The organism is Actinokineospora sp. UV203 (genome assembly GCF_056323665.1).
Genome location: NZ_CM150484.1, coordinates 3908658 through 4130572, shown reverse-complemented (window position 1 = coordinate 4130572; position 221915 = coordinate 3908658). Strand labels below are relative to the sequence as shown.

The 221915-nt window shown below is 68.9% G+C and carries 232 protein-coding genes, 6 tRNA genes, 1 other RNA gene and 3 pseudogenes (1 of these 242 only partly in view); 116 read left to right on the top strand and 126 right to left on the bottom strand.

From position 1 onward, the window contains the following. Positions 1-659: 659 nt before the first annotated feature. From ACUZ2Y_RS19680 to ACUZ2Y_RS19665, 4 genes are read right to left on the bottom strand one after another with little or no spacing between them, the layout of a single operon-like run. The gene (locus tag ACUZ2Y_RS19680) at positions 660-1940 is read right to left on the bottom strand and encodes an alginate O-acetyltransferase AlgX-related protein (RefSeq protein WP_476320976.1); all 1281 of its coding nucleotides are present in this window, start codon (positions 1938-1940) and stop codon (positions 660-662) included. 26 nt (positions 1941-1966) lie between these two features. Continuing rightward, positions 1967-3121, bottom strand: coding sequence for a hypothetical protein (locus tag ACUZ2Y_RS19675; RefSeq protein ID WP_476320974.1), 1155 nt, complete (start codon positions 3119-3121; stop codon positions 1967-1969). Next, positions 3118-6894, bottom strand: coding sequence for an FkbM family methyltransferase (locus ACUZ2Y_RS19670; protein WP_476320972.1), 3777 nt, complete (start codon positions 6892-6894; stop codon positions 3118-3120). Before ACUZ2Y_RS19670 ends, ACUZ2Y_RS19675 begins: the two co-directional genes overlap by 4 nt. Beyond that, positions 6887-8092 (bottom strand): hypothetical protein, encoded by a 1206-nt coding sequence (locus ACUZ2Y_RS19665; protein WP_476320970.1) that lies wholly within the window; start codon positions 8090-8092, stop codon positions 6887-6889. Before ACUZ2Y_RS19665 ends, ACUZ2Y_RS19670 begins: the two co-directional genes overlap by 8 nt. A gap of 160 nt (positions 8093-8252) precedes the next feature. On the opposite strand from ACUZ2Y_RS19665, the gene msrA reads away from it, so the two are divergent. From msrA to ACUZ2Y_RS19635, 6 genes are read left to right on the top strand one after another with little or no spacing between them, the layout of a single operon-like run. Next, on the top strand, positions 8253-8921 hold the full coding sequence (gene msrA / locus ACUZ2Y_RS19660) for a peptide-methionine (S)-S-oxide reductase MsrA (protein ID WP_476320968.1): 669 nt from the start codon (positions 8253-8255) through the stop codon (positions 8919-8921). Positions 8922-8937: 16 nt separating this feature from the next. After that, complete coding sequence (locus ACUZ2Y_RS19655; protein ID WP_476320966.1) at positions 8938-9390, top strand: YybH family protein; 453 nt, start codon at positions 8938-8940, stop codon at positions 9388-9390. A 22-nt stretch (positions 9391-9412) separates the two neighbouring features. Then, positions 9413-10156 carry a nucleoside/nucleotide kinase family protein gene (locus ACUZ2Y_RS19650; RefSeq protein ID WP_476320964.1) on the top strand — a complete coding sequence of 248 codons (744 nt, stop codon included), beginning with the start codon at positions 9413-9415 and terminating at the stop codon, positions 10154-10156. A 7-nt stretch (positions 10157-10163) separates the two neighbouring features. Further along, positions 10164-11519 carry a DUF2252 domain-containing protein gene (locus tag ACUZ2Y_RS19645; protein ID WP_476320962.1) on the top strand — a complete coding sequence of 452 codons (1356 nt, stop codon included), beginning with the start codon at positions 10164-10166 and terminating at the stop codon, positions 11517-11519. Beyond that, a complete protein-coding gene (locus tag ACUZ2Y_RS19640; RefSeq protein WP_476320960.1) occupies positions 11512-13065 on the top strand; it encodes an N-6 DNA methylase family protein in 1554 nt (517 codons plus the stop codon). The genes ACUZ2Y_RS19645 and ACUZ2Y_RS19640 overlap by 8 nt, the downstream gene beginning before the upstream one ends. Before the next feature lie 44 nt (positions 13066-13109). Then, the gene (locus ACUZ2Y_RS19635; protein ID WP_476320959.1) at positions 13110-13409 is read left to right on the top strand and encodes a YiaA/YiaB family inner membrane protein; all 300 of its coding nucleotides are present in this window, start codon (positions 13110-13112) and stop codon (positions 13407-13409) included. A gap of 67 nt (positions 13410-13476) precedes the next feature. On the opposite strand, the gene ACUZ2Y_RS19630 is transcribed toward ACUZ2Y_RS19635, so the two are convergent. After that, positions 13477-13549: transfer RNA gene (locus tag ACUZ2Y_RS19630), tRNA-Gly, on the bottom strand. A 341-nt stretch (positions 13550-13890) separates the two neighbouring features. Between ACUZ2Y_RS19630 and ACUZ2Y_RS19625 the strand changes: the two genes are divergently transcribed. From ACUZ2Y_RS19625 to ACUZ2Y_RS19570, 12 genes are all read left to right on the top strand, one after another. Then, positions 13891-15453 carry a sigma-70 family RNA polymerase sigma factor gene (locus ACUZ2Y_RS19625; protein WP_476320957.1) on the top strand — a complete coding sequence of 521 codons (1563 nt, stop codon included), beginning with the start codon at positions 13891-13893 and terminating at the stop codon, positions 15451-15453. A 145-nt stretch (positions 15454-15598) separates the two neighbouring features. Beyond that, a complete protein-coding gene (locus ACUZ2Y_RS19620; RefSeq protein WP_476320955.1) occupies positions 15599-16036 on the top strand; it encodes a DUF983 domain-containing protein in 438 nt (145 codons plus the stop codon). A 31-nt stretch (positions 16037-16067) separates the two neighbouring features. Continuing rightward, entirely contained in the window at positions 16068-16931 is an 864-nt protein-coding gene (locus ACUZ2Y_RS19615; RefSeq protein ID WP_476320953.1) for a DNA-formamidopyrimidine glycosylase family protein, read from the top strand. A 38-nt stretch (positions 16932-16969) separates the two neighbouring features. Continuing rightward, entirely contained in the window at positions 16970-18271 is a 1302-nt protein-coding gene (locus ACUZ2Y_RS19610) for a GAF domain-containing sensor histidine kinase (protein WP_476320951.1), read from the top strand. 102 nt (positions 18272-18373) lie between these two features. Continuing rightward, complete coding sequence (locus tag ACUZ2Y_RS19605; RefSeq protein ID WP_476320949.1) at positions 18374-19237, top strand: S49 family peptidase; 864 nt, start codon at positions 18374-18376, stop codon at positions 19235-19237. 92 nt (positions 19238-19329) lie between these two features. Then, the gene (locus ACUZ2Y_RS19600) at positions 19330-20154 is read left to right on the top strand and encodes a LytR/AlgR family response regulator transcription factor (RefSeq protein ID WP_091383721.1); all 825 of its coding nucleotides are present in this window, start codon (positions 19330-19332) and stop codon (positions 20152-20154) included. After that, the gene (locus ACUZ2Y_RS19595; RefSeq protein ID WP_476320947.1) at positions 20151-20558 is read left to right on the top strand and encodes a hypothetical protein; all 408 of its coding nucleotides are present in this window, start codon (positions 20151-20153) and stop codon (positions 20556-20558) included. Before ACUZ2Y_RS19600 ends, ACUZ2Y_RS19595 begins: the two co-directional genes overlap by 4 nt. A 30-nt stretch (positions 20559-20588) precedes the next feature. Next, complete coding sequence (locus tag ACUZ2Y_RS19590) at positions 20589-22379, top strand: sodium/solute symporter (protein ID WP_476320945.1); 1791 nt, start codon at positions 20589-20591, stop codon at positions 22377-22379. A gap of 132 nt (positions 22380-22511) precedes the next feature. After that, positions 22512-22835: a DUF485 domain-containing protein gene (locus ACUZ2Y_RS19585; protein WP_476320943.1), complete on the top strand. Its 324-nt coding sequence runs from the start codon at positions 22512-22514 to the stop codon at positions 22833-22835. Beyond that, positions 22832-24418 (top strand): solute symporter family protein, encoded by a 1587-nt coding sequence (locus ACUZ2Y_RS19580; protein ID WP_476320941.1) that lies wholly within the window; start codon positions 22832-22834, stop codon positions 24416-24418. Before ACUZ2Y_RS19585 ends, ACUZ2Y_RS19580 begins: the two co-directional genes overlap by 4 nt. Before the next feature lie 51 nt (positions 24419-24469). Then, a complete protein-coding gene (locus ACUZ2Y_RS19575) occupies positions 24470-24811 on the top strand; it encodes a rhodanese-like domain-containing protein (RefSeq protein ID WP_476320940.1) in 342 nt (113 codons plus the stop codon). Next, positions 24812-25720, top strand: a complete 909-nt coding sequence (locus ACUZ2Y_RS19570; RefSeq protein ID WP_476320938.1) for a DUF4328 domain-containing protein — start codon at positions 24812-24814, stop codon at positions 25718-25720. Here ACUZ2Y_RS19570 and ACUZ2Y_RS19565 read toward each other — a convergent pair. Then, the gene (locus ACUZ2Y_RS19565; protein WP_476320936.1) at positions 25710-26903 is read right to left on the bottom strand and encodes a cytochrome P450; all 1194 of its coding nucleotides are present in this window, start codon (positions 26901-26903) and stop codon (positions 25710-25712) included. The genes ACUZ2Y_RS19570 and ACUZ2Y_RS19565 overlap by 11 nt on opposite strands. Positions 26904-26929: 26 nt before the next feature. On the opposite strand from ACUZ2Y_RS19565, the gene ACUZ2Y_RS19560 reads away from it, so the two are divergent. The 7 genes from ACUZ2Y_RS19560 to ACUZ2Y_RS19530 all read left to right on the top strand — a co-directional run bounded on the left by ACUZ2Y_RS19560 (position 26930) and on the right by ACUZ2Y_RS19530 (position 37385). Continuing rightward, the gene (locus ACUZ2Y_RS19560; RefSeq protein WP_476320934.1) at positions 26930-27652 is read left to right on the top strand and encodes a glycerophosphodiester phosphodiesterase; all 723 of its coding nucleotides are present in this window, start codon (positions 26930-26932) and stop codon (positions 27650-27652) included. Positions 27653-27793: 141 nt separating this feature from the next. Beyond that, the gene (locus ACUZ2Y_RS19555; RefSeq protein ID WP_476320932.1) at positions 27794-28750 is read left to right on the top strand and encodes a DUF5926 family protein; all 957 of its coding nucleotides are present in this window, start codon (positions 27794-27796) and stop codon (positions 28748-28750) included. Continuing rightward, positions 28747-29088: a DUF952 domain-containing protein gene (locus tag ACUZ2Y_RS19550; RefSeq protein ID WP_476320930.1), complete on the top strand. Its 342-nt coding sequence runs from the start codon at positions 28747-28749 to the stop codon at positions 29086-29088. Before ACUZ2Y_RS19555 ends, ACUZ2Y_RS19550 begins: the two co-directional genes overlap by 4 nt. A gap of 257 nt (positions 29089-29345) precedes the next feature. Further along, positions 29346-29828 carry a SigE family RNA polymerase sigma factor gene (locus tag ACUZ2Y_RS19545; protein ID WP_476320928.1) on the top strand — a complete coding sequence of 161 codons (483 nt, stop codon included), beginning with the start codon at positions 29346-29348 and terminating at the stop codon, positions 29826-29828. 3 nt (positions 29829-29831) lie between these two features. Next, positions 29832-30647, top strand: coding sequence for a hypothetical protein (locus ACUZ2Y_RS19540; protein WP_476320926.1), 816 nt, complete (start codon positions 29832-29834; stop codon positions 30645-30647). Positions 30648-30765: 118 nt separating this feature from the next. Then, positions 30766-33465, top strand: a complete 2700-nt coding sequence (locus ACUZ2Y_RS19535; RefSeq protein WP_476320924.1) for an AAA family ATPase — start codon at positions 30766-30768, stop codon at positions 33463-33465. Between the two features lie 161 nt (positions 33466-33626). Beyond that, positions 33627-37385: a M28 family peptidase gene (locus ACUZ2Y_RS19530; RefSeq protein WP_476320922.1), complete on the top strand. Its 3759-nt coding sequence runs from the start codon at positions 33627-33629 to the stop codon at positions 37383-37385. Positions 37386-37809: 424 nt separating this feature from the next. On the opposite strand, the gene ACUZ2Y_RS19525 is transcribed toward ACUZ2Y_RS19530, so the two are convergent. From ACUZ2Y_RS19525 to ACUZ2Y_RS19515, 3 genes are all read right to left on the bottom strand, one after another. Next, positions 37810-38343: a ferritin gene (locus ACUZ2Y_RS19525; RefSeq protein ID WP_476320920.1), complete on the bottom strand. Its 534-nt coding sequence runs from the start codon at positions 38341-38343 to the stop codon at positions 37810-37812. 395 nt (positions 38344-38738) lie between these two features. Then, the gene (locus tag ACUZ2Y_RS19520) at positions 38739-39254 is read right to left on the bottom strand and encodes a hypothetical protein (protein ID WP_476320918.1); all 516 of its coding nucleotides are present in this window, start codon (positions 39252-39254) and stop codon (positions 38739-38741) included. 77 nt (positions 39255-39331) lie between these two features. Beyond that, the gene (locus ACUZ2Y_RS19515) at positions 39332-40516 is read right to left on the bottom strand and encodes an arginine deiminase (protein WP_476331948.1); all 1185 of its coding nucleotides are present in this window, start codon (positions 40514-40516) and stop codon (positions 39332-39334) included. Between the two features lie 195 nt (positions 40517-40711). On the opposite strand from ACUZ2Y_RS19515, the gene ACUZ2Y_RS19510 reads away from it, so the two are divergent. Continuing rightward, positions 40712-41266 (top strand): DM13 domain-containing protein, encoded by a 555-nt coding sequence (locus ACUZ2Y_RS19510; protein ID WP_476320916.1) that lies wholly within the window; start codon positions 40712-40714, stop codon positions 41264-41266. Positions 41267-41378: 112 nt separating this feature from the next. Here ACUZ2Y_RS19510 and ligD (ACUZ2Y_RS19505) read toward each other — a convergent pair whose 3' ends face one another. Genes ligD (ACUZ2Y_RS19505) through ACUZ2Y_RS19490 form a run of 4 tightly spaced genes read right to left on the bottom strand, consistent with a single transcriptional unit; the run spans position 41379 to position 45334 of the window. Next, on the bottom strand, positions 41379-42287 hold the full coding sequence (gene ligD, locus ACUZ2Y_RS19505) for a non-homologous end-joining DNA ligase (protein WP_476320914.1): 909 nt from the start codon (positions 42285-42287) through the stop codon (positions 41379-41381). Continuing rightward, a complete protein-coding gene (gene ligD / locus ACUZ2Y_RS19500) occupies positions 42277-43728 on the bottom strand; it encodes a non-homologous end-joining DNA ligase (protein ID WP_476320912.1) in 1452 nt (483 codons plus the stop codon). The genes ligD (ACUZ2Y_RS19505) and ligD (ACUZ2Y_RS19500) overlap by 11 nt, the downstream gene beginning before the upstream one ends. A gap of 27 nt (positions 43729-43755) precedes the next feature. Further along, positions 43756-44562 (bottom strand): CPBP family intramembrane glutamic endopeptidase, encoded by an 807-nt coding sequence (locus ACUZ2Y_RS19495; protein ID WP_476320910.1) that lies wholly within the window; start codon positions 44560-44562, stop codon positions 43756-43758. A 10-nt stretch (positions 44563-44572) separates the two neighbouring features. Further along, positions 44573-45334, bottom strand: a complete 762-nt coding sequence (locus tag ACUZ2Y_RS19490) for a DUF2470 domain-containing protein (protein WP_476320908.1) — start codon at positions 45332-45334, stop codon at positions 44573-44575. Positions 45335-45452: 118 nt separating this feature from the next. Between ACUZ2Y_RS19490 and ACUZ2Y_RS19485 the strand changes: the two genes are divergently transcribed. Then, entirely contained in the window at positions 45453-46544 is a 1092-nt protein-coding gene (locus ACUZ2Y_RS19485) for a hypothetical protein (RefSeq protein WP_476320906.1), read from the top strand. Between the two features lie 131 nt (positions 46545-46675). Here the strand turns inward: ACUZ2Y_RS19485 and ACUZ2Y_RS19480 are convergent, their stop codons facing one another. After that, on the bottom strand, positions 46676-47848 hold the full coding sequence (locus ACUZ2Y_RS19480) for a homogentisate 1,2-dioxygenase (protein WP_476320904.1): 1173 nt from the start codon (positions 47846-47848) through the stop codon (positions 46676-46678). 68 nt (positions 47849-47916) lie between these two features. Here ACUZ2Y_RS19480 and ACUZ2Y_RS19475 point away from each other — a divergent pair, with 68 nt between their 5' ends. The 3 genes from ACUZ2Y_RS19475 to ACUZ2Y_RS19465 are packed head-to-tail and all read left to right on the top strand — an operon-like array spanning position 47917 to position 50647. Next, entirely contained in the window at positions 47917-48783 is an 867-nt protein-coding gene (locus ACUZ2Y_RS19475; protein ID WP_476331946.1) for a hypothetical protein, read from the top strand. Beyond that, positions 48780-49970 (top strand): fumarylacetoacetase, encoded by a 1191-nt coding sequence (fahA, locus tag ACUZ2Y_RS19470; RefSeq protein WP_476320902.1) that lies wholly within the window; start codon positions 48780-48782, stop codon positions 49968-49970. The genes ACUZ2Y_RS19475 and fahA overlap by 4 nt, the downstream gene beginning before the upstream one ends. Beyond that, positions 49970-50647: a helix-turn-helix domain-containing protein gene (locus ACUZ2Y_RS19465; protein WP_476320900.1), complete on the top strand. Its 678-nt coding sequence runs from the start codon at positions 49970-49972 to the stop codon at positions 50645-50647. The genes fahA and ACUZ2Y_RS19465 overlap by 1 nt, the downstream gene beginning before the upstream one ends. 79 nt (positions 50648-50726) lie before the next feature. On the opposite strand, the gene ACUZ2Y_RS19460 is transcribed toward ACUZ2Y_RS19465, so the two are convergent. Next, a complete protein-coding gene (locus tag ACUZ2Y_RS19460) occupies positions 50727-51314 on the bottom strand; it encodes a TMEM165/GDT1 family protein (RefSeq protein ID WP_476331944.1) in 588 nt (195 codons plus the stop codon). 97 nt (positions 51315-51411) lie between these two features. Here ACUZ2Y_RS19460 and ACUZ2Y_RS19455 point away from each other — a divergent pair, with 97 nt between their 5' ends. The 4 genes from ACUZ2Y_RS19455 to ACUZ2Y_RS19440 are packed head-to-tail and all read left to right on the top strand — an operon-like array spanning position 51412 to position 58348. After that, positions 51412-52881: a cytochrome ubiquinol oxidase subunit I gene (locus ACUZ2Y_RS19455; RefSeq protein ID WP_476331942.1), complete on the top strand. Its 1470-nt coding sequence runs from the start codon at positions 51412-51414 to the stop codon at positions 52879-52881. Positions 52882-52890: 9 nt separating this feature from the next. Beyond that, a complete protein-coding gene (gene cydB, locus ACUZ2Y_RS19450; RefSeq protein ID WP_476320898.1) occupies positions 52891-53898 on the top strand; it encodes a cytochrome d ubiquinol oxidase subunit II in 1008 nt (335 codons plus the stop codon). Then, positions 53895-57212, top strand: coding sequence for a thiol reductant ABC exporter subunit CydD (cydD, locus tag ACUZ2Y_RS19445; RefSeq protein WP_476320896.1), 3318 nt, complete (start codon positions 53895-53897; stop codon positions 57210-57212). Before cydB ends, cydD begins: the two co-directional genes overlap by 4 nt. Positions 57213-57226: 14 nt before the next feature. Then, positions 57227-58348 (top strand): GAF domain-containing sensor histidine kinase, encoded by a 1122-nt coding sequence (locus ACUZ2Y_RS19440; protein WP_476320894.1) that lies wholly within the window; start codon positions 57227-57229, stop codon positions 58346-58348. Positions 58349-58560: 212 nt separating this feature from the next. Here ACUZ2Y_RS19440 and ACUZ2Y_RS19435 read toward each other — a convergent pair whose 3' ends face one another. The 3 genes from ACUZ2Y_RS19435 to ACUZ2Y_RS19425 all read right to left on the bottom strand — a co-directional run bounded on the left by ACUZ2Y_RS19435 (position 58561) and on the right by ACUZ2Y_RS19425 (position 60901). Further along, complete coding sequence (locus tag ACUZ2Y_RS19435; protein ID WP_476320892.1) at positions 58561-59178, bottom strand: response regulator; 618 nt, start codon at positions 59176-59178, stop codon at positions 58561-58563. Positions 59179-59196: 18 nt separating this feature from the next. Then, positions 59197-60132, bottom strand: coding sequence for a type I pantothenate kinase (gene coaA, locus ACUZ2Y_RS19430; RefSeq protein ID WP_476320890.1), 936 nt, complete (start codon positions 60130-60132; stop codon positions 59197-59199). A 166-nt stretch (positions 60133-60298) separates the two neighbouring features. Continuing rightward, positions 60299-60901 (bottom strand): macro domain-containing protein, encoded by a 603-nt coding sequence (locus tag ACUZ2Y_RS19425; protein ID WP_476320888.1) that lies wholly within the window; start codon positions 60899-60901, stop codon positions 60299-60301. Positions 60902-61011: 110 nt separating this feature from the next. On the opposite strand from ACUZ2Y_RS19425, the gene pheA reads away from it, so the two are divergent. The 4 genes from pheA (at position 61012) to ACUZ2Y_RS19405 (ending at position 64451) form a co-directional block, all read left to right on the top strand. After that, complete coding sequence (pheA, locus tag ACUZ2Y_RS19420; RefSeq protein WP_476320886.1) at positions 61012-61926, top strand: prephenate dehydratase; 915 nt, start codon at positions 61012-61014, stop codon at positions 61924-61926. A gap of 5 nt (positions 61927-61931) precedes the next feature. Beyond that, entirely contained in the window at positions 61932-62534 is a 603-nt protein-coding gene (locus ACUZ2Y_RS19415; protein ID WP_476331940.1) for a histidine phosphatase family protein, read from the top strand. 91 nt (positions 62535-62625) lie between these two features. Beyond that, the gene (locus ACUZ2Y_RS19410) at positions 62626-63642 is read left to right on the top strand and encodes an ATP-binding cassette domain-containing protein (RefSeq protein WP_476320884.1); all 1017 of its coding nucleotides are present in this window, start codon (positions 62626-62628) and stop codon (positions 63640-63642) included. Further along, positions 63642-64451 (top strand): ABC transporter permease, encoded by an 810-nt coding sequence (locus ACUZ2Y_RS19405; protein WP_476320882.1) that lies wholly within the window; start codon positions 63642-63644, stop codon positions 64449-64451. Before ACUZ2Y_RS19410 ends, ACUZ2Y_RS19405 begins: the two co-directional genes overlap by 1 nt. A gap of 23 nt (positions 64452-64474) precedes the next feature. Here ACUZ2Y_RS19405 and ACUZ2Y_RS19400 read toward each other — a convergent pair whose 3' ends face one another. Continuing rightward, positions 64475-65707, bottom strand: coding sequence for an MFS transporter (locus ACUZ2Y_RS19400; protein WP_476331938.1), 1233 nt, complete (start codon positions 65705-65707; stop codon positions 64475-64477). 300 nt (positions 65708-66007) lie between these two features. Here ACUZ2Y_RS19400 and ACUZ2Y_RS19395 point away from each other — a divergent pair, with 300 nt between their 5' ends. From ACUZ2Y_RS19395 to ACUZ2Y_RS19385, 3 genes are all read left to right on the top strand, one after another. Continuing rightward, positions 66008-66385 (top strand): PASTA domain-containing protein, encoded by a 378-nt coding sequence (locus tag ACUZ2Y_RS19395; RefSeq protein WP_476320880.1) that lies wholly within the window; start codon positions 66008-66010, stop codon positions 66383-66385. Beyond that, positions 66386-66736, top strand: a complete 351-nt coding sequence (locus tag ACUZ2Y_RS19390; RefSeq protein ID WP_476320878.1) for a nucleotide pyrophosphohydrolase — start codon at positions 66386-66388, stop codon at positions 66734-66736. 116 nt (positions 66737-66852) lie between these two features. Further along, complete coding sequence (locus ACUZ2Y_RS19385) at positions 66853-68031, top strand: ATP-binding protein (RefSeq protein WP_476320876.1); 1179 nt, start codon at positions 66853-66855, stop codon at positions 68029-68031. A 76-nt stretch (positions 68032-68107) separates the two neighbouring features. On the opposite strand, the gene shbA is transcribed toward ACUZ2Y_RS19385, so the two are convergent. Next, positions 68108-68755 carry an RNA polymerase sigma factor ShbA gene (shbA, locus tag ACUZ2Y_RS19380; RefSeq protein WP_476320874.1) on the bottom strand — a complete coding sequence of 216 codons (648 nt, stop codon included), beginning with the start codon at positions 68753-68755 and terminating at the stop codon, positions 68108-68110. Between the two features lie 130 nt (positions 68756-68885). After that, positions 68886-69425 carry a glucosaminidase domain-containing protein gene (locus ACUZ2Y_RS19375; RefSeq protein ID WP_476320872.1) on the bottom strand — a complete coding sequence of 180 codons (540 nt, stop codon included), beginning with the start codon at positions 69423-69425 and terminating at the stop codon, positions 68886-68888. Between the two features lie 181 nt (positions 69426-69606). On the opposite strand from ACUZ2Y_RS19375, the pseudogene ACUZ2Y_RS19370 reads away from it, so the two are divergent. Beyond that, positions 69607-69756 (top strand): annotated as a pseudogene (locus ACUZ2Y_RS19370) (diiron oxygenase); the annotation flags it as partial. A 74-nt stretch (positions 69757-69830) separates the two neighbouring features. After that, positions 69831-71009 (top strand): RtcB family protein, encoded by a 1179-nt coding sequence (locus ACUZ2Y_RS19365; protein WP_476320870.1) that lies wholly within the window; start codon positions 69831-69833, stop codon positions 71007-71009. A 143-nt stretch (positions 71010-71152) separates the two neighbouring features. Here ACUZ2Y_RS19365 and ACUZ2Y_RS19360 read toward each other — a convergent pair whose 3' ends face one another. Both ACUZ2Y_RS19360 and ACUZ2Y_RS19355 read right to left on the bottom strand, forming a co-directional pair. Further along, on the bottom strand, positions 71153-71503 hold the full coding sequence (locus tag ACUZ2Y_RS19360; protein ID WP_091384298.1) for a metallopeptidase family protein: 351 nt from the start codon (positions 71501-71503) through the stop codon (positions 71153-71155). A 4-nt stretch (positions 71504-71507) separates the two neighbouring features. Then, positions 71508-72425, bottom strand: a complete 918-nt coding sequence (locus ACUZ2Y_RS19355; RefSeq protein ID WP_476320868.1) for a septum formation family protein — start codon at positions 72423-72425, stop codon at positions 71508-71510. A 204-nt stretch (positions 72426-72629) separates the two neighbouring features. Here ACUZ2Y_RS19355 and ACUZ2Y_RS19350 point away from each other — a divergent pair, with 204 nt between their 5' ends. Genes ACUZ2Y_RS19350 through serS form a run of 4 tightly spaced genes read left to right on the top strand, consistent with a single transcriptional unit; the run spans position 72630 to position 76235 of the window. Further along, on the top strand, positions 72630-73250 hold the full coding sequence (locus tag ACUZ2Y_RS19350; RefSeq protein ID WP_476320866.1) for a hypothetical protein: 621 nt from the start codon (positions 72630-72632) through the stop codon (positions 73248-73250). Next, positions 73251-74417, top strand: coding sequence for a glutathionylspermidine synthase family protein (locus ACUZ2Y_RS19345; RefSeq protein ID WP_476320864.1), 1167 nt, complete (start codon positions 73251-73253; stop codon positions 74415-74417). A gap of 37 nt (positions 74418-74454) precedes the next feature. Continuing rightward, positions 74455-74922, top strand: coding sequence for a DUF350 domain-containing protein (locus ACUZ2Y_RS19340; protein ID WP_476320862.1), 468 nt, complete (start codon positions 74455-74457; stop codon positions 74920-74922). 50 nt (positions 74923-74972) lie between these two features. Beyond that, on the top strand, positions 74973-76235 hold the full coding sequence (gene serS, locus ACUZ2Y_RS19335) for a serine--tRNA ligase (RefSeq protein ID WP_476320860.1): 1263 nt from the start codon (positions 74973-74975) through the stop codon (positions 76233-76235). A gap of 32 nt (positions 76236-76267) precedes the next feature. Here the strand turns inward: serS and ACUZ2Y_RS19330 are convergent, their stop codons facing one another. The 3 genes from ACUZ2Y_RS19330 to lhgO all read right to left on the bottom strand — a co-directional run bounded on the left by ACUZ2Y_RS19330 (position 76268) and on the right by lhgO (position 79481). Further along, positions 76268-77047, bottom strand: a complete 780-nt coding sequence (locus ACUZ2Y_RS19330; RefSeq protein ID WP_476320858.1) for a transposase family protein — start codon at positions 77045-77047, stop codon at positions 76268-76270. Between the two features lie 334 nt (positions 77048-77381). Continuing rightward, a complete protein-coding gene (locus ACUZ2Y_RS19325) occupies positions 77382-78149 on the bottom strand; it encodes a class I SAM-dependent methyltransferase (protein WP_476320856.1) in 768 nt (255 codons plus the stop codon). Positions 78150-78287: 138 nt separating this feature from the next. After that, positions 78288-79481, bottom strand: a complete 1194-nt coding sequence (gene lhgO, locus ACUZ2Y_RS19320; protein ID WP_476320854.1) for an L-2-hydroxyglutarate oxidase — start codon at positions 79479-79481, stop codon at positions 78288-78290. A 41-nt stretch (positions 79482-79522) separates the two neighbouring features. On the opposite strand from lhgO, the gene ACUZ2Y_RS19315 reads away from it, so the two are divergent. The 9 genes and pseudogenes from ACUZ2Y_RS19315 to ACUZ2Y_RS19275 all read left to right on the top strand — a co-directional run bounded on the left by ACUZ2Y_RS19315 (position 79523) and on the right by ACUZ2Y_RS19275 (position 87952). Beyond that, positions 79523-80821: a lipopolysaccharide biosynthesis protein gene (locus tag ACUZ2Y_RS19315; protein WP_476320852.1), complete on the top strand. Its 1299-nt coding sequence runs from the start codon at positions 79523-79525 to the stop codon at positions 80819-80821. 189 nt (positions 80822-81010) lie between these two features. Then, on the top strand, positions 81011-82327 hold the full coding sequence (locus ACUZ2Y_RS19310; protein WP_476320850.1) for a hypothetical protein: 1317 nt from the start codon (positions 81011-81013) through the stop codon (positions 82325-82327). Positions 82328-82674: 347 nt separating this feature from the next. Continuing rightward, positions 82675-83436, top strand: a complete 762-nt coding sequence (locus tag ACUZ2Y_RS19305; RefSeq protein WP_476320848.1) for a hypothetical protein — start codon at positions 82675-82677, stop codon at positions 83434-83436. Next, positions 83400-83633, top strand: coding sequence for a hypothetical protein (locus ACUZ2Y_RS19300; RefSeq protein WP_476320846.1), 234 nt, complete (start codon positions 83400-83402; stop codon positions 83631-83633). The genes ACUZ2Y_RS19305 and ACUZ2Y_RS19300 overlap by 37 nt, the downstream gene beginning before the upstream one ends. Positions 83634-83694: 61 nt before the next feature. After that, positions 83695-84869 (top strand): IS3 family transposase gene (locus ACUZ2Y_RS19295; RefSeq protein WP_476320844.1). Its coding sequence is split into 2 segments (ribosomal slippage): positions 83695-83953 and positions 83953-84869, totalling 1176 coding nucleotides; the frame shifts between segments, so codons are not numbered across the junction. Between the two features lie 92 nt (positions 84870-84961). Further along, positions 84962-85935, top strand: a pseudogene (locus tag ACUZ2Y_RS19290) (NAD-dependent epimerase/dehydratase family protein). Beyond that, positions 85932-86450: pseudogene (locus ACUZ2Y_RS19285) on the top strand (glycosyltransferase family 2 protein); the annotation flags it as partial. The pseudogenes ACUZ2Y_RS19290 and ACUZ2Y_RS19285, both read left to right, overlap by 4 nt. Positions 86451-86655: 205 nt before the next feature. Next, a complete protein-coding gene (locus tag ACUZ2Y_RS19280) occupies positions 86656-86937 on the top strand; it encodes a hypothetical protein (protein ID WP_476331936.1) in 282 nt (93 codons plus the stop codon). Positions 86938-87019: 82 nt separating this feature from the next. Continuing rightward, positions 87020-87952 (top strand): NAD-dependent epimerase/dehydratase family protein, encoded by a 933-nt coding sequence (locus tag ACUZ2Y_RS19275; RefSeq protein ID WP_476320842.1) that lies wholly within the window; start codon positions 87020-87022, stop codon positions 87950-87952. A 21-nt stretch (positions 87953-87973) separates the two neighbouring features. On the opposite strand, the gene ACUZ2Y_RS19270 is transcribed toward ACUZ2Y_RS19275, so the two are convergent. Both ACUZ2Y_RS19270 and ACUZ2Y_RS19265 read right to left on the bottom strand, forming a co-directional pair. Next, positions 87974-88324 (bottom strand): DUF2304 family protein, encoded by a 351-nt coding sequence (locus tag ACUZ2Y_RS19270; RefSeq protein WP_476320840.1) that lies wholly within the window; start codon positions 88322-88324, stop codon positions 87974-87976. Between the two features lies 1 nt (position 88325). Next, complete coding sequence (locus ACUZ2Y_RS19265; RefSeq protein ID WP_476320838.1) at positions 88326-89018, bottom strand: glycosyltransferase family 2 protein; 693 nt, start codon at positions 89016-89018, stop codon at positions 88326-88328. Between the two features lie 206 nt (positions 89019-89224). Between ACUZ2Y_RS19265 and ACUZ2Y_RS19260 the strand changes: the two genes are divergently transcribed. Continuing rightward, a complete protein-coding gene (locus ACUZ2Y_RS19260) occupies positions 89225-90373 on the top strand; it encodes a glycosyltransferase family 2 protein (protein ID WP_476320836.1) in 1149 nt (382 codons plus the stop codon). Positions 90374-90378: 5 nt separating this feature from the next. Further along, a complete protein-coding gene (locus tag ACUZ2Y_RS19255; protein ID WP_476320834.1) occupies positions 90379-91413 on the top strand; it encodes a glycosyltransferase family 2 protein in 1035 nt (344 codons plus the stop codon). A 2-nt stretch (positions 91414-91415) separates the two neighbouring features. On the opposite strand, the gene ACUZ2Y_RS19250 is transcribed toward ACUZ2Y_RS19255, so the two are convergent. The 3 genes from ACUZ2Y_RS19250 to ACUZ2Y_RS19240 form a co-directional block, all read right to left on the bottom strand. Continuing rightward, on the bottom strand, positions 91416-93323 hold the full coding sequence (locus ACUZ2Y_RS19250) for an arabinofuranosyltransferase (protein ID WP_476320832.1): 1908 nt from the start codon (positions 93321-93323) through the stop codon (positions 91416-91418). Between the two features lie 100 nt (positions 93324-93423). Further along, positions 93424-94551, bottom strand: coding sequence for a glycosyltransferase family 4 protein (locus tag ACUZ2Y_RS19245; protein ID WP_476320830.1), 1128 nt, complete (start codon positions 94549-94551; stop codon positions 93424-93426). Between the two features lie 47 nt (positions 94552-94598). Further along, the gene (locus ACUZ2Y_RS19240) at positions 94599-95864 is read right to left on the bottom strand and encodes an MATE family efflux transporter (protein ID WP_476320828.1); all 1266 of its coding nucleotides are present in this window, start codon (positions 95862-95864) and stop codon (positions 94599-94601) included. A 105-nt stretch (positions 95865-95969) separates the two neighbouring features. Between ACUZ2Y_RS19240 and ACUZ2Y_RS19235 the strand changes: the two genes are divergently transcribed. Beyond that, positions 95970-96740 carry a glycosyltransferase family 2 protein gene (locus ACUZ2Y_RS19235; protein ID WP_476320826.1) on the top strand — a complete coding sequence of 257 codons (771 nt, stop codon included), beginning with the start codon at positions 95970-95972 and terminating at the stop codon, positions 96738-96740. On the opposite strand, the gene ACUZ2Y_RS19230 is transcribed toward ACUZ2Y_RS19235, so the two are convergent. Then, the gene (locus ACUZ2Y_RS19230) at positions 96741-97871 is read right to left on the bottom strand and encodes an acyltransferase family protein (protein ID WP_476320824.1); all 1131 of its coding nucleotides are present in this window, start codon (positions 97869-97871) and stop codon (positions 96741-96743) included. A 188-nt stretch (positions 97872-98059) separates the two neighbouring features. After that, on the bottom strand, positions 98060-100012 hold the full coding sequence (locus ACUZ2Y_RS19225) for a DUF6541 family protein (RefSeq protein ID WP_476320822.1): 1953 nt from the start codon (positions 100010-100012) through the stop codon (positions 98060-98062). A 225-nt stretch (positions 100013-100237) separates the two neighbouring features. Between ACUZ2Y_RS19225 and ACUZ2Y_RS19220 the strand changes: the two genes are divergently transcribed. Then, positions 100238-101881 carry a glycosyltransferase gene (locus ACUZ2Y_RS19220; RefSeq protein WP_476320820.1) on the top strand — a complete coding sequence of 548 codons (1644 nt, stop codon included), beginning with the start codon at positions 100238-100240 and terminating at the stop codon, positions 101879-101881. Beyond that, positions 101878-102780, top strand: a complete 903-nt coding sequence (locus ACUZ2Y_RS19215) for a glycosyltransferase (RefSeq protein ID WP_476320818.1) — start codon at positions 101878-101880, stop codon at positions 102778-102780. Before ACUZ2Y_RS19220 ends, ACUZ2Y_RS19215 begins: the two co-directional genes overlap by 4 nt. Positions 102781-102931: 151 nt before the next feature. Here the strand turns inward: ACUZ2Y_RS19215 and ACUZ2Y_RS19210 are convergent, their stop codons facing one another. Further along, positions 102932-103135, bottom strand: coding sequence for a cold-shock protein (locus tag ACUZ2Y_RS19210; RefSeq protein WP_054053561.1), 204 nt, complete (start codon positions 103133-103135; stop codon positions 102932-102934). Positions 103136-103391: 256 nt separating this feature from the next. Between ACUZ2Y_RS19210 and ACUZ2Y_RS19205 the strand changes: the two genes are divergently transcribed. Together ACUZ2Y_RS19205 and ACUZ2Y_RS19200 are read left to right on the top strand one after the other, a co-directional pair. After that, on the top strand, positions 103392-103763 hold the full coding sequence (locus tag ACUZ2Y_RS19205; protein WP_376771649.1) for a hypothetical protein: 372 nt from the start codon (positions 103392-103394) through the stop codon (positions 103761-103763). Continuing rightward, the gene (locus tag ACUZ2Y_RS19200) at positions 103763-104500 is read left to right on the top strand and encodes a lysophospholipid acyltransferase family protein (RefSeq protein ID WP_476320815.1); all 738 of its coding nucleotides are present in this window, start codon (positions 103763-103765) and stop codon (positions 104498-104500) included. The genes ACUZ2Y_RS19205 and ACUZ2Y_RS19200 overlap by 1 nt, the downstream gene beginning before the upstream one ends. Before the next feature lie 14 nt (positions 104501-104514). Here the strand turns inward: ACUZ2Y_RS19200 and ACUZ2Y_RS19195 are convergent, their stop codons facing one another. Next, complete coding sequence (locus tag ACUZ2Y_RS19195) at positions 104515-105324, bottom strand: HAD family hydrolase (RefSeq protein ID WP_476320813.1); 810 nt, start codon at positions 105322-105324, stop codon at positions 104515-104517. 81 nt (positions 105325-105405) lie between these two features. Here ACUZ2Y_RS19195 and ACUZ2Y_RS19190 point away from each other — a divergent pair, with 81 nt between their 5' ends. The 4 genes from ACUZ2Y_RS19190 (at position 105406) to ACUZ2Y_RS19175 (ending at position 109109) form a co-directional block, all read left to right on the top strand. After that, the gene (locus ACUZ2Y_RS19190; RefSeq protein WP_476320811.1) at positions 105406-106389 is read left to right on the top strand and encodes an LLM class flavin-dependent oxidoreductase; all 984 of its coding nucleotides are present in this window, start codon (positions 105406-105408) and stop codon (positions 106387-106389) included. 101 nt (positions 106390-106490) lie between these two features. Further along, positions 106491-107705, top strand: a complete 1215-nt coding sequence (gene glf, locus ACUZ2Y_RS19185; RefSeq protein ID WP_476320809.1) for a UDP-galactopyranose mutase — start codon at positions 106491-106493, stop codon at positions 107703-107705. Positions 107706-107709: 4 nt separating this feature from the next. Beyond that, positions 107710-108210, top strand: a complete 501-nt coding sequence (locus tag ACUZ2Y_RS19180) for a phosphatase PAP2 family protein (RefSeq protein WP_476320807.1) — start codon at positions 107710-107712, stop codon at positions 108208-108210. Continuing rightward, positions 108204-109109 (top strand): decaprenyl-phosphate phosphoribosyltransferase, encoded by a 906-nt coding sequence (locus ACUZ2Y_RS19175; protein ID WP_476331934.1) that lies wholly within the window; start codon positions 108204-108206, stop codon positions 109107-109109. The genes ACUZ2Y_RS19180 and ACUZ2Y_RS19175 overlap by 7 nt, the downstream gene beginning before the upstream one ends. 49 nt (positions 109110-109158) lie before the next feature. Here the strand turns inward: ACUZ2Y_RS19175 and ACUZ2Y_RS19170 are convergent, their stop codons facing one another. The 5 genes from ACUZ2Y_RS19170 to ACUZ2Y_RS19150 all read right to left on the bottom strand — a co-directional run bounded on the left by ACUZ2Y_RS19170 (position 109159) and on the right by ACUZ2Y_RS19150 (position 116325). Beyond that, positions 109159-110289, bottom strand: coding sequence for an SdrD B-like domain-containing protein (locus ACUZ2Y_RS19170; RefSeq protein ID WP_476320805.1), 1131 nt, complete (start codon positions 110287-110289; stop codon positions 109159-109161). 4 nt (positions 110290-110293) lie between these two features. Beyond that, positions 110294-110803 (bottom strand): NlpC/P60 family protein, encoded by a 510-nt coding sequence (locus tag ACUZ2Y_RS19165; RefSeq protein WP_476320803.1) that lies wholly within the window; start codon positions 110801-110803, stop codon positions 110294-110296. A 113-nt stretch (positions 110804-110916) separates the two neighbouring features. Further along, the gene (locus ACUZ2Y_RS19160) at positions 110917-114012 is read right to left on the bottom strand and encodes an AfsR/SARP family transcriptional regulator (protein ID WP_476320801.1); all 3096 of its coding nucleotides are present in this window, start codon (positions 114010-114012) and stop codon (positions 110917-110919) included. Positions 114013-114096: 84 nt separating this feature from the next. Continuing rightward, entirely contained in the window at positions 114097-114852 is a 756-nt protein-coding gene (locus tag ACUZ2Y_RS19155) for a decaprenylphospho-beta-D-erythro-pentofuranosid-2-ulose 2-reductase (protein WP_476320799.1), read from the bottom strand. Positions 114853-114942: 90 nt separating this feature from the next. Further along, positions 114943-116325 (bottom strand): FAD-binding protein, encoded by a 1383-nt coding sequence (locus ACUZ2Y_RS19150; RefSeq protein ID WP_476320797.1) that lies wholly within the window; start codon positions 116323-116325, stop codon positions 114943-114945. A 35-nt stretch (positions 116326-116360) separates the two neighbouring features. On the opposite strand from ACUZ2Y_RS19150, the gene ACUZ2Y_RS19145 reads away from it, so the two are divergent. After that, positions 116361-116777: a GtrA family protein gene (locus ACUZ2Y_RS19145; RefSeq protein WP_476320795.1), complete on the top strand. Its 417-nt coding sequence runs from the start codon at positions 116361-116363 to the stop codon at positions 116775-116777. A gap of 15 nt (positions 116778-116792) precedes the next feature. Here ACUZ2Y_RS19145 and ACUZ2Y_RS19140 read toward each other — a convergent pair whose 3' ends face one another. The 10 genes from ACUZ2Y_RS19140 to ACUZ2Y_RS19095 all read right to left on the bottom strand — a co-directional run bounded on the left by ACUZ2Y_RS19140 (position 116793) and on the right by ACUZ2Y_RS19095 (position 124691). Then, entirely contained in the window at positions 116793-117059 is a 267-nt protein-coding gene (locus ACUZ2Y_RS19140) for a hypothetical protein (RefSeq protein WP_476320793.1), read from the bottom strand. A gap of 74 nt (positions 117060-117133) precedes the next feature. Continuing rightward, the gene (locus ACUZ2Y_RS19135; protein WP_476320791.1) at positions 117134-117772 is read right to left on the bottom strand and encodes a hypothetical protein; all 639 of its coding nucleotides are present in this window, start codon (positions 117770-117772) and stop codon (positions 117134-117136) included. Then, complete coding sequence (locus tag ACUZ2Y_RS19130) at positions 117769-118452, bottom strand: hypothetical protein (protein ID WP_476320789.1); 684 nt, start codon at positions 118450-118452, stop codon at positions 117769-117771. The genes ACUZ2Y_RS19135 and ACUZ2Y_RS19130 overlap by 4 nt, the downstream gene beginning before the upstream one ends. A 3-nt stretch (positions 118453-118455) precedes the next feature. Next, complete coding sequence (locus tag ACUZ2Y_RS19125) at positions 118456-119946, bottom strand: WXG100 family type VII secretion target (RefSeq protein ID WP_476320787.1); 1491 nt, start codon at positions 119944-119946, stop codon at positions 118456-118458. After that, entirely contained in the window at positions 119943-120467 is a 525-nt protein-coding gene (locus tag ACUZ2Y_RS19120; protein ID WP_476320785.1) for a YbaB/EbfC family nucleoid-associated protein, read from the bottom strand. Before ACUZ2Y_RS19120 ends, ACUZ2Y_RS19125 begins: the two co-directional genes overlap by 4 nt. A 138-nt stretch (positions 120468-120605) precedes the next feature. Further along, a complete protein-coding gene (gene glfT1, locus ACUZ2Y_RS19115; protein WP_476320783.1) occupies positions 120606-121511 on the bottom strand; it encodes a galactofuranosyltransferase GlfT1 in 906 nt (301 codons plus the stop codon). Beyond that, entirely contained in the window at positions 121508-122299 is a 792-nt protein-coding gene (gene wzt / locus ACUZ2Y_RS19110; RefSeq protein WP_476331932.1) for a galactan export ABC transporter ATP-binding subunit Wzt/RfbE, read from the bottom strand. Before wzt ends, glfT1 begins: the two co-directional genes overlap by 4 nt. Positions 122300-122314: 15 nt before the next feature. Beyond that, the gene (gene wzm, locus ACUZ2Y_RS19105; protein WP_476320781.1) at positions 122315-123226 is read right to left on the bottom strand and encodes a galactan export ABC transporter permease subunit Wzm/RfbD; all 912 of its coding nucleotides are present in this window, start codon (positions 123224-123226) and stop codon (positions 122315-122317) included. Between the two features lie 32 nt (positions 123227-123258). Then, positions 123259-124119, bottom strand: a complete 861-nt coding sequence (locus ACUZ2Y_RS19100; protein ID WP_476320779.1) for a class I SAM-dependent methyltransferase — start codon at positions 124117-124119, stop codon at positions 123259-123261. 68 nt (positions 124120-124187) lie between these two features. Then, positions 124188-124691: a bacterial proteasome activator family protein gene (locus tag ACUZ2Y_RS19095; RefSeq protein ID WP_476331930.1), complete on the bottom strand. Its 504-nt coding sequence runs from the start codon at positions 124689-124691 to the stop codon at positions 124188-124190. Positions 124692-124915: 224 nt separating this feature from the next. Between ACUZ2Y_RS19095 and ACUZ2Y_RS19090 the strand changes: the two genes are divergently transcribed. After that, a complete protein-coding gene (locus tag ACUZ2Y_RS19090; protein WP_476320777.1) occupies positions 124916-126118 on the top strand; it encodes a cysteine desulfurase-like protein in 1203 nt (400 codons plus the stop codon). Between the two features lie 53 nt (positions 126119-126171). Here ACUZ2Y_RS19090 and ACUZ2Y_RS19085 read toward each other — a convergent pair whose 3' ends face one another. Further along, the gene (locus tag ACUZ2Y_RS19085; protein ID WP_476320775.1) at positions 126172-127134 is read right to left on the bottom strand and encodes an NAD(P)H-quinone oxidoreductase; all 963 of its coding nucleotides are present in this window, start codon (positions 127132-127134) and stop codon (positions 126172-126174) included. Positions 127135-127333: 199 nt separating this feature from the next. Between ACUZ2Y_RS19085 and ACUZ2Y_RS19080 the strand changes: the two genes are divergently transcribed. Further along, positions 127334-128926 carry a M28 family metallopeptidase gene (locus ACUZ2Y_RS19080; protein WP_476320773.1) on the top strand — a complete coding sequence of 531 codons (1593 nt, stop codon included), beginning with the start codon at positions 127334-127336 and terminating at the stop codon, positions 128924-128926. Between the two features lie 65 nt (positions 128927-128991). Here ACUZ2Y_RS19080 and ypfJ read toward each other — a convergent pair whose 3' ends face one another. Continuing rightward, on the bottom strand, positions 128992-129906 hold the full coding sequence (gene ypfJ, locus ACUZ2Y_RS19075; RefSeq protein WP_476320771.1) for a KPN_02809 family neutral zinc metallopeptidase: 915 nt from the start codon (positions 129904-129906) through the stop codon (positions 128992-128994). A gap of 702 nt (positions 129907-130608) precedes the next feature. On the opposite strand from ypfJ, the gene ACUZ2Y_RS19070 reads away from it, so the two are divergent. Together ACUZ2Y_RS19070 and ACUZ2Y_RS19065 are read left to right on the top strand one after the other, a co-directional pair. After that, the gene (locus tag ACUZ2Y_RS19070) at positions 130609-131034 is read left to right on the top strand and encodes a MarR family winged helix-turn-helix transcriptional regulator (RefSeq protein ID WP_476331928.1); all 426 of its coding nucleotides are present in this window, start codon (positions 130609-130611) and stop codon (positions 131032-131034) included. A 37-nt stretch (positions 131035-131071) separates the two neighbouring features. Then, a tRNA-Ser gene (locus ACUZ2Y_RS19065) sits at positions 131072-131156 on the top strand. A gap of 77 nt (positions 131157-131233) precedes the next feature. On the opposite strand, the gene ACUZ2Y_RS19060 is transcribed toward ACUZ2Y_RS19065, so the two are convergent. After that, a complete protein-coding gene (locus ACUZ2Y_RS19060; protein WP_476320769.1) occupies positions 131234-132310 on the bottom strand; it encodes a tyrosine-type recombinase/integrase in 1077 nt (358 codons plus the stop codon). Here ACUZ2Y_RS19060 and ACUZ2Y_RS19055 point away from each other — a divergent pair. Further along, positions 132234-133012 (top strand): IS5 family transposase gene (locus tag ACUZ2Y_RS19055; RefSeq protein ID WP_476320767.1). Its coding sequence is split into 2 segments (ribosomal slippage): positions 132234-132528 and positions 132528-133012, totalling 780 coding nucleotides; the frame shifts between segments, so codons are not numbered across the junction. The genes ACUZ2Y_RS19060 and ACUZ2Y_RS19055 overlap by 77 nt on opposite strands. Here the strand turns inward: ACUZ2Y_RS19055 and ACUZ2Y_RS19050 are convergent. The 14 genes from ACUZ2Y_RS19050 to ACUZ2Y_RS18985 form a co-directional block, all read right to left on the bottom strand. Next, positions 132994-133437, bottom strand: a complete 444-nt coding sequence (locus ACUZ2Y_RS19050; RefSeq protein WP_476320765.1) for a tyrosine-type recombinase/integrase — start codon at positions 133435-133437, stop codon at positions 132994-132996. The two genes, ACUZ2Y_RS19055 and ACUZ2Y_RS19050, sit on opposite strands and share 19 nt — an antisense overlap. A gap of 10 nt (positions 133438-133447) precedes the next feature. Beyond that, positions 133448-133744: a helix-turn-helix domain-containing protein gene (locus ACUZ2Y_RS19045; protein WP_476320763.1), complete on the bottom strand. Its 297-nt coding sequence runs from the start codon at positions 133742-133744 to the stop codon at positions 133448-133450. Further along, positions 133741-134928 (bottom strand): DUF3631 domain-containing protein, encoded by a 1188-nt coding sequence (locus tag ACUZ2Y_RS19040; protein WP_476320761.1) that lies wholly within the window; start codon positions 134926-134928, stop codon positions 133741-133743. The genes ACUZ2Y_RS19045 and ACUZ2Y_RS19040 overlap by 4 nt, the downstream gene beginning before the upstream one ends. Continuing rightward, on the bottom strand, positions 134925-135896 hold the full coding sequence (locus tag ACUZ2Y_RS19035) for a DNA cytosine methyltransferase (protein WP_476320759.1): 972 nt from the start codon (positions 135894-135896) through the stop codon (positions 134925-134927). The genes ACUZ2Y_RS19040 and ACUZ2Y_RS19035 overlap by 4 nt, the downstream gene beginning before the upstream one ends. Beyond that, a complete protein-coding gene (locus ACUZ2Y_RS19030) occupies positions 135893-136405 on the bottom strand; it encodes a hypothetical protein (protein WP_476320757.1) in 513 nt (170 codons plus the stop codon). Before ACUZ2Y_RS19030 ends, ACUZ2Y_RS19035 begins: the two co-directional genes overlap by 4 nt. Positions 136406-136634: 229 nt before the next feature. Beyond that, positions 136635-138830, bottom strand: a complete 2196-nt coding sequence (locus ACUZ2Y_RS19025) for a cell division protein FtsK (protein ID WP_476320755.1) — start codon at positions 138828-138830, stop codon at positions 136635-136637. Between the two features lie 53 nt (positions 138831-138883). Beyond that, positions 138884-139801 (bottom strand): hypothetical protein, encoded by a 918-nt coding sequence (locus ACUZ2Y_RS19020; RefSeq protein WP_476320753.1) that lies wholly within the window; start codon positions 139799-139801, stop codon positions 138884-138886. After that, positions 139798-139959, bottom strand: coding sequence for a hypothetical protein (locus ACUZ2Y_RS19015; RefSeq protein ID WP_476319689.1), 162 nt, complete (start codon positions 139957-139959; stop codon positions 139798-139800). The genes ACUZ2Y_RS19020 and ACUZ2Y_RS19015 overlap by 4 nt, the downstream gene beginning before the upstream one ends. Next, the gene (locus ACUZ2Y_RS19010) at positions 139959-140309 is read right to left on the bottom strand and encodes a hypothetical protein (RefSeq protein WP_476320751.1); all 351 of its coding nucleotides are present in this window, start codon (positions 140307-140309) and stop codon (positions 139959-139961) included. Before ACUZ2Y_RS19010 ends, ACUZ2Y_RS19015 begins: the two co-directional genes overlap by 1 nt. Positions 140310-140516: 207 nt before the next feature. Further along, on the bottom strand, positions 140517-140816 hold the full coding sequence (locus ACUZ2Y_RS19005; protein WP_476320749.1) for a hypothetical protein: 300 nt from the start codon (positions 140814-140816) through the stop codon (positions 140517-140519). Then, the gene (locus tag ACUZ2Y_RS19000; protein WP_476320747.1) at positions 140813-141403 is read right to left on the bottom strand and encodes an NUDIX domain-containing protein; all 591 of its coding nucleotides are present in this window, start codon (positions 141401-141403) and stop codon (positions 140813-140815) included. The genes ACUZ2Y_RS19005 and ACUZ2Y_RS19000 overlap by 4 nt, the downstream gene beginning before the upstream one ends. Continuing rightward, positions 141400-142062: a GmrSD restriction endonuclease domain-containing protein gene (locus tag ACUZ2Y_RS18995; protein ID WP_476320745.1), complete on the bottom strand. Its 663-nt coding sequence runs from the start codon at positions 142060-142062 to the stop codon at positions 141400-141402. Before ACUZ2Y_RS18995 ends, ACUZ2Y_RS19000 begins: the two co-directional genes overlap by 4 nt. After that, the gene (locus tag ACUZ2Y_RS18990) at positions 142062-142310 is read right to left on the bottom strand and encodes a hypothetical protein (protein ID WP_476320743.1); all 249 of its coding nucleotides are present in this window, start codon (positions 142308-142310) and stop codon (positions 142062-142064) included. Before ACUZ2Y_RS18990 ends, ACUZ2Y_RS18995 begins: the two co-directional genes overlap by 1 nt. Positions 142311-142324: 14 nt before the next feature. Beyond that, positions 142325-142525: a hypothetical protein gene (locus ACUZ2Y_RS18985; protein ID WP_476320741.1), complete on the bottom strand. Its 201-nt coding sequence runs from the start codon at positions 142523-142525 to the stop codon at positions 142325-142327. 116 nt (positions 142526-142641) lie between these two features. Between ACUZ2Y_RS18985 and ACUZ2Y_RS18980 the strand changes: the two genes are divergently transcribed. Further along, on the top strand, positions 142642-143466 hold the full coding sequence (locus ACUZ2Y_RS18980; protein ID WP_476320739.1) for a GntR family transcriptional regulator: 825 nt from the start codon (positions 142642-142644) through the stop codon (positions 143464-143466). Beyond that, positions 143463-144311: a glycosyltransferase gene (locus ACUZ2Y_RS18975; protein WP_476320737.1), complete on the top strand. Its 849-nt coding sequence runs from the start codon at positions 143463-143465 to the stop codon at positions 144309-144311. Before ACUZ2Y_RS18980 ends, ACUZ2Y_RS18975 begins: the two co-directional genes overlap by 4 nt. 722 nt (positions 144312-145033) lie before the next feature. On the opposite strand, the gene ACUZ2Y_RS18970 is transcribed toward ACUZ2Y_RS18975, so the two are convergent. Next, on the bottom strand, positions 145034-145675 hold the full coding sequence (locus tag ACUZ2Y_RS18970; protein WP_476320735.1) for a hypothetical protein: 642 nt from the start codon (positions 145673-145675) through the stop codon (positions 145034-145036). 61 nt (positions 145676-145736) lie between these two features. After that, positions 145737-146978: an MFS transporter gene (locus tag ACUZ2Y_RS18965; RefSeq protein ID WP_476320733.1), complete on the bottom strand. Its 1242-nt coding sequence runs from the start codon at positions 146976-146978 to the stop codon at positions 145737-145739. Positions 146979-147089: 111 nt separating this feature from the next. Between ACUZ2Y_RS18965 and ACUZ2Y_RS18960 the strand changes: the two genes are divergently transcribed. Beyond that, entirely contained in the window at positions 147090-147794 is a 705-nt protein-coding gene (locus ACUZ2Y_RS18960) for a GntR family transcriptional regulator (RefSeq protein WP_476320731.1), read from the top strand. A 157-nt stretch (positions 147795-147951) separates the two neighbouring features. After that, positions 147952-148707 carry a sulfite exporter TauE/SafE family protein gene (locus ACUZ2Y_RS18955; protein ID WP_476320729.1) on the top strand — a complete coding sequence of 252 codons (756 nt, stop codon included), beginning with the start codon at positions 147952-147954 and terminating at the stop codon, positions 148705-148707. A 37-nt stretch (positions 148708-148744) separates the two neighbouring features. Here the strand turns inward: ACUZ2Y_RS18955 and hisC are convergent, their stop codons facing one another. Then, entirely contained in the window at positions 148745-149812 is a 1068-nt protein-coding gene (hisC, locus tag ACUZ2Y_RS18950; RefSeq protein ID WP_476320727.1) for a histidinol-phosphate transaminase, read from the bottom strand. Between the two features lie 120 nt (positions 149813-149932). Here hisC and ACUZ2Y_RS18945 point away from each other — a divergent pair, with 120 nt between their 5' ends. Beyond that, positions 149933-150598 (top strand): dienelactone hydrolase family protein, encoded by a 666-nt coding sequence (locus ACUZ2Y_RS18945; protein WP_476320725.1) that lies wholly within the window; start codon positions 149933-149935, stop codon positions 150596-150598. 83 nt (positions 150599-150681) lie between these two features. On the opposite strand, the gene ACUZ2Y_RS18940 is transcribed toward ACUZ2Y_RS18945, so the two are convergent. Together ACUZ2Y_RS18940 and ACUZ2Y_RS18935 are read right to left on the bottom strand one after the other, a co-directional pair. Continuing rightward, complete coding sequence (locus ACUZ2Y_RS18940; protein WP_476320723.1) at positions 150682-151344, bottom strand: 3-oxoacid CoA-transferase subunit B; 663 nt, start codon at positions 151342-151344, stop codon at positions 150682-150684. Positions 151345-151346: 2 nt separating this feature from the next. Continuing rightward, entirely contained in the window at positions 151347-152114 is a 768-nt protein-coding gene (locus tag ACUZ2Y_RS18935) for a CoA transferase subunit A (RefSeq protein WP_476320721.1), read from the bottom strand. 209 nt (positions 152115-152323) lie between these two features. Between ACUZ2Y_RS18935 and ACUZ2Y_RS18930 the strand changes: the two genes are divergently transcribed. After that, positions 152324-152413, top strand: a tRNA-Ser gene (locus tag ACUZ2Y_RS18930). Positions 152414-152448: 35 nt separating this feature from the next. Continuing rightward, a tRNA-Arg gene (locus ACUZ2Y_RS18925) sits at positions 152449-152524 on the top strand. 300 nt (positions 152525-152824) lie between these two features. Here the strand turns inward: ACUZ2Y_RS18925 and ACUZ2Y_RS18920 are convergent. From ACUZ2Y_RS18920 to ACUZ2Y_RS18900, 5 genes are all read right to left on the bottom strand, one after another. Next, positions 152825-153292 carry a hypothetical protein gene (locus ACUZ2Y_RS18920; protein WP_476320719.1) on the bottom strand — a complete coding sequence of 156 codons (468 nt, stop codon included), beginning with the start codon at positions 153290-153292 and terminating at the stop codon, positions 152825-152827. A gap of 51 nt (positions 153293-153343) precedes the next feature. Next, a complete protein-coding gene (locus ACUZ2Y_RS18915; protein WP_476320717.1) occupies positions 153344-153526 on the bottom strand; it encodes a hypothetical protein in 183 nt (60 codons plus the stop codon). 128 nt (positions 153527-153654) lie between these two features. After that, positions 153655-154890 (bottom strand): MFS transporter, encoded by a 1236-nt coding sequence (locus ACUZ2Y_RS18910; RefSeq protein ID WP_476320715.1) that lies wholly within the window; start codon positions 154888-154890, stop codon positions 153655-153657. A 107-nt stretch (positions 154891-154997) separates the two neighbouring features. Beyond that, positions 154998-156581: an ABC transporter permease gene (locus ACUZ2Y_RS18905; RefSeq protein ID WP_476320713.1), complete on the bottom strand. Its 1584-nt coding sequence runs from the start codon at positions 156579-156581 to the stop codon at positions 154998-155000. Beyond that, positions 156578-157471 (bottom strand): ABC transporter ATP-binding protein, encoded by an 894-nt coding sequence (locus ACUZ2Y_RS18900; protein WP_476320711.1) that lies wholly within the window; start codon positions 157469-157471, stop codon positions 156578-156580. Before ACUZ2Y_RS18900 ends, ACUZ2Y_RS18905 begins: the two co-directional genes overlap by 4 nt. A 72-nt stretch (positions 157472-157543) precedes the next feature. Between ACUZ2Y_RS18900 and ACUZ2Y_RS18895 the strand changes: the two genes are divergently transcribed. Together ACUZ2Y_RS18895 and ACUZ2Y_RS18890 are read left to right on the top strand one after the other, a co-directional pair. After that, entirely contained in the window at positions 157544-158014 is a 471-nt protein-coding gene (locus ACUZ2Y_RS18895; protein ID WP_476320709.1) for a GbsR/MarR family transcriptional regulator, read from the top strand. Further along, on the top strand, positions 157987-158709 hold the full coding sequence (locus tag ACUZ2Y_RS18890; RefSeq protein WP_476320707.1) for a GDSL-type esterase/lipase family protein: 723 nt from the start codon (positions 157987-157989) through the stop codon (positions 158707-158709). The genes ACUZ2Y_RS18895 and ACUZ2Y_RS18890 overlap by 28 nt, the downstream gene beginning before the upstream one ends. Here the strand turns inward: ACUZ2Y_RS18890 and ACUZ2Y_RS18885 are convergent. Then, positions 158690-159142, bottom strand: coding sequence for an SRPBCC family protein (locus tag ACUZ2Y_RS18885; protein WP_476320705.1), 453 nt, complete (start codon positions 159140-159142; stop codon positions 158690-158692). The two genes, ACUZ2Y_RS18890 and ACUZ2Y_RS18885, sit on opposite strands and share 20 nt — an antisense overlap. A gap of 59 nt (positions 159143-159201) precedes the next feature. On the opposite strand from ACUZ2Y_RS18885, the gene ACUZ2Y_RS18880 reads away from it, so the two are divergent. Beyond that, positions 159202-160830 (top strand): DUF885 domain-containing protein, encoded by a 1629-nt coding sequence (locus tag ACUZ2Y_RS18880; protein WP_476320702.1) that lies wholly within the window; start codon positions 159202-159204, stop codon positions 160828-160830. On the opposite strand, the gene ACUZ2Y_RS18875 is transcribed toward ACUZ2Y_RS18880, so the two are convergent. Then, positions 160827-161570 (bottom strand): DUF8017 domain-containing protein, encoded by a 744-nt coding sequence (locus ACUZ2Y_RS18875; protein WP_476320699.1) that lies wholly within the window; start codon positions 161568-161570, stop codon positions 160827-160829. The genes ACUZ2Y_RS18880 and ACUZ2Y_RS18875 overlap by 4 nt on opposite strands. 315 nt (positions 161571-161885) lie before the next feature. Between ACUZ2Y_RS18875 and ACUZ2Y_RS18870 the strand changes: the two genes are divergently transcribed. The 3 genes from ACUZ2Y_RS18870 (at position 161886) to ACUZ2Y_RS18860 (ending at position 164101) form a co-directional block, all read left to right on the top strand. Then, positions 161886-163043 (top strand): thioester domain-containing protein, encoded by a 1158-nt coding sequence (locus ACUZ2Y_RS18870; protein ID WP_476320697.1) that lies wholly within the window; start codon positions 161886-161888, stop codon positions 163041-163043. Positions 163044-163232: 189 nt separating this feature from the next. Beyond that, positions 163233-163448: an antitoxin gene (locus ACUZ2Y_RS18865; RefSeq protein ID WP_476320694.1), complete on the top strand. Its 216-nt coding sequence runs from the start codon at positions 163233-163235 to the stop codon at positions 163446-163448. After that, entirely contained in the window at positions 163445-164101 is a 657-nt protein-coding gene (locus ACUZ2Y_RS18860; protein ID WP_476320691.1) for a putative glycolipid-binding domain-containing protein, read from the top strand. The genes ACUZ2Y_RS18865 and ACUZ2Y_RS18860 overlap by 4 nt, the downstream gene beginning before the upstream one ends. Here ACUZ2Y_RS18860 and ACUZ2Y_RS18855 read toward each other — a convergent pair. Genes ACUZ2Y_RS18855 through ACUZ2Y_RS18845 form a run of 3 tightly spaced genes read right to left on the bottom strand, consistent with a single transcriptional unit; the run spans position 164098 to position 168323 of the window. Then, complete coding sequence (locus tag ACUZ2Y_RS18855) at positions 164098-166053, bottom strand: hypothetical protein (RefSeq protein WP_476320688.1); 1956 nt, start codon at positions 166051-166053, stop codon at positions 164098-164100. The genes ACUZ2Y_RS18860 and ACUZ2Y_RS18855 overlap by 4 nt on opposite strands. A 57-nt stretch (positions 166054-166110) precedes the next feature. Then, positions 166111-167088 (bottom strand): prephenate dehydrogenase, encoded by a 978-nt coding sequence (locus tag ACUZ2Y_RS18850; RefSeq protein ID WP_476320686.1) that lies wholly within the window; start codon positions 167086-167088, stop codon positions 166111-166113. A gap of 26 nt (positions 167089-167114) precedes the next feature. Continuing rightward, the gene (locus ACUZ2Y_RS18845; protein WP_476331926.1) at positions 167115-168323 is read right to left on the bottom strand and encodes a M20 metallopeptidase family protein; all 1209 of its coding nucleotides are present in this window, start codon (positions 168321-168323) and stop codon (positions 167115-167117) included. Between the two features lie 83 nt (positions 168324-168406). Between ACUZ2Y_RS18845 and ACUZ2Y_RS18840 the strand changes: the two genes are divergently transcribed. From ACUZ2Y_RS18840 to ACUZ2Y_RS18805, 8 genes are all read left to right on the top strand, one after another. Beyond that, entirely contained in the window at positions 168407-168892 is a 486-nt protein-coding gene (locus ACUZ2Y_RS18840) for a tRNA adenosine deaminase-associated protein (RefSeq protein ID WP_476320683.1), read from the top strand. A 14-nt stretch (positions 168893-168906) separates the two neighbouring features. Continuing rightward, positions 168907-169344 (top strand): nucleoside deaminase, encoded by a 438-nt coding sequence (locus tag ACUZ2Y_RS18835; RefSeq protein ID WP_476331924.1) that lies wholly within the window; start codon positions 168907-168909, stop codon positions 169342-169344. Positions 169345-169437: 93 nt separating this feature from the next. Continuing rightward, the gene (locus ACUZ2Y_RS18830; protein WP_476320680.1) at positions 169438-169647 is read left to right on the top strand and encodes a CsbD family protein; all 210 of its coding nucleotides are present in this window, start codon (positions 169438-169440) and stop codon (positions 169645-169647) included. A 107-nt stretch (positions 169648-169754) separates the two neighbouring features. Beyond that, a tRNA-Ser gene (locus ACUZ2Y_RS18825) sits at positions 169755-169845 on the top strand. Between the two features lie 164 nt (positions 169846-170009). Then, positions 170010-172436, top strand: coding sequence for a hypothetical protein (locus tag ACUZ2Y_RS18820; RefSeq protein ID WP_476320677.1), 2427 nt, complete (start codon positions 170010-170012; stop codon positions 172434-172436). A gap of 88 nt (positions 172437-172524) precedes the next feature. Next, positions 172525-173952: an aminopeptidase P family protein gene (locus tag ACUZ2Y_RS18815; RefSeq protein WP_476320675.1), complete on the top strand. Its 1428-nt coding sequence runs from the start codon at positions 172525-172527 to the stop codon at positions 173950-173952. Between the two features lie 36 nt (positions 173953-173988). After that, positions 173989-174144, top strand: coding sequence for a hypothetical protein (locus tag ACUZ2Y_RS18810; protein WP_187219816.1), 156 nt, complete (start codon positions 173989-173991; stop codon positions 174142-174144). A 72-nt stretch (positions 174145-174216) separates the two neighbouring features. Then, complete coding sequence (locus ACUZ2Y_RS18805; protein WP_476320670.1) at positions 174217-175389, top strand: DUF2786 domain-containing protein; 1173 nt, start codon at positions 174217-174219, stop codon at positions 175387-175389. Between the two features lie 140 nt (positions 175390-175529). On the opposite strand, the gene ACUZ2Y_RS18800 is transcribed toward ACUZ2Y_RS18805, so the two are convergent. The 3 genes from ACUZ2Y_RS18800 to ACUZ2Y_RS18790 form a co-directional block, all read right to left on the bottom strand. Then, on the bottom strand, positions 175530-176072 hold the full coding sequence (locus ACUZ2Y_RS18800; RefSeq protein ID WP_476320667.1) for a LysM peptidoglycan-binding domain-containing protein: 543 nt from the start codon (positions 176070-176072) through the stop codon (positions 175530-175532). A 666-nt stretch (positions 176073-176738) separates the two neighbouring features. Continuing rightward, positions 176739-177011: a DUF397 domain-containing protein gene (locus tag ACUZ2Y_RS18795; protein WP_476320664.1), complete on the bottom strand. Its 273-nt coding sequence runs from the start codon at positions 177009-177011 to the stop codon at positions 176739-176741. Between the two features lies 1 nt (position 177012). Next, positions 177013-177870 carry a DUF5753 domain-containing protein gene (locus tag ACUZ2Y_RS18790; protein WP_476320661.1) on the bottom strand — a complete coding sequence of 286 codons (858 nt, stop codon included), beginning with the start codon at positions 177868-177870 and terminating at the stop codon, positions 177013-177015. Positions 177871-178218: 348 nt separating this feature from the next. Here ACUZ2Y_RS18790 and ACUZ2Y_RS18785 point away from each other — a divergent pair, with 348 nt between their 5' ends. The 8 genes from ACUZ2Y_RS18785 (at position 178219) to ACUZ2Y_RS18750 (ending at position 182897) form a co-directional block, all read left to right on the top strand. Further along, the gene (locus tag ACUZ2Y_RS18785) at positions 178219-178551 is read left to right on the top strand and encodes a hypothetical protein (RefSeq protein WP_476320658.1); all 333 of its coding nucleotides are present in this window, start codon (positions 178219-178221) and stop codon (positions 178549-178551) included. Then, positions 178548-178937 carry a hypothetical protein gene (locus ACUZ2Y_RS18780; protein WP_476320655.1) on the top strand — a complete coding sequence of 130 codons (390 nt, stop codon included), beginning with the start codon at positions 178548-178550 and terminating at the stop codon, positions 178935-178937. Before ACUZ2Y_RS18785 ends, ACUZ2Y_RS18780 begins: the two co-directional genes overlap by 4 nt. A 16-nt stretch (positions 178938-178953) precedes the next feature. After that, a complete protein-coding gene (locus ACUZ2Y_RS18775; protein ID WP_476320652.1) occupies positions 178954-179322 on the top strand; it encodes a hypothetical protein in 369 nt (122 codons plus the stop codon). 103 nt (positions 179323-179425) lie between these two features. Continuing rightward, positions 179426-180325 carry a radical SAM/SPASM domain-containing protein gene (locus ACUZ2Y_RS18770; RefSeq protein WP_476320649.1) on the top strand — a complete coding sequence of 300 codons (900 nt, stop codon included), beginning with the start codon at positions 179426-179428 and terminating at the stop codon, positions 180323-180325. A gap of 90 nt (positions 180326-180415) precedes the next feature. Further along, positions 180416-181075 carry an AAA family ATPase gene (locus ACUZ2Y_RS18765; RefSeq protein ID WP_476320646.1) on the top strand — a complete coding sequence of 220 codons (660 nt, stop codon included), beginning with the start codon at positions 180416-180418 and terminating at the stop codon, positions 181073-181075. Beyond that, complete coding sequence (locus ACUZ2Y_RS18760) at positions 181075-181917, top strand: phosphotransferase (RefSeq protein ID WP_476320643.1); 843 nt, start codon at positions 181075-181077, stop codon at positions 181915-181917. Before ACUZ2Y_RS18765 ends, ACUZ2Y_RS18760 begins: the two co-directional genes overlap by 1 nt. A gap of 3 nt (positions 181918-181920) precedes the next feature. After that, positions 181921-182469, top strand: a complete 549-nt coding sequence (locus ACUZ2Y_RS18755) for a GNAT family N-acetyltransferase (RefSeq protein ID WP_476320640.1) — start codon at positions 181921-181923, stop codon at positions 182467-182469. A 2-nt stretch (positions 182470-182471) separates the two neighbouring features. Beyond that, positions 182472-182897, top strand: a complete 426-nt coding sequence (locus ACUZ2Y_RS18750; protein WP_476320637.1) for a hypothetical protein — start codon at positions 182472-182474, stop codon at positions 182895-182897. Positions 182898-182952: 55 nt separating this feature from the next. Here the strand turns inward: ACUZ2Y_RS18750 and ACUZ2Y_RS18745 are convergent, their stop codons facing one another. The 9 genes from ACUZ2Y_RS18745 to ACUZ2Y_RS18705 form a co-directional block, all read right to left on the bottom strand. Further along, entirely contained in the window at positions 182953-183225 is a 273-nt protein-coding gene (locus tag ACUZ2Y_RS18745) for a hypothetical protein (RefSeq protein ID WP_476320635.1), read from the bottom strand. Between the two features lie 51 nt (positions 183226-183276). Next, positions 183277-183414, bottom strand: a complete 138-nt coding sequence (locus tag ACUZ2Y_RS18740) for a hypothetical protein (protein ID WP_476320631.1) — start codon at positions 183412-183414, stop codon at positions 183277-183279. Beyond that, positions 183411-184322 (bottom strand): peptidoglycan-binding domain-containing protein, encoded by a 912-nt coding sequence (locus ACUZ2Y_RS18735; protein ID WP_476320628.1) that lies wholly within the window; start codon positions 184320-184322, stop codon positions 183411-183413. The genes ACUZ2Y_RS18740 and ACUZ2Y_RS18735 overlap by 4 nt, the downstream gene beginning before the upstream one ends. Continuing rightward, positions 184319-184483 (bottom strand): hypothetical protein, encoded by a 165-nt coding sequence (locus ACUZ2Y_RS18730; RefSeq protein WP_476320625.1) that lies wholly within the window; start codon positions 184481-184483, stop codon positions 184319-184321. Before ACUZ2Y_RS18730 ends, ACUZ2Y_RS18735 begins: the two co-directional genes overlap by 4 nt. 102 nt (positions 184484-184585) lie before the next feature. Next, the gene (locus ACUZ2Y_RS18725; RefSeq protein WP_476320622.1) at positions 184586-185281 is read right to left on the bottom strand and encodes a hypothetical protein; all 696 of its coding nucleotides are present in this window, start codon (positions 185279-185281) and stop codon (positions 184586-184588) included. A 55-nt stretch (positions 185282-185336) separates the two neighbouring features. Further along, positions 185337-186503, bottom strand: a complete 1167-nt coding sequence (locus ACUZ2Y_RS18720; RefSeq protein ID WP_476320619.1) for a hypothetical protein — start codon at positions 186501-186503, stop codon at positions 185337-185339. Beyond that, entirely contained in the window at positions 186500-187714 is a 1215-nt protein-coding gene (locus tag ACUZ2Y_RS18715) for a hypothetical protein (RefSeq protein WP_476320616.1), read from the bottom strand. The genes ACUZ2Y_RS18720 and ACUZ2Y_RS18715 overlap by 4 nt, the downstream gene beginning before the upstream one ends. 9 nt (positions 187715-187723) lie before the next feature. Next, positions 187724-188608, bottom strand: coding sequence for a phage distal tail protein (locus tag ACUZ2Y_RS18710; protein WP_476320613.1), 885 nt, complete (start codon positions 188606-188608; stop codon positions 187724-187726). Next, positions 188608-190785 (bottom strand): phage tail protein, encoded by a 2178-nt coding sequence (locus ACUZ2Y_RS18705; RefSeq protein WP_476320610.1) that lies wholly within the window; start codon positions 190783-190785, stop codon positions 188608-188610. The genes ACUZ2Y_RS18710 and ACUZ2Y_RS18705 overlap by 1 nt, the downstream gene beginning before the upstream one ends. Positions 190786-190874: 89 nt before the next feature. Between ACUZ2Y_RS18705 and ACUZ2Y_RS18700 the strand changes: the two genes are divergently transcribed. Then, complete coding sequence (locus tag ACUZ2Y_RS18700; RefSeq protein ID WP_476320607.1) at positions 190875-191198, top strand: hypothetical protein; 324 nt, start codon at positions 190875-190877, stop codon at positions 191196-191198. A gap of 177 nt (positions 191199-191375) precedes the next feature. On the opposite strand, the gene ACUZ2Y_RS18695 is transcribed toward ACUZ2Y_RS18700, so the two are convergent. Beyond that, complete coding sequence (locus ACUZ2Y_RS18695; protein WP_476320605.1) at positions 191376-191888, bottom strand: DUF7426 family protein; 513 nt, start codon at positions 191886-191888, stop codon at positions 191376-191378. A gap of 105 nt (positions 191889-191993) precedes the next feature. Between ACUZ2Y_RS18695 and ACUZ2Y_RS18690 the strand changes: the two genes are divergently transcribed. Beyond that, positions 191994-192971 (top strand): YaaC family protein, encoded by a 978-nt coding sequence (locus ACUZ2Y_RS18690; protein WP_476320602.1) that lies wholly within the window; start codon positions 191994-191996, stop codon positions 192969-192971. A gap of 20 nt (positions 192972-192991) precedes the next feature. Here the strand turns inward: ACUZ2Y_RS18690 and ACUZ2Y_RS18685 are convergent, their stop codons facing one another. From ACUZ2Y_RS18685 to ACUZ2Y_RS18650, 8 genes are read right to left on the bottom strand one after another with little or no spacing between them, the layout of a single operon-like run. Next, positions 192992-193465, bottom strand: a complete 474-nt coding sequence (locus ACUZ2Y_RS18685) for a phage tail tube protein (protein WP_476320599.1) — start codon at positions 193463-193465, stop codon at positions 192992-192994. Positions 193466-193476: 11 nt separating this feature from the next. Then, complete coding sequence (locus ACUZ2Y_RS18680) at positions 193477-193908, bottom strand: minor capsid protein (RefSeq protein WP_476320597.1); 432 nt, start codon at positions 193906-193908, stop codon at positions 193477-193479. Next, the gene (locus tag ACUZ2Y_RS18675) at positions 193905-194273 is read right to left on the bottom strand and encodes a hypothetical protein (protein WP_476320594.1); all 369 of its coding nucleotides are present in this window, start codon (positions 194271-194273) and stop codon (positions 193905-193907) included. The genes ACUZ2Y_RS18680 and ACUZ2Y_RS18675 overlap by 4 nt, the downstream gene beginning before the upstream one ends. Positions 194274-194294: 21 nt before the next feature. Further along, positions 194295-194618, bottom strand: coding sequence for a hypothetical protein (locus ACUZ2Y_RS18670; protein WP_476320591.1), 324 nt, complete (start codon positions 194616-194618; stop codon positions 194295-194297). A gap of 13 nt (positions 194619-194631) precedes the next feature. Further along, the gene (locus ACUZ2Y_RS18665; RefSeq protein ID WP_476320588.1) at positions 194632-195033 is read right to left on the bottom strand and encodes a head-tail connector protein; all 402 of its coding nucleotides are present in this window, start codon (positions 195031-195033) and stop codon (positions 194632-194634) included. A gap of 4 nt (positions 195034-195037) precedes the next feature. Next, positions 195038-195319: a hypothetical protein gene (locus tag ACUZ2Y_RS18660; protein ID WP_476320585.1), complete on the bottom strand. Its 282-nt coding sequence runs from the start codon at positions 195317-195319 to the stop codon at positions 195038-195040. Further along, positions 195316-196194: a major capsid protein gene (locus ACUZ2Y_RS18655; RefSeq protein WP_476320582.1), complete on the bottom strand. Its 879-nt coding sequence runs from the start codon at positions 196192-196194 to the stop codon at positions 195316-195318. The genes ACUZ2Y_RS18660 and ACUZ2Y_RS18655 overlap by 4 nt, the downstream gene beginning before the upstream one ends. Positions 196195-196197: 3 nt before the next feature. Further along, the gene (locus ACUZ2Y_RS18650) at positions 196198-196818 is read right to left on the bottom strand and encodes a hypothetical protein (RefSeq protein WP_476320579.1); all 621 of its coding nucleotides are present in this window, start codon (positions 196816-196818) and stop codon (positions 196198-196200) included. Between the two features lie 124 nt (positions 196819-196942). Between ACUZ2Y_RS18650 and ACUZ2Y_RS18645 the strand changes: the two genes are divergently transcribed. Together ACUZ2Y_RS18645 and ACUZ2Y_RS18640 are read left to right on the top strand one after the other, a co-directional pair. Next, positions 196943-197152, top strand: a complete 210-nt coding sequence (locus ACUZ2Y_RS18645) for a hypothetical protein (protein ID WP_476320576.1) — start codon at positions 196943-196945, stop codon at positions 197150-197152. Continuing rightward, positions 197149-197397: a hypothetical protein gene (locus tag ACUZ2Y_RS18640; protein ID WP_476320573.1), complete on the top strand. Its 249-nt coding sequence runs from the start codon at positions 197149-197151 to the stop codon at positions 197395-197397. Before ACUZ2Y_RS18645 ends, ACUZ2Y_RS18640 begins: the two co-directional genes overlap by 4 nt. Here the strand turns inward: ACUZ2Y_RS18640 and ACUZ2Y_RS18635 are convergent. From ACUZ2Y_RS18635 to ACUZ2Y_RS18610, 6 genes are read right to left on the bottom strand one after another with little or no spacing between them, the layout of a single operon-like run. Beyond that, positions 197382-197654: a hypothetical protein gene (locus tag ACUZ2Y_RS18635; RefSeq protein ID WP_476320570.1), complete on the bottom strand. Its 273-nt coding sequence runs from the start codon at positions 197652-197654 to the stop codon at positions 197382-197384. The two genes, ACUZ2Y_RS18640 and ACUZ2Y_RS18635, sit on opposite strands and share 16 nt — an antisense overlap. After that, positions 197642-199576 carry a phage minor capsid protein gene (locus tag ACUZ2Y_RS18630; RefSeq protein WP_476320567.1) on the bottom strand — a complete coding sequence of 645 codons (1935 nt, stop codon included), beginning with the start codon at positions 199574-199576 and terminating at the stop codon, positions 197642-197644. Before ACUZ2Y_RS18630 ends, ACUZ2Y_RS18635 begins: the two co-directional genes overlap by 13 nt. 28 nt (positions 199577-199604) lie before the next feature. Further along, entirely contained in the window at positions 199605-200120 is a 516-nt protein-coding gene (locus tag ACUZ2Y_RS18625; RefSeq protein ID WP_476320564.1) for a hypothetical protein, read from the bottom strand. A 21-nt stretch (positions 200121-200141) separates the two neighbouring features. After that, positions 200142-201671 carry a phage portal protein gene (locus tag ACUZ2Y_RS18620; protein ID WP_476320561.1) on the bottom strand — a complete coding sequence of 510 codons (1530 nt, stop codon included), beginning with the start codon at positions 201669-201671 and terminating at the stop codon, positions 200142-200144. Positions 201672-201700: 29 nt separating this feature from the next. Next, positions 201701-202270 (bottom strand): hypothetical protein, encoded by a 570-nt coding sequence (locus ACUZ2Y_RS18615; RefSeq protein WP_476320559.1) that lies wholly within the window; start codon positions 202268-202270, stop codon positions 201701-201703. Positions 202271-202318: 48 nt separating this feature from the next. Further along, positions 202319-203509 (bottom strand): PBSX family phage terminase large subunit, encoded by a 1191-nt coding sequence (locus ACUZ2Y_RS18610; RefSeq protein ID WP_476320556.1) that lies wholly within the window; start codon positions 203507-203509, stop codon positions 202319-202321. Positions 203510-203646: 137 nt separating this feature from the next. Here ACUZ2Y_RS18610 and ACUZ2Y_RS18605 point away from each other — a divergent pair, with 137 nt between their 5' ends. Next, positions 203647-204258, top strand: a complete 612-nt coding sequence (locus ACUZ2Y_RS18605; RefSeq protein WP_476320553.1) for a DUF4145 domain-containing protein — start codon at positions 203647-203649, stop codon at positions 204256-204258. A gap of 1 nt (position 204259) precedes the next feature. On the opposite strand, the gene ACUZ2Y_RS18600 is transcribed toward ACUZ2Y_RS18605, so the two are convergent. The 13 genes from ACUZ2Y_RS18600 to ACUZ2Y_RS18540 form a co-directional block, all read right to left on the bottom strand. Then, positions 204260-204775, bottom strand: a complete 516-nt coding sequence (locus ACUZ2Y_RS18600; RefSeq protein ID WP_476320551.1) for a helix-turn-helix domain-containing protein — start codon at positions 204773-204775, stop codon at positions 204260-204262. A gap of 122 nt (positions 204776-204897) precedes the next feature. Further along, positions 204898-205701 (bottom strand): AbiTii domain-containing protein, encoded by an 804-nt coding sequence (locus tag ACUZ2Y_RS18595; RefSeq protein WP_476320548.1) that lies wholly within the window; start codon positions 205699-205701, stop codon positions 204898-204900. Positions 205702-205755: 54 nt separating this feature from the next. Then, positions 205756-206592, bottom strand: a complete 837-nt coding sequence (locus ACUZ2Y_RS18590; RefSeq protein WP_476320546.1) for a hypothetical protein — start codon at positions 206590-206592, stop codon at positions 205756-205758. Positions 206593-207323: 731 nt separating this feature from the next. Next, a complete protein-coding gene (locus tag ACUZ2Y_RS18585) occupies positions 207324-207848 on the bottom strand; it encodes a WhiB family transcriptional regulator (protein ID WP_476320543.1) in 525 nt (174 codons plus the stop codon). Further along, entirely contained in the window at positions 207829-208107 is a 279-nt protein-coding gene (locus ACUZ2Y_RS18580; protein ID WP_476320540.1) for a hypothetical protein, read from the bottom strand. The genes ACUZ2Y_RS18585 and ACUZ2Y_RS18580 overlap by 20 nt, the downstream gene beginning before the upstream one ends. Then, positions 208104-208304, bottom strand: coding sequence for a hypothetical protein (locus ACUZ2Y_RS18575; protein WP_476320538.1), 201 nt, complete (start codon positions 208302-208304; stop codon positions 208104-208106). Before ACUZ2Y_RS18575 ends, ACUZ2Y_RS18580 begins: the two co-directional genes overlap by 4 nt. Next, positions 208301-208843, bottom strand: a complete 543-nt coding sequence (locus tag ACUZ2Y_RS18570; protein ID WP_476320537.1) for a zinc finger domain-containing protein — start codon at positions 208841-208843, stop codon at positions 208301-208303. The genes ACUZ2Y_RS18575 and ACUZ2Y_RS18570 overlap by 4 nt, the downstream gene beginning before the upstream one ends. Continuing rightward, on the bottom strand, positions 208840-209724 hold the full coding sequence (locus tag ACUZ2Y_RS18565) for a helix-turn-helix domain-containing protein (RefSeq protein WP_476320534.1): 885 nt from the start codon (positions 209722-209724) through the stop codon (positions 208840-208842). The genes ACUZ2Y_RS18570 and ACUZ2Y_RS18565 overlap by 4 nt, the downstream gene beginning before the upstream one ends. Then, on the bottom strand, positions 209721-209966 hold the full coding sequence (locus ACUZ2Y_RS18560) for a hypothetical protein (protein ID WP_476320531.1): 246 nt from the start codon (positions 209964-209966) through the stop codon (positions 209721-209723). Before ACUZ2Y_RS18560 ends, ACUZ2Y_RS18565 begins: the two co-directional genes overlap by 4 nt. A gap of 148 nt (positions 209967-210114) precedes the next feature. Next, positions 210115-210465: a hypothetical protein gene (locus ACUZ2Y_RS18555; protein ID WP_476320529.1), complete on the bottom strand. Its 351-nt coding sequence runs from the start codon at positions 210463-210465 to the stop codon at positions 210115-210117. Continuing rightward, positions 210435-210713: a hypothetical protein gene (locus tag ACUZ2Y_RS18550; RefSeq protein ID WP_476320527.1), complete on the bottom strand. Its 279-nt coding sequence runs from the start codon at positions 210711-210713 to the stop codon at positions 210435-210437. Before ACUZ2Y_RS18550 ends, ACUZ2Y_RS18555 begins: the two co-directional genes overlap by 31 nt. Beyond that, entirely contained in the window at positions 210710-210850 is a 141-nt protein-coding gene (locus ACUZ2Y_RS18545; RefSeq protein ID WP_476320524.1) for a hypothetical protein, read from the bottom strand. Before ACUZ2Y_RS18545 ends, ACUZ2Y_RS18550 begins: the two co-directional genes overlap by 4 nt. Before the next feature lie 326 nt (positions 210851-211176). Next, the gene (locus ACUZ2Y_RS18540) at positions 211177-211425 is read right to left on the bottom strand and encodes a hypothetical protein (protein ID WP_476320522.1); all 249 of its coding nucleotides are present in this window, start codon (positions 211423-211425) and stop codon (positions 211177-211179) included. Positions 211426-211597: 172 nt separating this feature from the next. Between ACUZ2Y_RS18540 and ACUZ2Y_RS18535 the strand changes: the two genes are divergently transcribed. Both ACUZ2Y_RS18535 and ACUZ2Y_RS18530 read left to right on the top strand, forming a co-directional pair. After that, positions 211598-212176 carry a helix-turn-helix domain-containing protein gene (locus ACUZ2Y_RS18535; RefSeq protein ID WP_476320519.1) on the top strand — a complete coding sequence of 193 codons (579 nt, stop codon included), beginning with the start codon at positions 211598-211600 and terminating at the stop codon, positions 212174-212176. A gap of 25 nt (positions 212177-212201) precedes the next feature. Continuing rightward, the gene (locus ACUZ2Y_RS18530; RefSeq protein ID WP_476320516.1) at positions 212202-212699 is read left to right on the top strand and encodes a hypothetical protein; all 498 of its coding nucleotides are present in this window, start codon (positions 212202-212204) and stop codon (positions 212697-212699) included. A 359-nt stretch (positions 212700-213058) separates the two neighbouring features. Here the strand turns inward: ACUZ2Y_RS18530 and ACUZ2Y_RS18525 are convergent, their stop codons facing one another. After that, positions 213059-213991, bottom strand: a complete 933-nt coding sequence (locus tag ACUZ2Y_RS18525) for a tyrosine-type recombinase/integrase (RefSeq protein WP_476320514.1) — start codon at positions 213989-213991, stop codon at positions 213059-213061. 131 nt (positions 213992-214122) lie between these two features. Between ACUZ2Y_RS18525 and ACUZ2Y_RS18520 the strand changes: the two genes are divergently transcribed. After that, a tRNA-Ser gene (locus ACUZ2Y_RS18520) sits at positions 214123-214209 on the top strand. Between the two features lie 102 nt (positions 214210-214311). After that, positions 214312-214406, top strand: an RNA gene (ffs, locus tag ACUZ2Y_RS18515) — signal recognition particle sRNA small type. A gap of 10 nt (positions 214407-214416) precedes the next feature. Here the strand turns inward: ffs and ACUZ2Y_RS18510 are convergent. Further along, entirely contained in the window at positions 214417-215409 is a 993-nt protein-coding gene (locus ACUZ2Y_RS18510; RefSeq protein ID WP_476320512.1) for an LLM class flavin-dependent oxidoreductase, read from the bottom strand. A 77-nt stretch (positions 215410-215486) separates the two neighbouring features. Here ACUZ2Y_RS18510 and ACUZ2Y_RS18505 point away from each other — a divergent pair, with 77 nt between their 5' ends. The 3 genes from ACUZ2Y_RS18505 to ACUZ2Y_RS18495 are packed head-to-tail and all read left to right on the top strand — an operon-like array spanning position 215487 to position 219409. Continuing rightward, positions 215487-217691 (top strand): DNA polymerase III subunit gamma and tau, encoded by a 2205-nt coding sequence (locus ACUZ2Y_RS18505; RefSeq protein ID WP_476320510.1) that lies wholly within the window; start codon positions 215487-215489, stop codon positions 217689-217691. Positions 217692-217731: 40 nt separating this feature from the next. Beyond that, complete coding sequence (locus ACUZ2Y_RS18500; RefSeq protein WP_476320508.1) at positions 217732-218316, top strand: RNA polymerase sigma factor; 585 nt, start codon at positions 217732-217734, stop codon at positions 218314-218316. Further along, a complete protein-coding gene (locus ACUZ2Y_RS18495) occupies positions 218309-219409 on the top strand; it encodes a CU044_5270 family protein (protein WP_476320506.1) in 1101 nt (366 codons plus the stop codon). The genes ACUZ2Y_RS18500 and ACUZ2Y_RS18495 overlap by 8 nt, the downstream gene beginning before the upstream one ends. A 128-nt stretch (positions 219410-219537) precedes the next feature. On the opposite strand, the gene ACUZ2Y_RS18490 is transcribed toward ACUZ2Y_RS18495, so the two are convergent. Next, a complete protein-coding gene (locus ACUZ2Y_RS18490; protein ID WP_476320503.1) occupies positions 219538-220434 on the bottom strand; it encodes a TolB family protein in 897 nt (298 codons plus the stop codon). Positions 220435-220459: 25 nt separating this feature from the next. Continuing rightward, on the bottom strand, positions 220460-221341 hold the full coding sequence (locus ACUZ2Y_RS18485; RefSeq protein WP_476320501.1) for an N-acetylmuramoyl-L-alanine amidase: 882 nt from the start codon (positions 221339-221341) through the stop codon (positions 220460-220462). Positions 221342-221458: 117 nt separating this feature from the next. Here ACUZ2Y_RS18485 and ACUZ2Y_RS18480 point away from each other — a divergent pair, with 117 nt between their 5' ends. Together ACUZ2Y_RS18480 and recR are read left to right on the top strand one after the other, a co-directional pair. Then, complete coding sequence (locus ACUZ2Y_RS18480) at positions 221459-221770, top strand: YbaB/EbfC family nucleoid-associated protein (RefSeq protein WP_228770092.1); 312 nt, start codon at positions 221459-221461, stop codon at positions 221768-221770. Between the two features lie 7 nt (positions 221771-221777). Beyond that, positions 221778-221915, top strand: the start of a protein-coding gene (gene recR / locus ACUZ2Y_RS18475) for a recombination mediator RecR (protein ID WP_091380237.1). The gene runs 459 nt beyond the window's last position; 138 of the gene's 597 nt are visible here — the first part of the coding sequence; the start codon lies at positions 221778-221780; the stop codon falls past the right edge of the window.

Sequence of the window (221915 nt, the reverse complement as noted above, 5' to 3'; positions counted from 1 at the left end):
GACGTGATTGCCGAGTGGAGCTACCCAGACGGCGACCCAGCCAGGTCGAACTCTTCCGCGTATTCGAATCGTCGTCGCAGGTGAGTCATTGCTCACGCTGACCATCCCCGCCGCTCATTGCCAAGTTCGTCGCGCGGCCAGACCCCTCGCCGCATTGATAACCGCGCTCTACGAGCTCTGACCGGGTCGGCATGGGAGGTCCTCTCCCTTGCTGCGGTGGCTTGGCCAACGGTGAGATCGCGGGCCGCCTGGTCATCAGCCCAGCGACATCGCGCACCCATTTCAGCCGCGTCATGGCAAACTTGGCGCGCGACCGCGCGTCCTCGCCTACAAGTCCGGCCTCGTCAAACCCCGACGATCAGCGCCGGGTGGGCCGATCGGTAAGCGCGACTACGAGCCGCACCACGAACACGATCGCGACCGTGACCAACGCGAGGATCTGAAACCACATCGTCGCCTCCAAGGGCTTGTGATTACGACCGATGCTCCTCCTTCCACCCACACCCGCGACGAGGCCCGCGTCGACACGCCCACCAGTCACCCATGTGGGTTATGCGGCGATCTGGATGACACATAGGAACTGCATCTAAGCCGCGTTCGATCGATGGCGACTCAAAACCATCCGGACTTGCCCGGCAGTCGCTTCGTGCCGCGCCGGGCTACTTCGGCCGCGCCGCCAACTCGCGGGTGATTCCCTCGACGACGCCGGGCTCCAGCATCACGCTGTTTCCTGACGCGAGCGTTCGTTCGACGATCTCCACGACGACCACCTCGTTCTCCGCGAGCATCTTCCCTGCGGAGCGGCCACCGTCGTCGATCACGCGGCCGTAGTGCAGCAAGGTCAGGTCGCTGAACGTCGCCGCGAGGTAGCGCATCGCGCGAATGGTGAACGAGTCGCCGAGGTAGCCGACCGAATTGCCGATGGTGCCGGGGCCGGAGGCGGTGTTCAACGTCCGAGCGTCAGCGTAGTCGGCCGAGCTGTCCCGGGTCTGGTCGCGCTTGCCATCCGGCAGGAGCGCATAGGTCTTGCCCCGGATTGTCCCGGACTTTCCGATCAACGGCGGAAGGTCGCCGGGCGACTCCCAATCCTTGATCGGAGTGATGACCCAGTCGTCGCTGACACCGGGGCGGATGATCTCGGCTAGCCGCCTGGTCAGCACGATGCCACCTTCATCGGACCAGTGTCCGTCCAGCGGCTGGTACACCGGCTCACCCAGGTCCAGGCCCGCGTCGCGAAGCTCGTCGCGCAGGTCCACGGCTCCCGCCTCGGGTGCGGCCCGCCGCCAGAACTCCTTAGTTGCCTCGGTGGCGCAGTCCTTCCCGATGTAATTCTCTGGGAGGTGTTCCGGGACGACCGTGCTCTTGTCCGGGGCCACGATGAGGACGAACCGCCGCCCGGAAGCCTCGACGCCTTGGCGCAAAGCCTTGAGCTGGGTGATCGTCTCGTCCATAGACCGCTTCGGTGCGCAACGCGCGCCGATGTCGTCGCCGTAGTACAACCACCCGTCGCGTCCTTCGATCGCCTGCGGGACGTGCAACTGCGGGCGGTCCTTCTTCGGCGATGTGGCGCCGATCCCCGCATCCTGTGAACCCCCGCCGAACGACGGCGGTTCACCGAACACGCCCTGGCTTACCTGGTCGGCGACATTAAGTGCGCCCTGCCGGAACACGACGTGGTCGGTCGCCCACTGTGGGAGCCGGGTGAAGAAATTCCAGCCGTCGGCCGGACTCGGGAATTCGGCGATTCGACGGTTCTCGATCGCCGCGGGGCGGAAACCGACGCCTAGGGCCAACATCGGGGTGGTGAAGAAGACAGCGGCACTGAGCAGGGCGAATACCTGATTGGCGCCGTGCCGCGGCCGGTGCAGCGGGTGCTCGCGTGGCAGCCACGCCTCGTGTACCGGTGGCAGGCCGCCGGTACGGGCCTGGTCGGTGGTCACTGTGCCACCTTAACCAATCGTCACGGTCAAGGAGTGACGTTCTGAACCAGCAGACTCGCCCCATACCAACCGGCCGCGAGCGCCCCCATGGGAATCAGGATTGGCATTGCCCGTTTCGGAAGGTTGGCCGCGAGCATGGCGAGCGGAATCAGGATGACGAACGCGGGCAGCAGGAATCTGGCTCGGCTGCTCCAGAACGACGCACTGCCCAGCGCGATGACCAGGACACCGACGCCGTACACGTAGAGGTAGACCGGAAGGCGTTCGGTGAACGACCACAGCAGAAGCACGACCGAGCTGATGACAACGAGGCCGGAGAGCGTCAGGAAGGTGTTCTCGTTGTCCTGGAGCGCGTCCCAAACGACATTCGCGGTGAATTCGCCGCCGTCGAATCCCTGCTTCCACGCGGACTGGATCCAGAACCAGCCATCCGGTCGCCCGGTGTACCAACCGACCAACGCGAGGTAATACCCCATCCCGAGCGGGGCCACCAAGGCCGCGATCCACGGCCGCCACCCGTCCTGCCTCCGCACGATCGCGAGGAGCGCCGCGAACCCGACCGCGGCGATCAGGGCCAACGCGGTCGTCCTGGTCAGGCCGGCGGTGAAGGTCAGCAACCCCGCGAGAATCCAACGCCGTTTCAGGACCGCGACAAGCGCCCACACGGCGAGGGCGCAGAACAGTCCCTCCGAATAGACCATATGCAGGACCAGCGACCCGGGTGCCATCGACCAGAGCACCGCCAGCGCGGTGCCCACCTTGGCGTCGACCAGCAGCCTGCCCAGGAAGAACAGGCCCGCCGCGGCCACGCCACCCGCGACCGCGGTGACGAATAGGCCTGCGACAAGCGCGTCGACGCCGGTGAGGGCCATCACCAGGGTGATCGCGCCAGGGTAGGCCGGGAGGAACGCAAGCGTCGACTCCAGCGGATTGCCCGCCGCGTCCACCGGGATGGTGATCTCGTAGCCCCGGGTGGCGATCCGCATGAACCACTGGCCGTCCCACTTGCCGATCTGCTCGCCCGGGTCGAGTCCGGCAGCGGTCGTCCAGAGCACCAAGACGATCACACCGACGACCTGCACCGCGTAATAGAGCGCGACCGCCGGAAGCGCGGGACGCGCCCGTCGGGCCAGGGACAGGCCGCGCTGCTTCAGGTCGGTTCGGGTAGGCAGCGTGATCATGTGGGTTGGAGCCAGAGACTCAGGAATCCGCCGTCGGCGGCTTGGGCTTTGTTGATGAGTTCGGTGTCCGTGTGTTTGCCTTCTTCGCCGACCGGTGAGGGCCGGTACCCCGCGCTGCGGTACTGCTCCAACACGACCTGGGGGTCGTCGCCCAGCTCTTCGATACCGGCGGGCCAGAACTCGCACACGATGTGTGGCCTCTGGGTCGACAAGACCTGGGCCAGCCCGCGGAGAGCGCGGTGGTCACGCCCCTGGAGGTCGGTCTTGATTAGACTGATTCGGGCGCCCGTCACCGCCTCGTGGTCGTCCAGCCGGACCGCACGAACCTCCACGGACCGGTCGGAGCTCTCATGGTCGGCCGCGCAGACACGGAAATCACCGCTGTTGCCCGCTTCGCCCTGGAACAGCACCAGGGTTCCCTCTTGGTCCCAGGCAGCAGCGTTCACCACGTGCACCCGGGACGCGACCTCCGGCGGCAGGTTCACGGCGACGTTTCGGCTCAACATGGCTGCGTTGAGCGGATTCGCCTCGACCGCGACCACCGAGTCGATGCCCGGACAGGTCCGCAGCAGACGCAGCGTGTGGTAGCCGACGTGGGCGCCGATGTCGAGAACAGTGCCGCCGCCCGCCAGCGAGGTGAGCAGTTCGCCTTCGCGCTTCTCCCACGACCGCTCCGCACGCAACGCGGGAAGGATGATTTTGTCGCGGGGAGCGAGCAGCGTGCCCGCGTCGCAGACGACGACTTCGGCAGACGCCGGAACCGGAGAGTGGCGGAACTCAGCGGCATCCAGCAGGGCCTCGATGTCGCGTGTCGCGACCACCATGGCCGCCTCGGTCGAACGGACGCGGTCGTCGCGGTCGTCCAATCGCTTGGACAACCCCGAGACCTGCTCCGACATGTGATCGCGCAACTCGCCCAACTCGGCGTGTACGGCCGCTGGCGACTCGACCTGGGCGCGGAGCGTGACGTTCTCCGCCTCGACCTTGTCCAGGCGCGTCTCGCACATGGAGGCGATCCGGATGGCTTCGTCGAGCTGTTCCTGCAGGATCTGCAGGTGCGTTGCCGTGGAGGTGTCCGCCTTGATGGGCGCCTTGGCGACGGCGGCCTCGGCGGCGTCGACCCGCTCGGCCAGTCGGGACACCGTGCCATCGATGCCCTCGGCGAGCGTGCTGAGAACCGTTCGCTGGTGGGCGTCGTAGTGGTTGAGGACCCGCAGGACCGCGCGGCGGATCGTCGGCGCGAGCGGCACTCGTGACGCCGTGTTGGCGTCGGCGCGCCAATGCAGCGCATGCATCGCGGTGCGGAGAGGAGACTGGATGTCGTTCGGATCCGGCTTAGGCAGCCGCGGCGCAGGGGCCGCCCGTTTCGTCGCCGTGCTCGGATTTTTCCGACGGGACGACCAGGTCTGGTACGCCTCCTCAAGCTCTGCCCGCATCCAACTGGAGGCAGCCCCCATCGAACGGGTGCGCAAAATGTGTGCGCGCGCGGATTGGCCACGCCGTGCGGCTTCGTCGGGGTCGAACGCGACCTCGCGCATCGCGTTGGCGGCGGCCTGCTCGTCGGGCGCCGCCCAGACGGCTCCCTCGTGATACGGCCGTGCGTCCGGCTGCACGGTTGTCAGGGAGTACGGAATCGGCCAGCCGGTCTTTGCGTCGAGGAACTCCGGGGTGCTGGAGTAGTCCGTCGAGATGACCGGCATCCCGCGCACCATCGCCTCGGCGACGGTGAGCCCGAAACCCTCGCTGCGATGCAGCGAGACGTAGCAGTCGCTGGTGGCGTACAGCTCGTCCATCTCGTCGACGGACAGGTAGCGTTCCATCAGCTCGATGCGGGTGTCCTTGGCCGCCGCCGCGCGCAGTTGTTCGGCTGCACGCGGGTGGCGTTTTCCGTTGGTGGCCTTGATGACCAGCTTCACGTCCGTCCGGCTGGGGAAGGCCAAACGGAACGCGCGAATCAGCCCGAGCGGATTCTTGCGCTGGGCCGTGCTGTTGAAATCGAACAAGAACAGGAACTGGGTGGGGCTGCCTGCGGCGCGGAGTCTGATCGGCCGGGGACCGGGATCGCGCACCGGAACCGGGATAACCTTGACCGGGACTGGGGAGTGCTCCGCGATCGCTTTGCGACAGAACTCGCTGATCGTCCAGACCTCGTCGACCAAGTCGAACGCGTCGTGTTGCCAGGCTGGGAAGTCTTCGAGTTCCCAGGCCCACAAACCGATCCGATACCGGTCGTGGAAGACCTCGGGGTGGCTCTCTTGCACCGTTCGCGTCTGATCGGCGTTCACGCAGATGAGACTGATCGGGAAACGGGCCTGTCCGACGGTGGTCGGTCGATCGAAGTCCGTGCGACACCGCAGTGACCGTTCCTCGACGACAGCGGCCACCGGGACACCGGCGCGCTGGATCGCGTCGTGCACGATCCGACCCATCTCGCCGAGTCCGAGTTCACCGGTCAGATAACCGAGCACGTTCACGCCGAACTCGCCTGCGGCCACCGCGGGTTCGACCGGGTCGGTAGGTACCGCGCGGGGGGTGATCATGTTTTCCTGCACGCCGAAGGTCCGGCACCACTGGCGGAATGCTTCCGCGTCGTCGCCCAGCGGCCGCGGGAAGGCAGCCCGCAGGTCCGGGCGGTGCGCCCAGACCATCATGGTCAACCGGTTCAGGCCCGCGGCCGCCTCGCCCGCCGTGCGCGGGGAACCCAGCCAGACCAGGAACGCCTCACCGTTGTCCGCGCCAAACGGGTGCGGTGGCACAGCTTCCCGCTCAGCCGGGTGGATGTCGGCGTCGACTCGCTCGGCGTCGACCCAGGCGGCGCGGACCATGTGCCGCAGATGCGGGGTGAGCAAAGTCCCGTCCGGTGTGCGGGCGTAGCCGTAGGAGCTCGAGTCGTCGATCCGGGTGTAGCCCTCGGCCACCAGCGTCGACCGGTACTCGTCGCACAGTTTTCGCAGCACCAGATTGGCGGAAAGCAGCAACCGAGGGCGATCCGGAAAATCGGTGGTGAGCAGCCACGGCGATTCCGGGTGGTAATTCTTGAAACTGAAGAATCGGACTGGGAGGCCGTGCGCGGTGACTGTGCCTTCGTCGCCTACGAGCTCGCGCTCATGCGCGTTCCAGTATCCGATGTTGAATCCGGGATCGCGCAAGATCGCGTGGGGAAATAACGCGGGGACCTGGTCGATCCACCGGTGATCGGTGAACAGCTGCTCGGTGGGAGAGATAACCGCGTCCTGCCGCAACCGGGCGGCCCAGAAGTCGAGGAACGCGCCGCTGTCCTGGCCGACCGCGATGAATCCGAGGTTGAAGGCCCCGACCGACATCATCGCCTTCTCGTCGGGGTGTTTCCCATCTCGCGGCAGCGGACTCAGATTCTGCGGAGTCAAGACCAAGCCGTGTGCCTCGGCGAGATCGGCCACCTCGCCGAACGGCGCGAGCGCGCGGATCTCGTGATCCAGGTAGACCCCGACCGAGCTGCCCTCGAGCACGCGCCGGAGCAGAAGCGGTTTCACCGCGGAGAGCATCTCGGCGACGGTGTAGATCGTCGCCATCCGCAGGAAGTCGTCCTCATCAACATCGAGCCAGTCGCGGCCGACGATCTGATACCCCGCGCCCGCGGGCGCCGTTGGCGGTTGGCCGTCGATCACGAGGATGACGAAATCGCCGTCTGGATGGTGCTCGAGATATGACTTCGCCAGCACCCGCGCGGCGGGAAGCCGGTTGCGGCTGACAGCCGTGCACGCGGTGACCCGCTGGAGTGCCCGATCAGACATCAGCGGGCATCTCACGGAGCTGCTGGGCAAGCATCTCGTCGAACTGTGTGACGACCGTGCTGAGCTCCTTGCCCTGGACCTCGAGCCGAATGATCGCGCCGTCGCTCACGTAGTGCCCGCGAATGATAGCCGGGTGCTCTGGTGTCGCGGGGATCTCCGCGATGACGACACCGGCGGGCGGCTGCACCCGCGACGTGAAGCCGTACTTGACCTGCAGCTGGCCAAGCGCGTCGCGGGCCGTCGCGGCGGTCGCGGGCGTGGCCACGATGATCATGACCGCTTCCTTCGCGCCGTCCGGCTGGTTGAACACCACGAACTTGGCCTTGGTGGGGGCGACCGCGGTGTAGGCCGCCAGCTCCTCCTCGGTCAGGAACTTCGCCTTCGGCACGTCGGCGAAGATCTTCACATACTTGTGGTCTTCGACCGATCCGCCGAGGTCGGCGATCGGAAGCCCGTCATCGGGTTCCTTGGTCGTCGTGGGAGCTGCGCTGGTGGACACGGGAGGCGCGTCCGTCGGCACAGTCCGATTGTCGCCTGCGGGTTTGATCGCGAAGAAGTACACACCCGCGCCGATGAGCGCGAGCACGACCACGCCCGCGAGCACCGCCATCCACCGCTTGCTGCCGGGGCTCTCGTCGAAGATCTCGGGGCCCTGACGGGTCCAATCGGCGCTTCCGGTCGCGACGAGGGGCGGAAACTCCGCACCGGCCCATGGCGCTGAGTCCTCTTGTCCCCACGGGGAAGTGGCAGCCTGCGGCGCGTATCCCTGCTGAGGGCCTGCCCAGTTTTGCGGCGGTACCCCGGGCACGACCTGGGTCCGTTCGGAGTCACCAGGCTGCGGACGGTTGGCCTGCCAGCCACCGACGACCTGTGTGCGCTCGCTTTGCTGCTGACCGTAACCCTGTACGACCTGTGTGCGCTCGGCGCCGCCCGCGGTCGAGCCGGGAACGATCTGGGTCTGATCAGCGGAGTCGTTGCCCGCCGGGGGCGGACCCGAGGGGGGTGGCCCTGCTGCCGGATTCACCGGCGCGACGATCTGGGTCTCGGCTGCCCCGGGGTTGCGTTGCACAACCCGGGCGTCGCCGAGGCTCGTCGCGTCCGCGAGTAGTTGGTCGCGCCGTACCCGGTACTCGTCGGCCGCGATCTGACCCATGGCCAGCTCCTCATCGAGCCTGCGGAGATCCTCCTGCCAGGACACGCATTTGCCCCTTCCCTGTGGCTCCGCCCGCTGAGTGGCGACTGACGTACATGTGTGATGTCCCCCGAATGTGGCTATTGTGCACGGTTGGGCCCAGTCCCCGGGGCACCGGGACCGGATTCGTCCATCACATCCGCGCTGACTCCGTACCATCGAGGTCATGGCGCTATTCGGTAGAGACGCGACGAAGATGGTGCAGCCCGAACAGGCCCTTCCTGGGCGGTCGGACCCGATTACGGTGCCCCGACCGCACGCGGTGCTCGATGGCAGGCCGACGGCACCGCCTTTCCTAGAGGGACTGCGCCAAGCGGTATTCGCCATGGGCTGTTTCTGGGGTGTCGAACGGATCTTCTGGCAGATTCCCGGCGTGTACTCGACGGCGGCGGGCTACATCGGCGGTTACACCCCCAACCCGACGTATGAAGAGGTGTGTTCCGGGCGAACCGGGCACACGGAGGCGGTGTTGGTGGTCTACGACCCCGCCGCCGTCAGTTACGACTCGCTGCTGAAGGCGTTCTGGGAGGGTCACGACCCGACGCAAGGGATGCGGCAAGGCAACGATCTTGGCAGCCAGTACCGCTCAGGCGCCTACTACTTCGATGACGCACAGCGATCTGCCATTGTGGCAAGCCTGACCACATATCAGCAGGCCCTGGACCGGGCGAGCCGCGGGCGGATCACCACGGAGGTCGCTCCCGCAGGCCTGTTCTACTACGCGGAGGACTATCACCAGCAGTACCTCCACAAGGTGCCCAACGGCTACTGCGGCATCGGCGGCACGGGTGTGAGCTGCCCGATCGGCACCGGTGTGGAGAGCGCCGAGGGCTAGAGCCGAGGAGGCTCGCATGGCGAACGCGAATGTCGACGACGTGATCCAGGCCTACCGCGAGGCGCTCACCAAGTTCGTCGAAGGCGACCCCGAACCCGTCGCCGGGTTCTTCTCGACGCGAGACGACGTCACGCTCGCGAATCCACTGGGCCCGCCGCGGCGGGGACCGTCCGACGTCCGGGCGGGCATCGTGGAAGCGGCGGCGGCCTTCGCCGAGGGCGGCCCACTCCGGTTCGACGAGGTGTCGTTCCGGGTCGAGGACGTCTCAAGATTCGCCACGCCGGACCTCGCCTACGAACTCCACCTGGAACGCGTCGAGGGCCGCCTGGCCGCGAGTGGTGACCCCGTTGTCATCGCGCTCCGCGTCACGATGGTCTACCGCCGCGAGGACGGCGAGTGGAAGGTGGTCCACCGGCACGCCGACCCGATCACGACGGCCCGGCCGGTCAGCACGACGATCCAGTCGTAGCCACTTTCCGTAACCTGGGCGCATGGGGGAGCAGATCACGCTATCGGTGTCGACCTGGCAGCAGCCCATGCCGTCGCTCGGTTCGTCCGAGCGGCAAGCCGTCGTCGACCAGATCGCCGAGCGAGTGCTGCGACTCGGACCCGGTCGGCTGCGCGTGGGCATCGATGGGTTCACGGCCGCCGGAAAGACGAGTTTCGGACACGAGGTCGCGCGGGCGGTCAGCAGCCGCGGGCGGCCGGTGTTGCGGGCGTGTCTGGATGATTTCAAGAAGCCGTGGCGGGACCGCCATCTCTATGACCGCGAGTCCGGTGAGGGCTACTACCGAAACGCCTTCGACTACCCCACGCTGACCGCCGCCCTGCTGGCGCCGTGCGGCCCCAGCGGTTCGGGTCGGGCCGCGTTGTGTGGGATTGACCCGCTGACCCAGGTCGATCACACCGCCACGCTGGTCGACGTGCCCGCCGACGCCGTGCTGATCGTCGACGGGGTGTTCGCGTTTCGGCCGGAGGTCGACGGCTACTGGGATTTCCGCGTGTGGATCGACGTGTCCGCGGAGACATCCGTCCGGCGCGGTCGAGAGCGGGACAGCGTGGGGTGGGCCGGTTCCGAGGCCGAGGCTGTCCACCGCGACCGCTACCTGCCCGCGATGCGGCTCTATCTGGCCGAAGTGGACCCGCTCAGCCGGGTCGACGTGGTGATCGACAACTCGGAGTTCGACCGGCCTCGGATCTGGGATCGCCCCCCGAACCCGCGCGAGGGCGCATGATGGCGGCATGGGTGAGAGATCGTTGGGCGGTTGGGTGGAGCCTGAGGCGGTGTTCGCCCAGGGGCGGGCGCTGCGGGACGGCAGTCCACATCGGGCACATCGCGAGGTCGTGCTCGCGGACGCGCGGCCGAGCGTCGCCGCGTTTGTCGACGCGAGCAACGCCGGGCGGTTGAGCGAGCTGGTGCCGCTGCGGGTCGGGCGGATGATGGCTTCGCCCTTCGCGTTTTTCCGGGGCAGTGCCGGGCTGATGGCGGGCGACCTCGCCGCCGGGGCACGCAGTGGGTTGTACGCCCAGCTGTGTGGGGACGCGCACGCGGCGAACTTTGGGCTCTACGGGACGTCCGACGGGCAGATCGTCATGGACATCAACGACTTCGACGAGACCCTGCCCGGGCCGTGGGAGTGGGACCTCAAGCGCCTGGCCACCAGTCTGGTGTTGGCCGGGCGGGAGGGCGGGGTGTCGGAGAAGGGGTGCCTGGACGCCGCCGAGGACGTGGTGCGGTCCTACCGGCTCACGATCGATCACCTGGCCGAGCAGCCGTTCCTTGAGTCGTGGACCGCGCTGGGCGACGAGTCCGTGCTGAACCACGTCAAGGCCGAGGAACTGCTCGACGACTTCGCCAAGGCCGCCAAGAAGGCGCGGAAGAACACCAGTGCCAAGGTGGCCGCTCGGTGGACGCAGCGGGGCGCGGACGAGCGGTGGCGGTTCGTCACCGAGCCGCCGGTGATGACCGCCGTGGATGACGAGACCGCAGCCGCGGTGACCGACGCGTTGGAGTCCTATGTGGACACGCTGAGGGAGTCGCGGCGGAATCTGATCATGCGCTACGGAGTGTCCGATGTGGCCTTCCGTGTGGTCGGGACCGGCAGCGTCGGGCTGCGCAACTATCTCGTGCTGCTCCACGGCAACGGCGACGAAGCCCTTGTCCTGCAGGTGAAAGAGGCTCGGCCGTCGGCGTTGGGCGAGCACCTCGGCATCGGTCCGGCCAAGCATGAGGGCAAGCGGATCGTGCACGGCGCGCGGATGGTGCAAGCCGAGTCGGACATGCTGCTGGGCTGGACGTCGGTGGCCGGGCGCGACTACATCGTCCGCCAGTTCCGCAACCGCAAGGGCGAGATCGACGCCACCACCCTCGACGGCGACCATCTCGACGACTACGGCCGCTTCGCCGGCGCCCTGCTCGCCCGGGCGCACACCCGGTCGATCGACCCCCGGCTGCTCGCGGGCTACCTCGGCGGCGGCCTGGACGAGGCGTTCGCCGCCTACGCCGTGGACTACGCCGACCAGACCGAGTCCGACCACGCCGACCTGGTGAAGGCCGTGCGGGCCGGTCTCCTCACGGCGGCGGCCGAGGATGGCTGACCTGCGCAAACGCCACGGCGTGCACTACACGCCGGTCGCGCTCGCCTCCTTCCTCGCCGAACGGGTCGCGCGGCAGACCGGTGAGCGCGCGCTCCGGGTGCTCGACCCGGCCTGCGGAGACGGTGAGCTGCTGGCCGCGTTCGCCAAGCTCATGCCCGACGCCGAACTCGTCGGCTACGACCTCGACCCGGACGCCGTCGACGCCGCCCGGGCCCGGCTGCCCGACGCGGTGATCGAGCCGGGCGACTTCACCGTCGCGGGCGCCGCCCTGCCCGCCGGGTCGTTCGACGTGGTGATCACCAACCCGCCTTACGTCCGCACCCAGGTCCTCGGCGCGGCGGCGGCCGAGCTGTCGGCGCGGTTCGGGCTGCGCGGCCGCATCGACCTCACGCACCCGTTCGTCGCGTCGGTTCCCCGGCTGCTCGCCGACGGCGGCGTGCTCGGGCTGCTCTGCTCGAACCGGTTCCTCACCACCAAGGCGGGCGCCAACGTCCGCGAGCTGCTGACCGGCGAACTCGACGTCCGGGAGGTGTTCGACCTGGGCGACACCCGGCTGTTCGAGGCGGCCGTGCTGCCCGCCGTCGTCGTGGCGGTCAAGGGGCCGCCCGCCGGGGCCGCCTGGTTCGCCAGCGTCTACGAGTCCGGTGTGGAGTCCCCCGACGGCGACTTGTTCACCGCGCTGACCAAGGAAACCGGGTCCCGGCTCAGCGTGGGCGCCCGCTCGTTCCAAGTGGACGTCGGGACACTCGCGCACGGCGGCGGCCACCCGTGGCGGCTGAGCACGCCGGAGCGCGAGCGCAGGCTGACCCGCATCGCCGACCGCACCTGGCACACCCTCGGCGACCTCGCCCGGGTCCGGGTCGGCATCAAGACCACCGCCGACCCCGTCTTCATCCGCGAGGACTGGGCCGACGTCGAGCCCGAGCTGCTGCGCCCGCTGCTGACCCACGAGGACCTCAGCGCGTGGACACCGCCGCGCGCGTCCCGGCGCCGCGTCCTCTATCCCTACCTCGACCAGCCCAGACGCCAGGTGATCCGGCTTGAGGAGTACCCGCGCGCCGCCGCCTACCTGCGGCGCCACCGCGCGCGGCTGCAGGCCCGGCAGTACCTGATCGACGCCGGTCGGGAGTGGTTCGAGATCTGGGTGCCGCAGCGGCCCGCGCTCTGGCGCGAGCCCAAGATCGTGTTCCCGGACATCAGCCCCGAGCCCCGGTTCGCCATCGACCGCACCGGCTCGGTGGTCAACGGGGACTGCTACTGGATCGCCGTGCCCGAACTCGGCGAGGACGTGGCCCACCTGGTGCTCGGCGTCGCCAACTCCGGCTTCGGCACCCGGTTCTACGACGAGGTCTGCGGCAACCGGCTCTACGCGGGCAGGCGCCGCTGGATCACCCAGTACGTCGCGCGGCTGCCGCTGCCGGACCCGGCGACGCCCGCGGCCCGCGAGGTCATCGCGCTCGCCCGGCGGCTGGCCGCCGACGCGGACCGCGCGCTGCTGCCCCGGCTCGAGGCGGCGGTGCGGGCCGCCTTTGGCGAAGTCGAGTAGTACTACCGATGTGCCCCGGGTCACTCTCGCGCGATGTTGTGGGCATGACCGCCGATGCCAAGACCCCGAGCTCCCCGACGACGGCCGCGTTCTTCGCCCAGGCCGCCATCTCGTTCGCGATCGCCCTGGTCGCCCTGACCGTCGGGATCGCTGTGCTCCCCGTGGACCCGTGGGTGCGCGCGTTCCTCGCGGTGGGCGCGCTCTACACCGTGACCGCGGCTTTCACCCTGGCCAAGGTCATCCGGGACCGCCAGGAGGACACCACCGTCGCCCGGCGGGTCGATCGCGCCCGGGTGGAGAAGCTGCTGGCCGAGCACGACCCGTACGCGCCCAACGCCCTCTAAGACAGACCGCACAGAGGCAGACAGCGAAGAGGCCCGCATCCGATGGATGCGGGCCTCTTCGACTACGAGCGGACGACGAGATTCGAACTCGCGACCCTCACCTTGGCAAGGTGATGCGCTACCAGCTGCGCCACGTCCGCGTGGTGCTGAACCACTATATCGGATCGCGGGGGGCTGGGGTCGGGTGGGTCGACCCCAGAGGTGTCCCAGGGGTGTCCCAGGGGTGTCCCAGGGGTGTCACAGAGGTGTCCCAGGGGTGTCACAGAGGTGTCCCTGCGTTTGGACCCATCGATACACCCGTTTGGCCGACGCCGACTGATGGGTTCCCATTAACGTTATTCACGTTTATCGACCGTAAGACAGCGTGATGTGGCATCTTTGAGCACATTGTCACGGCGGCCAGGAGGAGGTACCAGGCCGGATGACCGGGATTCACCGGCCTGCGATTGGCGGGCGTCGCGACCAAGTCGAGGATCTGGACTTGTCACAAGACCACGCCCATGCCGAGGACCAAGCCCTCCTGCAGCGCCTGCGGGCCGGTGAGGACGCCGCGTTCGGGGAGCTGTTCTCCCGCCACTGCGACGCCGTCCGCAGGCTCGCGCTCGGCCTCGCCGCCGACCGCGCCGAAGCCGAGGACCTCACCGCCGAAGCCTTCTTCCGGGTCCTTCAAGCGATCCGCCGCGGGTCCGGTCCGACCGACAATGTGCGCGGCTACCTGCTGATCGTCGCCCGCCGGGTCGCCTGGGAGTGGAACGGCCGCAGGCGTGACGTGCCGATCTCCGACGAAGAGCTCAACCACCGCGTCGGCGCCGACCCGGACCGGACGAACCAGTCCACCGAGCGCAACCTGATCACCCGCGCGTTCACCAGCCTCCCCGAGCGCTGGCGCAGCGTGCTGTGGGAGGTCGAGGTCGAAGGCGCCCGCCCCGCTGTCGTCGCCGTCAACTTCGGCCTGAGCCCCAACGCCACCGCCGCCCTCGCCCGCCGCGCCCGCCAGGGTCTGCGCGCGGCGTACCTGCAGGCCCACCTGGCGATCGACCGCGGCTCGACGGGCTGCCGGTCGGTCCTGGAGAAGCTCGGCGCGTACACCGCCGGGACGGTCAAGGGCGTCGAGCGGCGCAAGGTCCGCGCCCACCTGACCACCTGCCCGTCCTGCGCGGCGATGTTCGCCGAGCTCCAGGATGTCTGCTCCGGCCTGCGCGCCCACGCCGCCGTCCTCGCCGCCCCGGTCGCCGGGGTCGCGCTGTGGCAGCAGATGGGCACTGTGGCTTCCACGGCTTCCTCCGCCGCCGGGTGGACCGTCAAGGGTCTGCTCGCCAACGCCAAGGTGCAGGTCGCCCTGGCCGCGTCCTCGGCCGCCGCGGTCGGCGCCTTCGGCTTCGTCATGGTCGCCATGGGCGGCTCGACAACCAGCGACTCCGCGTTCGACGACTTCGACGGCCGCCTGCTGCCCGACGTCGTGATCACCGACACGCGCGGCACCACGGCGCCGCCGAAGCCCGCTCAGCCCACCAAGGACTCGACCAAGGCCGCGACGCACGAGCCGGGCACGCCCAAGCCCGCGGCGGTCCAAAAGCAGCAGCCAAGCGACTCGGGCGTGACCGGCACGCAGAACCCGGACGTGCCCGCGGTGCTGCGGACCGACGAGCCCGAAGCCGTCGTCGACCAGGGCATCGCGCCGAAGATGGCCACGGAGCCCTACGACGAGACCCAGCCGGTCATCTACGAGCGGTCGACCTTCGAGCGCAAGTGGGCGGTCTACGACCAGTACGACGTCGTCAACGAGACCAGCACGACGACGCGGGTCAACGCCGCCGAGCAGACGACCGTGGTGACCAAGTCGACGGAGTACACCGTCTACCGCACGCCGACGGCCACGGGCGACTCCCGCGCGGCGATCATGACCTCACCGCCGCCCCCGGTCGACGAGACCGCGCCGGAGGAGACCAAGTCCTCCGAGTCCTCAGAGGAACCGGTCTCGACGACGCCCGAGCCGTCGTCGACGACGGCCGACCCCAAGCCGTCGATGATCACCGCCAGTTGATCATCGCTCGGCCCGGTGGGACAATCGGCCAGGTGATTCCTCGCGGGATCGATTCACCCGTTGAGTCCACTGCTGACGCGGTAACGTGTCTCTCGGTGTAGTGACTGAATGTGGTGGCCCGGTTACCAACGCCGAGAGGCAGGACATGACGCGCCAGGTTCGCGACGTGAACGGCAGGCTGTGGACGGTGCACGGCACGCTGGAATGGCGTACCCCGGCAACTGAGGACGACTTCGAGCACGATGTCGCCGCGGGGTACGTGCCGGGGATCGTGATGATCGTCTTAATCGCCATCCTGGGGGTCGTGCTGATCTCCTGGATGCCCGGCGATGTGATCGTGCCTGGTTGGGTGATCTTGCTGCTCCTCCTTCTCGCCCTGTTCTTTCCCGTCCGCTGGGCGTTGCGCAGGCCGTGGAAGCTCGTCGCCGAGACCGGTGACGACGGCGACGGCGAACCGGTGGAGAAGTGGATCGGGACGGTCCGCGGCTACTTCACCGCCCGCGGCGAGATCGCCAAGGTGGCCAAGAGCATCACCCAGGACACCCAGCCCAGCTACGAGGGCGTCCTCAAGCCTCAGGCATGACAGGACCGCGGTTACCGGCAAGACTGGTGCCGTGCCGGAACTTCCCGAGGTCGAGGCCCTAGCCCACCATCTGCGTGCGAACGCGGTCGGCCGCACGGTCGCCCGCGTCGACGTGGCGTCGCTGAGCGTGCTCAAGACCGTGAGCCCGTCGTGGACAGCGCTGCACGGACGCGAGGTCACGGCGGCGGCCCGCCACGGCAAGTACCTCGATCTCGACTGCGCCGGCCTGCACCTGGTCACCCACCTCGCCCGCGCGGGATGGCTGCGCTGGGCGGACACGATGTCGGCCGCGCCGCCGCGCCCCGGCAAGGGTCCGCTGGCGCTGCGGGTGCACCTCGGACCGCCGGGACAGGGGCCCGGGTTCGACCTCACCGAGGCGGGCACGAAGAAGGGCCTCGCGGTGTGGATCGTCGAGGACCCAGCGTCGATCGAGCAGATCTCGACCCTCGGGCCGGACGCCCTGGCGCTGACCCGCGACGAGTTCGCCGACCTGCTGTCCGATCGCGGTGAGCGGCTGAAGACAGTGCTGACCAGCCAGCGGGTGATCGCCGGCATCGGCAACGCCTACTCCGACGAGATCATGCACGTGGCCAAGCTGTCGCCGTTCGCCACGCCCGCCCGGCTCGACGACGACTCGGTCGACACGCTGTACACGGCGATGCGGTCGGTGCTCACCGACGCCGTCGACCGTTCGGTCGGCCAGGACGCCGCCCGGCTCAAGGGCGAGAAGCGCTTCGGCCTGCGGGTTCACGCCCGGACCGGCCTGCCGTGCCCGGTGTGCGGGGACACCGTGCGGGAGGTCTCGTTCGCCGACAAGTCGTTCCAGTACTGCGCGACGTGCCAGACGGGCGGCAAGCCGCTCGCTGATCGCAGGATGTCCCGGCTGCTCAAGTAGCCTTGCCACACCTTCGGTGGAACAGGGAGCATGATCCGGTGGCCCAGCTGCTGACCGAGCGCGCGTTCGTCGGTGTGCTCGCGACGCTTCTCGTGCTCGGCCTGTTCGTGGTCCTGTGTCGACCCCGCAAATCCGGCTCCGTGCACGACGCCGTCCTGGACGCGGTCCAGCGGCTGTCGAAGGCGGCGCCCGAGCTGCGCAACGGCCTCACCGAACAGGCCGCCGACGAGGCGACCAAACACCTGCTCGAGATGCTCAAGTGCGTCGCCATCGGCATCTCCGACGCCGAGGGCAGGCTGCTGTCCTGGGACGGCGCCGCCAACGAGCACTACATGGACCTCGCCGAGCCGACGGTCGAGGCGGTGCGGCGCAGCCAGCGCGCCCACATCCAGCACGAGAACCTGCAGTGCCGCCACCGCGGCAGCTGCCCCATGCGCACCGCGGTGATCGTGCCGCTGATCATCGACGGCCAGGTCGAGGGCGCGCTGATCGTCGTCGGGGGCGTCGACAGCAAGCGCTTGATCCGCGCGGCCGACGAGGTCGCCACCTTCCTGTGCATCCAGCTGGAACTGGCCAAGCTCGACGAGTCGAAGCAGCAGCTGGCCCGAGCCGAGATCCGGGCCCTGCGCGCGCAGATCTCGCCGCACTTCATCTACAACACGCTCAACACCATCTCGTCGCTGATCCGCACCGACCCCGAGCACGCCCGTGAGCTGCTGCAGGACTTCGCCGACTTCACGCGGTACTCGTTCCGCTCATCCGGGCTGTTCGCGACGCTGGCCGACGAGCTGAGCAACATCGACCGGTACCTGACCATCGAGTGCGCGCGGTACAAGGAACGGCTCAACGTGCGGCTGCGGATCGCGCCCGAGGTGCAGTCGGTGGTGGTGCCTTTCCTGGTGCTGCAACCGCTGGTGGAGAACGCGGTGCGGCACGGGATCGCGAAGAAGCCTGGGGGCGGGACCGTCAGCGTGTTCGCGCACGACAACGGGTCGGAGGCGTTGATCGTCATCGAGGATGACGGTGTGGGGATGGACGCGGATCGGCTGTTCGAGGATCTCCGGGACGCGCACAAGACCGGGTCGCATGTGGGTGTCGGGAACATCAATCAGCGGATGCGGCAGGTTTTCGGGGACGAGTACGCGCTGATGGTGGAGACGGCGCCGAACGCGGGGATGAAGATCACTTTGCGGGTGCCGAAGTACTTCCCTGGGGTGCGGCCGGATCTGCCGGACTTCAGCGAGGACTCCGAGGAGATGGATGGGCCTTCGGGGCCGCCACAGCCGCCGCCTTTGCTGGTTCCGCATCCGGCTGTTCAGGCGCCTCCGCCCGGGGGCTGACCGGATGTGGGACGAGGGTGCAGGGGGAAGTGCGGGGTTGAGGGGGCTGATCGGGGGCGGTCGTCAAGCCGGTCTCAGGGTGGCGAACGTATCTTGGGGCCTATGAGTGTGACCGACAGGCTGGCAGCGAAACTTCCGCGCATCGGTGATCGGGGGGATCGGTCCCCGGTCGTGTCCGTGATCAAGCTGCACGGCGTCATCACCCCCACGCCCTCTCCGCTGGCTCGCGGCACCATCAACATCAACACCGTCGAGTCCGCGCTGACCAGGGCGTTCGGTCACGACCGGCTCTCCGCTGTCGCGCTGGCGATCAACTCTCCTGGTGGCGCGCCCACCCAGTCCGCGTTGGTGGCCGAGCGGATTCGGGAGCTCGCGGACAAGAAGGGCGTCCCGGTCCTCGCCTTCTGCGAGGACGTGGCCGCGTCCGGCGGGTACTGGCTGGCCTGCGCGGGCGACGAGATCTTCGCCCACCGCTCGTCGCTGGTGGGGTCGATCGGGGTGGTCTCGGCGGGGTTCGGGCTGTCCGGGCTCCTGGAGCGCTTCGGGGTGGAGCGGCGGGTGCACACCGCGGGGACGCGCAAGGTGCGGCTCGATCCGTTCCAGCCGGAGAACCCGGAGGACGTGGTCTGGCTCAAGAGCCTGCAGTCGCAGCTGCACGACCAGTTCGTGGGCTGGGTCAAAGAACGGCGCGGGGACAAGCTGACCGGGGCCGAGGAAGACCTCTTCTCCGGTGAGGTGTGGACCGGGGGCAAGGCGCTGGAGCTTGGGCTGGTCGACGGGGTCGGCTCGCTGCGGGGTGTCATCGCGGAGCGGTTCCCGGACGCGGAGATCTCCGTGGCCGAGCCGAAGCGGCCGCTGCTGGCCCGGCTGGGGATGGCGGGGTCGGCCATGTCAACGTCCGATCGGGTGCTCGCCGCTATGGAGGCGATGGAAACGCGGGCGATTTGGTCACGCTTCGGGTTGTAAATGCCGGCTGAATCGACGCTCGGTCACCTAAATTCACCCGGTGGGCTGGCCTGTGGATTGACCATGGACAGGCACCCGACGTGGTCGGCAAGATGCTGCTCACAGTGAGTACTACAAACAACACCTCAGGGCTCGTCGTCCTGGCCGTCGACGACGAGCAGGACGGCATGGCCATGCTCGAGGAGCGCCTCGAGGGCAACCGGCACGTGCGGCGCATCCTCAAGGCGTTCGACGCCACCGAGGCGCTGCAGGTGCTCGCGGGCGACGACACGGAGCTGGCCGCGCGCAAGGAAGCCGGGATGCCGGTGGTCGACGCTGTGTTCGCCGACCTCGACATGCCCGGCCTCACCGGCATGGAGCTGGCCAAGCTCCTCGCCGGGTTCAAGCCCGCGCCCGTCCTCGTCTTCGTCACCGCGCACAGCCATGAGGCCGTCGCCGCGTTCGAGCTGGGCGCGGTCGACTACCTGCTCAAGCCCGCCGAGCAGCCGCGGATGAACAAGGCCATGGAGCGGGTGCTGGCCAAGATCCACCAGAACAGCGCCAACGGCTCCTCGGCCGCGGTCCCCGAGACCCGCGACGACGAGGTGATCCCCGTCGAACTCGCGGGCACCACGAAGCTGGTGTCCCGGGCCACCGTGCGCTGGGTCGAGGCGCAGGGCGACTACGCCCGGCTCTACACCTCCGACGGCTCCCACCTGGTGCGCATCCCGTTGGCGCAGCTGGAGGAACGCTGGGAGAAGGCGGGCTTCGTCCGCATCCACCGTTCCTACTTAGTCCCGCTCGCGCTGATCACCGAGCTGCGGATGGGCGGGTCCGGCTACTCGGTCGTGATCGGCCACGAGGAGAAGATCCTCCCGGTCAGCCGCCGCCACACCCGTGAACTCAAGGACCGCCTCGTGCGGGGCGCCGGGCCGTGAGCAAGCACGCGGCCACCGGTCCCTCGGACGGCGAACTGCCGACTCCCCGGCCCCGCCGCAAGCGGGTCGTCCTCGCGGATTCGCGCGCCCCGGTAACGGTTCTGCGCACGGTTACCGAACTCGAAGAGCAGACCAGCTGGGCTGAGGAAGTCGTCCGCGGCTTCATCCGCACCCAGTTCCGCACCGCCGTCGCGCTCGCCCTTCTCGTGTTGTTGCTGTTCGGCAGCCTGCCGCTGCTGTTCTTCCTCATCCCCACGATGTCGCAGGTGACCGTCGCGGGCGTCGCCCTGCCGTGGGTGCTGCTCGGAATCGCACCCTTCCCAGTGCTGTTCGGCATCGGGTATTGGTACAACGTGCTAGCCGAACGGCACGAGCGCGACTTCGTCGACATGGTCGAGAAGTAGCGCTCCCGGACACGACAGAGACCGGTCGACTTGGAACTGAACGCCTGGGCGATGGCCGGGATCCTGCTCGTCGGTCTCGCCACGTTCTCCATCGGCTTCCGCAGTTCCCGCCTGGCCAACACCACCCAGGACTTCCTCGTCGCCCGCCGCACCGTGCGGTCCCGGCGCAACGCCGCGGCGATCTCCGGTGAGTACCTGTCCGCGGCGTCCTTTCTCGGGATCGCGGGCCTGGTGCTCAAGGACGGCGCGGACGCTCTCTGGTACCCGATCGGCTTCACCGCGGGCTACCTGCTGCTGATGCTGTTCGTCGCCGCGCCGCTGCGCCGGTCCGGGGCGTACACACTGCCCGACTTCTGCGAGGCCCGGCTCGGGTCGACCGGGATGCGCAAGCTCGCCGCCGTCTTCGTGATCTTCATCGGCATCCTGTACCTGGTCCCGCAGCTGCAGGGCGCCGGACTGACGGTCCATCAGATCCTGCCCGACGCCCCGGTGTGGGTCGGCGCCGCGGTGGTCTCGGGCGTCGTGTTCGTGAACGTCTTCGGCGGCGGCATGCGCGCGATCACCGTGGTGCAGGCGTTCCAGTACTGGCTCAAACTCTTCGCGATCGCCGCCCCGACCTTCGTGATGGTGGCGCTGTTCTTCGGCGACGGTGGCGTGCGCGGCGCCGGGGTGACGGGGCTGAGCGACCCGATGCCGCCGCGGTTTCCGACCGATGTGGTGATCACCGTCGAGACACCCGTGGTCCTCACCGTCACCGATCCGGTGACGCTCACCGCGACCGGCGGCCGGGTCGACGGCGCCCGCGGCGGGCGGGTCTACTGGGGCGCCGGGCAGCACACCGTCAGCGAGGGCACGGAGCTTCGCTTCACCGCCGGGTCGCCGGTTCCGGTGGTGCGGGGAGCGCCGTCGGACAACGAGTCCTGGCTGCGGCCGGTGTCCGGGTCGGGCGACCTGTTCAGCACGTACTCGCTGATCGTGGCCCTGTTCCTGGGGACGATGGGGCTGCCGCACGTCCTGGTGCGCTTCTACACGAACCCCGACGGCCGCGCCGCGCGCCGCACGACGCTGCACGTGCTCATGCTGCTCGGGCTGTTCTACCTGTTCCCGATCATGCTGGGCGCGCTGTCGCGGCTGTACGTGCCGGAGCTGCTGGTCACGGGCAGGACGGACGCCGCGGTGCTCGCGCTGCCGATGAAGATCGCGCCCGGCCTGCTCGGGCAGATCCTGGGCGCGGTCACGTCGGCGGGCGCCTTCGCGGCTTTCCTGTCGACGTCGTCCGGGCTGGTGGTGAGCGTCGCCGGGGTGCTGTCGACCGACGTGTTCAGCGGTCGGGTGCGTGACTTCCGGGTCGCGACCGCGATCGCCGGTCTGGCTCCGCTCGCGCTGGCGATCCTGCTTCGTCCCTCGGACATCACGCTGTCGGTCGGGTTGTCGTTCGCGCTGGCCGCGTCCACGTTCTGCCCGGTGCTGCTGCTCGGCATCTGGTGGCGCAAGATCACGTGGGTCGGCGCCGCGGCCGGGATGCTCCTCGGGGGCGGTCTGGTGCTCGCCGCGCTCGTCACCAACATCATCAGTGGGTACACCGGCGGCTGGGCCCCGGCGTTCTTCCAGCAACCCGCATTGGTGACGGTGCCCGCGGCGTTCCTCGCGGTGCTGATCATGAGCAAGGCGACGCAGAGCCAGTTGCCGCTCGACGCCAACCGAATCCGGATGCGGATGCACGCCCCGGACCGGCTCGGATTCATCCGCGACCGCGACATCGCCCGGTTCGGGGCCGCCGAGGACCGCGCCCGGCTGGCCAATGGCCGACACCGCCGCTAAATCACTCTAAACCCGTTTGGGTGGTGGGAATTTCACCCTTTCGAGTCATAACCTGGTTCGACGGGTGTCGCACGTGTGCTGCCGTGGGACTGTGTGCCCGCTACGGAGTCGATCACGTGCGGAGGGTCACCGGTGACCAGTTCAGAAGACACCGACTGGATACAGGTCCAGGAGAGTCCAGAGTTCGTCGAACTCAAGCGGCGACTCCGCCGTTTCGTCTTCCCGATGACCCTCGCGTTCCTCGGCTGGTACCTGCTCTACGTGGTCCTGGCGGACTACGCGCACGGGTTCATGGCGACCAAGGTCGTCGGCAACATCAACGTCGGACTGCTGTTCGGGCTGCTCCAGTTCGTCTCCACCTTCCTGATCACCTTCCTCTACGTGCGGCACGCCGACCGGAATCTCGACCCGCTCGCCGAGGAGCTCCGCGAGCGCCTGGAAGGTGACCGCCGATGAACTCCAACGCGCTGCTCAACGGCGGGATCTTCGCCGCGTTCGTCGCCGTCACGCTCGTGGTGGTGTTCCGCGCGAGCAGGAACACCCGCACCGCGTCGGACTACTACGCCGCGGGCCGCGCCTTCACCGGCCCGCAGAACGGCATCGCCATCTCCGGCGACTACCTCTCCGCCGCGTCGTTCCTCGGCATCGCCGGGGCGATCGCGGTCTACGGCTACGACGGCTTCCTCTACTCGATCGGGTTCCTCGTCGCCTGGCTGGTGGCGCTGCTGCTGGTCGCCGAACTCCTGCGCAACACCGGCAAGTACACGATGGGCGACGTCCTGAGCTACCGGATGCGCCAGCGCCCGGTGCGCGCGGCGGCGGCGACCTCGACGCTGGCGGTCTCGTTCTTCTACCTGCTCGCGCAGATGGCGGGCGCGGGCGGTCTGGTGGCCCTGCTGCTCGGCATCGAGAGCAAGGTGGGCCAGGCGGTCGTCATCGTGATCGTGGGCGCGCTGATGATCCTCTACGTGCTCATCGGCGGCATGAAAGGCACCACCTGGGTGCAGATCATCAAAGCCGTCCTGCTGATCTCGGGCGCGGCCGTGATGACGGTGTGGGTGCTCGCCAAGTACGGGATGAACCTGTCAACCTTGCTCGGCGCGGCTGTGGACAACAGTCCCGCCGCGGGGGAGAAGGTGCTTGGCCCTGGGCTGCAGTACGGCGCGACCGGGATCAGCAAGCTCGACTTCCTGTCGCTGGCGATCGCGCTCGTCCTCGGCACCGCGGGCCTGCCGCACATCCTGATGCGCTTCTACACCGTGCCGTCGGCCAAGGAAGCCCGCCGTTCGGTGGTCTGGGCGATCGTCCTGATCGGCATCTTCTACCTGTTCACCCTGGTCCTCGGCTACGGCGCCGCCGCGCTCGTCGGCCCGGAGGCGATCAAGAACGCGCCCGGCAAGGTCAACTCCGCGGCGCCGCTGCTCGCCGAGGCGCTCGGCGGACCGCTCCTGCTCGGCTTCATCGCCGCCGTCGCGTTCGCCACGATCCTGGCCGTCGTCGCCGGGCTGACGATCACCGCGTCGGCGTCGTTCGCGCACGACATCTACGCAAACGTCATCAAGCGCGGCGCGGCCGACGACAAGGACCAGGAGGTGCGGGTCGCGCGGATCACCGCCGTGGTCATCGGCGCGGTCGCCATCGTCGGCGGCATCGTCGCCAACGGGCAGAACATCGCGTTCCTGGTGGCACTCGCCTTCGCGGTCGCCGCGTCGGCGAACCTGCCCACGATCCTGTATTCGCTGTTCTGGAAGCGATTCAACACCTCGGGCGCGCTGTGGAGCATCTACGGCGGGCTCGGCGTCTGCGTGACGCTGATCGTGTTCTCGCCCGCCGTCTCGGGCAAGGCGGGCGCGATGTTCCCGAACGCCGACTTCGACTTCTTCCCGCTGGCCAACCCCGGCCTGGTGTCGATCCCGGTGTCGTTCTTCCTCGGCTGGCTGGGCACGGTCCTGTCGCCGGAGCGCGACGCGGCCAAGTTCGCCCAGATGGAGGTTCGGGCGCTGACCGGAATCGACTCGGAGAAAGCGACCGAGCACTGACCGAGCCTTCACGACCGTTCTACGGGTCGGCGTGGCAGCATCGTCACTGTGATGCCTAACAACGTGCCGAGCGTGGACGTCCCGGACATGCCCGTCGAGCTGCCGACCAACGTGACGCTCCTTGACGTCCGCGAACAGGACGAGTGGGACGCCGGCCACGCGCCCGCCGCGCTGCACATCCCCATGGGCGAGCTTGCCGGGAGGCTCGACGAGCTGCCCGCGGACAACGCCGTCTACGTGATCTGCCGTTCCGGCGGCCGGTCGGCGCGGGTCACCCAGTACCTCAACGCCAACGGCTGGGACGCGACCAACGTCGACGGCGGAATGCACGCGTGGGCGCACTCCAGCAGGCCCATGTCGTGTATGTCCGGCCAGGAGCCCGAGGTCCTCTAAGTGCAGTACCCACCGCCGCGACGGATGCCGATGGACTGGGTGGCCACCCCGCCACCCGGCCCGTCGGCGCCCGCACCGCCGCGCCGGTTCACCCGCTACACCGGCCCGCCCTCCTACCGGACCCCGCCACGCTGGGGCTTCCCCGCCCTGGCCTGGCGCTGGCCGACGGCGGTGCCCACGGGAACCGAAGCCGCACCGGTCGCCGAGCGTCTGCGGGTCCGGGCCAGGTTCGCGGTGGTGATGCTGACGATGCTGTCGGTCTTCGCGGTGCTCACCGCGGCCGCGGAGATCTGGCGCTACGTCCTGCTGGTCGAAGCGCGAACCAGCGCCCTGCACAGCGGGACAGTGGACTTGTCCGACAGCCTGGTGATCACCGGCGCCTACCTGACGCTGTTGGTCGGCGCCGCCGCGACAGCCGCCACCCTGTGGTGGCTGGTACCCGCGAGGCAGGCGGCGGCGGAGGTCTCGGGCTACGAATCGGCCCGGCCCGCCACCCACGTGGTGCTCGCCCTGCTGATCCCCGGGCTGAACCTGCTGGTCCCCGGCGCCGCCGCGGCCGAACTCGAACACGCCGCGCTGCGAAGGCCCGCTGACGAACGTCCGTCCCCGAGCAAACTGGTCCGCTGGTGGTGGGCCACCCTGTCCGTCAGCGGAGCTTTGTTCGCCGCGACCCTCCTGTGGCGCCTGCGCGACGGCGTCCAGGCACTGGCGGACGGTGTCCTGCTGACGGCGGCGACCGATGTCGCGGCGGCAGTGTTCGCCGGGATGACCGTGGTGCTGGTGGTCAGACTGTCGGCGCTGCTCGCACCGGTCGACCCCGCGTCCGCACGGCTGATGCGGGTGGTCCGGGTGGAGGGCGCACCCGCCCCGCCACTGCGGACATCACGACAGCCCGGGGCTACGCGCTGAGTCGCCCGACCTCCTCCGAGCGGAGGCCTCTGATGACGAACTCGGGTCGCCGGACCACTTCGCCGGTCAGCCTTAGGTCCGGAAGCCGTCGGGTCAATGCCCTCAACGCGGCGGCGATCTCCACTTTTGCCAGTGGAGCGCCGACGCAGTAGTGGATTCCGGCCCCAAATCCCAGGTGCGGATTGGGCGACCGCCCCACATCGAACCGGTCCGGCGAAGCGAACACCTGCGGATCCCGCGCCGCCGCCCCCAACAGCGCGGCGATCTTCTGCCCCGGTTCGACCACATACCCAGCGACCTCGACCCGTTCCGTCGCGGTCCGCTCAAAGAGCTGCAAAGGCGCGTCAAAGCGGATCATCTCGTCCACCGCCGTGGGCACGAGCCCAGGATCGGCCACCACCCGGTCCCACTGCTCCCGATGAGTGAGCAGCGCGTACACCCCGTTGCCGATCACGTTGACCGTCGCCTCATGCCCCGCCATCAGCAGCAGGATCGCGGTCGCCACCAGTTCGTCCTGGCTGAGCCGGTCACCCCCATCGCGGACCGACACGAGGTCGCTGACCAGGTCGTCGCCGGGCTGTCGGGCGCGCTCGTCGGCCAGCGCGCGCAGGTAGTCGACGAATTCCTGGGCCGCGGTCTCCGCCGCCCGGGTCTGCTCGTCCGTGAGCCCGTACTCGTACATCTTCACGATCGCGTTCGACCACGGCCCGAGAAGTCGGCGGTCGGCGGTGGGGACCCCGAGCAGTTCGCCGATGACCTCGATCGGCAGCGGGGCCGCCACGTGCGTGAGCAGGTCGGCGGACCCGTCGGCGTCGATGTGCGCCGCCAGGTCGGCCACCATGCGGTCGGCGAGGTCCTCGACCCACGGCCGCAGGCGCTCGGTGTGGCCGCGGGCGAACGCCGTCGAGATGAGCCTGCGCAGCCGGGTGTGGGTCGGGGGTTCGTTTTCCAGCAACGAATTTCGGTGCACCAGGTTGAACGCCGTGAACGCCTCGGCCGGTGCCGCGTCCGTCCACAGTCGACCGAGTGACCGTTCGCGCAGGACGGTCGAGCAGGCCGCGTGCGACACCGCGACCGCCATGCCGAGGCCGTCGTGCCAGTGCACCTGCGCCCGTGCGCGCAGTTCGGCGAAGGCCGGGTAGGGGTTGGCGACGAAGGTGGGGTCGCTCGGGTCGAACGTCATGCCGCCACGGTGGCATGATCCCCCGCGTGCAGCTAGTCGCTCACCGGGGCGCGTCGGCCCTCCGGCCCGAACACACCCTCGCCGCGTTCGAACTCGCCCTGGAACAGGGTGCCGACGCGCTGGAGTGCGATGTCCGGCTCACCAGCGACGGGCACCTGGTCTGTGTGCACGACCGGACCGTGAACCGCACGACCGGCAGCACGGGCGTCGTCAGCGAACTCACCCTCGCGCAGCTCTCCGAGTTGGACTTCGGCGGCGAACGCGGTGTCGTCACCCTGCGCACGCTCGTCGAGTTGGCCCTCGACCATAAAGCGGGCCTGTTCATCGAGACCAAGCACCCGGTGCGGTTCGCCGGCCGGGTCGAGACGGAACTCGTCGCGCTGCTCGACGAACACGGGCTTGCCGAGCAGCCGTCGAAGGACGGCTCGCCCGTGGTGGTGATGTCGTTCTCCACCCGGGCCGTCCGGCGGGTCCGGGCGCTCGTGCCGAGCGTGCCCACGGTCCTGCTGATCGACCGCATGTGGCCGTGGCTGCGGGCGGGTGCCCAGCCCGCGTTCGCCGACTACACCGGCCCCGGCCTGTCCCTGCTCCGCGCCGACCCCGGCTACGTCGCCCGCGCCGCCGCCGCCGGTCACGGCACCTACGTGTGGACCGTGGACGACCCCGAGGACATCCGCTTCTGCCGGGACATCGGCGTGCGGTGGCTGGCCACCAACGACCCGGCCGCCGCCCGCACCGCCCTAACCTGACCCGCGAGTCGCCCCGCCAGGGCAACGAGTCGCCCCTTCCCGCAACCGAGTTCGACATTCGCGGCACCCGAGGGGTTATCCGCATCTGTCGATTGGGTAGCGTCCTGCGCATCAATTGACCGGCCGGCAAGGAGTTCGACGATGTCCAGGCGTACCGCGGTGAAGAACACCCGCAAGGTCAAGGCAGAGGACTCATCGGGCATCAACCCGCGCCAGCCCTGCCCCTGCGGTTCGGGCAAGCGCTACAAGGCCTGTCACGGTCTGGCGGGTGGCGTCGTCGACGTCCCGGTCGCCCGGCCGTTCGAGGGACTGGCGGGCGAGACCGAACTGATCGCGCTGCGCGAGTTCGTCCCGTCCGGCACGGCGAAGCTGACGCTCAAGGACGGCGGCCGCGAGGTCACCCTGGCGACCGTGCTGCCGATGGCGGCCGCCGCGCTGGTCCGCGCCGACGACGTCGCGTTCGTCGGGCTGCAGGTGCAGACCCGGTCCAACGACATCAGCCGCGACCTGGCCCGCGCCCTGCGCTGGGTGCTCGACGCCAAGCCCGGTGACGTGCTGCCGGTCGTCGGCCCCGAGACCGAGGCCGCCGAGGACCGTGAGCGGCTGCAGGACCTGGTCGACCCGGACGCCGCGTTCGAGCCGGAGGTGCACTCCGACTTCACGTGGTGGATGCCCGAGGGCACCGAGCCCACCACCGAGGTGGCGCTGTCGCTGGAGCGCGCCAACAGCGCGATCCTGCCGACCGAGCGCATCGGCCCGTCGGCCTACTGGGTCGACGCGGGGGAGAAGGCGCACCTGCGCTGGGTCCGTCCCGAGCCGGAGGAGCAGCTGCTCGCCGCCATGGCCCGCCTCGCCGCGCGCGGGGAACTCACCCTGGGCGAGGGGTCGCGCTACGCCGGGTCGTTCCGCGCGCACGGCCTGCTCGTCCCGGTGTGGGACCTCGACCGCGAGCTGCACGCCCGCGAGTGGGTCACCGGCGCCGAGGAACTGGGCAAGCGCCTCGACACCGCCCTCGCGTCCCTCGACGCCGAGCCGCTGACCGTTCCGGAGCGCCGCTCCCGCGACGGCCTGCTCGGCAGGCAGATCACGATCCGTTGATCCTGCACATTTTCCCGCGCGGCTCCTGGCCCGCCGCCGAGATCACGGCGGCGAGCCTGGAGTCCGAGGGGTTCGTGCACTGCTCCGACCCGGGCACGGTGCACCTGCCGGCGAACCGGCTCTACGCCGGTCGGACCGACCTGGTGCTCCTGGAGATCGACCCGGCCCTGGTCGATGTGCCGGTGCGGTGGGAACCCGCCGTGCCCGCGATCGAGAACGGGCCGTGGTTCCCGCACGTCTACGGCCCGATCCCGGCGAAAGCCGTGGTCGCGGTGCATGACTTCGTGCCGGGGCCGACCGGGGAATTCGAACTTCCGGAGTCGCTCGCCCGACGCTAGCCGCACGGGTCCAGCGCCAGGTGCGCCGTGCACGACTGACCGGGCATTCGAAGACCGCCATCCAGATCTCGGCCAAGGTGCGTCAGCTGAGTGACTTAGATCACTGCCCGCGGAAGGCAACCGGCGGCCTCCTCCAAGCGTGGACTTGAGAGCACGCACCGAGGGGAGGGGGTTCACCGATGGCTACGATTTCCCCTGAGTTGGTGGGGGGCGTCACGTGGTTCAGTGACGTCGACTGGGGGAAAGGTGCGGCGACGGTGGACGACTTCGCCGAATTCGTCAGCGCGGCCATGCCGGGATTGCTCCGGTACGGGCACGCGCTGACCGGCAATCCGCACGATGCGGCGGATCTTGTCCAGGGAGTCCTGGAGAAGATCGGCTCTCGGTGGAGCTTGGTGGTGCGCAAGACGGGGGACCCGCTGGCCTACACCCGGCGGGCGATGGCGAACGCGCACGTCAGCCGCTGGCGGCGGTCGAGGCGCGAGAGCCTGGTGTCCGACATCCCCGACACGGCGGTCACCCGCGAACGGTATGCGTTCGAGGATGAGCCGCTCTGGCACGCGCTGCGTGACCTCCCGCCGCGGCAGCGTGCCGTGGTCGTGCTGCGGTATTACGAAGGACTGTCCGAGATCGAGATCGCCCAGACGCTCGGCGTCAGCCAGGGCACGGTGAAGAGCCAGGCCAGCAAGGCGATGGCCACGCTGCGCACGAGACTCGCCGCGACAGTCGAAGGCAGGTAACCAGTGAACCTCGATGACGAACTCCAGCGGTTGTTCGCTGATGAACGCCTCGACGTCCCCGTTCGCCATGGCGCAGCGGAGGCCGTCGTGGCCGGTGCGCGCCGGGTCCGCAGGCGTCGGATCGCGATGACCGCGGTCGGCGGCGCGGCCGCGCTGAGCCTGCTGGCGGGCACGGCGATCGTGCTGGCCAAGCCTGGACCCACGCACTCGGTGCCCGGCGCGGCCGGGTCGATCAGCGCGACCGCCAACCCCACGGCCACCGAGCGAAGCGAGGACCCGGCGCCCACCTCGGTGCGCGCTCCGGGCAGCAGCGGCACGCGCACCGGGTCGGTCACCGGGAAGCCGACGACGTCCGCGCCGTCGAGCGCGCCGCTGGAGGACGGCCGGGACGGAACCGTGTCGTTCGGCCCCGACGGGTATCTCGCGCTGCGGCTCGGCATGACCGCCGAGCAGGCCGAGGCGACCGGGCTGATCACGCCGAACGTGCAGCCGATCTCGTCGAAGGGCTGCAAGGGCTACGACTACAAGGGCACCCCCAAGGAGGCGGCCCGCTACGCCGTCGTCATCTCGCCCACCCACGGCTTGGTCCGCCTCGCCAACGGACCCGCGCGGCCGTTGACCGCGGAGTCGCTCATGCTCGGGTCGTCCGAGAGCGACATGAAGAAGGCTTACCCGATTTCGGCGGGCAGCCACGGAGCTGTCGGCGAGTGGGTCACGCGGGTCCCCGGGCACGAGGGCAAGCGGTTCTGGTTCCTCGTCCGGGACGGCAAGGTCTCGGAGATGCGCCTGGAGCTCGCGGTTCAGGACTGCTACTTCTGATTGTGAGAAGTGCTCGCATCCCTTGATGCACGTATGCGCACATCTGTACTGTGTCGACGCTTCCGCCCAGCGAAGAGTGAGACGGACCGTCGACCCTGTGACGCGAACGCTTCGATCCGTGCGACCGCCCGGCCGACCGCTGGTCGGCCGGGACGAGCTGCTGGTGCTCCTCGAAGCGTGTCTCGCCGCCGGTGACAGCCTGCTGCTCGACGGGCCCCACGGTATCGGCAAGTCCGCGCTGCTCGACGAGCTCGGTGCCGCGGCCCGCGCGCGGGGAGAGCTGGTGCTGCGCGCTTCGGGCGCGGAGTCGGAGCGGTGGATGGTCTACCAGGGCCTGGCCGATCTGCTCGGCCAAGTGCCCGAGGAGCACTTCGGGGCGCTGACCAGCCAACACCGGCTCGCACTGCGGGCGGTGCGGCGCGGGAAGCGGTCCGGCGGCGACGGTCGGGCTGTCCGGCGGCTCGGCTGGCACGCGCTGCTCACCCACTGCGCCGCGCGGATCCCCGTGCTGCTGCTCATCGACGACGCGCACTGGCTCGACGCGGCCACCGCCGACGTCTTCGCCTATGCGGCCCGCAGGCTCGACGGACTCGCGGTGCGGATCGTCCTCGCGGGCCACGGGTCGGAGGCGGGCCACCGGCTGCGCGCGCTTGCCCCGCCGCCGGTCACCGAGGCGACGGTTCCGCCGCTGACCGCCGACGACGTCGCCGAACTGCTCGACCCGCACGGCCTGCCCGCCCGCGCCGCCATGAAGATCCACGCGGACTCCGCGGGCAATCCCCACCTCGCGCTGGCGCTGGCCGCCCGCTCCGCCGACGGCAAGCCACCGCGTGTGCGGGCCTTGACCCAGGACAAGCTGCGCGGTCTGTCCGACCAGGTCCGCGAGACACTGTTGGTCTGCGCCTTGGCCGCGCGCCCGTCGACGCGGCTGCTGCTCCGGGCGGGCCGCGACGAAGCCGAAGCCGACATCGCCGCCGCGGCCGAAGCGGGGCTGCTGGTGTCCGACGGCGTGAACATCCGCTTCACTCCGCCCGACGCGGCGACCGTGGTGGCGCAGAGCTTCCCGGCCGCGCGCCGCTCCCGGGTCCACCTCGACCTCGCCGACGTGGCCACCTCCGGCGCCGAAGCCGAGCGGCACCGCGCGCTCGCCTGCGCCGATCCTGACGGTGAAGTCGCCCGATCGCTGGTGACCGCGGCCGAGGCGGCCATCCGGGGCGGCGCCCGTGACCTGGCCGCCGAGCTGTACCTGCTCGCCGCCGACCGCACCCCGCCGGAACTGGAGAGCCAGCGGATCGACTGGCTGGTCGCCGCGGCCGAGGTCGGCGCCGCGGCTGGTGTGCCGGAGATCGCGCACCACGCGGTCGAGGCCGTGCTCGGCGCGGAAACCGATCCACCGCAACGGTTTCGCGCGCGGATCGCGTTGATGTGTCTGGCCGGCCAGGGGGTGGCGCTGCTGGAGGAGACCGTCGCAGCCGCGTTCGCCGACGCCGAGGGCGACTCGGCGGCCATGGCCCGCATCCATCTCTGGCGTTCGTGGGCGTCGATGATCGGCGGCTCGCCACGCGCGGCCGACGATGACGCCGCCCTGGCCGTCGAGTACGCGCGGACCGCGGGCGAGGCAGGCATGGAGGCGATGGCGCACTCGGTGCGCGCCCAGGCGCGGAACCTGTTGGGACACAAGGATTATCTGACTTTCCTCGACTGCGGGCTGGCGTTGGCCGCGCCCGTCGCCGACGGGTATCGGCACCTGGGTCCGCGCTACACCGCCGCTCGGTTCGCCACCTTCGACGACCGGCTCGACGAGGCCCGCGAGGACCTGCTGCGGATGTTGGTGCTGGTGGAGCGCGGCGCCGCCGAGGAACTCGTCGCGGTGCTGTGCGCGCTCTCCGGGGTCGCCGCCACACTCGGCCGCTGTCGGGAATCCCTCGACTTCGCGAATCGCGCGATCCAAATCAGCGGTGACGCGGGACTGAGTCCTGGCCCCGCCTGGTGCGCGGGCGCGATAGCCGAACTGGCGGGTGGAAGTCTCATTCGCGCGCGGTCTTACGCCGAACGCGGAATCGTCGCGTGCAGGCAGGAAGTCGATGTGCTCTACGAGCTCAGGCTTTTACACCTTTTGGCCCAGGTCAAAATGCGGTGCGGCGAAACCGCGGGCGGAGTGGACGCTCTCCGGTGTATCCAGGAATTCGAACGCGCGCACGGCTGGGACGACCCGACGACCCTGCGCAGGCACGGCGACATGGTCGCCGGGCTGATCGCGCTGGGCGAGCCCGAGGAAGCCGATGAGCTGATCTCGTCGGTGCGCCAGGCGATCGCCGCGCGCCCGCACGGCCCCGGGGTGGCGGCGACCCTCGACCGGGCGGAAGCGGCGGTGCGGGCGGCCAAGGGCGACTTCCCCACCGCGATGCACCTGCTGACCAGCGGGAAAACGACGTTCTCGGTGTTGCGGCAGCCGATCGAGCACGGCCACTGCCTGCTCGTGGAGGCCAAGGTCGAGCGCAGGCGCAGGCACTACACGGCCGCGCGCGTCGCCGCCGAGGCCGCGCTGGAGCTGTTCATCGCGGCGGGCGCGACACCGTGGATCGAGGAGTCGCACGCCCTGCTCGCCCGGCTCGCCGAGGTCGGCGACACCGGCGGCGCGCTCACCGCGTCCGAGGCGCGGATCGCGGCGATGGCGGGCGAGGGCGCGACGAACCAGGAGATCGCCGACCAGCTCTTTTTAAGTCGCAAAACTGTGGAAGCGACATTCACGCGCATCTACCGAAAACTGGGAATTCGGTCCAGGGCTCAGCTGATCAGGCATATCCACGTTCACTGAAAGTCAAATGGGAATTGGGCAAGGGTTTCCCCGGCATCGGAGTCCCGGCGGCTGTCAATAGCTTCGCTCACGGTGGGTTCGGTCACGCGAGGGAAACACGCGACCGGTCCGCCGACCCTGCACACCTGATCACCCGGCACGCCGGGTGAAAGGAGTAAGTCGTGAGACGAAGCATGTCGACAGCACTCCTGGCGGCCGTCGTGGCCGCCGGGGCGCTCGTCGTATCCCTGCCCGCGGGGGCCGCGCCGCCGCCGCAGAGCCAGGCACAGCAGGCGCAAGCCGCCGCCGTGTCGGCCGCCGACGCGCACATCGCGGCGAACCGCGCGCGGTTCCACGCCACCAACGACGACGAGATCCGCCAGGTCGGCGTGACGAGCGCCCAGAACGGCCTCAACTACATCGCCTACGAGCGCAAGCACCGCGGCCTCCCGGTCGTCGGCGGCGACTTCGTCGTCGTCACCAACGCGGGCGCGAACGTCGTCAGCTCCAGCGTCGCGCAGGACCGCCCGCTCAACGTCGCCGTCGCGCCGCGGATCACCGTGGACGCCGCCCGCGCGACCGCCAAGCGGCACCTGCCGCGGGTCGAGAGCGAGAAGGACGCGCGCCTGGTCGTGCTGGCCTGGGGCACGCCGAAGCTGGCGTGGGAGATCGTGCTGAGCGGCCACACCGCCAGCGACCCGAGCGTGCTGCACGTGTTCGTCGACGCCATGACCGGCTACGTCATCGACGAGTACGACGAGGTCAAGGCAGGCGACGGCCAAGGCCACCACTACGGCAACGTCACCATCGACACCTCGGGCTCCGGCTCGTCGTACTCGATGGCCGACCCCAACCGCCCGGGCATCACCTGCAAGCCGTACCAGGGCTCCACCTACACCGGCCCCGACAACAGCTGGGGCAACGGCGGCGCCGCCGACGGCGAGAGCGCCTGCGTCGACGTCATGTACGGCGTGCAGAAGCAGTGGGGAATGCTGTCGGAGTGGCTGGGCCGCAACGGCATCGACGGCCAAGGCCGCGGCTTCCAGGCCGAGGTCAAGCTGGGCGCGGTCAACGCCTACTGGACCGGCAGCGGCACCCAGTTCGGCAACAACAGCGCGAACACCAAGCAGCTGACCGTCATGGACGTCGTCGGCCACGAGTACGGCCACGGCATCTTCCAGACCACCCCGGGTGGATCCGGTTCGGGCAACGAGATGGGTGGGCTCAACGAGTCCACCGGCGACATCTTCGGCGCGATGCTGGAGCAGTACGTCAACCACCCGAATGACGCGCCGGACTACCTGGTCGGCGAGCTGATCAACCTCAGTGGCAACGGCCCGATCCGCAACATGTACGACCCGTCGCAGAAGAACCACCCGAACTGCTACTCGTCGTCGATCCCGAACACCGCGGTGCACGCGGCGGCCGGTCCGCAGAACCACTGGTTCTACCTGCTGGCCGAGGGTTCCGCCCCGGCGGGCAAGCCCGCCAGCCCGATCTGCTCCGGTGGTCCGGCCTCGGTCACCGGCATCGGCATCCAGAACGCGGGCAAGATCTTCTACAACGGCCTGCTCGCGAAGACCTCGTCGTGGAACCACGCCAAGGCCCGCGTCGCGACGCTGAACGCCGCGAAGAACCTGTGGCCGAACGACTGCACCAACTTCAACACGACCAAGGCCGCGTGGCTGGCGGTCTCGGTTCCGGCGCAGACCGGCGAGCCGACTTGCACGGGTACCCCGAGCAACGACTTCTCGATCACGGTATCGCCCACCTCGGGCACCATCCCGGCCGGCGGCGGCTCGGTGACCAGCACCATCTCCACGGCCACCACCTCGGGCAGCGCGCAGACGGTGAACTTCTCCGCCTCGGGCCTGCCCTCGGGCGTGACGGCGGCGTTCAACCCGACCTCGGTCACCTCCGGCTCCTCGTCGACGCTCACGCTGACGTCGACCTCGGCGGCAGCGGCGGGCACGTACAACGTGACCATCACCGGCGCGGGCGCGGTCAGCAAGACGGCGACGTTCGCGCTGACCATCGGCTCGGGTGACCCGGGCGGCACCTGCTCGGGCACCAACGACACCGACGTCAACATCCCGGACAACACCACGGTGGAAAGCTCGATCACCATCTCCGGCTGCTCGGGCAACGCCTCGGCGTCGAGCACGGTCCCCGTGGACATCACGCACACGTGGCGCGGTGACCTGGTCGTCGACCTCGTCGCCCCGGACGGCACGGCCTACCGGTTGAAGAACTCCAGCTCGAACGACAGCGCGGACGACGTGAAGCAGACCTTCACCGTCAACCTGTCGAGCGAGACGGCGAACGGCACCTGGAAGCTGCGGGCGCAGGACATCGCGTCCCAGGACACCGGCCGGATCAACACCTGGTCGCTGACCCTGGGCACCGGCACGCCGACCAACGAGTTCTCCATGGCGGTCTCGCCCACCTCGGGCAGCGTGGCGGCGGGCGCTTCGGCGACCACCACGGTCTCCACGACCACCACCAGCGGCAGCGCGCAGGACGTCTCGCTCGTCGCGTCGGGCCTGCCCACGGGTGTGACCGCGAGCTTCAGCCCGCAGACGGTCACCTCGGGCAACTCGTCCACCCTCACGCTGGCCACCACGGCCGCCGCGGCTGCGGGCACGTACCCGATCACCATCACCGGCACGGGCTCGGTCACCAAGACCGCGTCGTACTCGCTGACGGTCACGGGCACCACGCCGACGCCGGGAATCCCCGACATCGACATCACGAAGGTCGAAGCGCACCTCACCCAGTTCCAGCAGATCGCCACCAACAACGGCGGCAACCGCCGCTCGACCAGTGCGGGCTACCGCGCTTCGGTGGCGTACGTGAAGGGCAAGCTGGAGGCGGCCGGCTACACGGTCACCGAGCAGACCTGCACCTCGGGCTGCACCAGCGGGTCGGGCAACAACCTGATCGCCGAATGGCCGAAGGGTGACGCGAACACCGTCTACATGTTCGGCGCGCACCTCGACAGCGTCTCAGCGGGCGCGGGCATCAACGACAACGCCTCGGGCTCGGCGGCGCTGTTGGAGTCCGCTCTCGTGCTGGCGGAGAAGAACCCGACCATGACCAACCGGGTCCGCTTCGGTTGGTGGACCGACGAAGAGCAGGGCCTCAACGGCTCGGAGTTCTACGTCAACAACCTCGGGTCGACGGAGAAGGCGAAGATCAAGGCCTACTACAACTTCGACATGATCGCGTCGAAGAACGGTGGCTACTTCATCAACAACCTGAACTCCACCGCGTCCGCCCCGATGAAGGCGTACTACGACTCGCTCAACCTGCAGCCGGAGGAGAACACCGAAGGCCAGGGCCGCTCGGACGATTACTCGTTCCAGCAGGGCGGAATCCCCACCTCGGGCTACGCCATGGGTGCCAGCGCCCGCAAGACCTCGGCGCAGGCCACCAAGTGGGGCGGCACCTCGGGTGCGGCGTACGACGCTTGCTACCACCAGTCATGCGACACCACGAGCAACATCAGCAACACGCACCTGAACCGTGCGGCTGACGGTATCGCGTACACCATGTGGAAGCAGGCGGTCAGCGGCACCACCACTCCGCCGCCCGCGGGTTGCACCGGCAGCAACACCACGCCGGTGACCATCGCGGACAACACCACGGTGGAAAGCTCGATCGTCATCTCCGGCTGCTCGTCGACCCCCTCGGCGACGGCAACCGTTCCGGTCGACATCACCCACACCTGGCGAGGTGACGTGGTGATCGACCTGGTCGCACCGGATGGCACGACGTTCCGGCTGAAGAACTCCAGCTCGAACGACAGCGCGGACGACGTGAAGCAGACCTTCACCGTCAACCTGTCGGGCGAAACGGCGAACGGCACCTGGAAGCTGCGCGTGCAGGACATCGCGACCAACGACACCGGTCGCATCAACAACTGGTCGCTGAACCTCTAGCGCAAAGCAAGAGCGCCGCCACCCCGACCCTCGGGTGGCGGCGCTCTTGCTTTGTAGGAAACAAAACCCCGCACACCCACCACCCGCGCCAAGCATCCAAACGCGCGACCCATGCAGCGCAACACCAACCCAAGATGCGCGACCTCATCCACCGCACCAACAAAGCCCGAAAGCCGAACGTCGCTGCCCGACTGCACCCCCACATCGCCAACCCCTGACCCTTGACAGCGATGATCGAGAATTAAAGGCGGCCAGGACGAGGGGCAAGGGGGAAATGCAGGGACGAAGAGCCGTCCCCTGGAGGTTGGCTTGTCCGGGGGTGCAGGGCGAAAGCGAGCTGTCCCTGAAGGTGCTCGTCCGGGGTAGGCGGCGGCCCAGCGGGATCGTGCTAGGTCCGCCGCCCATTTATGTATCGGGTCCTGGGTCAGGCGACGGTTCCGCCTGCTGCGCGAGGGGCCAACGGGTCCGGTGCTTGGGGGCCCACCGATTCACGGGCCAGGTAGTTCTCGACGTCGAACAGGTTGCCGTTCGCGCGTCGGACGACGTTGAGCAGGGTGGACATGGACGAGACTTCTTCCACCTGCTCCTTCAAGAACCACTGCATGAACTGTTCGCCCTTGTAGTCGTCCTCGTCCCGGGCGACCTTTGCCAAGGCGATGACGTCATCAGTCACGCCGCGTTCCTGCTCCAAAGCGAGGGCGATCAGTTCCGCGGCATCGTCGAACTCATTGCGGACATCGTCGACGCCGGGGATGGTGATGGGGATGTCGTTGTCCAGCAGGTACTGGACGATCATCATCGCGTGGTTGCGCTCCTCAAGCGACTGGCGATAGAAGTGCTTCGCCAATTGCGGCAGGTCCTGGCTGTCGAACCACACCGCGAGGGCGACATACTGCTGGGACGCGGTGAACTCGTTGCGGATCTGTGCCTGCAGCAGCTTGTGGAACTGGGAAGTCATGGCAAAACAATACGCCCGGCCTTCACCCACCGTGTTCACTGGATTCACCGAATCGTGGGAACCGTTCCGTCCGGCGCGGGCTCCCACTGAGTGCCACGATCGGCCGGACAACGGAGGTTTCCCATGGTGATGGACTGGCGCTCATGATGCGTACCGCACAAACCGGGGCGGTGCTGGCGCTGCTCGCGGTGTTCGGCGTCGTGACGTTCCTGGTGATACGCGCACTGTTGGGTTGATCACTCAATCAAGCGACCTGACGCGCTGCGTCCGCTGGTGTAAAGTGGGGACAGCTGAGGCCGCTAGGCCGAGGAAGTGAGCCCGGGTAGGACCCGCCGGACGACGGGAGCCCGGGCTTCGCGCTGTTCAGGGCCGCCTGGAGATGACTCCGAAATCGGTCACCTGATCCACCGCCGGGCATATATTCGCCGCCGCCAATCGCCGCCCGCGCCGAATGCCCACGCGACGCCGTCCGCGACGGCAAGGATGCCTTCCTCATACGGGCACATGTGCTCATACGAGGGTGGCACCGCGGTCGCGGCGCCGAGGGCCGCGCGGATGTCGATGCGGTCCAGGCGGTCCTGTGCCGGGCCGCGAGATCCCAGCACCAGCCTGCGGGCGCCCGCCGCGAGCACATCGGCCACCAGCGCCGTCAGACAGATTGACCGCACACGGTCCGGCCTGCCTGCACCGAGATACACCCTGGTCTTCACCTCGGACTCCACGATTCGGTTGATCAGGAGCTTGCGGCGCGAGTTGTTCTCCGCCTGGAAGTGGACGCGACGTTCGCCAGGCAGACACAGCCCACGCATGAGGGCTCGGGTCGTGCCGAGTTGGCGGGGCAGTAGGAAAGCGGCCGCGAGCAGGTAGGTGCTGCCGCGACGGGATTCGTCGACGAAGCCATGCGGGTTCACGCGGACAGCATCGGCACAGGCACCGACGCTACCGTGGAGAATTCGTCTGCCGTCCCCCGAAAGTGCGGTCAGATTCCCTAGATCGCGTCGCGGGATACCGGGCAGGACATGCAGCGGGGGCCGCCGCGGCCGGTGCCGAGTTCGGAGCCGCTGATCCGCAGGACCTCGATGCCGGCGTCCTCCAGCCGTGAGTTCGTCTCGACGTTCCGTTCGTAGGCGACGACCACGCCCGGTGCGACGGCGAGGGTGTTGTTGCCGTCATCCCACTGTTCGCGTTCGGCGGTGACCGGGTCGAGGCCGGTGTCGATCACCCGGAGGCGCTCGATGCCCATCGCGGTGGCCGCCGCCTCCAGGAACGGGGTGGGGCCTTCGACGTGCACGCCGCCGACCTCGTCGGGGCGCATGGAGTAGGCGACCAGGGTGTCGCGCACGGCCGGGTACATGACCACCGCGTCGCGGTCGACCATGGTGCAGACGGTGTCCAGGTGCATCGTGGCCCGGTCCTGCGCGATCGGCACCGCCAGCACCGTGTGCGCCAAACCGTCGTGGAACACCGACCGGGCAAGGGATTCCGCGCCCGCGGGCGTGGTGCGCTCGCCCACGCCGATGGCCAGGACGCCGGGAGCCAGCAGCAGCACGTCGCCGCCCTCGACCGGGGCCGAGTGGGCGCCGTACGCGCGGCCCGCTGCCCGGAAGCGCGGGTGGTAGGCGTAAATAAGGTCCAGCAGCGCGGTTTCCCGCATCCGCGCGGGCATCGACAGCGACGCGATGGCCACCCGGTTGCCGATCCACACCGACGAGTCGCGGGTGAACAGCAGGTTGGGCAGCGGGTCGACGACGAAGTCGTGCGGGTGGTGCATCTTGCGCACCAGCGACGCGCCCTCGGCGGCGGGGAGTTCCTCGAAGGTCATACCCGCGGTGAGGACGTCGGCGAGACCCTTGGCGTCTACTGTGGACAGATAGCCCGCGAGCGATTCGGCGAGCTCGTTGCCCAGCCTGCGGCGGTCGACGGCGGTGGCCGCGGCGGCGGCGTGCGCCCGCTCGTCGGTGAGCGCCTCGACCAGCGTGTCGGACAGCCGCAGCACCTCGACGCCCCGGCCGCCCAGGATGTCGGCGAAAGCGTCGTGCTCGTCCTGCGCGCGGTCGACCCAGGGGATGCTGTCGAACAGCAGCTGATCGTTGTTGCGCGGGGTGAGCCGCTTGAGCTCGTTGCCCGGCCGGTGCAGCAGCACGGCTCGCAGCGGGCCGACTTCGCTGTCCACGCGGGGCGCGGGGGCCACCTGCTCGGCGTCGGGGACGTCCGGAATCTGACCTGTCACAGTCGCAGCGTAACCACTCGGTAAGGAAATTGCGGCCCACGAACGGGCAGAATGGAGAAGAAAGCCAGGCATCGTGGTTTCAGTATTCGAAACGTTAAGCGAAAGGTCGGTTTGATGCGCGACTTGTTGCGTCGAAGGGTGACCAAGGTGGTGCTCGTCGCCGCGCTGGTGCTGTTGGCCGGTGGATTGTGGGCGTTCCAGCCCTGGAAGATCTTCACCAGGAGCACCGTCGACGAAGCGCTCCCGGCAGGTTTCGCGGCGACGGCATCCCAGCAGGCACCGGCGACCACCGAGCCGATGGCACCCGCGAGCACCCAGCCGATGGCGCCCACGTCCATGGCACCTCCCGTGGGCCCGAAGGTTCTGGCCGAGGGCGCGTTCCTCAGCCACGAGCACCCGACCGCGGGCACCGCGCGGGTCCTCGAACAGAACGGCACCCGCCTGCTCCGCCTCGAAGGCTTCTCCACCTCCGACGGCCCGGACGTGCACGTCTGGCTCAGCGATGCCAAGGCCGGCGCCGCCGAGGGCTCCTACGACGACGGCCGCTACGTCAAGCTCGGCAAGCTCAAGGCCACCGACGGCAACCAGAACTACGAGATCCCCGCAGGCACCGACCTCGCCGGCCTGTCCAGCGTCGTCATCTGGTGCGACCGCTTCAACGTAGCCTTCGGCGCCGCCCCCCTAACCCTGTAACAACTCGCGAGTCGCCCCGCCAGGCAAGTGAGTCGCCCCTTCCGGCGACCGAGTTCGACATTCGCGATGGAGCGAATGTCGAACTCACTTGCCTGGCGGGGCGACTCGCGGGTTAGGGGAGTTTGGGGCCTTTGGTGAGGAGGGGGGCGAAGAGGTCGCCGTGGTCGGGGACGCGGTCTAGGACCTCGTCGGCGGTGAACGACAGGTCCGCGGGCTTTCGGCACGCGGCTACCTCGTCCCAAGTCACCGGGGTCGACACCGTGGGCGTGGGCCGGGCGCGCAGCGAATACGGGGCCACCGTGGTTTTCTTCGGGTTGTTCTGGCTCCAGTCGATGAACACCTTGCGCCGCCGCAGGTCCTTCGCCATCCGGGACACCACCAGCAACGGCTGCTCCTCTTCGAGCCGCTCGGCTAGCCCCTTGGCGTAGTCGGACGTGCGCTCCGCCGACGACGTGGTGACCGAGGCGTAGAGCTGCATCCCCTTGGACCCGCTGGTCTTCGCGACCACTTCCAGCCCGTCCTCGACCAGCAGTTCCCGCAGCCGCAGCGCCACCTCGGCGCACTCCACGATCGTCGCGGGCGCGCCGGGGTCGAGGTCGAACACCAGCCGGTCCGGCCGCCGGGCCGCGCCCCGCGCCCCGACTGTCCACTGTGGAACATGCAGTTCGAGCCCGGCGAGATTCGCCGCCCACACAAGCGAAGCGAGATCCCCGAGGATCGCGAAGTCGAGGCTCTCGGCGCCGGTGCTGCTGCCCGGCGTGTCGATGGTGACCGTGCGAACCCACTCCGGCGCGTGCCGGGAGGCGTTCTTCTCGAAGAACCCCGCTTTCCCCACCCCGTCGGGAAAACGGCGGAAGGTGACCGGCCGCTCGGCCAGGTGCGGCAGCATGACCGGCGCGATCCGGCTGTAGTAGTCGATCACCTCGCCCTTGGTGAACCCGTCCTCCGGGTAGAGCACCTTGTCCAGATTGGACAGTCGCAGCCGCTGCCCCTCGACCTGGACCAGCACGTCACCGGCCATCCGGATCCCGCCCTTCGACGTCCTCGGCCCGCTTGTCCGGCCGCAGCCCGCGCCAGGCGGGCGCCCGGAGCCTGCCGTCATTGGTCCAGTCGCGGAACACGACCTCACCGACCAGCTCGGGTTTCACCCAGTGCGCGCCCTTGGCCCGATCGCGCGGCACTTCGCCGTGGTACGGCGACTTCTTGCGCTCCATCTTGTGCAGCTTGGCGGTCAGCGAGCGCAGCATCTCCTCGGTGAACCCGGTGCCGACCTGCCCGATGTACTGCAGGCCCTCAGGTGTCGGCAGCCCGAGCATCAGCGAGCCGAACACGTCGCTGCGCCGCCCCTCGCCGGGCCGCCACCCGCAGATGATCACTTCCAGCGGTCGCACCTCGGCGATCTTGACCCACTCCGCGGAGCGTCTGCCGGGGAAGTACCGCGAGCTCATCCGCTTGGCGACGATGCCTTCGAGGGTCTGCTCGCGGGCGGTCTCCAACACGGCCGCGCCCTGCCCGGGGAAACTCGGCGAGATGTTCCAGTGCGGTCCGCGCAGCTCCATCTGCTCCACCAGCTCGCGCCGCTTCGCGTAGGGCAGGTCGAGGCACGAGTGGCCGTCGAGGTGCAGCACGTCGAACACGATGTAGGTCACCGGCACGTCGGTCGAGAGCCTGCGCGCGAGCCGCTCGTCGGCGACGTGCATCCGCTTCTGCAGCGCCGAGAACGACGGCTTCCCGTCGACGAACGCGACGATCTCGCCGTCGAGCCAGACCTGGGTGCTGCCCAGCTCCTCGCCCAGCGCACGCAGTTCCGGGTAGCTGCTGGTGACGTCGTTGCCGACCCGGGAGTACAGCCGGATCCGCCCGCCATCGGCCCGGGCCAGCGCGCGCACGCCGTCCCATTTGAACTCGTATGCCCACAGCTCGTCGTCGTCGGTCGGCGGCAGCGATCCGGCGGTCGCGAGCATCGGCAGCAGCTTCGCCGGCAGCGGGTCCCCGACGCTTTTGGCGGGCTCGGAGCGGCGGACCATCCAGTCCTTGGCCGACTTGCCGCCGTGGAAGAACGTGTAGCGGCCTTCGGCGCGCTCGCCGTGGAAGATGACCGCCACCTCGCGGTCGCTCCACTTCAGCGTCTCGTAGCGGCCTCGGTCCCAGATGAACATCTTCCCGCCGCCGTACTCGCCCTTCGGGATCTCGCCCTCGAAGGTCGCGTACTCCATCGGGTGGTCCTCGGTGTGCACCGCGAGCCGGATGTCGCCCTGCTCGGTCGGCAGTCCCCTGGGCACCGCCCACGACACGAGCACGCCGTCGCGTTCGAGCCGGACGTCCCAGTGCAGGCGGCTGGCGTGGTGCTCCTGGATGACGAAGGTGTCGTTTTTCCCCGTCGGCAGGGCGTCGTCGATCGGGATCGGCTCGGGCGTCCGCCCGGCGTCCCGCTTCCGGCGGTATTCGCCGAGGCCTGCCATGCCGTCATTGGTACCTGGGCATCAGGCCTAGGGCAACCAGGACACCTTGCCGCGCAGCAGTGAGTAGCCGACGAAGGCCACGAAGTCGAGCAGCGTGTGCGCGATGACCAGGGGCCAGAGGCGGTTGGTCCGCTGCCAGATTCGGCCGAAGACCAGGCCCATGATCACGTTGCCGATGAAGCCGCCGAACCCTTGGTACAGGTGATACGACCCGCGCACGAGGGCGGCCGTCACCAGCGACGTGTTCTCGCGGAAGCCGAGGTGGCGCAGTCTGCTGATCAGGTAGCCGACGACGAGCATCTCCTCGGCCCACGCGTTGCCCGCGGCGAGGATGGTCAGGATGATCGGCCGCCACCACGTGTCGTCCAATGTGGACGGGGCGACCGCCAGGTTCAGCCCCAGTGCGTGGGCGAGCAGGTAGAGGCCAAGGCCCGGCACGCCGATCAGCGCCGCCAAGCCGACCCCGGCGGCCGCATCGCTGCCCAGCCGGGTGCGGTCGAGGCCGACCGCCGCCGGCCGCATGCCGGAGCGGTAGAGCAGGTACGCGCCCAACCCGCCCCACGCGACCAGGCGGACCGCGCTGAGCAGCTGCTTGAGCATGTCGATCACGCTGACGTCGGCCTGCGGGACGTTGATCGCCACGGTCTGGTCGCTCAACGCCACCGGCTGCAAGAGGGCGTCGACCAGGGACAGCAGGCTGCTCAGGCCCGAGAGTCCGAGGGTCACCGCGAAGACGATGACCAGCTCGGTCCACACCGTGCGCCGCTCGCGCTGGTCGGTGATCAGGTCGTCGCCCGGTCGCTCCGGGGCCAGCCAGGCACGCAGGTTCGCCACGGACGGCAAGCTACCCGCGCGCTGCCAGGAAGGGGCAGCCGACCAGCCTGCGCAGCTCGTCGCTGAGTTCGTCGGGGGTGCTCACCGGGCGGGAGAAGGCCAGCCGGACATCGTGGTCGGCGTCGATCGCCTCGACCCGCAGCCGCAGGCCGAACCGGTCGAGCCCGAGCGGGCGCAGGTGTCCGCCGCGCAGCTCCTTGGGCAGGTGCCGGGCCAGGGCGCCGACGACGTCGGTGTGGGAGATCTCCAGGTGCCGCAGCCAGCCCGCCTCGAACGCGACGAACGGGTCGGGGGTGGCCTCGGTGAAGGCGGCGACCTGCACGGAGTGGGTGCTCTCGGCGTCGGCCAGGACCATGGTGGCCGGGTCGAGCCGCAGCATGGTGGAGCCGTGGCCGAGGTCGAGCAGCCGTGGGTCGGGCCGGTCCTCGGCGACCAGCACCGCCAGCGCCCGCGCCTCGTCGGCGGACAACGCACGCAGCCAGCCGGTGATCCACAGCAGCCCGCGGACCGGTTCGCGCAGCGGGACCGGCGCCTGGTCGGCGATCTCGACCATCGTCGGCAGCTCTCCGCGCGGGGCCTGCCAGGCGGCGCCGACGATCGGGTGGTCGTCGGTCATCAGCACGCTCACCGAGCCGTCGCCGTGGACGTGGTGCAGTAACGGGGTGATGCGGTCGGCGCCGCAGGCGGGGAGCAGGGTGGCACGCCCGCCCAGGGCGGCGATCGTGCGGGCGCGCTCGGCTGGATGTGGTGCCGGGGGACGCTGACTGCTCACACTCGACCTCCTGAGTTAGGTCACCCTAACTTCTCGGGCGGCTGGGTGGGAAGTCCTACACCGGATATCCCACGAACTGGTTACGCTGCCGCCTCGGTAGTACCCGAACGGAGGACGTATGGGCAAGGCACAGCGGCGTGAGGCTCCCGCGGTGGAGCCGCCGACGGACATCCCCGCCATGACCGACCCGCACACCGCCCGCGCCTACCGTGACCTGCGCCTCCCGCTGCTCGGCCTGCCGGTCGGCGCCGTCGTCTTCGGTGTCCCCGCGATCTTCCTGCGCGCGGGTTGGGTGGCGACCGCGGTCCTCGGGGTCGTCGCGCTGGCGTTCCTCCTCGCCACGGTGGTCAGCTTCAGCCTGGTCGGCACCTGGCTGCGGCCTGCCGAGAAGCTGCTGAAGGAACAGCCGTGGCGCGAGGCCTCGGTGAAGGTCTACCGGTCCGCCCGCGGCCTGCCGCGGACGAAGATGCGGGTCGACGACGGCACGGCCAAGTTGAGCCTGCGCGCCAACGCCCTCCCGTGGACCGCCCAGCAGGTCCTCGCCCGCACCGGCCGGATCTGGATCGTCGGCCCGAGCGACGACGGCTGGGTCGCGATCCGCTCGGCCGGGCTCGCGCTCCCGCTGGGCCCGGCCCAGGTCGTCAAGGAGGACGTCTCCAACGGCTACGAGATCGCCGTCGAGCAGGAAGCCCCGCTCAAGGCCCCGCTCGCCGCCGCGGACGCCGTCCTCGCCAAGGCCACCGCCACCCCGCGGCGCCGGGCCAAGACCGACCTCATCGGACCCGCGATCCTGCTGCTCATCGCGCTGGTGCTCGTCGTCGACCTGGTTCAGCGCGGGGCCTACGGCACCCATCTCGGCGCGGCCATCGGCCTGGGGATCGGCACCCTGGCGCTGGCCGCGCTGCTGGTGTGGCGGATCCGCAAGCTGCGCTACTGGACCACCCTGGACCGCCTGCTCGGCACCGGACCGTGGCGTTCGGTCCCGGTCACCGTCGACGGCCACGGTTTCGTGGCGACCCTGGACGACGGGAAGACCGCCAAGGTCAAGGTCGGTCACGGCGCCAAGGAACTACGCGCCAACGTCGAGGCGACCGGGCTGCTGTGGGTAGCCGGACCGACCGACGGCAAGGCCGCCGCCGGGCTGCCCGGCTACCCGTTCCTGACGATCGCGGTGTTCGAGAGCGCGTCGGAGGGCTGGCGCACGCGATAGCCGCGCCGAGGCGGCCCCTGACGGCACGGCCGGATCGCCGACAGACAACTCCGGTATGCCGACGATCCGTCCGCACCGTCAGGAACCACCTCGATCACGACTATCACGCACGCCAGCCCTCAGACGCGCTCTCAGGACCAGTCGGGTCCGCGCTTGGCCCAGGACCAGGCGTAGCGCGGGTCTTCGCTCTCGGATCCGGCCTCGCCGAGCTCCAGCGGGCGGAAGGTGTCGACCATGACCGCGGTCTCGTCGAAGAAGTCCGCACCGATCGATGCCTCCGCCGCGCCGGGCTGCGGCCCGTGGGTGAACCCGCCGGGGTGCAGCGACAGCGACCCGATCTCGATGCCCGAGCCCTTGCGCGCCTCGTAGTTGCCGCGCACGTAGAACATCAGCTCGTCGGAGTCCACGTTCGCGTGGTTGTAAGGCACCGGAATCGACTCCGGGTGGTAGTCGACCTTGCGCGGGACGAACGAGCAGACCACGAAGTTCGGGCCCTCGAACGTCTGGTGCACGGGCGGCGGCTGGTGCACGCGGCCGGTGATCGGCTCGAAGTCGCGGATGTTGAACACCCACGGGTAGAGGCAGCCGTCCCAGCCGACCACGTCGAACGGGTGGTTCGCGTAGGTGAACTTCGTGAGCCCCGCGCGATGCCGGACTAGAACCTCGACGTCCTCGCCCTCGACGGTCAGCGGCTCGGTCGGGCCGCGCTGGTCGCGCTCGCAGTAGGGCGCGTGCTCCAGGAACTGGCCCTTGGTCGACAGGTAGCGCCGGGGCGGGCCGACGTGGCCACTCGCCTCGATGGTCATCAGCCGCAGCTCGTCGTCGGGCACCACGCGGTAGGTGGTCGACGTCGGCAGGACGACGTAATCGCCGTCCTCGACGCGCAGGGCGCCGTAGATCGTCTCGATGGTGCCGGTGCCGCCCTGGCAGTAGAGCAGCTCGTCGCCCACCGCGTTGCGGTAGAGCGGGCTGGGCTCGGTGGCCACGACGAACCCGATGACGACATCGGAGTTGCCGAGCAGTGTCCGCCTGCCGGTCACCGCGTTCGCGCCGGACCACTTGAGGTCCTGCGAGCGGAACGCGCGCGGCTTGAGCGGGTGGTTGGGCACCAGCGGCCCGCGGAAATCCTCCGCGACCTCGGCGTTCACGATCGCCGTCGGCAGATGGCGGTGGTAGAGCAGAGCGGAGTCGGAGGAGAAGCCCTCTACGCCCATGAGCTCTTCGGCGTAGAGCTTGCCCTCCGGTGAGCGGAACTGGGTGTGCCTTTTCGGGGGAATCTCCCCGACTCGGCGGTAGTACGGCATTGCTCCTCCGGGCGTTCGTTCTCCGAACATTTTTGTTCAGTTGCCGATACACTACTAGCGTGTCAGCCGTGTCAAGCGCCGTTCCACTCCCAGCGCCCGGTCCCCGTGGCATCCCGCCCCTGTTCGCGCGGCTTGTCGACGACGCCGCCCTGTTCCCACCGGGCAACGCCGCCATGCCCGACGCGGTGCGTCTGCACCTCGCCGGACGTGACGGCGAACGCTCGGGGGTGATGGGCGTCTTCCTCTGCCAGGCCTCGCGGCTGCCCGAGCTGATCACCGAGCTCATCAAGGCCAAGCCCGGCAAACCCGTCGCACTCTCGCTCGTCATCGACACCGGCCTGGGCGGCGTGCCCAAGGCGCTGTCGATCGTCGAGTCCCGTGCCGAACTGCTCGCCCTGCGCATGGTCGAGATGTCCGCGCCCGCCGACGTCGACGACGTCTGGCTGGAGCGGGTCAACGAGTTCGTGCCCGAGGACGTCATCCGGGTCGTGGAGCCGCGCCGCGGCGGACCCGAGTGGCTCGAAGGCATCCGCCGGGTCGTCGAGCACGGCAGCTGGCCCAAGATCCGCTGCGGCGGGTTGAGCCACGAGCAGTTCCCCAGCGTCGACGAGATCGCCGACTTCCTGTCGGTCATCGGCGCGGGGGAGGCCTCGTTCAAGGCGACCGCGGGCCTGCACAACGCCGTGCGGCACGCCGACGAGTCGACCGGGTTCGTCCACCACGGGTTCCTCAACCTGCTGGTCGCGACCGCCCGGCTGCTCTCCGGCGGCGACGTCCGCGAGGCGCTGTCGATCACCGACGGCAAGGCGCTGGCGGCCGAGGCGGCCGACCTGACCGACCAGGCGGCGCACGCCGTCCGCGCGGTGTTCGGCTCCTACGGTTCCTGCTCGCTGACCGAGCCGGTCGAAGACCTCGAAGGATTGGGCCTGCTGTGAGTAGTTGGATCGAAGACCCCGCGTTCGCCGCGGACCGCCCCTTCGGCCCCCAGACGCTGCCCTACGGTGTTCTGGACGGCCTGGGCGTCGCGGTGCGCGTGGGCGACCACGCACTGCCCCTGCGGCCCATGGCGGCCGCGTTCGGCGACTTGGCTGAGCTTGTCACGGCCGACACCCTCGACCCGCTGCTCGCCGCGGGCCGCCCCACGTGGTCGGCGCTGCGCGCTCGGCTGCGCGAGCTCGTGACGGCGACGACCGCGCCCGAGGGAGCGGTGCTCGTGCCGCTGACGGACGTGCGCCCGGTCCTGCCGTTCACCGTCGGCGACTACGTCGACTTCTACTCCTCGCGCGACCACGCCGAGAACGTCGGCAAGATGTTCCGCCCCGACGGCGACCCGCTGCTGCCGAACTGGACGCACCTGCCGGTCGGCTACCACGGCCGCGCGGGCACGGTCGTCGTCTCGGGCACCGACATCGTGCGCCCGCACGGCCAGCGCAAGGGCCCGAACGACCCGGCGCCGGTGTTCGGCCCGAGCGCCCGCCTCGACATCGAGGCCGAACTCGGCTTCGTCTGCGGCGGTTCGGTCACCGGCCGGGTCGCCACCTCGGCGGCGGCGGAGCACATCTTCGGCGTCACCACGGTCAACGACTGGTCCGCGCGCGACATCCAGGCCTGGGAGTACGTGCCACTCGGCCCGTTCCTCGGCAAGTCGTTCGCCACCTCCGTCGGCGCGTGGATCACCCCGCTGGAGGCGTTCGCCGCCGCGCGGATCCCGGTGCCCGACCCCGGCCACCCCCGACAGGAGTACCTCGTCGAGGACCAGTCGTGGGGCCTGGACGTGTCGCTGACCGTGGAGTGGAACGGCACCGTCGTCTCCCGCCCGGAGTTCGCGGGCATGGCGTTCTCCTGCGCGCAGCAGCTCGCCCACATGACCGTCAACGGAGCGACCGTGCGGCCGGGTGACCTGTTCGCCTCGGGCACCATCTCGGGCCCGGAGAAGCACCAGCGCGGCTCGTTCCTGGAGCTGTGCTGGGGCGGCAAGGAGCCGATCACCCTCGACGACGGCAGCGAGCGCACCTTCCTGCAGGACGGCGACACGGTGGTCATCACCGCGACCGCGCCCGGCCCGGAGGGTTCGGTGGTCGGCCTGTCCGAGGTCACCGGAACCGTGCTGGCGGCGAACTGATGCCCGGCATCCGGTCGACCGGTCCGATAGCCCGCCAGGCGAACCCGGCGGGCAAGGAGAGCTCGCTGACCCTCGACCGGGGCCTGGCGCTGCTGCAGGCGGTGGCCGACTCCGACACGGAGGCGCCGACGATCAGCGACCTGGCGACGTCCATCGGGGCGAGCCGGGCGGCGATCTACCGGCTGCTGGTGCCGTTGCAGGCGCGCGGGCTGGTTCGGCGGGAGGGGTCTCGGGTCCGGTTGGGTCTGGGGCTGCTGCAGCTGGCGGCGAAGGTGGCGCCCCAGTTGCGGATCGCCGCCTTGCCTGCCTTGCGGGCTTTGGCTGAGCAGGTCGGGGCTACGGCTCACCTGACTGTGGCCGACGGTGAGGAGGCGCAGGCGGTGGCTGTTGTGGAGCCTTCGTGGACGGCTTATCACGTGGCTTATCGGGTGGGGACCCGTCATGCGCTGCACAAGGGCGCTTCCGGCAAGGCGATTGGGCTGCGATCCGACGAACAGGGCTGGGTCGGGACCACGGGGGAGCTGCAGCACGGGGCGCACGGGATCGCCGCGCCGGTGCTGGGCGTTCCTGGGCTTCGGGCCAGCGTTGGGGTCGTGACGTTTGAGCCGCTTGATGGCGCGACTGTTGGACCCAAGGTGATTGCCGCCGCTGCCGCGGTGGCGGCGGCTTTGAAGTAACCCGCGGACTTTGTGTGGTGCCTGTTGGGATTGGCCCCTTGCGTTCAGGGGTGATCGGAAATCGGTTGTGTGGCGAGAGTCACCCGAAGATCGCTTGGTAGGCGGCTACCAGGGCGAATCCAGCGAATACGACCCCTGCTACGCGCTGGATCAGGTGCGGCTTGATCCGTTCGGCGATCTTGCTGCCCACCAGCACCGCGATTCCCGCCACCGACACCAGCGCCACCCACGCGCCCAGCCCCACCCAAACCGGTTCCGCGTAACGCGCGCTCAAGGCGGCGGTGGCGATTTGCGAGGCGTCGCCCCATTCGGCGGCGAAAAGGACGCCGAAAGACGTCAGGGCCGCTCGCCAGAATGACACCGGGACGCTTGGTCCCGCCTCGTCCAGGCCGTCCTCGTCCTGGTTCGAGAAGCCCTCGCGCAGGAGCAGAGCCGCGCCGATGCCGAACAGTGCGGCGACCACGGCGGCCACCACGCGGTCCGGTAGCAACGTCAGCACACCGCCGAATGCGGCGGCAATCACAACCTGCACGGCGAAGGCCGCGCTGACGCCGAGGAAGACCGGCCAAGCCCGGTAGCGGGTGGTCAGGATCAGGGTCGCGACCAGCGTCTTGTCGGGCAGTTCCACGACGAAGACCAGGCCGAACGCGGCCGCGAAAGCGATCAATGCTGTTCCCACGACCTACCCTAACCGGGACCTAGGTCCCGCTCGGGCAGGACCCGGGGACATGGCGGCCGGACCGCCGGTGCCCGACGCTGAGCGGGTGGACGTACTTGATCTCGCGCGGTGGCAGTTCGGCATCACCACCGTCTACCACTTCCTCATGGTCCCCTTGACCATCGGCCTGTCCGTGCTCGTGGCCGGAATGCAGACCGCCTGGGTGCGCACCGGTGACGTGAAGTACCTGCGCATGACCAAGTTCTGGGGCAAGCTGCTGCTGATCAACTTCGCCATGGGCGTGGTGACCGGCATCGTCCAGGAGTTCCAGTTCGGCATGTCCTGGAGCGAGTACTCCCGGTTCGTCGGCGACGTCTTCGGCGCCCCGCTGGCGATGGAGGGGCTGGTCGCGTTCTTCGTCGAGTCGACGTTCCTCGGGCTGTGGATCTTCGGCTGGGACCGGCTGCCCAAGCGGGTGCACCTGGCCTGCGCGTGGGCGTTCAGCCTGGCCACGATCGCCTCGGCGTACTTCATCCTGGCGGCGAACTCGTGGATGCAGCACCCGGTGGGCGTCGTCATGGACGAGGGGCGGCCGCGGCTGACGTCGATCTGGGCGGTGCTGGCCAACAACACCGCGGTCGCCGCCGTGCCGCACGCCGTGGCGGGGTGTTTCGCGGTCGCGGGGGCGTTCCTGATCGGCATCGCGGCCTGGCACCTGTGGCGCGACCGCGGCGACCAGCCGGTGTGGCGGTCGTCGATCCGGCTGGGCGGCTGGGTCGGCGTCATGGCGTTCACCGCGCTCGCCATCACCGGCGACCTGCAGAGCAAGCTGATGTTCGAGCAGCAGCCGATGAAGATGGCCGCCGCCGAAGCGCTGTGCCACACCGAGAAGCCGGCGAGCTTCTCCGTGTTCGCGATCGGCGATGTGAGCAGGCCCGACTGTGAGAGCGTCAAGTCGATCACGGTGCCCGCGCTGCTGTCCTTCCTGGCGCACAGCGACTTCGACACCGAGGTCCGCGGGGTCAACGACCTCGTCGTCGAATACCAGGAGCGCTACGGCACGAACTACCCCGTCGACGAGCGGCTCGGGGAGCTGTCCGGCAAGCCGATCGACTACGTCCCGATGCTGCCGGTCACCTACTGGGGTTTCCGGCTGATGATCGGCTTCGGCGCGGTGTCGGCGTTCATCGGCGCGGTCGTGCTGTGGCTGACCCGCAAGGGAAGGCTGCCGCGGACGAAGTGGTTCCCGCGGCTGGCGCTGGCCGGCATCGCGACCCCGTTCATCGGCAACAGCATGGGGTGGATCTTCACCGAGATGGGCCGCCAGCCGTTCGTCGTGGTGCCCAATCCGTCCGGTGTGGACGGCGTCTGGATGTTCACCGCGCGTGGCGTGTCCGGGCTCACCGTAGGCGAAGTGCTGACCTCGCTGGTCGCGCTGACGCTGGTCTACGCCGCGCTGGCGGCGGTCGAGGTGTTCCTGATCGCGCGCTACGTGCGCGCCGGGGTCGCGGGCGTGATGCCCGAGAAGACCGAGAAGCCCGACGAGCCGAGCGACACGCTCGCGTTCGCGTACTGAGGAGAGACGATGGATCTCGCGGTCGTCTGGTTCTGCGTCATCGCCGTGCTGTGGCTGGGCTACCTGTTCCTGGAGGGCTTCGACTTCGGCGTCGGCATGCTGCTTCCGGTGCTGGCCAAGGACAACACCGAACGCCGAGTCATGATCAACACCATTGGGCCGGTCTGGGACGGCAACGAGGTGTGGGTGATCGTCGCGATCGGCGCGACCTTCGCCGCGTTCCCCGGGTGGTACGCGTCCCTGCTCAGCGCGGCGTTCCTGCCGTTGCTGGTGGTGCTGCTCGGGCTGATCGGGCGTGGGGTCGCGTTCGAGTACCGGGGCAAGGTCGACACCGAGCGGTGGCGGCGCTGGTGGGACCGGGTGATCATGACCGGCTCCTGGATCGCCGCACTCGGCTTCGGCCTGATCATCGCGACCACCGTGTTCGGCCTTCCGCTGGACCAGAACGGGAACCGGGTCGGTTCGGTCTTCGCCGCCGTCCGCCCGGCGACGGTCCTCGGCGCGGTGGCGCTCGCCGGGTTCGCCCTGGTGCATGGCGCGGTGTTCCTCTCGCTCAAGACCGACGGCGAGATCCGGCTGCGCGCGCGGCGACTGGCCGCCCGCATCGGCCCGTTCGCGTTGCTGCCACTGGGCGCGCTGCTGGTGTGGGTGCAGGTCGACTCGGGATCGGTGTGGACGTGGGTCGCGGTCGCCGTGGTGGTCGTGGCCGCGGCGAGCGCGTTCGAACGGCTGGAAAAGGGGCGTGAAGGACAGGCGTTCGCGGCGCTCGGGGTGGTCATCGCGGCTTCGGTCGTGGGCCTGTTCGGCGCTCTCTACCCGAACGTTTTGCCGTCCACTTTGGACCCGGCGTTCTCGCTGACGGTCGCGGACACCGCGTCGAGCCCGTACACGCTGACCGTGATCAGTTGGGTCGCGCTGTTCGGCACGCCCGCGGTGCTGGTCTACCAAGGGTGGACGTACTGGGTGTTCCGCAAGCGGGTGAGCGCCGCGCACATCCCACCGGTGCACGTCCCGTGAAGCCGCTGCGGGCGCTGTCCGCGTCGGCGCGGCGGGCGCTGGCGGCCTGCGCCGTACTTGCCGTGGCGTCCGGCGCGGCCGTCGTCTGGCAGGCGTGGGCGCTCGCGTCCGCGATCACGGGCGGACCGCTCGCACCCCTCGCCGTCGCGGTGGTGACGCGTGGGCTCCTCGGCTGGGCGACCCAGGTCGTGGCCGCCCGTGCGGCGGCGGGCGCCAAGGCGGAACTGCGCGCGGTGCTCCTCGACCGGGCGTTCGCCGCCGGTCCCGAGTGGATCGCCGCGCGCGGCGCCGGTGAGCTGACCTCTTTGGCCACCAAGGGTTTGGACGCCCTCGACGACTACTTCGGCACGTACCTTCCGGCGCTTGTCACGGCTGCGGTGACCCCGATCGGCGTCGGCGCGGTCATCCTGTTCGTCGACTGGCCCTCGGCGGTCGTGGTCGCGCTGACGGTGCCGCTGGTCCCGCTGTTCGCGATCCTCATCGGCCGCTACACCCAGGACCGGGTCGCGGGGGCCGCCGCCGCCACCGAGCGGCTGTCCGGTCACCTCCTGGAACTGGTCCGGGCGCTGCCGGTGCTCACCGCGTTCCGCCGCGCCGCCGCCCAGGCCGAGGCGGTGCGCCGGACGTCGGAGGCCCACCGGCGCGGCACGCTCGGCGTGCTGAAGGTCGCCTTCGTCTCCGCGCTCGCGCTGGAGCTGATCGCGACCCTGTCGGTGGCCCTGGTGGCGGTGGTCATCGGGCTGCGTCTGGTGACTGGCGACCTCACGCTCGCCGTGGGCCTGTTCGTGCTGATCGTCGTGCCCGAGTGCTACCTGCCGCTGCGCGCGGCGGGCGCGGCGCACCACGCGGCCGAGGACGGCGTGGAGGCCGCCCGCCGCGTCGCCGCCGTGCCGGAGCCCGCGGGTGTCGCGGGGCAGGCGGTGTCCCGCTTCGGCGAACTCCGGGTCGAGGACCTCCGCGTCGAGCGGCGCGAAGGGTTCGCGCCGGACGGGTTGTCGGTGGTGGTCAGGCACGGCGAGATCGTCCGTCTGGACTCACCGAGCGGTAGCGGAAAGTCGACATTCTTCGCGGTGTTGCTCGGCTTCGTGTCCCCGACAAGCGGAAACGTGCTGGTAGACGGCAAGCAGTTGAGTAGCGTCGATATGTCGACTTGGCGGCAAATCGTCTCCTGGGTGCCACAGCGGCCGACTTTCGCCGAGCCGCTCGTGGCCGACGAGGTCGGTCCCCACCCGGCCGAACTGGCCCGCGACCTCGCCGTCGCACACCTGCTGGACCGCCGGGTCGACGACCTGTCGGCAGGCGAACGCCAACGGGTCGCCCTGCTGCGAGCGCTGGCCCGGCCCGGCACCCGACTGCTGATCCTGGACGAGCCGACCGCCCACCTGGACCCGGCGACGGCGGCCCGGGTGATGTCGGTGATCGAACGGGCGGCCGAGAGCGGCATCGCGGTCCTGCTCGCCACCCACCGCGCGGTGGAGGCGGGCGAGACGCCGGTGACCGGCTCGGCTGTCACGGTCGCGGCCGAGGTCGACCAACCTGGCGCTCCACTGTGGACACTGCTGACCCGGCGAACGCTCGCGGGCGCGGCACTGGGCGCGGCGGCCCTCATCTCCGGCGTGGCCCTGACGGCCCTGTCGGCGTGGCTGATCGCGAAGGCGGCCCAGCAGCCCCCGATCCTGATGTTGTCCGTGGCGATCGTGGGTGTGCGGACGTTCGGCCTCGCTCGCGCGGGCCTGCGCTACGCGGAACGTCTGGTGACCCACGACGCCGCGTTCCGGACGGCCACCGACCTGCGGGTCCGGCTGTGGACCGCCCTGGTCGCGCGCGGCCCAGCCCGGCTGCCCAGAAACGACGAGGGCCAACGCAGACTCGTCGACGACGTCGACCTGGTCCGCGACCTGACTCCGCGTGTCCTGGTTCCGCCGCTGGTCGCGGTGGCCGTGGTCATCGCCGCCATCACTGTCCAAACGGCGATCCTGCCCGCCGCCGGCCTGACCCTCGCCGTCGCCGCGCTCGCCGCCCTGGTCGGCGCACCGGCCCTGACCCTGGCCCTCGACCGCCGCGCCACAACCGCGATGGCCCACGACCGCCGGTCCCTCGCGGCCGGTGTCCTGACCCTGCTCGACGGCGCCGCCGACCTCATCGCATTCGGCCGAGACGGCCGACGTCGAGCCGCCCTCGCGACCCTCGACACCAACCTCACCACCCGCGCCCGCACCCAGGCCTTCGGCGCCGGAGCAGGTGCGGCCCTGATCACCCTGACGTTGGGCCTCGCCAGTTTCGCCGGCATCGCACTGGCCCTACCGGTCCTGGACCCTGTCCTGATCCCCATCGTCGCCCTACTCCCACTAGCCCTCACCGACGCGCTAGCCACCCTCCCCACCGCCGCGACCCACCTGGCCCCGCTGCGCTCAGCACACCGCCGGGTCACGTCCCTGCTGACGGATCACCGCTCCCAAAAGAGAGCACTGCTCCACTCCGAGAGCACTGCTCTCGCAAGCGAGCACGGCTCGCTAGTTGGGGCACCGCGTCGTGGCGAGAGCAGTGCTCTCATCAGTGAGCACTCCTCTCCAGGAGGTCGGTCGCCCGCAGGTGAGAGCACTGCTCTCCATAGCGAGCACCGCACGCCGGTCGCGGCACCGCACCGTGTCGAGAGCAGTGCTCTCGGAAGTGAGCACCGCTCTCCTGGGCGAGCGGCGCTTCGGGGCGAGAGCGCGGGTCTCGGTGGTGAGCACGTGCAGCTGACCGGCGCGGACATCCGGTGGCGCGGCGCCGATCGGCTCGCGCTCAGCGGGGTGGATCTGCGGGTGGCCGCCGGATCCCACGTTGCGGTGGTTGGGCCGTCGGGGGCGGGGAAGTCGACGCTGCTCGCCCTGCTGCTCGGTTTCCTTGAACCTGAGCGCGGCCAGGTTCGGCGGCCGGCGTCGACCGCGTGGTGTCCGCAGGATGCGATGCTCGTCGCGACGAGTGTTCGGGAGAATCTTCGGCTGGCCAAGCCGCACGCCACCGACGCCGAACTGCGAGCCGCGCTCGACCGGGTCGGTCTGCCTGACCTGCTCGACGCCCAGGCCGCCACTCTCTCCGGTGGGGAGGCGCAGCGGGTCGCGCTTGTGCGGGCGTTGCTCGCCGACGCCGACCTCCTCCTGCTCGACGAACCGACCGCGCACCTCGACGCCGCGACCGCCGCACGGGTGCTCGCCGGCCTGCGGGACGTCCGCGGGACCGTCGTGCACGTCACGCACCGGCCGGAGGAAGCGGCCGCCGCCGACATGGTCGTGGAGATCACCGACGGCGAACTGCTGGTGAGGGCATAATGTTGAGCCCGACCATGGACCCAAGCCTCGCCGCGCGCACCCTTACCGCGGCCACCGAGATCGCCACCGCCGCGCTGTCCGGCGACGATCCCGAAGCCGTGCTCGACCTCGTCGTGCGCAGCGCCGCCGCCTTGGCCGAAGCCGATCTTTGCCTGGTGATGGCCCGCGGCGCCGACGGTTCGCTCACCGTCGAAGCCGCCCACGGCGCCCGGGAGCCGATCGGCCTGGTGCTCTCGCCGCGCTCTTCGGCGGCACGGGTCGCGCGCGGGGGTGTGCCGATCGTCGCCGACGATGTCACCACCGATCCGCGGACCTCGCCGTACGTGCCGCGCGAATTGCGGGGATACGGGCCGTTCGCGGCGGCGCCCTTCGGCACCCGCGAGCGCAGGCTCGGCGCGCTCACGGTCTACCGGCGGCGCGGCGGCCCGGCGTTCACCCCCGCGACCGTGGACGTCCTGACCGCGTTCGCCGCGCAGGCCGGGCTCGTCCTGGTGCTGGCCGAGGGCGCCACCGCCCGGCAGCGCGTCGACCTCTACGAGGAGCGCGAACGCATCGCCCGCGACCTGCACGACGTCATCGTGCAGCGGCTCTACGCGGCGGGGATGCAACTCGACCTGCTCGCCCGCAAACCCTCCCGCAAGCTCGCCAAGCCCGACGCGACCCGCCTCGGCGACGCCGTCGACCAGCTCGACGCCGCCATCGAAGACGTCCGGGCCGTCGTGCGCACCCTGCGCCAACCTGACCCGGGGCAGCCCGCCGCGCGGCTGAGCGACTCGGCCCGCGCGGAGATCGAGACGGCCCGCGAACTGCTCGGCTTCGCCCCGACCTTCCACCTCATCGGCGAACTCGACGACCTGCCGCCCACAGTGGCCGACAACGTCCGAGCCGCCCTGCGCGAAGCCCTGTCCAATGTGGTCAGACACGCAGGCGCCCTGCGCGTCGCCGTCCACTTGCGACGGGAGGACGGCGTCCTGCGCCTGACCGTCGCCGACGACGGCTGCGGCATCCCGGAGGGTGTCAGCAGACGCGGCCTGAACAACCTGCGCGAGCGCGCGGAACTCGCGGGCGGGGGCTGCGAGGTCCGATCGTCGCCGCGCTCGGGCACCTTGGTGACCTGGGAGGTTCCGGTTCCTTGATCGTTGTGCCAAGATCTCGGCGCACCGAACTGGGGAGTGGGGTCAATGTGCTATCTGGGTGGTTTCGTCGGCGTCCTCACGCTGGCCTTGTGGATCTTCGCGATCGTGGACGTGATCACGACCGATGAGTTGTCCTGCCGCGACCTGCCGAAGTTCGGCTGACTGATTCTCGTGCTGTTGTGCCCGCTGGTCGGCTCGATTGTCTGGTTCGTTTAGGGCTTGCGCCTGGCCACCCAAGCCACGGCTTGGGTGCGCCGCTGCATGCCGAGCTTCGCGAGCACGCTGGTCACGTAGTTCTTCACCGTCTTCTCCGCCAGGAACAGCCGCTCGGCGATCTGCCGGTTCGCCAGGCCCTCACCGACCAGCGTCAGCACCTCACGCTCGCGGTCGGTCAGGCCCGCCAGGTCATCTGGCCGCCGCATGTGGTCGAGGACGTGGGCGGTCGTCACCGGATCCAGCAGTGACCGGCCGGCCGCCACCTCGCGGATCGCGGTGACCAAGTCCTGGCCCCGCACCTGCTTGAGCAGGTATCCGGCCGCGCCCGCCATGATCGCCTCGACCAGGGCGCGCTCGTCGTCGAAAGCGGTCAGGACCAGGCAGTGTGGGGCCTGCTCCATGGCCCGCAGCGAGCGGCACAGTTCGACGCCGTCGCCGTCGGGCAGACGGACGTCGACAACCGCGACATCCGGGGTGGTCGCCCCGGCCCGGACCAGCGCCTCGGCGACCGAGCCCGCCTCGGCGACGACCTCGATGCCGTCCTCGCTGTTGATGAGGTCGCGCAGGCCACGGCGGACGACCTCGTGGTCGTCGACCAACAGCACACGGATCATGCGCGAAGCCTAGTAGTGCTAGAGCTTGCGGAGCCGTACCCGGCTGATCCGGTGGTCAGCATCCTTGCGCAGGACCAGGGTCGCGCGCGGGCGCGTGGGGAGGATGTTGTTGACCAGGTTCGGCTCGTTCGTGCGCATCCACAGCCGCCTGCCCTCCTCCTGGGCCTCTTCGTCGCTCAGGGCGGCGTAGTGGTGGAAGTGCGAGGCCGGGTCGGCGAACGCGGTGCCGCGGAACGCCAGGAAGCGGTCGATGTACCAGCGTTCGATGTCGTCGGTGTGGGCATCGACGTAGATCGAGAAGTCGAACAGGTCCGACACCGCCAGCCGGGGGCCGGGCTGCAGCACGTTGAGCCCCTCGACGATCAGGATGTCGGGGCGGCGGACGGTCTGCTCCTCGCCCGGCACGATGTCGTAGAGCAGGTGCGAGTACACCGGCGCGCGGACCTCGTCGGCGCCCGCCTTGACCTCCGAGACGAACCGCAGCAGCGCGCGGCGGTCGTAGCTCTCGGGGAAGCCCTTGCGGCTCATCAGGCCGCGCCTGATCAGCTCGGCCTTCGGGAAAAGGAAGCCGTCGGTCGTCACCAGATCCACGTGCGGGTGATCCGGCCAACGCGCCAGCAGCGTGCGCAGGAGTCGGGCGGTGGTCGACTTGCCGACGGCGACGCTGCCCGCGATGCCGATCACGAACGGCACCTTCGTCGCCTCGTGGATGTCCTCGCCGAGGAACGCCGTGGTCGATTCGTAGAGCCGCTGCCGGGCCGCGACCTGCAACGAGATCAACCGCGACAGGGGCAGGTAGACGTCGACGACCTCCTCGAGGTCGACCGGGTCGCGAAGACCGCGCAGCCGGACCAGCTCGTCGAGGGTCAGGGGCAGCGGCGTCGAATTGCGCAGCTGCCGCCACTGCTCGCGACGGAGTTCGACGTACGGGCTCAGCTCGCGCACCCGCGCCATAGGGACTCCCTCGCCTGCGATGTGAGGACTTACCGCGCAAACGTAGGCGTTGCGGAGGGGTTTTCGCTGTGACGGATTACACCGTTTGAGGGACAGAAGGTGTGTCGCACATGACGGCGAGTTGTGGGTCGATCATGTGGTAGGTGCTCTGAACTGCGGGAACGCCTCAGGCGGCGGTGAACGCCTCATCCCAGGCCACCGCCACCTGGCGGGCGCAGATCTTCGGGTCCACGCGTCCTACCCCGGTGCCTAGGCCAGGCATCGCGATCTTCGTGACCGCGGCGCGCACCGGGGTGCCGTCGTCGAGGACGCCTTCGCGCCACAGGCGGAAGACCGCCCGGGCGGCGAGATACGGGTGCACGGTGTCCGGCGGCAGGACCGTCGACGGCTCACGCATGGTCGGCGCGCTGATGAGCCACGCGGGCGCCGCCGCTCCGGTCGGGACGATCAGCGCCTCGCCGACCGGCAGCTCGCCGCCGTGGGTGGCCAGCACCGCGCTGCGCACCCGCTGCTCGATCGCCGGGAAGGTGTCGGCGTAGACCGCGTCGATCCCGCCGCGCATCCAGCCGAAGGAATTGGCGGGGGAGACCACCGCGTCCGCCCCGGAGTCCACAATGGACCCGCGGTGCACGTGGATCTCGGCTCGGCCCGCCGCCGCGGCGGCCCATGCCGCCGCCATCGCGTCGCTTACCGCGCACAGCACCAGATCGAGGGTGCCCGCGCGCGGTCGTAGGTCGGTCACCTGTCCGGTCTCCGAATCCGCGGTCACGACTCCCAGCATGACATCCGACCGTGCCGCTGGGTAACCGCCATTTGGCCGGCGCACCACACGTTCGGGTGGTTCGCCTGGGCCGACCCGGTGCTGCGTACTGTGGAGCCGTGCCGAGAATCGCCTACTTCGGACCGCAGGGCACGTTCACCGAACAGGCCGCCCGTGCGTTCGACGAGCACGCCGACCTCGTGCCGCAGTCCACGATCCCCGAGGTCGTCGCCGCGCTGCGCGCGGGTGCGGCCGACTTCGCCTGCGTGCCCATCGAGAACTCCGTCGAGGGGTCGGTGTCGGCCACGATGGACACCCTCGCCGCCGACGAGCCGGTCGTCGCGATCGGCGAGTACGTGCTGCCGATCCGGTTCTCGCTGCTGACCAGGCCGGGGACCGCCGCCGCCGACATCACGACCGTGGCCAGCCACCCGCACGCGCTCGCCCAGGTCCGCGACTGGCTGGGCAAGAACCTGCCCGGCGCCCGGCAGCTCGCGTCGACCTCCACCGCGGCCGCCGCTGTCGGCGTGCTCCACGGCGAGTTCGACGCCGCGATCACCGCGCCCGTCGCCGCCGCGCACTACCCGCTGACCGTGCTGGCCTCCGACCTCGCCGACGAGGACGACGCCGTCACCCGGTTCCTGCTGCTGGCCCGGCCCGGCACGGTGACCGAGCCGACCGGGTCCGACCGCACGTCGGTCATCGTCGTGGTGTCGCACCGGCCCGGCGAGCTGGCCGCCATGCTCACCGAGTTCGCGCTGCGCGGGCTCAACCTCTCGCGCATCGAGTCGCGCCCGCTGCGCGCCCGGTTCGGCGAGTACCGCTTCTACCTCGACTTCGACGGCCACGTCAGCGAGGCGCGGGTCGGCGACGCCCTCGCCGCGCTGCACCGCCGCAGCCAGGAGGTCCGCTTCCTCGGCTCGTACCCGAAGGCCGACGGCTCGGCCTCGGTCGCCGTGCCCGGCTCGCAAGACACCGATTACGACGCATCCGCCGCGTGGCTCACCGCGCTGCGAAGAAGGGAGCAGGAGTGAGCGGTCTGCGGCTCATGTTGGTCAGACACGGCGAGACGCCGTCCAACGTGCGGCACGTGCTCGACTCCCGCCCACCCGGCCCGTCGCTCACCGAACTCGGCCGCAGGCAGGCCGAGGCGCTGGCCGACCGGCTCGCCGACCACCCGGTCGTCGCCGTGTACGCCAGCACCGCGATCCGCGCGCAGGAGACCGCCGAGCCGGTCGCGAAGTTCCACGGTCTGCCGGTCGACGTGCTCGACGGCGTGCACGAGGTCCAGGTCGGCGACCTCGAGGGACTCTCCGACACGGACTCGATCCGCCGCTTCGGCGAGATCTTCCTGCGCTGGACCGCGGGCGACCTCGCCGCGGCCATGCCCGGCGGCGAGACCGGCCAGGAGATCCACGACCGGTTCCTCAAGGCCGTCTCGATGATTCGCGAAGAGCATTCCGACGGCATGGTCGTCGTGGCGACGCACGGTGGCGTGATCCGGCTGATCGCCGAGTACCTCGCCGACAACGTCGGCCCCCAGCTCGCCAACGCCGGTCTCATCCCCAACACCGGACACGTTCTGCTCGAACCTCGCGAATCGGGCTGGCACTGTGTCGAGTGGACTGGGGTCGAAATCTAGCCCTGTGCGTAATTCGGAGGGAATTGTCGGCGGGTCGGTCTAGCCTCGCGAGTGATTCATTCTTCGACCAAACGCACGGGAGAACTCGCTCATGCCCCCCTCCGCGTCCCAGGTCGCGGTGCACGCCGAGGCGCTGGTGAAGACCTACGGGTCCACCCGCGCGCTCGACGGTGTCGACCTGGAGATCCGCTCCGGAACCGTGCTCGGCCTGCTCGGCCCCAACGGCGCCGGGAAGACCACCACGGTCCGGATCCTCACGACTCTGCTCAAACCCGACTCCGGCCGGGCGTTCGTCGCGGGCCACGACGTGCTCGCCGACCCGGCCGCGGTGCGGCGCAGCATCGGGCTCTCCGGCCAGTACGCGGCCGTGGACGAGAACCTCACCGGCTACGAGAACCTCTACATGGTCGGCAGGCTCTACGGCATGTCGCGGTCCGATTCCGGCGCCCGGGCCCGCGCGCTGCTCGACCGCTTCCGGCTCAAGGACGCCGCCGAGCGCCCGGCCAAGACGTACTCCGGCGGTATGCGGCGCAGGCTCGACCTCGCGGGCGCGCTGGTCGCCGAGCCCACGGTCGTCGTCCTGGACGAGCCGACCACCGGGCTCGACCCGCGCGGCAGGCTGGACACCTGGGAGGTCATCGGCGAACTCGTCGCCGACGGGGCCACAGTGCTGCTCACCACCCAGTACCTCGAAGAGGCCGACCAGCTCGCCGACAACATCCTGGTGATCGACCACGGCAAGGTCATCGCGGGCGGCACGCCCGACCAGCTCAAGAACGGCATCGGCGGCGAGCGCATCGAGGTCGTCGTGGGCGAGGCGAGCGAGGTCGAGAAGACCCGCCAGATCCTCTTCAACCTCGGTTCCAGCGAGCCGTCGGTCGACGAGCACCAGCGACGTGTGTCGGTCAAGGTCGACACCGGCCCGAAGGCGCTGGTCGAGGCCCTGCGCAGGCTCGACCAGGAGGGCATCGCGGTGCTCGACGTCGCGCTGCACCGCCCGACGCTCGACGACGTGTTCCTCTCGCTCACCGGCCACGCGGCCGAAGAGGTCGCGCAACCATCGGAACCGCAGTCCAAGGGCCGCAAGAGCAAGAAGGGGGCTTCCTGATGAGTGTCATCACCGCGAGCGCCCGCGACAGCGGCGTCGTGACCTGGCGAAACCTGATGAACGTGCGCCGCCAGCCCGACCTGCTGCTCGGCGCCACCATCCAGCCGATCATGTTCGTGCTGCTGTTCGCCTTCGTCTTCGGCGGCAGCATCGGCGACAACCCGGACGCCTACCGCGAGTTCCTGATGGGCGGCATCTTCGCCCAGACGGTCGCGTTCAACTCGGCGTACACCACCCTCGGCATGGCGGCCGACCTGGAGAAGGGCGTCATCGACCGGTTCCGGTCGCTGCCGATGTCGCGCGGGGCCGTGCTGCTCGGGCGCACCACCGCCGACCTCGCGGTCAGTGCCCTGGGCCTGCTGGTCATGTCGATCTGCGGCCTCCTCGTCGGCTGGCGGATCCGCGGCAGCTTCCTCGACGCGGTCCTCGCGTACGCGATCCTGTTGCTGTTCTCGTTCGCGATGTCGTGGGTCGGCGCGTTCGTCGGCATGGCGTCGGGCAACGTCCAGGTCGCGCAGAGCGCGGGCTTCATCTGGATGTTCCCGCTGACGTTCGTGTCGTCGGCGTTCGTCTCGGCGAACTCGTTGCCTGGTCCGCTCAAGGTCTTCGCGAACTGGAACCCGGTCACTGTCGTGGCCGACGCGGTCCGCGACCTGTTCGGCAACCCACGTCCCGGCGTCCTTCAGGCGACGTCGGACTCCTGGCCCGCGCAGCACTCGATCCTGTGGTCGATCGTGTCCTGTCTCGCCATCCTGGCGATCTTCGCGCCGATCGCGGTCGCCAAGTACCGCAAGGTGGCCAGCAAGTAGCAAGTAGTCGGTCGGCGGGCGCCCTACGGGGTGCCCGCCGTCGACATGCTGTCGACCTCGCCGCGGTGGCCCGCCAAGGCGAACCACACCGCCGCGGCGAGGGCGAGTTGCAGCACGCCCGAGATCGCGAACACCGCCCGCGTGCCGAGCCAGGTCGCGAGCAGGCCGCCGAGCAGCGCGCCGACCGGGATGGCGCCCCACACCGCGGTCCGCCAGACGCCGAGGACCCGGCCGAAGAGGTGGTCGGGGACCAGCGCGTGCCGCAGTGATCCCAGGATCACGTTCACCACCACGACGGCAGCGGCGAACCCGCCGAACAGCAGGCTGGCCGTCACCGGGTCCTTCGACACCGACATCGCGGTGAACGCCAGCCCGCAGCCCACGATCGAGCCGACGAGCACCGTCCGCCGCGACAGCGCCCGGGTCAGCCGGGGCGCGATGAACGCGCCGATGATCCCGCCCGCGCCGCCGACCAGCGCGAACACGCCGAACGTCGCCTCACTGAGGTGGATGTCCTGCAGCGCGTAGAGCACCAACAGGGCTTGCGCCAGCTCGGTGGTGAGCGCCATCGTCGCGGCGAACACCGCGAGCCGCACCATCAGGGCGTTGCCGCGCAGCCAGCGCACGCCCTCGCCGAGCTGCACGCGCAGCGACTGGGTCGGGCCGGTGGCCACCGGGCGGAAGCGGCCGTTGATGCCGATCAGCAGCACGGCCGCGATCGCGAAGCCCGCCGAGTTCAGCAGGAACGGCATCGCGGCGAACACGGCGAAAGTGAGGCTTCCGAGCGGGCCGCCGAGGAACGTCTGGCCGACGATCTCGACCGACTGCAGCTTCCCGTTGGCCGATTCGAGTTGGTCGCGCGGCACGACCGCGGGAACAAGCGCTTGCGCCGCGTTGTCGGCCACCGTTTCCACGGAGCCGAGCAGCAGCGCCATTGCGTAGAGTAGCCAAATTGTGGTCGCGTCGGCCAGGACGAGCAGGCCCAGACCGCCGACGATCACGGCTCTGGAGAGGTTCGCGATCAGCATCGCGCGCCGCCGGTCCACCCGGTCGACCAGCGCGCCGCTGACTGTCGCGAACAGCAGCCAGGGTAGAAACGCGGTTGCCGAAAGGCCGGCGATCAAGATCGGATCTCGGGTGATACTGGCCGCGAGCAGGGGAAAGGCCACCTTGCCGATGCCGTCGCCGAGGTTGGACAGCGCACTGGAACCCAGCAACCAGCGCAGTCGCCTGTCCTTCACGCCGTCGCCCCCCATCGGCACGACGGGTAATCGTGCCGAGCTGGTTCCCACCATTCCGAGGACGCTACTGAGGGCTTACGCGCGGTTACACCTCCGAACGGGCGTTGTCCCTCCTCGGCGATTGCGCCGAATGTCCGCACGTGCGCCCGCCCGCGCGGAATTCCGAAAGTAACCCGCCGCCACCGCGACCGCGACTCGTCGCAGGTCAGGGCGATGTCGAGGCCGCGGAGGGGGCGATCCAGCGCGGATCACCGCGCGGTCGGACGGTGATCACTGCCAGACTGGAAGATCACCGTCGCCGACCCAGGAGACGTCATGCGCGTTGCCGTGATCGCGATTCTCATCGCCGCGCTGTCCGCGTGCGGCAGGACCTCGGCCCCGGAGCCACTGCCCGCGGTGAGCGCGGACCCGTCCGCCGTTCCCGGCCAGTCGCCCGGCCCCGGCAAGTCACCCGCTCCCGCCACCTCGGAGGCGGCCGTCCTCCCCGACGTCGTGGGCATGAACCACCAGTCCGCCCAGGACGCGCTGCAGGCGGCGGGTTTCTACTACCTCACCGAGGAGGACGCGACCGGCCAGGGCAGGCTGCTGGTGTCCGACCGCAACTGGGTGGTCGTCGAACAGATCCCCGCGGCGGGCACCATGGTGGCCAAGACCGAGAAGATCCTTCTGCGGTCGAAGAAGAAGGGGGATTAGGTGACTCTGGAGGAACTCGCCGAGCGCCAGCGCGCGTTCATCACCGCCCGCGAGTGGGAGCCGTTCCACACGCCGAAGAACCTGGTCATGGCCCTGACCGGCGAAGTCGGCGAACTCACCGAGCTGTTCCAGTGGCTCACCCCGGAACAGGCCGCGGCGGCGGGCGCCAACCCCGACCTGCGCCCCAAGATCTCCGACGAACTCGCCGACGTCCTGCTCTACCTGGTGCGCCTCGCCGACACGCTCGACGTCGACCTCATCGAGGCCGCCAACGCCAAGATCGACCGCAACGAACACCGCTTCCCCATCGGCGAGCCGAATTCCGGCCTACGTCGAGTTCCCAGTCCCTGAGAGTCGGCAAGTCACGACTCGTCGAGCGGTTCATCGAGAACGCGGGTGTTCCTTCGGTCTTCTACTCCGCCTCCGGTGGGCCGGTCGATCGTGAACTCGACCAGTTCACCGACGAGGTGCTGGCCTCGGATCTGCCTGGGCGGGACCGGTTCACCGATGTCAGTCCGCGCTCGTGGGACGCCGCTCTGAGACTGCTCGCCGACGCGCTTCCTGAGACAGGGCCGAGCGTCGTGGTGATCGACGAAGTCCCGTACCTCGTCGCGCGTGACCCGGCGTTCGAAGGCACCCTCCAGCGTGTGTGGGACCGAGTGCTCTCCCGCAAGCGCGTGCTGCTGATCCTCGTCGGGTCGGATCTGTCCATGATGGAAGCGCTGAACACCTATGGCAGGCCGTTCCACCAGCGCGGCACACCCATGGTGCTCGGTCCACTCGATCCGGCCGAAGTCGGCGAGATGCTCGGGCTCGAACCTGCCGCCGCGTTCGACGCCCACCTCGTGACCGGCGGCCTCCCCCTGGTCTGTGCGGAATGGTCGCGCGGCGACTCGGTTCGCGAGTTCCTGGGGACCTCGCTCGGCAGGCAGACCTCCGCCATGACGGTGTCCGCCGAACTGGCGCTCGCCGCGGAGTTTCCCGTGGGGACACAGGCACGGCAGGTGCTGACGGCCATCGGCGCGGGCGTGCGGGCGCGCGCGTCCATCAGCCGGGCGGTCGACGTGCCGACCGCGTCCATGGATCGAGCGTTGAAGCTGTTGATCGACAAGCGGGTCGTGGCGGCTGACCGTCCCCTCTCGATCAGACCGTCGAAGGAGACCCGATATCGGGTCGCCGACCCCTACCTGCGGTTCTGGCTGCACTTTGTCGACCCACACCGCGAGGAACTCGCACGTGGACGCGGTGACCGGGTTCTCGCCCGGATCGACGCGGGGTGGACCAGTTGGCGTGGCCGGGCGATCGAGCCGGTCATCCGGGAGGCGCTCCTGAGACTCCATCCTGGCGACGAGCCGTTGGCCGTCGGCGGCTACTGGACCCGCACTAACGACGTCGAGGTCGACCTGATCGGTGCGGACCGGTCCCCGGTCGCTGGGAAGATCGCTTTTGTCGGCTCCGTCAAGTGGTTGGAGAAGAGGCCTTTCGACCATCGCGACCTTGCCGCATTGGTCGCGCACCGCGACCGCGTGCCTGGAGCCGACAAGGACACGTCGCTGGTCATCGTCAGTCGGGCGAGTTCGAAGGTCGGTGACGGCGTCGCGCACACCTACCGGCCTGCCGACCTGCTCGCGGCCTGGTCCCGGTGACCCAGGTGGTCGTGTCCCGGACCTCCCCGACCGGGAACACGACCACTGGCCCGACCTCGGACTTGCAGGACAGGATTTAGGCGACCGCGAGCGTCTTGCGCAGGCGATTCAGCGCCCGGTGCTGCGCGACGCGGATGGCTTCGGCGGTGGTGCCCATCGTGTCGGCGGTCTCCTGGGCGGACATGCCCAGCACGATCCGCATGATCAGGATGTCGCGCTGGCGCTGGGTGAGGGTGCGCAGCAGGGCGCCGGTGTGCTCGGCCAGCTCGTGGCGCAGGGTGATCTGCTCCGGCCCGTCGTCGAGGCTCATGACGTCCGGGTTCTCCGCGGTGGGGTCGGACTTGTCCCGTGTGTTGGCCCGGTGCGCGTCGGCGATCTTGTGCGCGGCGATGCCGTAGACGAAGGACAGGAACGGCCTGCCCAGCTGCTGGTAGCCCGGCAGCGCGCGGAAGACGGCGACGCTCACCTCCTGGGCCACGTCGTCGGGGCTGCTGAAGGAGCGCGGCATCCGGCCGAGCTTCACCCGGCAGTAGCGGACGATGAGCGGCCGCAGGAACAGCAGCAGCGCGTCGGTGGCACCCCCGTCACCCGCGACGGCGGCCGCGACGGCCTCTTCCACGTTGTGGCGGTCGACCGGCCCCGCGAAACGCGGCCGGGGTCGCACGGTTCGAAGGGATGCTTCGAGTTCCGCGAGTTCGTCGTCAAGCTCCACCGTGCACAACATCGCGTCCTCCTGCGCCAGTGACTCTCACCCCTAAGAGAGCCGGGCAGGACACGCGAAATACATGCCGGATGGTTCTTTCTGACCGATCCGGCCGATTTTCGTGATTCGGTAGCGGAGCGCTTTCAGTCGGTCACCGGGGGACATCCAGGCGGTAGAGATCGTGGGTGCGCATCACCCCGATGACCTTTTCGGCATAGCGCGGGTCGGTGGCATATCGCGTGGCGACCTCGGTGATGAAGGCGTCCGGGTCGGCGGCGAGCGGCAGCGCGGCGGCGTAGTACGGGCTGGTCGTCAGGTGCCTGCCGTAGTCGCGGAACGAGTCGGTCATCGACGCGTAGACCCGGAACTCGTCGACGGCGGGCCGGCAGTCCGGTGTGCACTCGGTCGTCAGGTGCTCGACGCAGCCGACCGCGATCGGTCCCGGATCGCCGGGGGCCTTGCATTTGTAGCCGAAGTAATTGCGGGCGTTCGTGGCGAGCGGGCTGCGGCCCCACCCCGATTCGACAATGGACTGCGCCGCCGTCACCGACGCCGGGATCGCGAATTCCGCGGCGACCGCCCGGGCGGCGGGCATCGCGGCGGCAAGGTACTGCTCGTCGGTGACGTCCTCGGCCGTTGCGGGCACGGACCACAGCGCCAGCAGGGCCAAGGCGAGAACTGTGGCTCGCATGCCAAGAAGCGTCAGCGCGGTGCGCCGACCGTGCAACCGCGCGTCACTCGAACGAGTGGGGTCTTGACATCCGCGCGCGGTCGCGCCAGCCTGGAGAAGTAACTGTTACCAGTCGTTACAGATAAGATGGACACCGATGGCTCGTGCTCTCGAACCCGGGGAATCCGACCAGGTCGGAGCCCTGTGGCGCGGGCTCGGCGAGGAGCAGCGGATCGAGCTGTCGAAGCACGAGATCGCCGGCATCGCGGGCGTCGGCCTGTGGTTCGAGATCATCCTGATGCAACTGCTCGTGCGCTACGCCCACGACCTGGATCCGACGAGCTCGAAGGCCATCCTGCGTCGCGCCCAGCTGCTGCGCTGATTAATTCGTTCGGCCAAAACCCAAGGCACACTTAGGATTTCCCCATGTCAGCGACCACGATACCCGGCAAGCACGTCGACATTCGCCTGTGGACCCAGCCCGAAACGGTTGAGGGACAGGCGATGGCGCAGCTGCAGAACATCGCCGCGCTGCCGTGGGTCTTCAAGCACGTCGCCGTCATGCCCGATGTGCACTACGGAAAGGGCGCCACGGTCGGCTCGGTCATCGCGATGCGCGACGCCGTCTCGCCCGCGGCGGTCGGTGTCGACATCGGCTGCGGGATGAGCGCGGTCCGCACCTCGCTCACCGCGAACGACCTGCCCGCGGGCCTGGCCAAGCTGCGCTCCGACATCGAGGCAGCCGTGCCGGTCGGTTTCGGCGCACACAAGGCGGAGGCGTTCACCGGGCGCGACGCCAAGGACTGGCCGACGTTCTGGAAGGCGTTCGACGACCTCACCCCGGTCGTGCGGCGCAACGAGGGCAAGGCGCACCAGCAGATGGGCACCCTCGGCGGCGGCAACCACTTCATCGAGATCTGCCTGGACGAGGCCAAGCAGGTCTGGGTGATGCTGCACTCGGGTTCCCGGGGGATCGGGAACATCCTGGCGCAGCACCACATCGAGGTGGCCCGCAAGCTCGCGCACAACCAGGACCTGCCCGACCGCGACCTGGCCGTGTTCCTCGCGGGCACCCCGCAGATGGCGGCCTACCGGCACGACCTGACGTGGGCGCAGGAGTATGCGCGCCGCAACCGCGCGGTCATGCTGCGCCTGGTCTGCGACGTGCTGCGCAAGCAGTTCTGGACGGTGAAGTTCGACGAGCCGATCTCGGTGCACCACAACTACGTCGCCGAGGAGACGCACTTCGGCGAGCAGGTCCTGGTCACCCGCAAGGGCGCGATCCGGGCGGGCCGGGGCGAGCTGGGTGTCATCCCGGGTTCGATGGGGACGGGGTCCTACATCGTGCGCGGCCTCGGCAACCCGGACTCGTTCGAGTCGGCGTCGCACGGCGCCGGTCGGCGGATGTCGCGCAACAAGGCGAAGCAGCGCTACACCCGTGAGGACTTGATCGAACAGACCAAGGGCGTGGAATGCCGCAAGGACTCGGGCGTGGTCGACGAGATCCCGGGTGCTTACAAGGACATCGATCAAGTTCTGCGGGACCAGGACGACTTGGTCGAGATCGTGGCGAAGCTGAAGCAGATCGTCTGCGTGAAGGGCTGAGGCCCGCGCTCCCGGAGTAATTCGGGTGCGCGGTCCGGACCCGTTTGTATGTTTCTCGGTATGGCGTTCCAGGTCTTCTACCTCTGATACCGGCCGCGAGCCCGCGCGGCCAAGGCGGCTGACGTGGTCGAGGCTGCTCTCTACTAGCCCCAACCCAGTTCGTGGAGGCGGTCGTCGTCGACGCCGAAGTGGTGGGCGATCTCGTGCACCACGGTGATGGCGACCTCCTCCACGACGTCCTCCTCGGAGTCGCAGATGTCGAGGATGGCCTCGCGGTAGATGAAGATCCGGTCGGGCAGCTCGCCGCCGTACATCGACGTGCGCTCGGTCAGGGCGATGCCGTGGTAGAGGCCGAGCAGGGTCGGGTCGTGCTCGTCGCGGTCCTCGACCAGCACCACCACGTTGTTCATCGCGGCCGCGAACTCCGGGGGGATCAGGTCCAGCGCGTCGGTGACGAGTTCGTCGAACCGCTGCCGGGGCATCTCCACGGCCACCCGCTCAGCCGCCGGACGGCGTCGGCGCACCCGGCGGCGGCTGCGACGCGGGCGGGGGCGTGCTGGCGGGCACCGCCCGGACGCTGCCGGTGACCGGAGCCAGACCGCTGCCGTCGGGCAGCTTCGCGCCGACCCGGCAGTCGACCTTGCGCGACCCGGCGGCCCAGCTCTCCGGGCGCAGCGTGTCCGGGTACGGGGTGAGGCCCTTCTTCGCGAGGTCGTCGCCGCCGGTGTACGCCGTGGTGACCGCCGCGCACAGGTCGCTGGCCCGCTCGGTCTGGGCCTCGACGGCCGGGTAGTCGGCGGGGAACGCGGCGCCCAGGTCGACGTTGCCGACGATCTCGAAGGCGTGCGCCTGGTCGCACGCGACCGGGTCGCCGATTTCCTGGCCGACCAGGGCCAGGCAAGTGCCCGGTTCGTGGATCTTGGACTGGTCCTGTCGGGCCGCCGACCCGACGGTCGTGAGCAGGGCGCCGGACGGGGCCGCGCTCTGCAGGCCGCAGCGGACCTTGCGGTCGCCGTCGTCCCACTGCTCGTTGGTCGGCTTGAGCGCGTTCACGCTGAACTTGCCGAACGGGTCGAGGTTGCCCCCGAGGTAGGTGACCGCGCCCGGCGTGCACTTGGCGACCGCGATCGCCTGCCACTTCTCCGTGTCCGGCGGCGGGGCGTTCTCCGGGTACTCGCCGGAGATGTCGACATTGCTGGTGACCTCGAAGAGGTGGGCCTGGGCACAGTCGACCCGGCGCATGTCCGCGCCCTCCGGCGGCGTCCACTGCAGGCAGCTGCCCGCGGGGGAGTCGAAAGCCTTGCGGCGCTCCTCCTGGGCGATGGCCACCGGGTCGTTGCGCCCGGCCTCGATCGGCCACGAGAACACGATGCTCGTGCACAGCAAAATCAGCGCACCGGCGAAGGCACCGGCCATCAGGAGCCGTGTCTTCGCCGTCGCATCATTTGGTCGAAACCATTCGCTGCTTCCAGACATCTATTCCATGATGCCGTGTCCCGGTCCGGGGCGCGGCTACCGGGGACCGATCCGGGCTGGACGCGAGGTTGCGATCAGGACAATCATCCGACTGAGGACGACTCGGAGAGCTTGGATCGGTACTGTTCGCGCCGGGAGTGGTTCATGACTGACAACGACAAGCCGACCGACGACGGCTCGCCAAAGCAGCCACCGCCTTACCAGCCGCCGGAGCCTCCGGAGGCGCCAGAGGCGAGACGCGGCTCGGTGAGCTACCAGGAACCGGGGAGGACCGCGCCGCGCGCGCCTTCCCTGGCTGACCAGCGCGCCCGCGAGGTGGCCAGGCGCCGCGAGCGGGAGGCCGCCGAGGCCGAGTACGCCGCGGCTGAGCGCAAGCGCAAGAAGCGCAAACGCATCCTCATCGGCACGGGCGTGACCGTCGGCGTCGTCGCCGTCGTGGCCGTGATCTACGCCGCGTCGACGCCCGACGAGGTCACCGCGTCCTGCACCGACAGCAACGGCGTGGTCGTCCAGGAGGACTTCTGCGACGAGAGCTACGCCACCAGCCACGGCGGCTACCACAGCGGCGGCTTCATCTTCATCGGCGGCAGTTCGTACCGCTACAACTACGGCGGCACCGGCTCGCCCGGTCAGAAGGTCACCGGCGGCACCTACGTGGCCCCGTCGGACCGCACCCCGGTGCGGACCGCGTCCGGGAAGTCGGTGTCGCGCGGCGGCCTCGGGGTCGGCGGTAGCAGCAGCGGCGGGAAGAGCGGGGGCAGCTGAGTGCGCCGTGAGCGCTCAACTCCCCGGCCGGACTGGCGGCAGAAGATCGCGTCGCAGGGCCTGGTGTTCGGCACGCCCGCGCGTGACGGCGTCGGCGGCGCCCGGCCGTACTGGGACGAGTCCGTGCACTACGTCTTCGAACTCGATGACGTGCTCTCGATCGAAGCCGACGTCGAACTGCTGCACTCCATGTGCCAGGACGCCGTCGAGCACGTGGTGCTGACCGAGCGGTACCGCGACTTCGGCCTGCCCGAGTGGGTGTGGCCGCACATCGCGGAGTCGTGGAAGCGGCACGACCCGCACGTCTACGGCCGGTTCGACCTGCGCTACGACGGCAAGGGCCCGGCGAAGCTGCTGGAGTACAACGCCGACACCCCGACCTCGCTGCTCGAGGCCGCCGTCGTGCAGTGGTACTGGAAGACCGACGTCTTCCCCGAGGACGACCAGTGGAACTCCATCCACGAGAAGCTCGTCGAGCGGTGGGCGGAGATCGCCGACAAGCTCCCGTCGAAGGAAGTGCACTTCACCTGGTCGCAGGCCGACGCCAGCGGTGAGGACCACATCACCACGGCCTACCTGCAGGAGACTGCCGCCGAGGCGGGCCTGGACACCATCGGGCTGGCCATCGAGGAGATCGGCTGGGACGCCGAGCTGGGCCGGTTCGTCGACCTCGCCGACGTGTCGATGAAGTCGGTGATGAAGCTCTACCCGTGGGAATGGGTCGTCGACGAGGAGTTCGGCAAGCGCGTCGTCGAGTCGCTGCCCGGCACCCTGTGGGTCGAGCCGCTCTGGAAGATGCTCTTGTCCAACAAGGCCATCCTGGCGGTGCTCTGGGAGATGTACCCGGGCCACCCCAACCTGCTCCCGGCGTTCCTCGACGACCCGGGGCTGCTGACCGAGTACGTGCGCAAGCCCAAGCTCGGCCGCGAAGGCGCCAACATCCAGATCGTGGCGCCGGGCTATGAGACCCAGACGACCGGCGTGTACGGCCAAGAAGGCTTCGTCTACCAGGCGTTCGACCCGCTGCCCGAGTTCGACGGCTACCGTCCCGCGCTCGGCGCGTGGATCGTCGGCGACCACTCGGCCGGGCTCGGCATCCGCGAGACCGCGGGCCTGGTGACCGACGACGGCGCGGCGTTCGTCCCCCACCGGATTCCGCAGTCATGATTTCCGACAGCAAGACATGCAAGCCCATGGAGGACGTGTGACCAGTCAACTCGCCGCAACCACGCTGGCCCTGCCCGCAGGATTCGGCGCCGACCTCGGCAGAGGCATCGGAGCGATCGCGCTCTACGCCATTGTCGGCCTGGTCCTGATGCTGATCGGCTTCTACGCGATCGACTGGACCACCCCGGGCAAGCTGTCCGAACTGGTCCGCCTCGGCAGGCCGAACGCGGTGATCGTGACCGCGTCCGGGATGCTCAGCATGGCGTTGATCATCGTCGTGGCGATCTTCTTCTCGGCCAGCGACCTGACCGCGGGGCTGATCACGTCGGTGGTCTACGGCCTGATCGGCATCGTCGTGCAGGTGCTCGCCGTGCGGACCTTGGAGTGGGTCACGAAGCTCGACGTCGGCAACACCATCGAGTCGGAGCGGTTCGCCCCGGCCAGCGTCGTCGTCGCCGCCGTGCACATCGCGCTGGGCCTGATAGTCGCTGTCGCCATCTCTTAAGTTCATATCCGGTCGTCGCGGGGTGTGAGTCCCGACTACGCTCACATCCCGTGATTGACCTGAAGGTTCTGCGCGAAGACCCGGAGACCGTGCGCGCCTCGCAGCGCGCCCGCGGCGAGGACCCCGCCGTCGTCGACAGTCTGCTGTCGGCCGACGAACGCAGGCGGTCCGCCATCTCCCGCGCCGACAACCTGCGCGCCGAGCAGAAGACCTTCGGCAAGCAGGTGGGCAAGGCCCGCGGCGAGGAGCGCGACGCGCTGCTGGCCAAGGGCAAGGAGCTGTCCAACGAGGTCAAGGCCGCCGAGGCCGAGCAGGGCGATGCGGAGTCGACCTTCGCCGACCTGCACCGCGCGATCCCGAACCTGGTCCACCCGGCCGCCCCCGTCGGCGGTGAGGACGACTACACCGTCCTAGAGACCGTCGGCGAGCCGCGCGACTTCGACTTCGAGCCGCTCGACCACCTCGACCTCGGCATGCGTCTCGGCGCCCTCGACATGGAACGCGGCGCGAAGGTGTCCGGGTCGCGGTTCTACTTCCTCACCGGCATCGGCGCCCAGTTGCAGCTCGCCATGCTGAACATGGCCGCCGCCCAGGCCACCGCCGCGGGCTTCACGCTGATGATCCCGCCGGTCCTGGTGCGCCCGGAGATCATGGCCGGAACCGGTTTCCTAGGCTCCCACGCCAGCGAGGTCTACCGCCTGCGCGACGAAGACCTGTACCTGGTCGGCACGTCTGAGGTCGCCCTCGCCGGCTACCACTCCGACGAGATCATCGACCTGTCCAAGGGCCCCAAGCGCTACGCCGGCTGGTCATCCTGCTTCCGCCGCGAAGCGGGCTCGTACGGCAAGGACACCCGCGGCATCATCCGCGTCCACCAGTTCGACAAGATCGAGATGTTCTCCTACTGCAGGCCCGATGAAGCCGAGGCCGAACACCAGCGCCTGCTCGACTGGGAGAAGGAGATGCTGGCCAAGATCGAGGTGCCGTACCGGATCATCGACACGGCAACCGGCGACCTCGGCACCAGCGCCCACCGCAAGTTCGACTCGGAGGCCTGGGTCCCCACCCAGCAGGCCTACCGCGAGCTGACGTCGACCTCGAACTGCACCACGTTCCAGGCCCGCCGCCTCAACGTGCGCTACCGCGACGAGAACGGCAAGCCCCAGACCGCGGCCACCCTGAACGGGACACTGGCGACCACCCGCTGGATCGTGGCGATTCTGGAGAACCACCAGCAGGCTGACGGTTCGGTGGTGGTCCCGCAGGCGCTTCGACCGTTCCTGGGACTCGACGTCCTCAAGCCGATCAGCTGAGAAGGTGGGCCCGGCCGGCCAGTGAGCCCTTTTCATCCTGCGGTGACTTCGTAGTTCTGTAGCACGTGGATGGCTTTGGCGAGGCGGCCGGTGCGGCGTGGGCAGCAGCGGAGTTTGCGCAGGATGCGCCAGGTTTTGAGTTGGGCGTTGGCGCGTTCGCCGGGTCCGCGCAGGCGGGCGTGTGCGCGGTTGGCGTCCTTCTGGGATTGCGGCTTGCCGCGGCCCTTGTACGGAGTGATCACGTGTTCGCCGGTGGGGTCGTAGCCGTGGTAGCCCTTGTCGGCCAAGGCGATCAGCCCGGCGTCGCGGAGGGCGGCGAGGATGGTCCAGATCCGGGCGGCGGCGGTGTCGTGTGTGCTGCCGGGCAGCTGTCCGGACACCCAGAGGATCGTGCCGTCCGGGGACGCGATGACCTGCAGGTTCATGCCGTGCATCTTGTGTTTGCCGGAGTAGAAGGGCCGGTCGGCGGCGATCCGGTCGATCGGGATCAACGTGCCGTCGATGATCACGTAGGCCGTGCCCTGCCGCTTCGCCGTGCGCAGGGCCGCGCGGAGCTTGGGTGCCCGCGCCGCGAGCAGCTCCACGGTCTCGTTGACATACCGCCAGCACGTCGTGGTCGACACCCCGAACCCGGCGCCGACCTCGGCGAACGGCTCGCCCTTACGCAGGTACACCAGTACCAGCAGGGCCTGCTGCCCCGGATCGAGTGCCCGCCAGACCGAGCCGATCTCGCGGCGGTGGGTGCGGATCAGACCGGACACGAAGGTGAGGGTCCGTTGTGACAACGGCAGCGCGGCACGGTAGAACAACATGTGAAGCCCCTGGACGATGCAGAGCGATCTTGGTCGAAAGCCCTGCTACCAGGGGCTTCGCCATGCCCAAGGGCCGACACGCCGACAGGCCATCAACCCGTGATCAGCAAGAAGTCTTGCCCACCAACACATCCAGACCAGGATGAAAAGCGCTCAGTACCCCGGGCGGGCCCACCCAATCGGCATTTGCGCCGGCCTAACGCAAGATCGCTGACGATCAATTCGTGACGATGGTCAGCGGAAACAATTCACAAGCACCCACAGCCCCACCCCGGGACAAGCAAACCTTCAGGGATAGCTCTTTGCGCGGGACGGGAGTGCCAAGAGCATGCTTTTAATCGCCCTGCACAGCCTCTCCCGAGGCTTCGCCAAGGACGCCGTCAAGGATCAGGCCGAACGCACTGAGGGGGAACAAGAACTGCATGGGTTTGAGGAACAACACGTGTATCGCGGTCACCAGCGGGGCCATGAATCGCGGCAGCCTGCTGTAGAAGAGATGTGGATCGTAGTAATACGGCACGATCTTCATGTCGTTCACCGGCACCCGGCTGGCCAGCGTGGCCAAGGTCCGAAATGAGTAAACCTGGATATGATCAGGGTGCGCGTTCTCCCGGCTGAACAGTGTCATCAGCATGTTGATCAGAGATGTCGTATTCGGCGTCGTCGCCACGAGTCGGATGCCGGGATGTAGCGCTGCGATCCGGCTAAGCCACCCCAGGGTGTCCTGTGTGTGCTCGATAAGTTCGCCGGCAACGATGATGTCGGGCTGGAACTCCTCGAGAATGGCGTCGAGGTCCTCGACGGTGCCATAGTGGATCGTGGTACCGCAGGACGTCTCGACACCCCCGGTGTCTTTCAACTTGGGTGACGCGTCGACCCCCAGCACCTCCTTGGCCACACCAGCGATCTCCGCGTGGAGCCACCGCCACGAGGCGTGCTGTTCGCGGTCCACCTCGGTCTCGTCATAAGCACCGAGATCCAGGACCCGCTGCCCCCGGCACTGCTCCACCACGTAGGTGTATCGGTCCACCGGACGCCTCACGGGTAGGCGCGACAACGGGCTCTCTTGGAGGGGTTCGCTCGCCTCGTTGACGTAGATCATGGGTTGGCGCTCCTCGGCTGGAGTCTGGTGTGGGGCGAACACTACAAGTCAGCTCCTCTGCAGGCCTTGGCGGCCTGAACGGGCAGGCTCGTGGATGGCCGTGCTCGGGTTCCTCGATCAGTCTGCCGTTGCCCGCCGTCAAGCAATCGAGGCCCACACCTCGTCCGCGACGTGTTTGGCGATCTCCAGCGCGCAGGTCGCGGCAGGTGAGGGGGCGTTGAGGACGTGCACCTGGTTCGGCGCGGTCTCGATCAGGAAGTCCTGGACCATGGATCCGTCGGGCAGCAGGGCCTGCGCCCGGACCCCGGACCCCGAGCGCACGATGTCCGCCTCCCCCACGGCTGGGACGAGCTTGGCCAAGCTCGCGGCGAAGCGACGCTTGGACAGTGACCGGCGAACCTCGTCGAGCCCGATGGGATAGGCGTACTTCTTCGCCAGCCGCCAGGTCCCTGGGAAGCGCGCGGTCTCGGCCAAGTCGGTGGGGGAGATGTCGCGCCAGCGGTACCCCTCGCGGCGCAGGGCGAGGACGGCGTTGGGGCCCGCGTGCACGGTTCCGTCGAGCATGCGGGTCAGATGCACGCCGAGGAACGGCAGCGATGCGTCGGGGACGGGGTAGATCAACCCGCGGACCAAGTGTGCCCGGTCGGGCCGCAGTTCGTAGTACTCCCCGCGGAACGGGACGATCTTCGCCTGGGGATCCAACCCGGCCATCCGGGCGATGCGGTCGCTGTGCAGCCCGGCGCAGTTGACCAGCGCGTCGGCCCGCAGCACCTCGCTTCCCGTGGCCACCTCCACGCCGCCGCCGCGGGCAGGCCGGATCCCGAGCACCGGCGTGGACAGCCGAAGATCGGCGCCGGCGTCGGTGAGCAGCCCGGCCAGGGCTTGGCACACCCGGGGGAAGTCGATGACGCCCGTGCTCTCCACCCGCAATGCCGCCACGCACGACACTTCAGGTTCGTACTCCCGCGCGTGTTCGGCGGAGATCACCTTGGCGGGCACGCCGTTGGCGGCGGCTCGTTCGGCCAGCACCGCCAAGGCGGGCAGTTCACTCTGGTCGGTGGCGACCACGAGTTTGCCGCACACATCGACGGGGACCCCGTGTGCGCGGGCGAATTCGACGATCGACTTGTTGCCCGCCACGGACATCCGTGCCTTGAACGAGCCGGGCGCGTAATACAGGCCAGCGTGCACGACATTGGAGTTGTGTCCGGTCTGGTGGGCTGCCCAGGTCGCCTCTTTCTCCAACAGCGTCACGGCGTGGCCGCGTCCGACCAGTTCGCGCGCCGTCGCGAGTCCGAGGATTCCGCCGCCAACCACCAGCACATGTCGCACCCGGGCAGCATAGGTCCGCGCGCGTTCTCTACGGTCGAACCGTGAACGCAGCTGTCGCGAGCCTTCGGGAGCGGATCGGCCCCGCAGTCCTGATGGGTGCGGGCGTCGTGGTGGTCGGCATCGCGGGCTACGTCTTCATCGCGCTGGCGGGCCACGCCTTCTCCACGGCCGATGCCGCGGCGCTTGTCAGCTACTACCTCATCGTGAGCATCATCGGACCCGGCGTGTTCGTCGGTCTGGAGCAGGAGACGAGCCGTTCGACCAGCGCGTGGCTGGCAGGCGGCCGCCCGTTCGGCATCGTCGCGCGCAATGCCGTCGTGGTCGGCGGCGGGTTGCTGGCCGTGGTGACCGTAGCGCTCGCGGCCATCGGCCCCCTGCTGACCGACGAGGCTCTTTCAGGTCAGTGGGGGCTGCTCGTCGCGATCTTGGTCACGGTGGCCGCGTCCACGGTGATGTACCTGGTCCGGGGTCTGCTGGGCGGGATGCAGCGGTTCGGGGGATACGCGGCCACGTTGGTGGTCGAGGGGGTCGCCCGGCTTCTGCTGTGTGTGGCCATCGTGGTCGCGGGCAACCCCGACGCGACCTTGTACGCGATCTCCATCGGACTCGGCACGGTCCTCGCGGTAGCCGCTGGGCTGCCTTGGCTGCGCAAACCGCACGCGGGTGCGGTGTCGGATCTCGCGGACATCGGTGACGGAGCGAGCGCGCGCGCCATGACGCGCAGGCTGGTCCTGATGGTGGCCGCGGCCTTCGGATTCCACCTGGTGGGCAATCTCGCGCCGATCGTGGTGACGGCCAAGCTCGGGGCCGCCGACACCCCCACCGCCGCGGCATTCGCGTCGGCTTTCGTCCTGGTCCGCGTCCCGGTGCTGCTCTTCGCGGTCGTCCAGGCCATGCTGCTGCCCGCCCTTACCAAAGCGGCGACGATCGGTGACTTCGTGACCGTCCGGTCGACACTGGGCAAGTTCCTTGCCGCCGTGGCCGCCATTGGGGTTCCCACGGTCACGCTGGCGTTCCTCGCGGGCCCGCAAATGGTCGAGCTGCTCTTCGGCGCGCAGGTTCGGCTGCCCGGCGGGGTGGTCGGCCTACTCGCGATCGGCACGGTCCTCATCTTGGTCACCCAAGTGCTCATGCCCGCCTTGCTCGCGCTCGGCAGGAACCGGATCGTCACCGTCGCTTGGGCGCTGGGTGCCGTCGTACTCGTCGCCTCGCTTTCCCTGCCGTTCTCGCCCATGGAAGCGGGTGCATGGGCGCATCTGGCCGGCTGCGGGACAGCCGTGCTGACCATGGCGGCGAGCCTGGTCAACGCTGTCCGCACCCGAGCGCACAGCTTGGTCTGACCGGCACGAGCGACCCGTCGCTATCGCCATGCGCCACGGATTTCAGCTTGGTTGCACGCGCCTGTCCGGAGCGTGACGGGGTGGAAAATCACCTGCGACAACGCTGTTCCGCCTGCGTTTCCTTCAGGTACTCTGGCGGCGAAACTGGTCGGGGCGGGGCCCGGCTACTGGGGCTGTATGAATTCAGTGATGCCCGTCGCACGGGATGTCGCGTGGCCTTCCGCGCTGCAAGACGTGCGATCGGCGCATTCACCGGAAAGGGAATTGATGGGGCTTTTCAAGTCCGCAGCGGTGGTCGCGACAGCCGTGGTCCTCTCGGCGTCGGCGACTGATGCCGGCGCTGCGAACTCGCCCGCGCCGACAGCGGCAGCCAGCGAGTTGCAGACCAGTGTCGCGGCCGCCGCGATCGAAGGGGGCACCCGGTTCGTCCCGATGGCACCATTGCGAGTGCTCGACACCCGCTACGCGACGGGTGTTCCCGGCACGTCGCCGGTCGGCACGGCACACCCCATCGAGGTGTCGATGATCGGCAAGGTGCCGGACGACGCGGTCGCAGTCGTGATGAACGTGGCAGGCACGAGTGCGACCGAGGACACGTTTGTGACGGTGTGGGCGTTCGGGATTCCGCAACCGACCGCGTCGAACCTGAACTTCGCTCGTGGCGAGACCCGCTCCAACGCGGTGGTGTCGGAGATCGGTTTGGACGGCAAGATCGCGCTATACAACAACGCGGGCACCACCCATTTGATCGCGGACCTCGCCGGCTACTACACGGAGTCCACGACCAACAGCAGTCCGTTCACGACGGTCCCGCCTGTCCGGGTCCTCGACACGCGCGAGGGAATTGGCGCCGTCGGTGCGGGCAAGACCATAGAGGTCGACTTCACGGGGAAGGTCGATCCCGCGGCTACGGCCGTGACAATCAACCTGGCAGGCGTCGACGCCACGGAATACACCCACGTCACCGCGTGGCCGACCGGAGGCGCCAAGCCGAACGCGTCGAGTTTGAACTTGGCGCCGCGCGTGGCCACGCCGAACCATGTCACGGTCGCCCTGGGCAGTGACCGGAAGGTCTCGCTGTACAACAATGCGGGATCCGCGAACCTCGTCGTGGATTTGTCCGGGTACTACTCGCCTTCGTCGACGCTGCTGTTCTATCCGTTCGCCCCGGTCCGCAGCTATGACACCCGGACCAACAATGACGGTCTGGAAAGCGAGCAGTCCCTCAACTTGATCTACGACAACCTCGCCCCTGAGGTTAAGGCGTTCGTGTGCAACGTGGCCGGTACCAACACGACCGCGGACACGTTCGTCACCGTCTGGCCCGCTGGGCAAACGCGGTCCACCGCGTCGAACTTGAACCTGGCGCCCGGCCAGACCGCACCGAACATGGTGACGGCCGGAATCGGTTGGGACAGCGACTACAACCTTCCCGCCGTGTCGTTCTACAACAACTGGGGTCATCTCGATCTGATTGTCGACATATCGGGCTACTTCGGGTATTGATGCATCTGGCGCTGGCCGGATGACCCGCCGACGCTGCTTGGACCGTTCGCGGCCCAAGCTTCGTCGGACTGGAGGACACGATGAAGACCAGACCCCTCCGCGTGCGGTTGCTGGTCTGTGCTGTCGTGGGAATGTTCGGCAGTCTGACTGGCACGGGCAATGCTCTCTCCGACCACGCGCATTCCCGGCAGGGGATAGCAGTAGAGGGCGCGGGTGCACGGTTCGTTCCTCTTGAGCCGACCCGAGTCTTCGACTCGCGGGAGGCGACAAGTGCGACCGGTGGGGCCCCGCTGGGCCCCACCGGCATCGCGAAGGTCTCGCTGGCCCGACACATCCCCACTTCCGCTGTGGCGGCGGTATTGAACGTGACCGGCGCGGACGCGACGGAGAGCACGTACCTCGTCGCCTATCCCGATGGAGCCGAACGCCCCTCGGTCTCCACATTGAACCTCAGCCGCGGCCACACCCGCGCGAATGGCACTACCGTCGCGATCGGCGCTGACAGCGCCATCAAGGTGTACAACAACGCAGGCAAGGTCCACGTGATCGTCGACCTCGCTGGGTACTACACATCCGACACCGTGGGATCGGGTCTCACGCGGCTGTCCACGGGCCGCGTCCTCGACACTCGACCAAGTGCTCCGGTCGGCCCCGGCGGCGTCATCACCGTGGACTTCTCCGCGATGGTGCCCGAGACCGCGACGGCGGTGACCTTCAACCTCGCCGGCGTCAGCGCCACAAAGCAGACCCATGTCATCGCGTGGCCTAACGGACGCCCACGGCCCAATGCCTCACACCTGTACCTGTTTAATGGCGAGGCGACCCCCAACCAAGTCACCGTGGCACTCGGCAAGGACCGGAAGGTCGCGCTATACAACCACGCCGGCTCGGTTCATCTGATCGTCGACCCGACCGGCTTCTACGCGAGCGACAGAGGCCTGTCCTTCTACCCGGTCACGCCGAGAAGGATCCTCGATACCCGCCCCGGCCGGGGAATCGGCGAAGCCGAGACTCACTCTGTGAGCCTGGCGGGCATTCTCCCGGGCCAGCCGCGGCGGGCATGGTGTGCAACGTGGCGGGCACCAACACCACCACGAGCACCTACGTGATGATCTGGCCCACCGGATCGCCCAAGCCCAAAGCGGCCTCACACCTGAATCTGGTCGCGGGCCAGACCGCGGCGAATATGGCGGTTGCCGGCCTCGGCACTGGGCAGAGCATGCAGATCTACAACAACGCTGGTTACGTCGACATCATCATCGACCTCTCCGGCTACTTCGCCGGCCCGGATGTCGCTTCCAAGTGAGGAGCCCCTGAGTTTCCGGACAGCTGACCTATTAAGGTCGGTCTGTACGGAAGGATGATCGATGGCAGAGAAGCGCAGGAAGTTCTCGCCCGAGTTTCGGGATGAGGCCGTGAAGATGGTGGTCAATTCACAGCCACCTCGTCCGGTCGCTCAGGTGGCGCGGGAACTCGGCGTAAATGAGGGCACCTTGGCGAATTGGGTTGCCCAGTACCGGCGGAAGCATCCGGTCGACGAGGAGCCTTTGACCGTGAGCGAACGCGCTCGGTTGCGTGAACTCGAACGCGAGAACCAGGAGCTGCGGATGCGTACCGAGTTCCTGGGAAAAGCGGCGGCCTTCTTCGCCCAGGAATATCGGTGACCTCGAAGTACGAGTTCATCGACGGCGAGAAGGACAGCTATCCGATCAGCAGGATGTGTGCCTGGATGTCGGTTTCCCGCGCGGGATTCTACGAATGGAGAAATCGCCCCGAAAGCGCGACCTCGACGCGCAGGCGAGCCCTGCAAGACATGATCACCGCGGTGTTCGACGCGAACCACCATGTCTACGGGCACCGCCGGGTGCACGCCGTCCTGGCCCGCTCCGGCGTCCAGGTCAGCCAGGAGCTGGTGCGGGCGTTGATGCGCGAGTCGGGGCTGGTCACCAGGCAGCCGAAGCCGTGGCGGCCGTCCACTGCCGAGGCCGGCACCGGCCAACGGATCCCCGACCTGGTCGCACGGGACTTCACCGCCGACGCGCCGGGAACGAAGCTGGTCGGCGACATCACGTATATCGCGACCGGCGAGGGGTTTCTCTATCTGGCGACGGTGATCGACTGCTACTCGAAAATGATCGTCGGATGGTCCATGGGCGATCACTACCGGACATCGCTGATCCGGGCCGCGCTCGATAATGCCGCCGTCACGATCACCATCGAGCGTGACTGCATTTTCCGCTCCGACCGGGGTTCCAATTACACCTCTTACGACTACGCCGCCCATCTCACCGCCTTGGGAATGCGTCAATCGGTCGGCAGGACCGGTGTCTGCTGGGACAATGCGATGGCCGAATCGTTCTTCTCCGCCCTGAAGAACGAATGGCTGCACCACATGACATTCGCCACACGAGCCGAAGCGCGCCAGGCCGTTGTCGCATACGTCGAAGGGTTCTACAATCGGACCCGACTCCACTCCGCAATCGGATACCGGACGCCACTTGAGGTCCACAACGATTTCCTCAATACCCAGCTCGCAGCATAGGAATCTCACCGACGAGCTGTCCGGAGAACGCGGGGCCCCTCAAAGACCTTGTGAGGAGAGCGGACGGGTGGTCCTCAAAAGGGTCGCGACCCATGAGGCATAGTTGGGCCATGCGCGCGCTTGTCACCGGCGGGGCCGGGTTCATCGGGTCGACCCTGGTCGATCGGCTCCTGCGCGACGGGCACGAGGTGACCGTCGTCGACGACCTGAGCCGCGGCAGCTCCCACAACCTCGTCGACGCGCTCGCCACCGGACGTTGTGAACTGCGCGAACTAGACATCACCGGGCCGGAGCTGCACACGGTCGTCGCCGAGGTGCGCCCTGAGGTGGTGTTCCACCTGGCGCTCAGGTCGACGTGCGGGTCAGTGTCGCCGACCCGCTGCTCGACGTAGCGCAGAACGTGCTCGGGACGGTCAACGTCGCCGAGGCGGCGCGCAAGGCCGGTGTGCGCAAGGTGCTGTTCGCCTCCTCCGGTGGCTCGATCTACGGCACCCCCGAGGAACTGCCGGTCGCGGAGTCGCAGCCGATCAACCCGAAGTCGCCGTACGCGGCGAGCAAGGTCAGTGGCGAGGTCTACCTCGACACCTACCACCAGCTCTACGGCCTGCAGTGCACGCATTTGGCACTAGCCAACGTCTACGGGCCACGGCAAGATCCACACGGTGAGGCGGGGGTCGTGGCGATCTTCGCCGGGGCCCTGCTGAACGGAAAGCCGACCAAGGTGTTCGGGGACGGTGGCAACACCCGCGACTACGTCTACGTCGAGGATGTCGTCTCCGCTTTCATCGCCGCCTCCGGCGAGGTGGGAACCGCGCGCCGCTACAACATCGGCACTGGCGTCCAGGTCTCCGACCGTGAGTTGCACACGCTGGTCGCGAAAGCCGCGGGCGCGCCGGATGAGCCGGAGTTCGCCCCGGCCCGCCTGGGCGACCTGCGGGCGTCGGCGCTGGATGCGAGCGCCGCTGAACGTGAGCTGGGCTGGAAACCGGAAGTCGACATCGCCGAGGGCGTGCGCCGCACCGTCGACTTCTTCCGCGGGGGACCACGAGGAGCACTTCCATCATGACCATGTCCAAATCCGCGACCGACGCCCAGACGGTTCCCACCGTCCTGGAGCTGTCGATCGTGCTGCCCTGCCTCAACGAGGCCGAAACCCTTGAGACGTGCGTTCGCAAGGCGCGGGAATCGCTGCGGAGCCTCGGCGTGGCGGGCGAGGTCATCGTCGCCGACAACGGCTCCACCGACGGTTCGCAGGACATCGCGCGGGCCAACGGCGCCCGGGTCGTCGACGTGCCCCGCCGGGGCTACGGCGCCGCGCTCGCCGCGGGCATCGAGGCCGCCGGTGGCGAGTACGTCCTGATGGCCGACGCCGACGACAGCTACGCGCTCGACGACATCGGCGGCTTCCTCGAGAAGCTGCGCGACGGCGCCGACCTGGTGATGGGCAACCGGTTCCATGGCGGGATCGCCGAAGGCGCGATGCCGTTCCTGCACCGCTACCTGGGCAACCCGGTGCTCTCCCGGCTGGGCCGGTTGTTCTTCCGGATCCCGGTGGGCGACTTCCACTGCGGGATCCGCGCGTTCCGCCGCGACCGCATCCTGGAGCTCGGCCTGCGCACCTCAGGCATGGAGTTCGCCAGCGAGATGGTCGTGCGCGCCTCGCTCAACCATTTCAAGATCCGCGAGGTGCCGAACCGGACAGGGTTGCGGGTCGGCTCAGTCTGTCCAGGTCTCGGGCCTCACCGACGTCCGGAGCGTCTCGTCGGCGCGGTGGCGCACGTACGCTGTGCTGGGCGACGGCAGCGTCTGGGCGTGGGGAGGCGGCAAGACCACACCGGTCAAGCTGGCCGGACTCGCCGACATCACCCAGGTCGTGGCCACCGACGGTGGCGGATACGCCCTGCGTGCCGACGGGACTGTGCTCGGCTGGGGTGCGAACCAGTTCGGCGAACTCGCCAACGACGCGGCAGGCACGTTCGTCGACAAGCCGGTCGTGGTGGGCGGCCTCACGGGCGTCAAGTCGCTCGCGGGCGGCCGTTACGCGGGCTACGCGCTGACCGGCTCCTGACAACCGATCTTCGACTGGGGGAACTCTCCGGAGGCTGGGTGGTCGTCCCAGGAGCCCGTAACCCATGAGGCATAGTTGGGCTATGCGTGCTCTTGTGACCGGCGGCGCCGGGTTCATCGGGTCGACCCTTGTAGACCGACTGTTGCGCGACGGCCACGATGTCGTGGTGGTCGACGACCTGAGTCGCGGCAGGCGGGAGAACCTCGTCGACGCCCTCGCCACGGGTCGGTGCGAGTTCCTGGAACTGGACATCCTGTCCCCGGAACTGCACGAGGCCGTCGCCGCCGCCCAGCCCGAGGTCGTGTTCCACCTGGCTGCCCAGATCGACGTGCGCGTCAGCGTGGCCGACCCGCTGCGTGACGTCACGATGAACGTTCTCGGAACTGTCAACGTGGCGGAGGCGGCGCGCAAGGCGGGCGTGCGCAAGGTGCTGTTCGCGTCCTCCGGTGGGTCCATCTACGGCACGCCGGACGAGCTGCCGGTGGCCGAGACGCAGCCGATCAACCCGAAGTCGCCGTACGCCGCGAGCAAGGTCAGCGGCGAGATCTATCTCGACACCTACAACCAGCTCTACGGCCTGCACTGCACGCACCTCGCGCTGGCCAACGTCTACGGGCCGCGGCAGGACCCGCACGGTGAGGCCGGTGTCATCGCGATCTTCGCCGACGCGCTGCTCCACGGTAAGCCGACCAAGGTGTTCGGTGACGGTGGGAACACGCGCGACTACGTGTTCGTCGAAGACGTCGTCTCCGCGTTCGTGGCGGCGTCGGGTGAGGTGGGCACCGCCCGCCGGTTCAACATCGGCACGGGTGTCCAGGTCTCGGACCGCGAGCTGCACAGCCTGGTCGCGCAGGCGGCGGGCGTGGCCGACGACCCGACGTTCGCCCCGGCTCGGCTGGGCGACCTCCGCGCCTCGGCGCTCGACGCCAGTGCGGCGGAGCGCGAGCTGGGCTGGAAGCCCGAGGTCGACATCGCCGAAGGTGTGCGGCGGACGGTGGACTACTTCCGCCGCTGACCGACGACGGGGAGCCGCCTGCTACTTGGCCGAGTCCTCGGCAGGCGGCTTCTCGCTGTTCTGGATCGCCATCGCCCGCACGAGCTTCGCGTAGCGGAACTCAAGTTCCTTGAAACGCAGGTACGTGTTGACGGTGGCGAACCCGAACGCGACCACGGTGCCGTAGAGGAGCAGGTCCGTGCCACGGCCGACGCCGACCAGGCTGGCGAGCCTGCTCAGCTCCACCGGGCGCAGCACCGCGACTATGCCGAACGCCATGAACAGCGCGAAGCCGATCTTCACGCTCGCCGCCGTCTTGCTCTTGCCGTGGTGGCGCAGGAAGAACACCAGCAGCAGGATGACCGAGAGAATGAGCAGAACCTGAATCAGCATGTCAGCGCCTCGGGCCGGTCTTCAGTGCGGTGTCGAACAGGATGTTGACCCCGTTGATGAGGGACTGTCCCTTCGACATGGAGTACTCGGTGTAGAGGATCGTCACCGGTTCCTCGGCGACCTTCCACCCGTGGTGGTCGATCAGCTCGACGAATTCCGACGCGTGGCTCATGCCGTTGAGCGTGATGTTCAGTTCGTCGGCGACCTTGCGGTTGAACACGCGCAGCCCGTTGTGGGCGTCGGTGAGTCCAAGACGCCGCGTGCGCGGGCTCAGCATGACCACCGTGCGCAGCACGAGCCGCTTGATCCACGGGATGTGGCTGGTGTCGGTGCCGCGGAAGCGGGTGCCGACAATCAGGTCGGTGTCCTCGGCCCGCAGCCGCAGGAGCATCCGCTCGACGTCGTCGACCTGGTGCTGGCCGTCCGCGTCGAAGGTGACGAAGTACTGGGCGCCCGGCTGCTCCCTGGCGTACTCGACGCCGGTCTGCAGCGCTGCGCCCTGCCCGAGGTTGACCGGGTGGCGCACCAGGTGCGCGCCGGTGCCGCGGATCTGGGCCGCGGAATTGTCGCGGCTCCCGTCGTCCACGCAAACGATGTTCGGGAACGTCTGTCGGGCGTGGCGGACCACGTCCGCGATGACAGCGCCCTCGTTATAGACCGGGACGATCAGCCATACGTCTGACCAGTCGGTCACGGGGGCCTCCGGAGATTGGGCCTAAGGCGAAGCGAAAGGAGTGAGCAAAGGATAGCCGCCTGCCGACGTCCCGAATCGAGCGCCTACCATGGCGGCGGCCGGATCCTGGAAGTGTCGAGATCGCCGCACCGGAGCAGTCGACTGATAGCGGAGCCCGTATGTCTTCATCACGGCCTGTCGTTGAGGCCCAGGTACGACCGCCCAGCGTGATCGAGTTGTCGATCGTCCTGCCTTGTCTGAACGAGGCCGAGACGCTTGAGGTCTGCGTGCGCAAGGCGCGCGCCTCGCTGGACCGGCTCGGCGTGGTCGGCGAGGTCATCGTCGCCGACAACGGGTCCACGGACGGCTCCCAGGACATCGCCCGGTCCAACGGAGCCAGGGTCGTCGACGTGCCCCGCCGCGGTTATGGAGCCGCGCTGGCCGCGGGCATCGAGGCCGCGAGCGGCGAGTACGTGCTGATGGCGGACGCCGACGACAGCTACGCGCTCGATGACATCGGCGGTTTCCTCCAGGCATTACGCGATGGCTCGGACCTGGTCATGGGTAACCGCTTCAAGGGCGGAATCACCGACGGCGCCATGCCGTTCCTGCACCGCTATCTGGGCAATCCGGTTCTTTCCACCTTGGGCCGCATGTTCTTCCGAATCCCGGTCGGCGATTTCCACTGCGGAATCCGCGCGTTCCGCCGTGATCGAATGCTCGAACTCGGTCTGCGCACCTCCGGCATGGAATTCGCCAGCGAGATGGTCGTCCGGGCGTCGCTGAACCACTTCAAGATCACCGAGGTGCCCACGACGCTGCGGCCGGACGGGCGCAGCCGCGCGCCCCACCTGCGCACCTGGCGCGACGGCTGGCGGCACCTGCGGTTCCTGCTCGCGTTCAGCCCCCGCTGGCTGCTCTACTACCCGTCGATGGCGCTGCTGTTCGTCGGCTTGGCGGGCCTGCTCTGGCTGTCGTTCGGGCCTCGGCACATCGGCGCCGTCGGCTTCGGCATGCACAGCATGCTGGCCTTCGCGACGATGTTCATCCTCGGCTTGCAGGGGGTCGGGCTCGCTGTCGTCGCCCGGTCCTATGCCGCCCATCTGGGGCTGTTGCCACCGCCATCAGGTCGGACCATTTTGCGCATCGCCAAGGTGTCGCTGGAGCGCGGCCTGTGGATCGGTGCGCTGCTGATCTTGCTGGGCATCGGCGCGTTCCTCGTCGCGCTGGCCATGTGGGGCCAGACCGGGTTCGGCGAACTCGACGTCGTGCACACGATGCGTGTGCCGATCCTGGGCATGGTCCTGGTCGTGACCGGTTTCCAGCTCATCACCGTGAGTTTCACGCTCAGCCTGACCAAGATCGGCGAGGACTGACCGCGATGGGCGTCAGCTCAGGGTCACCGCGGGTCAGCGCGATCGTCCTGGCGTGGAAGTCCGAGCCATGGCTCCGGCGCAGCGTGACCGCCCTGCTCGAGTCCGAGAAGGTGGACGTCGACGTGGTGCTCGTCGACAACGGGTGCACCGATGACGACGTTGACGTGCTGGCCGAACTTTCCGGGGTGACCGTGGTCCGGCCGGGACGCAACCTCGGGTACTCGTCCGGCAACAACGTCGGCGTCGAGGCGTCGACCGGCGAGTACGTGGCCCTGATCAACGGGGACGCGGTCGTCGAGCCGGGCACGCTGGCCCGGCTCGTGGAGGAACTGCGCACCCGGCCGGAGGTCGGCATCGCGGCGGCCGGGGTGCGCCTGGCCGAGGACCCGAGCCTGCTCAACTCGAGCGGGAACATGGTCCACGTGCTCGGCATCAGCTGGGTCGGCGGACTCGGCGAACCCGAGACCCGCACCGCGCCCACCGAGGTGGCGGGCGCGATGGGCGCGGGTCTGGTCACCACCCGGGCGCACTGGGACCGGCTCGGCGGCTTCTTCGACCACTACTTCGCCTATCACGAGGACGCCGATCTCTCCATCCGCACGTGGCGGCTGGGGCTCAAGGTCGTCAACGTCCCGGACGCGGTCGTCGTGCACCGGTACGAGTTCTCCCGCAACTCCAACAAGTTCTACCTCGTCGAGCGCAACCGGCTGATCTTCGTCAGCACGCTGTGGAGTGTCCGCGCGCTGATCCTGCTCGCCCCGGCGCTGCTGGCCCTGGAGGCCGCCATGTTCGCCCTCGCCTTGAAGGAAGGCTGGGCCCGCGACAAGGCCCGCGGCTGGGCGTGGCTGTGGCGCAACCGCCGGATCCTGCGCGAACGGCGCGCGCTGGTGCGAAGCGCGCAGACCGTCCCGGACCGGGTCTGGATGCGGGTGCTGACGCCGCGGCTCGACACCCCGCTGATCCAGGTCCCCCCGGTGATCCTTCGTCCGCTCAACGCGGCGACGGCGGCGTACTGGAAGCTGGTTCGGAACCTGGTCTAGGTCTAGGGCCTGCGGACCGCGACCACCAGCTGGTCGCTGACGTGGGTGACCGCCCAGTGTTCGGCGTCGAACACCTCGGGTTTGAACTGCGCCTCGACGATCTGCCAGACATCCGGTTGCTTGTAGAGCATGAACACGTCGATCGGGCCGAACTCGGTGGCCGCGCTGTCCTGGGCGAACTTGTCGGGGTCGGTGACGGTGGCCAGCCGCAGCACCTCGGCGTACCGATCGTCCCACCGCGACAGCGAACTGCTCGACGTCCGGTCCGTGCCCATGTAGCCGTAGTACGGCAGGTAGGCGAAGAGCCGCTCGTCGGACGCCAGGGTCACCGGTCGGGCATCGGCTCCGCGCTCCCGCTCGACCGCCGCCTCAATCCGCACGGCGGGCACGCAGCCGGGGCGGTAGTCGTCGAGTCGAACGTCCCGCGGGAGAGTCCGCGAGGAACAGTCGGGCAGTGGTTCGATGTGTGCCATGGTCGCCAGGACGCCGAACGTGCGGTCCGACTCGCTGTCACCGATCTTCGGGACGGGCCGCCAAGCCGCCCAGTAGCTCGTGCCGACCCAGAGGATCGCCACCACCAGTGCGGCCGCTCCCACGCGGATGGGCGGCACCACACCGGCGCGGCGGATCAGCACCGGGACGACCGTCACCAGGGTCAGCACCCCGGCGGCCGCGAGGGTGACCCCGGTCAGCCGCGGCACATAGTGGATCAGCGTCGTGTGCCCGGTGAAGAGGTAGCGCAGGCCCATGACCAGCCAGAACACGTAGGAGCCGAGCACCAGCCAGAGCATCGGCCACGCCCACGACCGGGCCCGGTACCAGACCAGTCCCGCCAGCCCGACGAGCTGCAGCACGCCCAGCACGGTCGGGTCGAGGAACGGGAACCCGTTCTCGGTGATCTCGAACGACTGGTAGAGGTCACCCAGGCCCTGCCCGCCGCGGGTGAGGACCGCGCTGAGATACGGGACCAGATAGGGCAGGGACATCACGATGGTGACCAGGCCGACGCCGAGGACGTGGCGGAAATACGCGCCGCGGTCGGTGCTGCGGCGCCAGGCCGTGATGAGGATGGCGAACACGCCGACCACGCCGAACGGGAACCAGCCGTTGTAGGTCAGCATGATCAGGCCGCCGATCACCCCGGCGGGGAACCAGTGCAGCCTGCCTTTGCCCGTCTCGGTGAAGGTGGCCAGCAGCCACGGCAGGAAGACGAGCAGGGTGATCACCGCGAACGCCTTGCGCGGGTCGCCGAAGACCAGGAGTCCCGACGCGCTGATGACCAGAGCGGCACCGGTGGGCACGATCCGCTGCCACAGCAGGAACGCCGCCAGCACCGCGGCCGAGGTGAGCAGGACCTCGGCGGCGCCGAGCATCCGCCACGCGGGCACGTCGAGGATCAGGGCCGCCCGGCCGAGCAGCCACGGGTAAAGCGGCGGGTACTCGGACGGAAGGCCCTGGATGAAGGTGTCGCTCGGCCAAGGCGTGGTGGTGTACCTGGTGACAGCGGCCGTCATCCGGCCCATGTCGGCGTTCAAGCCGGAGAAGCCGAACGGGGTGAGGTTGAGCGCGGTTCGCAACGCGAACGCGACCCAGGCCGCGAAGAGACCCGCGCCCACCGCGACCAGACGGTCTCCGGATCGGCGGAGGAACGCGAACGCCCCGCAGATGGTCAGCAGCGCGGCGCCGACGGCCAGTGGGATGAACGCCCCGCGCACGGTGAACGGGTCGAGTTCGTTGAAGCGCGTCTCCAGGTAGAGCATCACGGGGGTCGCCACGAGCCACGTGAGGATCGCCACCGCCGAGGCGCCGGTCAGCGCGGTGCGAAACCGGCCGGGTTTCGTCGGCTCAGCGGCCGGGGCATGATCGGCCGCGACTTCAGCGCGATCGGCGCCGACAAGCGATTTCGACAACCTAGACACCTACCTGCGAGCTATGTCCACCGCAGCAGGCGGATCGCTGCCACTGTACCCATGGTGGCTGTGCCGACCGGACCCGATCGCGATGATCGAGTCAGGATTGTCCAGGAACCGGGGCTCCGCGCAGCATCGCCGAGATGACCTCGACGGCGTTGTCCCAGGAGAAGTGCTCGGTCGTCGCGGCCCTGAGGGCATCGCCGCGGGCCTGGCGCAGGTCGGCGTCGGTCAGGGCCTCGCGCAGCGCATCGGCCAGCCGGTCCGGCTGCTGGGCGGGCACGAGCCACCCGGTCCGGCCGTCCTCGACGATCTCCGCGGTCCCGCCGACATCGGTCGCGACCACCGCGGCGCCGAGGGCCGCGGCTTCGAGCACAGTGGTGGGCAGCCCTTCTGTCCAGCTGGGGTTGACCACGACGGCGGCGGCCGCCATCTCACGCAGGGCCGTCGCGTGGTCGACCGTGCCGAGGAACTCCGCGTTCAGGTCCAATGCCGCCGCTTTGGCCTCGAGCGCCGAGCGGGCCGGACCGTCGCCGCAGATCCGAAGGTGGGCCTTGATCCCCTCGGCCCGCAGCTTGGCCGTGGCGTTCAACAGGTCCGCGACACCTTTGCCGCTGATCAGCCTGCCGACGAAACAGATCGTGTCGTCGGTTGTCGGCTTCGCCGTCATGCCTGCGTCGAGTTCGATGCCGCGGTGGACGACGGTGGCCTCGCGCCCGTAGTTGTCGTGCACGAAGTCACGAGCCGAGCCGGACACGGCCACCACATGTGCCGCCTTCGCGAGAACCAGGCGGGCGATGGTGGCGTCGACGGTGTGCGCGACCATCCGGACGAACGCGTTCCCGCTCTGCACCGGCGTCGAACCGTGCTCGACATGCACCCGCCGGATGCCCTTGCTCGACGCGAACCGCGAGGCCAGCGCGGCGTGGTAGAAGAACCGCGTGTGCGTCATCATCACCGAGCCCGGGGTGACGTGCTCGCGCAGCAGGCGGTGGAACCCGGGCTTGGGGACGGGCAGCGGGGACACCGGCATCCAGGCGGGCCACCGGACCACGGTCCACCGGTCGCTGAGCCGCTCGACCCCCGCTTCGGCGCCGATGTCCGAGGTCAGCACGGTGATGCGCAGGTCGGGATCCGCGGCGAGCAACTGTCGGTGCAGCTCGTGCGCGTAGGCCTCCACGCCGCCCGAGTGAGGTGGGTAGCAGGCCGGGAGGTCCACGAGGTGCATGGCCGCAATTTTCCACACCGCCGCGCGACCACGGCCGCGCGGGTGGGTCAGAGCGACGCCGCGCGGTCCGCCCGCGCGTGCCTGGTGAGGCCGACCCACGCGATGCCCGCGCCGACCGCCCACGCCAGCGTCATCCCCATCGCCGCGCCGACGACACCGAACATCTTGCCGAGCAGCGCGATCAGCGCGAGTTCGCAGACCAGCTGGATGGTGCGGACCCGCGGCCCGACCCACGCCCGGCCGCTCGCCTTGGCCGCCACCATCGCGGTCTGGCCGGAGGCCAACAGAAAGGCGTAGAGCAGCAGGAACAGAACCACCGGCTCCAGGGTGGACCAGTCGGCCTTGAGCAGGGTGCCCATCAGGTCAGCAGGCAGCACGATCACGACCAGCGCGCTCACCGCGCACACGATCGCCGCCAACGCTGTGACCAGAGCGGGCGCGCGGACCACGTCCTTGGCGCTGCGGCCTGCCAGATGGGCGAGCAGGGCGGTCCCGATGCCGACGAACAGCACAGTCAGCGCGGTGATCGGGGTCATCGCCTTGCGGAGGAGGCCGTAGCCGTCGAGTCCGGTCGCCCAGATCGCCATGCCGAACGTCGCGTAGATGCCCGCGGCGAGATAGACGGCGTCGACCAGGAAGCCGGGGATCAGGCGCCACTGGTCCGACAGCCATCGGCGCACCGAGCCGAGGGCGAACGGGCTGCCGGTGAGCCGGATCGCGACCGCGGACATCACCACGCCGGTCGCGGCCCACAGCAGGTACACCCTGGTCGGTGTCAGCTCGTCGACGAGGGCGACAGTGACCAGCGCGCCGACCAGCAGGCCCAGCCACACACCGTCGACGCCCAGCGCGATCAGCGGGCGGTCGCGGCCGTAGCCGACGTAGCGGGCGTGGTCGAGCGCGCCGAGCAGCGGCGACGCCGCGGCCTGGATGAACAGGAGGTCCTGCGCGGTCCCGTCGAGGAACAGGCCCACGATCAGCGACCCGATCCCGACCGCCAGGCCGAGCGCGAGCGCGCTGCCCGCCGCGCCGCGCGATCGTTCGTCCCCGGCGGCCCGCGACACCAGCATCGGCTCCGAGGCGATCGCCCGGCCGATGTACCACTGCCCGGTCTGCACCATCATGACCAGCGTGAAGATGCCGTACTCGGCGTCGGTGGACACCGGGATCGCGGCGGCCTGCAAGGCGAGCGCGACGGCGCTGAAGACGAGCTGGTCGGCGGTGACGAGGGACTGTCTGCCGACCCGGTCGATCAGGGTGCGCAGCGCTGACCTCGGGTTCGACCCAGGTGTCGGTGTCCCTGACTTCGTCACGCTGCGGGCGCCTTCTTGCTGGGGGATCGGGTCCCCTACTCTACGGTGGCGTTCGGTGGAGATCGCCGCGGCGGGGTGCCCGCCGAGTCTGTCGAGGAGGCAAATGTGACCTCACCGGTCTCCGTGGTGATTCCCTGCGCGCCGAAGGCCGAGTACCTCGGCGAGACCTTGCGGTCGGTGGCGGCGCAGACCCACGACGCGTGGGAAGTCGTGCTGGTCCTTGACGGCGACTGCGAGCAGAACCGCGCGGCGGCAGCCGAACTCGGCGACCGGATCACCGTGGAACTGACCCCGAAGCCGCGCAGCGGACCGGCGGTCGGGCGCAACATCGGCATGGCCGCCGCCCGCCACGACCTCATCGCGTTCCTCGACGCCGACGACCTGTGCGCACCCGAGCGGCTCGCCACCCAGGCCGCCCTCCTCGACGAACGACCCGACCTCGGGCTGGTCGGCGCGTGGTCGACGAAGATCGACCCGAGCGGCGAGCAGGTCGGGGTCGCGCACTCGGTCACCGGCGAGGACCAGGTCGCCCGCACGATGCTGGTGTTCAACTGCCTGACGACCTCGACGATCATGACCCGCAAGGTGCTTGCCGAGAAGCTCGGCGGCTTCGACCCGCGGTGCGTGCGCCTTGAGGACTACGACCTGTGGCTGCGGATCCTGGCCGAGGCCCCCGGGGACGTCCTGCCGCGGGAGCTGCTCGGGTACCGCGTGCACCCGGAGCAGTACAGCCGCGGCGGGCTGCTGGGCCCGCAGACCGCGCTGATCCGCAAGAGCAAGCTGAAGCTGGGCAGGCGGATCGGCGTCGGGTCGATCGGCGTCGCGGCCCGCCACCTTGCCTGGCTCGGCGTGCAGGTGGCGAACCGTCGCTGGTGATCAGGTCGAGGCGGGTGCCAGCGGCGCGGGTTCCGACCGCACGGGCTCGTCGGTCGACGGCTTCGCCCGCTTCGCCATCTTGCGCCGGTCCGCCCTGGTGATCAGGCCGCGGCCGACACCGATCATCGGAACCTCGACCCAGCGGTAGAGCACGTCGGCGAGGATCAGGCTGGCGATGGTCACGGCGACCGCGGTCGCGGTCCGCTCGATGCGCAGCACCGGGAAGGTCGCGGCGATCATCGTGCCGGTCAGCGCCTGCACCAGGTACAAGGAGTAGGAGCGCTCGCCGACGAACCGCATCGCGCGGTTGGCGAGCAGCGGCTGCAGCGGACCCCCGTTGAACAGCCCCGGCAGCATCAGCGCCACCGCGAGGCCGTATGTCGCGACGAGGATGTCGTCACCGCCGAACGTCGCGCGGAAGACATCGGTGTTGAACTGGATCAGGACCGTCACCGCGGCGAAGAAGATCCCGCACGCCGGGTAGGTCAGACGCCGCAGCGCCGCGTAGCCGCGCGGGTAGTGCAGCAGCACCGCGAGCAGGCAGCCGATGAGGATGACGATGTAGGACGCCGGGCCGTAGGTGTAGAACGGCACGATCAGCGCGGCCGCCAGCACCGTCATCGCCCCGACGATCAGGGTCACCCGCTTGCCCAGGGTCAGCGCTCCCAGCGCGAACGCCAGCAAAGGCCACACCAGGTAGAACTTCTGCTCGATGGCCAGCGTCCACGAGTGGCCGAAGATGTGCCCCGCCGCGATGTACTCGTTGTTGAACGTGAGGTAGTACGGCAGGACTTCGCTGACGTGCGACGTGTACTCGCCGCGCAGGTAGTGCATCAGGATGGTGGCGAAGAGCACCACGTAGTACACCGGCATGATCCGGAATGCCCGGCGGATATAGAAATTGCGCAGCGACACCCGGCCCGTGCGGCCTTCTTCGCGCAGCGCGAGAGTGGTGATGAGGAAGCCGGAGATCACGAAGAACATGTGCACACCGATCCACCCGCTCATGGTGTGCCACTTGGTGCCCCCGTAGTGCGAGAACACCACCATGACCGCCGCGATCGCGCGCAGCCCGTCGAGGGCGCCGAAATGGCGCAGCGCCAGGTAGTCCTCGTGTTTGAGCGGAGCCATGCTTCCTCTTCGCGGGCAGGGGATCGCGGATTCGGTTGCGCCGGGCCGCCATCAGGTCCGCAGACGCGACCCCGTCGGCGCGCGGCCGCCCAAGCCGCACATGGTGCCACAGCGCTCGTGCGCACCCGCGGAAGGTGGGCGTGGAGTGTTGCCCGGATCGCAGGCGGACCCGCGAGCGCCCCGGGGACTCAGCCCTGGGGACGCTGCGGCTGGGACGCGTCGAGGCGCACCTCGTAGACCCTTGACGTGCCGGACGAGTAGACCAGCTTCAGCGATCGCGCGTCGTCGAGGTCGTCGAGACCCGGCGCGGTGCTTCTGCTGCCGTACACCCGGTCCGGGGTGAAGAACACGTGCGTGATGTGCAGCTTCGTGACGATCGAGCGGACTTCCGGGTCCGTGTCGAGTTCGTCGAACCGCTGGTAGAGGTCATAGAGGTCGGCCCCGGGACCGTCTTCCTTCGGCGGACCGTTGAACACGTGCCCGAACACCGGGTGCACGTCCTGCAGGGCCCACATCCACGCCGAACCGTCGGTCGGGTCGTTCATGACCACGCCGTCCTCCGGCACGATCGCGCCCAGCTTCTCGATCGCCTCGCGCTTCGTCGGCGTCATCGTCCCGGCTTGAGCGCCGTACGCGGGCGAGACCGCGACAACATTGCGGTCGATGTAGAACACGTTGGTCAGCGCCCCGAGAGCGACGAAGACCACGCCCAGCGCGGCGCTTCGGACGAGCACGTCGTCCCGCTTGACCCATCGCGCCGACACCCGCGTGAGGAAGTCGCGGGCGACGACCAGGCCGTTGGCGGCGATCAGCAGCACGGGCAGCGTGCACAGCGCGGCGAACCGCCAGCGGTCGTTCCACCATGGCCCGGTCAGCAGCGCGACCGTCGGCCCCTCATAGGAGGCGGCCAGGACGAACAGGGTGATGAAGACGAGCCCGCCGATGAGCCACCAGGCCAGGTCCTTGAGCCTGCTGAGCCCGATGAGCCCGACGACGATCGCGGCGACCAGCCACCACTGCGGCAAGGCGCTCTCGTAGTTCTGGAACAGCAGCATGCCCAGCACGGCGCCGGGGGTGCCGTACGCGGGCCAGTCGACCGCGGAGATGGTCGCGGTGCCCGCGGCCTCGAGCATCTGGGGCACGGCCCGGACGCCCGCGAGCACGCCCATGACCGAGACAGCCACCAGCTCGGCGATCGGGACCCGCCGCAGCCGGACCCAGCGCTGCACGACATAGACGCCGCAGAACACCGCCGCGGACAGCGCGATGCTCGGATGCAGCGACACGAGCCCGGCCGCGGCCAGGGCTGTGATCAAGACCAGGGCGGGGTCGCGCCGCTCGATCAGGACCACGAACAAGGCGACGAATCCGGGGATCACGGCGACGCCCACGGCGAACGGCCAGACCGGCCCGAAGAACTCGAGGAGGTACGGGTAGGCGGTGAACGTGCCCGCCAGCAGGGCGGCCGACGCGATCAGGGCGGGGCGGGCCTTCGCGGCCCGCAGGACGCCGACCATCGACAGGGCGAAGACGAACGCGAGCAGGCCTGACTGCAGGTTGAGCAGCTGCGGGACCGTGCCCGCGGTGACCTGCAGCGCCGTCGCGACCAGGACGTGGAAGCTGTTCGGGTAGAAGAAGTTCTGGTTGAACGGGTCGTTGACCGCGCGCAGCGCGGAGGGGGCGGACTCGCCGGTCTCGGCGATGAACCGGACCGAGTTGGCGTGGAAGATCGCGTCCCAGAACTGGTGCACGCCGGTGAAGCCCGCCGTCGAGCGGGACGTGACGAGCAGGCCGACGCCCGCGGCGATGGCCAGCGCGGCGACCACGCCCGCGTGGTGGATCAAGCTCCACCGCGGCAGATCGTCGGCGGCGGACATCGGGAACCAGCGCCTGCCCACCAGACGGGCCACGAACACGACCGCGCACACCACGGCGGTGACCGCGAGCAGCGCCCAGACCGACCAGCCGCCCAGCAGCGCGGGAGCCAGCGGCGCGCCGAGCGAGACCACGCCGTAGGTGAGCACCGGGGCCGTGCCGAGCAGAACCCAGCCGCGCAGGCCCGCCGAGCCGCCGACCAGGAGGCCCGGGACGACCAGCAGGGTCGTCAACACCAGACACAGCAGGCCGGCATTGGTAAGCATCTATGGAGCCTTTCCACACTCGGGTCACCGCGGCCGGACGCGCGGACGGCCCGGGACGCGTGGCCAGGGCCGGTACTCGCCGTGCACTCTATCCGCACCGGCCATTTACACCGGCGCGCGCCGGCGGTCAACGTGGGCATCAGCCGACCGGGGGGAACCGGGCGGTACCCTGGATCGCGCCTGGCTCCGGTCCCGCGGAGCGCCGGACGACCCCCTCTGAGAGACGTGACGGACCAGCCTGAGATTCAGATGCCCCCCGCGACCTTCGAACTCATCGACGAGAGCGGGGTGTTCGACGGCGGCAGGCCCGGCATCCTCGACGACCGGGAACGCGCGCTGGTCATCGGCGCGGCCAACTACTACGCGCTGACCATGCCGGGGCAGACCTTCCGGTTCACCGTGCTCAGAGGGCCGTCGGGCAGTCTGCCGTCGCTGACCGACGAGGAGACCAGCCAGATCGAGTGGGCCGACGACCGCCAGGTCATCGGTTCGATGGTCTTCCGCAGCGTCGTGCACACCACGCGCTCCTCCGGCGAGGCCGAGGCGATGATCGACCTGATCGTCGACGTCGGCGGATCGGAGCAGATCGCCACGGCGTACAACCAGCTTCCCGGCGTCCTCGGCGCCGTGCGGCGAGCGGTCCGGTTCAGCGCGCCCGTCCAGTTCGACGCGCTGCGGCAGTTCCGCACCGACGTCATCCACTGGCGCAACCGCAGCGAGCACCCCTCCAAGGCCTCGTCGGTGCTCATCGACCGCGGCGCGTCCGCCGTCGGCCCCGGCAAGGTGCCCGCGGTGCTGTTCGGCATCCACTGGCTCGAACTCGGCGGCGCCGAGCGGTGGGCGGTGGAGACGGTCCAGCTGGCGAAAGAGGCGGGCCTGGTGCCGATCGTGGTCACCGACCGGCCGTCGAGCCACCCGTGGATCACCCGGCCGGAGTTCGACGGCGCGGTCGTCGTCCCGCTGACCATGCCGCTGCCGACCGGTCAGGAGTCCGCCTTCCTCAACGGTGTGCTGTCGGCGTTCGACGTGCGCGGCGTGCACGTCCACCACTGCACCTGGCTCTACGAGCGGCTTCCGTGGCTCAAGGCGGTCCGGCCGGACATCCCGGTCGTCGACTCGCTGCACATCCTGGAGTACCGCACCGGCGGCTTCGTCGACATCTCCGTGCGCATGTCGAACGTCATCGACAAGCACCACGTGATCTCGCCGAAGCTGCGCGACTACCTCATCGGCAAGCAGAACGTCGACAAGGACAAGGTCGCCCTGGCCACCCTGGCGAACCTGACGGTTCGGGCAGAGGACCCCAAGCCCGGCGCGACCGCCGACGGCCCGTTCACCGTGGCGTTCGTCGGCCGGTTCACCCAGCAGAAGCGCCCGTACCTGTTCCTCAAGCTGGCCGCCGAACTCAAGGGCTCGGCGCCCGGCGACATCCGCTTCGTCATGCACGGCGACGGCGAGCTCTCCGGCGAAGTGCACGGCCTGCGGACCCGGCTGGGCCTGGCCGACGTGCTGGAGATCCGCGGGCCCGACCAGCCGGTGTCCCGCACCCTGGCCGAGGCGGACGTGCTGGTCATCTCCTCGGACAACGAGGGCCTGACCCTGACCTCCTTCGAGGCCTCCGCGGCGGGCGTGCCCGTCGTGTCGGCCGACGTCGGCTCGCAAGCCTCGCTCATCGCCGACGAGCTGCTCTGCCCGCGGCACCCGTACCCGTTCATCCGCACCGCGGCCGACCGCATCGCGACGATGATGACCGACCCCCAGCAGCGCGAGACCTGGCTGGCTGAGCAGCGCGACAAGTCCGAGGCCTTCGCCGCGCTGCCCGACGCCCGGTCGATGGTCCGCGACCTCTACCAAGGATGGATGCAGTGAGCACTGTCGCCGCCGTTGTCGTCACGTACAACCGCAAGGACAAGCTGACGAAGGTCCTGGACCACGTCCTGGGCCAGTCGCTGCGCCCGTCGTGGGTCGTCGTGGTCGACAACGCCTCCACCGACGGCACCGCCGACATCCTCGCTGACTACGCCAAGCGCGACGACCGGGTCGTGGTGGTCAGCCTGGACACCAACACCGGCGGCGCGGGCGGCTTCGCGACCGGCATGGCCCGCGGCTACGAGCTGGGCGCCGACTTCGTCTGGATCATGGACGACGACTGCTACCCCAACACCGATGCGCTCGAAGAGCTGGTCAACGGCCACGCCAAGGCGGAGTCGACCCTGGGCACGCAGCTGCCCTACGCGTGCTCGCTGGTCAAGTACATCGACGGCAGCATCTGCGAGATGAACAACCCGGGCACCACCTGGGACTGGGGCAGGCTCATCTCCAAGGGCGAGCAGAGCGTGTTGGTCACCCACTGCTCGTTCGTCTCGGTGCTGTTCCCGCGCTGGACGCTCACCCGGCACGGGCTGCCGCTCAAGGAGTACTTCATCTGGTTCGATGACCAGGAGTACACCCTGCGCATCACCAAGGACGCGCCCGGCGTGCAGGTCCTCACCAGCGTCGCCGTGCACGACATGGGCGTGAACCGCGGCGTGAACTTCGGCGACGTCACCCCGGCGAACATCTGGAAGTTCGAGTACGGCGCCCGCAACGAGGCCTCGTTCCGCCTGCACCACGAGAACGGGGTCGCGTTCGCAAAGTTCGTCCTGCGCCTGTTCCAGGGCCTGCGCGGCGGCGGTGTGGCGTGGCCGCTGCGGGTGCGGCTGTTCAAGAAGGTCATCGAGGGCGTGAAGTTCAACCCGAAGCCCGATTTCCCCCGATCGGTGCTGTAACCCGATCGGGTTTGTAGCGACGAAGGGCCGCTCCCCACGGGGTGCGGCCCTTCGCTTTACGCGGTGCCGCAACGACTCGGCTCACGCCGCCCCCGCGACGACGAAACGGGCCGCTCCCCGAGGGGAGCGGCCCGTTTGCGTCTGATTCAGATCAGATGGCGCGAACGCCAGTGGCCTGCGGGCCCTTCTGGCCCTGGCCGATCTCGAACTCGACACGCGCGTTCTCGTCCAGGCTCTTGAAGCCCGAGCCCTGGATCTCCGAGTAGTGCACGAAGACGTCGGCGCCGCCATCGTCAGGCTGGATGAATCCGAAGCCCTTTTCGGAGTTGAACCACTTCACTGTGCCCTGTGCCACGACTATCTCCTCAACAGGTACCGCTACAGCGCGCACGGATGCGCACGCCATTGGTCGGTTTCAGACGGCGACTTCTCCGGCTTGACCTGGAGGAAAACCGCGCGCCCGCAACGATCTCTTGCGAGCGTGATCTAACACGTACTCAAGAAAACTTACGACCTCACACAGTCAACCACACACCCCGCACTCACCGCACGTGTGACGTGACACGAGGTCGGGGGTTGCGGCCGTTCCCCTGCTGGGAGACGCTTTGGGAGTGAGCGAGCTCGCCAGTGAAAAATCCGTGACCGAGAACACCGAGACCATCGCGCTCGACCTCGACGAAGCCGGAGTCTCCGTAGACCTGCCCCGCCCCGCCCATCGCGGTGATCAGGTCCAAGGCGTTCCCTACCGCCCGGTCGAATTCCGTGACGACGACCTCCCCGCGGCCCTCGAACGGGCCGCGTCGTGGCTGCGGGCGACCCAGGACTGGCTCGGTGAACCAGTCGACGTCATCGCGATCCATCTCGACTATGACGACGGCGAGGGATCGCCGTATTACGACGTCAAGCTGCTGTGCAACGAGGAAGACCTCGCAGGCGCCCCCATCGTGCTGCGCGAGCAGGCCGCCAAGGCTGTGGGCGACTAGTGGCCGAGATCGTCTATCCGCCGGTGGTGCTGGCGGCCAAGACCCTGTTCCGGGTCATGGACTATCAGGTCGACGTCCAAGGTGGCGAGCACATCCCGGCGACGGGTGGCGCGGTCATCGCCTGCAACCACGTGAGCTACCTCGACTTCATCTTCGCCGGCTTCGGCGCGCAGCCCGCCAAGCGGCTGGTGCGCTTCATGGCCAAGCAGCAGATCTTCCACAACAAGATCGCCGGTCCGCTGATGCGTGGCATGCACCACATTTCGGTCGACCGGTCCGCGGGCCAGGCGTCGTACCGGGAGGCGGTCGAGAAGCTGCGTGCCGGTGAGGTCGTCGGGGTGTTCCCCGAGGCCACGATCAGCCAGTCGTTCACCGTCAAGGACATCAAGTCGGGCGCGGTGCGGATGGCGGCCGAGGCTGGCGTCCCGGTGGTGCCGATGGCGCTGTGGGGCACGCAGCGGCTGTGGACGAAGGGCAGGCCGAAGGACCTCAAGCAGCGCCACATCCCGATCCTCATCCGGGCGGGTGAGTCGTTCACCGTCGGCCCGGACGACGACCAGGAAGCGCTGACCCTGGACCTGCGCGTCCGGATGACGGAGCTGCTCGACCGCGTCCAGAAGGACTACCCGGACTCCCCGTCCGGCGAGTCCGACTCCTGGTGGCTCCCCGCCCACCTGGGCGGCACCGCCCCCACCCCCGAGGAAGCCGCCGAACTCGACAAACGCCGGCCCGAGTAACCCGACCGCGCGGACTAGAACCAGCGTTCTAGGACTTGGGCTACGCCGTCTTCGGTGTGGGAAGCGGTGACTTCGTCGGCGGCGGCGATGACGGCCGCGTCGGCGTTCGCCATGGCCACGCCGTGGCCTGCCCAGCGCAGCATCTCGATGTCGTTGGGCATGTCGCCGAAGGCCACGACGGCCTCCTGGGCCACGCCCACGCGCCCGGCCACCTCGGCCAGGCCGTGGGCCTTGGTGACGCCGGGCGCGGAGATCTCGATGAGGCCGCGGTTGGTGGAGTACGTGATGTCGACGGCGTCGCCGAGCAGTTCCCCGGCGACCATCGCGATCTCGGCGCTGGTCATCTTCTCGTGCCGGATCAGCAGCTTGGTCGAGCGCCTGCCCAGCAGTTCCGCCCGCGGGCGCATGTTCTGCTCGGCGTCGCCCCACGGGTTGCGGAAGCCCGGTTCGGTGGCGAAGGTCACGCCGCCGTCGTAGGGGCCGAGGTCGGCCCACTCCGACGCGAGCCGCATGCCGGGCAGCACGCCGTCGAGGGTGTGGGCGACGTCATGCAGCAGCATCGGCTCCAGGCCGTGCACGCTCAGCACCGACGACTTCGCGATGTCGTAGACCACCGCGCCGTTGGCGCACACGGCGTACCCATTGAGGCCCGTGGGCTCGGCGACCGGCGGGATCCAACGCGGCGGCCGGCCCGTGACCAGCACGAACGGTGTGCCGGTCGCCAGCACCCGGTCGATGGTCGCCTGGGTGCGCGGGGTCACCTGCTCGTCCACGGAAAGCAGGGTGCCGTCGATGTCGGACGCGATGAGCCTGGGTTTCTCCACGCCCCCATACTCCACGACCGACCCGGATCGCTCGACGGCTTGTCGGCCACACGGACCGGCCTGGTTCGCTAGGTTCGTGGCGTGCGAGTAGGCATCGTCATCCTCCCCGAGTACCGCTGGTGGGCCGCCGAGGCGCGTTGGCGCGGCGCCGAGACCTACGGCTTCGACCACGCCTGGACCTACGACCACCTGGGCTGGCGCTCGCTGGTCGACGGCCCGTGGTTCGACTCCATGGCCACCCTGACCGCCGCGGCGATGGTCACCGAGACGGTGCGGCTGGGCACCCTCGTGGTGTCGCCGCATTTCCGCCACCCGGTGTCCTTCGCCAGAGCGGTCCTCACCCTCGACGACGTCTCCGACGGCCGCTTCATGCTCGGCCTCGGCTCCGGCGCCACCGGCAAGGGCGGCTACGACCGCACGGTGATGGGCGAGGAGGAGATCACCCCGCGCCAGGTCACGGCCCGCTTCGGCGAGTTCGTCGACCTGATGGACTCGGTCCTGGCCGCGCCAGTCACCGACTACCAGGGCGAGTACTACACCGCGGTCCAGGCGCGCAGCGCCCCCGGCTGCGTGCAGCGGCCGCGGGTGCCGTTCCTGGTCGGCGCGGACGGCCCGAAGGCGATGGCCGTCGCCGCGCGGCACGGCCAGGGCTGGATCACGCTGGGCCCGCACGACGCCGCCGACCTCGACGGCTGGTGGCGCGGGGTCGCCGAGCGCGCCGAGAGGTTCGACGCGATCCTGGCCGAGCGGGGCCGCGACCGCGGGACCGTCGACCGCTACCTCAGCCTGGACGCCTCGCCGCTGTTCTCGCTGGAGAGCGTCGAGGCCTTTCGCGACCACGTCGGCCGCGCCCAGGAACTCGGCTTCACCGACGTCGTCACCCACTGGCCACGGGCGGACGGCGTCTACGCGGGCCGCGAGAGCGTGTTGGAGCAGGTCGCGGCCGAGGTGCTGCCGACCCTCGGCGGCCGGGCGAGCCTGCTGGAGCGAAATTCCGGCGCTCCGAGCAACGACGCGGGGGAGCCGGGCGTCTCTCTTGGCGAGGTGGACAGTTCGGAGGGGTAGTTCCACAGGGGACGCGGGCCCCGGTGCCGGGTGATCGGCGCCGGGGCCCCGCGTATGTCCCGGTGCGAGTGGTCGACGACACGCAGGTAACCTGGGCCCTCGTGAGCGACGGTGCGAACACCCCAAGCAGCTACGCAGGCTACGACCTGATCATTGTCGGGTCCGGATTCTTCGGCCTCACGATCGCGGAGCGGACGGCGACCCAACTGGGCAAGCGCGTCCTCGTGATCGACCGACGGCCGCACCTCGGCGGCAACGCCTACTCCGAGCCTGAGCCGGAGACCGGGATCGAGGTGCACAAGTACGGCGCGCACCTGTTCCACACCTCGAACAAGAGAGTGTGGGACTACGTCAACCAGTTCACCGAGTTCACCGGCTACCAGCACCGGGTGTTCGCGCGCTACCAGGGCCAGGTCTATGCCTTCCCGATGAACCTCGCGCTGATCAACAGCTTCTTCGGCAAGTCCTTCACCCCGGACGAGGCCAGGAAGCTGATCGCCGAGCAGTCCGCGGAGATCAAGACCGAGGACGCGCAGAACCTCGAGGAGAAGGCGATCTCGCTGATCGGCCGCCCGCTCTACGAGGCGTTCGTCCGCGGCTACACCGCCAAGCAGTGGCAGACCGACCCCAAGGAGCTGGGCGCGGCGATCATCACCCGCCTGCCGGTCCGCTACGACTTCAACAACCGGTACTTCAACGACGCCTACGAGGGTCTGCCCGTCAACGGGTACACCGCGTGGCTGGAGAAGATGGCCGAGCACGAGAACATCGACGTGCGGCTCAACACCGACTACTTCGACATCCGCGACCAGATCCCCGCCGGAACCCCCACGGTCTACACCGGTCCGCTGGACCGCTACTTCGACTACTCGGCGGGCGAGCTGGGCTGGCGCACGCTGGACTTCGAGACCGAGGTCGTCCCGACCGGCGACTTCCAGGGCACCTCCGTCATGAACTACAACGACGAAGAGGTCCCCTACACCCGCATCCACGAGTTCCGGCACTTCCACCCGGAGCGCACCCACTACCCGACGGACAAGACGGTCATCGTCCGCGAGTACTCGCGCTTCGCCGAGTCCGGCGACGAGCCGTACTACCCGATCAACACCCCGGAAGACCGCGAGAAGCTCGCGCGCTACCGGGATCTGGCCAAGGCCGAGGCAGCCGAGAAGAACCTCATCTTCGGCGGCCGACTGGGCACCTACCAGTACCTCGACATGCACATGGCGATCGGTTCGGCCCTGTCGGTGTTCGACAACAAGGTCGCCCCCCACCTGACCGAGGGCGCCCCGCTCGACGGTTCGCTGGACGGCTAGGCGCGTGGGACGGGAGACCGCCGCGCTGAGCCGCGTCCAAGGTGCCATCGCCAAGCCGGCGGTGGTGAAGGCGGCGCGCGGGCTGTCGCACTTCGGTGAGCACAGCGCGGGCTGGTTCGCGCTCGGCCTGGTCGGCGCGGCGTTCGACAAGCGCAGGCGCGGCGACTGGCTCGCCGCATCGGCCGGGATCGTCGCGGCGCACGCGGCGTCGATCGCGGTCAAGCGGGTCGTGCGGCGGCCCCGTCCCGAAGACCCTTCGGTCAAGGTGCTGGTCCGCACGCCGAGCAAGCTGAGCTTCCCGTCGTCGCACGCCACCTCCACGACAGCGGCCGCGGTGCTGTTCTCGGGGCTGACCGGCAAGCCACTGGTGCCCGTGCTGGTGCCGCCGATGCTCGTCTCCCGGCTGGTCCTGGGCGTGCACTACCCGACCGACGTGGTCGCCGGGTCGGTGCTGGGCGCCGTGGTCGGCGGCCTCCTGCGGCGCAAGCTGAAGAATCGATCGTGAGCGAGGCGGTGGCGGAGGTGGCCAAGCCAGGTCTGGTCGGTGGGCTGCTGCGCACGGCTCGACCGCGCCAGTGGGTCAAGAATGTGCTGGTCCTGGCGGCGCCGTTCGCGGGCAACCGGATCTTCGAGGGCCCGGTCCTGCTCGACGCCGCGCTGGCGTTCGTGGCGTTCTGCCTGGTGTCGTCGGCGGTCTACCTGGTGAACGACGCGATCGACGTCGAGGCCGACCGCGCGCACCCCACCAAGCGCAACCGCCCGATCGCCGCGGGAATCGTGCCGGTCCGGCTCGCCTACATCGCCGCCGCCGTCTTGCTGGTCGCCTCGCTGGCGGTGGGTCTGCTCGCCGGCTGGCCGTTGGTGATCGTGCTGGCCGTCTACGCCGCGGTGCAGCTCGCGTACTGCCTGGGGCTCAAGCACCAGCCGGTGATCGACCTCTGCATCGTGGCCTCCGGCTTCCTGCTGCGGGCCATCGCGGGCGGCGCCGCGGCCGCGATCCCGCTGTCCCAGTGGTTCCTGCTGGTGGCGGCGTTCGGCTCGCTGTTCATGGTGGCGGGCAAGCGGTACGCCGAGGTCGTGCTGTTCGAGAAGACCGGCGCGAAGATCCGCGAGTCGCTGCGGAAGTACTCGTCGAGCTACCTGCGGTTCGTGTGGGCCACCTCGGCCGCGATCATGATCACCACGTACTCGCTGTGGGCGTTCGAGATCCGCGAGCGCAGCCCGAACCACTCGGTGTGGGCGGTCATCTCGATCGTCCCGTTTGTCATCGCGGTCCTGCGCTACGCCGTCGACGTCGACCAGGGCGGGGCGGGTGAGCCGGAGGACATCGCCCTCAAGGACCGCGTGCTGCAGGTCCTGGGCGCCTCCTGGGTCGCGTGTCTGGCCCTGTCGGTCTACCTCTGATCGCATGGTGATGGGGCGCCCCCTCGGGCGCCCCATCACCATTTCCGAGTCAGGACCGCGCGCTGATCCTGGCGGTCACCACGTTGTTGCCGGTGTCGCTGTCGCCATACACGCCGGGCACCGCTTCGACCCGGATCTCGCTCGGGTCGAAGGCCGCGTCCACCCGGACTCGAACCCCGACGAACTCGACGGCACCTGGGTGCCTGCGGCCTTCGAAGTAGCCGTACGCCGTCTGCCCCTGAATGTGCGACTGCATGCCGCCTGCCTGGCCGATGATCGTCAGGCCGGCCGGGACCGTGAGGTTCGCCCGGAGCTGCTCGGCGACGTTGCCGTACGGGACGGCGCTGCCGTAGATGGTGAACTCCTCGCCGACGGCGACCGGGGCGCTGAGCCAGGTCTGGTCGGCGGCGTAGGTCCGGCCGTTGTAGTCGAGGATGAGCTGCGAGGCCCGCATGTCCATCCGGGCCAGGCGGTAGCCTGCGTCGATCCCGGTGACAGTAGCGCCCGGGGCGAACTCGAGGGGCTGGGTCTCCCCGGTGGCGAAGCCGAACTTCGAGTCGCCGCCTTCGCCCGTCCAGCCTTCCTTCGGGCTGTGCATCGACCGGTCGATGGCGCCGAGTACCGGTCCGTTCGCGGCGATGTCGGTCAGGCAGTAGTTTCCGTCGGCATCGGAACTGGTGTAGTTGCTCGTCCCCGCGACACCGACCGCCGAATCGGCGACCCGCGGTTCCCCGGCCTGGCGCAGGCCGTCCTCGTTGGCGTCCCGCCAGATCGTGCCGCAGACCGTGGCACCGCGGAGTCCGAAGTGGATTGGCGAGACCACGGTGCCCGCGCTCAGCACGACGTTCACCGACGTGCCGGTGGTGGCGGCGAAAGCGTTGTCCTCGTGGGAGATGTCGTAGGCGCCGAGCGGGAGGCTGTGGAAGGCGAAGCCACCTGTCGAGTCGGTTCGGGCCGTGAACTCACCCCCCGAGCCCTTCGCCTTGACGATCGCGCCTGCCCTTCCGTGTTCGCCGTCTTGCCGGGTGCCGTCACCGTCGCGGTCGAACCACACCGAACCGCCGAGGGTGCCGGTCGGGGCCTGCGCGGACGCGGTGGCGGCGAACATGACCGGGGCGACGAAGGTGGCGAGCATGGCGGCGGCGGTCGCCCGGCGGGCGAGCTTGGACTGCTTCGACATGTGACTAGATCTCCTGGTTCGTGGGTGCGGCACGCTGGCCGGTCGGCGTGATGAGCGAATAGCGGCGCGGCTCATACAGTTCGCCGCTTTGGTTGTAGGGAAAGAAAATGCGGCGGAGTACGGTGCCGGTCTCGCCTGACTGCTCGAACCCCCAGTACGCGGTCCGCTGGCTGGTGGCCCACTCGTGGAAGATCGTCACGTGCCGGGTGAGGTTCGTGCCCTCGGTCCGCAGCAGGACGTCTCCCGCGACCAACTCGTCCTTGGTGATCAGCGAACTGATCCGGGCGAGTCCGGTCGTGTCGAGGCCGCCGTGCCGATTCAGCGGTACCCCTGGTAGGCCCCAGGCCATCGAGACATAGCCCGAGCAGTCAGTGCGGTAGATCCCGTACTCGTTCTGGTGGAACTTGGTTTGGCTGTAGGGAACCGAAGGCCGAAGCCAGCTCTCCGCGCGCTCGACGATCTCGCTACGGCGGATCGGCCTGCCGTTGGCGAGGTCCCGGTGCGCGATGGACATGTCGTCGTGACCTGCTCTCGTGTCTTCGTTTCCCTGACACGAGAAGCGTCGCGGACGCCGCTGCAACCGGGCTGCAAGTCCGCTGGAGGCCGAGCCGGATACCTACAGGAAACCTATAAGTGGGTCTGGAGCCGGACCCGGTCGCGCCAGTCGGCCGGGGTGAGGTCCGCGATCTCGGCCAACTCGCGGGCGCCGGTCTCGGCGAACAGCTCGCGGGCGCGCGCCCAGTGCTCGTCGGCCCGCGCAGGGTCGGCGGCCGCCAGGTCGCGCAGGGTCCGGGCCTGCCAGAGCGGCAGCTCAAGCTCCGACCACTTGGCGAGCGCGTCGAGCAGCGCCTCCCGGGCGCGGGGCAACTCGCCAAGGGCGAGGTGCAGCTCGCCGACCGTGCGGGTTATCAAGGCACCGCCGAACCGGTCGCATTGCGCGGTGCAGATCCGCAGGCACGCGGCCAGCGTGTCGGCCACACCGTCGGTGTCGCCCATACGCAGCCGCGCCTTGGCCCACGACTGCCGGGCGTAGATCGCCCCGAGTTCGTCGCCCGCTTCGAGCAGCAGCCGGGCGGCGTCGGCGCTGAGGTCCGCGGCTTCGGCGTACTCGCCGACCGCGCGGTGGCACAGGCTCAGCCCGCGCAGCGCCAGCGCTTCGCCGCGGCGGTCGTCGATCTTCTGGTACAGCTCGACGCAGCGGCGGAACTGGCTCGCCGCGGAGTCCAGGTCGCCGTGGTCGCGGCTGATCGCCCCCAACCCGTAGCGGGCGGCAGCGAGAACCGGATCGTCCCCGTTCGCCTCGGCCGACTCGGCGGCGGCCGCCAGGTCGCGCTGCGCGTCGGCGAACTGGGCAAGGTCGCGGCGCACGGTTCCGATGCCGACCAGGGCGACGGCCCGGGTGATGTCGTCGCCGATTGTCTCGGCGTGGCCGAGGGCCTGCTGGAAGTGGTCGAGCGCGGTGGGGAAGTCGTCCTTCTCGTAGTAGAGCTGCCCGAGACCGGCCAGCACGACGGCTTCGGCCTGCCGGTCGTTGTTGCAGCGCGCGGCGCGCAGGGCGACCTCGTGCGTGCGCTGCCAGCCGTCGAACTCGTTGCGCGCGGCGAACGGCGAGGACAGCAGCGACGTGATCAGCAGCGTCGTCATGCCGTCGATGCCGAGGTCGTGGGCGCGTTCGACGGCGCGCACCACCGCGGCCGTCTCCGACTTGAGCCAGTTGGTGGGGTCGGCCTCGGTCTCCTCGATCAGCCGGGGATCGACGTCGACGTTCGACGTCAGCGCCGGGCGCAGACCCAGGGTGACCCGCGGCAGCTTGCGCGACCCGGCCTCGACCAGCGCCATCCAGGTGGCCAGGGTGCGCGACACCGCGGCGGCGATGAGGTCCGACGGCTCGTCGCCGACCGCGTGCTCGGCGCCGAAGAGCTGCACCAGGTCGTGGAAGCGGTAGCGGACCCGGCCGATGGCGTCGACGCCCGCGACGTCGAGCAGCCGCAGCTCGACGAGTTGCTCGACGATGTCCTCGGCGTCCTCCAGCGAGACGTCGAGCAGCGGCGCGGCCAGCCACCAGCCGAAGTCGGGCAGGTCGAGCAGGCACAGTAGGTGGAACGCGCGGCGCTGGACGTCGTCGAGCTCGGTGTAGTTGAGCCGCAGGCTCGACCGGATCGCCAGGTCGCCGATGGCCAGTTCGTCGAGCCTGCGGTGCTCGTCGGACAGCCGCGACGCCAGCGACTTGAGCGGCCAGTGCGGCCGGGCGAGCAGCTTCGCCGCCGCCGCCCGGATGGCCAGCGGGATGCCGCCGCACAGGTCGGCGATCCGCTCGGCCTCGACGCGCTGGGACTCGACCCGCTCGGCGCCGATGATGTTGCCGAGCATCTCGACCCCGGCGGCGGTGTCGAAGAAGTCGAGTTCGACCGGCTCGATGCCCTGCAGACCGGTGAGCCGCGACCGACTGGTGATGATCACCAGGCAGCTCGCGTCGCCCGGCAGCAGCGGCCGGACCTGCTGTTCCTCGCGGGCGTTGTCCAGGACGATCACGAGCTTGCGGCCCGACACCGTGCGCCGGTACAGCTCGACCCGGTCGTCGAGGGTCGCGGGCAGATCGGCCCCGGCGACTCCGAAACAGCCGAGGAACCGCCCCAGCACCTCGAACGCGCCGAGGTCGCGGTCGGAGCCACGCAGGTCGGCGAACAGCTGCCCGTCGGGGTAGTGGGTGCGCAGCAGGTGCGCGGCGTGGATGGCCAGCGCCGACTTCCCGGCGCCGCCGAACCCGGAGATCACCACGGTCGGCACGGCCGTGCGGGCGCTGTCGGGCTGCCCGAAGCGCAGCACGGTCGCCAGCGGCTCGTCGCGGCCGGTGAAGTCGCCGATGTCGGGCGGCAGCAGCCGCGGGACGGCTGACTCGCTCGGCCGCGGGACGGGCACCACGCGCGCGGCGACGGGCGCCCGCGGTGTCGTGGCCAGCGGCCGCAGGGTGCCGTCGAGGATGGAACTCTGCAGCTCACGCAGCTTCTCGCCGGGTTCGAGCCCCAACTCGTCGAGCAGGTGCGTCCGGCCTTCCCGGTAGACCTCCAGCGCGTCGGCTTGGCGGCCGCTCTCGAACAGCGACCGCATCAGCAGCCCACGCGACTCCTCGCGCAGCGGGTGGCTGGCGACCAGCCTGCGCAGCTGGTCGGCGACCTCGTCGGCGCGGCCCGCCACGAGCTTGCACCGGGCCAGCCCCTCCTCGGCGTCGAGCCGCTCCTGGACGAGCCGGTCACCGTGCGACCGTGCGAACCCGGAATCGACCCCACCGAACGGCGCCCCACGCCACACACCGACGGCCGCCGCGAACTCCCGCGCCGCCGTCTCGTGGTCCCCGCCGCGCTCAGCCTGCCGCGCCGCGCCCATGTGCGCACCGAAGTCCTCGATGTCGCTGTCGCCTGCCCCGACGTCGAGCAGGTAGCCGGGCGCGCGCGTGGCCAGGACCGACTTGCGGTCGGCGGCGGCGAAACCGCGGCGGAGAAGCGAGACGTAGGTGTGCACCAGCGCGGTCGCCGACTGCGGCGGGTCGTTGTCCCAGATCAGGTCGATCAGCCGCTCGATGGGCACGACTTGCCGTGCCTGCAGCAGCAGCGCGGACAGCAGCGCCTTGGGCTTCGGACCGCCCAGCGTGACAGGTGTGTCGCCTGCCCGGATCTCGACCGGGCCCAACACCAGGATGCGCACAAGTTCCCCCAGTGTGCTCAAACCCTATTGGACCGATTTTGGCACACTCGGGGCCCGTTCCGGCCAGTTGGTGGGTGTCACTTCACCAGCCGGAACCCGGCGCGCTCAGATGGGCAGCTTCCGGAAGATCGGCCGCGGGATGTGCCGCAGCACCGACATCACCGCGCGCCACTGGCCCGGAGCCCACACCAGGTCGCGGCGCCTGCGGACGGCGTCGACGACGATCTCGGCGACCTTGTCCGGGGTGGTGGCCATGGGGGCGGCCTTGAGGCCCTCGGTCATCTTGGTGTGGACGAAACCGGGGCGCACCACCGTCACGTGGATGCCGTCGGGACGCAGCGCCTCGCCCAGGCCGAGGTAGAAGCCGTCGAAGCCCGCCTTCGTCGAGCCGTAGACGAAGTTGGACCGGCGCACCCGCTCACCGGCCACAGAGGACAGTGCGACGATCGAGCCGTGGCCCTGCTTGCGCAGCCGCTCGGCGAGTGCGATGCCCAGTGACACCGGCGCGGTGTAGTTGACCTGGGCCAGTTCGACCCCGGCGGCGTGGTCCTGCCAGGCCTGCTCCGGGTCGCCGAGCAGACCGAAGGCGATGACGGTGACATCGACGTCACCGTCGGCGAAGGCCTGCTCGACGACCGCGGGGTGCGAGTCGAGGTCCTTGGCGTCGAACGCGATCGTGCGGACCGTCGCGCCGAGCCCGCGCAGCTTCTCGGCGGCGGCGTCGAGCCGCTCGGACGGGCGGGCCGCGAGGATGACCGTCAGCGGGGCCTGGCGGGCGTAGTTCTCCGCGACGGCCAAGCCGATCTCCGAGGTGCCGCCGAGCAGGAGCAGGGACTGGGGGATGCCTACTGCGTTGATCAAAGTTCGAACCTTCGCTGATCGTTGCGTCGAGTTCAAAGCGTCGACTGCGTTGATGCTGTGTCCATCAGTGACCTTCTAGTTGGGTGTTCGTCAGAGTTCGAGCCTGCGCGCCTGGTCGGAGATGAAAAGGCCGTCCGGGTCGACGCTCTGGCGCACCTTGCGCCACTCGTCGAGCCGCGGGTACATGCGGTGGAAGGTCTCCGGCGCGGTTCGCGATTCCTTCGCCAGGTACAGGCGCCCGCCGACGCCGAGCACGAGTTCGTCGAGTTCGACGCAGAACGCCGGAAGTCCCGGTGTGATGGGGAAGTCGACGGTGATGGTCCAGCCTGGCCGCGGGAACGACAGCGGCGCCGCGTTGCCCTCGCCCATCCGCTTGAGCACGTTGAGGAACGACACGTGCCCGGACTCGGCGATGCGCCGCACGATCCGGCGCAGATCGGCGTCGGCCTCGAACGGGATGATGAACTGGTACTGCAGGAACCCGTTCGGCCCGTAGGCCCGGTTCCACTCGCCGAACAGGTCGAGCGGGTGGTAGAACGCCGTCAGGTTCTGGATCTGGCCGCGGGCCTGCTTCGGCGCCTTGCGGTACCAGGCCTCGCCGAGCGCCCGGAACGTCAGTTTGTTGGCCAGCCCGTTGGGAAACACGTTCGGCAGGGTCAGCAGCTGCGGCGCGTCGAACTTCAGCGGGTGCGCCCGCAGCTTCTTCGGCAGTTGGTCCACTGTGGCCAGTGAGCCGCGGGAGAACACCGCGCGGCCGAGCTTGTCGCCGGTGGAGATGGAGTCGAACCAGGCCATCGAGTAGTCGTAGTTCTCGTCGGACCCGTCGGCGAACAGCGACAGCGTCTCGTCCAAAGTGGACGTTCGGTCGGTGTCGACGACGAAGTACGCGCTCTCGACGTGCTTGAGCGCCACCGTCGCCCGCAGGATGATCCCGGTCAGGCCCATGCCGCCCACGGTCGCCCAGAACAGCTCCGACTCCGGCCCGTCCGGGGTGATCGAGCGCACCCGGCCGTCGGCGGTGAGCAGGTCCATCGACCGCACGTGGTTGCCGAAGCTGCCCGCGGTGTGGTGGTTCTTGCCGTGGATGTCGGACCCGATGGCCCCGCCGATCGTGACCTGCCGGGTCCCGGGCAGCACCGGCACCCAGAGCCCGAACGGCAGCGCGGCCCGCATCAGCTGGTCGAGGTTCACCCCGGCGTCGAGCACGGCCAAACCGCTGTCGGCGTCGATGGAGTGGATCCGGTCCAGGCCGTTCATGTCGACGACGATGCCGCCCGCGTTCTGCGCCGGGTCGCCGTAGGACCGGCCCAGCCCGCGCGCGATGACCCCGCGCTCGGTCGCCTGCCCCACCGCCGCGATGACCTGCTCTTCGGTCGTCGGATAGGCGACCCTGGCGACCGACGGCGCGGTCCGGCCCCAGCCGGTCAGCGCGCGGGTCTCGAACTGCGGTCCTGCGTTTGAAACAGCCTCCACCCAAGCCAGGGTAGCGGCGTCCCTAGACTGGCCGGGTGGCCGAGGTCAGGAACGACTCCGAGCGCCCCGGGCTGGTGAGACAGCTCACGCGCTTCGTCATGGTCGGCGGGTTCTGCGCCCTGGTCGACTCCGGCGCCTACTGGCTGCTGCTGCAGGCGGGCACCTGGGTGCACCTGGCCAAGGCGCTGAGCTTCATCGCGGGCACCACCACCGCCTACTTCCTCAACAAGCGGTTCACCTTCGCCGGCGCGTCCGACCGCGGCGCGAGCCAGGCGGGTGGGTTCGCCCTGCTCTACACCGTGACGTTCTTCGTCAACGTCGGCACCAACGCGCTGATGCTTGAGCTGCTACCCGAGATGCGGTGGGAGTACGCCCTCGCCTGGGTTGTCGCTCAGGCGGTCGGGACGACGATCAACTTCGTGATGCTGCGGACCGTCGTCTTCCGGCACTGAGTCTTCCGGCACTGATCAGACGCCGAAGCCGCTGCCCTTTCGGTTGGGGCTGCCGTAGACGCGGACGTGCGACGGCAGTTCGTCGAGGTGTGCGGAGACGACGTGCCCGAAGTTCACCGCGACTGTGTTGCCGTCGTCGAGTTCGAGGGTGTCCACGCCCGCCGACGCCATCAGGACCGGGAGTCGGGGCTTGAGGCTCTTGGCGCTCTTGGGGGAGAGGGTGAAGACGACCTCGTTGCCGGTGGCGAGGTGGAGGATGAGGGTGCGCTGGGAATCGCTCATGGGTCCCACCTGATCACCGCATGCCTCGGTGGGCAAGCCGGGTTCACTGGTAGCGGATCAGCTACGAGCGGAAGTCAGCGTCGGTTCATCTCCTTCGCCAGCACGGCCCCTCGATCGAAGCGGTCTTCGCGGACGAACAGCAGCGAGCCGTCGGTGAACGCGACCCGGACGAAGGTCGGCGCGGGGATCGAGCGGCCCAGCAGCACCGGCCCGATCCCAGCGACCCGCGCGGCGGGCACGCTGTGCTGGACGTGGACCGGGTCTTCCGGGTCCCACCCGGTCTTCGTGGACACCACATAGTCGTAGGCGCGTCCGAGAAGGCCACCGCGATCCTCATCCGGTGCCTGGGGCTGGTCGGCGAGCAACTTCCTCGGGAAGCTGACGGTGACTCGTTTGTGGGTCGCGAGGATCGCGACGACGCCAAGCCCCGAAGCGGCCTGCTCCGCCATCTGGGGTGCGTCCTGGCCTGGGTGGCCCGCGTCGGCCCACATGCCGATCGCCGGGTCGTCCGCCCAGTCGTTGCCCACGAACTCGCCTCGGGCGATCACCTGGGCCGGAAGCGGCCACTTCGGGTCGTCGAAGACCAGCTTCGGGGCGTCCGGCCGGGCTTGTCGGGGCACCTGGACCGTGCCTGCGATGCGGGTTCCCACCGCGAGGTTCTCGCACATCAGCAGATGCAGGACGGTCTCGTCACTATCCAAAACCGGGGTCACTCAGGGGCTCCGTGGGAGAGGGCGAGCATCCGCTCGAACTGGGCCTTGGCAGTGCCGGACGGAAGGAAGTCGATGGCCGACCCGTCGACCAGTTCGATCCGCAGCGCTGGCTGCCGCCCCATCGACGTTTTGCGCTCCGCGAGCGTGATGCCGCGGATCTGGGTGCGCGGAAACTCGGCGATGATCGTTTGCTCGCTGGGGCCGACAGTCTCCATGCCCGCATTGGTCAAAGGGGAGCTGACAACGTCCGCCACGAGCTTCCCGACTTCGGCCACGCCGCGAAAGAAGCCCTTCTTCTTCGGCTCGGGCTCCGGCTCGGGTTTCTTGACCGCGATCGCCCGAAGCAGCCGCCCAGTCGTCAGCGCCCACATCGAGGGTTCACGGAACTGGAACCCGTGCCGCACAGCGGATTCACTCGTCGACTTCCCGATGTAGACAACGGTCGGCGGCGTCGCTCGCCCCGTCGCGTCGTTCCCGTCTGATGCGAACACCACTTCGCCGACGACACTGACGGCTCCCAGTGCCGCGCGGGAGAGCATGCCCGGCTTGGGCGTGCCGTCCGGATTAAGCCCTGGGACGTCAAACTCTTGTCGGCCGGTGGTGATTGCCCAGAGCAACTCCTCGCCCGGCGCGAGCAGCCGCCGGGCCCTGATCCCCGGCTGCAACACGTTGGGTTGCATCACTTACTCATCAAGGGTGAAGCCCCGCTGGGTGTCTGCACGGCGCTCCTCTTCTGTGGAGGGATCGGTCGCCTGGGCATAGCCTTGCTCGACGCCGTACTCGACGGCCGCGCCGGGCACGTTTTCCATCAACCCGCGGGTGACCGCGGTGCCGGTGTTCGTCGTGCCGCCGAGCCCTAGCACGCCGAGGCCGGCTTGGACCCCTCGTTGTGCCAATGCCTGCTCACCTTCGGCGTCCGCGCCGAAGAACCTATGGCCCGACTTGGTCCGCAGACCTGCTTCCGCGCCATCGACAATGTTGGAGTCCGTGTGGTTGCGAAGAGCGCCCAAGACCGGGTTTCGCCGATCCATCTGCCTGCCGATCATCCCGCCCACTCCACGAGTGTTCGCGAGGCCATTGGCACGGTCGACCAAGCCCCGAAGTCGCCCGGAACGGAGTTGCTGGAGCAGATCCTCAAGGTGTTTGAAGATCGGCTTGAGCTTGTGCAGCAGGTTGGCGACCTTGGTGCCCAGCCGGGTGCCCGTGATCGCGACCTGGGCGGAGGTCAGCCCGGTCGCCGCGGCCACGGAGGCGCCCGCGGTGATCCAGGACGCCGCCAGCGCGGCGATCCACTCGATGATCAGGCCGATCACGAGTTCCTGGATGATGTCGATGACGGTCTCGACGAACAGGTCGAACAGGTCAGCCGCGAGGTTCAGGTTCTCCCTGAGACCCCGGATGTCCGAGGCCATGGCCTTGGCGCCCTCGGCGAACTCGGCCATCTCGGCGCGGAACGCGTCGCCCGCCTCGCCCTCCCAGACCGGCTGGGTGGCGTCGGAGCGCTGCTTCTCGTGCTCGCCGGCGCCCTCGACCCACTGGGCGATCTTCTCCCAGCCCTCACCCGTGCTGCGCATCTGCGCGGGGTCGCCGATCGCCGGTTCGAGCACGAACTCGACGAGCGGGCTGATCACCAGGCCGATGAGGAAGCCGAGGCCGTTGTCGAAGAACGCCTGCCCGGGGCTGGTGACGGCCTCAAGCTGCTGCATGCGCGCGTTCACCGTGGCGATGGCGATCTCCGGCGGTGTGCCCGCGTCGGCGAGGTCCGAACTTGCCTTCACCCAGGAGCTGCCGTAGCCGGCGTGCTGCTCGAGGTAGCCCTCCGAATTGCCGTCGCCCGCGTTGACCGAGCCGATGCCGCCCGGGCCGTCGAGCGAACCGGACAGCTGGCCGTAGGTCCCGGCCTCCCCGGTGTCGGTGCCGCTGTAGTTCTTCGCGGTGTCGGTGACCGCCGCCGACACCGCCGACATGTACGTCTTCGCCTGGGTGGCGAGCTGCTGGCATTCCTCGACGTTGTTGAAGTACGCGAACGCGAGGAACTCGCCCAGCGGACCGAAGCAGTCGTCGGACACCCGTGCCTGCTCGAACACGCTGGAGAGCGCGCCGAAGTGCTCGCCGGTGGCCTCCGAGCCCAAGCTGTAGGCCGCGAGCGCCTCGCCGCTGATGATCATGGTCATCGGTTACCCCCGAAGATCGAACCCGTCGAGAAATCGTCGTCGTCTCCGTCTTCGACGGGACGCGGCGGCCGTGGGTTCCGAGCGGGCGGGGGTGCGGAGAAATCGGCCCGGGAGGTGCCGGGCGGCGGCGGCGCGGGCAGCGACGCCGGGTTCGGCGGAGCCGAGGGGCCCACCGGCGGCAGGTCCGGCGTGTGCGCCCGGAACGCCTCCTGGAACTGGGAGAACTGGGCCTCGCCGACGGCCGGGCGCACGAGCTGCTCCATCGCGGCCGCGGCCTGCAGCGTGGCCTGCCGGATGGTGCCGAGGATCTCCTGCGTGAGCTGGACGTGCGACATCTTCATCGCCGCGGGCCCCAGCTGCAGGCCGAGAACCGCACCCGAGGGGGCGACGGTGACCGTCACCGAGCCGTCGCCGTTGCGCGCGCTGCCCTTGAGCTGCGCGATGCCCTCCTTGAGCGCCGAAGCTCGGGCTGCCTGTTCCTCGAAGCGCCGCATCGTCGCCTGGAGCTTGGCCTCGTCCATCGCTAGTCCGCCTCCCCGGAATTCAAAGTTTTGGTCACCTGCCGTGTCATGGTGCGGATTGGCGGTGGCCGTGGGCGGCTGCCGTCACGGTCCCCTTGGGTGCCGGTCGGAGCGCAGCCCGTACTTTGTCAGACACTCCTAGGCCCGGAAGAACTTCTCCTGGCGACCCTTGCGCACCAGCTTGAGCCACTCCAGGAAGGCCTTCGGGTCGCGCTTGGTGCCGAGGAAGTACATGCCGAAGCGGAGGACTTCCAGCATCCCGATCTTGCGCATCCCCGGCTGCGACATCAAATACCCGCGGTTGCGGTAGGTGTAGTACCGCTTGATCGCGTTGTCCGGGTCCTGGGCGTGGAACCGGCCGCCGAGCATCGGCTTGAACTCGTCCGAGCCGTCCGGGTGCAGGTAGGACACGGTCAGGCAGGTGCCGAACGGCAGGCCCGAGCGCACGAGCCTGCGGTGGATCTCGACCTCGTCGCCGCGGAAGAACAGCCGGTAGTCCGGGACGCCGACCACGTCGAGCGTGTCCGCGCGGAACAGCGCGCCGTTGAACAGCGACGCGATGCCCGGCAGGAAGTCCTGCCCGAGCTCCTGCGCGCTGCGCTTCCACGTCAGGCCGCGGCGCAGCGGGAAGGCGAGCTTGTCCGGCGCCTCGATGTTGGTCACGACCGGCGACACCTCGGCCAGGCCGCGCTTCTCCGCGACGTCGAGCAGGGTGCCCAGGACCGACTCGTCGGCCGGGCGGCCGTCGTCGTCGGCGAGCCAGAGCCAGTCCGCGCCCATGGCCAGCGCGTGCAGCATGCCCAGGGCGAAGCCGCCCGCGCCGCCGAGGTTGCGATGGGACACGAGGTAAGTGGTGGGCACGCCACAGGATTCGACGATGTCGCGGGCCGGATCGTCGGGGCCGTTGTCGACGACGACGACGTGCTCCGGCGGCCGCGTCTGCGCCGCGATCATCTTCAGGGAGTCCGCGAGCAGCGCCCGGCGGTGCCTGGTGACCACCACGGCCACGACTGATCCCGGCGGCAGCTGCTGCGCGGTGCTCATAGGGTCTCGCCGAGCCTTTCGAGGGTTTCCTTGCTCATGTGCTCGAACGGGTCGCGGCCCTTGTAGGCCGTGAGGACCTCACGCAGCGACCCGTGCATCTTGACCCGGCCCTCGTCCATCCAGATGGCCGTGTTGCACAGCTCGAACAACAGGTCGTCCGAGTGCGAGGCGAAGACCAACATGCCGGACCTTCGTACCAGGTCGACGAGCCGGTCGCGAGCTTTGGCCATGAACGCCGCGTCGACCGCGCCGATGCCCTCGTCGAGCAGCAGGATCTCCGGGTCGATCGAGGTGACCACGCCCAGCGCGAGCCGGACCCGCATGCCGGTGGAGTACGTGCGCAGCGGCAGGTGCAGGTAGTCGCCCAGCTCGGTGAACTGGGAGATGTCCTCGACCCGTGCCTCCATCTGCTTGCGCGACATGCCCAGGAACAGGCCGCGGATCATGATGTTCTCGAGACCGGAGATCTCCGGGTCCATGCCTACCGCGAGGTCGAACACCGGGGCGATCTTGCCGGTGATCTCGGTCGTGCCGCGCGTGGGCTCGTAGATGCCCGACAGCAGCCGCAGCAGCGTCGACTTGCCCGCGCCGTTGTGCCCGACGAGCGCGACCCGGTCGCCCTCGTTCAGGGTGAGCGTGATGTCGTGCAGCGCTTCGATTATCGGGACTCTGGTTTCGGTCCCGATCTTGCCGCCGACCTTGCCGAGGACGGCCTTCTTCAGCGACCGCGTCTTGGCGTCGAAGATCGGGAAGTCGACGGAGGCGTTCTGGACCTCGATGCTGACCATGTGGGGATGCCTCACCTAGACCCAGTAGGAAACACGCGAACGGTAGTTGCGCATCGCGAGCATGGCCAAGGCCCACCCGACGACGGTGATACCGCCTACGACGGCCCAGTGGTGCCAGCTCTGCTGGCTGCCGATCAGCGGGGCCCGGATGATCTGGATGAAGTGGTACAGCGGGTTGAGCTCGGCCACCCACACCATCCAGCCCGCGTCGGTGCCCAGCTTGCGGGTGATGAGGTCCACCGGCCAGACGATCGGCGTCATGAAGAACAGCAGCTGCGTGAGCGCGCCGATGACCTGCGGGATGTCGCGGTAGCGGGTGCTGATGATGCCGAAGAGCAGCGCGACCCAGGTGCCGTTCAGGGCGAGCAGCACGAAGGCCGGGATGGCGGTGATGATCGTCCAGTCGAGACCGGGCTGCGGCAAGCCGTTCGGGCTCAGCAAATAGTTGTCCTGGACCAGGTTCGGGAAGAAGATGGCGAGCACGACCACGTAGACCAGCAGGTTGTGCACGAACATCAGCGCCAGCCGCCACACCGTGCGCAGCGCGTAGACGGTGAGCGGGGCGGGCAGGTGCTTGATCAGCCCCTCGTTGGAGATGAAGGTGTCCGCGCCCTCGGTCATGCAGCCGAGCATGAAGTTCCAGACGATGAACCCGACCGTGAGGTACGGGAGGAACGTCCCGATGTCCGTGTCGAACAGGGTCGAGTACAGCAGGCCGAGGCCCGCCGCGGTCACGGCCATGCTCAGGGTGATCCACAGCGGACCGATGACGGACCGCCGGTAGCGCTGCTTGATGTCCTGCCAACCGAGGTGTCCCCACAGCTCACGCTGCGCGAAGCCCTGTCGCAGGTCCTCGACCGCACGACTGAACGTGCGCCCGGCGTGCACCACCGGCACGGGCTTCTCCTCGATCAGGGTTGCTTGCACGGGTCCCGAGACTACCGGCGTGGCCGTGACACTCACCCAGCCGGGGAGTCGGTTCCGGTCACACGAACGACGACCTGCTCGTTGTCCGTCGTGTACGCGGCGTATTCAAATTCAGTGCCGGTGGCCGCGACGTACTCCTGCCACGCCTTGAATTCGTGCTCGCGCCACCCTGCGTAATTGAAGAGTTCATCGAACACGATGACGCTGCCTGCCCGCAGCCGCGGCCCCACGAGGTCGAGCACAGTTTTCGCCGAGCTGTAGAGGTCGCCGTCGACGTGCAGGAAGTCGACCGGGCCGGGGTGTTCGTCGAGGAACCCCGGCAGCGTCTGGTCGAACCAGCCGACCACGAGTTCGGCGCCCGGGACCTCGGGAATGCCGTCGACCCGGAACGCGCCCGCCGGGTAGCCCGCCCGCCAGTCGCTGGGCAGGCCCTCGAAGGAGTCGAACCCGAACACGCTCTCGCCGCCGCGGGCGGTGGCGATGATCTTCAGCGTGGTCCCGGTGTAGACGCCGAACTCCAGCGCCAGACCGCCTGCGGGCGCCAGCGACAGCCCGTGCTCCAGCGTCTGGTGCGGGTGGGGGAACTGCGCGGCCTGCGCCATGTGCTCGTAGGCGAAAGCACTGCTGTCCGCCGCCGCGTCCCGCTCCGCGGCGTAGAAGAGGTCCCGGCGGGCTCGGTGCTCGAAGTCGGCGATCCGCTCCGACACACGGTCGACCGTGCGGTCGGCGTGCTGGTGCAGTTCGTCGCGCAGCCGGGCGACCTCGGCCTTGAGCGACTCGATCTCCTGGGCCTGCCCACGAGAGACCGCCTCATCGATCGCGTTCACCAGTTTCCCGCGGACGGACCGCTTGATGTCCTCGGTTCGCAGGATCGCGCGCACCTTGTCGAGCATGCAGAACTCCTTTCCACGATCAGGTCGAGGAAGGATACGGGCCACGGGGCCGAATCAAGTTACCGAGATCACAAATACTGGCCGGTGCCGCGGATGTGGGTGCCATCGGCGCTCTCGGCGCCACCGCCGACGCCCGGGGGAAGGCCCCGGCGCATCTGCTCCAACTGGACCCTGGCGGCCATCTGCTGGGCGAACAGCGCGGTCTGGATGCCGTGGAACAGACCTTCCAGCCACCCCACCAGCTGCGCCTGCGCGATCCGCAGTTCGGCGTCGGACGGGGTGCCGTCCTCGGTGAACGGCAGCGACAGGCGTTCGAGCTCGTCACGCAGCTCAGGTGCCAGACCGTCCTCCAGCTCGACGATCGAGCGCTTGTGGATCTCGCGCAGGCGGTTGCGGCTGGCCTCGTCCAGCGGTGCCGCGCGCACCTCCTCGAGCAGCTGCTTGATCATCGTGCCGATCCGCATGACCTTCGCGGGCTGCTCGACCATGTCGCCGACCGACTCGCTGGGCGTGCCGCCCGCCTCGGGAATGCGCGCCGCGCCAAGCGGGGAGCCGTCCGGGCCCACCACCATCACGGTGTGCGACTGGTCCTCGGTGTTATCGGCTGGGTTCTCGGCGTTGTCGTCGGCAGAGCTGCGGGAGTTCATGGAGTGGCTCATCTGCTCCGTCCTGGGCCAGATCGGGATCGGCGTGAAGGGCATCTCCCAAGGGGAGTCCACCGAAGTCACGTCTGCGAGGGTATCCGCTCCGCCTCCCCACGAAACGTCGGCGTTCCGGCGTGCGTACGGTGTGGCCCATGGCCTTCGACGTCGCGCGAATCCGCGGGCTGTTTCCCGCGCTCGGTGACGGCTGGGTGCATCTGGACTCGCCCGCCGGAATGCAGGTTCCCGAGCAGGTGGCCACCGCCGTCTCGACCGCCTTGCGCGCGCCGGTGTCAGGCCCGGGCGGGGTGTTCCCGGCGTCGCAGCGCGCGGCGGCGATCGTCGACGCGGCCCGCCGCGCGGTGGCCGATCTCGTCGGCTGTGACCCGGCCGGAGTCGTCCTCGGACCGAACACCGCGGTCCTGCTCGCCCGTCTCGCCGAGGCCCTCGGCGAACGCTGGCTCATCGGCGACGAGGTCACCCTGTCCAGGCTCGACCACCAGGCCAACACCGCCCCCTGGCTGCGGGTCGCGCAGCGCGCGGGCGCGACCGTGCGCTGGGCCGAGATCGACATCGAGACCTGCGAACTGCCCGCCTGGCAGTACGAGAACCTCATCTCACACCGCACGAAGGTAGTGGCGGTCACCGCCGCCTCGGGCGCCGTCGGCACCAGGCCGGACCTGAACAAGATCGCCGACCTGTCCAAGGCCGCGGGCGCCTTCGTCGTGGTCGACGCGTCCTCCGCGGCGCCGTTCGTGCCCATAGACATCAACACCATCGGCGCCGACGTCGTCGCGGTGTCCGCCCACGCCTGGGGCGGCCCGGCGGTCGCCGCCCTGGCCTTCGCGGACCCGGCGGTGATAGACCGGCTCCCCGCCAGCTCCCTGGACCCGCGCGCCTTCGGCCCGGCCCGCCTCGAACTCGGCGAGAACGCCCACCCCCTCCTCGCGGGCCTCGTCGCCTCGGTCGACTACCTCGCCGAACTCGACGACGCCGCCACCGGGACCAGGCGGGAACGCCTGCAGACGTCCCTGAGCTCAGCGAAGTCCTACCAGGCAGGCCTGCTCTCCAGGCTGATCGGAGACCTGCGCGGCCAACGCCACGTCATGGTCATCGGCGACGCCATGCGCCGCATCCCGACCCTGGCGTTCACCGTCGCCGACGTCAAAGCGACCGAAGCCGTAGTCCACCTGGCCGACCACGGCATCTGCGCCTTCGCCGACGACGCCCCCAGCGGCGTCTTCGCGGCGTTGGGCGTCGGCGAGGTAGGCGGCGCGGTCAGGGTCGGCCTGGCCCACTACACAAACTCGGTAGAGGTCGACCAACTAGTCGAAGCCGTCGCCTCTCTACGCCCCTGACCCGCGAGTCGCCCCTTCAGAACAATGAGTTCAACGTTGGCGACAGTGAGTTCTCACTTCGCGACGGTGAGGACGAGCTTTCCGAACACGCCACCCTCGTCGAGCATCCGGTGTGCGTCGCCGACTCGTTCGATCGGCAGGACCTCGTGCACCACCGGCCGCACCTTGCCCTCGGCGATCAGCGGCCAGACGTTCGCCACGACGTCCGCGCAGATCTCGCCCTTCTCGGCCACCGGCCGGTACCGCAGGCTCGTCGCGGTGACCGACGCGTTCTTCGCCAGGAGTGCGCCCAGGTTCAGTTCGGCCTTCACCCCGCCCTGCATGCCGATGACCACCAGTCTGCCGCCGCGGTTGAGCGCCTCGACGTTGCGGGCGAGGTATTTCGCGCCCATGTTGTCCAGGATGACGTCGGCGGTCACTTCCTTCTCGAATTCCACTTCGCGATAATTCAGCGCTACGTCGGCCCCCAATTCGCCGCACTGAATAGCCCGTTCGGCCGAGCCCGCGGTAATGGCCACCCGGGCGCCGATGGCTTTGCCGATTTGAATGGCGTGCGTCCCGATTCCGCTCGCCCCGCCGTGCACGAGGAGCGTTTCGCCCGCGGTGAGCCGAGCGGTCCGCATGACGTTCGACCAAACGGTGCACGACACCTCTGGGAGCCCCGCGGCCGTCACCAATTCGATACCTTCGGGGATCGGCATCAGCTGCGGCGCGGGCACGACGACCAGTTCCGCGTATCCGCCACCAGCGAGAAGCGCGCAGACCGCGTCGCCGACGCGCCAGCCCGTGACCCCTTCGCCCAACGCGGCGACGGTTCCCGAGCATTCGAGACCGATCACCTCCGACGTCCCCGGCGGCGGCGGATAGAAGCCTTTCCGCTGCAAGAGGTCGGCGCGGTTGACCGCGGTCGCCGCGACGCGGACCAGGACTTCGCCGGGGCCTGGTTCGGGGTCGGGCACCTCGGTCCACCGCATGACTTCCGGGCCGCCGGGCTCGCTGATCATGATCGCTCGCATGTGGACGACCGTATCCCGCGGGCGACGCGCCGACGCCGGTGCCGGTGTTTCTCGTCTGTCCAGGTGAATCTATGCGCAGTTGATAATGAACAGCTATTGACCAGCGACGCCAATCAGGTGAAGGTGTGCACGCCGGAACATCGGATCGCGTCGGGGGCGATCGACGGTTGGCACCCAACCCATGAACAAGGGAACCTGCATGCCCAAAAGTCAGACGCTCCGCGTCGGAGCCGCCATCCTCGTGGCAACCGGCGCGCTTGCGTTCACCACAATTCCGTCCTCGGCGGCGCCGACCGCGTCAGCCGAGTTGCCGGACGGCCCCGCCCTCGCGCGGAACCTCGTCAAGAAGGTCACCGGATCGGGGGTGAACCGCCACCTGATCGCGCTGCAGCGCATCGCCGACCAGAACGGCGGCATCCGCGCCGCGGGCACCCCTGGCCACGCCAAGTCGGCTGAGTACGTCGAGTCGAAGCTTCAGGCGGCCGGGTTCGACGTGTCCCGTCACGAGTTCGACTTCACCTTCACGCAGACCCTCGCGGAGAAGCTGACGGTCGCGGGCGCGAGCGTGCCGATCTCGATCATGACCTACAGCCTCTCCACCCCGGTCGGCGGCATCACCGCGGACCTGGCCGTCGTGCCTTTCGGCGCCGACACCACCCCGGGCTGCGAGATCGCCGACTACGCGGGCATCGTGGCGACCGGCAAGATCGCCCTCGTCTCCCGCGGTGGCTGCACCTTCGCCCAGAAGCAGGCGGTCGCCGCCGAGGCGGGCGCTGTGGGCGCGGTCATCTACAACAACACCGACGGCCCGCTCAACGGCACCCTCGGCGACCCGGCCGCGGCGAAGCTGCCCACCGGCGGCATCACCAAGGCCGACGGCGAGGCGCTGGCCGCCAAGGGCGGCTCGGCGACCCTTGAGCTGCGCGCGCTGCGTGAAGAGCGCAAGAGCTACAACGTGATCGCGCAGACCAAGACCGGTCGCAAGGACAACGTGGTCATGGCGGGCGCGCACCTCGACAGCGTCATCCAGGGCCCCGGCATCAACGACAACGGTTCGGGTTCCGCGGGTCTGCTGGAGACCGCCCTGCAGCTGGGTGGCTCGCCGCGGGTCAGCAACGCGGTCCGCTTCGCCTGGTGGAGCGCCGAGGAACTGGGCCTGATCGGCTCGACCAGGTACGTCGACTCGCTCACCTTCGAGCAGCAGGTCGACATCGCGCTGTACCTGAACTACGACATGATCGCCTCGCCGAACGCGGCGTACTTCGTCTACGACGGCGATGACTCCGACGCGACCGGCGCGGGCGCGGGACCCTACGGCTCGGCCCAGATCGAGAAGGCGTTCGTCGACTTCCTGGGCGCCACCGGCACCCCGACCCAGGGCACGGACTTCTCGGGTCGTTCGGACTACGGCCGCTTCATCGCGGTCGGCATCCCGGCCGGTGGCCTGTTCACCGGCGCCGAGGGCATCAAGACCCAGGCCCAGGCTGACTTGTGGGGTGGCCAGGCGAACGTCGCCTACGACAAGTGCTACCACCAGAAGTGCGACAACCTCGGCAACATCGACCGCGTCGCGCTCGACCGCAACTCCGACGCGATCGCCTGGGTGACCGCCTCGTACGCGGTCAGCACCGAGGAGATCAACGGCATCCCGCCGCGCGTTCAGCGTGCGGAGACCCGGGCCGCCCAGACTCGGATGATGCGCATGCAGATGGCCAACGAGGACGCTCAGGCCGCCAAGGCCGCGGGCACCGACGTGGTCGGCTGCATCCACGTGGACCGTCCGGCCGCGTAAGCAGTAGCTCGTAACCGAAAGAACCCCCGCGGCCACGTGCCGCGGGGGTTCTTTCGTGTGTGTCATCAGCCCAGGTCGCGCGCGCTGAACGTGTCGCACTGGGCGGGGTCGCCGGTGTTGAGCCCGGCGGTGAACCAGCGCTCACGCTGCTTCGACGAGCCGTGGGTGAACTGGCTCTCGTCGACCTGCCCGCCACCCAGGTTCTCCTGGATGAAGTCGTCACCGATGCGCGCGGCCACGTCGAGCGCGCGGTTGACGTCGTCCTGCGAGATCGACTTGATCAGCGGCTTGCCACTCGACGTGGGGACGCTGGTGGCGTGGTTGGCCCACACGCCCGCGTAGCAGTCGGCCTGCAGCTCCAGGCGCACCGCGTCGGACGTCGGCCCGGTCCCGCGCTTCACCTTGTCCGAGGTGCCCAGCAGCGTCTGCACGTGGTGGCCGTACTCGTGGGCGATGACGTAGGCCTCGGCGAACGTGCCGCCCTGGGCGCCGAAGCGCGACTGGAGTTCCTTGAAGAACGCCAGGTCGATGTAGATTTCCTGGTCGCCAGGGCAGTAGAACGGGCCGACGTCGGAGGTCGCGCTGCCGCAGGCGGTGTTGACCCCGCCGGTGAAGAAGTTCGTCGGCGCGGCCTGGTAGGTGCTGCCGGACCGGGCGAACGCGTCGGTCCAGTAGCCCTGGATCGAGTTGATGACCGCGACCAGCGCGCAGTCGGAGTTGGTGTTGGCGTCCTTGCCGGTCCGGCACTCCTTGGAGAGGTCGGAGTTCGACACCGTCTGGCCTTCACCGACGTCACGGGTGCTGATGGGGGAGCCCTGCGGGACCCCGCCGAGCTGGGAGAGCACGAAATACAAGATCATGCCCACGATTCCGAGACCACCGCCGCCGAGGGCGACCCGGCTCCCGACGCCACCGCCGCCGGAGCCGCGCATGTCCTGCACCTGGGAGGTATCCAGGGCTACGTCGTCATTGAACTCCACAGGCCCACTCCGCGTCCGACGGTCGGGGGCACCCGCCCCCGTTGGCATTGTCGGGGCAAACGATAACCAGGTCCGCGGCCCGAGGCTGGCCGGACATGCGCCTGGGTGCGGCGCCGTCGGGCTGCCGCACCCAGGTGTTACCGCTGATGTAGTGGCCGCCGCCTCGCCGGTTGGCGTGGAGCCCTGCCGAACGGTCTGGAGACACGTCCGACGCAGGGTTCAACAGCGTCGAGGTGCCATCCGGATGCGCGTCACGCATGGGCACACTCGAATACCGGTGAATCACCGCTCACAATCACAGCTGGGTCGATGCTGTCGCCTCAGCCGCGGGGTCGCGGCGTGCCGCCGGCCACTACTGGAGATAGCTGCTCCGCCACGGCACCACCTATCCTTCCTCGGCAGGCACGGCGACCAGCGCGTTCGGCCTAGCGCTCGGGTCCACTCGGGCCAGCCGTCTCCCTTCCCATGTTGCCCCTATCACACTCGGCAGGCAACCCCTTCACGGGTCCTGAACTGGTGAAATTCACTCTCACTGTCCGGAACGGACCGCCCGCGTTCCGTTGTGGACACACCCACAAGCGGCGCCACGGACGAGTGACCCAACCGGCATGGCGTGAAAACGCGAAGAACATTGTCCGGCGCCGGTTTGGCCGTAACCTTGGGCCCGTGACACCTGAACCCCGCTGGCTGCAGCCCGACGAGATGCGCTCCTGGCGCGCATACGTCATCGGCAGTGAACTGCTGCGTCAGCGGCTCAGCCGCGAACTCCAGGAGAGCGAGGGCATCGCCCTGCCGGACTACGAGGTCCTGGTCCGCCTCTCCGAGTGCGGGGGGTGGCAGATGCGAATGAGCCACCTGGCGGGCCAGGTCGCGTCCTCCAAGAGCAGGCTGTCCCACCAGATCTCCCGCATGGAAAAGCTCGGCCTGGTCAAACGCGTCGAATGCCCCGACGACGCCCGAGGCGTCATCGCGGAACTGACCCAGAAGGGCATGGACACCCTCCGGTCGGCCGCCCCCACCCACGTCGACGGCGTCCGGGCCCACCTCGTCGACCTGATGACACCCGAGGAACAACAGGTCGTCGCCGCCCTCTTCGAGCGCGTCATCGAGCATCTCGACCAGGGGTGAGAACCCGGTTGTCGCCTTCGTTAGGCTGACCGGGCAGGGAGGCGTGGCAGAGCGGCCGAATGCATCCGCCTTGAAAGCGGAAGACGGGCAACCGTCCGGGGGTTCAAATCCCTCCGCCTCCGCTCTTTGACCAGCAGAAACGCAGCAAGGGCACGCCGTATGGCGTGCCCTTGCTGCTGTCAGGGTCTCAAACGGGGTCTCATTTGGGCTTCCAGAGGAAGCCGTTGAGCTGCGATGCAATGTCGTTCCGCAGGGCGGCCGTCACGTGCTGGTAGCGCTTTGCCATGGCCGCGTTGGACCATCCCATGAGGTCCATGACCGCCCGTTCCGGCACTCCGAGTAGAAGCAGCACCGTCGCGGCGGTGTGTCGGGCGTCGTGCAGCCGGGCGTCGCGTACCCCGGCGTCGGCAAGCAGCGCCTTCCACTCGTTGTGGTCGGTCCTGGGATCGATGGCCTTCCCGTTGGGTTGCGCGAACATGAAGTCCCCGTCCTGCCACAGATCGGCGGCGATCTCCCTTTCCTTGTCCTGCACCTCTTTGTGTGCGATCAACAGGTCGAACAGCACATCAGGTAGCCGCAAGCCACGGCGCCCGGCGGTTGACTTGACGTCCACTTCCATAACCCCTCCGATGCGCTGCGGGCAGTGCATAGCGTGTTTGACGCAGTCCGGGGTACACGGCGGCGGGCAGTTCTTATGGCGTTTGCACGTCTGCTTGCATGGTTCGATCTTGTGATGCGGTTCAGCGCACCGAGCCGGGTTGGCGCATCCATGTTCGTACGTGTGGCGCTGTCGCTGTTTGCTGACTCGCAAAAGCTTGGTCTTCATGTTGAGTCGGGACCACTTGAATCCCAGCGACTCACCCTTCCTCGTACCAAGCGCAAGCGCCAGGATGAACCGCACACCGTTGCGCCGGTTCATTGCCTCAGCGATGAGCGCTTGCACTTCCTCAGGCTCGAACGGTTCTACCTCCTCTTCATCGAGTTTCGGCGGCTTCACAAGATCAAAAGGCTGTTTGACGATCACCTCTCGCCGACGTGCTTCGTGGAACGCGATGCGTGCGGTCCGGTGGACATGGTGAGCCATCCCCGGCTTAGACCACATCTCATTTGGGTGGGTTGGCTGGTAGGCGATATGTTGATCAACGATGAACGATGTGGAGAAGTGGTGTCCGGAGCCGTTGTGGCTGTTGGCGTATCCGGTGTTGCCCGACGCGCCGCAACGCCACCAGGGCGGGGGTCGGCGCCGATTGGACGACCGTGTCGTGTTGGCGGCCATCTTGTACGTGCTACAGACCGGATGTGCCTGGTCGGCGCTACCGGCCTCGTTCGGGGTCAGTGCCCCGACCGCGCATCGGCGGTTTACCGAGTGGGTCGCCGCGGAGGTGTTCGCTCGGCTGCACGAGGCTGTGCTGGACCTGCTCGGCTCCGCCGGTGCGATCGACTGGTCGCGGGCGTCGGTGGACAGCATGCACGTCCGCGCGGTCAAAGGGGGGATCTGACCGGTCCCAGCCCGGTCGATCGGGGCAAGCCCGGCAGCAAGATCCATGCGGTGAGCGAGCGCGGTGGCCTGCCGTTGGCCGTGGTCGTCACGGCGGCCAACCGCAACGACCACCTGGAACTGGAGACCGTCGTCGATGCCGTGGCACCGGTCAAGGGGCCAACTGGCAGGCCTCGCCGCCGACCACGCAAGCTGCACGCGGACAAGGGCTACGACTACCTGTCCTGCCGCAAGGCGTTGCGCCGGCGGGGCATCATCGCCCGGATCGCCCGCCGGGGCATCGAGTCCGCCAAGCGGCTGGGTCGCCACCGGTATGTCATCGAACGAACCCTGGAGTGGGTTTCCCGATTCCGTCGGCTGGCCCGCCGCTATGAACGCAAAGCCGCCCACTTCACGGCATTCGCCCAGCTGGCCTGCGCGGTGATCTGCTACCGCCGAGCCCTCAAACTGGATCTGCTGACTCACAACAACCCCAAATGAGATGCGGTCTTATTGCCCGCCTTGATGAGTGCCGCGTAGACCTTCTCGAAGTGCTCCGGCTCGATCTTGTCAATGCGATGCTTGCCGATACGCGGGATGAGGTGGTTGTAGACGTCGATCCGGTAGCCCTGAATTGTGCGGTAGCGGACCGTCGGCGCGGAGATGTTCTCCACCCAGTGCGTCAGCCATTCGGCGACAGTCGGAGCCTGTCCCGACTTCTTGACCACACCGTCGTCCCGTTGGCGCTCCAACTTCTGGACTTCTTGGACCACGTCGTCGTGCTCTTTGCGCTTGATGTGGCGACGATCTGGCGACCCATCGTCTTTCACGCCCATTGTGACTCGGCCATGCCAGTAGCCGTCAGAACCAAAGTAGATGGAGGATCGACCGTTTGGATTGCGGGTGTTCTTCTTCTTGCGCGCCATGGTTTCCCCTTCAGGCTGCGGTAGGGCCGGTCTGATCGGCGATGAGTCGTGCGGCGTACTCGGCGATCGCGGCCTTTGGCACGCGGCGCAGTCGACCGATGCGCACGGAGTCGATTTCTCCAGTGCCGACCAGCCGCCAAGCCATGGTCTTGCCGATGCCGAGTTGGGCGGCGGCCTCATCGACGGTGAACAGAACCCGATCCTGCATGGGTTGCGGTGCAGGCGTTTCCGGGTGGCGCGGCTCGGTGATGGCATCGAGAAGCTGAGCGATTAGTGCACGAACGTCGGCGCGGTCTGCGGTGGTCATGCGGCACCTCCGGCAATCGGTCGCAGGGGCCGGTTTCCGGGCTCCCAGGGCGGTTGTGTGGGCTCGGACTGTTCGGTCGGGATCGTCGGAACCCTTTCGAGCGTCGCGGGCAGTTCGGGGCAGTAGCGCGCCCATGCGTCGGTAAAGTGGGCGCGCTGGTAGCCCTTGGCCTGGGTGCCGTTGGGAAAGCGGACGTTGCTGGATCGGATGTCGTACTCCCGCAAGAGAGCACCGAGCTTTGCGGCGGTGAGCCCCATAGGGCCGTGTGTCGACCAAGGGGCCTCCGGGTCGCCCTTGAGGCGTTCGAGCATCAGGGCGGTGGGCAGGGCGGCGTCGCGACCGAACGCGGTGTGGCAGTCGGTGAGCAGCCGCATCCGGTCGGACTGTTCGGTGTTGTCGGCGGCTTCTGCCGTGAGCGCCAGGACGGCGGCGCGGGCGCGGTCGGGCCAGGTGCCTCCGGCGTGGTCGGCGACGATGACCAACGGTTCCCAGGTGTCGGCGGCGCGGTCTTCCACGGGCATCACAGGTTGGGCCGATTCGAGGCTTGCGAGGATGCCGCGTAGCCACCCGAAGAGGGCTATGCGGAGGTCTTGCAGATTGGGCCGATCGCGGCGGTGCCGGTAGGGCGCAACTGATTCACCGGGCGCACGACGGCGCATCCGCACCACGACGGCGCGGTCTTCGATGGTGTCGGGCATCGCACCGATCCCAGCGAGTGCGGCCATGGCGAACGTGGGGATGGACTCCACACGGTTCGCGGCGGCGTCGTAGCGCTTGGCCGGGCGGTTGCGCTGGTGTCCGGCGTTGAGCAGCCCGCGCAGGTCTTCGTTGCCGTCCGCCTTCGGCCCGAAGATCGTGTCGGCTTCGTCGACCAGCATGGTGGGCGGGTCGTCGGTGATCGAGCGGTAGACGGCGGCGGTGGAGCTGTTGACGGTGATGAACGGGTCGTGGCAGGTGGCCTCCACGACATCGAGCAGCCTGCTCTTGCCGCAGCGCTTCTCCGGTCCCCGGATGACAAGGCGGGGCGCGTGTGCCCAGGCGGGTTGGGCGTGGGTGGCGGCGATCCACAGCGTGACCGCGTCGGCGGCTTCCGGGGTCGGAAGGATGACGTAGCGGGTGAGCGCGGCGTGGGTGGCGTCGAGAAGCTCGGCTCCGATGGTGCCGGGCTTGGGCGTGGTGCTCATGCGGTCCTCCGGTCGGTGGCGTGCTGGCGGGCGCGGTAGGCGGCTTGTCGGCAGGCGTGGGAGCAGTGCCGGGGCCATCGCCCGGTGTCGGGACGTCTGAGCGGTTGTCCGCAGTGGCAGGCGCGGTGAGTGACCGGTGACGCAAGCCCTGAGCTCAGCGGTGACGCAAGCGCCCTGGTGGGTTCCGTCTCGCCGTGCGGTGACGGAAGCCCCGCGGCCTCCTCCCCGGAAAACCGCAGGTCAAGCACCCCGGTGTCCGCGGGGCTTCCGTCACCCCGGTGGGGGCGTTGGGCCATGAGCTGCGCCCCCAGCCAGAACGTGAACGCGGGTGGAATGGCTTGGGTGAGCGCGGGCCAGGGCATCCAGTCGATGCCCATCGCCGCGCGGGCCTGCTCGGTGCCCGGTGACGTTTCCCCCTCGACGAGTGGCTTTCGTCCGGTGCGTTGGCCGTAGCTGCCGTAGACGGGCACGGCGGCGGCGGCCCGGTCGTGGTGGCACGGGGTGCCGTGCAGGGCCACGTTCGACTCGAACAACCGGTGACGGCGGACGCCAAGCCGCAGGGTGTCCCCGCACACCGTGACCGGGTCGAGCAGCGGCGCACCGGGCACGTTCTCGATGACGTAGGCCCACGGTCCACCGGGTGCGGCGACGGCGTCGGCGAGCCGCGCCCGGATCGGTGCCACCAGGTCGGGGTGAGCATCGCGGCGGTGGGTCGGGGTGGCTTGGCTGAACGCCTGGCACGGCGGGGAAGCGGCGATGACGTCGAACCCGGACAGGTCGACAGTGAGCGCGTCGGCCTGGATGAACGGGAACGGGTAGTGCGGTTGGGGTTCGATGTCGACCCCGACCACGTCGAACCCCGCCGCGTGGTACCCGGCGGACGCGCCACCGGCCTTGCAACACAGGTCCAACAGGCGCGGCCGGGGGCGGTGACGCTTCCCACCGGTGGATACCGTCACGACGCTCATGCCGCCCTCCCGGTGTCCCCGGCGACGCGCAGCGCTGGCGGCTGGTCGTCGATGCGGGCGCGGTGCGTGGCCAACTCGGTGGTGACGCGGGCGGTGAAGGTGTCGAGGTCGGCGAGAACGGGACGCGCTGCGGCTTGGACAAGGGCGTTGCCGAGTTCGGCGACGCGGCGGCGGTAGCTGGTCTCGATCAGCCGGGTGATGTGGAAGTCGAGCGCCACCAACGGGACGGCGACGGTGTAGGCGTTGAACACCCAGCGGGTCAACAGGTGCGCGTGGTTGGTGTCGCCGAACGCGCCGATCTTCTCGGCGAACCCGAGCAGCGTTGCCGGGTCGAGACTGGGCACGTCGTCGATGACGAGCGCGGCCATGAGGTCGAAGGTGAGGCGGGCGGGCGGGTTGGTGAAGTCGCGGTAGTGCAACCGTGTGAGCTGGGGGCGGGCTTCGGTGGGCGTGGCCTGCATGAGGGTGCCCAGGACGATGGTTTCCGGGTCGATCGTGGGGCGAGACATGTGAAGTCCTTTGGTAACGCTGAGTAGCAGCGTGTGGGCGTGGTTGGTCGGGACTAGCGCCCTGGTGAAGGGCCTAGAACCTGGGGTTAGTGCTGAAATGTGGGTCTGACCTGGGGTTATCGCTAGGCGCTAGTGGGCTGGTCAGGTGTGGTTTGGGGTGCTAGCGGGGGTGCTAGGTCTAGCGGCGCTGGTTGCTAGCACCCCCACTGCGGCTAGAGGTTCTCGGCGGTCACTCTGTGTCGATGTTGTCGGTGTTGGTGCGGAGTCGGTCGAGGGCGTCGGCGACGTGGTCGCGTTCGATGCCGCGCCGGTTGGCTCCCTTGCCGTCGGCGGTGGTGCCCCAGACCTGTCCGGTCGGGATGCCGTAGGGCTTGAGCGCCTGGGACAGGGTGGTGGTCTTCGCTTTGGGTTCCTGCGTGGCCCACTGGCCGTAGGCGTCGGGGCGCAGTTCGGCGAGTCGGTCGACGATGGTTTCCGACCACAACTTCGGTTCGTCGTCGGCCATGACGGTGAGCACGTCGGCGAGCAGCGACAGCGCTGACTGTCCGGTGTCGATGCTGGTTTCGCCCGCCGCGTAGCCCGTGAGGGTTCCGGCCTGTTGACGCGCGGCGCGGGCTCGGTCGGCGATGACGTCGGCGGCTTCACCATCGAGGTAGGACCCGCGCACGATCTGCGGGTCGTCGGTGTTGCCGACCAGGATGCCGATGCCCTTGTCCTTGTTGCCGAGCATGGTGGCGCGGATGCCGTTCTTGTAGGCGCTGGTGCCCAACACCATGTCGTTGGCTTCCTGCCCCATCACTCGCAGGCAGAACCGCAACGCCATGTTGTCCGAAATGGACTTGGGTAGGGACTTGGCGTCCGGGCGCTGCGTGGCCAGCACGAGGATGATGCCCAGCGCGGGGCCACGCTTGATGATCGGCACGCACAGGGCTTCGGCGTCCTTGCCGAGAACGGGGTGGGAGAACAGTTCCTGGCACTCGTCGATGGCCACGACGATCGGGAACAGCCCGAGTGACCGGTTGCGCGACAGGCCCGGGGTGACCTTGTTCTCCGGGCACAAGGCCCGGTTTTCCTTGGCGATACGGGTGATTGTCTTCGCCCGACTGTCCAGTTCGGACACGACTTCGCGTAGCGAGGCCAATGCTTCCCGCAGCGTTTCCTCATCGGCACCGGAGCCGTAGTGGTGGGCGCACTTCTCGCCCGGACCGGCCAGGTCCCCGGTGCCCTTGAGTTCGAAGATCCGCAGTTGCACGGTCGGGTCGAGGGCGCAGGCGAGCAGGATCACCCGCATCGCGAACGTCTTGCCCTGCCTGGGCATCGCCCCGATCAGCAGGTTCGCGAACATCAGCAGGAACTCGACCAGACGACCGCGCTGGTCGTAGCCGAACGGCAGGGGCTTGAACAGGTCGGCCTGCCCGCGCCGGGCCAGCGGCCATGCCTTGCCCTTGGCGCGTGCCATGTCCTGATCACCGACCCACAGCACCAGGCGTCCCGCGTGCTCCTCATCCATCGGTTCGGGCCACACGCAACCCAGCGGGCGACGCAGACCGGACGCGAGCCGGTCGCGGCGCTCGACAATGTCGGTGACGACCACGCCATAGGGCAGGTCGACCACGGCCCGCCACCCAGGACCGTCGCGGGTGATCGGTGCGGGGAAGGTGATCCCACTGCCGCCCTTGGCCACCGCTTTGTTGATCTCCGCGATGCCCAGGGCCGAGAGCGCGCGGACAACGATGTCGGAGGTGAGTTTCTGCGCCTTGCTGGTCACCACCGCGCGCCCACCCACGACGGGACGGTCGGGGTTGCCGCCGAGCGCGCCCAGGACGGCGACGATCGTGCCGATGCCGAGCCACTGCGCCCACCACGGCGCGAACCCGAGCAGCACCAACACGCCCGCCGTAAGCGTGAGCGTGCCGAGCAGCACCAGCGGAAGCCGTCCGGTCGGCTTGGTGTCCTGCAACTTGAGGTACAGCTCAGCGTCGCCCCTGCGGACCGCGTCGGCCCGCAACGCGCGCCCTTCGGCGTCGACAACCCAGCGGGTTGCGTGCGCCGCGCACCGCACCGCGCCACGCGGGGCACGGCCCGCGAGTTTCGCGGCGTAGAGCGGGGAACGCACACCGTGGTAGGCGGTGGTGTGCGCGGCGTGCCGGGTCGCCCACTTCGCGGTCTGCGCGAACTCCGTGCGACTGGCCAGCCACGGCGCGATCACCGGTTGCTTCTTCGCGGCGACGGCGGACTGAATCCGTTCGGCCAACGTCATGTCCTCGCGAACGGTCGGCGAGTCCACGGACACGCCGTGGTCGATGACCTCTTCGCCGTCCACGACCGTGGGCGGAACGTAGGGGGCATCTGTGGCCGGGGTGTTCGCGGGAACCGAGTCCCCGGTGGTCGCGGGCCGGATGGGCACCACGTTCGATCCGTTCACGTCGTGCTCCTCAGGGTCTGGTGTGCCAAGCGCAGTGGTGGTGGTCGTGTTCATCAGGCGGCCTCCCTCTCAGCGGGCGCGGGAACGGGCGTCGTGGTGGTGTCGGGCTGTTCGCCGGACCGCCCGGCGGGGGTGGCGTTGAGCGCGTCGGCGACGCTCTTGGAGGTGGCGCGGCCGATCGTGGGGATGTGCTCACGAACCCAGGCCGGGGTCACCAGGTGGCCGGGGGTGTGGTGTTCGCGGGCCATCGCGACGTAGTCGGCCAGGAACAACCGGCCGGGCTTCTTCGCGGGCTTGCGGGAAGTAGAGCGGGAAGCCGGTCGGCGCGACCGCGTCGGTGCGGCGCTGACCTGCTCCGATGACGGAAGCCCCGCGGCCTCCTCCTGTGTGGTGACGGAAGCCACCAGGGCGTCCGCGTCCCCGTCAGCACGGGCCGATTGGGCGGCCACGAGTACGGCTTCGGTGATGCGTTCGCGGACGTGCGGGGCGGCCTCAGCGATGAGCAGCACGATCACCGGGGGCACCGAGTGCAGCACGATTCCAGCGGGGTCGAGGTGTGACCACGGTTGCCAGGTGTTCATGACGTAGGTGGCGGCGAACGCGAACACCTTGGTTCGCCGCACCCACGGCCCGGTCTTCACCTGCCACCGGGCGGTGACCTGTTCAGCCAGCAACACGGCGATCAGGACCAGCGACACCATGGGGTCGAGCAGCCATGCCGAGATCCACGGCAGGGAACCGGGTGCGGCGTCCTCTGCGGCGAACTGCTGAACGTTGACCATGGTGAACGCCAACGCCAACACCATCGCCACCCAAAACAGCGAGTCCACGGCCGTGCGAGTGCGTTCGGCCCGCAGTGCCACCACATCCGGGTGCGTGGTCAACGCCCGCACTTGCGCCGCGTTCGCCGCAGCGGCCCGCAACTTGCCCACACCGGAGGTGTCGGCGACCTTCGTCGTCTGCGTGTTCACAGCTTCGCCCCCCGCTTCTTCGCCGCCGTGCAGGCCGGGCAGACACCCCAGAAGAACGACACGGCAGTGCTCTTGCCCTTGGGGAACTTCAGCCCGCACAACGTGGTCATCTCGCCGGACCACCATGACTTCTTGCCGATGTGCACGTGGTTGGCCATCAGTAGTTCCCCCCGTCGATCTCGTGGCGCAGCTCAGCGATCGAGTCCGCGTCCACCTCGGCGCGCTGCGCGCAGCGGTTGAGGGCGTCGGTCAGGCGGGCGATCTCGCCGCACAGGTGGGCGTTGTCGCGGGCCAAGCCGTTGGCGTAGTCGGAGGTGGCGCGGTGCTCGGCCCGCTCCGACTCGAACATGGCGGCCCACAGCCTGTCCGTGGGGGTGGTGGGTGCGGCTAGCATCGAGGTCTCCTGTTCTGCCTGCTGGTGGTTGGGAGCCCCGGTCCGGCGGTCGTTCTTGGCGGTTCGGACGCCGGTCCGGGTGGTGCTCATCTGCGTGATGTGCTTGGTGCTCATGGGTTTCACCTCCTGATCGGTTCTCACTTCTTGCACTTGCAGCACACCCAGGTGCCGGTCTTCGGGTCGAAGTGCTTGTAGCAACCCTCAGGACACATGGCGGTCACCTCCTCTCGGTACGCCCACCGCGCGGGCAACCGGGTGCGTGGCCGAACTCGCACTCGCAGTTCGGGCAGTCGGTCCCCGGCGTCGTGTGGTCGGTGTCCATCAGCGGTCCTCGGCCGGAATGGGAAACGGGAGCGGCACCTGGGACACCCCGGACGGCCAGGGCGTGTGGTCGAGGGCTTCGTCGATCTGGGCGCATCGGGTGTTCGCCGCGTCCTTGGCGGCCTTGGTGTTCGGGACCACGTCCGACGCGCGGCCGTGCTCGTCGCAGTCGGCGCTCCACTCGATGTCCGACTCGTGCGTGTCCACAGAGGGCGTGGTCATGCCGGGGTCGTCAGCGGGCTTGGCCTTGGCGACCGCGACGATGACCAGGGCGAGCAGGACCATGCGTCCGGCGGTCATCGCTGCTGCTCCCAGCTGATGACCACGTTGCAGCCGGACACGGTGCCGCCCTGGATACCGACCACACCACCGTTGATGATGTTGACTTCGGGTGCGGTGAGCAGCGTCGGGTCCAGCAGGGCGACCGCGTCGGTGAGGATCCGGGCGTGGTCGAACGCCAGGGCATCCGGCTTGTTGAGCAGGTCGGCGACCGGAACCCACTTGGCGTCCGTCGCGTCGTCTCCGGCCACGGCCGTGGCGGCGACACCGGGGTGGACCTCGGCCATGTACGCGGCGGAGACGTACCGGCCACGCGGGTCACGCTCCGGTGCGTCGTAGACGTCCACGCGGCGGATCTCGTCGGTGATCATGCGGATGCCGGTTTCCTCGGCCAGCTCCCGCACCGCAGCCTGTTCGAACGTCTCGCCACGGTCGACCTTGCCACCGGGCAGAGCCCAGCAGCCTTCGAACGGTGCCCATCCACGCTTGATCAGCAACACGTGGCACTGGCGGTCGATCTCGGAGAACACGACCACGTCAGCGGTCAGCGTCGCTACGGCGTCGTTTTCCACATAGGGGTTGGCGTCGGGGTTGTCGTTGAACGTCATCGGGGACCTCCACAGGTGGTGAGCATCGACTTGAGACCGGCCAACTCGGCCACGTCGGCGTGCAGCCGGTACTTGGCTTTGACCTGGGCGTAGGCGGTGGCGTAGGCGCACCACGAGGTGCGGGCGGCGGGACGCCACTTGCCGGGGTCCTTGTCGGACTTGGACCCGTTGGACTTGCCCGTGACCGTCCAAAGGTTGGTGTGGTCGTTGTAGAACTCGGCTCGCTTGGCGGCGGTCCACGATCGAGCGCCGGACCGATTGGCTTCCTTCACCGGCACGACGTGGTCGACCTGCAAGCCGTTCGGGTCCACTACGGACACACCGTCATAGCGAGACACCCAGCACGGCACCGGGGTGGCACTAGCCGGAACCGGGCACAACGGCGTGCAACCCTTGCCGCGCTTGAACGGGCTACCCGCCACGGCCTGCTCGGCGAGCACCGCCTCACGGGTGTTGCAGCCCCCACCATGGGAAGCCCAGCCACCCCATGCGTCACGGTCGTAATGCGCCCCGGTGTCCTCGGTGCGCGGCTCACCCAGCGCGGCCAGCAAACCGGCCGCATCCGGTGAAGCCTTCTGCGAACCAGCGGCGGGAACACACGCCGACACCGACACCAGCACCGCGCAAGCCAATGCGGCCCGAACCCCTGCCGCGCCCATCACGCAGCCTCATTGTCGAACTCGTGCACCGAGACGACCGAGGTCGCAGGCAGACGGACGCTGAACAGCTCGGACAGCCGCGCAGCCTGCCGGTTACGGCGACGCCGCGCCCGACGCATGTCCGCGACCTGATCAGCAAAAGGCGACGTCGGGCGACGCACCGGCACAACATGGACGGTGAACTCTTCGATCTCTGCCCTGGTGTACCCGTCGGGGTCAAACCAGGTCACGTCTTCCGTGTACTCCACGTCAAAGCTCCGTTTCAGGCGAAAAGCGCGTTGAGGAAGGTCGTGATGCTGTTCGCCGCATCACCAATCGCGGACACGGCCGTGCTCACGTGCTCAGCGGCACCAAGCGGGTGCTTGACCACGAACACGACGAAGGCGATCAGCACAAACAGGCCGATCCACTTCTTGAGGCCACCGCCACCAGCCAGCGGCATGGGAAACGCCTTCTTGCTCATCCTGACTCCAGTTTGTGAGTTTGTACTCAAACCGACAAGCCAGGACGCTACACAGGTGGTCTGCGTCGCGCAAGGGGTTTGCGCACAAACCCGCAAACATGCACTACAGTGGCGGTATGGAGCCTCAGAGGACGAACCTCCCGCAGCCGAAGGCGCTGCAGATCGCTGACGATCTGCGCATCAAGATCGAGACTGGTGTACTCAGGTCAGGCGACTCGTTGCCGACTCTCCACGAGCTAGCTCGGGACTACCGATGCTCGGTGACTTCTGCCAGGAACGCGATCGGGCTCCTGAAACAGCAGGGATTGCTTGTCGGGGGACGTGGCAAGGCTCCGACCGTGCGCCCGCGCCCCAGGCGTGTGGAACGCAGCTCTAGCAGGCATCAGGTTGAGAAGAATCTGGCACTCATGAGCGAAGATGTTCGCCGATCGAGCGGTCTTGCAGAAGATGACATGAGAAGTTCGCTGGACGATTTCGAATTTGAAGCTAGGTACTCGATTGTCAGTGCTGACGCTGATCTGGCCAATACGTTCGAGGCTCAGGAAGGTACGTCGCTCTTGCGACGTGAATACACTCACCGCGACAAAACAACCGGCGTGCTGGCCGCCTGGTCTATTTCGTGGCTACCGAACGACCTGATTAGTCAGAACCCGGCAATCTCCGACCCGGCTAACGCAGCTTGGCCGGGAGGAACGATGCATCAGCTATATACGATCGGCGTTGAAGTAGACCGGGTGATCGATCATGTCACCGCAGCGATGCCCACCACGGTTGAGAAACAATCCTGGGATTTGCCCGAAGGCACTCCGCTGCTTTGGGTAAGGCGAATCTCCATCGATACTAACGATCGCGTTGTCGAGGTGACCGACGCGCAGTATCCCGCAGACCGCGCCATGCTTACTTTTCACACGCCGCTTACCCGATGGGAAGACTCGAAATGACGCGCCGGATCTCGGTCATCACCGCTGCCTACGCCCCCCTTGCGGACTACTTCTCTGCGACCATTAAGAGTGTCCTGGGTCAAAGGCTCCCCTCGGGTTGGGATCTCGAATGGATCGTCCAGGAGGATGGCGCTACGCCTAGTCTCGCTGCGCGCGTTGCGGGCATCCCGCAAATCAAGTATGCGAGTAACAACGCTCATACCGGAATCGCCGCAACGCGAAACTTGGCTTTGACGCGCGCAACCGGCGATGTTGTGCAAGTCCTTGACCATGACGATCTATTGCTTCCTGATGCATTCGTGCGCCTCTTGCCTCATTTTGACGATCCGTCAACACATTGGGTCGTCGGTCAGGCGGACGACCTTCTCGCCGATGGCACACGGCGGACGTACGAATCCGCGTTGCCCTTCGGTCGAATCCCGGCCGGGGACGTGAACACCTGGGCTACGGCGCATGATGGAAACTGGCCGATCCACTGCGCTGGCCTACTCATGAGAACGCACCTGGTCCGCGCGTTTGGTGGCTGGGGTGGTTGTCCGGTTGACGACGACATCATCATGTTCAGCGCACTCTCGGAATGCGTTGACGGATACAACGAGCGAGCAATCACGTGGCTCTATCGCATACACGATCGGCAGACGCATAAGAGTGCCCAGTGGCGCGAGCGGAGTAGCGACGGTCGCCGGATCGCCTTGCAGCGAATCGAGGCGATCCGGCGCGTCGGCCTTGGCGTCACTGGTGACCCAGCGGCTAGCGGTCCTGTCACCGAGGTGCGGGTCGGTCGTGCCGCAAAAGAGGACGCAGACGGTTCGCCGTGGTGGAAGGCGACCGATGGCGACTCCTAGATCATCGGTGTCGGCCCACCGGCCCATTTCGGCCAAGGTGGGGTAGCCGTCCCAGCCGTCCCAGGCGTCCCATCGCAGGTCAGCCCTGGGACGGCTTGCACCTCTGGGACGGCTCAAGGCGTCCCACTGGCTGTTTGATGCTTTCTCGACGCAGGATGGCGCGAGACCTCTGGGACGGCTTGAGCCGTCCCAGGCACTCAAGCCGTCCCAGCGCTGACCTGCGATGGGACGCCTGGGACGGCTGGGACGGCTACCCCACCCACAACGCGCTTGACGGGCATTGGCCTAGTGGCGATCTGCCTGATGACGGAAGCGCCCTGGTGGCTTCCGTTGCGCCCCAAGGGAAATGACGGAAGCCCTGCGGCACCCGTGAGACGAAACCGCAGGTCGCGGGCACATATTGGCCGCAGGGCTTCCGTCACGTCCGTGCATGGCGGGTCTCAGATTGGGTCTCAATTGGGGTCTCATTCACCGGGGATTGCGGCCCGTCGTAGGGCGGTCGATCCCCGGCTGACCTGGGCGTTTGATGCCCAGTGGGCCAGCCCGGCGGTACATGCCTAGAACTTGAAAGCGGAAGACGGGCAACCGTCCGGGGGTTCAAATCCCTCCGCCTCCGCGGTGTCGAAGGGGTGTCGACTGTCCTATTAGGACGATTGGTGCCCCTTCGCTGTTCAGCGCCAAGCTGCGTCGTGGCGGGATTGGCGCGTGCGGCGCGTTCCAAGTCACTCGCAGCCGATGCCGTCGTTGTCCGGGTCGAACCGGTGCCGGTCGGGTGCGCGGACCGGGAAGCGCCGCTGCGGGATCTGATAGCAGTCCAGGTCCGGGCCGGTGAGCGCGAGACACATCGACGGGTAGGCCGGGTCGCAGCCCGGCTTCGTCGACAGCGGTGTGGCCGATGACGGTGCGGCAGTCGCCTCGCTCGTCGTGGTCGCCTTCGGCTTCGCGGAGACCGTCCTGGTGACCTTGGGCGTGGTGGTCGTCGTCGTGCGGGCGGAAGTCGTCGTGGTGGTCATCGGGGGCGCCGTCACGGCGGCGATCTCCGTGGCCGTCGTCGTGGTGGGCGGCGGCGCCATCTGCGTCTTCGACGGTGCCGCGGCCAGTGGTGTCGGGCCCGGCGCGGGCAGGATGGCCCCCGCGATCAGGATGAGCGCGAACGCTATGGCCGCCACCGCGACCGCGTGACCCCGGTCCGGGATGAACGCGAACCGCGCGTGCCCCACGACCGCGGCGAAGGCGGCGACCGCGAGCACGGGCAGCGCCACCGCGATCAGCATCACGCCGACGCCGCCCGCGACGAATGCCGCGATGGCGATGATCGACCAGACGATCCCGATGGCGACGCGCGGCAGGGCAGATCGGCTCATGCCCTGGCTATCAATTCCGCCCGACCGTCAGTTACCGATGCTACGCAATCGTGATCCGTCCTCAAGACAGTTCGCGGTCCCGGGTCTCGGGCAGCCCGAACAGGGAGATCACGACGAGCGCGTAGGCCAATGCGCCGAAGGACATCGCGCCGCCGATGCCGTAGTGCCCGGCGAGAACCCCGATGGCGGCGGGGAAGAAGGCGCCGACCGCGCGGCCGAAGTTGTAGGTGAAGCCCGGACCGGCGCCGCGCGCCCGGCTCGGGTACAGCTCGGCGAGGTAGGCGCCGAAGCCGCTGAAGATGGCCGACGAGCAGAAACCCAGTGGGAAGCCCAGGAACAGCACGTAGCCCGCCGCGGAGGGCGGCAGCTGGGTGTAGAGCATCAGCAGGGTCGCGCTGAGGATCGCGAAGATGCGGAAGGAATGCTTGCGGCCCAGGCGATCGGACAGGTAGCCGCCGGTCAGGTAGCCGAGGAACGCGCCGGTGATCAGGAAGGCGAGGTAGCCGCCGGTGCCGATGACGGTCAGGCCGCGCTGCTTGCTGAGATACGTCGGCAGCCACGTCGCCAATGTGTAGTAGCCGCCCTGGCAGCCGGTGGCCAGCAGCGAGGCGAACACCGTGGTGCGCAACAGGTCCCCGCGGAAGATCGCCCGCAGCGAGCCCCGCGCGGCGGCCTTGTGCTCGGTGAACACGGGCGCGTCCTCGACCCCGCGCCGCAGGTAGACGACCAGGATCGCGGGCAGCGCGCCGGTGATGAACAGGACGCGCCAGGCCAGGTCCGGGTCGACGAGGTGGAACACGACCGTGTAGGCGATCACCGCCGCGCCCCAGCCGACCGCCCACGAACTCTGGATGACCGACGCGACGCGGCCGCGGTGGCGGGCGGCGGTGTACTCCGCGACCAGGATGGCGCCCGTGGCCCACTCGCCGCCGAAACCGAGGCCCTGCAACGCCCGCAGGACGAGCAGCGTCTCGTAGTCCTGCGCGAACCCGCACAGCGCGGTGAACAGCGCGTACGTGACCACCGTGATCATCAGCGTCCGGACTCGGCCGATACGGTCGGCGAGCACGCCCGCGATCACGCCGCCCACCGCGGAGAACACCAGCGTCGCGGTGGAGAGCAGACCGGTCTGACCGGTGCTCAGGCCGAAGGACGCCGCGATGGCGGCGAGGCCGAGGGGGAGCACCCAGAAGTCGTACGAGTCGAGGCCGAAGCCGAGGAACGCCCCGACGAAAGCCTTGCGCCCCTTGGGCGGGAGCTCTCGATACCAGCTCATCGCCGACTCGGTCCGGACTGTGCTCATGCTCCACCCCGCTCGCTCGACGGCACCGACACTCCGTACGATAGGGATTGTTCAACAATCTGACAATGGAACGATCAGGCAATTACCCTGGAAGGACGAGTGGGAGGAACCGTGGCATCGGTCGACATCGTCGGGCGGCTCACCGAGCTGGTCCGTGAGCGGCGGCAGGGGCGCGGCAGCGCGGCCGACGTCGCCGCGTCGGCGCTGCGCGACCTGATCATGGAAGGCGCGCTGCCGCCGGGCAGCCGGGTCACCGAAGAGGCGTTCATGGCGCCGCTGGAGGTCTCCCGCAACACCCTGCGCGAGGCGTTCCGGCTGCTCACCCACGAGAAGCTGTTGGTACACAAGCTCAACCGCGGCGTGTTCGTGCGCAGCCTGGTCCGCGCCGACGTCCGCGACCTCTACCGGGTCCGCAAGGTCGTCGAGTGCGCCGCGCTGGCGCAGGCGACCGACGCGGGCGTCGAGCGGATGACCGCGGCCGTCGAGCGCGGTGAGCGGGCCGCCGCCGACGGCCGCTGGGTCGACGTCGGCACCGCCAACATCCGCTTCCACCAAGCGGTCGTGAGCCTGGTCGGCAGCCCTCGGCTCGACGAGATGATGCGCCAGGTCGGCGCCGAACTGCGGCTCGGCTTCCACGAGATGGGCGACCCGCGCTCGTTCCACGAGGGCTACCTGCGGCGCAACCGCGAGATCCTCGACCGGCTCAAGGGCGGCGAGCCGGAACGCGCGGAGGAGCTGCTCCGGCGGTACCTCGACGACGCCGAGAGTGAGATGTTCGACGCATTCCTCGCGCGCGATGGGAAACTGGCGAACTAGTCCGCCTCCCCGGAATTCTGGGTTTTGGTCATCTTCAGGTGACGAGTGCGGCTGGGCGCGAGCCGTGGTCGGGTTCCGTCACGGTCCCCTGAGGCGGCGGTCGGTTGCAGCTTGATTGTCAGACGTGGCCTAGTGTCCCATTCGTGGGATGTAAACAATGACGACCTGGGAAGCCATCGCCGTCGTGCTGGCCGGGGTCTTCGCCGGCGGCATCAACACCGTGGTCGGCTCCGGCACCCTGGTGACGTTCCCGGTGCTCCTCGCCGTCGGATTTCCCCCGGTGGTGGCAAACGTTTCCAACACACTGGGCCTGGTGCCGGGCTCGATCACCGGCGCCATCGGCTACCGGCGTGAACTCGCCGGACAGCTACCGCGGCTGCTGCGGCTCGGCGCGGCCTCCCTGGTCGGCGGCGTCGTGGGCGCGGTCCTGCTGCTGGTCCTGCCGCCGGGCGCGTTCGAGACGATCGTCCCGATCCTCATCGGACTCGCGCTGGTGCTGGTCATCCTGCAGCCGTGGCTGGCCCGCAAACTGACCGAGCGGCAAGGGGAACGGCACGTCCACGGTGGACTCGCGCTCCTCGCCGGAGTGTGCGCCAGCGGCATCTATGGCGGCTACTTCGGTGCGGCGCAAGGGGTTCTGCTGCTCGGCCTGATGGGCATCCTGATGGACGAGAGCCTGCAGCGGATCAACGCGGTCAAGAATGTGCTGGCGGCCATCGTGAATCTTGTGGCGGGCATCGTCTTCATCTTCGTCGCCGACGTGGCCTGGGACGCGGTCGCGCTGATCGCCGTGGGCGCGATCGCGGGCGGGCTCATCGGCGCGAAGATCGGCCGCAAGCTGTCGCCGACGGTGCTGCGCGCGGTGATCGTCCTGGTCGGACTCGCCGCGATCTTCCAGCTGCTGACCCGGTGACGGCGTGTCCACTCAGGACACGCCGACACCGGTCTGATCAGCGCGGGAAAGAAGTGGCGGCGGCCAGGAAGGCGTCGTTCTCCTCGGGCGTGCTGATGGTGACGCGGGCGCCCTCGCCGACGAACGCGCGGACGATCACCTTGTGCGACAGGCAGTGCTCGTTGAACGCCGCCGTCTGCTCGCCCAGCGGCAGCCACACGAAGTTGGCCTCCGTGACGGGAACCTCGTAGCCCGCCTCGATCAGCGCGGCACGCACCCGGCCGCGCTCGCCGACGATGTCGCGGCAGCGGGCCAGCAGTTCGTCCTCGGCGTCGAGCGACGCGATCGCGGCCACCTGGGCGACCATGTTGACCGCGAACGGCACGAACACCTTGCGGACGGCGGCCGTCACCGCCTCCGGCGCGATCAGGTAGCCCACGCGCAGACCCGCGAGGCCGTACGCCTTGGAGAAGGTGCGCAGCACGGCGACGTTGTCGCGGCCCGCGGCCCACTGCTCCTTGGCCAGCTCCACGCCGTCGGCGATGTCCGGGTTCTCGACGAACTCGCCGTACGCCTCGTCGATGATGATCAGCACGTCGTCGGGCACGGCGGCGATGAACCGCTCGATCGCGGCCTTCGGGTGCGCGGTTCCGGTCGGGTTGTTGGGGTTGCACAGGTAGATCAGCCGGGTCTTCGGCGTGACCGCGGCGGCCATCGCGTCGAGGTCCAGCTCGTGCCCGTCGGTCAGCGGGACACGCACCTGGGCGGCGCCGACGACCTGGGTGATGATCGGGTAGGCCTCGAACGAGCGCCACGCGAACATGACCTCGTCGTCCGGCGTGCAGGTCGCCTGGACGAGCTGCTGGCACAGCGTCACCGAGCCGCAGCCGACGGCCACCTGGTCCTCGGCCACGCCGAGCTTGCGGGCCAGCCGCGCGACCAGCTCGCCCGCGCCGCTGTCCGGATAGCGGTTGATGTGGCCCGCCGCCTGGGCGATCGCCTCGACCACGCTCGGCAGCGGGCCGAGCGACACCTCGTTGCTGGCGAGCTTGATCGCGCCCGGAATTGTCCGACCCGGCACATAACCGGGCAGGGCGTCCAGATCGGCGCGAGTACGCACACTCATCGAAGCTCCTCGTCGTCACGGGTGGCGGCCACGCTGCCGCTGCCCCGAATCTAGCCCGACACGGCGGGTGAGCGAGTGATCACGTTGACGAGGACACACCTAGCCGTGGTTGGCTTGGTCATGGCCCAGACCCGCACCGAGGACTTCCGGCTGGCCGATGGCCGCGCGCTCCGCCTCACCTACGCCGAACCCGACGGAGTGACCCGCGGCGGTCTCGTCGTGCTGCACGAAGCCCGCGGCATCACCGAAGCCGTCCTCGCCATGGTGGCCGGGCTGGCCGCCGAGGGGTGGCTGATCGTGGTCCCGCACCTCTACGAAGGCGGGTCGGCGGAAGTCGACCACGCGGAGGCCCGCGACAAGGTCAGCGAACTGTCCGGGCAGTCCGTGCTCGCCTCGACCGACATCGCGTTCGCCTGGCTCGCCGAGCGGAAGGTGAACCTCGACCGGATCGGCGTCATCGGCTTCGAACTCGGCGGCGCGGTGGCCCTTGTCGTCGCCGCCAGCCGCACGATCGGCGCGGCGGTGACCGTCGCCGGCGGCGGGATCATCGAGCCGCTGTCGGCCGGCCTGCCCCCGCTGGTCGAGGTCGCCGCGGACCTGCGCGTCCCGTGGCTGGGGCTCTACCGCACCGAGGGCGACGACATCACCGAGCAGCAGGTCGAGAAACTGCGCGACGCCGCGTCGACGGCCTCGGTCGCCACCGACGTGGTCCGCTTCGCCTTCGAGACCGGCGGCTTCGAAGCCTGGCAGCGAGCCCTCAACTGGTTCGACGCGCACCTGCGCTGACCTGGCGGGGCTCCCGCCCCGCCAGGCCCGCGAGTCCCACGTTCAGAACATCGAGTTCCACGTTCAGAACGATGAGTCGCAGTTCAGACCGCGATGGCCATCTCGACGACGTCCGAGCCGACAGTGAGTTCGGGCTCGGTCTTCTCGCGCACCTCGTCGACACTGACGCCCGGCGCGGTCTCGCGCAGGACCAGGCCGTCGGCGGTGATGTCGATGACCGCGAGGTCGGTGATGATCCGCTGCGCCACCCGCAAACCGGTGTAGGGCAGCGAACACTCGTTGACGATCTTGTACGAGCCGTCCTTGGCGACGTGCTCCATCAGCACGACGACGTGCTTGGCGCCGTGCACCAGGTCCATCGCGCCGCCCATGCCCTTGACCATCTTGCCGGGGATCATCCAGTTGGCGATGTCACCGACCTTGGAGACCTGCATGGCGCCCAGGATCGCGGCGTCGACCTTGCCGCCGCGGATCATGCCGAACGATGCGGCGGAGTCGAAGAACGAAGCGCCCTTGCGCAGGGTGACCGTCTCCTTGCCCGCGTTGATCAGGTCGGGGCTCTCGTCGCCGTCGTACGGGTACGCGCCGACGCCGAGGATGCCGTTCTCCGACTGCAGCACGATCTCGACGTCGTCGGGCACGTAGTTCGGGACTAGGGTCGGCAGCCCGATGCCGAGGTTGACGTACGAGCCGTCCGACAGCTCGGCGGCCGCGCGGGCGGCCATCTGCTCACGGGTCAGTGCCATGCTCAGGCCTCCAGCTTCGGACGGACGGTACGGCGCTCGATGCGCTTGTCGGCGGCCTGCTCCGCGGTCAGCGGGACGACTCGCTGGATGAAGATGCCGGGCAGGTGGACCTCGTTGGGGGCCAGCTCACCCGGCTCGACGAGCTCCTCGACCTCGGCGATGCTGATCCGCCCGGCCTGCGCGCAGAGCGGGTTGAAGTTCTGCGCGGAATCGCGGAACACGAGGTTGCCGTGCCGATCGCCCTTCCACGCCCGCACCAGCCCGAAGTCGCACACGATGGCGCTCTCCAGCACGTAGTCCAGCCCGTCGAACTCGCGAACCTCCTTGGGCGGCGAGGCCACGGAAACGTTGCCCTCGCTGTCATAGCGCCAAGGCACCCCGCCGTCGGCCACCTGCGTCCCGACCCCGGTCCGCGTGTAGAACGCCGGGATCCCGGCGCCGCCAGCACGCAGCCGCTCGGCCAGCGTGCCCTGCGGGGTCAGCTCGACCTCCAGCTCGCCGGACAGGTACTGCCGCGCGAATTCCTTGTTCTCACCGACGTAGGAGCTCGTCATCCGCGCGATCCGGCGCTCCCGAAGAAGCAGCCCCAGACCCCAGTCATCGACCCCACAGTTGTTGGACGCCACGTCCAGTCCCGTCACGCCTTTGGCGAGCAAGGCCTGAATAAGCACGCTCGGGATGCCGCACAACCCGAACCCGCCAACGGCCAGGCTCGCGTTGTCCGGGATATCGGCGACCGCATCGGCGGCGCTGCGGACGACTTTGTCCATGTGTGCCCCTCCTTCTGGGTGTGGCAATCGCGACTCTAGCGGGGGCGGCTCCGGTGTCGATGTGGCTGAGGACCACCTTCCTGGGCTTGGGATGTGGGCCGGCCGTCGATGGCGGCTTTGACCTGCGGGTTTGTTGTTGCGAGGGGGGCGTTTTGCCTCTCACCTGGGGGCCTGTGTAGTCTTATCGCCGAGCGGCTTGGGGCTCCCCGGGAGGCTTCGCCTAGTCTGGTCTATGGCGCCGCACTGCTAATGCGGTTTGGGGTAACCCCCCATCCCGGGTTCAAATCCCGGAGCCTCCGCTGTACTACTCGGTCCGCCGAGCACAACTGAACACGCGCCCGTAGCTCAACGGATAGAGCATCTGACTACGGATCAGAAGGTTAGGGGTTCGAATCCCTTCGGGCGCACCAAAGACCCAGGTCAATGACCTGGGTCTTTTGTATTGGCGCTGCCATTGCCAACTTTATGGCCAACTTTCAGTCGGAGCCCGAGAGCCCGCGGTCAGGCAGGCACATCGAGCAAGCACGCGAGGGCCAGGCGTCGGCTCGATTGACCGGTTGGCTGTGACGGCCCGGTTCGGCATCGGCTGGCCGGCAGTGCGTCGGCGGGTCAGGTGAAGTGCGAGATGGTGGAGATGGCGTTCTCCAGCACAGGAGGCGTGACGCGCGTTTTCTTTGCGTGGCAAGAGGAATTGTCAGTCCCTAATGGACTCAGGCGGCTCCGGCGATGGCATCTCGGCCGAGGAGTTCGGCGGTTTCCGGGGACAGTAGCCTTCCGGCGACGTCCGGGTCGCAGCCGATTCTGCCCAGGCGGGCGCGGATGGCGGCGGGGGAGCGGCCGCGGGCCTTGGCCAGGTCGCGGATCGCGGTGGTGGCCGGGGTGGACGACGGTTGGGCCAGCCAGTCTTCGCGCAGGGAGGCGTCGTCGTCGGGGGTCCAGCGGGCGTGGGAGTTGGCGACGCGGGGGCGGGCCTTGCCCTCGAAGATCGCGATGGTCGCGAGGGCTTGGCGAACCAGGCCCGCCGCTTCCGTGGCGCCGCCCGGGGGCAGCCGGATCGTTCCCTCGGCGACGATGTCGCCGTTCTCGGCGGCGCCGATGAGTTCCAGGGACGTGGGGGACGCGGTCAGGGCGTAGGTGACGCCGTGGACGGTGCTCGTGTATTCCATGGTGAATGCCATGTGGTCACGTTACGTCGCCGGGCCGATACGGCGCGGAAGTTATCCACAGGGTCAGGTTCGGGGGTGTTTGCCGAGGTGGTGCGGTGTGCGCTCGTCGGCGTCGATTTCCACCGTGCGCTCGCGTTCCTCACGCAGGATGGTGGACAGCGTCTGGTTCGCCCGACGCAGGGTCCAGACCAGGAAGGCCGCCAACACCACCGCGGTCACGATCCACAACGCCGTCATACCGATCATCTCGCCTCGCCCTAGGCCCTTACCTCACAAGGTTCCCACCGGACCGGGCGTGGAAACAGCACATTTCGGTCATTGCCGGTTCGGATCAACGGATTCCGCTCCAACGGAGCAACCCGTTACACCGTGTGTCACGGAAGTTCGGCCCCGATGGCCTCTTCGGGGGTCGGATGGACGGTCTTCTCGTCGGATTTGGCGGGCAGCGTCTCCCGGGCGGGCAGCCAGACCATGGCCGCGGCCAGCGACAACGCGCCGGTGGCGACGAAGGCGGCGGTGTAGGACAGCCGGTCCGCGAGCATGCCCGCGATGACCGGGCCGAGGATGGCGCCGATGTCGGCGACCATCTGGAACGACGCCAGGACCTGGCCGCCGCGGGCCTTGCCGATGACGTCGGCGACGGCGGCGCTCTGCGGCGGGCTGAGGATGCCGGTCCCGATCCCCGCGATGGCTGTGACCAGCAGGAACGCCGGCACCGACGTGGTGTAGCCGATCGAGATCGTGGCCAGGCCCGCGACCGTCAGCCCGATGAGCACCGGCGGTTTGCGCCCCCACCGGTCCGACAGCTTGCCGGAGAACACCAGCATCGCGACGTTGCCCGCGGCGAACACGGCGAGCGCCGTCCCCGCGAAGGAGTCCTCTTTGTTCAGCACCTCGGTGATGAACAGCGGCATCAGGGAGACCCGGACGCCGAAGGCTGTCCAGCCGTTGGCGAAGTTCGAGGCGAGGGCTGCCCGGTAGCCGCTGTCGCGCAGCGCGGTCCGCAGCGGCATTCCGGGCTGCGGGTCGTCGTTCGCCGACGCGATGAGGGTGGAGTTCCGCAGCGCCAGCCACACGATCAGGATGGCGACGACGAGCGCCCCCGCGTAGGCGAGGAACGGCGCGCGCAGCGAGATGGTGATCAGGCCGCCGCCGACGAGCGGGCCGACGACGGTGCCGAGCAGGAAACTGGTGCCCCACAGCCCGGTGGCCTTGCCGCGCACCCCCGCGGGGGTCAGGTGGATGAGCAGCGCGATGCCGGACACGGTGAACATCGTGGAGCCGATGCCGCCGAGCGCGCGCACGGTCACCAGTTGCCAGTAGTCGTCGGCGAACGCGCAGGCCCCGGTGCTGGCCGCCACGATCCACAGGCCGATCAGGTACACCCGCCGCTCGCCGATGCGGCTGAGCAGGGCGCCCGCGGCTGGCGCGAAGACTAATCGGGCCACCGCGAAGGCGCTGACCACAATGGACGCCGCGGTGACGCTGACGTTGAAACTGCGGGCGAAGGTGGGCAGCGCGGGCGCCACCAGACCGAAGCCGATCGCGATCACGAAGTTGGCCGAGACCAGCACCCACACTTCACGGGGGAGGGTCTCGGGCCGTTCCACCGTTGCAACTGACACCCGAGACCGCCCCCAGAGAAGTTGTTCAGCGCGCGCACTGTAGGTCGGGATGACCCGATCGGGTCAACCCGATTACCCACGCGCGCATTCCGTCAGCCGATGTCCCGCCGGCGGAATCCCGCGATTCCCAGCCCGAAGAGCAGGATCGCGACAGCGGAGAGCCACAGGAACGGCGTCGCGGTGAACTCCGCGCCCGGGAGTTTGGGCACGTGGGTGAACGGCGAGACGTCGAGCACCGGCCGGCTGAGCCGCAGCGCGGGCCCGAACAGGGTGATCAACGCGAACACCCCGACCACGGCCCACGCGGCGGTCGTCGCCCTCGGCAGCAGTCCGAACAGCAAAGCGGCAACCGCTCCCGCGACCCAGACCGCCGGTAGCTGCGCGAGCGTCCCGACGAGGATGCCGCCGACCTGCCCGAGGTCGCCGACCCGCAGACCGTGCGCGAGGCCCATCGAGAGCCCGGAGAACGCGAGGAGCACCGCGGAGCCGACCACGGCGAACGCGAGGTGGCTCACCACCCACGAGACGCGGCTGACGCCGGTCGCGAGGACCGGTTCGGCGCGCTCACCGGTCTCCTCGGATCGCGCGCGTAGTGCCGCCTGGGTCGCGTACATCGCTGTGACGATCCCCAACATGCCCGCGATGGCGGCGATGAACGAGTCGACGAGAGTCTGGGCCGCGCCCATCCGCTGCATGATCTCGCGAATCTGCTCGTTGCTTCCCACAAGGTCGACGATGCCGTTGGCGATCGACCCGAACACCGCCGCCATGATCACCGCGCCGATGGTCCAGCCGAGCAGGGCGCCGCGCTGCAGCCGCCAGGCCAGCCCGAACGCGTTCGACAGCGACGCGGGCGCGTTGACCGGTCCGGGCTTGCCGGGCAGCAGTCCCGCGCCGAGGTCGCGCCGGGAGACAAGCTGGTAGGCGCCCGCGGCGAGCACGGCGGTCGCGACCACCGCGAGACCGAGGGGCCACCACTGGTCCTCGATGAACGGCTTCGCGCGCTGCGGCCACGCCAGCGGGGACAGCCACGACAGCCAGTCGAGCGAGACGGTCGAGTCGCCGACACCGCGGACCAGGAACGAGCCGCCGAGGATGGCGCACGCGATCCCGTTCGCGGAACGCGAGTACTCGGTGAGCTGCGCGGTCACCGCGCTGATCGCGGTGAACACGAGACCCGCGCTCGCCACCCCCAGCCCGAGCACGAACGAGCCCGACGCGCTCAGTCCAGCCCCGGTCAGGCCGAGGCCGATGGCCAGCCCGATCACCACGTTCGCGCCCGCGGCGGTCGCGATGGCCGCGGTCAGCGCGGCGTGCCTGCCGACGACGCCGGACCCGATCAGTTCGAGCCTGCCGCTGTCCTCCTCCGCGCGAGTGTGCCGAGTGACGGTGAAGATGCTCATCAGCGCGGCGAACAACGCGAGGAACAGCCCGTAGCGCCACGCGGTGAACCCGCCCGCGGTGCTCAGGTCGTACGCGGGCCCGTAGAGCACCGCGAGCGACGGGTTCGCGCCCGCCGAGGTGTTGAGCATCGCGCGCGACGGCGCGTCGGGATAGAGCTGTTCATAGGCGGCGACCGTGGTGGCCGGTGTCAGGCCGAGCAGCACGATCCAGATCGGCAGGATGATCCGGTCGCGGCGCAGCGCGAGCCGGATGAGCGTCCAGGTTCCGGTCATCGCGCCACGTCTTCCTGGTAGTGGCGCATGAACAGCTCTTCCAGCGTCGGTGGCTGGCTGGTCAATGACCGAACACCGGAGTGAGTGAGCGCGCGCAGCGCGGCGTCGAGTTCGTGGCTGTCCACGTCGAACGACACGTGGTGGTCATTGACCTTGAGGTCGTGCACACCGGCGAGCGACGTGAGTCCGTTCGGGGGCGTGGCGAGCTCGGCGGTGATCGTCGTGCGGGTCAGGTGGCGCAGCTCGGTCAGCGTGCCGGTCTCGACCGTGCGGCCGGCGCGGATGATGCTCACCCGGTCGCACAGGCTTTCCACCTCGGCGAGGATGTGGCTCGACAGCAGCACCGTGCGGCCGCGGTCGCGCTCCTCGGCGACGCACTCCTGGAACACTGACTCCATCAGCGGGTCCAGGCCCGAGGACGGCTCGTCGAGCAGCAGCAGCTCCACGTCGGAGGCCAGAGCGGCGACTAGGGCGACCTTCTGCCGGTTGCCCTTGGAATACGTGCGCCCCTTCTTGCGCGGGTCGAGGTCGAACCGTTCGAGCAGGTCCGCGCGCCTGCGCTTGTCCAAGCCGCCGCGCAGCCTGCCCAGCAGGTCGATCACCTCGCCGCCGGAGAGGGTGGGCCACAGGGAGACGTCACCGGGCACGTAGGCCAGCCTGCGGTGCAGCTCGGTGGCGTCGGCCCACGGGTCGCCGCCGAGCAGGGTCGCGCTGCCCGAGTCGGCTTTGAGCAGCCCGAGCAGGACCCGGATTGTCGTGGATTTGCCCGAGCCGTTGGGGCCGAGGAAGCCGTGGACTTCCCCGGTCTTCACCGTGAGGTCGAGCCCGTCGAGCGCACGGGTCCGGCCGAAGGTCTTGACCAGGCCGGACACCGAGATTGCGGTTGTCATGATTCAGAAGTTACTCTTGTTTCACAATTTTATGAATATTTAAACGACGATGCGACCTGAGAAGGTGAACCCGTGACCGATTCCAGGGATGACGATGTGGCGCGCTTCGTGGAGCGCTTCGCACTGCTGCTCTCCGAAGCAGGGATGGCACGGATGCCCGCTCGGGTGTTCACCCGCCTGCTCGCCACCGACTCCGGCCGGATGACAGCCGCCGAACTGGCCGAAGCGCTTGACGTCAGCCCCGCCGCGGTCTCCGGCGCGGTGCGGTACCTCGACCAGGTCCACCTGATCCACAAAGGACGTGAGCCGGGCGAGCGGCGCGACCACTATGCCGTCGACGACAACACCTGGCTCGAAGCGATCACCAACCGCGACAAGCTCTACGACGCCTGGAACTCCGCGCTCACCGACGGCGCGGAAGCGCTCGGCACGGACTCGCGCGCGGGCAAGCGGATAGACGACACGCGCCGGTTCTTCCAGTTCCTCAAGGTCGAGACGGCGGCTATGCAAGAGAAGTGGCGCGCGCAGGAAGCGGCCCGCTGATGCGCGCGACCCTCGCCACCGCCGCGCTGCTTCCGGTGCTGGCGGTCCAAGGCCTCACCATGCGCCGCACCATTCCGCGGCTGCCCGGTGCCGAAGGCCCGACCACGGGGGCAACCGGGGCGGGCGACCCGCTGCGGCTGGCCGTCCTCGGTGAGTCGACCGCCGCCGGGGTGGGCGCGCGCACTCATGACGTGGGCCTGGCAGGCCGACTCGCGGCGGCCCTCGCCCGCCGCGGACACGCGGTGAGCTGGCAGGTCTCGGCGAGGATCGGCGCCAACGCCCACGTCACCCGCACCGAGTTGGCACCCGCCCTGGACCCGGCCGACATCGTGGTCGTGGTGCTCGGCGTCAACGACGTGATCGAGTTTCACTCCGCCGCCCGCTGGACCCGCGACCTGCTGCGGCTGCTGATCGACCTGCGCGTGACGCACGGCCGGATCGTGCTCGCCGGTGTCCCGCCGATGGCCCGCTTCCCGGCGCTGCCCCGGCCGCTGCGCTCGGTCCTCGGCCTGCGCGCCGCCGAGCTCGACGCGGCGGCCGCGCGCGTCGCCCGGCGGGTGCCGGGCGTCGCGCACGTCCCGCTGCCGCACGAGTTGATCGACGGCGACCTCTTCTGCGCCGACCGGTTTCACCCGTCCGAGGGCGGCTACACCTTGTGGGCCGAGGGGCTCGCCGTCAGCGCTGCGCCGCGCTGAGCAGCTTGCGGCTCAGCAGCTTGATGCCCTTGTTCAGACCGAACCGGAGGAACGGTCCGGTGCCGGGCACCAGTTCGGTGAAACTCGCCCGCCACACGACATCCGTGCCGCCGTCTTCGCGCGGGGTCAGCGTGATCTCACCCTGGTAGTCCTTCATCGGCGACGGCGTCCGCAGCGCGTAGACGTGGCGGCGGTCCTGCTCGTAGGCCAGGGTCTCCTCACGCACAAGCACCGGCTTGCGGCCCAGCAGCCGCACCCCGCCGACCCCGCCGGGCGCCGGGTCGCCGAGCCGCTCCATCGAGGAGTGCGCGATCACCGGCCCCGCCCACTCCGACCAGCGAGCGCCGTCGGCGACCAAGGCGAAGATCGTCGCCGCGTCCGCGCGGCTGCTCGCGGTGACCTCGACGGCGTAAGTCTGTCGGCTGCTGACCATGAAATGCCTCCTGTGCGCGGGAACCTCATCGTTACACGCGCGCGCGTAGCGTCGGGCGCATGACCTCAGGGGAGACCGCGCTCGCGGACGAACTGCTGGACGCGCTGATGGACGCCGACCCGCTCGGCGCGAGCCTGATCGGCCTGCCCGGCTACGACGACCGGCTGTCGGATCCGTCGGAGGAGGCCGAGCGGGCACTGCGCGCGAAGATCGCCGATATCGCGGCCAGGGCCGCGGACTCGACCGACGTCACCGGGCAGGTGGTCGCGCAGCAGGCCCGCGCGGCGATCGACCGGATCGACTCGCGGATGATCGAGTTCACGATCTCCGACTTCTTCGTCGGACCCGCCGCGGCGCTGCTCACCTTCCTGCCGATGGTCGCGCTGCCCGACGCCGGGCGCGCGAAGTCCTACCTGACCCGGCTGCGCGCGGTCCCCGAGCACCTCGGCGGGGTCACCGAGCGCCACCGCGCGGGGATCGCCGCCGGGCGGGTGCCCGTGCGCAGGCTCGTCGACGCCGCGGTCGCGCACCTGGACCGCTACCTCGGTTCACCGGACACCGACCCGCTGCTCTCGCAGCAGTTCGACGACGCGGAGTTCAACGCCGAGCGCGCGCGGATCGTCGCCGACCTGGTCCGGCCCGCGTTCGCCCGCTACCGCGACGCGCTCGCCGAGGAGTTCGCCCCGCACGGCAGGTCCGACGATCGCCCCGGCTTGTGCGCGCTGCCGGACGGCGAGGCCGCCTACGCCTGCCTCTCACGGGCGCACACCACGACCGACCGCACCCCGGAGGACCTGCACCAGACCGGCCTCGACCTCATCGCCGCCCTGCGCGAGGAGTACGCGGAGATCGGCGAGCGGGTGTTCGGCGTGCGCGACCAGGCCGAGATCTTCCAGCGGATGATCACCGACCCGGCCATGCGCTGGCGCGACGGTGAGGAATTGCTCGCGCACGCGCGCGCGACCATCGAACGGGCTGAGGCCGAGGCGCCGAAGTGGTTCGGCACGCTGCCCGGCCAGCGCTGCCAGGTGCAGCCGGTCCCCGCCGCCGAGGCGCCCGGCGGGCCCGCGGCGTACTACATGCCGCCGTCGCTCGACGGGCTGCGGCCCGGGGTGTACTTCGCCAACACCGACCGCGCCCACGAGCGCGACCGGTTCGTCGCCGAGGTCACCGCGTTCCACGAAGCCGTGCCGGGGCACCACTTCCAGCTGACCATCGCCCAGGAGCTGACCGGCCTGCCGATGCTGCGCAAGCTCGCCGACGTCAACGCCTACACCGAGGGCTGGGGGCTCTACACCGAGCGGCTGGCCGAGGAGATGGGCCTCTACAGCGGCGATGTCGACCGCCTCGGCATGCTCTCGATGGACTCGCTGCGCGCGGCGCGGCTGGTGGTGGACACCGGGCTGCACGCGAAGGGCTGGAGCCGGGAGCGGGCGCTGTCCTACATGCGCGAGAACACCCCGCTGTCCGCGCTCGAGATCGGCAACGAGGTCAACCGGTACATCGCGTACCCGGGGCAGGCGCTGTCCTACATGGTCGGAAGGCTCGAGATCCTGCGTATCCGCGCGGCGGCCAAAGACCGGCTGGGCGAGGCGTTCGACATCCGTCGGTTCCACGATCTGGTTCTAGGCGGCGGGCCGCTGCCGCTGTCGGTGCTCGCGGAGGTTGTCGAGCGCTGGGACGGCTAGTTCCGCCGCGTGCTCTCGATGATCGCGCGGATGGTCGCGCCGGGCAGTGTCTTCGGGCTGTCCGGTCCGCCCGCCACGTCGTTGGTGACCACCAGCAGGGCGGCGCCGCGGTCGCCGAGTTCCGTCGCGAGAACCATCACCTCGGCTTCCTTCGGCAGGCACGCCGCGTCGGCCTTCGGGCTGATCTTCGCCGTCACCACCACCGCCGCCTTGCCGTCGACCGGCGTCGACTCGACGGCGGGCGGGCCGACCTGGGCGCTGGGGTAGTAGGTCTCGGCGAAAGCCTTGGCGAAGGTCGCGGCGGTCGAGTCCAGGGAGAGGGGCTTGCTCGTCTTGCTCTGTGCCGCCGCCCCGACCACGCGCGCCCGGGCGCGTCGGGTGCCCGCACAGTCGTAGGCGCCGTACTCGGCGGCCCCGGTGAAGCTGACGCCGAGAACCTCGACGGCGCCATTGGACGCCACCCAGTCCGTCGGAACCGCGTAAGTCAGTCGGGCCGGGGTGTTGACGATGGGGCTGGTCGACGGCGGGACGCTCTTGGTGGCCGGGACAGGCGGCAACGCGGGGACCGCCTCAGGGGTACCGCCATCGCGGTTGATAACGCCGATGGCGATAACGGTTCCGACAATGGCGATGATCGCGATGACGCTCAGCGTCGCGGGCAATAGCGACCTGGTCGGAGGGGGCAATTCGGTGAAAGTGGACAGTGGCGGCGAGCCGCTTACCTGGGGGTCTTCACGCATCGGATCTTCACTCGGCCAACCGGTCACGCACCGACCCTAGTGCCGTTGCGACAACCCCGTATTCGTTTCCAGCGGCGGCAATCCACTTCGATTTCACCCAGCGTGACTGTCCACCCCGTCAGGGGTCACCCCAGTGCGGGGGTGGCTACAACTCTGAGTAGAGTTCGGCCCGCTGGAGTGGATGATCTTACTCAATGGAGTGGGTTGATCTATTCGGGGAAACAGCAGCGGCGGGCATTGCGCATCCACGCCGCATCCATCGTTCGCAGGATCGTCGTTTGCAGGGTCGTCGTCGGATCTGATCAAGGAGAATCCATGGGAACTCGCTTCCCGCTGCGCCGCGCCGGCGCCGTGTTCGCCGCCACGGCGGCCACCCTGGTGCTGGCCGCCATGCCCGCCTCGGCCGCCGACCCCGCCAAGGGGAAGTGGCTGGAGAACGAGGGCACCCGAGGCGTGGGCGTGCGCGTCAGTCCCACCTGGGTGACCGAGCCGGTGCTGTCGAAGTTCCGACTTTCCGATGGCTCGACGCTCGACGTGTACTGCGTGGAGATCCACGTCCGTGCCACCGGTGATCGCGACATGGTCGAGGTGCCTTGGGACAAGCACCCCACGCAGGCCTTCCGCAACAACGGCGGAAAGATCAACTGGGTGCTGCACAACAGCGTCCCGCGCAAGGACCTGAAGGACCTGCGGGCACTTCCCGGTCTCGAGGACCTCGACGAGGCCGAAGCGATCGGAGCCACCCAGGCGGCGATCTGGCACTTCAGTGACGGCGTCAACGTCGTCGAGTCCGACCCGACCCCGAACAACCCGGGTGCGGCCAAGGACGTCCTGGCGCTCTACAAGCACCTGGTGGGCTCCGCCACCGCGATCGCGCCCAAGCCCGCGCCGGAGCTGAAGATCAGCCCCGAGAGCGCGAAGGGCGTGGCGGGCGAGCTGGTCGGCCCGTTCAAGGTCGCCACCAACGGCCCGGTCGCCGAGATCGTGGAGTCGCTGCCCGAGGGCGTCACGGTCACCGACAAGGACGGCAAGGAGCTTGCCGCGAAGGACATCAAGGACGGCGCCGAGCTGTTCCTGAAGGTTCCGGCGGACGCGAAGGCCGGTGACGGCTCGTTCGTCCTCAAGGGCATGTCGCAGGTCGAGATCGGCAGGCTCTTCATGGTCGAGGGCTACGCGGACAAGCGCGCGCAGTCGCTGATCGTCGCCGACTCGTCGGAGCTCAAGGTGGAAGCCACCGCCAAGGGCGACTGGAAGGCCGCGCCGGTCACCACGACGACGCCGACCACCAGCCCCGAGACCACCACCCCGGCCCCGACTACCCCGGCGCCGACCACGACTCCCGCCCCAACCCCGCAGGGCTCCGACCTGCCGGACACCGGCGCGTCGATCCTGGTCCCGGCGCTGATCGGCCTCGGCCTCGTCGGCGCGGGCGCGGGCGCGCTGATCTACCAGCGCCGCCGCCGCTCCGCCTGAAGATGATCTGAGTGAGGCCCCGCCGGAGCAGTCCGGTGGGGCCTCACCCATGTGCGCGCCGGGTCGCGGACTGAGCCGAAATGAGTAAGTTGAGCCACGCGGAGCAGCTTCCGCAGTGGGATGGCAAGACTTGGTTGGGTACCCTGCACGGGTGCGCGCCCGAGTCGGGGAGTGCGTGAGGAGCACTGAATGGGTATCGACTTCAACGAGCTCAAGAACAAGGCCGCTGGTCTTGTCGAGGAGCACGGGGACAAGATCGAGCAGGGCGTCGAGAAGGCGGGCGAGTTCGCCAAGAGCAAGTTCGGCCACGACGCGCAGGTGGACGGTGTCGTGAACAAGGTCCAGGACATGATCCCGGACAAGCCCGGCGCCACCCCTGAAACCCCCCAGGGCAACCAGGCGTGAGTTTGGACAGGCAGAGCGACGAGCGGGCCCTTCCGCAGGGAGGGGCCCGCTCCGCTGCCGCGCGCAAACCCTCGATGGTCACCTGGCAGTGCGACAGCCCGGCCCGGCTGGAGTCCGTCCGCCTGCTGGTCAGCGACAGCAGGCTGCGCGCGTCCGGCCGGATCATCGCCGCCGCCGCCGAGTCTGACGCGGCCGGCGGGTTTTCGGAGGCGTTCAGCGCGTCGTTCGAGGCCTCCGTGGAGGGGGACACCGCGGGCAGGCTGCTGCTGCGGACCACGACGTCCGAGAACGAGCGCCAGATCTCGCTGAGCCGCACCGAGGACGGCGTCTGGCTGGTCGACCGCGACGGGGTGTCCCGGCGCGACGAGTTCGACGGGTCCGTGACGGTCGCCGTCGCGGGCGCGATCACGTTCCACACGCTGCCGATCCGCAGGCTGGGGCTGCACCGGATCGCCGGTGCGGCCGAGCTCCCGGTCGTGTTCGTCGCGCTGCCGGACCTCGCGGTGAGCTTGGTCCGGGCGACCTACCGGACCGTGTCGGTCACCGAGGACGGCGCGGTCATCGAGTTCACCGGCGCCGGGACCACCAGCACGCTGGTCGTCGACGCGGACGGAATCGTCATCGACCACGAAGGCGTCGGCCGCCGGGTCTAGATCCGGAACGGCGCATAGGCCACCGCGAACGCCGCGCGCGGGTCCACCCCGATCGCCTTGATCTCAATCATGTGCGCGCCCGCGGGCAGACCCGTGGTGTCCACGGCCAACCGCCACACACCCGCCGCGCCAGGGCCGTCGGCGACCGTGGGAATGCCGGCGATCCGCTGGTCATCGAGCCGCACCTCGATCCCGGCAAGACCGGCCAGCTCGCCGCCGAGCCGCTGCCCACCGGGCCCGTCGGCGGTCACCTCCAGCACCAACCGTCCCCGCGGAACCAGCGCGTCCTGACCGATCACCTGCCCCGCCGCGTCGAGGAACCGCGCGCTGGGCCGGGCCAGCGCGAGCCGAGTCAGGGCCAGGGGCACGTCGGTGCCGGACCCGCTGACCGCCGACACCGCGCCCGGCGGGGCGGTCAGCTCCACCGACGCGCTGACCACCCTGGCCGCGCCCTCACCGCGCCGAATCGGGCCGCGCACCCGGATGGGGAGCGCCCGGCCGTCGGCTCGCATGACGAGCGCGTCGGCGGGCAGGTCGGCGACGATCGGGTACCGGACACCGCGCGCCTGGGTCTGGCCGGCGACCGCGGGTCTGGCCGGGAACTCGCGACCGCCGACTTCGACGGTGAACTGGTCCTCGGCCGGAGCGCGGTTCGTCGGCACGAGAGTGATGCGGAGCTGCCCACCGGTAGCGCCTTGGACGCGCGCTCCGTCGGACGGGGTGAACAGGCCGGTCCCCGCTTCGACGACGGACCGGCCGGTGTCCAGGACCGGCGGCACCACCAGGACCGGGACCGACGTCGGCGCCCCCAGGAACCCGATCAGGTCGACCGCCGCGTGCAGGCCCGTGGGACCGCTGACGAACCCGACCAGGATGGTGGCCTCCCGCCACGCCGGAACGGCGTCATTTGTCGCGACGACCTTCCCGTCCCGCATGAGCCGCACACCGTCGGTGCGGACCACCACCTCCCAGCGGACGCTGACGCCGATCTCTGCGGGAGCCATCGGGCTGAGGTCGGCGGTGACGCCGCTGCGGGTCATGCCGGGGGCCGCCCGGATCTCGGCGGTGGCGGTGGCCTCCCCGGTGACGCGGACGCGGATCGTGCCCGGGGGCAGCGTCGGGTCCTCGTGGGAGAGGGCGAACGGTCCACCGACGAGGTCGGCCGGGCCGGGGACCAGGTCGATCGTCAGCTCGCCTGCCTGCCCGGGGTGGTCGGTCTCCACCACGACGCGCCCCAACTCGCCGTCGGCCGGGTTGTCGTGGAGTTTGAACGGGGCACGCGGGCGCAGGACCAGCGGCTCCGTGCCGCACTGGCCGCTGATCACCATGCGCTTCCCGTCACTGCCCTCGCCCCTCGTGGCGCGTCCGCAGTCCGAGGTCCCGCCCAGCCGCCAGCGCTGCGGCTCGGGGACGACCCGGGAGCTGAACCGGTCGAAGAAGGACCAGGCGGGCTCGTTGTCCGGGGCCTTCGGCGCCGCGCTGACGACGGCCGGGAGGGAGCGCCGACCGAAGGCGTCGACGGTCCGGACCTCGATCTGATACGGCGTGCCGTTTTCCAAGGCGTCGAGTTGGGCGACCGGCTGGGAGAGGAGGCGGACGTTGTCGACCGTGCCGTAACGCCCCCAGCGGATCTCATATCCCGCGGCCCGTTCCGGTTCCGGTTTGCCGGTGCGTTCCGATCCCCACGCGACAAGCAGCCGCTGCGGGCCGGGGACGACGCTGAGGCCCGCGGGCTGGGCGGGTGGAGTGCCGGGCGCGGGGAGGACTATGCCGTGCGCGGCGAACTCTTTGACCGATGTTTGCGGAGGTGGAACTGGGCGTGGACCTGATTCGGTGGGTTCAGGAGCGCGCAGGAGCGCTATCGCCGCGCCGATCACCGCCAGGCCGCCCGCGACTATCGCGACCCGGCGAAGCGTGCGGCGCTTGGGTAAGGCGGGCTCTTGGAGATCCACCGACTCAACGTATGACTGTTCAGGTGATAGCTCACTTTTCGTTGCCGAGCCGATATCTCAATGCTGGAGCACGGGCAGTTCCGCGACCGCGATGTCGTCGGTGAAAGCGACCACCCGCCCGCCTTGGACGCCGACCAGCTGCAGCTCGTCGATCGCGTCCCGACCGGTGAGGTCGACCGTGACCCGCTCGGTGTCCGCGGACCGGATATCGACCAGCTGCGCGCGGCCACTGTGGCCCGCGCGGATCGTGGCGCCGAGCGATCCGGTGGAGGCGAGCGCGCCCCGCGCGGCGCCGAGTTTGCCCAGGGCGTCGTCGACGGCCGCGAGCAGCGCCGGGCGGTTTCCCTCGCACATCGCCAGGACGAGTTCGGGGCGCGACCCCATGACCCGGGTGCCGTCGCCGAAGGAGCCGGCGGCGAGCGCGAGGGCCAGCGGACCACCGTCGGCCCCGCATGAGGCGAGAACCGCGGCCAGGACATGTGGCAGGTGCGAGATCCGGGCGACCGCAGCGTCGTGCTCGTCGGCGGTGACCGGGACGACGTGGGCGCCGCAGTCGATGGCGAGGTCGGCGGCCGCGCGCCAGGCCGTCAGGTCGGTGTCGTCATCGGCGACGACGACCCACGCGGCGCCGCGGAACAGGTCGGCCGAACTCGCCGACCAGCCCGACGCCGACGTCCCGGCCATCGGGTGTCCGCCGGCGAACCGGGTTTCCGGCGCGTGCCGGGCGACCGCGTCGGCGACCGGGCCTTTGACGCTGACCACGTCGGTGAGCAGGCAGTGCGGTGCCACGTCGGCGACCTGGCGCAAGACCTGGTCGACCGCGGGGAGCGGGACCGCGAGCACGACCAGCGCGTCCTCGTCGGCCGCGCGCTTGAGGGCGTCGGTGACGGAGGCGACGGCAAAGCCGTCGGCGGCCGCGGCGTCCGAGTCGGCGGTCGAGCCGGTGGCGCCCCACACCGTTCTGCCTGCTGCTGCCGCGGCCCGCAGGACCGAACCGCCGATGAGACCCAACCCGATCACGCACACCGATCGCATCTGGCCATCCTGCCTTAGGACATGATCTACCCCGACAACGCGTCCAGCGCGAAGGCGGCGTAGATCGCCACGCCGTGGGCGAGGGCGGCTTCGTCGAAGTGGACGCGGTTGGAGTGGTTCGGCGCGGCGTCGGCCGGTTCGGTGCCGGGCGGGCAGGCGCCGAGGAAGGCCATCGCGCCCGGGACCTGCCGCAGGACGTAGGAGAAGTCTTCCGCGCCCATCAGCGGGTTGGGCAGGACGGCGGAGTAGCGCTGGCCCAGCACCTCGGCGGCCAGGGCGATGACGCGGTCGGCAACGTCGCCGTCGTTGACCGTCACCGGGTAGCCCGGCTTCACCCACGCCTCGACGGCGCAGCCGTGCGCGGCGCCGACGTGCTCGCAGACGCGGATGATCTCCTCGACCATCGTCTTGCGGGTCTGGTCGGACAGCGTGCGCAGCGTCCCCTCCAGCAGCGCCGTCTCCGGAATGATGTTGGTCGTGGTCCCGGCGGTGATCTTGGCGACCGTGACCACGGCGGGCTCGAACACGCTGATCCGCCTGGTCACCGCCGTCTGCAGCGCGCCGACCATCGCCGCGGCGGCCGGGATCGGATCGAGCGCGTCGGCGGGCATCGAGGCGTGGCCGCCGCGGCCGGTGACCTTGACGTGGAACGAGTCCGCGCCCGCCATGATCGGGCCCGGCCTGCACCGGATCACACCGGAGAGCTCCTTGGACGTGATGTGCAGGGCGAGGGCCTGCTCGACCGGGGTGCCCGCGACGTCGAGCAGGCCCTCGTCGAGCATGAACCGGGCGCCGTGGTGGCCCTCTTCGCCCGGTTGGAACATGAAGACGACCTGGCCCGCGAGGTCGGCGCGGCGGGCGTGGAGCAGCAGCGCGGCGGACGCGAGCATCGCGGTGTGGGTGTCGTGGCCGCAGGCGTGCATGGTTCCGGGCTCGGTCGACGCGTACTCCAGACCTGTGTCCTCGGTCAGCGGGAGCGCGTCCATATCGCCACGAAGGAGCACGGTGGGACCCGGACGGGCGCCGCGGAGCACCGCCACGACCGAACCGACGGCGTTTCCTTTCACGATCTTGAGGTCAAGACCCTCCAGGGCGTGCAACACTGCCGCTTGCGTTTTCGGCAGCAAGAGTCCCTGTTCGGGATGCTTGTGGAGCTGCCTGCGCAGGGAGACTGTTTTGGGCTGCAGCGCGTGGGCGGCTTGGAAAAGGCCGCTGAACCTCGAGTCGTGCGGCATATTCATCTCTCGATAGTGTCATCGACCCCCAGTTAGGGGGACTGCTTCTTCCGGGTGACCTCTTAGCGGAATACGGTGTGTGCATGTCGGAGCAGGAGCCGGTAACGGGCTTCGGAGTGACGGTCGTCCGTGAGGACGGCAAATGGCGTTGCGAACCGATGGACGCCTCGTCGTTGCGCGAGTTGGACGCGGCGATAACCGAGCTGCGCAAGGCGCGGTCGACCGGCGCGGTGTTCGGTCTCCTGGCCATCGATGACGAGTTCTTCCTGCTGTTGCGCCCCAGCCCCGGCGGCGTGTCGCTGCTGCTGTCAGACGGCGCCGCCGCGCTGGACTACGACATCGCCGCCGACGCCCTGGACCTGCTGCGGGTCGACCCGCCGGAGGACGAGGACGAGGTCTGGCCGGAGGGGTCGCTCGACATCCTCGCCGACCTGGGCCTGCCCGCCGCCGAGATGCAGGTGATCATCGACGAGATCGACCTGTACCCGGACGAGCAGCTGCAGATGATCGCCCAGCGTCTGGGCTTCGCCGACGAGTACGCGAAGCACCTCGACACCATCCTGCAGTGATCCCCGAGGTCGACATGGTGCGGGCGGCGATCACCGCCGCCCGCCAGGCCGAGGCGACGGGCGACATCCCTATCGGCGCGGTGGTCTTCGACCCGGACGGCAAGGTCCTGGCGTCGGCGTGCAACGCCCGTGAAGCCCTCGGCGACCCGACAGCGCACGCCGAGATCCTCGCGCTCCGGGCCGCGGCGGCGACGTTCGGGGACGGCTGGCGGCTGGCCGGGTGCACGCTCGCGGTGACCGTGGAGCCGTGCACCATGTGCGCCGGGGCGCTGGTTCTGGCACGTATCGAACGGGTGATTTTCGGGGCCTGGGAACCCAAGACCGGGGCCGTCGGCTCCCTATGGGACGTCGTGCGTGACCGCAGGCTCACGCACCGTCCGGAAGTCATGGGCGGTGTTCTGGAGGCCGAGTGCGCGCAGTTGCTGGAGGCTTTCTTCGCCTCCCGGCGATGATGTGACTCCCATCACATTCATGTGGGATTGGGCCGAATGCGGGACACCCCTTGACTGAGGGCGAATCAGCCCTCGGACAGGGAGGATTGTCCGATGAGTGTGTTCGACAAGGCCAAGGACAAGGCTGAGCAGGCACTGGGTCAGGCCAAGGAGAAGCTGGGTCAGAAGACCGGCAACGAGGACCTCGAAGCCTCGGGCAAGGCCGACCAGGCTGAGGGCAGCATCAAGGAAGCGGGCCACGACCTGCGCGACAAGGCAGGCTCCGCATTCGAGGACGCCAAGGACAAGCTGCGGCGCGACTGACCACCGCACGTCCTCCGAGTCCGCCGTCGACCCGATCGACGGCGGACTCGTCGCGTTTGGGCACACCCGCTGACGGCACGCCCACGGCGTTCGGTAATCTCTTTCGCGGTGGCGTGTCCGAGCGGCCGAAGGAGCGCGCCTCGAAAGCGCGTGACGGGTAACCCCCGTCCGTGGGTTCAAATCCCACCGCCACCGCCAGCCAGAACGCCGGTTCCTCTTGGGACCGGCGTTCTGCTATTCGGCTCCGTTTCCAACCTCATCCGCAGCGGTTACGGGCCCTTATTCCTCACCCGGCGTGGGGATGATCAGCCCTCACGGGCCTTTCACTGTTAACCAAACAGGTGAAGGATGCCGGGACCGCAGTGAGGAAGGAACACTCTGTGAGAACCCCCCGGTTAGTGCTGCTCGGCACCGCCCTGTCGCTCGGCGCGGTCGCCGTGGCCACTCCGGTCGCCACCGCCGCGCCCAGTGCGGGCGCGATGATCGCCGAGGTCTACGGCGGCGGCGGTAACTCCGGCGCCACGCTGACCAACGACTTCATCGAGTTGGGCAACGCCGGCTCGACCAACGTCCCCCTGGCAGGCTGGAGCGTGCAGTACCTGCCCGCTTCCGCGAGCGCGGCCAGCCCATGGCAGGTCACTCCGCTGACCGGCGCGCTCGGTCCGAACGGTCGATATCTCGTCGCCGAGGGGGCTGGGGCGGGCGGCACCGTCGCGCTGCCCACGCCGAACGCCACCGGGTCCATCCCGATGTCGGCGACCGGCGGCACGGTCGCCCTGGTCAACGCGACGACCGCGCTGACCTGCAAGACCGCCGCCGACTGCGCTGCCGACCCGCGCGTCGTCGACCTGGTCGGGTACGGCGCCGCGGTGGTCCGCGAGACCGCGCCCACGTCCGCGACGAGCAACACCACATCGGCGGCCCGCCCCGCGCTGACCGACACCGACAACAACTCCGCGGACTTCGTGATCGGCGCGCCCACGCCGACCAACGCCGCGGGTGAGACGCCCGGTGGTGGCGGTCCCGCGCCGACCCCGGCGAAGATCAACGAGATCCAGGGCGCGGGCCACCTGTCCGCGATGGACGGCGTCAAGGTCAGCACCACCGGTGTCGTCACCGCGGTCCGGGCCTTCGGCTCTTCGCGCGGCTTCTGGGTGCAGGACCCGCAGGCCGACGCGAACCCGGCCACCAGCGAGGGCCTGTTCGTCTTCACCGGCTCGACCACCCCGAACCTGGCCGTGGGCGACGCCGTCACGGTCGTCGGCACGGTCGACGAGTTCTACCCGGACGCGTCCCCGGCGTCCTCGGTCATGCTCGCCACGACCGAGCTGACCAGCGCCACCTGGACGGTCAACTCCAGGGGCAACGCGCTTCCCGCCGCGGAGGTCCTTACCCCGACCACCGTCCCGGACGCCTACGCGCCGAGCCCCGGCGGGTCTATCGAGGCCCTGCCTCTTGACCCGGCCGCGTTCGCGCTCGACTTCTACGAGTCCCGTGAGGGCATGCGGGTCCAGGTCGACAACGCCCGCGTCGTCGGCGCGACCACCTCGTTCAACGAGGTGTTCGTCACAACCAAGCCGGACCAGAACCGCTCCGCCCGCGGCGCGACCGTCTACACCGGCTACGACGACCCCAACAGCGGCAGGCTGCAGGTCCTCTCACTGATCCCGTTCGCGCAGCGGCCTTTCCCGCAGGCGAACGTTGGCGACACGCTGGCCGGTGCGACCGCCGGTCCGGTCGACTTCAGCCGCTTCGGTGGCTACGTCGTGCAGGCCACCGAGCTCGGCACGCTGGTCTCCGGCAACCTCCAGCCCGAGGTGACCCGGGCCGAGCGCGGCGGCGAGGTGTCCGTGGCGACCTACAACGTCGAGAACCTCTCCCCGGTCGACTCGCAGGCGAAGTTCGATCGCCTCGCGCGGGCGATCATCACCAACCTGGCGACACCGGACATCCTGTCCCTGGAGGAGATCCAGGACAACACGGGCCCGGTGAACAACGGCGTCGTCGCGGCGGACGAGACGCTGCGCAAGTTCAGCGACACCATCGTCGCCCTCGGCGGACCGCGCTACGACTGGCGGCAGATCGACCCGATCGACGGTAAGGACGGCGGCCAGCCCGGCGGCAACATCCGGGTCGCGTTCCTGTTCAACCCGGCTCGGGTGTCCTTTGTGGACAAACCGGGTGGCGACGCGGTCACCCCGATCGAGGTCACCCAGGGCGAGTTCCCGTTCCAGGCCAAGCTTTCGATCTCCCCGGGCCGCATCGAGCCGGGCGACGAGGCGTGGGCGAACAGCCGCAAGCCGCTGGTCGGCGAGTTCACCTTCCGCGGCAAGCCGGTGGTCGTGGTGACCAACCACTTCAACTCCAAGGGCGGCGACCAGCCGCTGTTCGGCCGCTTCCAGCCGCCGAACCGGACCTCCGAGGTGCAGCGGCTCAAGCAGGCCGCGCTGGTCAACGCGTTCGCGCGCAAGATCACCGACATTGATCCGTTCGCGAACCTGGTGGTGCTGGGCGACATCAACGACTACCAGTTCTCCCCCGTGATGGCGAAGCTGACCGAGGGCGGCGCGCTGCGGGCGCTGATCGACGACCTGCCCGTGACCGAGCGCTACAGCTACGTCTTCCAGGGCAACGCCCAGGCGCTCGACCACATCACGGTGAGCCCGTTCATCTTCCGGACGGACTACGACATCGTGCACATCAACGCCGAGTTCGCCGACCAGGCGAGCGACCACGACCCGCAGGTCGTGCGGTTCCACCCGACCAGCATCCCCTGGCCGAGCGACTAGTCGCACGACCACAGCGGGCCCGCGTCACGGTGACGCGGGCCCGCTGTGCTTTGGTGGTCTTAAAGCGACAAGCAGAGAAGGTGAGCAGATGAGCGACCGCCCGGCTCGGCGAGACCCGTCGAAGTTGGTGGAAGCCGCAGGTTTCCGTGACTACGTCCGCGACGACTGGGGTCCGGCCGACCGTCGGGTCCGCGTGGTCCCCGGCGCCGCGGAGGCCGCCGCCGCCCACCGCGCCCGGCTCTCCGCCGCGTTCCCCGGCAAGCGCATCGCCGTGGGCGCGGGTCGCGCGCCCGTGCGATCCAACGACACGGACTACGAATTCCGTGCCGACAGCGACTTCGCCTGGCTCACCGGCTGTTACGCCGAGGGCGCCGTGCTCGTCATGCACCCGGTCGGCGACGGCCATGACGCCGTCCTGCACCTGCGCGAACCCGCCGGACCGGCCGAGGCGGACTTCTTCGCCAACGCCCGCGACGGCGAGCTGTGGATCGGCGCCGCCCCCGGCCTCGCCGAATGGGCCGACGCCCTCGGGATCGCCTGCCGTCCGTTGGAGGAACTGCCCAAGGTCCTGCGCGGGCAGCTGCCCGAGGTACTCGCCGCGAAGGGTGTGGAGCCGCTGCTCGACGCGCTGGTCGGCGCGCACAGCGCCGAGCTGCGCACCACCCTCGCCGAGCTGCGGCGGATCAAGGACGACTGGGAGATCGGGCAGCTCCAGGCCGCCGTCGACGCGACCGTGCTCGGCTTCGCCGACGTCGCCCGCGAACTCCCCGAAGCCGTGCGCGGCGGCGGTGAGCGCTGGTTGCAGGGCACCTTCGACCGGCGCGCCCGCACCCTGGGCAACGGCCCCGGCTACGCCTCGATCGTGGCCGCGGGCGAGCACGCGCCGGTCCTGCACTGGACCCGGTGCGACGGCCCGGTCGCAGAGGACGGCGTGCTGCTGCTCGACGCGGGTGTCGAGATGGGCACCCTCTACACCGCCGACGTGACCCGGACGTTCCCCGTGTCCGGCGAATTCAGCGACGCCCAGGCGCGGGTTTACGACTTGGTTTACGAAGCGCACGTCGCGGCGATGGCTGAGGTTCGCCCGGGTCGCGAATACAAGGCGTTCCACGACACCGCGATGCGGGTGCTCGCCGAGGGCCTGCACGACTGGGGCCTGCTGCCGGGGTCGGTCGACAAGTCCCTCGACCCGCAGGGGCAGCACCACCGCCGCTACATCGTCTGCGGAGTCGGTCACCTGCTTGGCCTCGACGTGCACGATTGCGCCCGCGCGAGCGCGGAGTCGTACCACGAAGGGGTGCTCGAAGAAGGCATGGCGCTGACCGTCGAGCCCGGCCTGTACTTCCACCCGAACGACCTCACCGTGCCGCCGGAGCTGCGTGGAATCGGTGTTCGGATCGAGGACGACCTGATCGTCACCGCCACCGGCAACCAGGTCATCTCCGACGCGCTGCCCATCACCCGCGACGGCATAGCCGAGTGGGTCCGCGCTCGCGCAGGTAGCCTCGGCTCCTAAGTGGAGTACACGTTCAGGGGAGCGAAGGAGGGCGTCGTGTCGAACACAGACCACGACACTCGCACGGAGAACGAGGTCAAGGCAGGTAAGCACGCCGCCCCGGAGGGAGCCGAGCGGCATCCGCTGATCGACTTGTCCAGGGACCCGAACCCGGGTCGGGCGGATCACGCCGCGCCGGACGACGAAGCCTGATCTACCAGGTGAAACGCAGGTCATCCGACAGGATGGCCTGCGTTTGTCGTACCGGGGGTGCACCATGGCCCCATGCGAACACATGATCGAGAGACGCGGGGGTCGGTCGCGGTGCTCGCGGCCCGGCTGACCGAGGCCGCCGCGGTGCGGTCGCGGGGCACGCCCCGGGCCGTCTCGGCTTATGTCCGCGACGTGGTCGCGCACGGGCCGGAACAGGCCGGGGCCGCCGCGGCGTCCGCGCTGGGGCACACGGTCGAGCTGCTCTGGCGGCGCGGCTGGCTGCCCGCCGATGTCGTGGCGGCCACACCGCGCTCGCTGTCCACCCTCGTGGTCGATGTGGTCGCGGCGCAGACCGCCCAGTACCGGCAGCTCCATCCGCGCTGGCGCCACCAGCTCGCGGAGATCGGCGCGGAGGTCTGGTGGACCGGCGCGCACCTGCCCCACTGGGCTGAACGCAAACGCTTGTCCCTGGCGGACGCCCTGGCCAGGGTGGTCGACCTCATCGCAGCGCTGATGGTGCTGCCGCAACTTCCCCACCTGGTCCCCGGGCCGGGGGAGTCCTTCGCCCGCGACACCAAGCCGACCGGCGTGGACGCCCGGGTGCTGATCCGGGTCCGTGGCCTGCTCGCGAAGGCGGAGTCGACGGCGTACCCGGAGGAAGCGGAGGCGCTCTCGGCCAAGGCCCAGGAGCTGATGGCCCGCTACGCGTTCGAGCAGGCCGTGGTGGAGGGCATCGACGACCGCCCACAGGACGCCGCCGCCCACCGCTTATGGCTCGAAGCGCCCTACCAGGGACCGAAGGCGCAGCTGGTCGACGTCGTCGCGGGCGCGAACCGGTGCCGGGCGGTGTTCTACCCGAAGCTCGGGTGCGTGGTGCTGGTCGGCCACGAGACCGACGTGGAGATCGTCACCATGCTGTCCCGGTCCCTGCAGGTGCAGGCCGAACACGCGCTGAACGGGTCACCGTCGCGCAGCCGGGCGTACCGGCACTCGTTCCTGGTCGCCTACGCGCACCGCATCCGTGAGCGACTCGCCGGGGCGGGAGCACAGGCGGCTTCGGGCGACACCCGGCTGGTGCCGGTCCTGGCCAAGCGGGACGCGGCGGTGACGGCCAGGTTCGAGGCGATGTTCCCCGGCGTCCGCGTCCGCCGCTCGTCGGTGAGCAGCGCCGACGGCTGGGGCGCGGGCCTGATCGCCGCCGACCGGGCCGACCTGCACCCGAGCCGCAGGCGGATAGCGGGCTGATCCGAGGGCTGGGCCGGGGGGAGGGGGTTAACGCATTCCGCGACGGCTCGCGTCAGTGCGGCGAGCCTGACCCAGGACAGGGCGAAACGGGCCCACCGGTCACCCGGTAGGCCCGTCCACAGTGGTCGATCAGTCTCCGGTCACGCGGGGATGGTCAGCACCTGACCCGGGTGGATCATGTCCGGGTTGGCGACACCGCTGGCCTGCGCGATCTTCATGTACTGGTTCGAGTCGCCGTAGAACTGCTTGGCGATCTTGGACAGCGTGTCACCCGGCTCGACCGTGTAGGTCTGGGTCGCGGGGGCGGCGGGCGCGGCCTGCGCCTGCGGGGCCGACTGGGCGGGCTCGGGCTGCGGGGTGTTGCTGGCCCACACGTTGGTGCCGCCCTGGCGGACGCACAGGTTGCCGTCGTTCTCCAGCACCAGGCGGGCGCCGTCCTTGCCGCTGGTCTCGCTCGACCACACGGCCTCGCCGTTTTCCTTGTACAGCACGAAGTTTCCGTCGGCCTGCATCTCGGCCCGGACCGCGCCGGAGCCCTTGCCGTTGGCCGACCAGGTGGGCATGCCCTCCGTCGCCAGGACCAGGTTGCCGTCGTCCTGCATCTCCAGGTAGTGCCTGCCGTTGGCGGAGTGAATCTTCTGGCCCACGGCCAGGCTCGAACCGGATTCCAGTGCGTCAGCCACGTGATTTCCTTTGCTCTTCGACGATAACCGCGACCTGGGGCCGCGGGCCGAGGTTAAGTCCGCGACACCCATCCCCGCGCGTTGGTGGACGCGGTGCGCCAGGCCTCGGGTTGCGTGCGCTTTCCCTGCGCCGCAACAACTCCTGGTCATCGTTCACCGGGCCGTCATGGGACATATTCACCCGACCGGGGGGTTTCCGGTGAACGTTGGGCCCCGAAGGGTGCGCCGCTCCGAACCTGCGTCCGACCTCCCGTTTTGGGTGGCCAAACCCGCCTGCGGTACCCTCTTGCGCGTTGGAGGATTCGCATAGTGGCCTAGTGCGCACGATTGGAAATCGTGTGATCAGGTGCGCTGTTGTAGCCTCCCAAAACCCCTGGTCGGCGTCAATAACGATCTCGGTAATCGTGTGGCCTTCGCCCCCCGCGTTCGCTCGGTTCGTTGTGGACTCCCGACAGTTCAAGGCGTCGTGCGGCGCCCACGCTGACGGCCCACCGGGTAAGCGAGCAGGTCACCAGGCGCGCGGGCATCGCGCGGCCCGCCTATGTCCGGCTTACCGGCTTTGGAGGCCCTGGCGTCGGCCCTTCCGGCGGGCGCCGCTACGGGGTCGGTGCCCATGGATAAGGGGCCGTCCCGAACGGAACGGCCCCTAATTCTGTCGGTTTTCGATTACACGTTCTCGCTACTGGTCGCAAGCGAGCGCACGAAGGCTCGGAGCTGCGCAGGCTTGATGACCATTGCAGGACCGTTCGGATTCTTGCTGTCGCGGATCGCCGCCCAGCCGTCGGTTTGGGCAAGCTCTACACACTGACCGAGTCCCCCGCTACGGCTACTCTTGCGCCACCTGACGTTGCGGGCGATCTCGACGCACTGCCCTTCGCCGCCACTGTGGCTGCTCTTGCGCCAGGTGGCGCCCACCAGGGACGCAGACGGCACCCACATGTCAGTTCTCCTTGTCAAGCTCGGCGATGAGTTCGTCGAGTAGGGCTCGCGATTCCTCTTCGCTCGCAGCCTTCTTCTCGATGCGCTCAAACGCGAGGATATAGGTGCCAGACTTCTTGATGTAGTCAGCGTCAGTGAGGGTTTCGACATACGCGATGGTGGCCTTGGCGCGTTCGACGAAGAGCAGCGTGAACGGATAGCCGAGCGCCGCGTGCGGACCGCTATCGAGCTTGATCACCCTGAACGATGCGTGCGGAAGCTCCGACAGCGCGCGGAGGCGTTCAAGCTGCCCGCGCATGATCTCGCGGTCGCCAACCCAGCGGCGTAGCGCTTCCTCGCCGACGATGACGTACAGCCGCGGGCCTTTCCCGGAGAACAGGAGATCGCCGCGCTTCTCTCGATCTTTGGCCATCGGTTCGGCCTCGGCGGCCGAGATGACCACGGACTCGGACAGGCAGGCGTGAGCGTATGCGGCGGTCTGGAGATGCCCAGGGATCGAGTCCGCCCACCACATGCGCATCTCGGTCGCCGACCGTGACAGCGAGACAAACTGTTTGAACCAGTCGGGCACGCGAGCGGCGGCGACCTTCCGCCGAGCCTCCTTGGCGAGCTGCTCGACTTTCGCGGCGTGCTGTCCGCTCACCCCGTACAAGTCGAGAAGCACCGCGATCTCTGCCTCGGTGGTCTTGAGTCCGCCGTTCTCGACCTTGTTCAACTTGGTTCGGTACCACCTTGGCAGGGACTCTTTGATCTTGGCCTCGGCCTGTTCCACAGTCAGTGGGACCGATTCGCGCAGGTTGCGAAGCTCGTCGCCGAGCAGCAGCCGTGCGACAACGGGGCCGGTTTCGTCTTCGACCATGGGCGTCAGTCTCCCTGCTTGGTCAACCGTCAGCGCAATTCACCCAATCGGCTCACTACTCAACTTGCTAACGCAAGTGGCAGGATACAACTCCTGCGGGGGTTGCGGTCTTTGCTTGCACGAGCCTGCGACCTTCGCCGCGGGACCGATGACTGGCCCCGACCGGTCATCGGTCCCGCTTCCAGCCCGGCCGGGGATGTCAGCGGAGGGAGTAGCGATGGGCGTATCTGGCATGGAGATCGCAGCGGTTCTAGCGGTCGGCCTGTGGTTCCTGTGTCGGTTGGCTGTCGCGCTGCTCGATTGGCGGGACTACCGGCAAGCCGGCCGAGTTCGTGACGGGGTCGACCGATGAACGCGCATCCTGTGGTCGCCCGGTTGTGGGAAGTGGGATTCGGCGTGGTGCCGATCTTGAACATGCACGGTGGCGACACCGGCATACTCGCCTGGCGCCGTAATCCGGCCGACCTGATTGTGGTGACCGCCTGGTCGGATGACTTCGCGGTTGCTGCGCGTGTACCTCGTGGGCGAGATTGGGCGCGCCCGTTCGCGCCGTCGGTCGGTCGGCGTCATGGCCCGGCCACGTTCGCAGAGATCGTCGAGCAGATTCTCAGCGGGCGGCATCGCTTGCGTGATGAACACGAAAGCGTGGAATGCACGCCCTCGGTTGAGGGGGCGCGGTGAACACCCCCGACGACGCGCTGCAGGCCCTGACGGCTCGCGGGTTCCGCTACATCCAGACACCGGGGTACGCCATCGACGGCGGATACATCCCTTGGACGCTGCTGTTCATCTTCGGGTGGGAGGCGCCCTACGTCGACGCCGTGCACTTGCGCGGCGCCGACGACGTCACGGCGTTTCGCTCACACGTCGACGACACCGGCAGAAGCACAGCGGCCGACTCTGTCGTGTGGAAGTACGAGGGCGACATCGTCGAGGCGGTCGCCGAGCTGCTCGCGCTCCCGGCCCCCGATGAGCCCGGCGCACCCACTCGCGTCATTCGCACCCCCAGTTCCTTGTGGACACCGGGCGATGGCGCATCCCATCCCGACATCTTCTCCTTCCTGTGAGGTCATCGTGTTGAGCTTGTTCGGTCCCGTCTCAGCGTTTGTCGCCGTTGCCGTGGTCACGTTCGCCGTCGCTGTCACGTACTATCTGCGCCCATCACGCGGCGAGCACGCGAATCCCCGAGGCGCGGCGACCACCGTTGCCACGCTGCGCGCCGAGCGTGTGTTCACTGCGCCCGCCGTGCCGATTTCGCGCGCGCCGACGCCGCGCACCCCTTACGGCCTGTTGTGCGGGTACGACACGCCAACGGTGGTGATCATGGATTTGGTGGACGCGCCCGCGCTCGTGCGGCCGTACCTCGACGACCCGGACTATCGCCGGGCCGCGTTGTTGGCCCTGATGGCGAACGAGCCGACCAGGCGTCTGCGGCCTCTCGTCGCAGCCTGATTTCGTTCACTCGTTGATCACGTTCGCCCGCCCGGACAGCGGTATGGGCGCGGCGGCTGGTTCGACACGCTCAATCCTGTTGTTCGGCTGACTTGGAGGACAAGTGAATCCGTCGTTCGTGTGGCTGGAGATCACCGGCAAGTGTCAGTTGAGTTGTTCGCATTGCTATGCGGACTCCGGCCCGCAGGGCACCGATGGCGCGATGACCCCAGATGACTGGGGCAGCGTCATTGACCAGGCCGCGGGCCTGGGTACCGAAATGGTGCAGTTCATCGGAGGCGAGCCCACCTTGTACCGGGCGTTGCCCGACCTGGTCGGGCGTGCGTTGGCCCGCGGGTTGAGGGTCGAGGTGTTCAGCAATCTGGTTCACGTCTCGCCGCTGTTGTGGGAGGTCTTCGAGCAGCCGGGGGTGCGGCTTGCGACCAGCTACTACAGCGATCAGGCCGTCGAACACGAGTCGATCACACGCGGCCGAGGCAGTTACGCCCGGACGAAAGCCAACATCGCCGAGGCGGTGCGCCGGTCGATTCCGCTGCGGGTCGGGGTGATCGACGTGCAGGACGGGCAGCGTGTCGAGAACGCACGCGCGGAGCTTGCCGACCTCGGCGTCCGCGACAATGTTCAGGTCGACCGTCTGCGCGAGGTTGGGCGCGGTGTGCGCTCCGAGGAGCCGAGCCTCGCGCAACTGTGCGGACACTGCGGGCAGGACAAGATCGCCGTCGCTCCCGACGGGTCAGTGTGGCCGTGTGTGTTCGCCCGCTGGCTTCCGGTCGGCAACGTGCGCGACGACGCGCTCGCGGACATCCTGAGCGGCCCGCGCATGGTCGCCACCGCGTCCGCGCTTGCCGGGCAGTTCGGACAGCCTCACATGGGCAAGGGAGCCTGCAACCCGCAGTGCTGCCCATCGACGATGTGCGACCCGCAATGCTCGCCCTCGTGCAGCCCGTCATGCCGTCCGGCAGGCAATTGCACACCCAAGGGGAACTGCGCGCCCAACTACTGAGAGAGTCGTTGCGTGCTAGTCAGCCGCGCGTATGTACCCGAATCGCTGCGTCCGCCCGCACTGGACGAGTGGCCATACAACGTGCCATGCGTGCGTGAGCTGCTCGACCATGGCCTGGGCTTCACCAAGTCGATCACGTTCCTTGTGGGCGAGAACGGCTCGGGCAAGTCGACCCTGGTCGAGGCGTTCGCCGAGGCATACGGGCTCGACGCCCGCGGCGGGCGAGCCGGGAGAAAGTACGGCAACGATCGCCCCAAGACCCCGCTCGGCGAGATTCTGCGCCTGGATTCCACAGCGGAAGGCGCACGAATTCGCGGAGGCTCCCGGCAGCGTCGCAAGGGGTATTTCCTGCGAGCGGAAACGGCGTTCGGCCTAATGGACGTCGTGAGCGGGATGCACGGATACTGGGAGGAAGACACGTCGGAGATGAGTCACGGTGAGGGTTTCCTCACCGTGTTCTCCGCGATGTTCGACAAGCCAGGGCTCTACCTGATGGACGAACCAGAAGCCGCCCTGTCGTTCACCTCGTGCCTACGGTTGGTCGCCCTGATGCGTCGCCTCGGCGAGACCGGCGCACAGGTCATCTGCGCCACCCACTCACCCATTCTTGCCGCGACACCCGGAGCCGACATCATCGAAATCGGCGACCACGGCACCCGCCGCGCATCCTGGGACCAGCTGGAAGTCGTGACCAATTGGCGACGCTTCCTCGACAATCCCGACTTCTACCTGCGGCACATCACCGACTGATGACCACCACCGCCGCAGATGACCACTTCGCCGCGTGGATGCGGGGCAACCTCACTCGCGCCGCTGAGCACTTCGACCTCACCGTCACCGGTGAGCCTGTCTTCGGGTGGCGATTGCGCTCGATCAGCGCCCCTGTCGTCAGCCCCGAGGGCGAGCGTTGGCTGCGGGTCGCCTCGCAAGAGCCCGAATGGGCGTCGGGCGACCACTGGACCGGAACCGTCGACGCGAACATGATCACCGGAATCCGCAAACCGCGGGTACTCGACGTGTTCGAGTGGTCCGACGGGCGCAGGCAACGCGCCGAGATCATGACTCGCCTACGCGGTCAGCACTGCTCGCCAACCGATGCCCTGCGCACCGAAATCGACCTCCCGTTGCAATGGTGGGATGACCTTCGCGGGTCGCTGGCGGCCGTCGCCGCGACGCCGACTCGACGAGTCAACGCCGATCAAGCGAAGATCACCGGACGCATTCACGAGCGATTCGGTGACGCGGTCGACCCCACGGTCACCGAGTGGGCGACGGTGCACGGTGACGTGCACTGGTCGAACCTGTTCGGCCCTGAATTCGGGTTGGTCGACTGGGAACTATGGGGGATCGGCCCAGTAGGCGCCGACGCCGCGACTCTGCTCTGCTACAGCCTGTTGGTTCCCTCGGTGGCGCTCCGGGTACACGACCTGTTCGCCGACGTGCTCGACACTCCGACCGGCCGTATCGCCCAGTTGTACGTGATCGCGCGGCTACTGGGTCGCATCGAAGGCGGCGATTACCCGGACCTTGCCGAATCTCTCGCCCAACACGCGGAAGGATTGCTCCCGCAACGGAATGCCGACGGCGGATGAGTTATGGCATACACAATGCGACCCGGCGAGCCGGGCGACCGCGACATGGTCGCTGCGCTCGTCCGTCGCCGCTCCGAGTGGATGCGCGGCCAAGGTCATCCCCGTTGGCGCGGTCTCGCGAACGCCGTTGATGATCACGCGGATCAAGTCGCTGAACCCGACTCGGATGTCTGGGTACTCGTCGGCACCGACGGTGCGCTGCTCGGATGCACGACGGCCGCGACGGACACACCCCCGCTGGGATGGACCGAGCAGGAACGCGCCGAACCCGCGACGTTCCTGCTTTCCACCATCACCGACCCGATACACGCCGGGAAGGGCGTCGGCATGATCATCGCCTTTTGGGCGCTCGACCACGCCGCACGCCTGGGTCATGTGTGGGTGCGGCGCGGCGTACTCACCGACGGTCAGGGAGCAAACTGCGGGCTAATCCGGTACTACCGGTGGCAGGGGTGGCGAGTCGTGCGCGCAAGCCGCCACCCCCGGCGCGACGACGTCACCGTGTGGTCGTTCGCTCGTCCCGCACAGGCACAGCCGCTCGACGAAGGGTAGACATGCTCATCGCACGAGTGCCGATTTTCCCGAGCCAGTCCCAGGTGACCATCGGCGACTACACGACAGACGCGGACACGTGGCCTGAGTGGACAGACGACGAGATCGCTCGTGGTGTCGCCACATCCGAAAGCATGGTGTACGTCAGCCTGGGTGACCGGTCCGACTTCATCACCGTGGACGTCCGCGACGGAAACCCAGGGCCGGGCGACGTCGTCGTGTTCGACGGAACGCTACACCTCGGCGCGCTCACGATCGCCGCGCCGGGCACGACACCCCCGCCGATTCTGGCCCTTCCCGACATGGCGGATTGGAAGACGCTGATCACGGTTAATGATCACGAACGGGAGAACGTTCGGCACGTCGTCGTGTACTTGCCCGAGTACGCCGACCCTGAAATGCCTGACGGTGCGTGGATGAACATCTAGGACGACGCACGACGACGCTCGCACCCTGATTGGGTGCGGGCGCCGTCGTGTTGGGTCACCGCTGGGGCGGTACACCGGTTCGGGTGTAGTTGGGCGGCTGCGCGGAGCCGAGCAGGACGCGGGTCAGCCAGTCAGGCAGGCGCGCCTCGGCGGCGCGCAGGATCGGGTAGACGACGCCGAGCACGATCGGCACGACGACCAGGGCGCCCGCGCCGTTGAGCGCGTCGGTGACGTAGGCGGGGACGCCGAGGGTGACCAGCCACGCGACGAGCGCGGCCCATAGGCCGGGAACGACGGTGCGCAGCCAGGAAATCAGACGGTCGGACATGGATTGCCTCTCTGTGGATAACCTGTGGATGGATTGGCGATTGGTTGTGGATCAGTCGCGGTCGGCGAGTTCGCGATCGGCGGCGAGCAGGTCGGCCTCGATCTGGCCGAGGCGGACCCACCCGCGGCCGACGAGCACGGCCAGGGCGACGCCGAGGGCGCCGACGAGCAGGACACGCGCGCGGGTCATCCGCCGAGCAGTCGGCGCCACGTCGCCGGGCCGACGACCCCGTCGACGGCGAGACCGGCGGCGCGTTGCATGTGCCGTACCCGCGCGTCGGTGGCCGCGCCGAAATCACCGTCGACGACGAGCCGGGGCAGGGTCGGATACCAGGCGTTCAAGATCCGCTGGACTTCGCGCACGGCGTCGCCCTTGGACCCGCGCCGGATCGTCGGGCGCGCCGGTGTCGGTGCGGGTGCCGGCGGTGCCGGTCGCGCAGCCAGCAGTGCCGCCCACGTGCGTGGCCCGACAATCCCGTCGGCAGTGAGCCCGCGCGCGGTTTGAAACCTCTTGGCGGCATCGGTGGTCTTGGGTCCGAACACGCCGTCGGTGGCGCCGGGGCTGAACCCGTGCGCGGCGAGCCGGTTCTGTGCCTCGCGCACGGCGTCGCCTCGGGAGCTTGCCCGGATGGTCGGCCGTGCGCCGGGAACCGGCGCGGGGGTGCCGCCGAGCGCGCGCTGCACGGTCGCCGCGGTGAGCGTCCGGGCGCCCGACCATGACAGCTCGACGTGCAGGTGATCAACGTGCGCGTTCAGCCCGTTGTACGGGCGCCATCCTGCGTTCGGGTAGGACCCTGACCAGATGCGGTGCGCGTAGATGACGCACTGAATGCCCAACTCTGCGGACATGGCGACGAGCCGGTCGGCGAGCGTCTGCGCCCACGGGGCGCCGACGGGGACGCCGAGGTCGGTCGCGCGGCCTTCGCCGTGCAGGCTGGTCGTCGAGCTGCCCGCGACTGATCGGCAGTTGTAGATGCCGAGGTTGCGTCCGCCGCGGGCACCGTAGGCGCCGAGGAACCATGCCATCAGGGCGCGGGCGCCGTCGGTGGCCGAGCCGGTGCATGAGCGGGCGGGTTCGTATCCGGTGTGGATGCTCACGCGGTCACCTCCTGGTCGTCGATGGGGGTCGCGTCCGGGTACGGGGCGACGTGGTCGGGGTGCGCCGGGTCGTTGATCTCGTCCGGCGTCGGGTCGGGGGCGGTCGGGTCGATGTGGTCGCCGACGTCGCCGACGGGCTCGACGGATTCCGGTATGGACATTGCGCGTTCCTCTTGTTTCTGTTGAGCGCGCCCGGTTTTGGGCGCGCGGAAGCCCACCCGCGCTATGCGGGTTGGCTGTTGGTGATCAGGTGCGGTGGTGCGCTAGGGGCTTTGGCGTTGCCAGCAACCGAGCAGCCCGGCGGCGACTTCGCCGGTACCGCTCGCCCGCGCCATGAGCGAGACCTGCACGTTCGGCCGTTCGATGAACGCGGAGATGTCGAACGGGCCTTGTGTGGTGTTCTGCAAGGTGCCGTTCACCGACCAGGTGCCGACCTGGGTGCCGTTGACGAGTAGGCGGAAGGTGGTGTTGTTGGCGCCGCTTGCTTGCCCCCATACCCCGTACAGCTCGATTCGGGGGTGGGAGACGAGCGGGATTCGCCCTTCCCATAGTTGCTTCTCGGTGGATATCGCCGAGGCGTCGACGGTCTCGTACTGGTGGACGCCTGCCGGGCCGTTGAACAGCTTGTGCATGGGCACTGCCAGCCACGGGCGAGCCAAGCCGACACCGGTGGCGGCGTCGTCGCTGGCAAGGATGCGGTTGCCGCGGTCGGTGAGCGCCCAGAACTGTTGGCCGTTGGTGTGGGTGTAGGTGTAGAGGACGTTCGACCCGCCTTCGCGGCGCAGTCTGACGATCTGCTTTCCGTCCACGTCGGGTCCGATGTAGACGATTGTTGTGTTGGTGTCGTCGACAACCTTGAAGAACGAGTCGTCAAGCAGGGTGAGTCCGCCGCGGCGGATGATGGCTGAGGTGAGTCCGGCCAGTTTGCGGACCGCTTCGAGTCCGCGTTCGAGCTTCACGACCCGATCGACAAGGTTCGTCGGGAGGTTGACCAATCCCACTGGTGTCCCCCTCTCAGGCGATGTCGTCGAGCAGGGGCGACATGGTGAGTACGACTTTCTCGTCGGCGTCGCCCTCGGGCGGGGTGATGTCGGCGGCGACGATCCGCGCGAGCGTGTCGACTCCGTCGGGCAGCCAGTCGTCTTCGATGACGACTCGGGCGTCGTCGCCGACGTTCCACTCGCCGACCATCGGCCAACGTTCGCCGCGCACCTCCAATTGCGGGAGTACGACGGGGCGGCGCGCGGCCTGCAGGTCAGCGTCGGCGTGGGCTTGCAACACGGTCGGGTCGGACACGGTGGAGTAGCCGCGTTCGGTCTCGATCAGCGGCCACCCGGCCGGATGGCCGTCGACGTTCTCGGCGACGGCGATTGGGGTGCCCTCGACCGTGCCTTCCCCGGCGGCAAGAACCCGGCTCGCGTACCGGGTTCCGTCCGATGGCCACGTGTAGTCCACGACGTTGCCGCCGTACTCGAACACCCAAGCCGAGCCCTGTTGGCCGAGGCCGGGGTCGCCCAGACGCAGGCGCCGCACGGGGCGCCCGTCGGCGCCGAGTTGGCGGTCGACGTCGAACAGCAAGTCGGGTCCGTTCTGCACGCCCGCGAGTTGGCGCAGGGCCTCGCCGACGTCGCCGAGTTCATAGCCGCGGTAGGTGCGTTCGCGGGTGATCAGGGAGTCGACGGGGTCGGCGACTACGCCGAGGTTTCCGCCCGGATGCTGGTGCGCCAGGGCGAGCAGGCCGCGGGCGATGGCGTTCTGGTCGATGGGCGCGGGGTGGCCGAACCGGGCGACCATCTCGGCGACCGTGTAGCGCACGGCCGGATTGGGTGGGAGTAGTGGCAGGATCTTGCGGTGGTCGTAGTAGGTCCACCAGTCGCCGAGGCCAAGCTGCACGGTGCGGGTGCAGCTGTCGTATCGGCGGGTCCAAATGATCCCGCCCCACTGCGGCACGTCGTCGCGGTAGACGTAGACGCACCGCTTGCACGGGGTCGTCAGGTCGTAGGGGTCGCGGACGATCCGGCGCGGGTCGCGCCGGTTCTCCACATGAAACGATCCGCTCGCGGCGCCGGAATCGTTGAGCCGCTTGCCATAACTCACGCCAGTGAGCGGCAGGTCGCCTAGCGGAATGTTGGTGAGCAGGTCGTGAACCATGTAGGTGTAGACCGGGGCGGCCATGGTCACGACCCCCCGATGTCCTCGACGAGCAGGAGCCGCCCGTAGACGTGCACCGTGCCCCCGTTGCCGACCGCCAACGAGCCGAACGAGTACGTAGCGGTGGCTGGCACAACCAACGTGCCCGTGATCCCGAACGGCCGACTGAGGTTGGTCGAGTCGATGTTCCACCAGCGCAACACCGTCATCCCGGCGGCGGTGATCGTCGCCCCGGCCTGGTAGCCGACACCAAGCGTGGGATACGGGGGCGCAACCTGGTCGAACGAACATTCCCAGCTCACCTTGATTCGCCTGCCCGCCGGGAGGGTCTTGTTCAGGACGGTGTCGACCACGGTCCCGCTGGTGATGTCTCCCGCGCCTGACACGTTGGAGGACTCGCCGATCCAGCCACGGGGCATCCACGCCCCGCCGACCTGCACCCACAACCCCGAGCCGCCGTCGTACTGCCACAGGACATCGCCCGCATTGGTGGTCTGCGCCAACTGCCCGCTTTGCGGGTGCGTGATCGCCGAATCTCGGTCGGCGGTCGACGTGCAGATCGCGACACCCTGCACCCGCCACGCGGTGCCGTCGTGCACCTCGACCCACTTGCGGTCCTCCCGCCAGATGGTGTGTCCGGGGTAGGTGGGCAGGGCGTCGCGCGCGGCCTGCGTGGGTATTGGGAGCACCCCGCCGAGCGCGACCGTCTTACCGGGGCGCAGGTCGTCGATCATGGCTGTGGTGATCGCGGTCGCCCCGGCGGTGACCCGCACCCGCGCCAGCAACACGTAGTCGGGGGACAGTCCACCCGTGGTCGGGATGGGGTCGCTCGCTCCTGGGGTGCCGAGAACGCGGGTGATCGTGTACGCGGTGGCGCTGTCTCCGTAGTAGGTATCGGACTGTCGGGCGACGATCAGGTCGTTTCGTTGCTGGGAGGCGTGCGCCGGAACGTCGAGGATGGGCAGGGTGTCGGTGGCGTCCGTGGTGGTGAGATACGCGCCGTTGCCGCGGCTCGCGCCGATCACCAACTGCCCCGGTTGCACGGTCACGTTCGGTCCCGGCGTCGAGGTCGCCGCGACTTTCAGCGGGTCGCCGGGACCGGGTCGCAAACCTGCGCGTGCGGTGACCAGCGAGCCGCCCGGTGTCAGTAGGGCACTGATTCCGATCCGCGCGTCTTGGGCGTCGAGCGTGCGGGTGGCGCCATTCATGGTGGCCCAGGAGTCGAACTTGGCCACGGTCATACCTCCTTCTCAGTGGTAGGCGTCGCGGAAACGCACGCGCATGCGGGTGTCGGGGCTGTAGGCGGCGGCGGAGAAACGCACGACCGTCGAACCGGGTTCGAGCGGGGACCATTGCGCGATGGACAGGCGTTGCCGCACGCTCACCCCGGCTATCTCGGCGGTGCGCCGGTAGGTGTCGATCAGCAACGTTTGTCCCGCGAGGACGGACCACGACCCGTCGAAGCCGAGCCGTCGACCGCTCTCGCCGAGGGTCACGACGGGACCGGTGACAGGGCCGGTGATCTCCAGTACCGGCCATGTGGGGACGTGCCCGCCGACGGTGACCGTGCGGGCGCCGCCCTGTTGCCCGGTTCCGAAGTCAAGACCGCCGGTGAAGTCCAAACCCCCGCCGCTGAAGTCCAGCCCGCCCGCGGCCGAGGTGGCGAGTTCGATCTCGACGGCCTGCTCGTCGACGGCGTAGAGACGGGGGTCGGTGGCTTCCCACTGCACAGCGATCACCGAGCGGCCGAGCCGATAGAGCCGGTCGACGCGGGGCGAGCGACGCAGACAGATCGCTTGACACATCAGCGATTGCCCGTCGAGCCGGATCACGAGCGGTTCCTCGATCGGGTTCTCGGCGGGTGCGGTCGCTCGCCGCAACTCGGCGAGCGCCGCGGCGAACGCCTCGGGCGGATAGCGCCCGTCGCTTTTGAGCGCCACCGTCACGAGCCGATTGCCCGAGAGCCGTTGCCCGGCGTAGGAACCGTGCCGTCCGGCCAACGGCGTACTTCCTCCCCGTTGGGCGGGCAGGTCGAGCCATCCGGTGATGGAGTCCGCCGCGGCCAACGGCAACGGGGTACCGGTACCGATGACCAGGTCTCGCCACTGGATTTGGCCGTTGCGGGTGAGTGCCACTAGTAGCCCCCGCTCTTGCTCAGCCAATCCAGCTCGGCGGCGACCTCGTGCGGCGACGCATCGGCGGGCGGGTGGTAGTTCTCGATGGCGACTAAGGCGCGGCCGTCGTCGCCGGGTCCGTCGGTGAATCCGGCGGGCGGGCCACCGGCAGGCGTCCCGTGTGGTGTTGCGGTCGGGAACACAACCGATGGGGCGGTGACCGGGGGGAGTCCGGCGGACCCGGCCAGCCGTAGCGCAGCCGCGCCGACGGGACCGGTCATGGAGTCGAGGCCACGGGCCAAACCGACGCCGATCATGCGCCCGACCCAGATGCCTTCCCGGCTCGGCGATGCGATCCCGAAGAAGTCGAGGACGGACTCCCAGGCGTCGGAGACGATCGACCGCAGTTTCTCCCAGACCCAGCGCGCGGCATCGCCCAAGCCGCGGACCAAACCGCGGATGATGTCCTTGCCGCCCTCGACGAGCAGCGAGCCAAGGTTGCCGAGCGCGCCGAGAATCTGCCCCGGCAGGCCACGCAGCCAGTCGACCGCCTCACCGGACTTGCGAACGATCCAGTCCTTGACCTGACCGAACCACGCGGCGACTTTGCCCGGCAGATCGGCGAGCCACCCGACGGCGTCGAGCACCCACCGGACCGCGGCCCGCACCCCGGACACGATGCGGTCCCAGTGCTTGATGATCAAGCCCGGCAACGACCAGTCAAGAAACAGATTGACCAGGAACTCGGCGGCGCCCTTGACCGCGCCGACGATCCAATCCCACGCGGCACCGACAGCGGCGGTGATGGTGTCCCAATTGGTCACGATCAGCGTCGCGAGCGCGATCGTGGCCGCGATCAACAGCGCCCAGGGGTTGACCGAGACAAGCACGTTCAGCACCCGGACAGCGGTGGAGATGACCCCGAACGCCTGCGCCGCGGCGTAGATCCCGAGCGCGAGCGGGCCGAGCCAGCTCGCGTTCGCCGAGAGGAAACCGGCCAGTGACACGAGCAGCGGACCGGCGGCGGTGAGTGCCGAGACCAGGGTCGAACCGAGTTGTGTGGTGAGTTGAGCGAATCCGGGGGCCAGGGCGACGACCACGGGCGCGAGCTGGCGTAGCGCGGTTAGCAGAACATCTGTGACCACTGTGGACACTGTGCCGACGGTTTCGCCGAGCGCGGCGAGTGCTTGCTGCCCCTCGAACGATTCGAGGAAATCACGAACTCCGCCGGTGACCCGCAGCAGGGTGTCGAGCAGGGAGCCCCCGCCGGTGTCGAGCGCGCCGAACACCGATCCGGCGATGGCGAACACGTTGCCGAGCACCGTGCCCAGGTCGCCGAGCGTGGACAGCCCCGACGAGATCCAGTCGTGCAGTTGCCCGGTCTCGCGCGCGGTGCGCACGAACTCGGCGGCGGACTGCGCGGCGTCGCCGAATCCACCGGACAAGCCGGGGAGGAACTCCGAGCCGACCGCGACCAGGTCGAGGAAGATCGACACCAACGCGGGCAGGGCCGAGGACACGTCGCCGACCGAGGCGCGGACCTGCCCGAAGATCGTGCCGACCGTGGCCACCTGCGCGGACTGGCCGAGGAAAGCGGCGGTGCCGCGCGCCGCGGTGTTGAACTCCGCGGCGATCCCGGACAGCCCGGTTTTCAACACGGCCATGTATGACGTGCCCAGGGCGCGGACATCGGCGGCGACCCCGGCGAACAACGCCTGTTGTGTGGCCTGCTGAACGGCCTTCCATGCGGGGGCGAGCGCGTGCACGGCGAGCGCCGTCTCGCGCGCGGCCGGTGAGAGTTTCGCGAGCTTCTCGGCGAACGCCGCGGGGTCGTCCGAGGCGGCGAGCGCGTCGGAGAACCCGGTCATGCCGACCTGCGCGGCGAACATGCCGACCTTGACCGCCACCGCGACCGCGGGCAACAGCGCAAGCGCACCACCGAACGCGGCCACAATCGGGATCACGCCCTGCGCCGCCGACGCCGCGCCGACCGCTTTGGTGATCGCGAGCGCCAACTGCACGAACGTCGCGCCCGCCCGGCCGCCAGCGGCCGTGACCTGGTCGGCCATCTTGTGCAGGTCACCGGAGGACTCGCGCGCGACCCGCGCCAACTCCGCGCGAGCCTTGCCGAGGCCGCTACGCCACGCCGAGGCGTCGACGCGCAGATACCCGACCAACTCGCCGATCGTGAGCGCCACCGGAGACCACCCCCGGTGCACAAGGCGAGACCCTCAGCGAGCCACCCGACGACACCTGTCGGCGTCGAACGTGTGTTCTACGATTGGTCGTGCTGAACACCCCGTATACCCGCTGGACCGGCGACAAGCTGCACGGACACGTGCCGGTCCTGACTCCGGTGTGGGTGCGACTCGACGCGCTCTGTGTGCGCGAGCCGGACGCGGCGCACACCGTCGTGCCCGACGGGCTCGACATGCAAGGTCGCGTGCCCGGCCGACTGACGGGGTGGTTCCGAACGGTGCGCGGGGAATGGTTGGGCGTGGTCGACTACGAAGTGCGCTACGCCGACGACCGGCGCCCCGTGATCAGCCTGCGCGACCAACTCGTGCCCGGCTACGCCCTCACCAGACGCGACGACCCGCCACGGCGATAAATCAGTATCAGGACCTCGGCCGCCGGGCGCCGTCGGAGTCCGGGGCAAGCGAGCGGGCGAGCCGCGACTCGCACGCGAGCAACCCGACGATGCGGGTGCGCAGCCAACGCCACGACCGAGCACGCAGAATGCCCGACTCGACGTCGACGCCGTAGACCTGGTGCAGGTCGGCCTCGATCAGCGACCAGCGGTCGAGGACTTGCGCCCACGTGTGCCCGTCGCCGTCTTCGCCGTGGCCTTGCGGGTGCGGGTCGTACCACTCGCGGATGCCGGTTGCCGGGTCGATCGGGCCGCCCGACGGCTCGCCCGATTCCCGGCCGAGGCTTCCGGGTCCGGCGTCCCGCCCGCGTTCCAATACGCCTCGGCGGTCTCCCGGTTCACCGCGGCGTCAAGCCACGCAGTGACCCCGGCAAGCTTCAGCGCGGGCCACGGCACCCGGTCGGCGACCATCTCGTCGTAGACCGCACCGAGCGCGTCGCGGTACAGGTCGACCTCGGCGGCGTCGTCGAGCGCCACGGTGTCGAGCGACTCGCCGGACTCGACCGCCCCGGCCACCTGTGCGGCGACCTCGGCAAGCCGCTGCAACCGCAGTCCGGTCTCGGCGTCGACCGGCGCCACGGTGTAGGTCTTGCCGTTGATCGGCAGCGCAAGACTGGCATCGAGTACTTCTGACAAATCGAGAAACGGCATGAGAACCTTCCACTGGCATGAGACGATACTGCGATGCTGACTCCAGGCTCACCGATTGGATTTGTTGGCGGCGCCACCACATGGGGCCACCTATCGCGTCCACCGTTGGATGGAATTTGGCGACAGATTAGAAGTCTGCGCCACAACCCGCCGGGGCCTGCGCGTGAGGGTGATCGACGAGACGTATTCGGCGCGAGTCTGGAACAAGCGCAACAGCTTTTTGAGGCGGCATCACGGGTTGACTGGGCCTCCCGTCCCATTTTGCTCTATTACGGAATGAGTCAGGCTGGCAGGGCGGTCGCCGCTGCGGCAAGCGCGCTGAACGGCGATTCGTGGCAGCTGAGAGGGCATGGCATTAAGCAAGTAAATCTAGATAGCCGTCCCCCTCTGGCTGATCTTCAAGTGATGGATTGGAGACAGGGCAGTTTCGTGGCACTCGCTCACGTGCTGGGTTCGTCAACCATTCCTGACGGCTCGACGATGGGTGCGCTTTGGCAAGTCATACCCGAGTTGGCCGCGCACCCATTGTGGGGTACAAAGTGTGAACATCCGCCGCTAGCCCTTCAACTGTTCCCGCCTATGTCGGGAGATGTCGTTATACGGGGCGCTGTGAAGTCAAGTATCGCGGAAATCTCCATAGACAATACGGAAGCGGGTATTTCTGCACTGCTTCAGAAGTATCCAAACCTTCGCGCCTCGCTCGACGCCGACGATGGCGTGGGAAATCTGAACAGGGCTCATTCTGGCTTAGCTCTCAGTCGAGCGTGGGAATTGCCGGAAGATCGTGATTTTGCAGCGCTGGAGCGCCGAATTACGGCACCGTATCTCGACGGTCAAGATCGATGGATCTTCCCTGCGCTAACTGAAACCGATCGCCCGATACTTCCTTTCGTGGCGTGGTGGGCGGTACTTTTTGCGCTGTCCATGCTCGCGCGATACGAGCCGTCGAGTTGGGTTGCCCATCTTGCGGTCGATAAAAGCGCTGACGCTATTCCTCTTGAATATGCTCTAGATCTGGCTCTTGACGTTTGCCCTCGACTCATCTTGGCAGCAATCGAGGTCGTCTCGGCTCCGATCGAATAATCTCAAGTAGAACGGGATAGCTACTGGATCGTGGGATTGGGGATCTCGACGGGGATGCCCTGTCCGTTCAACGTGAAGTTGAACGGTTCGAGGTCGGTCACCGCGCCGCCCTTGGACAGCCCGGACACGGTGGCCGTGCCTTCGTAGGCGTCCGGGGCGCCGTCGCGCCGGTACCACCGAACCTTGATGTTCGCGGTGAAGCCGAGCGCGCGCCCGGCCTTGCGGATGGCTTCCTGTCCGGGGTCGGGGGTGAAAGCGGCGGCGTCGGTGCGCTTGCGCTTGCCCTCGGCCTCAATCGACCACGTTCGCTGAGTGACGACAGACGAACCCCACCCGTCGTCCTCGAACGCGGCGTCGTCCTCGGTGTTGTCGTCTGTGGATTCGGTGAACGACGTCATGCCGTTGACGCGAGTCCACACTGGAGCCGGCGCGGCGGGCGCGCGGGTATCGATTTCGAGCGTCCAATCCTTTGCCAGCAACGAACGTGTTGCCATCGGGCAGCCTCCTAGCCGCGGTTGCGGGTGGGTCGGTGGGCGGTGAGTTGGTAGGTGTCGGCGTGCTCGTATCTGCCGTTCTGGTCGCGGCCGAGCGGTAGCGACGCGGTGCGCTGGACGAGATGCACGAGCGAGCCGGACAGGTCGAGGTGGGTCGCGCCGTGCAGGACGTCGAACACGGCGTCGAGTAGGTCGAGCGCCTCGCGCGGGTCGGATCCGGCGCGGGCGCGAACTTGGAGGCCGAGCACGCTGTCGGCCTGGTCGACGTCGTCGGCGAGTGGGTACGGGGTGAGTGTGAGCACGCGCGGCGGCGACGTCGGGACGGCGCCGACGACGATGCCGACCTCGGTATCGGCGTAGACGCCGGTCGCCCGGTACACGCCGGTTCCGGCGGCGGCGAGATGCTCGGCGAGCCCGTGCGCGAGGTTCCGTGTCCAGCTCATGTGCCGAGCGCCTTTCGGATCTGCGCTTGGATGAGCCGGGCGACGGTGTCGCGTTCGGACGCCAGGGCCGATTCGAGGTACTTCGGCCCGCCGGTGCGGTGGTGGTAGTCGAGTTCCTCGTGCTGCCGGGCGGCATACGGGGTGTCGTAGGAGACCGCGGCGGTGAGCGCGTCTGGGTCATGGCTCGCGGTCGCCGAGTCCCGCAGTGCGGCGGTGTCGAGCGGGGCTCGGTCGACGGACACCCCACGCACGTGCTCGGCGCCGAGTCCGAGCCCGCGGGCGGCGCCTCGGCGCGCGTTGTCGCGGACCTGGTCGCCGTGCCACTCGATCCGCACGCCACCGTTTCCGGTGATCTCGGTCGCCATGGGGAATCACCCCGATTCCGGCTAGGTGAGGGTGACCTCGATGTGTGACCAGCTCGACGGGTGGTCGAACACGTTTGAGGTGATCACGCGGCCGGTGCGCGCAGTCGGGGTGTCCGGCCATACGGTCACGAACGAACCGACCGGGATGCGTTCGCCGGGTCGGGCGCGGACTGTGGTTTCGCTGATCATTTCCTCACCGGTTGCGGAGCGAACGATTCGGCGCCGGTCCTCGACGAACGTGCGGCGGATGGTGACCGGGTCGGCGTGTTGGTCGCCGTAGGGTCCGGTGCCGAGATAGCGGCGGACGGTGATGGTGTGCGGGAGTAGGACCGCGGGTAGTCGCATCGCTCGCCTCCCGTCATGGCGCGCCGTATAGCCCACGGTCGGGGGCGAGCGGTGAGTGCGCGAGAAGTCCGGCCGTGCTGAGGATGCGCACGACGGCGGGAGCCACCTCGGCCGAGGCACCGTCGGCCCGTTTGAGCCGAACCGTGCCGATCTGTGACTCGACGAACCGTGCGTCGGCGCCGGTCGGGTCGCCGGTCTGGTGCCACCACTCGATGAGCGCGCAGGTAGCGCGGCGCACGGCGTCGCGTACCTGCGCGTCGGTCGGGTAGCCCTCGGCGTCGACGTCGTAGACCGCGGCGAGCAGCAGCGAGTCGACTAGTTCGGACGCGCGGGCGAGCAGTCTCGGCGAGTCGTCGTCGACGACCTCGGCGCCCGCGTACTCGCCGAGGTCGGTCGTCGTGGCGTAGATCCGCATCGGGCTACGCCTGGTCCTGGTCGTCGAGCAGCCGGGCGAGGTCGTCGCGGGTGAGCGACTCGGCGTCGTCGCGGGTGTAGCCGCGGGACATGGCGTAGTCGACCCAGTCGGCCTTGCGCGCGGTCTTCGTCGGACGCTGCCCGCTCGGCGAGCCGGGCTCGACCGGGTCGGCGACCTCGACCGGCTGCCAGACCTCCGGCAGGTCGGCGAGCCGTTGCGCCATCCATGACCCCGGCTCGGGTGCGTGCAGTTCGTCGGTACGGGTGTTGCGGTAGGCGATCATCACGCGCCCGCCTTCCGCTTGATCAGCACCGCACGCTTGGGGTCCAGCGTCTTGACGCCCATCAGGCAGTCGATCGACACGACATCCTGCTTTTTCGTCATGTCGTAGCCGTAGATCACCCGCAGACCCATGCCCTTGTAGTTCACGATCGAGCCCTGTCCGGCGCCGATACCCCGCGGCAGGGGCAGGGTCCGGGTGACGAGCGCGAACGCCTCACGTCGGAACGCCAGACTCACCCCGTCGGTGACGTTCTGCGACATGTAGTTGTCGAAACCGCGCTTGCGGCCGATCGACGCCTCGCGCAGTGCGGTTCCGTTGTCGCCGACCTGGTCGGCCTGCACGAACAGCGGGTCCTTTTGGAACAGTGCGGTAAGGGTCGTGTCGGCCACGGCGCGGCGCTGTGCGGTCGGCACCTTGGCGTCGTTGAGCGTCTTCCCGGCGTCGATCAGCACGTCGGACACGTTCGCCGCGGCTGGGTCGTAATCGACGGACTGCGTGACGTCGGCGCGCAGGCCGAGCACAAGCCGGTCGGTGTACTGGGCGATTGCTTCCATGGCGGGAGTGAGGAACTGCTCGCCGAAGTCGGTGATCTTCATCGACCAGTCCTCGGACGTGACGGCGAACGACACGTCGGGGACCTTGTTCAGGGTGAGCGAGGTCGAGCCCTCGACGGTGTCCTGCAGGACGATTCCGGTCGCCCGGTTGAACTCGTTCACCTGGAACACGGCGGGCTTGCGAATGGTGATGGTGTCGCCGCTGTTGCCGGTGAAGTCGCCTTCGTAGTCGCGGTGCACGAGTCCTGCCATGACGGCGGTTTCGTACAGGGTGGCGATTGCCTCGCGGGCGATCACGTCGACGGTGAGAAGCTGGTTCGGCATGGGTTAGCCCTTCTTTCGGGTGCGCTTGATGTAGTCCTCGACGCTGAGCGAGCCGAGGTCGTCACCGGTTGGTGAGCCGCCGGTGATCTGCCCGCCGCTACGTGGCGCCGGAATCGGTGCCGTGGCAAGGCGCGGGTTTGCCTTGACCGCGTCGGCGATGGCGGCGGCGACCTTGTCGCCGAACCCGTCGGCGGTGGGGTCGAGGTCGGCGACCCGGCGCCGGAACGTCGTCGAGTCGAGCAGTGCGTCGGGGTCGGCGCCCGCGGTCGGTGCCGCCCGGTACACGGCCAGGTCGACCGCGCGCTCGCGCGCGTCGCGCTGTGCCGCGGTGAGCTGTTCGGTGACCTGCTCGACGGTCGGTGTCTCGCCGGTCTCGGCGATGCCGAGCGCGGCGGCGATCTTGTCGACGATGGACTGCTGCGCGCCCTCGGCCTTGCTCTGCCAGTCGGCGACCTCGGCGCGCAACGCCTCGACGTCGGGTGCCGGGCTCGGCGCGGTCGACGTGCCGGGCTCGCCGGTTGTCGAGTCTGCGGCCGGTTCGGTTGCGGTGACCTCGGCGGGTGCCGCCGGTTCGGTCGCTGTCGTCGGCGCGGTCTCGGCGCCGGTCGGGGTCGGTGCGGACAAGGGATGACCTCCTGTGATGTGGCGGTGCTCACAGCACCTAAGAACTTCGTCGAAAATCTGGACATAGATTGCGTCGACCTTTAACGTTGTCGACAACGAGGACAACGTTTGAGAGGGGTTCGACATGGAGCTGTTCGACACCACGGAGATTCGCCGGACCGAGGCACTGCGTCGGCACGTTGCCGAGGCGACCGAGGCCGGTCAGGGCGACCTGTTCGGCGACGTCGCCGAGGCGCCCGCGGCGGTCGTCGCCGAGGTGGCGTTCTGCTGGCCTGAGCCGGTCGGCGCGTTGTTCACGCGGGAGGACGCCGCGGGCGCGATGATGCTCGCGTGAGCGTGACTGCGTACCTGGGTGTGAAGGGGCTCGCCGAGGCGCTCGGCGTGTCCCGTCATGCCGTCGACAAGTGGCGCGCTCGCTACCCGGCGGGCGCGCCTCTCGCGTTTCCGGCGCCCGATGTCGAGGTCGACGGTGTGCCCGGCTGGGCGCGTGAGCGGCTTGAAGAGATCACGCGATGGCGGGCGGATCTACCGGGGCGCGGCGCCGGTGGTGGTCGCCCCCGGACTCAGTCCGAGGACTGACCGGGCGCCGAGGTGGCGCGGTCGCGCCCGTAGGCGGCGAGCCCGTCTTGGTGACCTTGGCGCCACACCCCAGCGAGCATCCGCGCGCGCCGGTCACGCTCGTATGCCGCGGCCCGCTCGGCGGGCGTGCGCGGCCCTTCCCATACGGGAACGTGGGGCGGGGCGTAGGGGTTGGGCATGGTCGGGGCGAGCGCATACCCGGCGGCATAGCCCTCGGCACGCGCGGCGCGCACCTGCTCGGCTGTTACTGCAGCCACGTCTCACCCCCCGTGCGGAACCGCTTTCCGTTGCCACCGCTGAGAAGTTCGGCGGTGAATTGGTCGAACGTGAGCCTACCGTGGTCGTCCCACCATTGTTTGAGTTCGTCGCTGGCCCATCGACGCGCATAGGTTTCGTTGCGGCGCCACAGGTCCCGCGGGTTGAGGCCCTTTCGCTGTCCCTCGGCGGTCAGCAGGTACCCGTTGGTCGCTGCCTCGGCGGTGAAGTAGTCGCGTTCGAGCGCGTCGGCGTAGGCGGCGCGCGCCAACTCGTCGAACCCGCGCCCGCGGTAGCCCTCACCGCGTAGACGCGCGATCGCATCGTCGCGGCGCACCCGCTCGATATCCACGCCGAACACCTCGGCGTAGGCCGATTCGTAGTCCTGGCCCCGCTCGGCCAACCGGTCGACCTTGGCCCACTTCTCGGCGTTGGGGTCGTCTTCCTCGGCCTGGTCGACGGCCTCTCGGCGTTCCAATTCGGCGAGCACGGCGCCGACGAGGGCGTCGTCGTCGGCGACCTCGGCGAGCCGGTCGGCGAGTTCGTCGTCGGTGAGCCCGGCGAGGTCGGCGGCGAACTGCTCGACCCGATCCCGCTCGGCTTGTTCTGCCTCGGCGCGCTCGCGTTCGATGCGGTCGCGCTCGGCCTGCTCGGCGGCGAGTCGCTCGCGTTCGCGCCGGTGCGCCTGCTCGACGGCGACGGCGTCGAGGCGCGCCTGCTCGGCGGTGCCCTCGGCAACCTGGTCGGCGGCGTAGTCGCGCCGTTTGCGGGCGGCGGACAGGGTGCCGTGGCCGAGGTTGAGCTGCTCGCGGTGTCGCTTGCGGTTGAGCCCGGTCGCGTCGACGCGCTCGCGGATCTCGGCCTGAAGGTCGCGCACTCGGCGCCGCGCCTGGGCTGCCTCGGCGGGGATGAGCGCGGCGGCTTCTTTCCGTTTCTCCTTGCGCACCTTGCGTTCGAGCGCGCGCAGGTGTTCGCGTTCGTCCTCGGCGCGCTGGTCGTGCTCGGCCGGTTCGGGCAGTCGGGTCACGCCGGGCACGTAGGGCAGCCAGGTGTGGCGACAGTTCGGGTGCATGAGCCCGGCGGCGCGCGCATCGTCGACGGTCGCGGCGACCTCGACGCGCATCGGCTCGCCGGTCAGCTCGTTCTCAACCGTGCGGGAACCTGCGGGGCCGGTGCGGGCAAGGATCAGCCCTTCCCACACCGAACACAGGGCACATCCGTCGGTGGTGCGGGAGATGGTGACCAGGTTCACGCCGAGCGAGTCGAGCCGGGCGAGGTGTCCGTCGTTCCACGCGCGCGCCGTCGCCGTCCTGGTCGCCATCTCGACGTAGGACGCGAGATTCCAGCCGCGGCCGGACCGGTCGACAAACCCGGTGACCCCGTCGGACACCAGCCGGTCCCACGCCGCGCGTTGCGCGGTGCGGGTGGTGCCGGTGCCGAGTAGCTGCGCGGGTGCCGCGGCGGCGACCGCGACCTGGTAGGCGTCCTGAGCCCAACGGAGGACCCGCAGGTGTAGGGCGTCGAGTCGTGAGGTGAGGTCGGCGGCGAGCAGGGCGGCGGCGTCCATGCCGGGGATCACGTCGCGCAGGGCGAGCAGTTGCTCGTCGTCGAGCGCGCCGAGGTCGGCGAGCTGGGCGAGCGCGGCGGCGGCGCCTGCCTGCCACGCGGCGAGCACGGCCTCAGCAGCCGCCGGACCGGCCTCGGCGCGTAGCTGCGTGAGCATCCGCTCGGCGGCTAGGCGGACCTCCCGGACCGCGGCGGCTTTCTCCGCTGCCCACTCGGGGATGTCCTGCCCGGCGCGGGCTCGGCGGGCGATGTCGCCGAGCAGCCGCGCCTCGGCCGCAGTGAACACGGCGAGCAGGTCGCGGGCGAGTTGCTCGACGATTTCGCCCGGATTACCTCCAACTTCAGGCGTCCAGGCCACGGAGTCACCTCCGCGAGCACTGCCGAACTTATGAACCCAGTAGGTCGAGGTGAAAGCCGAACGTAATTAGCGCAAATGCAAACCAGCGGACCGGATGGCTGGATTCTTTCGCGCGCAATATCCAGACCGCTGGCTTAACTAACCGATCAAGATAGAGAGGGACTATCCGAAAAGCGCTAGAGATGAACCCGCCGACAACCACGATCCATGCAACCGCTATCTCGATCGGGTTGATCTCATCTTTGACCACGAGAATCCGGAACAACCAGACGACGGGCACGAATGTTGCAAAGAGCCAGAACAGCGGATAATAGGAGTTAGCCCGCTGGCGGTTTACCGGGCGACTGCTGATCGATATAGAAAAGCGTTCAATCCTGGCAGGCCCGATAAGATCGAGCACTACGATTAACCCACCGAAATACTGGGCGAGCTTCCCAGCGCGCGCCCACCACAGCATAGGCACGCCAAACATATTCGTACCATCGACCTTTTGCCCTGACCACCACAGTGACCAGGCTTCCCAGTAACTCACCGACTGCGCCACATGACCTCCGCAAGAAGGTACCTAGGCTAGTCCAGGGGCGAGCGACCGAAACGTCGCTGGATCAGGTACGGCGCGGCCGGTCTCGGCGTGAATCTGGGTGACCTCGGCGGCGACCTGGTCGTCGTCCCACTCGGGGTGAACCATCCGCACCCGCACGTCGGTCGAGGCGGCCTCGGCGGCGAGCAACGCCTGCGCGGTGCGGGCGAGCTTCTCGGGGTCCGGTTGCGCCTGGTCGCCGAACGACACAACCGGGTCGGTGTCGAGCACCGCGCCGGGCCTGCCGAACACGTGCGCGTCGACGTCGAGCAGGGCGCCGGTCATTGAGCCGAGTCCGGCCGACCAATAGCGCGTCTTCTTGTCGCGGGTGGTCTCCGACAGTTCACGCCGGTCGACGACCTCGGTAGCGGTGACGCCGGTCGCCCCGCCGTTGGTCTCGCCGAACGTGCTCGGCGAGTACCCCGCGGCGCGCAACACGTCGTGCGTGATCTGCTCGGCGGTCTCGCGGTGCTCGCGCACCCGGATCGCGAACTGCGACGGGGTGATCGGCGGCGACCCCTCGCCGCGCCCAGTGAGCATGTTCAACTCGGTGAACACCTCTTGATCGTCATCGAACGTCGCGCCTTGGCCGGGGCCGTTGGGTTGCAGGTACCCGGCGGGCACCATGAGCCTGGCTTTCGCGAGCCGAACGTCACGCATCCACGATGAATAGGTCTCGTCGAGCGCGTCGAGCAACGGCTCGGAACCGTCGAAATCGCTGCGCCCCAACGGCTTTAGTGCCGGGGTGCCGCGCCATTCGCGTGAAGGGCGGACGTTGGGAATGTACCCGGCGGTGAGCCGCGGGGTGCCGGTACCGATCGCACCGTCGGCGTCGACCAGGTCGGCGGCCCACGCGGTCGATGGGTGTTCGGTGAGCGGGATGGGGCGGCCGAGTTCGTCGTCGGTGCCCATGTGCAGGCTGTGCAGGATGCGGCCGGGCTCGTGCCGTTCGAGGTGGCGCAACACGGTCGCCCCGTCGGTGCCGTCGAGGGTCTGCCAGAACGTCACCGCCGCGAGTTCGCGCCAACGCCACTCCGGTACCGCGGCGTCGGCGTCGACGGCGTCGAGCATCGCGTGCGGGCGAACGTCGGCGTCCCACACCACCCGCAGGTAGACCCCGCCGAGTGCGGCGGCGACCTCGGCGGCCTCCAGTAGTGCACTGTGCACGGCCGGGGTGTTGGCGATCTCGTCGAGCCTGGCCTGCGCTGCGGTGTCCTCGACGGTCATGCGCGGCGGCTCGGCGAATAGCAAGTCGGCCGACGCGGTCGCGATGTCCGAGGCAAGCGGAACATGAAGCCGGGTTCGTTGCTGTCCGCGGGGGGTGACTGGTCGACCCCAAAAGAACCGGGACACGGCACCGACGAGCCCGCCGCAGTACTGCGACGGGCGTGCGTGCACCGTGGGGCTATTGGCGTAGAACGCAGCGAGCTGCTCGGGCTTGCCCACATACCAGGCGTCCCACTCGCGCATCCGGGTCGCAGCGCGGTTGAATGGCACCGGGGGCCATTGGCTCATACCCACCCCCATATGCAATTTGGCGGAAGTTAATCCTCCAGATGTGGAGCAATGTCGTCAGAAAGCCAAGGGGGTTTCCAAGCTAGGCGCTCGCATACTTCTTCGAATGAGGGGTCAATCGCGTCGTGATATTTGTAGATGTCGGTAATGCGCATCCCCAGGAGATGTTCCCGTTGTACCACCGTATCGGCATAGCCCATATCTTTGCGGGCGGCCAGTATGAGGTCACCGTATAGGCGCAGTAGGATGACGGCCGGTGGATCATTGTAGGTAGCCTGCATAAAATTATGGTAGGTCTTGATCGTTTCGTCCGAGCCGTAAATCGCGATCCATGTCGCAAAATGCTGGAGCTTGTCCACTAGGTCCGTCTGTTTGTGCGCTGGCTTCTGCGCGAAAATATCTCGCATGAGGTTGAGCATGGGCTCGTATACCTGGTATTTGCGGTCTGATATTCGGCTTTCGAGTTCACGCATTTTTTGCGCTTCCGCGTCGGCTCGTCGAGTTCTTAATGCGAACACGCCTGCAACTACAGCTGCGACGATCGAGGCCAGGGCCGGAATTCCGGCCACTACAAGTATGAGCCAAGTGCTCTGCGTCATAGTTGGTGAAGTTAACGCACGGCGCCGACACTGGAAGCTGGGGCTGAATCAGGTACGGAGTGAACTACGCCAGATGTTTTCGGTGGTGGTGATTGCGTAGCGACCTGCGTCAAGGCTGTGGTCGGCGACCTTGATCGGGGCATCGGTGCCCTTGGTGGTGGCGGTGTCGTCCCACGAGTAGCCGGGCGCCTCACCGATGAACCCGGTACAACGGTCGGCGACCCGCAGGCGTTTCTCGGCGAGCAGCGACGAGACGACCCGAATGCCGTATGACACGTCGTTGTCGGCGGCTTGGGTGGTCACCCCGTCGTTGTGGAGCTGTACCCGGAACGACGCGGCCGACGGGTCGGCCACGATCCATTCCGGACGTAGCGCCGACGGGCGGGGGAGATGCGGACGGTCGAGCCAGTCGCGCAGACCAGCCGACAGCTGCGTATCGGTGAGTCTCACCTGTGTGTGCGCCGGATCGTGGCGCCACTCGTCGACAAGGTATAGCCGGTGGTCAACACCCTCACCGAGCAACACCGCGGAGGTTGCGTTCGTCGTGCCGTAGTCCACACCCACGGCCAATAGACGCGCCATGTCCGGCAGGTCGGCCCACAGCACGACGTGATCGGCCGGGTTCCACATGTCGAACACGGCGCCCTCGGCGGCGACCCACTCGCCGAGCACGAACCGACGAAACCACAACCCGGTGTACTCGCGCCGGATCGAGTCCTTATAGGACTCTGATAGTGCGGGGTTGTCGTCTAGGTCGAACACGAACGAGCGCCAGTCGGGCAGCTTGTCAAGCCGGTCGAGATAGCGGCGCTTCACCCAATGCGCGGGCGAATCCGGGTTCGTGGTGGCGAAAAGTTGCGCGCCCGGAACGCTCATGCGGCCGAGCAACTGCACGAAGAAGTCCTGTGCGATAACGGTTAGCTCGTCGACATAGGCACCACAGCAGGTGAGCCCGCGCAGCACCTTCTCGGCCTTGCTGTCCGAGGCGCCGAGCACGTACACCGTGCGGCCGAGGATCTGCGCCGTCGGCGCCCCCGCGGTGTAGTGCACGTGCTCGGCGATTGAACCGAACAGCGACGGGTCGGTGAGCACGGCGAACACGTTGCGCGCGACGCTGTCGCGGGTGCGGCCGACAACGACGAGCTGCCCACCGCGGGGCGCCGAAGCGACATAGATCAACCAACGCAACAGGCTTGCGATGGTCTTGCCGGATCGGATGGCGCCCGACCAAATCGACACGCGGGTGCTCGACTCGCGCAGCGAGTTGACTTGTTTCGGTGACAAAGGCATATCTAGTTGGATCATTGAATGCGCGGGGCCTATGATCTAGGGTTATGGCGAGCACAGTTTGTGGATGGTGTACCAGATTTTCCAACATGACCTATGCGGATGCGACGGCCGTCGTTGACGACGGGCCGGATCACACATTTGCGATGGCGGTTTACAGATGCGACCACTGTAGGAAATTGAATATCGCGTATACGCGTCGGCCTGCACACGAGATTCCGCAACTCAGCCCGAACGAGGTTCAGCACTTCTTTGCTCATGTCGATGACGAGTTGTGTTGGCTTCCCGACGATCACTCGTCGCCCAGGTCATTCGAAGACGTACCGGACCATGTCGCAGAGGCCGCATCCGAGGCTCACAAGTGCCTACAGGTAGGAGCATTGCGCGCCGCCGTCCAATTGGCGCGATCCGTGGTTGAGGCAACAGCCAAAGAAAAAGGTATCACTTCAGGTGTGCTTGCGAGCAAAATTGAGGAAATGCATAAGGCTGATCTGATTCGGCCTCATGTTCGCGAGGCGGCTCATGAGATTAGGTACCTTGGGAATGAGATGGCGCATGGCGACTTTGTGGCCACCGTAACGAAGGAAGACGCCGTGGAAGTACTCGGATTGATGGACGAGGTGTTGCTCGAAGTCTTTCAGTCGCCAGCCAGGGTTGAAAGACGCCGCAATGCTCGACTCCAAAGGAATGCGACGCCATAGTTCACAGTGGCTGGTTCGTGATACCGAGTGCCATGCCCAGGGTCATGAGCATTGACCGCGCATTGTCGGCGCCCTTGTCGGCGTCGATCTGTTCGAGCCGGGCGGCGGCGCCGAGGTGGGTTGAGGTCGCCGACGCGAGGGCCTTCTCGTCCTGGGCGGGCACGTGGTCGAGCGACTTCGTCTCGATCCCGTGCACGGTGGTCGCGGTGAACGAGTAGCGCTCTGCCTCCAGTCGGGCGAGCAGGTGCTCGGCGCGGCCGTAGAGGCGGCCGACGATCTCGGCCCGGCGGGCGCGGTTGTCGACCTGCCGGGCGTGCGTGGCCGCGGCCGTCGCCGTGCGGTCGAACGAGAGGCCGAGCGCGCGGGCGATGCCGGTGACCGTCGACGGGGAGCGGTTCAACGCGCGGGCGATGTCGTTGCGCGTCTTGCCCGCAGCGTGCAGGGCGCGCACCTGGTCGCGGTCGGCGTCGGTGACCAGGATTCGAGGCACGGCGATCACCTCGCCCGCCGTAGACATGCGACAACCTCGGACCCTGGGGGTGGTCCGAGGCTGCCTAGATCTTGGTGCGGGTACAGCTCACCCGCTGCTGATCACCAGTTTAAGCACACCTTGCTGATTGTGGGTGACAAAGGGAGCCGCTACGCCCACGGCAGCCAGTCGAGCCATGTCGCGACGCCAGCCACGGCAGCGACCACCGTCGCGATGCCGACAAAGATTCCCCTTTTCCTCCATCGTCGCCAAAACGAGTCCGGCGGCGCACTAGCGGCCGGTGTAATTGTATTCGATCCGCCGGTCGATGCCTGAGCGTTCACCACATTGAGAGTGTTACGCTTCCCTGTGATGATGTATTGGATAGCCATATCGGCCGCATCTTTGGTGGGCACTTGTTGTCCGTCGGCCATTGACCCCATCAGCTCAGCCACGATTTCAGTTAGCGCGGTCCGCACCTGGTCTACCACGTCGCCAAAGGCGACCGGGCTGATCTTCCAATAGACACTGTGGATCGTCTGGTAAGGGTCGCCAATCTCGGAGTTCATGACCTTCGCGATCGAGGCGCCCTCGGGAAGTGAGATCTTCGTGTCCTCACCGCTGCGTGCGAGACCGGATATTGTTCCGATGCCCATTCGAAGGTTCACTCCTTCGCCGATTCCTGATTCTTTGACGAAATCAGGGAGATCGATGGGGCTGATCGGCACGCCGGTCATCTTGTAGTTTCCTCTAATGCCGTCAATGCAAATTCCGGCGGCAACTTTTCGATATTCGGGCAGTGTGTCGCCGTTGACATAGCCGTTGAGTTCCCGGCGTGCCCAGTCGCGAAGTTCGATGGAACTTGCGCGACCGCCAAGTGCGATGCATTTACGCAGCAGGGGTGCCAGTGGGACGGATTCATCTAGCGCACCCTGTTCGATCTCGCTGAGGAGACCGCGGTCACGGGCCTTCATCAGCCCAGTATGGGGCCACGGGCCGACAGGACGATGCGGGCATCGCCGGGAGTCTCAGCTCTGCCGAGTGCGCATCGGTGTAGCGAGAGCGACGTCAATCACTTCGCCGAGCAGGTACCGAGGTCGGCCGCGCCCGTCGGGTTCGCGGCGGGTGATCTTGCCCGCACGCGCCCACGTGCGCACGGTATTCGCCGCTAGCTCGCGGCCGAGAAGCCTCGGCAACGCGCGGGCGACCTCGGCCGCTGTCGCCAGATGTCCGCGGGCGGCGTCGAGCAGCGCGGCGCGCAGAGCCTCGACGTCGTGCTGCACCTCGCACTCCCGGCACCCGACGGTCGCCCGATTGGGGACCGCGTACAGGTCGGCGCCGCAGTCCGGGCACGGCCCGCAGTACACCCGCGCCGGGGCAAGGTCGACCGCCCGGCGGGCGCGGTCGACGGCGTCGCTGACCTCGTCGATCAACTCGCCTGCGGCCGGGTGGTACTCGACCCACGTCGGGTGGCGGCGCAACCATGCGGCCATCTCGGGCAGGGTGTCGCCGAGGTCGAGCGGATCGAGTTTCGCAACCTTCACCGGCGAGCCGTCCGGCGCGGTCATCCCGGTCGGCTCCGCGCGCCGCAGCCCATTCGTTTCCCAGAGGTCACGCACCCACGTCGACAGAACGTTGCGCAGGTCGTCGCGCACCTCGGCGGCGCCGTTGTTGAACGGAAGCCCGGTCTCAGCGGGACGCGAGCCGAGCCGGGGGCCTGTGCGAGTTTGCCGTGCGACCGTTGTGTCGAGTTCGTCGACCAGGTCGGCGACGTCAAGTAGGTCGGTGCGGAGTCGGCCGAGGCAGATACCGCACACGTACACATCGGTCGGGTTGGCACAGGACGGAACGGTGCAAGGGGTCACGATCTGAGCGTGGAACCCTGATGTCACCGCCAAATCGCGCACACAGAATGAGACAAAGATCACTGCCAATTTGGTGCTTCTTAACTGTCAAGATCCGGTAGATAAACTTCCAAACGCGCGCGCACGCGGGCACGCGCGCGAGGGGTCCGTCTGAGAGTGACGGTTTGCGGGAAGTCGATCCCGCGCTCTTTAATGGCGATTGTCAATCACATTGCAACTTTCTCGTGTTGGGAGGCACTCGACGTTCCTTCGCGGAGTTACTTCCTCCGAACGTCGGGGGTGCCGCGGGGGAATGAGAAAGGGTGCGATGTTCGATCGACAGGGGATGCCTTCCGGTAACCATCGCCGTGACCTGCCTGGCCTGTTGGACGGGTGGGCGCTGGGGGTGGACGCCGTCGGCTGGACTGCCGACACCCTCGGCGCGAGCGGCCTTGCCACGTGGACAAGGCCGCTCGCCGGGGCGCTCCGCTTGGCTGCTCGCTTGCTGCGCGGTAGGAGGTAACCCCACACGGGCGGCGGCCCGGCCGTAGGTGTTAGCCGCACCTTGCGATCGGGCCGTCGCCCACACTTTCCCCGCGAGCGTATTCGCTCGCAGTAACGGAAACATCAAAGGTGATGATTTCCGATATCGCCTATTCTAGTACCTCTTGACGCTTAAGCGTCAAAGGGTACGCCCAGGTCACGCCTCTGACGGTTCGATACGCACCTGTGCTGATTCCGTTCGCTTCACCCTATGCCGCGTGCACCGCGGCGACGAGCGTTCGATCAGGCGCGGCCTCGCGCGGGGAGGGTATGCCGGGCAGAGGTAGCACGTACTGCCCCCTGCAAGCCCATACGCGCCCGGTGCGCACTGGCACTCCGAGGATGATCGGCGGTCCCCACGGATCGCGCGTCCGCGCCCGGTTGCGTTCGCGGCGTTCACGGTCGTAGGCCGTATGCGCCTCGCGGCACAGGTCGCATCTGCAGCCGTGCTTGGCGTATCGGCTGTTCGTGCCGTGGCCGGGGCGGACGGCGGGCGCCGGGTCGCCGGTCTGCTCGGCGAGCCGTTCGCGCTCGTCGGCGTCGAGTCCTCCCCAGATGCCCCACGCCTCACCCGTGCTGAGGGCCTCGGCGAGGCACTGCTCGGCGACCGGGCACCCGGCGCACAGGGCGCGGCACTCGTCGACTTGCTCGGCGGGCGGGTCGATGAAGTCGAGGTCACCGAACCGACCGCGGCACGCGGCGCGGGTACGCCACTCAGGCAGGCGCAAAGTCATCACGGAGCCTCCGCGCGTTGTCGACTGCTTCGGCGAGCGCGAGCGTGATCGGCGACCAGTGGACCCGCGGCCTGTTGGCGAGGTCGGCTTCGTGTTCGTCGCGGCGCCGATGGTGATCGAGGGCGCGGTCGAGGGTTTCGGCCACTGTGGACAGTGTTTCGACGGCGTCGCCGAGGTCCCCAACGAAAGGGCATTTTCGTAGGCGACCTGACCGGTTGGGCTCGACGGCGACCGGCTCGCCGAGGCGCTCGGCGCTCATCGGTCGACCCCTTCGACGGCCGCGCGCGCCGGGCGGGGCGCTGAGGCGCCGGGGGGCCCGTGCGCGCGGCGGCGGTCGCGACCGGTCGGCCGCGCGATGTCGGCTCGAATCTGGGCGGTGGTCGTCCAGTACTCGCGGACAACCGGCCGCTCGGCGCCCTGGCCCTCGTTGGGGCCGGTCGGGTTGGTGCTGGTCATGCGGTTTCCCCCTGGTCGGTCATGGCGGCGAACGCGGCGGCGAGGCGGACCGGGTGCGCGGCGGTCTTGGTGAGCGGGCGCCCGCCGGGTCCGGTGCATCGGGCGCCGGGTTGGGCGTGGCAGTAGCCGCACGTGACGGCGAGCCACGCTCGGCGGACGTCGGCCTCGGCCTCGGCGTATTCCGGGTCGACCCCGCGGGTGACGGCGAGCGCGGCGGTTACGCGGGTGACCCCGTCACGGATGGCGCGCAGCCTGGTGTCGCCGAGTCGGCGAGCGGCAGCCTGTTCGTGGATCTCGGCCTGGTAGCGCCGTTCGACTTCGGCGCGACGCAGGGTGCGCCAGTGGTCGACGATGTCGGCAGGCATGACGGTCTCGGCGTGGCGCCGGTAGTGCTTGCGCACGGCGTCGGCGCCGACCTCGGCGGGGACGTCGTCGAGGATGGCGGCCCACATCGCCAGCACGTCGCCGTCGGGCTGTGGGATGCGCGGGTCGACGGCCGATGCGGCGCCGAGCAGGGTCGCGACTTCGGCGCGGTTCACCGAGTGCCCCCGCCGAGGGCGAGCCGTTCGACTGGGTCGGACTCGGCGTAATCGGCTTCTGCGGCGAGCTGCAACCAGCCGCGCACCTTGTCGCCGCGGGTCGAGCGTGCCGCCGGTCGGCTCGGCGGGTTCGCCGCGTGGTGTGCGGCCTTGACCGCGTCGTCGTACAAGTGCGGCAACAGGCCGGGGCGGGCGTCGGGTCGACGGTGCCACTCGTCGAGCGCGGCCCGCACCGCGGCCGGGTTGCCCCCATCGCGCAGCAGCCCGTCGGCGACCTTGGCCAGTGCCCGGACGGTCGCCGGGCGGTAAGCGGCGCCGGTCTGCTCGCGCCACTCGGCGACGAGCCGGTACGCATCGGGCCGAACCGCGGTCGCCGACAGTTCCGCGACGGTGGCCGTGCCTCGCGGGCGGGCACCCGCGACGCTGCTTTTCGGTTCCGTAGTTCGGTTCAGTACTTCCGGTTCACATTGGGGTGTCACTGTGACCCCCGCGTGGGGTGTCGCTGTGGCAGGGGCCGGGTGTCGCTGTGGCACGGGGCGGGGGTCACTGTGTCCAGTAGGGGTGTCGCCGTGACCGACCGGGGCGGGGACCACTGTGACCGGTTCAGATGGACCGTCGACGGTGAGCCGGTAGACGTTCGAGGTGTCGGCGCCGGTGCATCGCTGGCGTCGCGCGCGGGCGATCAGGTGGCGTTCGGCGAGCGCGTCGAGGGCACGGCGGACCGTCCGCTCCGACGCTTCGGTTTCCCGCGCCAGGGTGGCCACCGACGTTGTCGCGCGACCGTCTCGGTTGGCGTGCTCTGCAAGCACGAACAGCACGAGTTTCGACATGGGTCCGCCCGCTGTCTGCTCGGCGGCCCATCGCATCGCTTGAACGCTCATGCCGAACCGTCCGCGGCGGTGTAGGCGGCGCCGATGTCGAGCGGGTCGGCGTCGAGCAGGGCGGCGACTTGGTCGAGGGTGTCGCCGCGGCGGCGCAGGATGCGCAGAACCTCGGCGGCCTCGGGCGCGGGCAATGACCGGTATGGGCGGCGACTGCGGAGGGCGGCCTCGACGGCGAGCGCGTCGAGTCGGCGTGTCCCGGTCGCGGGCATGGCGGAAATGGGCGTGCGTGTACGCAACATGTGTTGTCCCCCTGGGGATGCGGCGTGTACGGGCGTGCGTCATCGCGCCAGCACCCAACGGGCCTGGTCGGTGACGGCGTGGAATCTGTGTGGACGGTAGGCGGGCCGGCAGGCGTTCTTTTGACTAGTTGTCAAAAACGGCGTTCGGTCACCCGATCGGACGTATGTGTGCGATCCAGACACGGTTGCGGCTTGCCCGGCGTGTGCGGCGTCGGCTGCGGTACTCGCCGCAGGGCACGATCACCCGGCGGGCGGCCCATATGCCGAGCACGGACGGCAACACGTTCGGCGAGTGCGCCTCGGCGTCTACGTCGTCGGGCACGCCGCGGCGCACGTCGTCGGCGGTGAACGGCCGCCCGGACTCGACCAGGTCGGCGAGCACGGCCTCGACGGCGTCTCGGTAGCGCCGGTGTACGGCACTGGCTGCGGCGAGGTTCGTTTCCTGCCCGGCGCGGCGGTCGGCGAACGCTAGGGCGAGCTGGTCGACAGGGTCGACCACGGCGGCACCTCCCACCGATACGGGTCGGCGTGAACATCGCGTACCCACTCGGCGAGCAGCGCCAACAGGGCGCGGTGCGCGGCGGCCTCGGCGGCGCGATGGGCCGAGGTCCACGCCTGCACGGTCGGGCAGGTCGGGCACTCCGGGCAGCAACCGCCGCAGTCCTCCGGGTCGCAGCAACCGGCCGGGTTGTGGTCGAAACAGCAGACGACCACCCGCCCGGTCGGCACGAGCGCGGTCGAGGTCACGTCGCGACCCCTTTCAACGCCCGGCGCAACGCGGCCAGCGACCGCTCGGCGCGGGTCGCCCGCGTCTTCCACTCGTCGCGGTCGGCGGCGACCTGGTCGCGGTCGGCAAGCCGGGCGAGCACCTCGGCGAGCGTCACCTCGCCGAGCGCGCCGAGGTCGGCGTGTTCGGGGTTCGACGGCGCCGCGGTGCTTGTTCAGGTGCGGCCGGATCGAACGGACGTTGTCCGAGGTGTAGTCGCAATGCGCGCACCCGTAGACGGTGCGCCCGTCGGCGAGTAGCAGGGTGCGGGTCTGCTGCCAGACGACCGGCTTGCCCGCCCGGTCCCGCATCGCGGCCTCGGTCGGCTCGTCGGCGAGCACCTCGACCCCGTTGACCACGGTCGCCGTCATCGGACATCACCTCCGGCAATGTCCGACCCAGCAAGACGGGCATCACGCGCGTGGAGACAAACACTCGCGGCGCTCACGCGGCGACCCCGGACCCAGACGCGCGGGTCGCCTCGACGGTGAACACGTCATCGAACGACACGTCGAGCTTGTGCAGTGTCGCGGCGATGAACGGGTTGCCGGGCAACTGCTCACCGTCGAGGACCCGCCCCACGGTGGACTGACTGACACCGAGGCATTTCGCGATCGCGTACCGCGATCTCAGACCCCGGCAGGTGGCGATCTTGTCGAGCGCATCCACCCGGACACGCACACGAACGGTCAACACAAAACATCCCCCAATGCTTCCGTCGGCGGACGTAACGTCCGCCTACGGGATCAACACTACGGCCGATGTCACCCGCGTTTCAACGCTTCCATGCACGCAAGCAGGGCAAACAGGACCCCGACGAACGTGGGGTGTACGTAGTTCCGCACGCGGAACTACACTCCGGCTCATGACCTTGAACCCCTGGTGGCGGTACCTCGAAGACCAACTCCACAAGCGGAAATGGACAGTCGCAGACCTCGCCCGTAAGTCGGGCGTGTCCCAGAGTCGCATCGGCCACTGGCGCGACACCGGCGCCGTCCCTTCGACCAAAAACGCCCGCGCCATCGCCGCGGCCCTCGACGTCCCCGTGCTGCTCGTGTTCGTCGAGGCCCAGATATTGACCGCCGACGAGGCGATGCTCCGAACCGACCGGCGGCCGTCACTGGAACCGTTCTCGGTCAGCCAGTTATTGCGTGAGGTCCAGCGCCGATATACCGATCTTGAGTTCGCCGCGCGCGACCCCCGAGACTTCGCCCGAGAACTCGCCGACGCCCTCGACGATCAACGACTGCAACGGGTGACCAGGACCACCCGCGAGGCCGCTAACCCTCTGCACCTGGTGGCCGACAGTCCCAGTGGGGAGAGGTTAAGAGATCAGCAAGAACGCGCGTGGATCACCGACGAGGAACTGCCCGGCGGCGAACTGGGGACACAAGAGGACGTAGAGGAACTAGCAGACCCGGACGGCCCCGAAGGCGGCGCCTGACATCGGGCGGCAAACTGGGGGAAAGATGCACTGGGGGAAGTGCTACGACCCGCACGACCACGCCGAGATCCTCGGCGCGGAGATCATCTATTCACGCGCGGTCCGGGGATTCGGCGACTACCGCGCCGGAATCATTCGCCTGCACCCCGACCTGACCCAAGCAGAAGCTCGATGCACAACAGCTCATGAAATCGTGCACCACCAACACCGCGACGACATCCTCGGATACTGCGGCGTCGACTGGCTTGATACCCGACTCGAACGCCGGGTCCACACCATCGCATCCCGACGCCTGATCATTCCCGCTGAACTCGCCGACGCGATCAGATGGACAGACGACCCGAACGACATCGCCGAACAACTCATCGTCGATACCCGCACGCTGTACACGCGGGTCCTCGCATTGACGCGCGCCGACTACGCCGACCTCCGCACCGTCGCGAACGGGGTCGTTCGACGGTCGCTCGCCGACCTCCGAAGGAACGCCGCGAGACACCTGAACCAGCAACAGCCCGGCGCCTGACACAAGATCAAACCCAGTGCATACGCCTCGGCCGTTGCGTTCGCTCAGACCGTCCGTGTTCACCCGCCATGGCCTCGGCTGCGTACCCGTGCACTGCGTAGCGCCAAGCTGCGGAAGTACGCGCGCCGTGCGGATAGCCCGCGCCGCTCCCGCTCGTCGTCGGTCAATACGTGATCGGGGTCGACTTGGTGCTCGAATCGCGCGAGTGCGGCGCGCCGTGCAGGTTCGGTTCGAGTGGACCTATCGGACGTATTCGCCCACGATGCGTGGGCGGCGGCTGAGCTACGTAGGGCGCGCTGCGCCGGGGTGAGGTTCTTACTTGCTGCCATACCCCAAGCACAGCGCGCCCCTGTCACCGATCAGGCGACCAGATTGTCGACGATCGAGAGGCGCTCGTGCTCGTCGAGCGCGCGCTGCTGTTCGGCCTCTTTGCCGTAGTGGCGGGGCATCTTGGTCGACGACCATCCGGCAATGACCATGAGGCCGTGCTCACTCCCGCCCGCCTGCTTCCACCGGTGCGAGAAACCATGACGGAACCGGTGCGGGTGCACAGACCCCGTAATGTTCGCCTGCTTTCCGCGCCTTTTCAGCATCGTCTGAATCCCGGCGATGCTAAGCGGCTTGTCGCCTCGGCGTGAGAGCCACAATGCCGGGCTGACGTCGGCAAGCGGGTGCTTAGCGCGCGCCTTGAGGTAGCGAGCCAACACGAGTCCCGTGCTAGCACCAAATCGAACCATTCGGACCTTGCCGCCCTTGCCCCGGATCGTTAGCCGTTTGGTGTGCAAGTCCACGTCATCGGCGAGCAACGAATGCAACTCGGATACCCGCATCCCCGTGTCGATGAACATCAAGATCATGGCGGTATCCCGCAACGCCTGTAGATCCTTGCCCGTGCACGCCAACAGCAATGCCGCGTGATCGGCATCGCTCAACAGGTGCGTGATCTTCTCGTCAGGCTGAGGCGGATCGGTTTCGAGGAACGGGTTAGCTCCCTTGATCTGCTTCCGCTTTTTGAGCCACGCGAAGTAAACCCGGAGATTCCGATAGTTGTGCGCGGCGTTGGCGGCCGACGTCGACGTGATGATGTCGACGATGAAGTCGTCGATGTGGTGAGCCTCGACGTCGTCGGGTTCAAGGTCCAACCCCTGCGCGTCAAGCCACCCGGTCCACCTGCGGGCGGTCCGAAGGTATCCACTCTCCGTGTGCTTGGAGAGGTTCTTGGCTTGGATGGTCTTCTGCCACCGCTCGGCCAGCATGGCCCACACTGCGGCGTTCGTGCTCGTCGTCCCCATGTCACAGACCCTCTAATCGTGTCGTCACCGAGCGCTGTGCCTGCTCACACGGGGTCTGGCGCACTCGGCGCGAGGGGCGTCTGACCACCCGTTTTGGGTGGTCAACAGCCCTGCGGTACCCTCTCCGCGTTGGAGGATTCGCATAGTGGCCTAGTGCGCACGATTGGAAATCGTGTTGGGTGTAAAAGCCCTCAGGGGTTCAAATCCCCTATCCTCCGCACCGCGAGAGCCGGTCACCAGTGGTGACCGGCTCTTCGCTTTCACCGGTGTGGGCGAACAGGGTCTTCGGCAGGCCGCCGCGGCGGACCGGTACACTTGGCGACGGACCCCGTGCGGTGTTCATCTCGCGAACCTCCCCAGGGCCGGAAGGCAGCAAGGATAAGCGGGCTCTGGCAGGTGCACGGGGTCCCCTTTTGCCCGGGGTCCTATTCGCGCCCCTTGGCCACCATCTCGTAGCTGCGGACCCGGTCGGCGTGGTCGTACACATTCGTGGTGATCATCAGCTCGTCGGCCCTCGTCGCCGCCAGCAGGTCGGCGATCCCCTTCTGGACAGTGTCCGGGCCGCCGATGATCTGCGAGTCCAGCCGGTCGTCGATGAACAGCCGGTCCATGTCCGTGTACGGGTAGGCGGCGGCCTCGGCGGGCGTCGGCATCCGGCCCGGCGTGCCCTTGCGCAGCTGGAGGAACTGCAGCGCGCCCGGCTGGGCCAGCTCACGGGCCGTCTCGTCGTCGTCGGCGCAAATCACCGACGCGGCAACCATGGCGTAGGGCTCGGCCAGCGCCGCCGACGGCTGGAACCGCTCGCGGTAGAGCGCCAGCGCGGGCAGCGTGTTCTCCGAGCTGAAGTGGTGGGCGAAGGCGAACGGCAGGCCGAGCAGCCCGGCGACCTGGGCGCTGTAGCCGCTGGAGCCGAGCAGCCACATCGCGGGCTGGTTGCCCAGCGCGGGCACGGCCGTGATGCCGTTCGAGTCCCGGCCGGTGAAGTAGTTGGACAGCTCAGCGAGCTGCTCGGGGAAGTCGTCGACCGAGAGTTGGCCGGTCGAACGGCGCAGCGCCCGCGCGGTCACCTGGTCGGTGCCGGGCGCGCGGCCGATGCCCAGGTCGACCCGGCCCGGGTGCAGCGCCTCCAACATGCCGAACTGCTCGGCGACCACGAGCGGCGGGTGATTCGGCAGCATCACGCCGCCCGACCCGATCCGCAGCGTCGAGGTGGCCATCGCGATGTGCGCGAGCAGCACGGCGGGCGCGGAGCTGGCGATGCCGGGCATGTTGTGGTGCTCGGCCACCCAGTACCGGTGGTAGCCGAGGCGCTCGGTGCGCTGGGCGAGGTCGAGGCTGTTGCGGAGGGCGGCGGTCTCGGTGGAGTCGCTGGCGACGGGCGCCAAGTCGAGCACGGAGAGGGGGACGTCGGTGGGCACAACACAGTGCAACGCTCTAAGGCCGTCGGAGCTTCCCGGGCGCGGGGATGTCGGTCGAGCCAGGTAGGGTCGGGCCCGTGGCGCTTGCCCTTTATCGGAAGTACCGACCGGCGACCTTTGCCGAGGTCGTCGGCCAGGAACACGTCACCGACCCCCTGCGCGTCGCGCTGTCGGCAGGCCGGGTCAACCACGCCTACCTCTTCTCCGGTCCGCGTGGCTGCGGGAAGACATCCAGCGCGCGCATCCTCGCCCGGTCGCTGAACTGCGAACAGGGCCCGACGGATGAGCCCTGCGGCACCTGCGACTCGTGTGTCGGCCTCGCGCCGAACGGGCCGGGCACGGTCGACGTCGTCGAGCTCGACGCGGCCAGCCACGGCGGTGTCGACGACGCCCGCGAACTGCGCGATCGCGCGTTCTACGCGCCCGCCCAGTCGCGCTACCGCGTCTTCATCGTCGACGAGGCGCACATGGTCACCACCCAGGGCTTCAACGCCCTCCTCAAGATCGTCGAGGAGCCGCCGGAGCACCTGGTCTTCATCTTCGCCACGACCGAACCGGACAAGGTCCTCGCGACCATCCGCTCCCGCACGCACCACTACCCGTTTCGGCTGATCCCGCCGGGCGCGATGCGCGAGCTGCTGGAACGCAACTGCGCCGCCGAGGGCGCCACCATCGAACCGGCCGTGTTCCCGCTGGTCATCCGCGCGGGCGGCGGCTCGGCGCGCGACACCCAGTCGGTGCTCGACCAGCTGCTCGCGGGCGCGGGCCCCGAAGGCGTCACTTACGAGCGCGCGGTCGCCCTGCTCGGCGTCACCGACGTCGCCCTGATCGACGACATGGTCGACGGCCTCAGCGCGGGCGACGCCGCCGCCGTCTACGGCACGGTCGACCGGCTGGTCGAAGCGGGCCACGACCCCCGGCGCTTCGCCTCCGACTTGCTCGACCGCCTGCGCGACCTGGTGCTGCTGCGGGCGGTGCCGGACGCGGGCACCCGCGGCCTGGTCAGCGCACCCGCCGACGAGATCGACCGGATGGTCGGCCAAGCCGAGCGCATCGGCCCCGGCACCCTGACCCGCTACGCCGAGATCGTCCACACAGGACTCGTCGACATGCGCGGCGCCACGGCCCCGCGTCTGCTGCTGGAACTGCTGTGCGCGCGGATGCTGCTGCCCGGCGCGGTCTCGACCGACGCGGCCGCGGATTCCGCGGTGCTGCAACGGTTGGAGCAGATGGAAAGGCGCGTCACCGTCGGCGGGAGCGCGCCGGCCGCCGCGCCCGCCGACGACACCCCGGCCCACCCGGTGATCACCCGCCCCTCGCAGCGCCAGGCCGAACAACCGGCCCCACCCACCCGAAGCGCCGCCGCCCCGGCCGCCGCGACCGGGGCAAGCCCGGCCACCGCGACCGCACCCGGCCGAACCGCCGCCGCCTCGACCGCTGCGACCGCTGCGGGCGCACCCGGCCGAACCGCTGCGGCATCGTCTGCCGACGCAGCGCAACCTGCCCACGCCGGCACACCCGCGGCCGCCACCGGAGCGAGCGCTCCGGTAGACCCGCCCGCTGCCCGACCCGACGCCGCGGGTCCGGCTGCCCGGCCGGCCGGCTCGCCCACTGCCGGCGCTCCGGCGCCCGCCGCCGCACCCGGTTCGGACTGGCCCACGCCGAGCACCCCCGCGAACGGGGCCGCCCCGCATAGCGGGAGCGCGCCCGTCGCCCCGGCGCCCACCCCGTCCACTCCGGGAGCCCTGGACGCCACCGCCATCCGCCGTGTGTGGTCCGAGCTGCTCGGCGCCGTGCGCAAAGCCAGTCGCAGCACCGAAGCCATGCTCACCAACGCGACCGTGCAGTCCGTCGAGGGCAACACGGTCGTCGTCGCGCACACCGCCGCCCCCTTGGCGCGCAGGCTCGGTGAGCCGCGCAACGTCGAGGCGATCGCCCAGGCGCTCAACGCCGTTCTCGGTGGCACGTGGCAGGTTCGCTGCGTCCACGCCGAACCGGGCAGCACCCCGACGAGCGCGGCGCCCGCCCGCCCGGTGGCCCAGTCGCCGCAGCGCACGTACGAGCCGCCAAGTCGCGTGATCAACAACCGGCCGCCCGCCGAGGACGCGCCGCCTCCGCCGCCGGAGCCGGAACTCCCGCCGGAGCCCGAAGACGAAGAAGAGCTGATGGCGCAGGCCGCCCACGCCCCGGAACCCGGCGCGGAAGGCTCCCGGCAGGACCCGGAAGAGGCCATGCTCAAGCTGCTCGCCGAGAAACTGGGCGCCAAACCGCTGAAGTCGTGAACGCGGGCCCTCGCATCGGGCAACAACTGATGTGAGGACGATGACCGACCGCGACGACACCGAGTCCGACCGCCCGTACCTGGGCGGTCCGGATGCGGCGCTGGTGTTCGGCCGCCTGTTCGACCAGCACGCGGCCCCACTGCACCGCTACCTCGCCCGCCGCGTCGGGCCCGAGATAGCCGACGACCTGGTGAGCGAAGCCTTCCTGGTGGCGCTCCGGCAACGCGACACCTACGACGCCCGACAGGGCACGGTCCGCTCCTGGCTCTACGGCATCGCGACCAACCTGATGCGCCGGTTCGTCCGCCAGGAGGAGCGCGCGCTCCGGGCGGGCATCCGGGCGGTGGGCCGCGAGGAGAGCCACGACGAAGGTTCGCGGGTCGCCGACCGCGTCGACGCCGAGATCGCCGTGCGAAGACTGGCGGCCGCGCTGGCCGACCTCTCGCCCGGCGACCGGGATGTCCTGCTGCTCACCTCGTGGGCGGGCCTGGACTCCAAGGAAGTCGCCGAGGCACTCGGGATTCCCGTGGGAACGGTGCGGTCCAGGCTGCATCGGGTCCGCAAGTCGTTGCGTGCCAACGGTCATCGTCAGCACACCGCACGAGAGGAGGAAAGCCATGGGTGACGACGACAACCTGCGTGAGCTCTGGTCGGAGGACGAGTTGGACACCGCGCTGTCGCGGCTGAACTCCGCTGTGCGAACCGACGCGCACGCCCTCGCCAGGGCGCGTGCCGAGCTGATGGCCGCCGCGGGCGGCCCCGAACAGGGGGAGACGATGACCACGACAAAGAAGCGCCGCTGGGTGCGATGGGCGGTTCCGGCGGCCGCCGTCGCCGCGGTGGTGGCCGGTTTGTTGGTAGCGCAAACGGTGTCCTTCAACGGAAAACCGCCATCAGCGAGCGCCGCCGCGGCCGAACTCAACGCCGCCGCCGACCGGGTCGGCGCGGCCGACCCGCCGGTCGGCCCCGGGCAGTACCGCTACGTGGGCACCCACGCCTGGTACCTGAACGGCATGCAGATGACCGACGGGAACGACTACTTCGCCTACCTGGCGGAAAGCAAGAAAGAGACGTGGATCCCGGCGGACTACCGTCAGGAATGGTTGCTGCGCAGCCAAGACACGGGCAACCGCAAGTGGGTTGTCGGCACCCGGGAGGAAGCGCTGGCCGCGGGCTACCCGGTCGACGAGCAGCTGGTCCCCGACCGTGAGGAGCGCGCCCCTTGCGGCGACTTCGGCGCGGCCGACGAGAACAGGCAGCCCTGTTCCCGCGAAGGGGCATGGCAGATCCCGACGCCGGAGTTCCTGGCGGGCTTGCCCAAGGACCCGCGTCAGCTCTACGACCGGCTGCGGGCGGACACGGCGGGCCACGGCAAGGGCCCGGACGAGGTGGTGCTCGTCTATGTGGGCGACGTCCTGCGGTCGGGCATCGTCCCCGCCGACATCCGCGCCAACCTGTACCGCGCACTCGCCATGGTGCCGAGCCTGAAGATCACCGACCGCGCCGCGAACCTCGACGGCAAGATCGGCGTCGCCTACTCCGTCGGCGAGGGCGAAGGCCGCAAGGAGATCATCATCGACCCCGCCACCGGCCACTTCATCGGCGAACGCGAAACCGCGGGCACCGACATGGACAAGGTTCACCCCGGCACCGTCATCAGCTTCACCTCAGTAGAAACCGCCATAGTCCCCCAACTCGGCACACCCCCCACCAAATAACCGCGAGTCGCCCCCTCCAGCAAGTGAGTCGCCCCTTCCAGCGAATGAGTTCGACATTCGCGATGGCACGAATGTCGAACTCACTTGCCGGACGGGGCGACTCGTTTGCCTGGAGGGGCGACTCGCGGTCAGGTGATGGGGCGGATGCGGGCGGAGTCGGCGGCGACGAGGGCGGCGTCGCCGGATTCTGTGGTCACGGCGACTGTGCGGGATGAAGGGGACCAGACCAAGCCGTCGGGGGATACCGGGCTGGGGAGGTCGGCGGAGCGGAGGAAGCGGCCGTTCTCCGTCTGGTGGAAGGAGATCCGGAGGCCGTCGACGACGGCGATGCGCCTGCCGTCGGGTGCGAGCCGGGCCTGTGAACCGGCAGGCAGCGACGGGACGAGCGGTTCCCACTTCTCGTCGCCGACCTTGAAGCGCACGATCCGTGCCTCATCGCCCCGGTAGTCCGTGGCGACCAGGCGCATCGAGTCGGGGAGCCAGCGCAGGTTGCGCCTGCCCGCGTCGGCGGGTTCGGCGGAGATCAGCCGGACGTGGTCGTCCTCGGTGACCGGCATCGTGTCGACCAGCAAGAGCTTGCGCGGCAGCCGAATCGCGATGTAGCGGCTGTTCGGGCTGACCGCCGCCTCCAGGACCGCGCCGCCGCGGTCGTACACGGCCTGTTCCTCGCCGACCAGCACGTTGCGGATGACCACGGTGAACAGCAGCCGGTGCCGGCGGTTGGCGCGGTAGACGATGCGGCCGGGGAGCACACCGAGCAGTTCGGTGTCGTAGTCGGCCGAGCCGAGCATCGGGGCCATGCCCGCGCCGACCCGCAGCAGCGACAGCTGGGCCGGTTTCCCGTGCTCGACAACGATTTTGCGGTCGCCGGGGAGGTACTTGGCGGCCCGCAGGTCGGTCACCGTCTCCAGGTTCCGGCGCACGCCTTTGGCATCGATCTCGACCAGGCGTGCCTGGTCGCCATCGGTCACCGAGATCAGCAACCGTTCGCGCTCGTCGACATCGAGCACCCGCATCCCCGACATGATCTCCACCCTGTCACAACACGGGTCATCCAAGGAATCCGAGGATCCCGTTCGCAATCCCTTCGGCGTAACGCTGCCTGCCCGCGGCGCTCGACAGCGTCGCGGCCTCGGCGGCGTCACGCATATTGCCGCATTCGACCAGCACGGTCGGCCGCTCGGTCAGGTTCAGCCCGGCGAGGTCGTCGCGTGCCGACAGCCCGTCCTTGCCCGCGTAGTTGGACGTCGGGAAACCGGCCGCGACCAGTTTGTCGCGCACCGCCCGGGCCAGCCGCAGCGACGGCTCGCCCTGCGCGGCGTTCAGCGGCGGCGACGAGTACGCCAGGTGGAACCCGTGTGCCCCGGCCGCGGTCGAGCCGTCGGCGTGCAGCGACACCACGGCCGCCGCGCCCGACTCGTTGCCGATGGCCGCGCGCCGGTCGACGCAGGGCCCGACCCCCGCGTTGTCGGCCCTGGTCATGACGACCTTGACCCCGCGCGCGGTGAGGATCTCGCGCAGCCGGACCGCCAGGTCCCAGGCGAACGCGTGCTCCGGGTAGCCGGTCTGGGTGGCCGTCCCGGTGGTGTTGCACGGCTTGGTCCGCCCGCGCCCGGCGGGCACCTGCCGGTTGATCTCGGCGGTGTGCGTGGCGTTGCCGCCGTTGTGGCCGGGGTCGATCACCACGACACGCCCGGTCGCGGGCGGCGCTTTCGCGGTGCTCGTCGTCGTCGCGGTCGGTGCAGGCGGCACGCTCGACGAAGTCGGGGGAGTAGTAGTCGCCGGCACCGTGGGCGGCGTGGTTGACGGGGAGGTCGAGGTCGTGGCCGCGAGCGTCTGGCCGACCGGCATGGCCTGCGGGCCGCCGCACGCGGACATCACCGCGGCGAGGGCGCAGGCGGCGGCAAGCGCGTTCGCGTGTCTTCTCAGCACCGCGCCCACGATGCCACAGGTGGGTGCCCTCTAAGCTGGTGGAGACACCGACGCAGACCGTCGGGTCGTTCCCGAACGAGAGGGGCCGCGGTGTTTCCCGGTGGCGGTGCGCCCGACATGCAGGCGATCATGCAGCAGGCACAGAAGATGCAGGAACAGCTGCTCAACGCGCAGCAGGAGCTGGCCGACGCCGAGGTCCAGGGCTCCGCGGGCGGCGGCCTGGTCACCGCGACGGTGTCCGGCGCGGGCGAGCTGAAGGCCTTGGAGATCGACCCGAAGGTGGTCGACCCGGATGACACCGAGACGCTGGCCGACCTGATCGTCGCCGCCGTGCGCGACGCGGGCGCCCAGGCGCAGAAGCTGGCCGAGACCAAGATGGGCCCGCTCGCGGGCGGACTGGGCGGCGGGCTCGGCCTGCCGGGTATGTGAGCGAGAGATGTACGAGGGCCCGGTCCAGGACCTGATCGACGAACTCGGCAGGCTGCCGGGGGTCGGGCCCAAGAGTGCGCAGCGGATCGCCTTCCACCTGCTCGGCGCCGAACCCGCCGACGTCACCCGGCTGCAGGAGGTCCTG

What these genes read in the sequence shown, in the direction of transcription:
- ACUZ2Y_RS19675 (WP_476320974.1), bottom strand. Translation starts at nt 3,121, where the DNA reads ATGATCACGCTGCCTACCCGAACCGACCTGAAGCAGCGCGGCCTGTCC.
- ACUZ2Y_RS19670 (WP_476320972.1), bottom strand. Translation starts at nt 6,894, where the DNA reads ATGTCTGATCGGGCACTCCAGCGGGTCACCGCGTGCACGGCTGTCAGC.
- msrA (WP_476320968.1), top strand. Translation starts at nt 8,253, where the DNA reads ATGGCGCTATTCGGTAGAGACGCGACGAAGATGGTGCAGCCCGAACAG.
- ACUZ2Y_RS19655 (WP_476320966.1), top strand. Translation starts at nt 8,938, where the DNA reads ATGGCGAACGCGAATGTCGACGACGTGATCCAGGCCTACCGCGAGGCG.
- ACUZ2Y_RS19650 (WP_476320964.1), top strand. Translation starts at nt 9,413, where the DNA reads ATGGGGGAGCAGATCACGCTATCGGTGTCGACCTGGCAGCAGCCCATG.
- ACUZ2Y_RS19645 (WP_476320962.1), top strand. Translation starts at nt 10,164, where the DNA reads ATGGGTGAGAGATCGTTGGGCGGTTGGGTGGAGCCTGAGGCGGTGTTC.
- ACUZ2Y_RS19640 (WP_476320960.1), top strand. Translation starts at nt 11,512, where the DNA reads ATGGCTGACCTGCGCAAACGCCACGGCGTGCACTACACGCCGGTCGCG.
- ACUZ2Y_RS19635 (WP_476320959.1), top strand. Translation starts at nt 13,110, where the DNA reads ATGACCGCCGATGCCAAGACCCCGAGCTCCCCGACGACGGCCGCGTTC.
- ACUZ2Y_RS19620 (WP_476320955.1), top strand. Translation starts at nt 15,599, where the DNA reads ATGACGCGCCAGGTTCGCGACGTGAACGGCAGGCTGTGGACGGTGCAC.
- ACUZ2Y_RS19605 (WP_476320949.1), top strand. Translation starts at nt 18,374, where the DNA reads ATGAGTGTGACCGACAGGCTGGCAGCGAAACTTCCGCGCATCGGTGAT.
- ACUZ2Y_RS19600 (WP_091383721.1), top strand. Translation starts at nt 19,330, where the DNA reads ATGCTGCTCACAGTGAGTACTACAAACAACACCTCAGGGCTCGTCGTC.
- ACUZ2Y_RS19580 (WP_476320941.1), top strand. Translation starts at nt 22,832, where the DNA reads ATGAACTCCAACGCGCTGCTCAACGGCGGGATCTTCGCCGCGTTCGTC.
- ACUZ2Y_RS19575 (WP_476320940.1), top strand. Translation starts at nt 24,470, where the DNA reads ATGCCTAACAACGTGCCGAGCGTGGACGTCCCGGACATGCCCGTCGAG.
- ACUZ2Y_RS19565 (WP_476320936.1), bottom strand. Translation starts at nt 26,903, where the DNA reads ATGACGTTCGACCCGAGCGACCCCACCTTCGTCGCCAACCCCTACCCG.
- ACUZ2Y_RS19555 (WP_476320932.1), top strand. Translation starts at nt 27,794, where the DNA reads ATGTCCAGGCGTACCGCGGTGAAGAACACCCGCAAGGTCAAGGCAGAG.
- ACUZ2Y_RS19525 (WP_476320920.1), bottom strand. Translation starts at nt 38,343, where the DNA reads ATGACTTCCCAGTTCCACAAGCTGCTGCAGGCACAGATCCGCAACGAG.
- ligD (WP_476320914.1), bottom strand. Translation starts at nt 42,287, where the DNA reads ATGGCCGGTGACGTGCTGGTCCAGGTCGAGGGGCAGCGGCTGCGACTG.
- ligD (WP_476320912.1), bottom strand. Translation starts at nt 43,728, where the DNA reads ATGGCAGGCCTCGGCGAATACCGCCGGAAGCGGGACGCCGGGCGGACG.
- ACUZ2Y_RS19485 (WP_476320906.1), top strand. Translation starts at nt 45,453, where the DNA reads ATGGGCAAGGCACAGCGGCGTGAGGCTCCCGCGGTGGAGCCGCCGACG.
- ACUZ2Y_RS19480 (WP_476320904.1), bottom strand. Translation starts at nt 47,848, where the DNA reads ATGCCGTACTACCGCCGAGTCGGGGAGATTCCCCCGAAAAGGCACACC.
- ACUZ2Y_RS19465 (WP_476320900.1), top strand. Translation starts at nt 49,970, where the DNA reads ATGCCCGGCATCCGGTCGACCGGTCCGATAGCCCGCCAGGCGAACCCG.
- cydB (WP_476320898.1), top strand. Translation starts at nt 52,891, where the DNA reads ATGGATCTCGCGGTCGTCTGGTTCTGCGTCATCGCCGTGCTGTGGCTG.
- ACUZ2Y_RS19440 (WP_476320894.1), top strand. Translation starts at nt 57,227, where the DNA reads ATGGACCCAAGCCTCGCCGCGCGCACCCTTACCGCGGCCACCGAGATC.
- ACUZ2Y_RS19435 (WP_476320892.1), bottom strand. Translation starts at nt 59,178, where the DNA reads ATGATCCGTGTGCTGTTGGTCGACGACCACGAGGTCGTCCGCCGTGGC.
- coaA (WP_476320890.1), bottom strand. Translation starts at nt 60,132, where the DNA reads ATGGCGCGGGTGCGCGAGCTGAGCCCGTACGTCGAACTCCGTCGCGAG.
- ACUZ2Y_RS19410 (WP_476320884.1), top strand. Translation starts at nt 62,626, where the DNA reads ATGCCCCCCTCCGCGTCCCAGGTCGCGGTGCACGCCGAGGCGCTGGTG.
- ACUZ2Y_RS19405 (WP_476320882.1), top strand. Translation starts at nt 63,642, where the DNA reads ATGAGTGTCATCACCGCGAGCGCCCGCGACAGCGGCGTCGTGACCTGG.
- ACUZ2Y_RS19400 (WP_476331938.1), bottom strand. Translation starts at nt 65,707, where the DNA reads ATGGGGGGCGACGGCGTGAAGGACAGGCGACTGCGCTGGTTGCTGGGT.
- ACUZ2Y_RS19395 (WP_476320880.1), top strand. Translation starts at nt 66,008, where the DNA reads ATGCGCGTTGCCGTGATCGCGATTCTCATCGCCGCGCTGTCCGCGTGC.
- shbA (WP_476320874.1), bottom strand. Translation starts at nt 68,755, where the DNA reads ATGTTGTGCACGGTGGAGCTTGACGACGAACTCGCGGAACTCGAAGCA.
- ACUZ2Y_RS19375 (WP_476320872.1), bottom strand. Translation starts at nt 69,425, where the DNA reads ATGCGAGCCACAGTTCTCGCCTTGGCCCTGCTGGCGCTGTGGTCCGTG.
- ACUZ2Y_RS19365 (WP_476320870.1), top strand. Translation starts at nt 69,831, where the DNA reads ATGTCAGCGACCACGATACCCGGCAAGCACGTCGACATTCGCCTGTGG.
- ACUZ2Y_RS19355 (WP_476320868.1), bottom strand. Translation starts at nt 72,425, where the DNA reads ATGGCCGGTGCCTTCGCCGGTGCGCTGATTTTGCTGTGCACGAGCATC.
- ACUZ2Y_RS19350 (WP_476320866.1), top strand. Translation starts at nt 72,630, where the DNA reads ATGACTGACAACGACAAGCCGACCGACGACGGCTCGCCAAAGCAGCCA.
- ACUZ2Y_RS19330 (WP_476320858.1), bottom strand. Translation starts at nt 77,047, where the DNA reads ATGTTGTTCTACCGTGCCGCGCTGCCGTTGTCACAACGGACCCTCACC.
- ACUZ2Y_RS19325 (WP_476320856.1), bottom strand. Translation starts at nt 78,149, where the DNA reads ATGATCTACGTCAACGAGGCGAGCGAACCCCTCCAAGAGAGCCCGTTG.
- ACUZ2Y_RS19310 (WP_476320850.1), top strand. Translation starts at nt 81,011, where the DNA reads ATGCCCGTCGCACGGGATGTCGCGTGGCCTTCCGCGCTGCAAGACGTG.
- ACUZ2Y_RS19275 (WP_476320842.1), top strand. Translation starts at nt 87,020, where the DNA reads ATGCGTGCTCTTGTGACCGGCGGCGCCGGGTTCATCGGGTCGACCCTT.
- ACUZ2Y_RS19270 (WP_476320840.1), bottom strand. Translation starts at nt 88,324, where the DNA reads ATGCTGATTCAGGTTCTGCTCATTCTCTCGGTCATCCTGCTGCTGGTG.
- ACUZ2Y_RS19255 (WP_476320834.1), top strand. Translation starts at nt 90,379, where the DNA reads ATGGGCGTCAGCTCAGGGTCACCGCGGGTCAGCGCGATCGTCCTGGCG.
- ACUZ2Y_RS19245 (WP_476320830.1), bottom strand. Translation starts at nt 94,551, where the DNA reads ATGCACCTCGTGGACCTCCCGGCCTGCTACCCACCTCACTCGGGCGGC.
- ACUZ2Y_RS19230 (WP_476320824.1), bottom strand. Translation starts at nt 97,871, where the DNA reads ATGGCTCCGCTCAAACACGAGGACTACCTGGCGCTGCGCCATTTCGGC.
- ACUZ2Y_RS19225 (WP_476320822.1), bottom strand. Translation starts at nt 100,012, where the DNA reads ATGCTTACCAATGCCGGCCTGCTGTGTCTGGTGTTGACGACCCTGCTG.
- ACUZ2Y_RS19170 (WP_476320805.1), bottom strand. Translation starts at nt 110,289, where the DNA reads ATGTCGAAGCAGTCCAAGCTCGCCCGCCGGGCGACCGCCGCCGCCATG.
- ACUZ2Y_RS19165 (WP_476320803.1), bottom strand. Translation starts at nt 110,803, where the DNA reads ATGTCCATCGCGCACCGGGACCTCGCCAACGGCAGGCCGATCCGCCGT.
- ACUZ2Y_RS19140 (WP_476320793.1), bottom strand. Translation starts at nt 117,059, where the DNA reads ATGAGCGATTCCCAGCGCACCCTCATCCTCCACCTCGCCACCGGCAAC.
- ACUZ2Y_RS19130 (WP_476320789.1), bottom strand. Translation starts at nt 118,452, where the DNA reads ATGCAACCCAACGTGTTGCAGCCGGGGATCAGGGCCCGGCGGCTGCTC.
- ACUZ2Y_RS19125 (WP_476320787.1), bottom strand. Translation starts at nt 119,946, where the DNA reads ATGACCATGATCATCAGCGGCGAGGCGCTCGCGGCCTACAGCTTGGGC.
- ACUZ2Y_RS19120 (WP_476320785.1), bottom strand. Translation starts at nt 120,467, where the DNA reads ATGGACGAGGCCAAGCTCCAGGCGACGATGCGGCGCTTCGAGGAACAG.
- glfT1 (WP_476320783.1), bottom strand. Translation starts at nt 121,511, where the DNA reads ATGAGCACCGCGCAGCAGCTGCCGCCGGGATCAGTCGTGGCCGTGGTG.
- wzt (WP_476331932.1), bottom strand. Translation starts at nt 122,299, where the DNA reads ATGGTCAGCATCGAGGTCCAGAACGCCTCCGTCGACTTCCCGATCTTC.
- ACUZ2Y_RS19100 (WP_476320779.1), bottom strand. Translation starts at nt 124,119, where the DNA reads ATGCTCGACAAGGTGCGCGCGATCCTGCGAACCGAGGACATCAAGCGG.
- ACUZ2Y_RS19095 (WP_476331930.1), bottom strand. Translation starts at nt 124,691, where the DNA reads ATGGTGGTGGGCCCGGACGGCTCCCCGCTTGGCGCGGCGCGCATTCCC.
- ACUZ2Y_RS19090 (WP_476320777.1), top strand. Translation starts at nt 124,916, where the DNA reads ATGGCCTTCGACGTCGCGCGAATCCGCGGGCTGTTTCCCGCGCTCGGT.
- ACUZ2Y_RS19085 (WP_476320775.1), bottom strand. Translation starts at nt 127,134, where the DNA reads ATGCGAGCGATCATGATCAGCGAGCCCGGCGGCCCGGAAGTCATGCGG.
- ACUZ2Y_RS19080 (WP_476320773.1), top strand. Translation starts at nt 127,334, where the DNA reads ATGCCCAAAAGTCAGACGCTCCGCGTCGGAGCCGCCATCCTCGTGGCA.
- ACUZ2Y_RS19070 (WP_476331928.1), top strand. Translation starts at nt 130,609, where the DNA reads ATGCGCTCCTGGCGCGCATACGTCATCGGCAGTGAACTGCTGCGTCAG.
- ACUZ2Y_RS19060 (WP_476320769.1), bottom strand. Translation starts at nt 132,310, where the DNA reads ATGGCCGCCAACACGACACGGTCGTCCAATCGGCGCCGACCCCCGCCC.
- ACUZ2Y_RS19050 (WP_476320765.1), bottom strand. Translation starts at nt 133,437, where the DNA reads ATGGCGCGCAAGAAGAAGAACACCCGCAATCCAAACGGTCGATCCTCC.
- ACUZ2Y_RS19045 (WP_476320763.1), bottom strand. Translation starts at nt 133,744, where the DNA reads ATGACCACCGCAGACCGCGCCGACGTTCGTGCACTAATCGCTCAGCTT.
- ACUZ2Y_RS19040 (WP_476320761.1), bottom strand. Translation starts at nt 134,928, where the DNA reads ATGAGCACCACGCCCAAGCCCGGCACCATCGGAGCCGAGCTTCTCGAC.
- ACUZ2Y_RS19035 (WP_476320759.1), bottom strand. Translation starts at nt 135,896, where the DNA reads ATGAGCGTCGTGACGGTATCCACCGGTGGGAAGCGTCACCGCCCCCGG.
- ACUZ2Y_RS19030 (WP_476320757.1), bottom strand. Translation starts at nt 136,405, where the DNA reads ATGTCTCGCCCCACGATCGACCCGGAAACCATCGTCCTGGGCACCCTC.
- ACUZ2Y_RS19015 (WP_476319689.1), bottom strand. Translation starts at nt 139,959, where the DNA reads ATGGCCAACCACGTGCACATCGGCAAGAAGTCATGGTGGTCCGGCGAG.
- ACUZ2Y_RS19010 (WP_476320751.1), bottom strand. Translation starts at nt 140,309, where the DNA reads ATGAGCACCAAGCACATCACGCAGATGAGCACCACCCGGACCGGCGTC.
- ACUZ2Y_RS19005 (WP_476320749.1), bottom strand. Translation starts at nt 140,816, where the DNA reads ATGACCGCCGGACGCATGGTCCTGCTCGCCCTGGTCATCGTCGCGGTC.
- ACUZ2Y_RS19000 (WP_476320747.1), bottom strand. Translation starts at nt 141,403, where the DNA reads ATGACGTTCAACGACAACCCCGACGCCAACCCCTATGTGGAAAACGAC.
- ACUZ2Y_RS18995 (WP_476320745.1), bottom strand. Translation starts at nt 142,062, where the DNA reads ATGGGCGCGGCAGGGGTTCGGGCCGCATTGGCTTGCGCGGTGCTGGTG.
- ACUZ2Y_RS18985 (WP_476320741.1), bottom strand. Translation starts at nt 142,525, where the DNA reads ATGAGCAAGAAGGCGTTTCCCATGCCGCTGGCTGGTGGCGGTGGCCTC.
- ACUZ2Y_RS18980 (WP_476320739.1), top strand. Translation starts at nt 142,642, where the DNA reads ATGGAGCCTCAGAGGACGAACCTCCCGCAGCCGAAGGCGCTGCAGATC.
- ACUZ2Y_RS18975 (WP_476320737.1), top strand. Translation starts at nt 143,463, where the DNA reads ATGACGCGCCGGATCTCGGTCATCACCGCTGCCTACGCCCCCCTTGCG.
- ACUZ2Y_RS18970 (WP_476320735.1), bottom strand. Translation starts at nt 145,675, where the DNA reads ATGAGCCGATCTGCCCTGCCGCGCGTCGCCATCGGGATCGTCTGGTCG.
- ACUZ2Y_RS18965 (WP_476320733.1), bottom strand. Translation starts at nt 146,978, where the DNA reads ATGAGCACAGTCCGGACCGAGTCGGCGATGAGCTGGTATCGAGAGCTC.
- ACUZ2Y_RS18955 (WP_476320729.1), top strand. Translation starts at nt 147,952, where the DNA reads ATGACGACCTGGGAAGCCATCGCCGTCGTGCTGGCCGGGGTCTTCGCC.
- hisC (WP_476320727.1), bottom strand. Translation starts at nt 149,812, where the DNA reads ATGAGTGTGCGTACTCGCGCCGATCTGGACGCCCTGCCCGGTTATGTG.
- ACUZ2Y_RS18945 (WP_476320725.1), top strand. Translation starts at nt 149,933, where the DNA reads ATGGCCCAGACCCGCACCGAGGACTTCCGGCTGGCCGATGGCCGCGCG.
- ACUZ2Y_RS18940 (WP_476320723.1), bottom strand. Translation starts at nt 151,344, where the DNA reads ATGGCACTGACCCGTGAGCAGATGGCCGCCCGCGCGGCCGCCGAGCTG.
- ACUZ2Y_RS18935 (WP_476320721.1), bottom strand. Translation starts at nt 152,114, where the DNA reads ATGGACAAAGTCGTCCGCAGCGCCGCCGATGCGGTCGCCGATATCCCG.
- ACUZ2Y_RS18920 (WP_476320719.1), bottom strand. Translation starts at nt 153,292, where the DNA reads ATGGCATTCACCATGGAATACACGAGCACCGTCCACGGCGTCACCTAC.
- ACUZ2Y_RS18915 (WP_476320717.1), bottom strand. Translation starts at nt 153,526, where the DNA reads ATGATCGGTATGACGGCGTTGTGGATCGTGACCGCGGTGGTGTTGGCG.
- ACUZ2Y_RS18905 (WP_476320713.1), bottom strand. Translation starts at nt 156,581, where the DNA reads ATGACCGGAACCTGGACGCTCATCCGGCTCGCGCTGCGCCGCGACCGG.
- ACUZ2Y_RS18900 (WP_476320711.1), bottom strand. Translation starts at nt 157,471, where the DNA reads ATGACAACCGCAATCTCGGTGTCCGGCCTGGTCAAGACCTTCGGCCGG.
- ACUZ2Y_RS18885 (WP_476320705.1), bottom strand. Translation starts at nt 159,142, where the DNA reads ATGGTCAGCAGCCGACAGACTTACGCCGTCGAGGTCACCGCGAGCAGC.
- ACUZ2Y_RS18880 (WP_476320702.1), top strand. Translation starts at nt 159,202, where the DNA reads ATGACCTCAGGGGAGACCGCGCTCGCGGACGAACTGCTGGACGCGCTG.
- ACUZ2Y_RS18875 (WP_476320699.1), bottom strand. Translation starts at nt 161,570, where the DNA reads ATGCGTGAAGACCCCCAGGTAAGCGGCTCGCCGCCACTGTCCACTTTC.
- ACUZ2Y_RS18870 (WP_476320697.1), top strand. Translation starts at nt 161,886, where the DNA reads ATGGGAACTCGCTTCCCGCTGCGCCGCGCCGGCGCCGTGTTCGCCGCC.
- ACUZ2Y_RS18865 (WP_476320694.1), top strand. Translation starts at nt 163,233, where the DNA reads ATGGGTATCGACTTCAACGAGCTCAAGAACAAGGCCGCTGGTCTTGTC.
- ACUZ2Y_RS18850 (WP_476320686.1), bottom strand. Translation starts at nt 167,088, where the DNA reads ATGCGATCGGTGTGCGTGATCGGGTTGGGTCTCATCGGCGGTTCGGTC.
- ACUZ2Y_RS18845 (WP_476331926.1), bottom strand. Translation starts at nt 168,323, where the DNA reads ATGCCGCACGACTCGAGGTTCAGCGGCCTTTTCCAAGCCGCCCACGCG.
- ACUZ2Y_RS18840 (WP_476320683.1), top strand. Translation starts at nt 168,407, where the DNA reads ATGTCGGAGCAGGAGCCGGTAACGGGCTTCGGAGTGACGGTCGTCCGT.
- ACUZ2Y_RS18835 (WP_476331924.1), top strand. Translation starts at nt 168,907, where the DNA reads ATGGTGCGGGCGGCGATCACCGCCGCCCGCCAGGCCGAGGCGACGGGC.
- ACUZ2Y_RS18830 (WP_476320680.1), top strand. Translation starts at nt 169,438, where the DNA reads ATGAGTGTGTTCGACAAGGCCAAGGACAAGGCTGAGCAGGCACTGGGT.
- ACUZ2Y_RS18815 (WP_476320675.1), top strand. Translation starts at nt 172,525, where the DNA reads ATGAGCGACCGCCCGGCTCGGCGAGACCCGTCGAAGTTGGTGGAAGCC.
- ACUZ2Y_RS18805 (WP_476320670.1), top strand. Translation starts at nt 174,217, where the DNA reads ATGCGAACACATGATCGAGAGACGCGGGGGTCGGTCGCGGTGCTCGCG.
- ACUZ2Y_RS18795 (WP_476320664.1), bottom strand. Translation starts at nt 177,011, where the DNA reads ATGTGGGTGCCGTCTGCGTCCCTGGTGGGCGCCACCTGGCGCAAGAGC.
- ACUZ2Y_RS18790 (WP_476320661.1), bottom strand. Translation starts at nt 177,870, where the DNA reads ATGGTCGAAGACGAAACCGGCCCCGTTGTCGCACGGCTGCTGCTCGGC.
- ACUZ2Y_RS18785 (WP_476320658.1), top strand. Translation starts at nt 178,219, where the DNA reads ATGAACGCGCATCCTGTGGTCGCCCGGTTGTGGGAAGTGGGATTCGGC.
- ACUZ2Y_RS18760 (WP_476320643.1), top strand. Translation starts at nt 181,075, where the DNA reads ATGACCACCACCGCCGCAGATGACCACTTCGCCGCGTGGATGCGGGGC.
- ACUZ2Y_RS18755 (WP_476320640.1), top strand. Translation starts at nt 181,921, where the DNA reads ATGGCATACACAATGCGACCCGGCGAGCCGGGCGACCGCGACATGGTC.
- ACUZ2Y_RS18750 (WP_476320637.1), top strand. Translation starts at nt 182,472, where the DNA reads ATGCTCATCGCACGAGTGCCGATTTTCCCGAGCCAGTCCCAGGTGACC.
- ACUZ2Y_RS18745 (WP_476320635.1), bottom strand. Translation starts at nt 183,225, where the DNA reads ATGTCCGACCGTCTGATTTCCTGGCTGCGCACCGTCGTTCCCGGCCTA.
- ACUZ2Y_RS18740 (WP_476320631.1), bottom strand. Translation starts at nt 183,414, where the DNA reads ATGACCCGCGCGCGTGTCCTGCTCGTCGGCGCCCTCGGCGTCGCCCTG.
- ACUZ2Y_RS18730 (WP_476320625.1), bottom strand. Translation starts at nt 184,483, where the DNA reads ATGTCCATACCGGAATCCGTCGAGCCCGTCGGCGACGTCGGCGACCAC.
- ACUZ2Y_RS18715 (WP_476320616.1), bottom strand. Translation starts at nt 187,714, where the DNA reads ATGACCGTGGCCAAGTTCGACTCCTGGGCCACCATGAATGGCGCCACC.
- ACUZ2Y_RS18695 (WP_476320605.1), bottom strand. Translation starts at nt 191,888, where the DNA reads ATGCCGTTTCTCGATTTGTCAGAAGTACTCGATGCCAGTCTTGCGCTG.
- ACUZ2Y_RS18685 (WP_476320599.1), bottom strand. Translation starts at nt 193,465, where the DNA reads ATGGCAACACGTTCGTTGCTGGCAAAGGATTGGACGCTCGAAATCGAT.
- ACUZ2Y_RS18680 (WP_476320597.1), bottom strand. Translation starts at nt 193,908, where the DNA reads ATGAGCTGGACACGGAACCTCGCGCACGGGCTCGCCGAGCATCTCGCC.
- ACUZ2Y_RS18675 (WP_476320594.1), bottom strand. Translation starts at nt 194,273, where the DNA reads ATGGCGACCGAGATCACCGGAAACGGTGGCGTGCGGATCGAGTGGCAC.
- ACUZ2Y_RS18670 (WP_476320591.1), bottom strand. Translation starts at nt 194,618, where the DNA reads ATGCGACTACCCGCGGTCCTACTCCCGCACACCATCACCGTCCGCCGC.
- ACUZ2Y_RS18665 (WP_476320588.1), bottom strand. Translation starts at nt 195,033, where the DNA reads ATGCGGATCTACGCCACGACGACCGACCTCGGCGAGTACGCGGGCGCC.
- ACUZ2Y_RS18655 (WP_476320582.1), bottom strand. Translation starts at nt 196,194, where the DNA reads ATGCCGAACCAGCTTCTCACCGTCGACGTGATCGCCCGCGAGGCAATC.
- ACUZ2Y_RS18645 (WP_476320576.1), top strand. Translation starts at nt 196,943, where the DNA reads ATGGAGCTGTTCGACACCACGGAGATTCGCCGGACCGAGGCACTGCGT.
- ACUZ2Y_RS18620 (WP_476320561.1), bottom strand. Translation starts at nt 201,671, where the DNA reads ATGAGCCAATGGCCCCCGGTGCCATTCAACCGCGCTGCGACCCGGATG.
- ACUZ2Y_RS18615 (WP_476320559.1), bottom strand. Translation starts at nt 202,270, where the DNA reads ATGACGCAGAGCACTTGGCTCATACTTGTAGTGGCCGGAATTCCGGCC.
- ACUZ2Y_RS18605 (WP_476320553.1), top strand. Translation starts at nt 203,647, where the DNA reads ATGACCTATGCGGATGCGACGGCCGTCGTTGACGACGGGCCGGATCAC.
- ACUZ2Y_RS18600 (WP_476320551.1), bottom strand. Translation starts at nt 204,775, where the DNA reads ATGTCTACGGCGGGCGAGGTGATCGCCGTGCCTCGAATCCTGGTCACC.
- ACUZ2Y_RS18595 (WP_476320548.1), bottom strand. Translation starts at nt 205,701, where the DNA reads ATGAAGGCCCGTGACCGCGGTCTCCTCAGCGAGATCGAACAGGGTGCG.
- ACUZ2Y_RS18585 (WP_476320543.1), bottom strand. Translation starts at nt 207,848, where the DNA reads ATGACTTTGCGCCTGCCTGAGTGGCGTACCCGCGCCGCGTGCCGCGGT.
- ACUZ2Y_RS18580 (WP_476320540.1), bottom strand. Translation starts at nt 208,107, where the DNA reads ATGAGCGCCGAGCGCCTCGGCGAGCCGGTCGCCGTCGAGCCCAACCGG.
- ACUZ2Y_RS18575 (WP_476320538.1), bottom strand. Translation starts at nt 208,304, where the DNA reads ATGACCAGCACCAACCCGACCGGCCCCAACGAGGGCCAGGGCGCCGAG.
- ACUZ2Y_RS18565 (WP_476320534.1), bottom strand. Translation starts at nt 209,724, where the DNA reads ATGAGCGTTCAAGCGATGCGATGGGCCGCCGAGCAGACAGCGGGCGGA.
- ACUZ2Y_RS18560 (WP_476320531.1), bottom strand. Translation starts at nt 209,966, where the DNA reads ATGTTGCGTACACGCACGCCCATTTCCGCCATGCCCGCGACCGGGACA.
- ACUZ2Y_RS18535 (WP_476320519.1), top strand. Translation starts at nt 211,598, where the DNA reads ATGACCTTGAACCCCTGGTGGCGGTACCTCGAAGACCAACTCCACAAG.
- ACUZ2Y_RS18530 (WP_476320516.1), top strand. Translation starts at nt 212,202, where the DNA reads ATGCACTGGGGGAAGTGCTACGACCCGCACGACCACGCCGAGATCCTC.
- ACUZ2Y_RS18525 (WP_476320514.1), bottom strand. Translation starts at nt 213,991, where the DNA reads ATGGGGACGACGAGCACGAACGCCGCAGTGTGGGCCATGCTGGCCGAG.
- ACUZ2Y_RS18500 (WP_476320508.1), top strand. Translation starts at nt 217,732, where the DNA reads ATGACCGACCGCGACGACACCGAGTCCGACCGCCCGTACCTGGGCGGT.
- ACUZ2Y_RS18495 (WP_476320506.1), top strand. Translation starts at nt 218,309, where the DNA reads ATGGGTGACGACGACAACCTGCGTGAGCTCTGGTCGGAGGACGAGTTG.
- ACUZ2Y_RS18490 (WP_476320503.1), bottom strand. Translation starts at nt 220,434, where the DNA reads ATGTCGGGGATGCGGGTGCTCGATGTCGACGAGCGCGAACGGTTGCTG.
- ACUZ2Y_RS18480 (WP_228770092.1), top strand. Translation starts at nt 221,459, where the DNA reads ATGCAGGCGATCATGCAGCAGGCACAGAAGATGCAGGAACAGCTGCTC.